Genomic DNA, 228284 nt, shown 5'->3' with positions numbered 1-228284 from the left:
GGCCCGCGCCGATGACCAGCTCGTGATCGCCCCGTTCGCTCCGTTCGACGGAGGCCGGGCCGGTGACCTGCCAGGCGTCCAGGGTTCCGGAGTGGAAGCCGGGGTCGGTCAGTGGCGTGCCCTCGCCCCAGCGGGGGTCGGCCGGTGCGGGGGCCTGGCTGAGGTGGACGACGTAGGCCACGCCGGCCTCGGCGGTGAGGGTGATCCGGCCGCCGCTGACGGGGATGCGGGTCTCGTGTGTACGGCCCTGGTCGGTGAGCCGGTAGGCGTGGACGGTGCCGGCGCCGGACCAGCCGCGGGGAAGGCGCCAACTCGTGGTGCCGCCACGGGAGTTGTAGTGGTAGAGCTTGTCGGGGTCGGTGGCCCGGCGGGGCTCCCAGGGCAGCAGGTAGGTCCCGTCGTCGTAGACCAGCCGGCCGTCCGTGGTGATCTTCCGGGTTCCGTCGGCGTCGCTCACGGAGGTCCTGGTGGGGCCCTCGAAGGTGATCTCGTGCGCGCCCCAGGTGTTGATCGGGTAGGCCTGGAGGTATTTGGCGGGCAGGGCGTCGGTCCAGATGAGGGCGTGGAAGGCGGTCCAGTCGGTCTTGCCGGTCCAGCCCTCGAAGTTGCCCATCCGGGCGGCGCCGAGGAGGGTGGGCCACTTGTCGGCGAAGACGTCCTTGTGGTGGTTGCGCAGGAAGCGGATCAGCCGGGAGTTGATGCCGCGGGAGGTGTCGGGGCCGTAGTCCGTCTCCGTCGCCCAGTGCGACCACAGGGACGAGCGTTCCAGGCCGTGGCCCCATTCGCTGGCGATCTCCCAGCCCTGGTCGCGCAGATGGCGCTGGAGGCGGTCGGAGTTCCAGCCGGACTCGCGGAAGACGTCGAGGTAGACGGTGTTCAGCGCCGGGTCGGTCTCCTTGCGCAGCTGCGCGAAGCGGCGGGCGATGTCGCCGGAGAGCAGGTCGCGGCGGGCGTCGATGCGGTAGGACTGGTCGAGCCAGTCCCACTGCTCGTCGTTCTTGTCGACGAGGGTCTCGGAGAAGGCGTGGGCGACCGGGTAGGACTCGGTGGCGTTGACGTGCACGGCGAAGTCGCTGTTCCACTTCTTGCCGGCCCGGAGGAGGGTGTTGAGGTCGGCGAGGCCGCCGGCCCGCTTGTTGTAGTTGCCGCCGTAGTCGGGGTGCGCGGAGTCATGGCCTTCGGACTGGTAGCCCTTGAGGAGGGTGAACTGGCGCAGCCCGTCGGTGGCCAGCGCGATCCGCTTGACGTTGTCGAGGGTGGCCAGGAACGGGTTGGTGGCCTGGCTGGCGAAGTTGAAGGGGATGTGCGGGACGACGCGCAGATGCTGTTCGTCGGCGCCCAGTGGCATCACCATGATGTCGCGCAGCGCGATGGCGGCGTCCTGCCAGTCGGCGTGTCCGTCGCCGTTGCGGTCGCGGGTGACGATGACGGTGGCGTACGGGAGCGGTTCGGTGGCGTCCAGGGGCGCTCCGGCCGCCCGGCAGGTCCACTGGCCGGGGGTCAGCTGTGCCTTGACGAAGCCGTCGCCCTGGAGCGTCTGCCGCCACAGTCGGCCGTTTTCCCAGGTGGTGGCGGCGGTCGGCCGGTCGGCGACGGTGTTGGTCTCGAGGGCCGCGGCCAGTTGGCCGGTGGCGACGACGGCGTATGCGCAGCCGGTGGGCGAGGCCTCGACGGGTGTGCCGGGGGTGACGTCGATCAGGGTGTCGCCGCTCTTGGCCTTGTCCAGGTCGATCCGGGCGGCCAGCAGGGCGGCGGCGGGCTGGTCGCTGCGTACGCTCAGCAGGGCGAGGCCGGGGATCTGGAGGGTGCCGACGCGCAGCGCCGGGGTGTCGGCGATGCCGGTGACCCGCCAGGTGGTTTGCCATCCGTCGACGGCTATGTCGACGGTGATCCGGGTGCCGCCGTCGAAGGTCAGGGTGTAGGCGGCGCGGTCGGCGTGGGCGCGGTGGGTGACCTGGGGGGTGTGGGCGGTGCCGTCGACGAGGACCTGGGTGACGGGGGTCTCCTGGCCGTGCAGGACGTGGCCGGTGCCGCGGTCGGTGTAGGAGACGATGCGGGGGAAGGCGGTGTCGACGCGTACGTCCAGTGCGTCGGAGCGCAGTACGGCGCCGGCGGGGCGGGGCTCCGTGGCGGCGGCCGCGGCGGCGGGTGCGAGGGGCGGGAGGGCGGTGGCGGCTCCGGCGAGCGCGGTCGCGGCGACGACCTTTCTGCGGCTGGGTCCTGGCTGTCCGTTCACGCGCGCCGTCCTCCTTCGCACCTGCACTGTTCTGTCGCGGGACAGCGTGCTGTGCGGGAGCGGCGGGCGCCTATGGACAAAGGGGGGACAGGTGTTGGACTAACGGGCGGCGGGCGCCGACGGCACGGCACAGGGCCCGGGGAGCGACCGTCCCCGGGCCCTGCGACGGTGCGTGCGGTCAGCCGCCGAGCTTGTCGGCGCCCGCCTTGATGTCCTTGGCGAAGGTGCTCACCTCGCTGTAGACACCGGGCTTGCCGGGCCGTGCGCAGCCCTCGCCCCAGGAGACGATGCCGACCTGGAGCCACTCTCCGGCGTCGTCCTTGCGGAACATCGGGCCGCCGGAGTCGCCCTGGCAGGTGTCGATGCCGCCGGTGTCCAGCTTGCCGGCGCAGATCTCGTCGCCGGGTGTGAGCTGGTCGCCGTAGGCCTTCTGGCAGGTGGCGTCGTCGACGAAGGGGACGGTCGCCTTGAGGAGGTAGCGCTGCTGGTCGCCGCCTTCCTTGTCGGCGCCCCAGCCGGCTATCTCGAAGTCGCCGTTGTTGAGCTTGTCGTCCTCGGCGATCTTCAGGGTCGGCAGGTCGATCGCCTTGTCGAGCTTGATGAGGGCCCAGTCCTTGCCCTTGCCGTCGTAGCCGGGGGCCTGGAGGACCTCGGTGGACTTGGCCGTGATCGCCTTCGAGTCCTCCAGGTCGACCACGCCGGCGGTGGCGGTGATGGAGGTGTTGGGGCCGCTGCCGTCGACGCAGTGCGCGGCGGTGAGCACGATGTTCTTGGTGTAGAGGGCGCCGCCGCAGCCCATCGACAGGCGGACCATGAAGGGGAATTCGCCCTGGTCGGCCTTGGTGCCGCCGACGACCTTGGTGTGGCTGTCGCTCGGCTTGGGCGTGGGGGCCGCGGAGGCGGAGGCGGAGCCGGGCTGGAGGCTGAAGGCGGCGAGGGCGACCGCGCCGACGGCGGTGGCTCTCTTGAGGTGCTTCAGGTGGGTGCGCAACGGGCTTCCTTTCGTGGGGGGTTGCACGTCAGTGACGAGCCCATGCCGACCACCGGAGCCGGACGTGGCCGCCGCGCAGGAACGCGGAAGAAGGCAGCACGCCGCAAGGCGTCCGGACCCAGTGGGGATGAGTCCGTAAAGCGCCCTGTGATTATGTGGAGAGAGGGATCAGAGGACAAGAGTGCGCATCCGGCCATGTACCGGCCAACTCCCGTACTGCGCATGGCACGTACGGCCCATACCGGACGAACGCGGCCGCCCGTACAGTGGCCGGATGGCAACGGGCGGCAGCGAGATCACGCACGGATTCCCGCATCTCGACACGGTGCGGTCGGCCGTCACGGCGCTGTTCAAGCGCCTTTCGTACGACACCGTCAGCACCTTCGACACCAGCGTGCTGCCGGTCGATGTCGCCTTCGACGATGCCGAGGACATCCACCTGGGAGCGCAACGGGTGGCCCGCGCCATGGTCCGCCAGTTCCATCTGCCCGACGCCCGGGCCGTCGTCTCCTTCCGCGAGATGGAGCACGCCGCGAACGTCGAACTCACCGCCGGACCCGAGTACTTCATCGAACTCAACGAGCGTTTCAAGACGCACCGCAAGGACATCGGCGCCGCCCTCGCCCACGAGGTGACGCATGTCGCCCTGCACCGCCTCGATCTCTCCTTCCCCGGCACCCGCGACAACGAGATCCTCACCGACACCGCCGCCACCTACCTCGGCGCGGGCTGGCTGCTGCTGGACGCCTACCGCGAGCACGGCCCGTTCTCGCAGAAGCTCGGCTATCTGACGCCGGAGGAGTTCGGCTATGTCCTCGCCGGGCGGGCGCAGTTCTTCGGCGAGGACCCCGCGCCGTGGTTCACCAGCCCGCAGGCGTACGACGCCTACACCGCGGGCGCGGCGCGGGCCCGCCAGGACGCCCGCCGCCCGCCCCTGGCCGCCGCGGGCCGGATCGCCCGCCTCCGCTACGCCAGGGACCGCCATCTGGCCCGGACCGCCGACCGTTCCGGCCCGGCCCGCGTCTCCCCCGACGGCTACCTCTTCGAGGGCCCCGCCCCGCTGCGGGTGTCCTTCCCCTGCCCCGCCTGCCACCAGCGCATCCGCCTCCCGGTGCGCGGCCGGCTCCAGGCGCGGTGCGGGTTGTGCAGGACGCTGCTGGAGTGCGATACGTGAGGGGGCGCCGGCAGCGGGCGGGCGGGCGGCCCTAGAGCCAGCCGGCCAGCCCCGCCATGAACCCCTCGAAGTCGTCGCGGTGAATGGTGTGGCCCGCGCCCGGGACCGTACGGACCTCGAAGCCCCGGGTGCGCAGTTCCTTGGCGGCTTCCTCGGTGAAGAGGAAGCCGTTCCCCGCGATCTGCACGAGGGACGGGACGACCGGGCGCTCGGGTGTGCGGTCGATCAGATGGGCGCCGGAGAGGGCGAGGGCGGTGCCGGAGTCCCAGGCGGCGACCGTGTCGAGTTCGAGGTCGACATCGGCGTCGTCCCAGCGGGGGTTGAAGCTGCGAACCGACTCGCGGGTGGCACGTTTGAAGGTCAGGAAGACGGCCGGGTCCACGACCTGTCCGGTGCCGCCGAGCGACCAGGCCGGGTCGCTGTAGACCGCGCGCTGCGGCCGCAGCCGCTCCGCCGCCAGGGACAACGCGAGCCCGCCCAGCGAGTGCCCGATGGCCAGTTCCGCGCCGGCCGGGAGGGTGTCCACCAGGTCCTCGGCGAACAGCTCCGCGCCGTAGTCGCCGCGCGGGCTGCGGCCGTGGCCGCGCAGATCGACGGCGATGACGCGGTAGCCGAGGTCCGCGAGGGCCGGGCCGACCCGGCGCCAGGTGCGGTGGTCCGACATCATTCCGTGCACCAGCGCCGCGGTCCGGTCGCCGGTACCCCACTCCTGAGTGTGCAACTGCATGCGCCGAGGATATCCGTGCAAGGGGAGTCGGCCGGTGCCCGAGGCCCGCCGCCGGGCGCAAGAACCCCTGTGCGAGGATGCCGGGCGGCCTGACCGATGCAGTCGGCCCCCGGGCCCTTCCAACGCCCTCGACCGGTGCGGCCGTTGCCCGCCGCGCCGGGGTGTCCCGCGCGACGGCTGGGCGCGTTCCATGTGGTGGCGCGCGCGTCGGGGTGAGGGCGCGCACCGTCCCCGTCGCTTGCGCATCGGCGCCCGCCCCGCCTCGCGGCGCCGCTCGCTCATGTCCAGTCCCGCTGCGGCGTCGCCGCCCCCAGCACCGCCCGCGCCCCGCCGAGGACCGGCTCCCCGTGCGCGACGCACACCGTGTCGACGTCCTCCAGGGCGGCCAGTCGGCGGAACGAGGCGACGGCCGTCTCCCGGTCGACGTTGAACGGGCCCAGGACCGCCCGTCGGCCCTCCGGGTCGGTGCCGATGATGTCGCCGGGGAAGAGCAGGCGGCTTCGGGGAAGGTGCAGGGCGATGCTGCCGGGGGTGTGGCCGGGTACGTGCAGGACGTGGACCGGTCCGGGCCAGTCGGGCAGGGTGTCGCCGTCGTGGAGTTCGGTGTCCACCTGGACCGGGGACGGGGGCGGGACCTGGGCGGCGGCGAACTGTGCCGTGATCCCGTCGTGCAGGGGGCGTTCCGCGGGGGTGAGGGCGGGCGGGGGTTCGGGGGCGGTGCCGCGGATGTACGGGGCATCCAGCGCGCCGGCCAGGACGCGGGCTCCGGTGGCGGCCACCAGGTCGGCGGCCGAGCCGGTGTGGTCCAGGTGGGAGTGGGTGAGCACGATCTGCCGGAGGTCGTGCGGGCGGCCGCCGAGGCGGGCCAGGGCGCCGAGGACGGCGGGGGCGGATCCGGGGACGCCCGTGTCGACCAGTGCGTAGCCGCCATCGGGGAGGGCGACGACGTACACATGTCCTACGGGGAAGGGGAGTTGCCAGATGTGCGGGGCGATTTCGCGGAGTGCGTCCATGGCGGGGACGCTAGCGACCGGGCCGCCGCCCGCGGCCCCGTTTGCGCCGTGGGCGGATTGCGCGCACGGCTGACGGAACCCGGCTCCCGCCTGCCACGTCACATACGTGACCCGAGGAGGCATGTCATGCGAGGAACGATCACCCCACGCCGTACGCTCGCCGCCGTGCTCGCGACGGCGGCGGCCGCTGCCGTCGCGCTGACCGGCTGCGGCAAGGAAACCCAGCGGGTGGCGGCCGACCCGCCGAAGAAGCGGGACGCGTTCGAGACGCGGGCGGACCAGATAGTGCGGGACTGGCCGAAGGTCTCGCCGGTCAAGGGCCGGCACGAGGCGGTGCTGCCGCTGGTGTCCGCGGAGCGCCCCAAAAGCGGCGGAGCACGGGAGATCACCGTGACCGTCGGGCACAGCGCCTGCGACGTCCGCTTCGGCGCGCGGAAGTACGAGGCGAAGGGGCTGGTGGTGGTCACCGGCTGGGGCAAGAAGAAGAGCGCCAAGGGCATGTGCACGGAGATGCTGGCCACCGACAAGGTGAAGCTGAAGCTGGACCGGGCGCTGGACGGGCGCAAGGTGGTGGACGCGGCCACCGGCAAGGAGTTGGCGGCCGGGTGAGCGGGCCGGCACCTCGGCACGGGGATTCACCTTGGAGTGCGCTTCACGGCCTAGGCTCGCCCGTATGAGTCCTTCCCTTGCCTCCAACACCCGTGTCGAACTGCCCGGACTGCTGGAGTTCGTCCGCCCCCGCCACCGTGCGATCCTGCTCACCCGCCGCTCCGACGGCACCCCGCAGGGCTCGCCGCTGACCTGCGGGGTGGACGACTCCGGGCGGCTGGTGATGTCGACGTACCCGGAGCGCGCCAAGGTCCGCAACGCCCGGCGGGTGTCGTCGGTCAGCGTCATCGTGCTGAGCGACGAGTGGAACGGGCCGTGGGTGCAGATCGACGGGGAGGCCGAGGTGATCGATGCGCCGGACTCGGTCGAGCCGTTGGTGGAGTACTACCGCAACATCGCCGGTGAGCATCCGGACTGGGACGAGTACCGGGCGGCGATGCGCAAGCAGGGCAAGTCGCTGATCCGCGTCACTCCGCTGCGGTGGGGGCCCATCGCCACGGGCGGTTTCCCGGCCCGGCTCGCGGAGGACGACGCATAGCCGGGCCGGACGGCGACGGCAGGCGGTCAGGAGCGGGGCGGGGCGAGCGCCGGGGAGGGCGAGAGCGCCTCGTCGGGCAGGGCGAGTTGGTCGCGGAAGGCCGCGCGGCCCGCGTCGGTGACGGTGAGGATGCGGGTGGCGGGGGCCTTGACGATCCATGCGTGGTCCACGGCGTGCCGGTAGAGGGCGGCGCCGACCGCGCCGGAGAGGTGCCGGCGGCGCACCGTCCAGTCCAGGCAGGTGCGGACGTGGGCCCGATGGGCGACGGAGGGGCCGGTGTCGGGGATGCCGAGGGCGGTCAGCCAGCGGGCGCCGGCGCCGGTCAGCACCGGGCCGTCGTCCCTTGCCAGCAGGCCGCGTTCGGTCATGGCGTCGGCGATCGCCACGCCCAGGGCGCCCGCGATGTGGTCGTAGCAGGTCCGGGCGTGGTGCAGGGCCCTGCGGTGGTTGGCCTCGGCGAGGGAGCGGATCGGGACCTGGCGGTAGGGGGCGAGGCCGGCCAGGGTCTCCAGGGTTTCGGCGGTGTCCGGTCCGGCGAGCCGTACACAGCGCCGCCGGCCCTGCCGTTGCTGGGTCAACAGGCCGCCGGAGACCAGGAGGTTGAGGTGTTCGGTGGCGGTGGAGGGGGCCACCGCCGCGTATTCGGCCAGCTCGCTCGCGGTCCAGGTGCCGCCGTCCAGCAGGGCCATGCAGATGGCGACGCGGGTGCGGTCCGCGAGCAGTTGCGCCAGGGCCGCCACATCGGGGGTTTCCGCGGCGCTTTCATGGTCGGCATCCCATCGGTTCATGTGCAGAGGGCTCATGTGCAGAGAGTAAGCTCTCATCACACTTCGGTGAGCACCGAATCGTCCGGCTTCTATCCTCGGGACATGAACGGCGTGCGGGAGGAGAGCGGTTCCGTCGCGCCGGCGCTGCTGTCCACGGAGAACGAAGACGGGACGTTTGCGCTGGTGACGCTGCGGATCCGGTGGGAGCTCGGCCCGGTGGTGTGCGTATCGCTGCCGGCCCGCGGGCGTACCGCGCGCAATCTGGCGGTGCGCCCGGACGTGGTCTTCAACCTGCCGCAGGCGGGCAGCGGGGCCGAGGAGGGCGTGGGCGTGGGGACCGGTCCGCCGGACGCGCCCTGGACCGAGCCGTCGGAACTGGTTCGGCCGCCGCGGCTGCTGAACTGCCCGGTGCAGCTGGAGGCGCGCCGGGTCGGTGAGCTGAGGGTGTGCGAGGGGGCCTGGACGCAGATGGAGGCGCAGGTGCTGCGGGTGCACGCCGATCCCCGGTGGGTGCTGCCGCTGGGCGACGGCCGTATCGATCTGTCGGCCTGGTGCCCGCCGGTGCACGACTTCCGCCCGCCGGGCACCCCGGCGCCGCGTGCGGTGCCGGCGCCCGCGTGGGAGATGGCGCGGGAGCTGGGCCGCCGGTTCCCCGGGGGGTGACGAAGCCCCGACGACGCGCGGCGCCTGCCTTCCGGTCGGGGAAGGAAGCAGGCGCCGCGCAGTTGTTCCGTACGACGTTGTACGGGACATCGGGGGGACGGTCGTCACACGGTCAGTGAACGGTCCGTCGGCTTGATGGGAGCCGGCAGGGCGCTGACTCCGGTGAGGAAGCGGTCCACGCCCTTGGCCGCGGAGCGGCCCTCGGCGATGGCCCACACGATCAGCGACTGGCCGCGGCCCGCGTCGCCGGCGACGTACACGCCGGGGACGTTGGTGGCGAAGTCCGCGTCGCGGGCGACATTGCCGCGCGCGTCCAGCTCCAGGCCGAACTGCTCGACCAGGCCGTTTTCCTGGTCGGTGCCGGTGAAGCCCATCGCGAGGGTGACCAGCTGGGCCGGGATCTTGCGCTCGGTGCCCGGCTTCTGCTCCAGCTTGCCGTCCTTGAACTCCACCTCGATCAGGTGCAGGAACTGGACGTTGCCGTCCTCGTCGCCCTCGAAGTGGGTGGTGGAGACGGAGTAGACCCGCTCGCCGCCCTCCTCGTGCGCGGAGGTGACCTTGTAGAGCATCGGGAAGGTCGGCCAGGGCTGGCCCTCGCTGCGCTCCTCCCCCGGCTTGGGCATGATCTCCAGCTGGGTGACGGAGGCCGCGCCCTGGCGGTGGGCGGTGCCCACGCAGTCCGCGCCGGTGTCGCCGCCGCCGATGACGACGACGTGCTTGCCCTCGGCGGTGATCGGGGCGACGGTCAGGTCGCCCTCCTGCACCTTGTTGGCGAGCGGCAGGTACTCCATCGCGAAGTGGATGCCGTTCAGCTCGCGACCGGGGACGGGAAGGTCGCGGGAGGTGGTGGCACCGGCGGCGATGACGACGGCGTCGTAGCGCTTGCGCAGCTTCTTGGCGTCGAGGTCCCGGCCGATCTCCACCTCCGTACGGAACTTGGTGCCCTCCGCGCGCATCTGCTCGATGCGGCGGTTGATGTGGCGCTTCTCCATCTTGAACTCGGGGATGCCGTAGCGGAGAAGACCGCCGATACGGTCCGCGCGCTCGTAGACGGCGACGGTGTGGCCGGCCCGGGTCAGCTGCTGGGCGGCGGCCAGGCCCGCGGGGCCCGAGCCGATGACGGCGACGGTCTTGCCGGAGAGGCGCTCGGGCGGCTGCGGGGTGACGTCGCCGTTGTCCCACGCCTTGTCGATGATGGAGACCTCGACGTTCTTGATGGTCACCGGCGGCTGGTTGATGCCCAGCACACAGGCGGCCTCACAGGGCGCGGGGCAGAGGCGACCGGTGAACTCCGGGAAGTTGTTGGTCGCGTGCAGCCGCTCGCTGGCCTCGGTCCAGTCCTCGCGGTAGGCGTAGTCGTTCCACTCGGGGATGAGGTTTCCCAGCGGACAGCCGTTGTGGCAGAACGGGATACCGCAGTCCATGCAGCGCGACGCCTGCTTGCTGATGATCGGCAGCAGGGAGCCGGGCTGGTAGACCTCGTTCCAGTCCTTGACGCGCTCCTCGACGGGGCGGGTCTTGGCGATCTCGCGCTCGTGGGTCAGGAAGCCCTTGGGGTCAGCCATTGGTCGCCGCCTCCATCATCTTCTCGTGGGTCTCGGACTCGGAGAGTCCGGCTCGCTCGGCGGCGTCCTTGGCGGCGAGCACTGCCTGGAAAGTGGCCGGGACGACCTTGCTGAAGCGGGCGGCGGCCGCGTCCCAGTCGGCGAGGAGCTTCGCGGCGACGGTGGAGCCGGTCTCCTCCTGGTGGCGGCGCACGACGTCGTGCAGCCACTGCTTGTCGGTGTCGTCCAGCGCGGTGACCGCGTCGGCCAGTTCGCGGTTGACGTTGGCCGGGTCGAGGTCGATGACATAGGCGATGCCGCCGGACATGCCCGCCGCGAAGTTGCGGCCGGTCTCGCCCAGGACGACGGCGTGGCCGCCGGTCATGTACTCGCAGCCGTGGTCGCCGACGCCCTCGGAGACCACCGTGGCACCGGAGTTGCGGACGCAGAACCGCTCGCCGACCCGGCCGCGCAGGAACAGCTCGCCGCCGGTGGCGCCGTAGGCGAGGGTGTTGCCGGCGATGGTGGAGTACTCGGCGAGGTGGTCGGCGCCGCGGTCCGGGCGGACCACGACCCGGCCGCCGGAGAGGCCCTTGCCGACGTAGTCGTTGGCGTCGCCCTCCAGGCGCAGCGTGACGCCGCGCGGCAGGAACGCGCCGAAGGACTGGCCGGCCGAGCCGGTGAAGGTGATGTCGATGGTGTCGTCGGGCAGTCCCGCGCCGCCGAACTTCTTGGTCACCTGGTGGCCGAGCATGGTGCCGACGGTCCGGTTGATGTTCCGGATCGCGATCTGGGCCCGGACCGGCTGCGCGGCCTCGGCGCTGTCCGCGGCGAGCGCGTCGGCGGCGAGTTCGATCAGCTCGTTGTCCAGCGCCTTCTCCAGGCCGTGGTCCTGGACGGTGACCTGGTGCCGGACGGCGCCCTCGGGCAGCTCGGGGACGTGCAGCAGCGGGGCGAGGTCCAGACCCTGCGCCTTCCAGTGCGTGACGGCCTTGGTGGTGTTGAGGATCTCGGCGTGGCCGACGGCCTCGTCCAGGCTGCGGAAGCCCAGCTCGGCGAGGAGTTCGCGGACCTCTTCGGCGATGAACTGGAAGAAGTTGACGACGTACTCGGCCTTGCCGCTGAAGCGCTCGCGCAGCGTGGGGTTCTGGGTGGCGATGCCGACCGGGCAGGTGTCCAGGTGGCACACGCGCATCATGACGCAGCCGGAGACGACCAGCGGGGCGGTGGCGAAGCCGTACTCCTCGGCGCCCAGCAGGGCGGCGATGACGACGTCACGGCCGGTCTTGAGCTGGCCGTCGGTCTGCACGACGATGCGGTCGCGCAGGCCGTTGAGCAGCAGCGTCTGCTGGGTCTCGGCCAGGCCCAGCTCCCAGGGGCCGCCCGCGTGCTTGAGGGAGGTGAGCGGGGAGGCGCCCGTACCGCCGTCGTGGCCGGAGATCAGGACCACGTCCGCGTGCGCCTTGGAGACGCCCGCGGCGACCGTGCCGACGCCGACCTCGGAGACCAGCTTCACGTGGATGCGGGCGGCCGGGTTGGCGTTCTTGAGGTCGTGGATCAGCTGAGCCAGGTCCTCGATGGAGTAGATGTCGTGGTGCGGCGGCGGCGAGATGAGCCCGACGCCCGGCGTCGAGTGACGCGTCTTGGCGACCCACGGGTAGACCTTGTGGCCGGGCAGCTGGCCGCCCTCGCCGGGCTTGGCGCCCTGGGCCATCTTGATCTGGATGTCGTCGGAGTTGACCAGGTACTCGGACGTCACACCGAAGCGGCCGGAGGCGACCTGCTTGATGGACGAGCGGCGCGCCGGGTCGTAGAGACGGTCGGGGTCCTCGCCGCCCTCACCGGTGTTGGACTTGCCGCCCAGCTGGTTCATGGCGATGGCAAGGGTCTCGTGCGCCTCCTTGGAGATGGAGCCGTACGACATGGCGCCGGTGGAGAAGCGCTTGACGATCTCGGACGCCGGCTCGACCTCGTCGAGGGGGATCGAGGGGCGGTCGGACTTGAAGCCGAACAGGCCGCGCAGCGTCATCAGGCGCTCGGACTGCTCGTTCACCCGCTCGGTGTACTGCTTGAAGATGTCGTAGCGGCGCGAGCGGGTGGAGTGCTGGAGCCGGAAGACGGTGTCCGGGTCGAAGAGGTGCGGCTCGCCCTCGCGGCGCCACTGGTACTCGCCGCCGATCTCCAGCGCGCGGTGCGTGGCGGCGATGCCGGAGGCCGGGTAGGCCTTGGCGTGCCTCGCTGCGACCTCCTTGGCGATGACGTCCAGGCCCGCGCCGCCGATCTTGGTGGCGGTGCCCTGGAAGTACGTGGCGACGAATTCCTCGTCCAGGCCGACGGCCTCGAAGACCTGCGCGCCGCGGTAGGAGGCGACGGTGGAGATGCCCATCTTGGACATGACCTTCAGGACGCCCTTGCCGAGCGCCTTGATCAGGTTCTTGATGGCCGTCTCGGTCTCCACGCCGGGCAGGAAGGTGCCGGCGCGGACGAGGTCCTCGACGGACTCCATCGCCAGGTACGGGTTGACGGCCGCGGCGCCGAAGCCGATGAGCAGCGCGACGTGGTGCACCTCGCGCACATCGCCGGCCTCGACGAGCAGACCGACCTGGGTGCGCTCCTTGGTGGCGATGAGGTGGTGGTGGACCGCGGCGGTCAGCAGCAGCGACGGGATCGGCGCGTGCTCGGCGTCGGAGTGCCGGTCGGAGAGCACGATCAGCCGGGCGCCGTCGTCGATGGCGGCGTCCGCCTCGGCGCAGATCTCCTCGATCCGGGCGGCCAGCGACTCGCCGCCGCCGGAGACCCGGTAGAGACCGGAGAGGGTCACGGCCTTCATGCCGGGCATGTCGCCGTCGGCGTTGATGTGGACGAGCTTGGCCAGCTCGTCGTTGTCGATGACCGGGAAGGGCAGGGTCACGCTGCGGCAGGAGGCCGCGGTCGGCTCCAGGAGGTTGCCCTGCGGGCCGAGCGAGGAGATCAGCGAGGTGACCAGTTCCTCGCGGATGGCGTCCAGCGGCGGGTTGGTGACCTGCGCGAAGAGCTGGGTGAAGTAGTCGAAGAGCAGCCGGGGGCGCTCGGAGAGCGCGGCGATCGGCGAGTCGGTGCCCATCGAGCCGATCGGCTCGGCGCCGGCCTTGGCCATCGGGGCGAGGATGACGCGCAGCTCTTCCTCGGTGTAGCCGAAGGTCTGCTGGCGGCGGGTGACCGAGGCGTGGGTGTGCACGATGTGCTCGCGCTCGGGCAGGTCCGCCAGGTCGATCAGGCCGGAGTCCAGCCAGTCCTGGTACGGGTGCTCGGCGGCGAGCTGCGCCTTGATCTCGTCGTCCTCGATGATGCGGTGCTCGGCGGTGTCGACGAGGAACATCCGGCCGGGCTGGAGGCGGCCCTTGCGGACGACCTTGGCGGGGTCGATGTCGAGGACGCCGACCTCGGAGGAGAGCACGACCAGGCCGTCGTCGGTGACCCAGTAGCGGCCGGGGCGCAGACCGTTGCGGTCGAGGACCGCGCCGACCTGGGTGCCGTCGGTGAAGGTGACACAGGCCGGGCCGTCCCAGGGCTCCATCATCGTGGAGTGGTACTGGTAGAAGGCGCGCCGGGCCGGGTCCATGGAGGGGGAGTTCTCCCACGCCTCGGGGACCATCATCAGCACGGAGTGCGGCAGCGAGCGGCCGCCGAGGTGGAGCAGTTCCAGGACCTCGTCGAAGGAGGCGGAGTCGGAGGCGTCCGGCGTGCAGACCGGGAAGATCCGCTCCAGGTCCTCGCTGCCGAACAGCTTCGAGGCGAGCTGGGACTCGCGGGCGCGCATCCAGTTGCGGTTGCCCTTGACCGTGTTGATCTCGCCGTTGTGCGCGACGAAGCGGTACGGGTGGGCGAGCGGCCAGCTCGGGAAGGTGTTGGTGGAGAACCGCGAGTGGACCAGCGCGATGGCGGTGGCGAAGCGGCGGTCGGAGAGGTCCGGGAAGAAGGGCTCGAGCTGGCCGGTGGTCAGCATGCCCTTGTAGACGATCGTCCGGGAGGAGAGGGAGGGGAAGTAGACCCCCGCCTCGCGCTCGGCGCGCTTGCGCAGCGCGAAGGCCTTGCGGTCCAGCGCCAGGCCGGTGCTGCGGCCGTCGGCGACGAAGAGCTGGGAGAAGGCCGGCATGGTGGCGCGGGCGCCGTTGCCCAGCAGCTGCGGGGCGACGGGGACGATGCGCCAGCCGAGGACGGTCAGGCCCTCTTCGACGGCCATCGTCTCGATGCGCGAGACGGCGTCGGCCGCATCGCGGGCCTCGGACGGCAGGAAGGCGATACCGACGGCGTAGGCGCCGGCCTCGGGGAGCTCGAAGGTGGCTTCCTCGCGCAAAAACGCGTCCGGGACCTGGAGCAGGATGCCGGCGCCGTCGCCGGAGTCGGGCTCGGAGCCCGTGGCACCGCGGTGCTCCAGGTTCGTCAGGACGGTGAGCGCCTGCTCGACCAACGCGTGGCTGGCCTCGCCGGTGAGGGTGGCCACAAAGCCGACGCCGCAGGCGTCGTGCTCATTGCGAGGGTCGTACATCCCCTGCTGGGCGGGGCGCCCGTCCATGGGCGACCAGGCGGCGCGAGCGCTGCCGGTGGTCGCGGAGTGCGTGGACGCGGAACGCATCGGCTCTCCCAACGTCGTCGTGGCATAGGCATTGCCGAGGGACGACGTTGGCCCTCCGCGAAATTTCGTGCAGGTTACAGGATGGCCCGCTTCTCGAAAAGCGGATAGTGCCTTCCAACATACGGACACCGCGCACTGCGGTGGATCAAGGACACGGGCGGACACTCCGCCATCCCGTAAAGCGGCGTCCGGCGAGCGACATTGCCCGCGACGCCTGGGCCTTATGCCCGGCCGTCAACAAACCGAAACCGCTGGGTAACACGTTAATTATGCGAGGCCCCCGCGCCGGGCGTCACCCTACGACGGTTCCGAACAGCGATCCCAGGACGTACGTCACACCGGCGGCGGCACCACCCAGGGCCAGTTGGCGCAATCCGCTGAACCACCACGAACGCGCCGTCACCCGCGCCACGACCGCCCCACAGGCGAAGAGTCCCAGCAGCGCGAGAGCCACCGCCGGCCACAGGGCCGAAGCTCCCAGAAGATACGGAAGCACGGGCAAAAGCGCGCCCAAAGCAAACGATCCGAAGGAAGAAATGGCCGCAACGGCGGGAGAAGGAAGGTCGGACGGGTCAATTCCCAATTCTTCGCGAGCGTGAATTTCCAGCGCCTGCTCGGGATCCCGGGAGAGCTGCTCGGCCACCTGCCGGGCGAGCTTCGGCTCGACGCCCCGGGACTCGTACAGCGCCGCCAGCTCCTGGAGCTCGTCATGGGGGTGCTTGCGCAGCTCGGCCCGCTCGATGTCCAGCTCGGCCAGGACCAGCTCCCGCTGCGAGGCGACCGAGGTGTACTCCCCGGCGGCCATCGAGAAGGCGCCGGCGGCCAGGCCCGCGAGGCCGGTGATGACGATCGTCTGCTGCGACAGGGCGCCGCCGGCGACACCGGTCATCAGGGCGAGGTTCGAGACCAGGCCGTCCATCGCGCCGAAGACGGCGGGGCGCAGCCAGCCGCCGTTGACATCGCGGTGGGTGTGGTTGTCACGGTGCGCGACATGCGTCGGCGCCGCGCTGTCCATGATCTCCATGACGGACATGTAGGGACCTCTCCCTTCCACGAGGTGTGGGCCGATGGCGGCGCTTCCCCCTGCAACACCTCGAAGTTACGCACTCATCACCCTCCGCCGCTAGCAAGGAAGGCCGAACTTACCGCGCTGACCTGCGGTTTTCCCGAAAACAAGATACTGATGCACCGTCAGGAGGCGCCGTCGACCGGGTGACCTCGCCGCCCGGGGCAAGAGAGGCGGCCCCTCGCGTGGGACGGATACACCCCGACCCGTACGACGAAAGGGCACGCCATGAGCCCACCGGATCCCCCGCCCTCGACGGCCGGCGCCCTCGACACGCTGCGTGAGGGGGCCCGCGGGGCGATGCTCGGGCTCGCGGTCGGCGATGCGCTCGGCGCGCCCGCGGAGAACATGAAGCCCTCGCAGATCCGTCGCCGCTGGGGCCGTATCGAGGGCTATGTCGAGGACGATCCGGCCGGCACCGACGACACCGAGTACGCGATCTTCTCCGGGCTGCTGCTGGCCGCGCACGGCTCGGCGCTGACCGTCGCCCATGTCGAGGCGGCCTGGCACCAGTGGATCGCCGACCGCGACGAGGGCCCCTTCCGCGGCGCGGGCTTCAGCGAACGCGGGACGCTGGAGAACCTGCGCCGCGGCCTGGCGGCCCCGATCTCGGCGCAGCACCGGCACGCCTGGAGCGACGGGCTGGCGATGCGCGCCGCGCCGTTCGGGGTGTTCGCCGCCGGGCGCCCCGCCGAGGCCGCCCGGCTGGTGGCCATCGACGGCACGGTCAGCCACGACGGCGAGGGCATCTACGGCGGCCAGGCGGTGGCCGCCGGGGTCGCGGCCGCCATGGTCGCCCTCCCCCAGGGGCCTTCGACCGGGGGGAGCCCGCTCGGTCCGGAGGGGACCTCCGCCACCGACGCGGTGATCGCCGCGGCGCTCTCCGTCGTCCCCGAGGACTCCTGGACCGCCCGCTCGCTGCGCCGCGCGGTCGGCGCCGCCCAGCGCTCGCGGCACGACCCCGGCATCACCCAGCTCGGCATCGAACGCGCGGTGCGCTCCGCGGTCGTCGTCGGCGGCTACCCCTGGACCGACCTGGCCCCCGAGGCCGTCGGGCTGGCCTTCGGGGCGTTCGCCGCCGCCCGCGGGGACTTCGCCCGGTCGGTCCTGACCGCGGTCAACATGGGCCGCGACGCCGACACCACCGCGGCGGTGGCGGGCGCGCTGGCCGGGGCGCTGACCGGGGCCGCCGCGATCCCCGAGCCGTGGGCCGCGGCCATCGGCCCGGCCCGCGGCAGCTGTCTGCCCTCGATGGCGGGCTACCACGTGCTGGACATCGCGGAACTGCTGGCCCCCGCGGGCGCCGAGGCGGCCGCCTGATGAGCGAGACCGACTCCCGCAGCCGTATCGAGGGCCTGCTGCTCGGGCTGGCCTCCGGGGACGCCGCCGGCTGGCCCGCGGCCCGCCACCGGGCGGCACGGATGCCCGAGTGGACCCGCCGGCTCACCCGCGAGCTGGACACCTTCGCCGAGCAGAACGCCACCACCACCCTGCCGGTGCCGATCGCCCTGAACCAGCCGCCCGAACCCCTGCTGCTGGGCCCGTCCGACGACGCCGAGTGGGCGGCCTTCACCGCCGAGTCGGTGCTGACGGCCGCCGGTGCGCTCCTGAGCGACCTGGGCCGGGACCGCCGGATGCGGGCCGCCCTCGACCTGGCCTGGAACGCGCTGGCCGGCGAGGTCGCCGCGGCCGCCGACCGGGCACCCGAGGTGGAGTCCGCGGTGCTGCCGCTGCGCGCCCGGATCTCGGTACGGGCCGGGCTCGGCAATCTCGCCGCCGGACTGCGGCCGCCCGCCACCGGCCACGACAACCCGCACTACTTCGACGACGCGGCCTGCGTACGCGCCGCCGTCCTCGCGGTCGTCTACCCCGGTGAGCCGGCCGCGGCCGCCGGGCTGGCCGAATACGACGCGCGCTACACCCAGGACGGCGACGGGGTGCACGGCGCGCGGGCGATGGCCGCGGCCGTGGCGGCGGCGCTCGGCGGCGCGCCGGTGGACGCCTGCGTGGACGCGGCGCTCGGCCAGCTCCCGGCGGGCACCGAGATCCGCCGCAACGCGCTGCACGCGGTCGGTCTCGCCCGGGCCGCGGCCGCCGACCGGCCCGTCCGCCCCGGCGGCGCCTTCGCCCTGGTCCCCGTCCTGGAGCACGAGATCGTCGATCACGTCTACAGCTACGGCATCGCCGCCGCCGAGACCGTCCCCGTCGCGCTCGCGCTGACCGTCGCGGGCGGCGGGCGGGTCGCCGAGGCGGTCCCGGCCGCGGCCTGCCTCTCCCGCGTCGCGGACTCCGCGCCCGCCCTCGCCGGGGCGCTGACCGGCGCGCTCGGCGGCGCCCGCGGGGTACCCCGCCCCTGGCGCGACGCCTGCCGGGTGCTCTCCGGCTGCGCTCTGCCCCGGCTGGCCGGCACCGATCTCGTCGAACTGGCGGGCCTGCTCGCCGGCACCGAACTGACGGAACGTCAACACACGGTGCCCCACGTGCCGTTGAACCCGGTGAGCCCGCCGAGGCCGCCACGACCCCTGAGCCCGCCGCACGGCCCCGCCGCCGTATCCACCGTGGAAGGACGCACCCCCACATGACCCACACGATGCAGACCCTCCCGCAACCGGCCCCGGCCACCGGCGGCGACGCCGCCCCCCTGGAGCACCGGGCGGCCGGCTGTCTGGTCGGCGCCGCCGTCGGCGACGCCCTCGGCGGGCCGGTCGAAGGCTGGACGCCGGAGCAGATCACGGCGCGGCACGGCGGCCGGGTCACCGGCATCGTCGGCCCGTTCCACGAGGACTGGCGCACCGCCCGCCCGATCGCCCCGTACCACAAAGGCGACGGCCACGTCACCGACGACACCCTGATGACCCATGCCCTGGTACGGGTCTACGAGAAGGTCCGCGACCACCTCGACGCCTTCGACATCGCCGACCATCTCGTACCGGACCTGATCGGCACCCCGCGCTGGATCCCCGAGCTGGAGGGCGAGGCGCTGCCGCTGCAGCGGATCTTCCTCGCCGAGAAGTGGATCGTGGCGCGGCTGCACTACGGGCACATCGACCCGCGCGAGGCGGGCGTCGGCAACATCGTCAACTGCGGTGCGGCGATGTACATGGCGCCGGTCGGCGTCGTCAACGCCGGCCACCCCGACCGCGCCTACGCCGAGGCCCTGGACATCGCCGGCGCCCATCAGTCCTCCTACGGCCGGGAGGCGGCCGGGGTGTTCGCCGCCGCCGTGGCCGCCGCGTTCGCCCCCGACGCCACCGTGGCCTCCGTCATCGGCCATGCGCTCCGGGTCGCCAAGGACGGCACCCGCACCGCGATCGAGGCGGTGTGCGAGGCCGCCGCCCCGGGCGCCGGCTTCGAGTCCGCGCTGGCCCCGCTGCGCGCGGCCGTCGCCCCCTTCGACACCGTCGGCCCCGACTACCGCAACCCGTCGCTGGGCGCCCGCCGCCCCTCCCGGCTGCACGCCATCGAGGAACTCCCCGTCGCCCTGGGCATGCTGCTCGCCTGCGACGGCGACTTCCGCGGCACGGTCCTGGGATCGGTCAACTACGGCCGCGACTGCGACTCCATCGCCACGATGAGCGGCGCGATCGCCGGCGCGCTGCACGGCGCCGCCGCCGTACCGGCCGACTGGGCCGCGGAGGTCGCCCGCGCCAGCCGCCTCGATCTCCACGCCCCGGCCGCGGCGCTGGCCACCGTCACCCGCGAGATCTTCGCCCGCGACCGGGTCCGCCGCCGCGCCCATGAACGGGCCTTCGCCGCGCTCGCGGAGAGCTGACCATGGGTACGGCGATGACCGCTCGCCCGCTCCGGGTGACCTGGGTGCAGCCCGAGGATCTGGTCGGCCACGAGCTGCGGCAGGCGGCCGAGGACGGCCGGGACGCGTCCGGGATCGCACGGCGGTGGCGGGCGGCGGGGGGCGGGGCGGCACCGGACCGGGCCGGCGCCTCCGCCGCGCCCGCGGACCCCTCGCTGCGCCCGCTCGCCGAGGCGCTGCTGGACGAACTCGCCGCGCTGCCGGGCCCGTTGGACGACACCGAACCGACCGGGCTGACGGAGATCCGGGCCCTGTGCGCACAACAGCCCGCGCAGCAGCCATCATTGACTGTGCGTCACAACGGTCTCGTCCCCCGGCTGGAGGCCGCCTGGCTGGGCCGGGCCGTCGGCTGCCTGCTCGGCAAGCCCGTCGAGAAACTGCCCCTCGAGGGCATCCGGGCGCTCGCCCGCGCGACCGGGAACTGGCCGCTGACCTCGTACTTCACCCAGACCGGCCTCGATCCGACGGTGGCCGCCCGCTACCCGTGGAACCGCCGCAGCCGGGCCACCTCGCTCGCCGAGAACATCGACGGGATGCCCGAGGACGACGACCTCAACTACCCGCTCCTGGGACTGCTGCTGCTCGAACGCCACGGCCCCGGTTTCACCACCGCCGACGTGGCACGGCTGTGGCTGGAGGAACTGCCGGCCGGCCGGACCTTCACCGCCGAACGCGTCGCGTACCGCAACCTCCTGGACGGCATCGAGCCGCCCGCCACCGCGCGCTACCGCAACCCGTTCCGGGAATGGATCGGCGCCGGGATCCGCGCCGATGTGTACGGCTGGACCCACCCGGGCGACCCGGCGGCCGCGGCGGCCCTGGCCTGGCAGGACGCCACGCTCAGCCATACCGCCAACGGGGTGTACGGGGCGATGTTCATCGCCGCGGCCATGGCGCAGGCGGCCGGCGGACGCGCCGATGTCCACGGTGCGCTGCGGGCCGGGCTCGCCGTGATCCCCGGCCGGTCCCGGCTCGCGGCGGCCGTCCGCTTCGCGATCGCGGCGGCGGAGGAGGAACCCACCGGCACGCCGGACGGCTTCGCCACCGTCGCCGACCGGCTGCACCGCGCCTTCGGCCACCACCACTGGGTGCACGCCGTGCCGAACGCCGCCCTGCTGGCCGCCGCGCTCACCCACGCGGAGGGCGACTTCACCGGCGCCATCTGCCGTGCGGTGTCCGGCGGCTGGGACACCGACTCCAACGGCGCGACCGCCGGATCGCTGGCCGGACTGCTCGCGGACCGCCCCGCCGCCCTCCCCGAGCGCTGGACCGCACCGCTGCGCAACCGGCTCGCCACCAGCATCGGCGGCCTGGACGGCATCGGCTTCGACGCCCTCGCCCGGCGAACCGCCGCACTGACCGCACCGGCCGCGCCGCCTGCGAAACACCGCCCCCCGACCGACCGGAGGCCCGCACCATGACCGACCCGTCCCTCACCACCCTCTACGAACAGGCCGCCCCGCCCCCCGTCCCCTCGGGCCCGCTCGCCGGCCTGCGCGTCCTCGACCTCGCCACGCTCTTCGCCGGGCCGCTCGCCGCCACCATGCTCGGGGACTTCGGCGCCGAGGTGATCAAGGTCGAGCATCCCCGGCGGCCCGACCCCGCGCGCGGACACGGGCCCGCCAAGGACGGCGTGGGCCTGTGGTGGAAGCTGCTGGGCCGCAACAAGAAGACCATGACCCTCGACCTGTCGCGGCCGGGCGGCCGGGACGTCCTGCTGCGGCTCGCCGCCGGCGCGGACGTGATCATCGAGAACTTCCGCCCCGGCACCCTGGAGAAGTGGGGCCTGGGCTGGCCCGAACTCTCCGCCGCCAACCCGCGCCTGGTGCTCGCGCGGGTCACCGGCTTCGGACAGTTCGGCCCCTACGCCCGGCGCCCCGGATTCGGCACCCTGGCCGAGGCGATGAGCGGCTTCGCCGCGCTCACCGGGGAGCCGGACGGGCCGCCGACGCTTGCGCCGTTCGGCCTCGCCGACTCCGTCGCCGCCCTGACCACCTCGTACGCCGTGATGGCCGCGCTGCGCGCACGGGACTCCCCCACTCTCGGCTCCGCTCGAGCGGGGGGACCCCCATCCGGCCGGGGCCAGGTCATCGACATGGCGATCATCGAGCCGATGCTGACCGTGCTCGGCCCGCACCCCGTCTGGTACGACCAGCTCGGCTACGTCCAGCCGCGTACCGGCAACCGCTCCACCAACAACGCGCCCCGCAACACCTACCGCACCGCCGACGGCTCCTGGGTGGCGGTCTCCACCTCGGCGCAGTCCATCGCGGAGCGGGTCATGCGGCTGGTCGGCCGGCCGGAGCTGATCGACGAGCCCTGGTTCACGACGGGCGAGGGGCGCGCCCGGCACGCCGAGGAGCTCGATGCGGCGGTCGGCGGCTGGATCGCCCGGCACGGCCGGGACGAGGTCCTCGACGCCTTCGAACGGGCCGAGGCGGCCGTCGCCCCGGTCCACGACATCCGCGATGTGCTGGCGGACCCGCAGTACCGGGCCCTGGAATCGATCACCGAGGTCCCGGACGACGAGCTCGGCACCGTACGGATGCAGAACGTCCTCTTCCGCCTCTCCGAGACCCCCGGCGCCATCCACTGGGCGGGCCGCCCGCACGGCGCGGACACCGACGAGGTGCTGGCCGGGCTCGGCATGACCGGCCCCGAGATCGCCGGGCTGCGGGAGGCGGGCGCCCTGTGACCCCTCCGGAGCCCCCGGAGCCCCCTCCCCTGACCTGGCTGTATGTGCCCGGCGACCGGCCGGACGTGGTCGCCAAGGCGCGCGGCTGCGGGGCCGATGTGATCGTGATCGACCTGGAGGACGCGGTCGCCGGTGACCGCAAGGACTACGCGCTGCGCGCCACCGCCGAGCTCCTCGCCGACCCGGCGCCGGGCTCCGCCACGCCCCTTCACGTCCGCGTCAACGCCCTGGACGGCCCGCTCGCCGAGACCGAGATCCGCACCCTGGCCGGGCTGCCGGGCCTGGCCGGGCTGCGCCTGCCCAAGGTGCAGAGCCCGGCCGAGGTCCGCCGCGCCGCGGCCTGGGCGACGGTCCGCTCCCCCGCCCTCCCCGCCCTGCACGCCCTGCTCGAATCCGCCCTCGGCATCGAGCACGCCTTCGCCATCGCCACCGCGCACCCCGCGCTGCGCGGGCTCGCCCTCGGCGAGGCGGACCTGCGCGCGGAGCTGGGGGTACGGGACGAGGCGGGGCTGGCCTGGCCGCGCAGCCGGGCGGTGGTCGCGGCGCGGGCGGCCGGTCTGGCGCCGCCGCCGCAGTCGGTCCACCCGGACGTCCGCGATGCGGAGGGCCTGGCCCTCTCCTGTGCGCAGGGCCGCGACCTGGGCTTCTGGGGCCGGGCGGCGATCCACCCGCGCCAGCTGCCGGTCATCGAGGCGGCCTATCTTCCGTCGGCGGCGGAAATCGAGGCGGCGGAGGAGATCGTGGGGGCCGCCGCTGCGGAGGCGGGAGCGCTGGCGCTGCCGGACGGCCGGTTCGTGGATGCGGCGGTGGTGGCGGGGGCGCGGCGGGTGTTGGCCCTGGCGAGCACCCGCCGACGTGGCTGACCGGGGCAGGAGCCGTCGTCGATTGCGGTCGGCAGGGACACGGCAGATGCCGTCGCTGACGAGCACCCGCCGACGCGGCTGACCGGGGCAGGAACCGTCGTCGATTGCGGCCGGCAGGGACACGGCAGATGCCGTCGCTGACGAGCACCCGCCGACGCGACTGACCGAGGCAGAAGCCGTCGTCGGCTGCGGTCGGCGGTGACGCGGCGGGCGCCGACCCTGACGAGCACCCGCCGACGTGGCTGACCGGGGCAGGAACACGGCGGGCGGACCCGATACGTGTCGTACGTGTCGGGTCCGCCCGGTGCAGGTGGCGGCCGTCGGCCGCGTCAGGACTTCTTGCTGCTGCCGCTCCCGGCGGGCGCATCGGCATCCGCCTGGTCGTCGGCGTCCGCGGCGTCCTTGGACTCCGGCTTCGGCTCCTCGGCGCCCGGCTCGTCCCCGGCATCCGGCGCGGGCTCCGCCTTGGTGTCGGCGTCGGTGTCGGACGTCGTGTCGTCCCCGGCGTCGGACCCGGCGTCCGGCGTCGCCCCGGACGGCTTCTTCTCGATCGAGACCTTTGCGTCCGTGCCGTCCTCCTCGGCGGCGCCGTCCGCGGCGTCCTCCGCCGACTGCGCGCCCGGCTCCACGACCGCTTCCCGGCCCGGCCGCAGCCTGGCCGAGACCACCAGGTAGACGACGGCCAGGACGAAGACGATCAGCGCGGTCCAGACGTTCAGCCGCAGGCCCAGGATGTGGTGCGCCTCGTCGACCCGCATGTACTCGATCCAGGCCCGGCCCGCGCAGTAGGCGGCGACATACAGCGCGAAGGCCCGTCCGTGGCCGAGCCGGAAGCGCTTGTCGGCCCAGATCACCAGGGCCGCGACGCCCAGGCACCACAGGCACTCGTACAGGAAGGTCGGGTGGTAGGTGCCGCCGATGCGGCCGATGGCCGGGTCGGAGCTGATCTTCAGGGCCCAGGGCACGTCGGTGGGCTTGCCGTAGAGCTCCTGGTTGAACCAGTTGCCCCACCGGCCGATCGCCTGCCCGATGGCCAGGCCCGGCGCCAGCGCGTCGGCGTAGGCGGGCAGCGGGATGCCGCGGCGGCGGCAGCCGATCCAGGCGCCCACCGCACCGAGCGCGACCGCGCCCCAGATGCCGAGGCCGCCCTGCCACACCTTGAAGGCGTCGAGGGGATGCCCGTCGGGGCCGAAGTACGGCTCGTACGTCGTGATGACGTGGTAGAGGCGTCCGCCGACCAGCCCGAAGGGCACGGCCCAAACCGCGATGTCCGCGACCGTTCCGGAGCGGCCGCCGCGCTGCACCCAGCGCTTGTTGCCGAGCCAGACGCCGACGAAGACGCCGATGATGATGCAGAATGCGTAGCCGCGCAGCGGGATCGGGCCGAGATGTACGACGCCGGTCGACGGGCTGGGAATGAATGCGAGGTCCATGGCAGGGTCGACGCTACCGCGCCGGGCGGGGTCGGCGACAACCACACCCGGCAACGGCTCCGTAACGACCCGGCGTATCCCGCCATGACGCTGGGTGCCCGGCCTCCCGGGCACCCGCGCTACGACGGCGAGGCGCCCGGACGCGGCGTGTTCGACGGCTGCGGCCGGTTCGACGACTGCGGCGTCTGCGGCGTTCCCGGCTGCTTGCCCTTGTTGGCCTCCAGCACCAGCTTCTTGAAGTCCACCGCGGTGAGCCGGCCGCCCTTCTCCTTGGAGAGGTCCTTGCCGTTGAGGAGGACGGTGGGGGTGCCGCCGTAGCCGGAGCTGGTGAAGGCGGCGTTGGACTTCTGGACGAAGCCTTCGTAGCGGCCGTCCTCGACGCACTTGGTGAAGGCCGCCGACGGCAGCCCCTTGACCTTGCTGGCGAGCTCGACGAGGTACTTGTTGTCGGCGAACCTGTCCTGCGGCTCCGGCGGCTGGTTCGAGTAGAGGACGTCGTGGTACTCGCGGAACCGGCCCGCGTCCTGGGCGCACAGCGCGGCGTTGGCGGCCCGGAGGGAGCCCTTGCCGCCGGTGTTGCCGTCGATGATCGTGACGAGGTGGTACTCGCTCTTGAGCCCGCCGGAGTCCTCCAGCTCGTGGATGACGGGACGGAAGCCGGTCTCGAACTGCCGGCAGGCGGGGCAGCGGAAGTCCTCCCACACCGTCAGGGTGGAGGGGGCGTCCGGCGCGCCCACGGGGACGGCGGGCTTGTCGCCGCCGCTGGCCTGCTTGGGGAGGGCGGTCTCGTTGTCGGTGCTGCTGCCGCCGCCGCTGGAGGACGAGGCCCAGACGGCGATGCCGCCGGCGATGGCCAGCACCGCCACCACCGATCCGGCGACGATCGCCTGGCGGTTCCGGCGGGCGCGCGCCTCGTCCTTCGCCCGCTGTGCATGCAGCCGCTCGCGGGCGCTGCCTCTTGCCTCATGATTCTTCGGGTTCACGCCACTGGACAACGAAGCGGAGGGGCGCCGTCGCACCCCTCCGCACCGATGTTCGTCCTATCGAGGGACAACGCCCCCGGGCAGTCGGCCTTATGCGCGCTTGCGTACGCCCTCGGCCAGCTCTCCGGCAAGGGCCCGGACCCCGGTCAGACCGGCATCGAGGTCGCCGTCCGCGGCCAGCAGCCGCTTGACGAACGCCGAGCCGACGATCACGCCGTCCGCGAACCGGGCCACCTCGGCGGCCTGTTCGGCGTCGGAGACGCCGAGCCCGACACACACCGGCAGGTCGGTGGTGGCGCGGGTGCGCGCCACCAGCTCCTCGGCCTCGCGGCCGACCGATGCGCGGGTGCCCGTGACGCCCATCAGCGACGCCGCGTAGACGAAGCCGCTGCCGGCCGCGGTGATCTTGGCGAGCCGCTCGTCCCGGCTGCTCGGCGCGACCACGAAGACCGTGGCCAGGCCGTGCTGCTCGGCGGCCTTGCGCCACACCTCGGACTCCTCGACCGGCAGGTCCGGCAGGATGCAGCCGGCGCCGCCCGCCTCGGCCAGGTCGGCGGCGAACCGCTCGACTCCGTAGGCGTCGACGGGGTTCCAGTACGTCATGCACAGCACCGGCGCGCCGGTGGCGGCGTGCACCTCGCCGACCGTACGGATGACGTCGACGATCTTGACGCCGCCGCGCAGCGCGATGTCGTCGGCGGTCTGGATCACCGGCCCGTCCAGGACCGGATCGCTGTGCGGCAGGCCGACCTCGACGATGTCGCAGCCGCCGTCCAGCATCTCCGTCATCGCCCGTACGCCACCGTCGACGGTCGGGAAGCCGGCCGGGAGGTAGCCGACGAGCGCGGCGCGGTTTTCGGCGCGGGCCTGAGCCAGCACCGAGTTCAGGAGTTCCACGTTGCCCGCCATCACTTCTCCCCCTCGCCCGTGGGCTGGACCGCGCCGTTCACGTCGGCGCCGCCCTTGTCGTCGTACAGCCCGAAGTAGCGGGCGGCGGTGTCCATGTCCTTGTCGCCGCGGCCCGACAGGTTGACCAGCAGCAGGCCGTCGGGGCCCAGCTCGCGGCCGACCTCCAGGGCGCCGGCCAGGGCGTGGGCGCTCTCGATGGCCGGGATGATGCCCTCGGTCTGCGACAGCAGCCGCAGCGCGCGCATCGCCTCGTCGTCGGTGACCGCGCGGTACTCGGCGCGGCCGGTGTCCTTGAGGTAGGCGTGCTCGGGGCCGATGCCCGGGTAGTCCAGGCCCGCCGAGATCGAGTACGGCTCGGTGATCTGGCCGTCCTCGTCCTGCAGGACGTACGAGCGGGAGCCGTGCAGGATGCCGGGGGTGCCCTCGCTGAGGGTGGCCGCGTGCTCGCCGGTCTCCACGCCGTGACCGCCGGGCTCGCAGCCGACGAGGCGGACGCTCTCGTCCCCCAGGAACGCGTGGAAGAGGCCGATGGCGTTGGAGCCGCCGCCGACGCAGGCCAGGGCGGCGTCCGGCAGACGGCCGGCGCGCTCGAGGATCTGCCGCCTGGCCTCGACGCCGATGACCCGGTGGAAGTCGCGTACGAGGGCGGGGAACGGGTGCGGGCCGGCGACCGTACCGAACAGGTAGTGCGTACGGTCGACGTTGGCCACCCAGTCGCGGAACGCCTCGTTGATGGCGTCCTTGAGGGTGCGGCTGCCGGACTTCACCGCGATGACCTCGGCGCCGAGCATCCGCATCCGGGCGACGTTGAGCGCCTGGCGCCGGGTGTCGATCTCGCCCATGTAGATGGTGCACTCGAGGCCGAAGAGGGCGCAGGCGGTGGCGGTGGCGACGCCGTGCTGGCCGGCGCCGGTCTCGGCGATCACCCGGGTCTTGCCCATGCGCTTGGTGAGCAGCGCCTGGCCCAGCACGTTGTTGATCTTGTGCGAGCCGGTGTGGTTGAGGTCCTCCCTTTTCAGGAACACCCGGGCGCCACCTGCGTGTTCGGCGAACCGCGGCACCTCGGTGAGCGCGCTGGGGCGCCCGGTGTAGTTGACCAGCAGGTCGTCGAGCTCGGCCGCGAACGCGGGGTCCGACTTGGCCTTGTCGTACTCCGCGGCGACCTCGTCGACCGCGGCGACCAGCGCCTCGGGGATGAACTTGCCGCCGAAGGCACCGAAATAGCCTGCGGGGGTGGGCACCTGACCCTCGGGGTCGGGAATGAAGAACTCGGAGGACATCTGACGCACTCCTAGACCGGGGCACTCGCCCCGGAAATCCGGTGGTATCGGAATATGCGGACCATACGGAACAGGGATTTCACGGTGGGCGGCGCGCACGAGAGGGTCGCTGCCGCCGCGGAACGAAAGATTCCCGTTCCGCGGCAAGGAGGGGCGACGCGTCAGCGCGCGGGCCGCTCCGGTCGCCATCGCCTGCCGTTGATCTGTCCCGGCTCGGATCCGATGTGATACCTGACCCGCCGCCCGTGCACCCGTCGCGCGGGTGCCCGGCAGCCCCGCGGCCGGCAGCCGCGGCCCAGCGCCGGGTGCGGGATGCGGGCGGCCCCCGCCGCGGCGCGCACACCGGCCGGGCCCGGGTGCACTCCCCGGGCCGGGCGGCGGATGCCTGCGGCGGTGGCGGTCATGTCCGGTGTCGTCCCGTCCCCGGCCGCTCAGGCCCGGCCGTGGCGGATCGCCGGGTGGGAGCCCGCGGCGACCAGATCGGCGACCGCGGTCCTGGGGTCCTTGCCGGTGACCAGGGACTCGCCGACCAGGACGGCGTCCGCGCCGTCGTTGGCGTAGGCGATCAGGTCGTGCGGGCCACGCACCCCGGACTCGGCGATCTTGACGATGTGGTCGGGGATCTCGGGGGCGACCCGGGCGAAGGTGCCGCGGTCGACCTCGAGGGTCTTCAGGTCACGGGCGTTGACGCCGATGATCTTGGCGCCGGCGTCCACCGCGCGGGCGACCTCGTCCTCGTCGTGCACCTCGACCAGCGGCGTCAGGCCAATCGACTCGGCCCGCTCGATGAGGGAGACCAGCGCCTCCTGCTCCAGCGCGGAGACGATCAGCAGCGCCAGGTCGGCGCCGTACGCGCGGGCCTCCCACAGCTGGTAGGCGGTGACGATGAAGTCCTTGCGCAGGATGGGGATGTCGACCTTGGCGCGGACGGCCTCCAGGTCGGCCAGCGAGCCGCCGAACCGGCGCTGTTCGGTGAGGACGGAGATGACCGCCGCACCGCCCGCTTCGTAGTCGGCGGCGAGCCCGGCCGGGTCGGCGATCGCGGCGAGCGCACCCTTGGACGGGCTGGAGCGCTTGACCTCACAGATCACCGTGACGCTCTCGCCCTTGAGGGCCGCCACGCCGTCCTTGGCCGGCCGCGCCTTGCGGGCGCGCTCCTTGAGCTCGTCGAGGGTGACGTGTGCCTGCCGCTCTGCGAGGTCGGCGCGGACTCCGTCGATGATCTCGTCGAGCACACTCACGCGAGCGGCCTCCTTCTAGAACGGTGGGGGTGGACGGTGACCCCTGGTACGAGGTGCCGTCCCATCAGGCACCTCGATGGTATCCGCCATGGGGCACAGGTCTCACATCCGGTTGACGGTGGTCCCACCACCTGGACATCGGCGGGACTCCCGGTGCCTGCGGGCACGAGGCCGGTCATGGCGTCAGGCCGGTGCCGAAGGGAAGGTTGCGCACGACCGTGAAGGCCAGCAGCAGGCCGCCGAGCGCCCACCAGTGGACGGCCCGGAGCCGCGGGCCCGCCGTGCGGCGACCGCGGGCCGCGCGCAGCAGCCAGCGCCCGGCCAGGACCGCGAAGACGGCGTAGCCGGCCACCGCGAGCGCATTGGCGTGCACTGCGGCGCCGAGGTCGCCGTGGGCGACGGCATAGGCGCTGCGCAGGCCGCCGCAGGCCGGGCAGGACAGGCCGGTGAGGTGCCGCAGCGGGCAGACGGGGTAGTGGCCGGGCTCATGCGGGTCGACGGCGCCGACCAGGGCGAAGGCGGCGGCGACGGCCGCGACGGTGCCCAGCGGCGCCGCGAGCCGACGCGGCAGGCCGCCCGCCATCCGGGCTCCGGCCACGGGATCGGTCACGGTGCCCATGGTGACCCCCCACGCGCGAAGGCGCAGCTTCTCGGCCGCCGTACGGGGGTGGGCACGGACGGCGGGGTACGGCACCGGGGTGCGTACGGGCCGGGAAGCGGCGCCTTCGGGGGTGCTGCGGAGGTGCGGGAGCGGCGGTCAGCCCTCCTGCGGCTGCGCCTGCGCCGCGGGGCGCGACGTGGCCGAGCGCTTGGGCTCCGAGCCCAGGCCGGCCGCACGCATCAGGCCGCCGACCACGGCGCCGAGGCCGATCAGGGCCATGCCCGCCCAGAACCCGGGAACGTTCGCCAGCACGATGAAGGCGCCGGCGACACAGAAGCCGATGAACGAGATGATGACGCCGGTCCAGGCGGCGGGGGTGTGTCCGTGGCCACTGCTCGACATGAGTGCTCCTCGTTGCTCTCTCGCGCCGGGGTCCGGGCGCGGTAATCGTCGTCCATTGTCACCGATGCCGGGGCGGGCACCGTTACCGGGTGGGGTCCTCGCCGCGGTCCAGCGACTTCCAGATCTCCTCCGGACGGTCCAGATCCGGCGGCGTGGCGGCGCGCCGCGGACCGCGGGCGCCGCCCGGCGTGCGCTCATAGCGCCCCGACATCGCGGGCCAGTGGCGGCCGTGGAGGAGGGCGAGCAGTCCGGCGGTCAGCAGCAGCAGACCGCCCGCCACGGTCACCCACGGCCACAGCGTGTGCGTGACGTGATGCACATCGGTGCCGGCCAGGCCGACCGCCGTGGAGGCCTTCTCGCGCAGCGCCGAGGTGTCGGAATCGCCGAGCACGGAGGCGACGGCGATGCCCAGGCCGCTGAGCGCGAGCAGTCCCGCCACCGCGATCCGGCCGGCCCGGCGGACCGCGAAGACGGCGACCAGGGCGGCGAGGCCGACGACGGCCAGCGCGGCGGGCACGCCCGTCACATCGCCGCCGGTCACGGTGCGCGGCAGCTCGCCCTGGGCCAGGACCGCGCGGCCGGCGCCCCAGGTCCGGCCGGCGGCGAACAGCGTCAGCCCGGCGCCGGCCGCGCCGGCCGGCAGGGCGAGGGCGAGGCTTCGCCGGGCGCTCCGGGGCGCGGCCGGCCGCGCGGGCTCGGGCGCGGCGTCTGTACGGGGCTGGGGTGCGGCACTCACGGGTACCACTATCGCGCACCGGCCCCCGGCGCCCGGCGCGCGGGGGTGCGGGAGGTCAGGTGGCCAGGCGGTTCGCCGTATGCACCGCCCGCAGCACCGCCGCCGCCTTGTTCCGGCACTCGGTGTCCTCGGCGACCGGGTCGGAGTCGGCGACGATCCCGGCGCCCGCCTGGACGTAGGCGGTGCCCCCGCGCAGCAGCGCCGTACGGATCGCGATGGCGGTGTCGGAGTCCCCGGCGAAGTCCAGGTAGCCGACGCAGCCGCCGTACAGGCCGCGCCGGGTCGGCTCCAGCTCCTCGATGATCTGCATGGCGCGCGGCTTGGGCGCGCCGGAGAGGGTCCCGGCGGGGAAGCAGGCGGTGAGGACGTCGAAGGCCGTCCGCCCCTCGGCCACCGTCCCCGTCACCGTCGAAACGATGTGCATGACGTGGCTGTAGCGCTCGACGGACATGAAGTCGACGACCTCGACGCTGCCGGGCTCGCAGACCCGGCCCAGGTCGTTGCGGCCCAGGTCGACCAGCATCAGATGCTCGGCGCGCTCCTTGGGGTCCGCCATCAGCTCGTCCGCGAGGGCCTGGTCCTCCTGGACGGTGGCGCCGCGCGGCCGGGTCCCGGCGATCGGATGCACCATCGCCCGGCCCCCCTCGACCTTCACCAGCGCCTCGGGGCTGGAGCCCACGACGTCGAAGGCCCCGCCGTTCCCGTCCTCGAAGCGGAAGAGGTACATGTACGGGCTGGGATTGGTGGCCCGCAGCACCCGGTAGACGTCCAACGCGCTTGCCGTACAAGGGGTTTCGAACCGCTGGGAGGGCACCACCTGGAAGGCCTCGCCGGCCCGGATGCGCTCCTTGATGTCCTCGACGACGTCCTGGAAGGCGGGACCGCCCCACTTGGCGGTGTACGGCGGCACCTCGGACGGCGGCAGCGCGGCGGCGCCGGCCGGCGCGGGCCGGGCCAGGTCGTCGGCCATGGTGTCCAGGCGGGCCACCGCGTCCGCGTAGGCCTCATCCACGCCGGTCTCGAGGTCGTTGTGGTTGATCGCGTTGGCGATCAGCAGGACCGTGCCGTTCCAGTGGTCGAGGACCGCGAGGTCGGAGGTGAGCAGCATGGTCAGCTCGGGCAGCCCGAGCTCGTCCTCGGTGCTGTCACCGATCTTCTCCAGGCGGCGCACGACGTCGTACCCGAGGTAGCCGACCATGCCGCCGGTGAACGGCGGCAGGCCCTCGCCCTCGACCAGGTCGTGCGGGGTGTGCAGCGCCTCGACCGTGGCACGCAGCGCCGCCAGCGGGTCGCCGTCGGTGGGCACGCCGACGGGCGGGCTGCCCAGCCAGTGCGCCTGTCCGTCGCGGGTGGTGAGCGTCGCGGCGCTGCGGACGCCGATGAACGAGTACCGCGACCAGGTGCGCCCGTTCTCCGCGGATTCGAGGAGGAAGGTGCCGGGGCGTTCGGCCGCGAGTTTGCGGTACAGGCCGACCGGGGTGTCGCCGTCCGCGAGCAGGCGCCGGGTGACCGGGATGACCCGGCGGTCCTTCGCGAGGGTGCGGAAGTTCTCGAGGCCCGGAGTCGCGGTGCCGGTGGTTCCCGTGGTCATGGCGTCGGATCCTAGTGGTGCTCGGTGCGGCACGTGGCGCAGGTCCGCCTGATGATCCACGGACGGTCCGGCCGCCGGGCCGCGAGGGACGGTGCCGTCAGTCCCGGGTGAGCAGGACGTCCGCGTCGAAGCAGGTGCGGTCGCCGGTGTGGCAGGCCGCACCGACCTGGTCGACCTTCACCAGGACGGTGTCGGCGTCGCAGTCCAGGGCGACGGACTTGACGTGCTGGAAGTGCCCGGACGTGTCGCCCTTGACCCAGTACTCCTGGCGGCTGCGGGACCAGTACGTGCCGCGTCCGGTGGTGAGCGTGCGGTGCAGCGCCTCGTCGTCCATCCAGCCGAGCATCAGCACCTCGCCGGTGTCGTACTGCTGGGCGATGGCGGGGACCAGGCCGTCGGCGGCGCGCTTGAGGCGGGCGGCGATGGCGGGGTCCAGTGCGGAGGCGGTGACGCGGCTGCTCATGATTCCTATTGTGCCTGCCGCCCGAACCCTCGGATTCTCGTGGGCCGCGCCCTTCCTCATAGGCCGCGCCGATCCTCACGGGCCGCCTGGCAGCGGGTACGGCATCCTGCTCCTATGCATCCGCCGCCCCCGCCGCCGACTCCGCCGCAGCCGCCGGATCCGGACCGGGCGGGGCGGATCGCGGTGCGGGTGCTGGTCGCGGTGTTCCTGGCCGCGGTGGCCGTCGGGGTGGTGCTGGTGGTGCTGTCGCTGGGGCGCTGAGTGCGGCGCCGTGGCAGCGCGGTGATCGCGGTCGTAGGGTGGCCGTATGTCGACCCATGCGAAGCGTGAACGGCTCCTTCTCGCCGATCTGTTGGAGAGCGCGGGACCGGAGGCGCCGACGCTGTGCGAGAACTGGACGGCGCGGGACCTGGCCGCGCATGTGGTGGTACGCGAACGGCGCGCGGACGCGGCGGGCGGGATTCTCGTCAAGCCGCTGGCCGCCCGGCTGGAGCGGGTGCAGGCGGAGTTCGCGGCCAAGCCGTACGAGGAACTGATCCAGCTGATCCGGACCGGGCCGCCGCGGATGTCGCCGTTCGCGCTGAAGCAGATCGACGAGGCGTCCAACACCGTGGAGTTCTTCGTCCACGCCGAGGACGTGCGGCGGGCGCAGCCGGGCTGGAGTCCGCGGGAGCTGGACCCGGTCTTCTCCGACGCGCTGTGGTCGCGGATCGAGAAGATGGCGCGGGTGCTGGGCCGCCGGGCCCCGGTGGGGCTCGTCCTGCGGCGGCCGGACGGGCAGACGGCGGTGGCGCACCGGGGCACGCCGGTGGTGACGGTCACCGGGGAGCCGGGCGAGCTGACGATGTTCGCGTTCGGTCGGCAGGAGACGGCCGATGTGGAGCTGGACGGGGACAAGGAGGCGGTGGAGCGGCTGCGGGCGGCGAAGCTCGGGGTGTGACGCCCGGGGTGTGACGCCCGGGCGGCCGGCTACCTCCCCAGCTCCAGGTGCTCCCTCAGGATCCGCTCCAGTTCGCGGGCGGCGCGGGACGGGGAGACATCGCCGCGGTGGGCCACCGAGACGACGCGGTGCATGCCGGGGGTGGCGAAGCGGGTGACGCGCAGGCCGGAGCGTTCGGCGACCATGCTCGGTACGACGGCGATGCCCAGCCCGGCCCGGACGAACCCGAGGACCGCGTCCATCTCGCCGCCCTCGACGGTGAAGGTGGGCTCGAAGCCGGCCGCCCGGCAGGCCGCGGTGGTGAATTCCCGCAGGTCGTAGCCGCGGCGGAACATGGCGAGGGGGCGGCCGCGCAGGTCCTCGACGCGGATGCGGGTGCGGCGGCCGGTCACCGGGGCGGGGCGGTCGGGGGCGGAGACCACGACGAGCTCCTCCCGCAGCAGGTCGGCGGTGGCCAGGGCCGGGGCCTGGACCGGCAGCGGGGTGATGATCAGGGCGAGGTCCAGTTCGCCGTCGGCCAGGGCGCGGACGAGGTCCTGGGAGCCGTCCTCGGTGACGATCAGGTCGACGCCCGGGTAGGTGGCGTGGAAGGCGCTCAGTACGTCCGGGACGAGGCTGGCGCAGAGGCTGGGCGGGGCGCCGAGGCGGAGCCGGCCGCGGCGGAGCTGGGCGACCTCCTGGACCTCGCGGCGGGCGGTCTCGGTGTCGGCGAGGATGCGGCGGGCCAGCGGCAGCAGGGTCTCGCCCGCGTCGGTGAGGGTGATGTGGCCGCGGGCGCGGTGGAACAGCTCGGCCCCCAGCTCCCGTTCCAGGGCCCGGATCTGCTGGGAGAGCGAGGGCTGGGCGACGTGTTCGCGCTCGGCGGCGCGGGTGAAGTGGCGGGTGTCCGCGACGGCCGTGAAATAGCGGAGCTGCTGCAGCTGCATAAGGGGAATATAAGGCAGCGATAGGCCACGCCTATGGAGATGAGCCGGACCATGTCTTGGACTGATGGGCGGATGCGTCCTTACCGTCGGCTCCATGGCAGCACTGGACACGCGGACGGATCGACGGCCGTCCTTCGCCGGCCTCCTGTGGGGCTCGACCGTCGGCAAGAAGACGGCGATGGCCGTCAGCGGCATCGTGATGCTGCTGTATCTGGTCGTCCATATGCTGGGCAACCTCAAGATCTTCTTCGGGGCCGGGGACTTCGACGCGTACGCCGCCTGGCTGCGCACCATCGGCGAGCCGTTCCTGCACCACGAGTGGTTCCTGTGGATCGCGCGGGTGGTGCTGGTCGTCGCCGTCGTCACGCATGCGGTGGCCGCGTACCAGCTCAGCCGCCGGGACATCGCCGCCCGCCCGGTGAAGTACGCGCACAAGCGGAAGCGGGCCTCCTACGCCACGCGCACCATGCGCTGGGGCGGCATCATCCTCGGCCTGTTCATCGTCTGGCACATCCTGGACCTGACGACGCTGACGGTGAACCCGCGCGCCGCGGCCGGCCACCCGTACGCCAACGTCGTCGCGACGTTCTCCACCTGGTACGGCGACGTCATCTACATCGCCGCCATGCTCGCGCTCGGGCTGCACGTCCGGCACGGCTTCTGGAGCGCCGCGCAGACCCTCGGCGCCGGCAGCGCCGCCCGCGACCGCGTTCTGAAGGCCACCGCCAACGTCCTCGCGCTGCTGCTGACGGCGGGCTTCATCTCCGTACCCGTCGCCGTCATGACCGGATTGGTGAGCTGACGTGACCGCATACACCCACTACGCGACCGGCACCCCGGTCGCCGACGCCAAGGCCCCCCAGGGCCCGATCGCCGAGCGCTGGGACACCCGCCGCTTCGAGGCGAAGCTGGTCAACCCGGCCAACCGGCGCAAGCACACCGTGATCGTCGTCGGCACCGGCCTGGCGGGCGGCGCGGCGGGCGCCACGCTCGCCGAACAGGGCTACCACGTCGTGCAGTTCTGCTATCAGGACTCGCCGCGCCGGGCGCACTCCATCGCCGCGCAGGGCGGCATCAACGCCGCGAAGAACTACCGCAACGACGGGGATTCGGTCCACCGGCTGTTCTACGACACCGTCAAGGGCGGCGACTTCCGGGCACGCGAGTCGAACGTGCACCGGCTGGCGCAGGTCTCGGTGGAGATCATCGACCAGTGTGTGGCGCAGGGCGTGCCGTTCGCCCGCGAGTACGGCGGGCTGCTCGACACCCGCTCGTTCGGCGGCGTCCAGGTCTCCCGTACGTTCTACGCCCGCGGCCAGACGGGTCAGCAGCTGCTGCTCGGCGCGTACCAGGCGCTGTCGCGGCAGATAGCCGCCGGCAATGTCGAGATGCATCCGCGTACCGAGATGCTGGACCTGATCGTGGTGGACGGGCGGGCCCGCGGGATCGTCGCCCGCGACCTGATCACGGGGAAGATCGACACCTACTTCGCCGATGCGGTGGTGCTGGCCTCCGGCGGCTACGGCAACGTCTTCTACCTCTCCACCAACGCCATGAACTCCAACGCGACCGCCGTCTGGCGGGCGCACCGGCGCGGCGCGTACTTCGCCAACCCCTGCTTCACCCAGATCCACCCGACCTGCATCCCGCGCACCGGCGACCACCAGTCCAAGCTGACGCTGATGAGCGAGTCGCTGCGCAACGACGGCCGCATCTGGGTGCCGAAGGCGAAGGGCGATGCGCGGTCGCCGAAGGACATTCCCGAGGACGAGCGCGACTACTACCTGGAGCGCATCTATCCGTCGTTCGGCAACCTGGTGCCGCGCGACATCGCCTCCCGGGCGGCGAAGAACGTGTGCGACGAGGGCCGCGGGGTCGGTCCCGGCGGCCAGGGCGTCTACCTGGACTTCGCGGACGCCATCGCGCGGATGGGCCGCAAGGCCGTCGAGGCGAAGTACGGCAACCTCTTCGACATGTACGCCCGGATCACCGACGAGGACCCGTACAAGGTCCCGATGCGGATCTATCCGGCGGTGCATTACACGATGGGCGGGCTGTGGGTGGACTACGACCTGCAGACCACCGTCCCCGGCCTGTTCGCGATCGGGGAGGCCAACTTCTCCGACCACGGCGCCAACCGCCTCGGGGCCTCCGCCCTGATGCAGGGCCTGGCCGACGGCTATTTCGTGCTGCCCTCGACCATCAACGACTACCTCGCCCGCCATCCGCACGGGGACGAGGTCGACGGCGGTCATCCGGAGGCGGTGGCGGCCGTACGGGAGACCGAGGAGCGGCTCGCCAGGCTGCTGGCCGTGGACGGCGACCGTACGCCCGACTCCTTCCACCGCGAGATCGGTGAACTCATGTGGGAGTACTGCGGGATGGCCCGGACCGACGAGGGCCTGCGCAAGGCCCTCGAGAGGATCCCGGGGATCCGCGAGGAGTTCTGGCGGCGGATCAAGGTCCCGGGTACCGGCGAGGAGTTCAACCAGTCGCTGGAGAAGGCCAACCGCGTCGTGGACTACCTGGAGCTCGCGGAGCTGATGTGCCTCGACGCGCTGCACCGGGCGGAGTCCTGCGGCGGCCACTTCCGCGAGGAGTCCCAGACCCCGGACGGCGAGGCCGCCCGCCGCGACGAGGAGTTCGCCTACGCCGCGGCCTGGGAGTTCACCGCCACCGGCGCCGCCCCCACCCTCCACAAGGAAGACCTCGTCTTCGAGTACGTCCACCCCACTCAGCGGAGCTACGCATGAAACTCACCCTGCGCGTCTGGCGCCAGAAGAACCCCGACGCGCCGGGCGCCATGTCCACCTACGACGTCGAGGGCGTCTCGCCGGACATGTCGTTCCTGGAGATGCTCGACACCCTCAACGAGTCGCTGATCCTGAGCGGCGAGGACCCGGTCGCGTTCGACCACGACTGCCGCGAGGGCATCTGCGGCGCGTGCAGCCTCGTCATCAACGGCGACGCCCACGGGCCGGAGCGCACCACGACCTGTCAGCTGCACATGCGGTCCTTCTCGGACGGCGACACGATCGACATCGAGCCCTGGCGTGCCTCGGCGTTCCCGGTCGTCAAGGATCTGGTGGTCGACCGTTCCGCCTTCGACCGGGTCATCCAGTCCGGCGGCTACATCACCGCGCCCACCGGCGCGGCCCCGGAGGCCCATGCCACCGCCGTGCCCAAGCCTGCCGCCGACGCCGCCTTCGAGCACGCGGAGTGCATCGGCTGCGGCGCCTGCGTGGCGGCCTGCCCCAACGGGTCGGCGATGCTCTTCACCTCGGCGAAGGTCAACCACCTCAACGTCCTGCCGCAGGGCTCGCCCGAACGCGAGTCGCGGGTGCTGAACATGGTCGCGCAGATGGACGACGAGGGCTTCGGCGGCTGCACCCTCACCGGCGAATGCGCCACGGCCTGCCCCAAGGGCATACCGCTGTTCAGCATCACCAGGATGAACCGGGAGTTCGTCCGGGCGGCGCGCAAGCGGGGGTGAGGGGGCGAGTCCGGGGCGGGGCGGGGCGGGTGGCTCCCGTAGGGGTGGGGCGAACGGATCCCGTAAGGGGTGCGAGCGCCCCCTGCGGGGCCTCAACGCGGGGCGGCGGGTGGGGTATTCCCGGCCCGGCCCACCGACCTACCGGCCCTCCGGAGGCCCGGCCCGGCCCACCGGCCCACCGGAGGCCCGGCCCGCCGAAGCCGCCGGACCGCTGTCGTTCCTACCGGCCCCGCTGCCGCCCCCGCAGCAGCTCCGAGACGGCCGTTGCGCCGCCGGTCGTCAGCCAGGTGCGGAAATCCATCAGCCCCGGGTGGAGTGCGCGCAGGGCCGGGATGTCGGCGCGCCACAGTCCGGCCGGGTCGGCGAAGGCGCGGGTGGCCTCGGGCGACAGCGGGGCGCTCGCGGGCGGCGACGCCTGCCGGTAGGTGACCGGCCGTCCGGTGAACTCGCTCAGCAGGCCGACGACCTGACGTGAGGTCAACTCGTCCCCGGCCAGCTCCAGGGCGCGCCCGAGGTACGTCTCCGGCCGGGCGAAGGCCAGCGCGGCGAAGACGCCGATGTCCCGGGTGGCGACGAGCTGGACGGGGACGTCGGGCGGGAAGAGGTGGATCAGCTCGCCCTGGTCGGTGATGCCGCCGAGCGGCAGTCCGGGGATGGTGTGGTTCTCCATGAACCGCACGGGGCGCAGCACCGTCGCCGGCAGCCCGAGGGCGGCGATGCGTTCCTCCACGGCCCGTTTGGCGGCCCAGTAGCCGATGCCCGAGGGCCGCTCGGCCCCGCCGACGGAGGCGAACACGAAGTGCCGGACGCCCGCCGTCGCGGCGGCGGTCGCCAAGTTGTCGCCGCGTCGCATCTCGCGGTCGAGGTCGGCGTCGTCCGGGGTGACGCCGAAGACGCCGTACGCGCCCTCGGCGGCCGCGGCCAGCGACGCGGGGTCGTCCAGGTCGCCGATGACCACCTCGGCCCCCGCCCCGGCCAGGGCGCCGACCGCCGCGCGGCGCCCCTCGCGGACGAGTACCCGCACCCGCCAGCCGTCGGCCAGCAGGCGCGCGGCCGCGGCACCCCCTTGCCGTCCGGTCGCTCCGGTGACCAGCACGGTCCGATCCACAGCACTCCCCCTTCACCGGGCCCCACGCAAATAGGAGGCGCCCTCCGAATATATGGAGGGTGCCTCCCGTTAGCAAGAGGTGCCGGGCAGGGACACGGGCGGCGGACCGGAGCGCCGAGGCCCGGAGGCCGGAGGGCCCAAGGGGCCGGGAGCCCGGCCGGAGCCCTCGCCGCACGCCCTATCGCACCGGGTGCCCCGCCTCCCGCAGCGCTCCCTTGACGTCCCCGATGCGCAGATCTCCGAAGTGGAAGACGGACGCGGCCAGTACCGCATCCGCACCCGCGGTCACCGCCGGGGCGAAGTGGTCCAGCCTGCCCGCGCCGCCGGAGGCGATGACGGGGACCGTGACGTGCTTGCGGACGGCCTCGATCATCTCGACGTCGTAGCCGTCCTTGGTGCCGTCGGCGTCCATGGAGTTGAGGAGGATCTCGCCGGCGCCCAGTTCGGCGGCGCGGTGGGCCCATTCGACGGCGTCGATGCCGGCGGAGCGGCGGCCGCCGTGGGTGGTGACCTCGAAGGAGCCCGACTCCGTACGGCGGGCGTCCACCGACAGGACCAGGACCTGGCTGCCGAAGCGTTCGGCGATCTCGCGGATCAGGTCGGGGCGGGCGATGGCGGCGGTGTTGACGCCGACCTTGTCGGCGCCGGCCCGCAGCAGCTTGTCGACGTCCTCGGTGGTGCGGACGCCGCCGCCGACCGTGAGGGGGATGAAGACCTGTTCGGCGGTGCGGCGGACCACGTCGTAGGTGGTCTCGCGGTTGCCGGAGGAGGCGGTGATGTCGAGGAAGGTCAGCTCGTCGGCGCCCTCCTCACCGTAGATCTTGGCCATCTCCACGGGGTCGCCGGCGTCGCGCAGGTTCTGGAAGTTGACGCCCTTGACGACCCGGCCGTTGTCGACGTCCAGGCAAGGGATGACTCGGACCGCCAGGGTCATGGGTGCTCAGGCCTCTCGGAAAGTTGTCTGTTCCGAGAGCCGGGGGAGTTCTCGGAACGCTTCTAGTTCTACTTCGACCAGGACGCGGGAGTCGACGAAGCCGGAGACCACGACCAGGGTCGTGGCGGGCGGGGCGGCGTCGAAGATCTCCTTGTGGGCGCGGGCGGCGGCGTCCACATCGCGCAGATGGGTCAGATACACCCGGGTGCGCAGGACGGCCGAGGCGTCGAGCCCGAAGGGTTTCAGGGCCTCCAGCGCGTGCGCGAAGGCGGCCCTGGTCTGCTCGTACGGGTCGCCCTCGCCCTGGAGGACGCCGTCGGCCAGCGGCATCGTGCCGGCGACCAGGACGCGGTCGCCGGCCGCCACGGCGCGGGCGAAGCCGATGGCCGCCTCCCAGGGACTCCCGGTCTGTACGCGCTCGATGGTCATCACGCCGCCTTTCGGTTACGTCCGCACGTGGGTGGCGCCCCTACGACACCGTCGCCAGTGCCTCTTCGAGGGTGAACGCCTTGGCGTAGAGCGCCTTGCCGACGATCGCGCCCTCCACACCCTGCGGGACGAGACCGGCCAGGGCCCGCAGGTCGTCGAGGGAGGAGACGCCGCCGGATGCGACGACGGGGCGGTCGGTGGCCGCGCAGACGTTCTGCAGCAGTTCCAGGTTGGGGCCCTGGAGGGTGCCGTCCTTGTTGATGTCGGTGACGACGTAGCGGGCGCAGCCCTCGGAGTCCAGGCGGGCCAGCGTCTCGTAGAGGTCGCCGCCGTCGCGGGTCCAGCCGCGGCCGCGCAGCGTCGTGCCGCGTACGTCCAGGCCGACCGCGATCTGGTCGCCGTGCTCGGCGATGATCTTGGCGACCCAGTCGGGGTCCTCCAGGGCCGCGGTGCCGATGTTGACGCGGGTGCAGCCGGTGGCCAGGGCGGCGGCCAGGGAGTCGTCGTCGCGGATGCCGCCGGACAGCTCGACCTTGATGTCCATGGAGCGGGCGACCTCGGCGATCTGCGCGCGGTTGTCGCCGGTGCCGAAGGCGGCGTCGAGGTCGACGAGGTGCAGCCATGCGGCGCCGGCCTGCTGCCAGGCGAGGGCCGCCTGGAGCGGGTCGCCGTAGGAGGTCTCGGAGCCGGACTCGCCGTGCACCAGGCGCACGGCCTGGCCGTCGCGGACGTCGACGGCGGGCAGCAGTTCAAGCTTGTTCACAGCACTCACAGCGTTTCGATCCAGTTGGTCAGGAGCTGGGCACCGGCGTCGCCGGACTTCTCGGGGTGGAACTGGGTGGCCCACAGCGGGCCGTTCTCGACGGCGGCCACGAAGCGCTCGCCGTGCGTGGCCCAGGTGACCTTCGGCGCGCTGAGGCCCGGGTTGCCGATCTCCAGCTCCCAGTCGTGCACCGCGTAGGAGTGCACGAAGTAGTAGCGGGCGTCGGCGGGCAGGCCGGCGAAGAGCCGCGAGCCGTCGGGGGTGTCGACGGTGTTCCAGCCCATGTGCGGGACGACGTCGGCCTTGAGCGGGCCGACCGTGCCGGGCCACTCGTCCAGGCCCTCGGTCTCCACGCCGTGCTCGATGCCGCGGCCGAAGAGGATCTGCATGCCGACGCAGATGCCCATGACGGGGCGGCCGCCGGACAGCCGGCGGCCGACGATCCAGTCGCCGCGGGCGTCCTTGAGCCCCTGCATGCAGGCGGCGAAGGCGCCGACGCCGGGGACGAGGAGGCCGTCGGCGTTCAGGGCGGTGTCGTAGTCACGGGTGATCTCGACGTCCGCGCCGACGTGCGCCAGGGCGCGCTCGGCGGAGCGGATGTTGCCGAAGCCGTAGTCGAAGACGACGACCTTCTTGGCGGCGGTCAATTCCACACCTCCAGCCGGAGCACGCCCGCAGCCAGGCACATCGCGGAGCCGATGGCGAGGACGGTGATGACGCTCTTGGGCAGCTGCTGCTTCCAGAGGGAGTAGACGCCGCCGAGGAGGAAGAGCCCGATGAGGAGGAAAACTGTCGAGAGGCCGTTCACGGACTACAGGGCTCCCTTGGTCGAGGGGAGGATGCCGGCCGCGCGCGGGTCGCGCTCGCTGGCGTAGCGCAGCGCGCGGGCCAGCGCCTTGAACTGGCACTCCACGATGTGGTGGGCGTTGCGGCCGTAGGGCACGTGGATGTGCAGCGCGATCTGGGCCTGGGCGACGAACGACTCGAAGATGTGCCGGGTCATCGTCGTGTCATAGCTGCCGATCATCGGCGCCATGTTCTCCGGCTCGGTGTGGATCAGGTACGGGCGGCCGGAGAGGTCGACGGTGACCTGGGCGAGCGACTCGTCCAGCGGGACGGTGCAGTTGCCGAAGCGGTAGATGCCGACCTTGTCGCCGAGGGCCTGCTTGAAGGCGGCGCCCAGTGCGAGGGCGGTGTCCTCGATGGTGTGGTGGGTGTCGATGTGCAGATCGCCGTCGGTCTTGACCTTGAGGTCGAAGAGGCCGTGCCGGCCGAGCTGGTCGAGCATGTGGTCGTAGAAGCCGACCCCGGTCGAGACGTCGACCTGTCCCGTGCCGTCGAGATCGATCTCGACCAGGACGGTGGTCTCCTTGGTCGTGCGCTCCACGCGTCCGACGCGGTTCATGCGCTCTGCTCCTTCTTCAGTTCACGGACCGCGTCGAGAAACGCGTCGTTTTCCGCCGGGGTGCCGGCGGTGACCCGCAGCCATCCCGGTACGCCGTTGTCCCGGACCAGGACGCCCCGGTCGAGGATCTTCTGCCATACCTCGTGCGCGTCCGCGAAGCGGCCGAACTGGACGAAGTTGGCGTCGGACGCCGTCACGTCGTAGCCGGTCGCGCGCAGCTCGTTCACCAGCCGGTCGCGCTCCTGCTTGAGCTGCTCGACGTACTTCAGCAGCGTGTCGGTGTGCTCCAGCGCGGCGAGCGCGGTCGCCTGGGTGACGGCGGAGAGGTGGTAGGGCAGCCGTACGAGCTGGACGGCGTCGACGACCGCCGGGTCGGCGGCGAGGTAGCCCAGGCGCAGCCCGGCCGCGCCGAACGCCTTCGACATCGTGCGGGAGATGACCAGATTCGGGCGCCCGTCGAGCAGCGGCAGCAGCGAGTCGCCGTGGCTGAACTCGATGTACGCCTCGTCGACGACGACCAGCGACGGCTTGGCCGCCTGGGCCGCGTCGTACAGGGCGAGGACCGCCTCGGCCGGTACGGCGCTGCCGGTGGGGTTGTTGGGGGTGGTGATGAAGACGACGTCGGGGCGCTGCTCGGCGATGGCCGCCTTCGCCGCCGGCACGTCGATGGTGAAGTCGTCGCTGCGCGGGCCGGAGATCCAGCCCGTGCCCGTGCCGCGCGAGATCAGCGCGTGCATGGAGTACGACGGCTCGAAGCCGATGGCGGTGCGCCCGGGGCCGCCGAAGGTCTGCAGCAGCTGCTGGAGGACCTCGTTGGAGCCGTTGGCGGCCCAGACCTGGTCCTTGGTGACGTCGTGGCCGCCGGTGCGGGAGAGGTAGCGGGCGAGCTCGGTGCGCAGTTCGACCGCGTCCCGGTCGGGGTAGCGGTTGAGCTGCCGGGCGGCCTCGGCCACCCGCTCGGCGATCCGCTGCACCAGCGGCTCGGGCAGCGGATAGGGGTTCTCGTTGGTGTTCAGGCGTACCGGGACGTCCAGCTGCGGGGCGCCGTAGGGGGACTTGCCGCGCAGCTCGTCCCGGATGGGGAGGTCGTCGATCCTGGTCACGTGCTGGCTCACTTGCTCTGCGGGACCTTCCAGTCGAACCGTGCCTTGATGGCCGCGCCGTGCGCGGGGAGGTCCTCGGCCTCGGCGAGGGTCACCACGTGGTGGGCGACCTCGGCCAGCGCGTCGCGGGTGTAGTCCACGACGTGGATGCCGCGCAGGAAGGACTGCACGGACAGCCCGGAGGAGTGGCAGGCACAGCCGCCGGTGGGCAGGACGTGGTTGGAGCCGGCGCAGTAGTCGCCGAGGGAGACCGGGGCCCAGGGGCCGACGAAGACCGCGCCGGCGTTGCGGACGCGGGCGGCGACGGCGGCGGCGTCGGCGGTCTGGATCTCGAGGTGCTCGGCACCGTAGGCGTCGACGACCTTGAGGCCCTCGTCGATGCCGTCGACGAGGACGATCGCGGACTGCCGGCCGGAGAGCGCCGGGTTGATCCGGTCCTCGATGTGCTTGGTGGCCGCGATCTGCGGCGTCAGTTCCTTCTCGGTCTTCTCGGCCAGCTCGACGGAGTCGGTGACCAGGACGGCGGCGGCCATCGGGTCGTGCTCGGCCTGGCTGATCAGGTCGGCGGCGACGTGCACGGGGTCGGCGGTGTCGTCGGCGAGGATCGCGATCTCCGTCGGACCCGCCTCGGAGTCGATGCCGATGCGGCCCTTGAGCAGGCGCTTGGCGGCGGCGACGTAGATGTTGCCGGGCCCGGTGACGAGGTTCGCGGGCGGGCACTCCTCGGTGCCGTAGGCGAACATCGCGATGGCCTGGGCGCCGCCGGCCGCGTAGACCTCGTCCACGCCGAGCAGGGCGCAGGTCGCCAGGATGGTGGGGTGCGGCAGGCCGCCGAAATCGGCCTGGGGCGGGGAGGTGACGGCGAGGGACTCGACGCCGGCCTCCTGCGCGGGGACGACGTTCATCACGACGGACGAGGGGTAGACCGAGCGGCCGCCGGGCACGTACAGGCCCACGCGCTCGACCGGTACCCAGCGCTCGGTGACCGTGCCGCCGGGGACGACCTTGGTGGTGTGGTCCGTGCGGCGCTGTTCGCGGTGGACGATCCGGGCGCGCCGGATGGACTCCTCCAGGGCGGCGCGGACGGCCGGTTCCAGCTCGTCGAGGGCCTTGGTGAGCGCCTCGGCGGGGACGCGTACCCGCTCGATCTCGACGCCGTCGAACCGCCGCGCGTAGTCGATCAGCGCCGCGGTGCCGCGATGGCGTACGTCCTCGCAGATGGGCCGCACCTTCTCCAGGGCGGCTTCCACGTCGAACTCGGCACGGGGCAGCAGGTCGCGCAGGGCGCCGCCCTCGGGGAGGGCGTCACCGCGCAGATCGATTCGGGAGATCACCCTCCCAGTGTCTCAGACCCGATCTCGCGCCCGGCCGCCCGTATCACTCAGTGATACACAGCCAGGCGGGGGCCGGACGCCCGCCGGAACCGGCCACTACCGGCCGCGCGAAGTTGACCTGACTTGATCCTCACCGCGCGTGTTCAACCGGTCACTCAGCGGGCAGGTGATCCGTACAGACGTACGGCAGCACGGGATGTACGGGGGCAAAGAAAGGGGGAGACACGTGACCGAGCCCGGCGACGGCGACGCGCCCGCCGACCTGCAGCTGACCTCTGCGGAGTGGAGCATGTGGCAGGCCTTCCGCAACGGCAGCACCTGCGATCTGCACATCGGGGATCCGGCCCGCGACGATCCGCACGGGCAGCATCTGTGGGGACCCGAGCGGCGGGTGCGGGCCCGCGTGGTGGCGCTGCTGCTCCTGGAGGGGCCGGTGGCGCAGCCGGGGCGGGTCTCCGCGCTCAAGCTCACCGGTGCGTACATCACGGACACTCTCGACCTTGCGGGCGGCACGATCAAGCCATTCGTCGAGCTGCGGGACTGCCGCTTCGAGGCCGAGGTGGTGCTGCCGGAGAGCCGGTTCACCACGCTGCGGATGGTGAACTGCGCGATACCCCGGCTGGAGGCCGCCCGGCTGCAGACGGAGGGCGATCTGCATCTGCCGCGCTGCGTGGTGCAGAACGGCATCCGGCTCACGGACGCACACATCGGCACGGACCTGATGCTCAACCAGGTGGTGGCGCACAAGGACCGCCAGGGCCGCTCGATCATGGCGGACGGGCTGACCGTCGCCCAGGACCTGCAGGCCGAGATGCTGGAGTCCTACGGCGAGCTGTCGCTGCGCGGTGCCACCATCGGCGTGTCGCTGAGCCTGCGCGGCAGCCGGCTGAGCAACCCGTTCGGCCGCCGGGCGCTGAACGCCCCCCAGCTGACCGTCGAGCGCACGCTCTATCTGACCGCCGCGGGCCTGGCGAACTCCCCGTTCTCCAGCGGCGCCACTCCCCCGTACGGCACCGCCCACACCCCCTCCCGCGGCACCCGGATGCAGCGCTTCGAGTGCGAGGGCGGCATGCGGCTGGACGACGGCCGGTTCGGCGACGCGGTCGACATCGAGCACGCCCGTTTCCTGATGGAATCCGACCAGGAGCTGTCGCTGCGCCGCATCCAGACGCCCGAGCTGCGGTTCCTGTGCGAGCGCCCGCAGCGCGGCCGGGTGATCCTCTCCGGCGCCCGGGTCGTCAATCTCGTCGACAAGTCGGCGAGCTGGCCGGGCCTGGGCGGGCTGTGGATGGCCGGCTTCGCCTACGAGACGCTGATCCCGCGCGGCCATTTCCCGCTGGCGCTGCGGCTGCAGTGGGTGGCCGCGGCGACGCCGGAGTACGCGCCGGAGCCGTACGAGATGCTGGCCGCCTCGCTGCGCGCCAGCGGTGAGGACGCCGACGCCCGCGAAGTGCAGCTGGCCAAGCAGCGGCGGCGCCGGGAGACGCTGCCGCTGGCGGCGAAGGCGTGGGGGTTCCTGCAGGACTGGACGGTGGCGTACGGCTACCGCCCGGGGCGGGCCGCGGTCTGGATGGCGATCCTGTGGGCGATCGGCACGGTCTATTTCTCCGAGAATCCGCCGCCCCCGCTCAAGGCGGGCGAGACCCCGCCGTGGAATCCGTATCTCTACTCCCTCGACCTGCTGCTGCCGGTGATCGACCTCAACCAGGGCGCGGCCTGGAAGCCGGGCGGCGGGGCGCAGTGGGCGGCGGCGGTGCTGATCCTGGCGGGCTGGGTGCTGGCGACGACGGTGGCGGCGGGCGCGTCGCGGCTGCTGAGGCGCCAGTGATCCCGTACGTCGGGGTGGGCCGGAGCAGGAGCCGTCGGTTGGTTCCGCCCGGTGATCGGGGAGTGCTTCCGCCGCCCCGCCAGTGATCCCGTAGGGCGGGGTGAGCCGTTGGTGGTTCCGCCCGGTGGCCGGGGAGTGCTTCCGCCGCCCGGCCGGTGCTTGTCCGACGGGGCGGTGACGCCTGCGGCCCCCGGGGTGGTGGCTCCGGAGGCCACAGGCTCTAGGCTTACCGGCTGTGACCTCCGTGCGCCTGCCGCTCTTCCCGCTCAACTCGGTGCTGTTCCCGGGGCTCGTTCTCCCGCTGAACGTCTTCGAGGCGCGGTACCGAGCGATGATGCGCGACCTGGCCGACCGGCCCGAGGACGAGCGCCGCTTCGCGGTGATCGCCATCCGGGACGGCCGCGAGGTCGCGCCCACCGCGCAGGGCATGCCGGATGCCACACTGCCGGCCGCCGAGGGCCCCGCGGCGGGCTTCGGCGACGACCCGATGCAGGCGTTCCACACGGTGGGCTGTATCGCGGACGCGGCCACCATCCGCGCCAAGTCCTCCGACGACGACACCGGCTACGAGGTACTGGCCACCGGCACCACCCGCTTCCGGCTGCGGTCGGTGGACGCCTCCGGGCCGTATCTGACCGCCGAGGCGGACGAGCTGGACGAGGACCACGGCGAGGGCGCGGGCGCGCTCGCCTCGGGCGTCGTACGGGCCTTCCGGACCTACCAGAAGCGGCTGGCCTGGGCGAACGAGCGGACCCTGTCGAGCGGCCAGGACCTGCCCGCCGACCCTTCGGTGCTCTCGTACCTGGTCGCCGCGGCGGCGGTGCTGGACGTGCCCGCCAAGCAGCGGCTGCTGGAGGCGCCGGACACCGCGGCCCGGCTGGGCCAGGAACTGACGCTGCTGCGCCAGGAGTCGGCGCTGCTCGGTAAGCTCCCGTCGCTGCCCGCGGTGGATCTGACGCGGCAGCCGACCAGCCCCAACTGACGCAAGGCGGCAAGACGTTGGCGAAGAAGTCCAAGAAGTCCGCCGGAACCCCGGCGACGGTCGCCCTCACCGCGGCGGGCGTCGCCTTCACGACGCACTCCTACGAGCACGACCCGGCCGCCGCCTCGTACGGCGAGGAGGCCGCCGAGGCGCTCGGGGTCGCGCCGGAGCAGGTGTTCAAGACGCTCCTCGCGGAGGTCGACGGGGCGCTGACGGTGGCCGTGGTGCCGGTGTCCGGCTCGCTGGATCTCAAGGCGCTGGCGGCCGCGGTCGGCGGCAAGCGGGCCGCGATGGCGGATCCGGCCGCGGCCGAGCGCAGTACGGGGTACGTCCTGGGCGGGATCTCGCCGCTCGGGCAGCGCAAGCGGCTGCGTACGGTCGTCGACGCGTCGGCCGAGGGCCGGGCGACGGTCTGTGTCTCGGCGGGACGGCGCGGCCTGGAGGTCGAACTGGCGCCGGCGGATCTGGTGGCGCTCACCGGGGCGCTGCTCGCGCCGATCGCCCGCGGGTGACCGCGGTCCGGCGGCGTGGCCGATAAGAGCCCTGCGCCCGGTCCGTAAGCCTTTACGGCCGCCTCCTCCTCGACTACGACCGGGGAGACCGGTCGATCCGGTCGGACCGGGGAGACCGGTCGATCCGGTCGGACCGGGGAGACCGGTCGATCCGGTCGGACCGGGGAGACCGGTCGATCCGGTCGGACCGGGGAGGAGACACGCCATGTCGAAACGGACCCGTAAGCGCAAGTGGCGCATCCGCAAGCACCGCGCCAACCACGGCCGCCGGCCCGCCTAGGGCGCTTCCGATGGATCTCCGTGGAAGAAGGAGCGTCGCGACGCCGCGGAGATCCGTCAGAAGCGCCCTGGAGGCGCCCCGAGCCGCTGACGTGGTCGGGCAGCAGGGCGCCGGACCCGGGCCACGGGCTGTGGGCCACGGACCGCTGGTCAGGCGATGCCACGGGCTGTGGGCCACGGACTGTGGACCACGGGAATACTCCCCCGGCCCGCCTCGTTGTGGCCCCGCAGGGGGCGCTCGCGTCCCCTAGGGGATCCGTTCCCCCGCCCCCTAGGAGGCCGGAGGCGGGGAAGCCGGGGGCTCCTGCTCGTCCCGGCCGGGTTCCTGCTCCGGCCGGCCGGGCTGCGGCTCGTACCGGCCGGATTCCCGGTCGTAGTTTCCGGGCCAGTGCGGGTGCGGCGGCTCGGGGTCGCGCGGGCCGAACAGGCCGCTCAGCGCCAGCTGCGCCAGCATCGCCGCGATCGGCCAGGCCAGCAGCGCGGCCTTGGCTCCCAGCTGCAGCGGACCGTCGAAGGTCACGCCGGGTCCGACCTGCCGGGCATGGGCGGCGACGTCGGCGGTGGGGCCCAGCCACATGCCGGTCCGCCAGCCCAGGACGGCGCCGAGCAGGCCGCCGACGGTCAGCGCCACCACCAGGGGGATGCCGCCACGCCGGCGGAAGAGGAAGACCGCCGCCGCGGTGAGCAGCCCGAAGCCGAGGGCCAGCAGCACAAAGGTGCCGTCCGCGCCGATCGCCTCCTCGCCCTCGGTGTTCTTGAGGTAGACGGCCTTGGTGTCGGAGATCAGCGGGGTGTGCGGGGCGAGCCAGTTCCACAGGACGCCGAGCAGTACGCCGCACACCGCGACAAGGAGCGCGATCACCGCGCCCTCGCGCAGTTCACGGACGAGTCCGGGGCCGCCCGGGCCGCCGTCGTCGGCGGTGGCCCCGTGGTGGGTGGCGGGTGCGGCCCAGGGGTTGTCCGGCTGGGCGCTCCCCGGCCGGTCGTGCTGCGGCTCGTCGGGCGGTTGGTTGTCGCGTGGCGTCAGCGGTGCGGTCACCCCGTCATCGTGCCAGGTCGGCGCGGCGGGACGGGCAGAGGGACGGCTGCGGGCGGCCGCCGGCGGCGGTCAGCGGACCGCGGCGCGGCGATATGCCCAGGTCGCGACGGTCAGCGAGAGGACGCCGACGACGGCGCAGACGCCCAGGTCGGCGCCGATCATGAGCCAGTCGGGGTGCGCGGCGAAGCTGCGGGTCAGGGCCTCCACGCCGTAGGTCGAGGGCAGCAGATCGCGGGCATAGCCGACCATCGTGGGCAGGCCGCCGGGCGGCAGGACGCCGAGCAGCAGGGCGGCCGACATGCCCAGCTGGCCGCAGAGGGTGGCGATCTCCTGGCGCGGGGCGAGCAGCCCGAGGGCGGCGCCGAGGCCGGAGAGCGCCGCGCCGGACAGCGGGACCACGGCGGCCAGCACCCAGAGGTGGGCCATCGGCAGCTGGAAGAGGAGGCCGCCGGCGAGGGCGGTGACGAGGGCGCCGGGCACGGTGAACGAGGCGTAGGCGGCGGCCGCTCCCAGCACCACGGCGGCCGGGGGCACCGGCAGCGTGGCGTAGTGGTCGAGCCCGCCGTCGGCGCGCAGCCGGCCGAAGTACTGGGCGAGCAGGTTGAGCGCGACGAAGGCGACGACGAGGACGCTGGCGCCGGAGACCACGGACCGGGCCTCGGTGCCGCCGTCGACCACACCGCGCATCATGATCATGATGCCGACGGACTGGAAGGTGGCGACGAACAGCAGCGGGATCCGGGCGACCCGGGCGCGGGAGAGCTGGGCGCGGTAGACGGCGCCGAGCGCGGGGAGCATCCGGGCGCGCGGCGCCAGCGGGGCGGGCTCCTCGTCCTCGGGCCATGTCCCGGTGCCGGGGGGTGCCCCGGCCTCCGCCTGCGCGGGAACCATGCTCACGCCCTCACCCGGTCTTCCTCGATGCCTGCGCGGTACGTCGTGCCCGCGGCGGCCTCCGCGGCCGCTCCCGTCGTCATCGGCCGTCTCACGCCTTGACCAGCCCCTCCGCGCGCCCGCCGAGGGAGAGATAGACATCCTCCAGGCTCGGCGTGGCGAAGGTGAAGTCGTCGAGGGCGGCGAAGGCCGGGCCGGTGGTGACGGCCGAGACCGCGGCGCGGGCCTGGTCGGCGGGCAGCCGGAGGGTCCAGCGGCGGCCGGAGATCTGGGCGGCGGGCCGCAGGGCGGCGACCTCGGGGACGTCGAGGGGCGGGCGGTCCCGCCACACCAGTTCCAGCCGCACCTCCTCCGCCACGCGTTCCTTGAGCCCGCCGGGCGTATCGCAGGCGATGACCCGGCCCCGGTCGATCACCGCGACCCGGTCCAGCACGCTTTCGGCCTCCAGGACGTTGTGGGTCACCAGCAGGACGGTGGCGCCCCGCTCGGCGCGGCGGCGGTCCACCGCGGCCCAGACGGCGCGGCGGGCGAGGGGGTCCATGCCGGTGGTCGGCTCGTCCAGCACCAGCAGCGGGCGCTCGCCGATCAGTACGGTCGCGAAGCAGGCCAGCCGGCGCTGTCCGCCGGAGAGTTTTTTCAGGGGACGGGCGGCGATGTCCGTCAGTCCCAGCTCGGCGAGCAGCGCGTCGCGCTCGGCGCGCGCCCGGCGCAGGTCCAGTCCGCGCAGCCGCCCGGTGGTCTCCACGGCGAGCGCGACGGTCATCTCGTCCAGGGCGGTGGATTCCTGGCCGAGGTAGCCCAGCAGCCGGGCGGCGCGGTCGGGGTGGCGTACCAGGTCGTGGCCGAGGACGCTGATCCGGCCGGAGTCCGGGCGCAGCAGTCCGGTCAGCTGGCGTACGAGGGTGGACTTGCCGGCTCCGTTGGGGCCGAGCAGTCCGAAGATCTCGCCGCGCCGTACCTCCAGGCTGATGCCGTCGCTGGCGCGTACGGCGGGCGCCCGGTCCGCCCCGCGACGCCCTCGCACCGCGGGGTAGGTCTTGACCAGGTCCCGCACGACGCACGCCGTGCCGCCGCGCTCCGCCTGTTTTGCGCCCGTCCTCACGAGCTACGAGGGTACGCGGCCCCGGCCCGGCCCCGGCCCGCGGGGCACTCGGGGCGCGCCCTCAGTCGGCGGCCGGGGCATGCTCGGCGGCGGTGCGGGCGTCGACCTCGCGCCAGAAACCGGCCCGGATCGCATAGCGGTCGTGCTCGTCGATCTGGTCGTCCTTGTGGGCCAGCAGGCCGAACCGGGCGGCGTAGCGCAGCAGTTCGCCGTCGATGCGGTGCGGGATGCGCGGGTATTCCGTCGAGAGCTGCTGGAGGTGGGCGGTCTCGGAGAGCCGTTCGGTCCAGCGGCGGGCGAAGACCTGGCCGACCTCGAAGGGGTCGCCGCTGACGGCGGTGATGTCCTCCTCGCGGTCGGCCCAGCGCTGCTCGGCGCTGGTGAGCAGGGCCAGGGTGGGCAGCGAGGCGGTCTCGGAGGGTTCGCCGACCGGGCCGCCGCGCTCGGCCCAGCCCTTGTCCGAGGACCAGCGCAGGGTGGCGGAGGGGGCGGGGACCTGGGTGCCGTTTCCGTTGCCGTTGCCGTTGCCGTTCCCGTTGCCGTTCCCGTTGGGTGCGGTGCCCGTGGCGTGGGTGCGGCCCAGTCCGGCCAGGTCCTTGGGGGTGGGCACGACGCGGGAGACGCCGGAGCCCGGTGTGCCGGCGGCCGTCTCGTCCCGGTCGGCGCCGGTGGCGGGGCGCGTGGTGCCGTTGCTGCCGTTGTGTTCGTGGGGGTGGTCGGCGGTGTCGGTGCCGGCGGCGGCCGCGGCGGCCGCGGCGACGGCGGATTCGGGCAGCGGGGCGGAGAGGATCGCGGCGATCTCCGGGCGCGGGGCGGGCTGCGGGGCGCAGGAGCCGCCGAGTTCCTTGGCCCGTACGGCCCCGGTGATCCAGGCGCGGTCCAGCACCCGCCGCTCATCGGCCTCGGCGACCAGGTCCTCGGACTGGTTGTAGTCGCCGTCCGCGGCCTGTACGGCCCACAGGTGGACGGCGACGCCGTGTTCCTTGGCGGACATCAGGCCGGGCAGGAGGTCCCCGTCGCCGGTGACGAGGACGATGTCGGAGCAGGCGCGGTTGCGGGCGAGTTCGGTGAGCTCGGCATGCATGGCGGCGTCCACGCCCTTTTGCGCCCAGCGGCCGTCGCTGCGGGTCAGGGCGCCGAGGCGGACGGTGACCCGGGGCATCACGCGCAGTCTGCGGTGTTCGGGCTGCGGGACGCGGTCGGGGGCGCCGTCGAACCAGTAGATCCGCAGCAGCGGCCGTTCGGTATCGGCTTCGGCGCGTTGCCGCAGGCCTTGGATGAGGGCGGCGTGATCGACGGTGATCCGGGAACGGGCGGGCTCTCCGGCGAGCAGGCTCGCGGCGGCACCGAGCAAATACCCGGCGTCCACCAGGACGACGCAGCGGTCCACGTTCCACCCTCTTCCCTGAGGTGCTGAAAGTCCGGTCGCCCCCCGGCTCGGCCCGTGGCACGAGTTCTCTTCGGCTTTCCCTCGAGTCTGCCCGACCGTACGGGGGTTATCTGCCCCGTCTGGATCATCGGCGTGGCGGATTCGGCGGGGATGTTGGGCATGTGGCGTGAGCCTGTGCAATCCGCGGCGTGTCCGGGGCCCGTCGCGTTGTGGTCGGCGCCTCGCATCGCGTCGCGCGCTGCATCCGCATCACGCACGGTAATTGTCCAAAATGCGGCTTTTCATCCGACGTGTAAGTCTGGTCCCGGCCCCGATCCAGGATCCCCCTCAGGAGGCACGGCCATGGCGAAGAACAAGGCGAAGAAGGACCGAAGTCAGCAGAAGGGCAGCCCGGCGGAGCGCGGCCAGCAGGCGGCCGAGAAGTCGGCCATCGAGGCCATCTCCCAGCCGCAGCAGCACGCCCAGGGCAGCCCGGCGGATGTCGCCCGTAAGCACCAGAGGCGGTTCGGTCACAACTGAGGTGAACTACGGATGAGTTGAGGGGCGCGCCCGATTGCGGGCGCGCCCCTCGTTCTGCCGCCGTACGCCCGGCACCTCCACGGGCGGCCTTCCCGCCGACGGCCGACCGCCTTGCCGGCGGCCTCGCCGACCGCCTCGGCCACGCGGGTGGCGCGCCGCTCGTCGCCGGGCCGGCTGCACGGTCCGCCCGCGCCCGCGTCACGGACCGGAAGGCCGCCCCCGCAGGGCCGAGCGGCGCCCGCTCACCCCGCCAGGCAGGACGGGCCGAGCAGCACCTTCAGATCGCCGAACAGCGACGGATCCGGCGTGACCCGATGACGGTCCAGCCGCAGCACGGTCGTCTTGCGGGCCCCCTGGAGCTTGATCCGCACCTCCGTCGAGCCGCGGTGGCTGCTCAGCACCTCGCCGAGCTTCTCGACCATCGGCGGGGTGACCTTCACCGTCGGGATGGTGATCGTCACCGGGGCGTTGGTGCCCGCCTCCGAGAGGTCGGGGACCATCATCTCCATGGCGACCAGCCTGGGTACGTCCTCGCGCTTGTCGAGCCGTCCCTTGACGAACACCACGGTGTCCTCGACGAGTTGGGTCGACACCAGCTGGTAGGTGGCGGGGAAGAACATGCAGTCGATGGAGCCGGCCAGGTCCTCGACGGTGGCGATGGCCCAGGCGTTGCCCTGCTTGGTCATCTTGCGCTGGAGGCCGGAGATGATGCCGCCGATGGTGACGATCGAGCCGTCGGAGTAGTCGCCGCCGGTCAGCTGGGCGATGGCGGCGTCCGCCTTGTCGCTCAGGACGTGTTCCAGCCCGAAGAGCGGGTGGTCGGAGACGTACAGGCCGAGCATCTCGCGCTCCTGGGCGAGCAGGTAGGTCTTGTCCCACTCGATGTCGGAGAACTCGACGTCGAGACCGAAGCCGGGGCTGTCGTCGGCGGTGTCGTCGCCCATCCCGCCGAACAGGTCGAACTGCCCCTCGGCCTCCTTGCGCTTGACCTGCACCACGTTGTCGATCATCGGCTCGTACTGCGCGGTCAGGCCCTTGCGGGTGTGCCCCATCTCGTCGAAGGCGCCGGCCTTGATCAGCGATTCCGTGGTGCGCTTGTTGCAGACCACGGCCTCGACCTTGTCGAGGTAGTCGGGGAAGGAGGAGTACTTCCCCTTCGCCTTGCGGGAGCGGATGATCGAGTCGACGACGTTCTGGCCGACGTTGCGGACCGCGGTGAGGCCGAAGAGGATCACGTCGTCGCCCTGGGCGGCGAAGTTGGCCTCGGACTCGTTGACGTTCGGCGGCAGCACCTTGATGCCCATCCGGCGGCACTCGTTCAGATAGACCGCGGACTTGTCCTTGTCGTCGCGGACGGAGGTGAGCAGCGCCGACATGTACTCGGCCGGGTAGTTCGCCTTGAGGTAGGCGGTCCAGTACGTGACCAGGCCGTACGCGGAGGAGTGCGCCTTGTTGAAGGCGTAGCCGGCGAACGGGACCAGGACGTCCCACAGGGCCTGGATCGCGGCGTCGGAGAAGCCCTTCTTCTTCGCGCCCTCCTGGAAGAGCACGAAGTTCTTCGCCAGCTCCTCGGGCTTCTTCTTGCCCATGACGCGGCGGAGGATGTCGGCCTCGCCGAGGGAGTACCCGGCGATGATCTGGGCGGCCTTCTGGACCTGCTCCTGGTAGACGATCAGGCCGTAGGTCAGGCCCAGCGTCTCCATCAGGGGCTCTTCCAGCTCCGGGTGGATCGGGGTGATCTCCTGGCGGCCGTTCTTGCGCTCGGCGTAGTTGGTGTGCGAGTTCATGCCCATCGGGCCCGGCCGGTAGAGGGCCGAGACGGCGGAAATGTCCTCGAAGTTGTCGGGCTGCATCTGGCGCAGCAGCGAACGCATCGGGCCGCCGTCGAACTGGAAGACACCGAGCGTGTCACCGCGGCAGAGCAGCTCGAAGGTCTTGGGGTCGTCGAGCGGGACGGAGAGCATCTCCAGGTCGATGCCCTTGTTCTTCTTCACCATCTTGACGGCGTCGTCCATGATGGTGAGGTTGCGCAGGCCCAGGAAGTCCATCTTGAGCAGGCCGAGCGACTCGCACTGGGGGTAGTCCCACTGCGTGATCGTCACGCCGTCGGTGTGCCGCACCCAGACCGGGGCGTGGTCGACGATGGGCTCGCTGGACATGATCACGCCGGCCGCGTGCACGCCCATCTGCCGGACCAGGCCCTCGACGCCCTTGGCGGTGTCGATGACCTTCTTCACGTCCGGTTCGTTCTCGTACATCCCCCGGATCTCGCCGGCCTCGCTGTAGCGGGGGTGCTTGGGGTCCGTGATGCCGGAGAGGTCGATGCCCTTGCCCAGGACGTCGGCGGGCATCGCCTTGGTGAGGCGGTCGCCCATGGCGTACGGGTAGCCGAGGACGCGGGCGGAGTCCTTGATGGCGTTCTTGGCCTTGATCTTGCCGTAGGTGCCGATCATGGCGACCTTGTCGGCGCCGTACTTCTCCGTGACGTACCGGATGACTTCGACGCGCCGACGCTCGTCGAAGTCGATGTCGACATCGGGCATGGACACGCGCTCGGGGTTGAGGAACCGCTCGAAGATCAGTCCGTGCTCGATCGGGTCGAGGTCGGTGATGCCCATGGCGTACGCGACGATCGAACCGGCCGCGGAGCCTCGGCCGGGGCCGACCGCGATGCCGTTGTTCTTGGCCCACATGATGAAGTCGGCGACGACGAGGAAGTAGCCGGGGAACCCCATCTGGATGATGACGTCCATCTCGTACTCGGCCTGCTTCTGCCGGTCCTCGGGCACGCCGCCCGGGAAGCGGCGGTTCATGCCGACCCGGACCTCCTCCTGGAACCAGGTGACCTCCGTGAAGCCCTCCGGGATGTCGAACTTCGGCATCAGGTCGCGCTTCTCGAACATCCCGGTGGTGTCGATCTGCTCGGCGACCAGGAGGGTGTTGCGGCAGCCCTCCTGCCAGGCGTCCGAGGAGTCGATGGCGTACATCTCGTCCGTGGACTTGAGGTAGTAGCCGGTGCCGTCGAAGCGGAAGCGGTCCGGGTCGGAGAGGTTCTTGCCGGTCTGGATGCACAGCAGCGCGTCGTGCGCGACCGACTCGTGGGCGTAGGTGTAGTGCGAGTCGTTGGTGACCAGCGGGGGGATGCCGAGCTTCTTGCCGATCTCCAGCAGGCCGTCGCGGACCCGGTGCTCGATCTCGATGCCGTGGTCCATCAGCTCCAGGAAGTACCGGTCCTTGCCGAAGATGTCCTGGTACTCGGAGGCCGCCTTGAGGGCCTCGTCGAACTGGCCGAGGCGCAGCCGGGTCTGGAGCTCACCCGAGGGACAGCCGGTGGAGGCGATCAGGCCCTCCGACCACTGGGAGATCGTCTCCTTGTCCATCCGCGGCCACTTCTGCAGCCAGCCCTCGGCGTAGGCGTCGGAGGAGAGCCGGAAGAGGTTGTGCAGTCCGGTCTTGTTCGCGGCCCAGATCGTCTTGTGGGTGTAGCCACCGGAGCCGGAGACGTCGTCGCGCTTCTGGTGCGGCTGGCCCCACTGGATCTTGCGCTTGTTGCGCCGCGACTCCGGGGCGACGTACGCCTCGATGCCGATGATCGGCGTCACTCCGGCCTTCTGCGCCGAGTGGAAGAAGTCGTACGCGCCGTGCAGGTTGCCGTGGTCGGACATCGCGATGTGCGTCATGCCCATCTCGTTGCACGCTTCGAACATGTCCTTGAGCCGCGCCGCACCGTCCAGCAGCGAGTACTGGGTGTGGACGTGCAGGTGCGTGAACGGCGGCTTGGCCACGGCTGGGGACCTCCGGAAAAGGGGTGGGCGACGGGTGGACCGGACGGTGTCGAAGTCTACGACTCCCCGCCGACAATCGAGGGCGCCCGAGTGCCCGCCACGGGGCACTCCCGAGTAGCCTCACCCGTTGTCACAGGCAGATCCGTCACGAACAATCGCGAGCACTTCGCGATCGGGTTCCGTCATGGATCCCTGTACCCCTCTCGTACCCCTCTCCCGCACCCCAGGAGGCACCCAGCGATGTCGTCCCAGCACGCCCCGGCACCGGACGCCGCGCAGCGCGGCGAGGAGATCCTCGCCGTCTTCGACACCGCCTTCGGAGAGCTGCTCGCCGCCGACCCCGCGGCCTTCCGCGTGAAGTTCCGGAAGATGGCCGCCTCGGCCTTCGCCTTCTACCGGGGCACGGCCTGCCTGTTCTACAAGGACCTGGAGGACGGGAAGGACAGCGGCCCCTACTTCGACGAGCGGACCGGCCGGGTGTGGATCCACGGCGATCTGCACGCCGAGAACTTCGGCACCTACATGGACTCCACGGGCCGGCTGATCTTCAACGTCAACGACTTCGACGAGGCCTACGTCGGCCCGTTCACCTGGGACCTCAAGCGGTTCGCCGCCTCCGTCGCGCTGATCGGCTACGCCAAGGCGCTCGGCGACGAGCAGATCACCGACCTGGTGCGCATCTACGCCGCCGCCTACCGCGAGCGCATCCACGCGCTGGCCACCGGGGCCAAGGACGACGATGTTCCGCCCTTCTCCCTGGACACCGCCGAGGGGCCGCTGCTGGACGCGCTGCGCGACGCCCGCTCGCTGACCCGCTTCGGGCTGCTGGACTCGATGACGGAGATCCGCGACTTCGAGCGCCGGTTCTCGGCGGGCAGCGGCAGCGTCGAGCTGGACGCGGCGACCCGCTACAAGGTGCTGGCCGCCTTCGACGGCTATCTGGAGACGCTGCCCGACTCGAGCCTGGACCGCCCCGACTCCTACCGCGTCAAGGACGTGGTGGGCCGCCGCGGCATCGGCATCGGCTCGGCCGGACTGCCCTCGTACAACATCCTGCTCGAGGGCAACAGCGATGCCCTGGAGAACGATGTCGTGATCTACATGAAGCAGGCGCAGACCCCGGCCGTCTCCCGGCACATCACCGACCCGGCGGTCCGCGGCTACTTCCAGCACGAGGGCCACCGCACGGTGATCTCCCAGCGCGCCCTCCAGGACCACGCCGACCCCTGGCTGGGCTGGACGGAGCTGGACGGCGCGGGCCAGCTGGTCGCCGAGATCTCGCCGTACGCGGTCGATCTCGACTGGTCGGACATCGACGACCTGGAGGAGATCTCCGCCGTGGTGGCCGACCTCGGCCGGGCGACGGCCACCATGCACGCCGCGGCGGACGACGAGAGCGGCCACTCGCTGGTGCCGTTCTCCACCGAGCGCGCCATCGACGCGGCCATCGCGGCCGACGAGGGCGGCTTCGCGAAGGTCCTGGTCGACTTCGCGCACTCCTACGGGGCGCGCGCCCGCGCCGACCACCAGATTTTTGTGGATCTGTTCCGGAACGGGCGGATTCCCGGCCTGTAAGGGGGTGCGCGCGGGATCCACCGAGGGTTTCTGAGAGGTTTCTGAGATTCCTGTGGGTTCGGGTCCCGTTCTGCACCGCTTCTCCCGGACCATGGCACACTCGCTCCGATGGACATTTCTGCGGCACATCTGCGGGCACTGCGCGCAGCGCTCTTCACGGCGCTGTGCGTGACGCTGTCCTCGGCGTCGCATGTGCTGCTGTCCCGGATGCCGCTGCCGCTGACCACCGTCGCCGCGCTCTCCGCCGCCGTCTTCGCCCTCGCCTACGCGCTGGCCGGCCGGGAGCGCGGCTACTGGCGGATCGCCGCGCTGCTGCTCCCCCTGGAGCTGGCCGCCGACACGGTCTTCAGCATCGGCCAGCACACCTGTTACGGCGAGGGCGGCGGTCCGGTGACCGGACCGCTGCGTTCGCTGGGGGTGGATCTGCTCTGCGGCGGCGGCGCCGTCGGCGTCCCCTTGGCGCGGATGTCCCAGGACGCCGCCGCGCCCGCGGTGGCCGCGCCGTGGCTGCTGCTGCTCGTGGCGCACCTGCTGATCGGGCTGCTGGCCGCGGCCTGGCTGCGCCGCGGCGAGGCCGCGCTGGCGCAGCTGCTGGGCGCGGTGGCCGGCTTCGCCTTCCGCCCGCTGCTGATCGCCGTCGCGGTCGTCGGCGCACCGGCCGCCCCGGGCCGCCCGGTGCCCGCCCCCGTGCGCTCCGGCCGGCCCGCCCGCGCCGTCCCCCTGCTCGTGCACAGCGTCGTCCGCCGTGGACCGCCCTGCGCGCTCGCTGTCTGAGACCCGGCCGCGCGATCTGCGCCCGCCCTCGGTCAGCACAGCACGCACGTACCCCACGTCCACGGATTTCCACGGAGCGGAACAGTCATGAGCAATCGCAACAGCCAGGCCAACAAGCAGGCAGCCCGTGAGCGGCTGCGCGCCGAGCGTGAGCAGCAGGCGAAGAAGGAGCGGCTGCGCCGGCAGCTGGTCGTCGGCGGCGCGGTCGTCGGCGTGCTGGCGGTGGCCGGCGGGATAGGACTGGCGGTCGCCAAGTCGGGCGGCGGCGGCGCCGACGGCGCGGGCGACGGCCAGGAGTGGGCGAAGGCCGCGAAGGCCAAGCTCGTCAAGCCCGCCAACACCTCCGGCAACAAGGGCACCACCGTCGTCATCGGCAAGCCGGACGCCAAGAACACCCTCAGCCTCTTCGAGGACCCGCGCTGCCCCGGCTGCGCGGGCTTCGAGCAGACCGCCGGCGCGACCGTCGAGAAGGACATCGAGGACGGCAAGTACAAGGCGTCGTACCACCTCGGTACGTTCCTCGACGGCAACCTCCAGGGCACCGGCTCGAAGAACGCGCTGAGCGCGCTGGGCGCCGCCCTCAACGTCAGCCCGGACGCCTTCCTGAAGTACAAGTACGCGCTGTACTCGAAGGAGTACCACCCGGACGAGCGCGGACCGGACAAGTTCGCCGACGACGCCTACCTGATCAAGGTCGCCGACACCATCCCGGCGCTCAAGGGCAATGCGGCCTTCCAGAAGGCCGTCAAGGGCGGCACCTACAACCGGTGGGCGCTGGAGATGTCGAGCGAGTTCGACTCGCACAAGGACGTCTCCAGCACGCCGACCGTCAAGGTCAACGACACCGTGATCGGCACGAAGGGCCCCCAGGGCGTTGAGGCGCCCTCCAGCGTGGCGGAGTTCAACTCCATGGTGGACAAGGCGCTGAAGCACTGACGCATCCGGCCGATGCCAAATCTTGACCCGGGAGTCTGCCGTGCTCATGGCAGACTCCCGGCATGCAGAGGAGGGGATTTCGGGCGGTACGGGCGGCGCTGTTCACCGCGCTGTGCGTCACGGTGTCCGCCGCCTCCCATGTTCTGCTCTCCCGGGCCCCGTTGCCGCCCCTCACCCTGGCCGCGGTCTGCGCCGGTGTCTTCGCGGCGGCGTACGCGCTGACCGGCCGCCGGCGCGGGTACGGGGCGACCGCCGCGCTGCTGGTGCCGCTGGAACTGGCCGCCGACACCCTCTTCACCACCGGGCAGCACGCCTGTTACGGACGGGCCGGCGGCCCGGTCACCGGCCCGCTGCACTCGTTCGGCGTGGAACTGCTGTGCCACAGCGGTGCGTTGGGTGTCCCGTCGGCCTGGCCGGCCGCGCTCTCCCACGGCCCGGACGGCAGGGGAGCCCCCGCGGCGGCGGCCGTCCCCTGGCTGCTGCTCGCCGCCCATCTGGCCGTCGGCCTGCTGGCCGCCGCCTGGCTGCACCGCGGGGACGCCGCCCTGGACGGGCTGCTGCGCGCGATCGCCGGTTTCGCGTTCCGCCCGCTGCGGTGCGCGGCCGCGGTGGCCACGGCCGCACCGACCCCGCTCCGCCGCCGCATCCGCCCGCTGCATCCCCGGCCGCCGGCCCGCCCGCTCCCGCTCCTCGTGCACTGCGTACTGCGCCGCGGTCCGCCTCGTACGGCCGCCCTCGACCAGTCCGTACGAGCCATCACCTCCTGAGGAACGGGAACCCCCCATGAGCACTCGCAACAGCCAGGCCAGCAAGTCGGCGGCCCGCGAACGGATCCGCGCCGAGCGCGAGCGGCAGAAGAAGAAGGAGAAGACGCGGCGCCAGCTCGTCGTGGGCGCCTCCGTGGTCGGCGTCCTGGCGATCGCCGCCGGTATCGGCTTCGGCATCATGAAGCTGACCGCGCCCACCGGCTGGGAAGCCGCCGCGGAGGCCAAGTCCGTGCAGCCGGCCCACACCCAGGGCAAGAACGGCACCGAGATCCTGATAGGCGACCCGAAGGCCAAGGAGACGCTGGAGGTCTTCGAGGACGTCCGGTGCCCGGCGTGTGCGGCTTTCGAGCAGAGCACCGGCCCGGAGCTGGTGAAGGACATCAAGGAGGGCCGGTTCAAGGTCCGCTTCACGATGTACTCGTTCATCGACGGCCTGTCGGGCGGCGAGGGTTCGAAGAACGCGCTGAGCGCGCTGGGTGCCGCCCTCAACGTCGGCCCGGACGCGTTCTTGAAGTTCAAGACCGCGCTCTACTCCGCCAAGAACCACCCCGAGGAGACCGACGACGTCTACGCCAAGGACTCCGCGCTGCTCAAGGTGGCCGCGGAGGTGCCGGAGCTCAAGGGCAACAAGGCGTTCGAGAACGCGGTCACGAAGGGCACCTACGACCGCTGGGCGATGGACATGACCGCGCTGTTCGGCCGTAAGGGCGTCAAGGGCACGCCGACCTTCATGCACGGCGACAAGAAGCTGGTGATGGACAGGATTCCGCAGCAGCAGATGACGCAGGCGCAGTACAACCAGCTCTCGCTGAACAACTTCAAGAAGATGATCGACAAGGAGTTCGGCCCGGCCAAGGGGATCCAGAAGGGCGAGAAGGACCCCACCGCCGGCGGCAAGGGGATCCAGAAGGGCGAGAAGGACCCCACGGCCGGGCACTGAGCGCCGCAAAGGGGCCATAGCGGTGCCGTAGAGGGAACGGGTGGGCGAATTCTGGGAATCCCCCGGTCATCGCCCTCCCGTTGCTCCCTACTGGCCAGTAAGGTGAGCGGCCGTGACCGATCATCACCACATCTCACGCCGCTCCGCCGTCACGGCCGTAGCCGCCACCGCCGCTCTGCTGCCGCTGGCCGGCGCCGCCACCGCGCATGCCCAGACCTCCCCCGACCAGCGCCGGTTCTTCCGGCACGGCATCGCCTCCGGCGACCCGCTGCCCGACGGCATCCTGCTGTGGACCCGGGTGACCCCGAGCGACGAGGCAACCCCCGGCTCCGGCCGGGGGCCGGCCACCAAGGTGACCTGGCAGGTGGCCAAGGACCGGGACTTCACCACCCTCGTGGCGCACGGCAGCGTCACCGCCACCGCCGCCGCCGACCACACCGTCAAGGCGGACGTCCGCGGCCTGCGCCCGGCCACCCGCTACTACTACCGCTTCACCGTCGACGGACAGCACTCCCCCGTCGGCCGCACCCGTACCGCGCCCGCGGCCGGCGCCGAGCCCGGCAACGTCCGCTTCGGTGTGGTCTCCTGCGCCAACTGGGAGTCCGGCTACTTCTCGCCGTACCGCCACCTGGCCGCCCGCGCCGACCTGGACGCGGTGCTGCACCTGGGCGACTACCTCTACGAGTACAAGTCCGGCGAATACCCGGCCTTCACGTACGTCGTGCGCCCGCACTCCCCCGCCCACGAGCTGCTCACGCTCGCCGACTACCGCATCCGGCACGGCGTCCACAAGACCGACCCGGACGCGCTGGCGATGCACGCCACCCACCCGGTCATCGCCATCTGGGACGACCACGAGTTCGCCGACAACGCCTGGAAGGGCGGCGCGGTCAACCACACCCCGGACACCGAGGGCCCGTGGGCCGCGCGGATGGCCGCGGCCAAGCAGGCGTACTTCGAGTGGATGCCGGTGCGGCCCTCCATCGCGGGGACCACGTACCGCAGGCTGCGCTTCGGCAACCTGGCCGATCTGCATCTGCTGGACCTGCGGTCCTTCCGCGACGAGCAGGCCAAGCCGGGCAGCGGCGCGGTCGACGACCCGAGCCGTACGCTCACCGGCCGGGCCCAACTGGACTGGCTCAAGGCCGGGCTGGAGCGCTCGGACACCGCCTGGCGGCTGGTCGGCACCTCGGTGATGATCTCGCAGGTGGCGTTCGGCTCCATACCCGCGCATCTGCTCGGCCCGCTCGCCGACATCCTCGGCATCCCCAAGGAGGGCCTGGCCGTCAACACCGACCAGTGGGACGGCTACACCGACGACCGGCACGAGCTGCTGTCCCACCTCAGCGACCGCGGTATCGACAACACCGTCTTCCTGACCGGCGACATCCACATGGCCTGGGCCAACGATGTGCCGCTGGAGGCGGCGACCTACCCGCACACCGCGCCGGTGGCAACGGAGTTCGTGGTCACCTCCGTCACCTCCGACAACGTGGACGACATCCTGCACGTCGCCCCGCACACCGTCTCGCTGGTCGGCGTCGCCGCGGTCCGCGCCGCCAACCGCCATGTGAAGTGGCTGGACATGGACTCGCACGGCTACGGCGTCCTCGACGTCAGCGCCGAGCGCACCCAGATGGACTACTTCGGGATCTCCGACAAGACCGACCCGAACGCGACCAGCGCGCTGCTGCGCTCGTACCGCACCCTCAACGGCACCCAGCGGATGGAGAAGGCGGACCTGCCGATCGCCTGACCCCCGGAGGGGTCCGGCTCACAGCCCCGCCAGGAACCCCAGCGCCACCCTCCAGGTGCTCTCCGCCGCCTCCTCGTCGTAATCCGGCAGGTCGGGGTCGGTGTAGAGGTGGCCGGCGCCGGCATAGCGGAAGACCTCGACGTCCGCGCCGGCCCGGCGCATCTGGAGGTACCAGGCGTTCAGCCAGTCGTGCGGCTCGTACGGGTCCGGGTCGGCGACGTGCAGCTGCACCGGCAGATCGTCGGCGACGGCGCCCTCGGCGATGTCGGAGGTGCCGTGCAGCAGAAGCAGCCCGCGGGTCTTCTCGTCGGCCAGCGCGAGGTTCTGCGCGACCGAGCCGCCGAAGGAGAAGCCGGCATAGACCAGGCCCCGGTCGGAGTAGGGCGCGGCGGCCGTGACGGCCCGCTTGAGCAGCTCCTCCTTGCCGATCTCGTCCTTGATGACGATGCCGTCCGGCACCGAGTCCGCGGTCCGGCCGTCGAACAGGTCGGGGACGATCACCTCGTGGCCCGCGGCCCGCAGCCGGTCCGCCGCGGCCTGCACCGCGGGGCGCACCCCGCAGACCGAATGAAACAGCACAATCGTCGAAGACCCGCTGGTGGCGGACTCGCTGGGCTCGGGCACTGAGATCACTTCCCTGGGTTGGATCGCTCTCTCCCATGGTGCCAGCTACGGTCGAGGAGACCGGCACCACCGCACACCGGCACGACCGGCACCACCGCACGACCGGCACCACTGCAAGGAGAAACCCGTGTCCCCGGAGGACGTGCTGCGCCCGCTCGCCGTCATCGGCGGCTCGATCGTGGTCACGCTCGTGCTGGTCCGGCTCGCCGACCGGACGCTGCACCGGATCGATGCCGCACACCCCGAGACGCCCCTGTGGGGGCTGCTGCGGCGCTGCCGGAGACCGGCCCAAGTGGCGCTGTGCGCGGCCCTGTTGCGCGGCGCGTACGGCGAGGCCGGGCTGCGGCCCGTCGAGGAGCACGGGGCGGGGGTCGGCCGGGCGCTGACCCTGGTGCTGATCGCGGCCACCGCATGGCTGCTCATCAGAGCCGCGGCGGCCGTCGTCGAGTCGTCGTACACCCGCTATGCGGCGGGCGCGCGGGACGCGGCGCGGGTGCGGCGGGTACGCACCCAGGTGACGCTGATCCAGCGGGTGGTGACGGCCACGGTGATCCTCGTCGCCGCGGCCGCGATGCTGCTGACCTTCCCGGAGATGCGTGCGGCCGGTGCGTCCGTGCTGGCGTCGGCCGGGGTGCTGGGCATCGTCGCCGGTATCGCCGCCCAGTCCACGCTCGGCAATCTCTTCGCCGGGCTGCAGATCGCGTTCGGCGACATGGTGCGCATCGGCGACACGGTCGTGGTGGACGGCGAGTGGGGCACCGTCGAGGAGATCACCCTGACGTTCCTGACCGTACGGACCTGGGACGAGCGGCGGATCACCATGCCGGTCTCGTACTTCACCGGCAAGCCGTTCGAGAACTGGTCGCGCGGCGGCGCCCAGATGACCGGCACCGTCCTCTTCCACCTCGACCACAGCGCGCCGGTGGAGAAGATGCGTCAGCGCCTGCACGAGATCCTCCAGGAGTGCGAGGACTGGGACGGCCGGTCCTGGAGCCTGGTGGTCACCGACACCACGCCGTCCACGATGGTGGTACGGGCGCTGATGACCGCCCGCGACGCGGACACCATCTGGACGGTGCGCTGCCAGGTGCGGGAGCGGATGATCGAGTGGCTGCGGACGGAGCACGCCTACGCGCTGCCACGGATCGCCACCGCGCCCGCGCCGCTGGGCCGGCGCGCGGTGCGCCGGGACGGCGATGCGGAGCCGGCGGGCTGAGCAGCCGTCAGGGCGTTCCGCGCAGGCTGCGGATGTCCAAATGGCGCAGTACCCGGTCCACGACCTCCGGGTCGGCGCCCGGCTCGCTGCGGGCCGCCAGCACCTCGTGCCGGGCCGCCGAGAGCATCTCGCCCTGGATGCGCTGCACCTTCTTCATCCGGGTGGTCCGCTTGTCGAACAGCTCGCGCCGCTCGTCGTCGACGATGTCCGGCGCGATCCGGGCGCCGAGGTCGTAGGCCCGGCGGGAGAGCTGGTCGCTGACCTCCTCGGGCAGCTCTTCGACCTCCAGGATCTCCCTCAGCCGCCGCTTGGACGCCTTGATCACCCGGATCGCCAGCTCCCGCTCCAGCGCGTCCTCCGCATCCGCGTCGGCCCGCACCCGCAGCCTGCGCACCAGCCAGGGCAGCGTCAGCCCCTGGACGAGCAGGGTGGTGAGGACCACGGCGAAGGCGATGAAGAGGATCTCGTCGCGGGCGGGGAACGCCCCGCCGCCGTCCACGGTGTACGGAATGGCCAGCGCCAGCGCCACGGAGGCCACCCCGCGCATCCCCGACCACCACATGATGAGGGTCTCCCGCCAGCTCATCGGGATGTCCTCGTCGTAGTCGCGGCGCTTGTGCATCCGCTTGGCGAGCCAGGCGGCGGGTAGCAGCCACACCAGCCGTACGGCGACGACCACCGCGACCACCGCGGCGCCGGCGCCGAGCATCGCGCCCCAGCGCCCGGACGCGGCACCGAAGATGTTGTGCAGCTCCAGTCCGATCAGCCCGAAGGCGACGCCGGTGACGAGGGTGTCGACGACCTCCCAGAAGGTGTAGCCGGCGAGGCGGCCCAGTACGTCGTCGGCATCGACCGCGTACTCGGCCAGGAAGAGCGCGGTGGTCAGCACCGCGAGCACCCCGGACCCGTGGAAGTTCTCGGCCAGGACGTACGCCACGAACGGCACCAGCAGGGTCAGCCCGATCTGCAGCGTCGGGTCGCCGAGCAGCCCCATCAGCTTGTTGGTGACCCAGCCCAGCGCCAGTCCGACCGCTATGGCGACCACCGCGGAGAGCACCAGGGAGCCGACCGCGGCGGGCGCCGAGAAGGTGCCGCCGACCGCCGCGGCCAGGGCGACGTGGTAGAGCACGATCGCGGTGACGTCGTTGAAGAGCCCCTCGCCCTCCAGGATGGAGACCAGCCGGCGGGGCAGCCCGAGCTTGCCGGCGACGGCGGTGGCGGCCACCGGGTCGGGCGGGGCGACCAGCGCGCCCAGCACCACCGCGGCGGCGACCGGCATACCGGGCACCACCGCCTGGGCGACCGCGGCGACCGCGGCCGTGGAGGCGAAGACCAGCGCCACCGCGAGGAGGAAGATCGGCCGGAGGTTGGCGGTGAACTGCCGCCAGGAGGTGCGCTGCACGGCGGCGTAGAGCAGCGGCGGCAGCACCAGCGGCAGGATGAACTCGGGCGGTACCTCGACGTTGGGCACGAACGGCAGCAGCGCCAGCACCGCCCCCACGAGGGTCATCAGCACCGGTGACGGCAGCCCCAGCCGGTCGCCGACCGGCACCATGACCACGGCTCCGAGCAGCAGGACGAAAAGCAGAGCCAGCTGGTCCACGGTGGCTACGCTCCGGGGTCGATTGTGATCACTTTCGCCCCAAGCCTGCCACGTTCTTTTCGTTCACCCGCCGTGCAGGCCGCTTGCGTCAGCTGCTTTCGTCCCGCACGGTGTCCAGCGCGTGCCGCAGATCGTCCGGGTAAGCGCTCTCGAACTCGACCCACTGCCCGTCCGAGGGGTGCTCGAAGCCCAGCCGGACCGCGTGCAGCCACTGCCGGCCGACACCGAGGCGCTTGGCGAGGGTGGGGTCCGCGCCGTACGTCAGATCGCCGACGCAGGGGTGGCGGTGCGCCGCCATGTGCACCCGGATCTGATGCGTACGCCCGGTCTCCAGCTTGATGTCCAGCAGGCTGGCCGCGCGGAACGCCTCGATCAGGTCGTAGTGCGTGACCGACGGCTTGCCCTCGGCGGTGACCGCCCACTTGTAGTCGTGCTGCGGATGCCGGCCGATGGGGGCGTCGATGGTGCCGCTCATCGGGTCGGGGTGGCCCTGGACCAGGGCGTGGTAGCGCTTGTCGACCGTACGCTCGCGGAACTGCTGCTTGAGCAGGGTGTAGGCGCGCTCGGACTTGGCGACGACCATCAGGCCGGAGGTGCCGACGTCGAGGCGGTGCACGATGCCCTGGCGCTCGGCGGCGCCGGAGGTGGAGATGCGGTAGCCGGCCGCGGCCAGGCCGCCGATCACGGTCGTACCCGTCCAGCCGGGGCTGGGGTGCGCGGCGACGCCGACCGGCTTGACGATCACCACGATGTCGTCGTCGTCATGCACGATCTCCATGCCCTCGACGGGCTCGGCGACGATCTCCACGGGCGGCGCGGCCTGCGGCATCTCGACCTCCAGCCAGGCGCCGCCGGACACCCGCTCGGACTTCATCACCTCGGAGCCGTCGACCCGGACCTTTCCGGCAGCCGCGAGCTCGGCCGCCTTCGTCCGGGAAAAGCCGAACATACGGGCCAGCGCGGCGTCGACGCGCTCGCCCTCGAGGCCGTCCGGTACGGGCAGGGTGCGGATCTCGGGAATCGTGCTCACCCCACGAGTATGGCAGTCCCGCCGCGGTGCCCGGCCCGGCGGCCGCGGACGCCTCCGCCCCGGCCGCTGCGGGCTGCCTAGTCCTTGTGCACCGTGCCGTCCGGGTCCAGCCCCCGGAAGGACAGGAACACGATCAGGATGCCGCCGCAGACGATCGCGGAGTCGGCGAGGTTGAAGACCGCGAAGTGCGCCGGGGCGATGAAGTCGACCACCGCGCCCTTGAAGACGCCCGGCGAGCGGAAGATCCGGTCGGTGAGGTTGCCGAAGGCACCGCCGAGCAGCAGGCCGAGCGCGATGGCCCAGGGCAGGCTGTAGAGCTTGCGGGCGATCCGGGCGATCACCACGATCACGGTCGCCGCGATGATCGTGAGGAAGATCGTCAGGGCCTCGCCCATGCTGAACGCGGCGCCGCGGTTACGGATCACGGTGAACCGCAGCAGCGTCCCGATGACCTCGACCGGCGCATGGTGCTCCAGCTTCGCGACGGCGAGGAGCTTGCTGCTCAGGTCCAGCGCGTAGACGACCGCGGCGACCACCAGCAGCGCGAGGATCCGCCGCTTGCCCCGGCCCGCCTTCTGCTCCGGCTCCACCGGCGCTCCCCCTTCGGAACCCCGCTCGGTCTCGGATCCCCGTCCGGTGTCCGCCTCGGGGTCCGCTCCGGCACCCGGCCCGGATTCCGGCGTCCTGGTGATGCGCTCCGCCTCTGCCACGTGTGAGTCCTCAGCCCGTTCGAGTCAGCGGCCAGGCGACACGCCTGGCTGAGCACGAGCGTACGGCACACACGTACGGCCGCGGGCGGAACGGGCGCCGCCCGCGGCGGATCCACCGCGGCGTCAGACGCGCCGCTCCTGCTTCTGCTTGCACTCCACACACAGGGTCGCGCGCGGAAAGGCCTGCATCCGCGCCTTGCCGATGGCGTTGCCGCAGTTCTCGCACAGGCCGTAGGTGCCCGCGTCCAGCCTGCCGAGCGCCCGCTCGGTCTGCTGCAGCATCTCGCGGGCGTTGGAGGCCAGCGCCAGCTCGTGCTCGCGGGTGATGTTCTTGCTGCCGGTGTCGGCCTCGTCGTCGCCCGCGCCGTCACCGGAGTCCCGCATCAGCCCGGCGATGGCGTCCTCCGACGCGACGATCTCGTCCCGCAGCCGGCCGACCTCGCCCATCAGGTCGGCCCGCGCCTCGGTGACCTCCGCCGGGGTCCAGGGATCCTCGCCGGGCCGCACGGCGAGTTCGCCGGGCGCCACGGCCACCCGGGCCGGGGGCACCGCGGTCTCCACGGCATGCGCCGCAGCGGCCGCCGTCTTCTTCGCCACCACCGTGTGGGCTCCCGTCTTCTTCGCGGGCACCGCGGCGTTCCTGGCCGCGGTCTTCTTCGCCGTCTTCTTCGACGCCGTCCCGGTGACCGCCGTCTTCGCGGCCGCCTTCTTGGCCGTCGTCTTCTTGGCGGCCGTCTTCGTCGCCGCCGCCTTCTTCGCCTCGGTCTTCTTCGTTGCCGCCTTCTTCGCCTCGGACTTCTTCGCCTCGGCCTTCACCGCGGTCTTCTCGGCAGCGGCCCTGCTCGCGGCAGCCTTCTTCGCCGCGGTCTTCTTCGGAACGGTCTTCGTCGGTGCCGGCTGTTCCGCGACAGCCTCATCGGCCTCATCGGCAGGCGTCGAGCTCGTCTGCGCGGCGGTCTTTTTCGCCACCATGGCCGCGACCCCTTCACATATGTGAGCTTGTGCGCGCATCGTGACGGGAACGATAAATCGCCACAGGGCGTGCGGCAATGGGACGCACCGCCCGGCGGACCCGGCCGCCCCGCCCGGAAGCCCGGTCTGCCTCGGTTGTGCCCCGCTGCCCGCGCCGCACACTCCGCGACCCGGCATCGGGCCATTCGGGTCACACCCGCGCCACGGCCCCCGGCCCCTCGCCGCCCGCCGCCGCCCCGAAAAGCGGTCGGCCGCTGTCGGCGCGGCCCCGTACACTGGGCGGAGCGAGAGGCATTGATGGGACGAGTAGCGTCGTACGCAGCCGGCAGCGACCCGGGGACGGTGTGAGCCCGGGGGGCGTGCACGACGTGAAGATCACCCCGGAGCCGCCGGAAGAAAGCCCGCGAAGCGGCCGTGAGGCCCTGGGCGAGTAGAACCGGCAGCGCGACCCCTAATGAGGGGGCGGTGCCAGCGGCGCCGCCAAGGAGGGTGGTACCGCGGGAGCGCAGGCTCTCGTCCCTCCGGACGGAGAACGCAGCAGGTGTCCGCCGGAGGAAACCCCCGATGAGTGAGCAGCCCCAGTACCGCCAGGTGCCCGCCCAGGTAGACCTTCCCGCCCTCGAGCACGCGGTGCTCGAGTTCTGGCAGGAGCAGAAGGTCTTCGCCCGTACCCTTCAGCAGTCCGAGGGACGGCCCGAGTGGGTCTTCTACGAGGGCCCGCCGACCGCCAACGGCATGCCCGGCGCCCACCACATCGAGGCGCGCGTCTTCAAGGACGTCTTCCCCCGGTTCCGCACGATGCGGGGCTACCACGTCAACCGCAAGGCCGGCTGGGACTGCCACGGCCTCCCGGTCGAGCTGACCGTGGAGAAGGAGCTGGGCTTCAACGGCAAGAAGGACATCGAGGCGTACGGCATCGCCGAGTTCAACGCCAAGTGCCGCGAGTCGGTGACCCGGCACACCGACGCGTTCGCCGAGCTCACGACCCGGATGGGCTACTGGACCGACCTGGAGTCCCCGTACCGCACGATGGACCCCGACTACATCCAGTCGGTGTGGTGGTCGCTCAAGGAGATCTTCACCAAGGGCCTGCTGGTCCAGGACCACCGCGTCGCCCCCTGGTGCCCCCGCTGCGGCACCGGCCTGTCGGACCACGAGCTGGCGCAGGGCTACGAGACCGTCGTCGACCCCTCGGTCTTCGTCCGCCTCCCCTTGACCTCCGGCCCGCTCGCGGGCGAGGCGGCGCTGCTGATCTGGACGACCACCCCCTGGACCCTGGTCTCCAACACCGCCGTCGCCGCCCACCCCGACGTCACCTATGTCGTCGCCACCGACGGCACGGAGAAGCTGGTCGTCGCGGAGCCGCTGCTGGAGAAGGCCCTCGGCGAGGGCTGGAGCGCCACCGGCGAGTCCTTCACCGGCCGCGAGATGGAGCGCTGGGCCTACGAGCGCCCCTTCGGGCTCGTCGAGCTGGAGGGCGCCAACTTCGTCGTCAACGCCGAGTACGTCACCACCGACGACGGTACGGGCCTGGTCCACCAGGCCCCGGCCTTCGGTGAGGACGACCTCAAGACCTGCAAGGCGTACGGCCTGCCGGTGGTCAACCCGGTCCGCCCCGACGGCACCTTCGAGGAGGAGCTGGCGCTGGTCGGCGGCGCCTTCTTCAAGAAGGCCGACGAGACCCTGGTCGCCGACCTCGACGCCCGCGGCCTGCTGTTCAAGCACGTCGCCTACGAGCACAGCTACCCGCACTGCTGGCGCTGCCACACAGCGCTGCTCTACTACGCCCAGCCGTCGTGGTACATCCGCACCACCGCGATCAAGGACGCCCTGCTCCGGGAGAACGAGAACACCAACTGGTACCCGGAGTCGGTCAAGCACGGCCGGTTCGGCGACTGGCTGAACAACAACATCGACTGGGCGCTGTCCCGCAACCGCTACTGGGGCACCCCGCTGCCCATCTGGCGCTGCGCGGAGGACCACCTCACCTGCGTCGGCTCGCTCGCCGAGCTGACCGAGCTGACCGGCACCGACCAGTCCGGCCTGGACCCGCACCGCCCGTTCATCGACGAGATCACCTTCGCCTGCCCGACGTGCCAGGGCACCGCCTCCCGCGTCCCGGAGGTCATCGACGCCTGGTACGACTCGGGCTCGATGCCGTTCGCGCAGTGGGGCTACCCGTACCGCAACAAGGAGCTCTTCGAGAAGCGCTACCCGGCGCAGTTCATCTCGGAGGCCATCGACCAGACCCGCGGCTGGTTCTACACCCTGATGGCCGTCGGCACCCTCGTCTTCGACAAGTCGAGTTACGAGAACGTCGTCTGCCTGGGGCACATCCTCGCCGAGGACGGCCGGAAGATGTCCAAGCACCTGGGCAACACCCTCCAGCCGATCCCGCTGATGGACCAGCACGGCGCGGACGCGGTCCGCTGGTTCATGGCGGCCGGCGGCTCGCCGTGGTCCGCCCGCCGGGTGGGCCACACCACCATCCAGGAAGTGGTCCGCAAGACCCTCCTCACGTACTGGAACACCGTCGCCTTCCAGGCGCTGTACGCCCGCACCTCCGGCTGGGCGCCGTCCGCGGCCGACCCGGCCCCGGCCGACCGCCCGCTCCTGGACCGCTGGCTGCTCGGCGAGCTGAACGCCCTGACCGACGGCGTCACCCAGGCCCTGGAGGCGTACGACACCCAGCGCGCCGGCAAGCTCCTGTCGTCCTTCGTCGACGATCTGTCCAACTGGTACGTGCGCCGTTCCCGCCGCCGCTTCTGGCAGGGCGACGCGGCCGCGCTGCGCACGCTCCACGAGGTCATCGAGACGGTCACCCGTCTCATGGCCCCGCTGACGCCGTTCATCACCGAGCGGGTCTGGCAGGACCTGGTCGTCCCGGTCACCCCGGACGCCCCGGACTCCGTCCACCTCACCACCTGGCCGGTCGCCGACACGGCGGCCATCGACCCGGCCCTCTCCGCCCGGATGCAGCTGGTCCGCCGGCTGGTCGAGCTGGGCCGGGCGACCCGCGCCGAGTCCGGTGTGAAGACCCGCCAGCCGCTGTCCCGCGCGCTGGTCGGCGCGGCCGGTTTCGCCGACCTCTCCGAGGACCTGCGCGCCCAGATCGCCGAGGAGCTCAACGTCTCCTCGCTGGCCTCCCTCTCCGAGGTGGGCGGCTCCCTCGTCGACACCACCGCCAAGGCCAACTTCCGGGCCCTGGGCAAGCGGTTCGGCAAGGGCGTCCAGGCGGTCGCCAAGGCCGTCGCCGCCGCGGACGCCGCGGCCCTCTCGCTCGCGCTGCGCGAGGGCAGGGCGTCTGTCGAGGTCGACGGCGAGACCGTCACCCTCGCCCCCGACGAGGTCATCATCACCGAGACGCCGCGCGAGGGCTGGTCGGTGGCCTCCGACTCGGGCGCGACGGTCGCCCTCGACCTGGAGATCACCCCGGAGCTGCGCCGGGCGGGCCTGGCCCGCGACGCCATCCGGCTGATCCAGGAGGCCCGTAAGAACAGCGGGCTGGACGTCGCCGACCGGATCGCCCTGCGCTGGAGCGCCGGCGACGAGGAGGTGCGCACGGCCCTGACCGACCACGCCGCCCTGATCTCCGACGAGGTCCTGGCCACGGACTACGCCCAGGGCGAGCCGGACGGTTCCTACGGCTCCGCCTTCACGGACGAGAGCCTGGCGCTGACGTTCCACCTGCGCAAGGTCTGAGCGGTGGCCCTGAGCGGCAGGCCCGAGCGGTAGGGCACGGTCGCAGCAGGGCACGGCCTGTCCCAAGAAGCCCCCGGCACACTCCGGTGCCGGGGGCTTCCCCGTGGGCCGAGCGGCACGGCCGCAGATAGAAGGGACGCAAAAGGGCCGGGCCCCGAGGGAATCCCTCGGGGCCCGGCCCTTGATTGCCGACGCTGTGCGCTAGGCGGGCGTCAGTTGTCGTCCTCGTCGATGAGGAAGCCGCGCATCGGCGACGGCGCCTGCCCCATCGGGGACGGGCCCTGCGGCCGTACCGGTGCCATCGGCTGGGTCATCGCCGGCGACATCTGCTGCTGACCGCCGTAGGACGGACCGCCGCCGGAGCCGTTGCCCATCGACTGGCCGCCGCCCATGGTGTGGTTGCCACCCATGGTGTGGTTGCCGCCCATGGTGCCGGCACCGGCCGACGCCATCGACGGGGACGGCGGCAGCGAGGCAGCGGCGGGCGCCGGGGTCCGCGGCGGGGCCAGCGAGTCGTCGGCCTGGTTCTCCAGCTGACGCAGCTGGCTCTCCAGGTACGACTTCAGGCGGGTGCGGTACTCGCGCTCGAAGCCGCGCAGGTCCTCGACCTTGCGCTCCAGCGTGGCGCGGGCCGACTCCAGCGAGCCCATCGCTACGCGGTGCTTCTCCTGCGCGTCCCGCTCCAGCGCATCGGCCTTGGCGCGGGCGTCCCGCTCCAGGCCCTCGGCGCGGCTGCGCGCCTCGCCGACGATCTTGTTGGCCTCGGAACGGGCCTCCGCGATCGCCTGGTCGGCGGTCTGCTGCGCCAGCGACAGCACGCGCGCCGCGCTGTCACCGCCGGGGCCGCCCTGCTGGCCGCCCTGCTGAAGCTGCTGCGGTCCGCCGGGGCCGCCGAGCGGTCCACCCATCGGACCGTTGGGGCCCATCGGACCGGGACCGTGCGGGCCCTGCGGGCCGTGGCCACCGGGACCTGGGGGCAGCTGCGGTGCACCACCGGGCAGTTGGGGCGGGCCACCCATCCCCTGCTGCTGCGGCGGGACCGGCTGCGGACCGGATATGGCGGCGGGCACGGGTGCCCCGCCTCGCTGCTGCTGCTCCTGCTGCTGGTCGGGTCCCTTGCGCAGGCCCTGCTGCTGCTGGTTCTGCGCGGCGGCGCGGGTGGCAGCGGCCAGCTTGGCGCGCAGGTCCTCGTTCTCCCGCAGGAGCCGGGTCAGTTCGGCTTCGACCTCGTCGAGGAAGGCATCGACCTCGTCCTCGTCATAGCCTTCTCGGAGGCGGACGGTCGTGAACTGCTTGTTCCGCACGTCCTCGGGGGTCAACGGCATCTCTACTTCACCTCAACGTAGTCGTCGGCAATCGGCAAGACCGTATCGTTCACAACAACACCGACCTCACGACGGTGATCAGGATGTAGACGATGATCATCAATACGAAGAAGGACAGGTCGAGCGCCACGCCCCCGAGACGCAGCGGCGGAATGACCCGCCGCAGAAGCTTGAGTGGCGGATCGGTGACAGTGTAGGTGGCCTCCAGAATGACCACCATCGCCTTGCCGGGTTGCCATGAACGGGCGAACTGGAACACGTAGTCCATCACCAGCCGGAAGATCAACACGATCAGAAAGCAGTACAGCGCGATATAGATCACCTGACCAGCGACACTCATCTCGCGCGTCCCTCTCCCCTTGATCCCGTTTCGGCCTTGCCGGCCTCGGTGTTGCCCGGTGTTGCGTCTCAGCTCTGGTTGAAGAACCCGCCCTCTGCGATTCGGGCCTTGTCCTCCGCCGTGACATCGACGTTAGCAGGCGACAACAGGAACACCTTCTGCGTCACCCGCTCAATGCTGCCATGCAGACCGAAGACGAGACCGGCCGCAAAGTCGACAAGTCGCTTCGCGTCGGTGTCGTCCATCTCCGTGAGATTCATGATCACCGGAGTGCCCTCACGGAAGTGTTCCCCGATGGTACGGGCTTCGTTGTAGGTCCGGGGGTGCAGCGTCGTGATGCGGTACGGCTCCCGCTCGGACACAACCTTGGGCATGATCACCGGTGCGTTCTTCTCCAGATTCGGACGGTCGGGTGTGATGGATGCCACGGGGGCGATTCGGGCGGGTCGTCCGCTTTCCGTGGCGAGCGGGGCGGGCTCGCGCTGCGCCGGAGGTGTCACAACTCGAACCGGTTCTTCCCGTTCCGGGCGTGTTTCCGCCTGCACTTGGTGCTGCTGGCGCCGCCCTCGCTCCGGCTCCGGGTCAAGCTCGGGCTCGAACTCGTCGTCGGGGTCAAAGCCCCGGCCGTCGTACCCATCGTCCTCCACGAGGCCGAGGTAGACCGCCATCTTGCGCATCGCGCCGGCCATTCTCTGCGTCCTCCGCTCTGTGGTGGATCGGCTCCGTCACCGGGCGCCTTGGATCCACGCAGCCTCCCGCTTTTTGCGGGAATGACCATATTTTGTGCTGTGGTCCGACTTGCTTGGCGACGTTACCCGAGCCGTGGTCGGACTCCGAGCACCGCAGTGCCGACGCGCACATGTGTCGCCCCGGCCGTCACGGCGTCTTCGAGGTCCGCGCTCATACCTGCTGACACCATGTTGGCAGCAGGATGGTTGGCGCGCAGGTCGGTTGAGATTTCCATGAGTCGTTCGAATGCGGCGAGTTGCCGCCCGGCATACGGTCCGCTCAACGGCGCGACGGTCATCACACCGTCCAGCCGCAGATTTTGGGCTTCGGCGACCGCATCGGCGAGAGCCGGAACACCGTCCGGCGCGATCCCGCCCCGACTCCCCCGCTCCCCCGACTCGGCGTCGAGCGCCACCTGGATCAGGCAGCCCAGCTCACGCTCGGCGCGCACCGCCTCACCGGAGAGTGCGGTGACGAGCCTGGCCCGGTCGACCGACTGAACGACTCCGGCATACCGGGCGACGGACCGTACTTTGTTCGTCTGCAATTGACCGACGAAGTGCCAATTAAGAGGCAAATCGGCACATTCGGCGGCCTTCGGTGCCGCATCCTGATCGCGGTTTTCCGCGACATGCCGCACCCCCAGCTCCGCGAGCAACCGGACGTCGCTCGCGGGATAGGTCTTGGTGACCACGATCAGGGTCACCTCGTCACGCGGCCGGCCGGCCGCGGCGCAGGCGGTGGCGATACGGTTCTCCACCCGCGCCAGGTTGTCGGCCAGTTGGTTTCTACGGACGTCCGTCACTGCTCGGCCTCCCCGGCCCTCGGCCGGGTGGGGGTCCCCCCAGCGGCGGCTGGGGAAGCGTCCCCGAGCCAGACATAACTCGCGAGCCGCCCCGTGGTGCGGTCCCGCCGATAGGAGAAATGGTCCGCGGATTCGAGCGTGCAGATGTGGGGATCCTCACCGACCGGCACCCCCGCCGCGCCGAGTTGGGCCCGTACACCTGCGGTGACATCCACCGCGGGGGTGCCCCAGCTGGTCGTCGACCACGCCTCGGGCACCGCCTCGGCGACCTCGGCGCGCATCGCCTCGGGCACTTCGTAGCAGCGCCCGCAGACCACGGGCCCGGTATGCGCGACGATCCGCGCCGGCTCGGCGCCCAGCTTCACCATCGCTTCGACGGCGGCCGGCACGACCCCGGCGACCAGGCCCGGCCGGCCGGCGTGCGCGGCCCCGGCGACCTGGGCCACCGGGTCGGCGAGCAGTACGGGAGTGCAGTCCGCGGTCAGTACGGCGAGCGCGAGGCCCCGATGAGCGGTCACCACCGCGTCGACGCACGGAATTTTGTCGGTCCGCCATGGTCCGTCGACCACCGCGACGTCCCGGCCGTGGACCTGGTTCATCCAGACCACCGCGCCCGGATCGAGGCCGAGTTCCTTGGCGGCGAGCTCTCGGTTCGTGCGAACCGCCAACGGGTCGTCGCCGACCGCGCCGCCCAGATTGAGCTGATCGTACGGAGCGGCGCTCACCCCGCCCCACCTGTCGGTGAAGGCGAAGTGCGCGCCGCTCTCGTGGTGCTGTTGCCCTATCACTTCGGTGCTTTGGTCACTTCAGAAAGTCGGGAACGTCGAGCTCCTCGGCCGCGCTGTCCGTGTAGGACGGCCGGGCCGGGGGAACCTGCGGTGCGCCGGTCGAGGGCGTCGAGACCTCGCCCAGCGCGGAGGACTCGGCCGGGGCCGGCTCCTCGTCACGTACGGGCACCGAGCCGAGGCCCCCGAAGGACGACGTCCGCGGCTCCGGCGGAGTGACCGGACGGCTCGGGGCCGGCGCGGGCTCCTCGCGCTTGGCGGACGTCAGCCCGCTCGCCGCCGAGTCGCGGCGGGCCGGCGGCTGCCCCCCGTCAAAACCCGCGGCAATGACCGTCACCCGGACCTCGTCACCCAGTGCGTCGTCGATGACCGCACCGAAGATGATGTTGGCCTCCGGGTGTGCCGCCTCGCTGACCAGCTGCGCGGCCTCGTTGATCTCGAAGAGACCGAGGTCCGAGCCGCCGGAGATGGACAGCAGCACGCCGCGGGCGCCGTCGATGGACGCCTCCAGGAGCGGCGAGGAGATCGCCATCTCGGCGGCGGCCACCGCGCGGTCGTCGCCGCGCGCCGAGCCGATGCCCATCAGGGCCGAGCCGGCCTCCGACATCACGGACTTGACGTCGGCGAAGTCGAGGTTGATCAGGCCGGGGGTGGTGATGAGGTCGGTGATGCCCTGGACACCCGACAGCAGCACCTGGTCCGCGGACTTGAACGCATCGAGCACGCTCACCTGGCGGTCCGAGATGGACAGCAGCCGGTCGTTGGGGATCACGATGAGGGTGTCGACCTCTTCGCGGAGCTGTGCGATGCCGTCCTCGGCCTGGTTGGCGCGGCGGCGGCCCTCGAAGGTGAACGGCCGGGTGACCACACCGATCGTCAGGGCGCCCAGCGAGCGGGCGATGTTGGCGACGACGGGTGCGCCGCCGGTGCCGGTCCCGCCGCCCTCACCCGCGGTCACGAAGACCATGTCGGCCCCCTTGAGGACCTCCTCGATCTCCTCGCGGTGGTCCTCGGCCGCCTTGCGACCCACATCCGGGTTGGCGCCCGCGCCGAGTCCGCGCGTCATTTCGCGGCCCACGTCGAGCTTGACGTCGGCGTCGCTCATCAGCAGCGCCTGTGCATCGGTGTTGATCGCGATGAACTCGACGCCCTTGAGCCCGACCTCGATCATCCGGTTGATGGCGTTCACGCCACCGCCGCCGATTCCGACGACCTTGATGACTGCGAGGTAGTTCTGCGGTGCTGCCACGTCGAAGGCCTCTCGCCTCGAGTTACGTGTCGCCGCCTCACATGCCGTGTGGACGCCGACTGATGCCGATGGGGCGGTCCGTATGCCGACCCGAACCCTAAGCCTGAAGTTTAGGGTTACCTGTGCCTGTGTTCCTTGGTTCCATAGTCCCTTTGGAACGAGACACTAAGTCGACAAGGCGCGCGCGTTCAACGAACACGCCGAACCTCCCGTTTTTCTTTTCACCCTATGTGATCACCCATAGTCGTAGCCATCCAGGGTGCTGGCCTGCGGCTACGTACGTCAACTCCCCGATACTGCAGGGGCGCTGGGCACCGACAGGTCGAAGTGGTGCGCCTCACCCGCGGCTTTCAGCAGGGCGGTGAGCACCCTGGCCTTCTCCGCGCCCCGTTCGGGGCTTCCCCATACGACCGTACGGCCACCCGCGAGTTCCAGGGTGAGGGAGTCGTACGAAGTGACGCGGACCTTCCTCAGATCCTTGCGGACCGCCCCGGGGAGCTGTCCGGTGACGTCGGCGGCGGCGCGCCGCAAACGACCGATTCCGAAACGGGAAAGACTCGGGGAGTCGGAAACGGTCATTTCCAGAAGCGGAATGCCCCGCGGAGCGGTACGGACGGTGGCGAAACGGACGCCCTCGCCGTCCACTTCGGTGTACTTTCCGCCCGATCGCATCACCAGTTCCGGCGTCCTTTCCGACACTTTCAGACCGATGGTGTCCGGCCAGGATCGCACCACCTCAACGGTCTTGATGCGCGGCAGCCGCGCCCGGATCCGGCGGGCCATCGCGTCGGGATCCACCGAAACGAGAGGTGCGTTCATCGGGGCGTCGGCCGCGGCCACCACCTCATCCCGCGTCAGAACCTTGGTGCCGACGGCCTTCACATGCCGGATGCGGAACCAGTCCGAGCCGTACAGGACCCAGGCGCCGGAGCCGCCGAGCACCGCCGCAAGGACCAGCACGAGGGTCAGCCGGCGGCGGCGCGGGGTCCGCAGGGAAACGCGCAGTCGCGGGAAGCGGCGCGCGGGAGGGGCGGAGGGCGGGCCGGACGGCCGCTTCCTGCCGCGCTGGGCGGTTCTGGGTCCGGCCACGCTCCCCTGCCTTTGCTCGTTCGCTATTTCTGCTGCTGCGCGATCGCCTCGTACACCATGCCGACCAGCAGTTCGTCGGCGTCGCGGCGGCCGAACTCGGAGGCCGCGCGGGACATCTCGTACAGCCGGTGCGGATCGGACAGGACCGGGAGCACGGTGGACTGCACCCACTCCGGGGTCAGCTGGGCGTCGTCGACCAGCAGGCCCCCGCCGGCGTTGACCAGCGGCTGGGCGTTCAGCCGCTGTTCGCCGTTGCCGATGGGCAGCGGGACGAAGGCGGCCGGGAGCCCGACGGCGGACAGTTCGGCGACGGTCATCGCGCCCGCGCGGCAGAGCATCATGTCGGCCGCGGCGTACGCAAGATCCATCCGGTCCACGTACGGTACCGGGACATACGGCGGCATCCCGGGCATGTTGTCCACGTGCGGCAGTTCGTTCTTCGGGCCGACCGCGTGCAGGACCTGGATCCCGGCGCGCTGCAGAACCGGCACGGCGGCCTGGATGACCTCGTTCAGCCGGCGGGCGCCCTGCGAACCGCCGGACACCAGGAGCGTCGGCAGGTTCGGGTCGAGCCCGAAGGCCGCGCGCGCCTCGGGGCGGACCGCGGCGCGGTCCAGGGTGGCGATGGTGCGACGCAGCGGGATCCCGACATAACGGGCGCCGCGCAGCTTGCTGTCCGGGGTGCTGACGGCGACGAACTTGGCGTACCGCGAGCCGATCTTGTTGGCGAGACCGGGCCGGGCGTTGGCCTCGTGGACGATGATCGGCACCCCGAGCCGCTTGGCGGCCAGGTAGCCGGGCAGCGCGACATAGCCGCCGAAGCCGACGACGCAGTCCGCCTTGGTGCGCTCCAGGATCTGCTCGGCGGCCTTGATCGTGCCGCGCAGCCGCCCGGGGACGGTGATCAGTTCGGGGGTGGGCTTGCGCGGCAGCGGTACGGCCGGAATCAGGCCGAGTTCGTAGCCGCGCTCCGGGACGAGCCTGGTCTCCAGGCCCTTCTCCGTGCCGAGTGCCGTGATCCCCACGGTCGGGTCCTGCCTGCGCAGGGCGTCCGCGAGGGCGAGCGCGGGCTCGATGTGGCCGGCGGTCCCCCCACCGGCGAGTACGACATGCACCGAAATTCACCGCTCTCCGGACGGCCGCTTCTTCACGCGCCGTCTCATCGTCTTCCATCTCACCGCAGCCGGTCTTCTGCCGAAAACCGTCTTCCGCGTGGCCAGTGCGGCCAGCGCCGCCCGCGCAGCGGGCTCCTCACGCGCGAAGGCGATCAGCAGCCCGATGGCGAACATCGTCGGCAGCAGGGCGGAGCCTCCGTAGGAGAACAGCGGGAGCGGGACACCGGCGATCGGCAACAGGCCGAGCACCGCACCGATGTTGATCATGGCTTGGGCCATGATCCAGGTGGTCACACCTCCCGCTGCGTACCTGACGAAGGAGTCCTCCGTGCGTCCGGCCACGCGGATACCCGCATAGCCTAGAGCCGCGAAGAGGGCGAGCACCGACAGCGTCCCCGCCAGACCCAGTTCCTCCCCGGTGATGGCGAAGATGAAGTCGGTGTGCGGTTCGGGGAGTTCACCCCATTTTTCCATACTCGCGCCGAGGCCGGATCCGAAGAATCCGCCGGACGCGAGGGCGTAGATACCGTGCACGGCCTGCCAGCACTTGTCGCCGGGGCCGGGATCGGTGGCGAGGGTACAGCCCAGCCGGGACATCCGGTTGGCGCTGGTGGCGATCAGCAGCGCCCCGATCGCCGCGGCGGCGCCGAGCACCCCCGCGAACAGCCTGGTGGGGGCGCCGGCCAGCCACAGCAGCCCGAAGAGGATCGCCGTGAGAATGATCGCGGTGCCCATGTCGCCGCCGAGCATGATCAGCCCGAGCAGCAGAAAGGCGACCGGGGTCAGCGGCACCAGCAGATGCTTCCACTGCACCAGCAGCTTCTTCTCCTGCTTACGGGCCAGCAGATCGGCACCCCACAGAACGAGGGCGAGTTTGCCGAACTCGCTCGGTTGCATCTGGAAAGGGCCGCCGAGGTTGAGCCAGTTCTGATTGCCGTTGACCGCGACCCCTATGCCCGGAATCTGCACCAGGCACATCAGGAACACCGAGCCCGCGAGCAGCGGATAGGCCATCGCGCGGTGCAGCTTCACGGTCATCCTGGACGCGGCCAGCAGCAGCACCCCGCCGATGGCCGCCGCGAGCAACTGTTTGCGGAAGAAGAAGGACGGGGCGAGACCGGACTGCAGGGCCTTGATCTGGGAGGCCGAGTAGACCATCACCAGACCGAGGACGATGATCAGCAGGCTGCCGCCGAGGATGAGGTAGTACGCGGTCAGCGGCCGGTCCCAGGCCCGCTTGAGCCGGGTGGCGAGGCGCCGGGGACCGCCGGGGCCGCGGCTGCCGCGCGGCGATCGCACCGTGGAAGTACGGCGGGCCGGGCGGGCCGGCGCCGCCTTGGCCGATCGGGCCGTCATCCTCGTCCCCTCCACAGGTGCGCTCGCCGCGGGTCGCCGACGGCGGCGGGGACCGGCTAGTTGTCCTCGGCGGTCAGCTCACGGACCGCTTCGGCGAAGGCCTCGCCCCGCTTGGTGTAATTGACGAACATGTCCATCGAGGCGCAGGCCGGGGCCAGCAGAACGGTGTCGCCGGGCCTGCCCAGCCGGGTGGCTTCACGTACGGCCTCGGACATCGCCCCAGTGTCGGTCCGGTCGAGGTCGACGACCGGGACATCCGGGGCGTGTCGCGCCAGGGCCTCCCGAATCAGCGCCCGGTCGGCACCGATCAGCACCACCCCGCGCAGCCGCGCGGCCGACTTCTGCGCCAGCTCGTCGAAGGTCGCGCCCTTGGCGAGCCCGCCGGCGATCCAGACGATGTGCTCGTACGCCGCCAACGACGCCTCGGCGGCGTGGGTGTTGGTGGCCTTGGAGTCGTCGATGTAGGCGATGCCGTCGACGTCCGCGATGTGCTGGATGCGGTGCGGTTCCGGATGGAAGGCCCGCAGTCCGTCGCGTACGGCGGCCGGCCGCACCCCGAAGGCCCGCGCCAGCGCCGCAGCGGCGAGCGCGTTGGCGACGTTGTGCGGCGCGGGGGAGGCGAGGTCGGAGATCTCCGCCAGCTCCTGGGCGGTCTGCCGGTTCTCGACGAAGGCCCGGTCGACGAGGAGGCCCTCGACCACGCCCAGCTGGGACGGTCCGGGGGTGCCGAGGGTGAAGCCGATGGCCCGGCAGCCCTCCTCGACGTCGGCCGCGCGTACCAGTTCCTCGGTCGCGGGGTCGGCGACGTTGTAGACGCAGGCGATGGTGTTGCCCTCGTAGATGCGGCCCTTGTCGGCCGCGTACGCCGCCATCGAGCCGTGCCAGTCGAGGTGGTCCGGAGCGAGGTTGAGGACGGCCGCGGAGTGGGCGCGTACGGAGGGCGCCCAGTGCAGCTGGTAGCTGGAGAGCTCGACGGCGAGGACGTCGTAGCCCTCGCCGCCCTGCTGTCCTTCGCCGAGCACGACGTCGACGAGCGGAACGCCGATGTTGCCGACGGCGGCGGTGCGCAGCCCTTCGGCCTCCAGGATGGACGCCAGCATCCGGACCGTGGTCGTCTTGCCGTTGGTGCCGGTGACCGCCAGCCACGGTGCGGCGTCGGGGCCGCGCAGCCGCCAGGCCAGTTCGACGTCGCCCCAGACCTCGACCCCGGCCTTCTCGGCCGCGAGGAAGAGCGGGCTGGAAGGCTTCCAGCCCGGGGTGGTGACGACCAGCTCCGTGCCCTCGGGGAGGGTGTCGCCGTCGCCGAGGCGGACGGAGACCCCCAGCGGCTCCAGCTCTGCGGCCTGGGTGCGCTCGCGTTCGCCGTCGCTGCTGTTGACGACGGTGACGCGGGCGCCGAGGCCGGCCAGGGCGCGGGCAGCGGGAACGCCGCTCACGCCGAGACCGGCCACGGTGATGTGCATCCCGGCGAAGTCCGCGGGAATGCGGGTCGGCCCCTGCGTGGTCACTTCGCTGCCTGCCAGCCGCCGTAGAAGATGCCGAGTCCGACGATCACGCACATGCCCTGAATGATCCAGAACCTGACCACGACAAGGACTTCCGACCACCCCTTTAGCTCGAAGTGGTGCTGAAGTGGCGCCATACGGAAGACCCGCTTGCCGGTCAGCTTGAAGGAGCCGACCTGGATGACCACGGACATGGTGATCAGGACGAAGAGGCCGCCGAGGAGGGCCAGCAGCAGTTCCGTACGGGAGCAGATCGCCAGACCCGCCAGCGCGCCGCCCAGGGCCAGCGAGCCGGTGTCGCCCATGAAGATCTTGGCGGGCGAGGTGTTCCACCACAGGAAGCCGAAGCAGGCGCCCATCAGCGCGGAGGCCACGACCGCGAGGTCGAGCGGGTCGCGTACCTCGTAACAGCCGGGTCCCGCGGTGATCTGGTTGGCGCAGGACTCCTGGTGCTGCCAGATGCCGATGAAGGTGTACGCGCCGAAGACCATCACCGAGGCGCCGGTGGCCAGGCCGTCGAGGCCGTCGGTGAGGTTCACGCCGTTGGACATCGCCAGGATCATGAACAGCGCCCAGATCACGAAGATCACCGGGCCGATCTGCCAGCCGAAGTCCTGGGTGAAGGACAGCCGGTCCGAGGCCGGGGTCTGTCCCCGCAGGTCCGCGAACTGCAGCGAGAGCACCGCGAAGGCGATGCCGACGATCAGCTGGCCGGCCATCTTCGCCTTGGCCCGCAGGCCCAGCGAACGCTGCTTGACGATCTTGATGTAGTCGTCGAGGAAACCGACCAGGCCCATGCCGGCCATCAGGAACAGCACCAGCACACCGGAGAAGGTGGGGTCGCTGCTCGTGATGACCTTGGTCAGCGCGTACGCGATGATCGTGGCCAGGATGAAGGCGATACCACCCATGGTGGGCGTACCGCGCTTGCTGTGGTGGTCGCGCGGGCCGTCATCGCGGATGAACTGCCCGTACCCCTTCTTGGCCAGCAGTTTGATCAGCACCGGGGTACCGATCAGGGTCAGGAAGAGCCCGATCATTCCGGAGAAGAGGATCTGCTTCATCGAGTTCATCGGGACGCGGCTCCGCCCTCAGCGCCGATGACGCTCTCGCCGCCCAGCAATGCTGCGGCGACCCGCTCCAGTCCCACCGACCTGGACGCCTTCACCAGCACCACGTCTCCCGGTTGCAGCTCGCTGCGCAACAGGTCGACCGCCGCCCGCGCGTCGGACACGTGCACCGACTCCTCACCCCACGAACCCTCGTTCTTGGCGCCCATGTCGAGCCAGGCCGCTTCCCTGCCGCCGACCGCCACGAGCTTGCTGACGTTGAGCCGGACGACCAGGCGTCCGACCGCGTCGTGTTCGGCGAGCGAGTCCTCGCCGAGCTCGGCCATCTCACCGAGCACCGCCCACGTACGACCGCCCTTCGCCTTGGCGGCTGCGCCCATCGCGACCAGCGCTCGCAGCGCCGCTCGCATGGACTCGGGGTTCGCGTTGTAGGCGTCGTTGACGACCGTCACGCCATCCGCGCGCTCGCTGACCTCCATCCGCCAACGGGAGAGCGTGCCGGCTTCGGAGAGCGCGGTGGCGATCTCGTCCACGGGCATGCCCAACTCATGGGCGACGGCGGCCGCGGCGAGCGCGTTCGACACGTGGTGCTCACCGTACAGCCGCATGGTCACATCACTGCACCCGGAGGGTGTGTGAAGCGTGAAAGCGGGCTGACCGAGATCGCTGAGCCGGACATTCTCGGCACGGATGTCGGCACTTTCGGCCTCACCGAACAGGACCGTGCGGGCCTTTGTACGTTCCGCCATGGCACGGACGTACGGATCGTCGGCGTTGAGCACCGCGATGCCGTGCGCGGGAAGCGCCTCGACGAGTTCGCCCTTGGCCACGGCGATCTGCTCGCGGCCGCCGAACTCGCCGATGTGCGCGGTGCCGACGTTGAGCACCACACCGATCTCCGGCGGGGTCAGCTCCGCGAGGTAGCGGATGTGGCCGACGCCGCGGGCCCCCATCTCCAGGACGAGATGACGGGTCGTCGCGTCGGCGCGCAGCGCGGTCAGCGGCAGCCCGATCTCGTTGTTGAGGTTGCCTTCCGGCCACACGGTCGGCCCGTGCCGCTGGAGCAGTTGGGCGATCAGGTCCTTGGTGCTGGTCTTGCCGGCCGAGCCGGTGAGGGCGACGACCTTGGTGCCCAGACGCCCGACGACGGCGCGGGCGAGCGCGCCGAGGGCGGCGATCACGTCGTCGACGACGATCGCCGGGGCGCCGACGGGCCGGGCGGCCAGCACGGCCACCGCGCCCGCCTCCACCGCGCCCGCGGCGAAGTCGTGGCCGTCGACGCGTTCACCGGCGAACGCGACGAACAGACCGCCGGGGCGTACCTGGCGGGAGTCCATCACGACGGGTCCGGTGACCGTACGGTCGGCGTCCGGTATGTCGTGCATCTGTCCGCCGACGATGCTCGCGATCTCGGCGAGGGACAGGGAGATCACAGGTCACCCCCGGCCGGAGGCAGTGGGTACCAGAAGAGGGGTTGTGCGCGCATGGCGGTGTGTCATCCCTGGTGGTTCGGCTGCTGTGACTGCTGTGTCTTCAGCGATTCCTCGATGGCTTCGCGGAGCACCTGACGGTCGTCGAAGGGACGTACCACTCCGGCGATGTCCTGGCCCTGCTCATGGCCCTTGCCCGCGACGATGACGGTGTCGCCGGGCTCGGCGCGGGCGACCGCGGCGGCGATGGCGGCGGCCCGCTCCTCCTCGACCAGGACCGTGCCGCGCTCGTGGATCGGCACCTCCGCGGCGCCCTGGAGCATGGTGGCCAGGATCGCGAGCGGGTCCTCGGTGCGGGGGTTGTCGGAGGTCAGTACGGCGGTGTCGGCGAGGCGGGCCACCGCCGCGCCCATCGGGACGCGCTTGTGCGGGTCGCGGTCGCCGCCGCAGCCGAGGACGGCGTGCACCTTGCCGTCGGTGACCTTGCGCAGCGCACGCAGAACCGATTCGACGGCGTCCGTCTTGTGGGCGTAGTCGACGACCGCAAGGTACGGCTGGCCGGCGTCGACACGCTCGAGGCGGCCGGGGACACCGGGGACCGCGGCGACGCCGTCGGCGGCGGTCTGCGGGTCGATCCCGGCGACGATCAGCGAGGTGATCGCGGCGAGGGCGTTGGCGACGTTGAACGGGCCGGGGATCGGGGAGGCGGCGCGCAGCGTCTGCCCCTGGGGGCCGTGCACGGTGAACGTCGAGCCGAGGGTGCCGACCTCGACGTCGGAGGCGCGCCAGTCCGCGTCCGGGTGGCCCTCCGCGGAGAAGGTGGTGACCGGGACCTCGGACTCGCCCTGGGCCAGCCGCTTGCCGTACTCGTCGTCGAGGTTGACGACGCCGGCGCGGCTGCGGGCCTTGGTGAACAGCTGGGCCTTGGCCTGGAAGTAGTCCTCCATGCCGGAGTGGAACTCCATGTGCTCCGGGCTGAGGTTGTTGAAGATCGCGACGTCGAAGACACAGCCGTCGACCCGGCCGAGGACCAGCGCGTGGCTGGAGACCTCCATGGCGACCGCCTTCACGCCGCGCTCGCGCATCACCGCGAACAGCGCCTGAAGGTCGGTGGCCTCGGGGGTGGTGCGCTCGGACTTCAGGCGCTCGTCGCCGATCCGGGTCTCGACGGTGCCGATCAGGCCCGTCGGTCCGCCGTCGGCCTTCCCGGCGGCCGCGGCCCGCAGCCCGCCCTCGATGAGGTAGGCGGTGGTGGTCTTGCCGGACGTGCCGGTGATGCCGATCTGGAGGAGGTCCGCACCGGGGGCGCCGTAGATCGAGACGGCCAGGGCGCCCATCCGTGCGCGCGGGTTCTCGACGGCCAGGACCGGCAGGCCGGTCTCGAGGGCGCGGGCGGCGCCCGACGGGTCGGTCAGGATCGCGGCGGCGCCGAGGTCGGCGGCCTGGGCGACGAAGTCGGCGCCGTGCAGGCGGGCGCCGGGCAGCGCGGCGTAGACGTCGCCGGGGCGGACCGCCCGGGAGTCATGCGTGATGCCGGTGACCTGGATATCTGACGCACCGGCCGGAGCTGGGGTGCCCAGCTGTTCGGCGAGGTCCGCCAGAGGGGTGGGGCGGACCTGCTCGGGGCGGGGCGCGCCCGGATATCTGCCGGGGCCGCCCTCCTCCGCGTGCGGGGGTTTCGGGGACTGATCAGCTTGTGACACGGCGGTGAGCGTACCGGGCCGATCGGTCCCGGGGCGAAGTGAGGGCCGCGCGCATGCGCTGTCTGCGGGGTCGGGGGTCCCGTCGGTAGTGATGGTCGTCACGGCGGTATTGCCTCGATTTCAGTCGCCTGGCTTGAAGGTGACCGGCAGGTGCGGGGGCTTGGTGCCGGTCGGCGGAACCTGGAGGGTTTTCAGCGCGAACTCCATGACCTGCCGGTAGATCGGGCCGCAGATCTGGCCGCCGAAGTAGCTGCCCGTGGTGGGGTTCTGGATGGCGCAGTAGACCGTGATCCGGGGCTTGTCGGCGGGGGCGAAACCGGCGAAGGAGGCGGTGTAGCCGTGGTAGCGGCCGGTTTCGGGGTCCACCCGGTTGGACGTGCCGGTCTTGCCGCCGACCCGGTAGCCGTCGATCTTCGCCTTGGGTCCGGTGCCCTCCTTGTCGTCGACCACCGATTCGAGCATGGCGGCCAGCGTCGCGGCGGTCTCCTTGCCGACCACGCGGTTGCGCTGGGGCTTGGGGGCGGGTGTGTAGCGGCCGTCGGGCCCGGTGGTGCCGCGGACCAGCGTCGGGGCGATGCGCTCGCCGCCGTTGGCGATCGTGGAGTAGACGGACGCGGCCTGGACGGCGTTGAGGGACAGCCCCTGGCCGAACGGGATGGTGTACTGCTGCGAGGTGTTCCAGTCCTGCGGCTTGGCCAGGATGCCGTCGGTCTCCCCGGGGAAGCCGAGCCCGGTCGGCTTCCCGATGCCGAATCTGCGCAGGTAGGAGTAGAGCACCCGGTTGGCCTCGGGCTGCGTCCTGCCGAGCTGGCCGGCCGCCAGGATCGTGCCGATGTTGCTGGACTTGGCGAGTACGCCGTTGAGGGTCAGATGCCAGGTCTCGTGGTCGACGTCGTCCGCGAACAGCCGGTCGCCGCGGTGCAGCCGGTTGGGCACGGTGACCCTGGTGGACGGGGTCGCGGCGCCTTCCTCCAGGATCGCGGCCATCGACATCAGCTTGCTGGTGGAGCCCGGCTCGTACGCATCGGTGAGGGCGGCGTTGCCCAGCGCCTCGGGGTCGGCCTTGGAGACCTCGTTGGGGTCGAAGCCGGGCGAATTGGCCAGCGCCAGGATCTCGCCGGTCCGGGTGTCCTGGACGACGACGTAGCCGCGGTCGGCCCGGGACTTCCTGACCTGCTTGGTGATGGCCTGCTGCGCCGCCCACTGGATGTCCCGGTCGAGGGTCAGCTGTACGTCGCTGCCGGGGACGGCGGGGTGCTCCTGACTGTCGCCGGTGGGTACCCGGCGGCCGCCGGACTGGGCGTAGACGAGCTTGCCCTCCTTGCCCGCGAGGGCCGCCTCGAGCTGTGCCTCTATCCCGCCGCGGCCCTTGCCCTCGCCGTTGACGAAGCCGAGGACCCCGGAGGCCAGGTCCTTGTTGGGGTAGATCCGCTTGCTGTGCTTGTCGGCGAAGACGCCGACCAGGACGTCGGGGCGGGGCGCGCTCTTGGGGGCGGCGGCGGCCTCGGCGTCGAGGGTCCTGCGGAGGTCCTTGATCCGCTTCCAGACCTGCGGGGTCTGCTGCCGGGAGAGCAGGACGTAGCGCGTGCCGCGCTTGGCGAGCTTGTGGGCGAGGGTGGCGCGGTCCTCGTGGAGGATCGGCGCGAGCAGCCCGGCGGCCCGCTGCGGGGCGTCGTCGATCCCGGTCCGGTCGGGCGCCAGCAGGCTCGGGTCGGCGGTGATGTCGTACGCGTCCACGGTGGTCGCCAGCGCCACACCGTCCCGGTCGGTGATCGCGCCGCGTTCGGCGGCGAGCTTGACCGGGACATAGCGGTTCTCGTTGGCCTTGGCGGCGTACGCCCCGGAGTCGAGGGCCTGCACCTGGAAGAGCCGTACGGCGAAGACCAGCAGGACCAGCGTCAGCGCGACGGAGATCAGGCGCAGCCGGGGGCGGGGGCTGCCGAGGCGGAGCGGGGCGGGGGCGGGGCGGGCCGCCGGGCGGCGGGCCGCGGGCCTGGGGGCGGACGGCTTGGCGGGCGGCTTGGGGCCGGTCCGTTCGGCGGCCGGGGGCTTACGGGCGGCCGGGCGCTGCCGGCCGGGGCGGACGGGCCTGCCGGAGCGGCCCGCTCCGGCGCCGGGCCGGGCCGGGCGGGGTACGCGGCGTCGGGGGTCCCTGGGCTCGGTCATGCCGCCTCACCTGCCGCCGGTCGTCGGGGCGGGGGCGGCCGGGGTGCTCGAGGGGGCCGGTGCCGCCGGTGCGCCCGGCCGGGCCGAGGTCCGGCCCGCCGCCCTGGCGGCGCCGGGGCGGGACGGCGCGGGGGAGACGGACGGGCCCAGCGGCGGCGGCTCGGCGGTCGTGCTGAGCGCCGCCCCGTCGTCCTCGCCCGTCGCCACGCTCGGTCTGCCGCGGACCGTGCCGTCCGGCATCAGGAACGCCGGGTTGCCGCCGGGCACCATCCCCAGCCGCCGGGCCCGCTTCTCCAGCGCGCCCGGCGCGGAGTAGGCGTCCACCTCCTGCTGCAGCGCCTGCTGCTCGTCCGTCAGGTCGTCGGTCTTCTTCTCCAGCTTGCTCAGCTCGAACGACCCTTGGTTCAGGGCGGAGTTGAGCAGCAGCAGGGCGATCAGCCCGGAGCCGAGCAGCAGGACGATCAGGAGGACGAAGGGCGTGCGCGCCGCCGTGCCGGAGCCGGCGGGGAAGAGCGCGGCCAGCCGCCCCGCTCCCCCGCGCGGCCGGCCCCGGCCCTTCACGGGGAGCCCTCGACGCGCTCGCGGATGCGCTCGGCGCCGCGCAGCCGGGCGGGCGCCGCGCGGCGGTTCTCGGCGATCTCCTCCTCCGTGGGGAGTTCGGCGCCGCGGGTCAGCAGCTTCAGACGGGGCTGGTAGCGCTCGGGGACCACGGGAAGTCCCGGCGGCGCGGTGTTGGCGGCTCCCGCCCCGAACACCTGCTTGACCAGCCGGTCCTCCAGCGAGTGGTACGAGAGCACGGCGATCCGGCCGCCGACCGCCAGCGCCTCGACGGCGGCCGGAACGGCGCGCTCCACGCTGGCGAGTTCGCCGTTGACCTCGATGCGCAGGGCCTGGAAGGTGCGCTTGGCGGGGTTGCCGCCGGTGCGCTTGGCGGCCTGCGGCAGCGCGTCGCGGATCAGTTCGACCAGCCGCGCGCTGTTGGTGAAGGGCTCCTTGGCCCGCTCGCGCACGATCGCCGAGACGATCCGCTTGGCCTGCTTCTCCTCCCCGTAGGCACGCAGGATCCGTACGAGTTCGCCGGGTGCGTAGGTGTTGAGGACGTCCGCGGCGCTGATGCCCGTCGTCTGGTCCATCCGCATGTCCAGCGGGGCGTCCTGGGCGTAGGCGAAGCCGCGGTCGGCCTCGTCCAGTTGCATCGAGGAGACGCCGAGGTCGAAGAGCACGCCCTGAACGTGCGGCACCCCGAGCCGGTCGAGGACCTCGGGGAGCTCGTCGTAGACGGCGTGCACCAGGGTGGCGCGCTCGCCGTACGGGGCCAGCCGCTCACCCGCGAGCTTCAGGGCCGCCGGGTCGCGGTCGAGGGCGATGAGCCGGGCTTCGGGGAAGGCGGTGAGCAGCGCCTCGCTGTGCCCGCCGAGGCCGAGCGTGCAGTCGACCACGACCGCTCCGGGCTCGGTGAGCGCAGGGGCGAGCATGTCCAGACAACGCTGGAGCATGACGGGTACGTGCCGAGTGTTACTCATGCGCCTTCCGATGGGGTGGGCGGCAGGTGGGTCCCCGGCCGTTGGCTGGGGGGCGCCGTACGTACCGCTTGGTCCCCGCCCGCTCTGAAGGGGAAGTGGCCCTCCGGCGACGGGGAAGTGGCGTCGGAAGACCGGTGGAGCGGGAGGAGGCCGAGCCGTACGTGCGACGCGTCGCACGCGAGGGATTCGGGATCCAAGGAGAGCGTCACGCCTCCCACTTCGCGCCACTTTAGTCCACCGGCTGCCCCGGTCAATCAACCGGTTCCGCGCGTCCCGCGACGGCTTTCGCACCGGCCTCTCACTCGAACGGTGGCGGGGCGGAGGTCGCTGTGGGTTACCTCACAATGGGTGATCTCGACCCGTATGCCCAGCCTCACACGGGGCCGGATCCGGCGTTGACGATTACCGTGAAGACATGCCCATACCTGCGTCGCAGCCGCTGCCCCCGTCCGCCGACGGCGCCGTCCGTACCGGCGACACCGTCACCGACCGCCTCGTCGAGGCGAACCGGCGCTATGCCACCGCGTTCACCGACCCCGGCATGGACGCCCGGCCCGTCCTGAAGGTCGCCGTCGTGTCCTGTATGGACGCCCGGATCGACCTGCACGCCGCGCTGGGCCTGGAGCTCGGCGACTGCCACACCATCCGCAACGCGGGCGGTGTGGTGACCGACGACATCATCCGCTCCCTGACCATCAGCCAGCGGGCGCTGGGCACCCGCTCCGTGGTCCTCATCCACCACACCGGCTGCGGTCTGCTGAGCCTGACCGAGGACTTCCGCCACGAGCTGGAGGCCGAGGTCGGACAGCGGCCCACCTGGGCGGTCGAGGCGTTCAAGGACCTCGACGACGACGTGCGCCAGTCCATGCAGCGGGTGCGCACCTCGCCCTTCCTGCCGCACACCGACGACGTCCGCGGATTTGTCTTCGACGTGACAACGGGACTCCTGCGGGAGATCGATCCCCAGCCCTGATCCCGGACGGTCCGGACAAATCACCCCCGAGTTATCCACAGGCCGAGACGCGAAGCCGCGCGGACGGCAAGAATGCGTGGGTGAACAGTGCTTGGGGAAGGGCCGGGGAGGGCCGAGTGACGACGTACGACGAACGCGCGGGCCTTGGCGATCTGACCACGACGGTGGAGCGGGTGCACCGGTCGGTGGAGGGTGTGATCGAAGGCAAGCCGGAAGTCGTACGGCTCGCGCTGACGGTGCTGCTGGCGGAGGGGCATCTGCTCATCGAGGACGTGCCGGGCGTGGGCAAGACGATGCTCGCCAAGGCGCTGGCCCGCTCCATCGACTGTTCGGTACGGCGTATCCAGTTCACGCCCGATCTGCTGCCCTCGGACATCACCGGGGTCAGCGTCTTCGACCAGCAGCGCCGGGACTTCGAGTTCAAGCCCGGCGCGATCTTCGCGCAGATCGTGATCGGCGACGAGATCAATCGCGCCTCCCCCAAGACCCAGTCGGCGCTGCTGGAGTCCATGGAGGAGCGCCAGGTCACGATGGACGGGCAGACCCATGAGCTGCCCAGCCCCTTCATGGTGGTCGCGACCCAGAACCCGGTGGAGATGGAGGGCACCTACCCCCTCCCCGAGGCACAGCGGGACCGCTTCATGGCGCGGGTGTCGATCGGCTACCCCAGCCCCGCGGCCGAGCTGCAGATGCTGGACGTGCACGGCGCCGCCTCCCCGCTGGACGACCTCCGGCCGGTCACGCACGCCCACGAGATCGTGAAGCTGATCGACACGGTGCGCACGGTCCATGTCGCCGAAGCGGTGCGCAGATATGCGGTGGACCTGGTGGCGGCCACCCGCAACCACGCCGAGCTGCGGCTGGGGGCCTCGCCGCGGGCCACGCTCCATCTGCTGCGGGCCGCGAAGGCCGCGGCGGCGCTGGCGGGGCGGGAGTACGCGCTGCCGGACGATGTGCAGTCGCTGGCGGTGGCGGTCCTCGCCCACCGGCTGCTGCCCACCGCGCAGGCCCAGTTGAACCGCCGTACGGCCGAGCAGATCGTGCTGGAGATCCTGCACCGCACCCCGGTCCCCGACCCGTCCGCGCCGCAGTGGCGCCAGGGCCGCGGCCAGCAGCCGCCCGGGCAACGGGGGTTGTGATGTCCGGCGGGGGGAGCGCGCGGGCGGGGCACGAAGGGACGCCGGAGCGGGGCGGGCTGCGGACGGCGTTCGGGGGGCTGACAACGCGCGGCAGATCGTTCCTGGCGGCCGGGATGGCCGCCGCGGTGTGCTCGTTCCTCCTCGGGCAGGCGGATCTGCTGCGGGTCGGGCTGCTGCTGGCGGCGCTGCCGCTGGTGTGCGTGCTGGCGCTGCACCGCACCCGCTACCGCGTCGCGGGCAGCCGGACGCTCTCCCCCGCCCGGGTGCCCGCGGCCGCCGAGTCCCGGGTCCGGCTGGTGATCGAGAACGTCTCCCGGCTGCCCACCGGGGTGCTGATGCTGCAGGACCGGGTGCCCTACGTCCTGGGGCCGCGGCCGCGCTTCGTACTGGACCGGGTGGAGGCCGGCGGCCGCCGCGAGGTGTCCTATCGCGTCCGCTCCGACCTGCGCGGACGCTATCCGCTGGGGCCGCTGCAGCTGCGCCTGTCGGACCCGTTCGGAATGTGCGAGCTGACCCGTTCCTTCAGCACCGCCGACACCTTGACGGTGGTACCGCGCACCGAACCCCTGCCGCCGGTCCGCCTCGGGGGCGGGACGCCCGGGTACGGCGACGGGCGGCACCGCTCGCCGGCGCTGGCCGGTGAGGACGACGTCATCCCGCGCGGCTACCGCCACGGCGACGATCTGCGCCGGGTCCACTGGCGCTCCACCGCCCGCTACGGCGAACTGATGGTCCGCCGGGAGGAACAGCCGCAGAAGGCGCGCTGCACGGTCCTGCTCGACACCCGGGCGACGGCCCACCAGGGGGCCGGGCCCGACTCGGCCTTCGAGTGGGCCGTCACGGCCGCCGCTTCGGTGGCCGTACACCTGCTTCAGCGGGGGGTCTCGGTGCGGCTGCTGACCGACACCGGCGCCTCGGTACCCGGCCCGGACGGCACCGGCGGCACCGAGTCCGCGGACGCCGCGGGGCTGCTGCTGGACACCCTCGCCGTACTGGAGCACTCCGAGGATGCCGGACTCTCGGCCGCCTACGACGCGCTGCGCGGCGGCAACGAAGGGCTGATGGTCGCCTTCTTCGGCGATCTGGACGACGAGCAGGCGGCGGTCGCCGGACGGATACGGCAGCGCTGCGGCGCGGCGGTCGCGTTCGTCCTGGACGGGGACTCCTGGCTGCCGGGGCCCGGCGGGATCAGGTTCTCCGCCGGCCAGGTGCCGGTGGACGAGCGGGTGCTGATGCTGCGCAAGGCGGGCTGGACGGCCCTGCCGGTGACCTCCGGCACCACACTCCCCGCACTGTGGCGGTGCGCCGCCGACCACGCCGGGGCGGGCCCGGACCGTCCCGCGCAGAGCGGCGCCACGGCGGGAGGCCGGGCATGACGACGCGGACGACGGGCCCCGAGCGAACGGAGGCGGGCGCATGAGCGGCCGGGGACGGCTGGCGCTGTGCGCGGCGGTGGCGACCCTGTGCGCGGCCTGCGCACTGCTGCCGCTGGTGCAGCCCTTCGACTGGCTGGTGGAGGCCGCGGTCCTGCTGGGGCTGGTGAGCGGCGTGGGGGCGCTGACCCGGCGGGTGCCGCTGGCCAGACCGCTGACCATCGGCGCGCAGGCGCTGGTCGCCGTACTGCTGCTGACCGTGCTCTTCGCCCGCGGCCAGGCGGTCCTCGGAGTGCTGCCCGGCCCGGATGCCCTCACCGAGTTCGGCCGGCTGGTGGACGACGGCGTCCGGGACGTCGGCCGGTACGCCATCCCGGCCCCGGTCACCCCCGGCATCCGGCTGCTGCTGATCGCCGGTGTGCTGGGCGTCGGCCTGGTGGTGGACGCGCTGGCGGCCACGTACCGCAGCGCCGCGCCCGCCGGGCTTCCGCTGCTCGCGCTGTATTCGGTGGCGGCCGGGCTGTCCCAGGGCGGCGCGGGCTGGCTGTGGTTCCTGGTGGCGGCGGCCGGCTATCTGCTGCTCCTGCTCGCCGAGGGCCGCGACCGGCTCTCCCGGTGGGGCAGGGTGTTCGGCGGGACGGGTACGGGCCCGGCGGGCGGTTTCGCCGCCGGTCCGGGCGGCTCCTCGCCGGCCCCGGTCCGTACGGGCCACCGGATCGGCGCGCTGGCACTGGGCATCGCGCTGGTGGTGCCCGCCGCGCTGCCCTCGCTGGGCGGCGGGCTGATCGGCGCGTCCGGCGGCGGCAGCGGCCCCGGGGACGGCGGGGGCACGATCTCCGCGGTGAACCCACTGGTGTCGCTGCAGAACAGCCTCAACCAGCCGGAGGACAAGGAAGTCCTCAACTACCGCACGACCGCCTCCGACACCCGCGACATGTATCTGCGGATCGTGGCCCTGGACCAGTTCGACGGCACGGCCTGGAAGCCGTCCGAGCGCACGGTCGTGGACGTCCCCGACCGGCTGCCGGGCCCGGCCGGCCTCTCCGGCCAGGTGGCCACCACCAGCATCAACACCTCCGTCTCGACCGCCGAGTGGTACGCCCAGAACTGGCTGCCGCTCCCCTATCCCGCGTCCCGGGTGGACATCTCCGGGCGATGGCGCTTCGAGCCCAAGGGCCGCACCCTGGTCGGCGACCGGGGCCAGACCACCCGCGCCGTGCAGTACCAGGTCGAGAGTCTGCAGGTACGGCCGACCGCGAAGCAGCTGGCCGCGGCCCCGAGGCCGCCCGCGCGGCTGCTACGCGAGTACACCAAGGTGCCGGACTCGCTGCCCCCGGTGGTGCACAGGACCGCACGCACGGTCACGCGCGGCGCCCGCACCCCCTACGACCAGGCCGTCAAGCTCCAGGACTGGTTCTCGGTCTCCGGCGGCTTCACGTACAACACGCAGGTCAGTGCGGGCAGCGGCAGCGAGGCCATCGCGCGGTTCCTGGAGCAGAAGGAGGGCTTCTGCGTCCACTTCTCCTTCTCGATGGCCGCGATGGCGCGCACCCTGGGTATCCCGGCCCGGGTTGCGGTCGGCTTCACCCCGGGCACCCCGCAGTCCGACGGCACGACCTCCGTCAGCCTCAAGGACGCGCACGCCTGGCCCGAGCTGTACTTCCAGGGCATCGGCTGGACCCGCTTCGAACCGACGCCCAGCCGCGGCAACGTCCCCGACTACACCCTTCCCGGCGAAGGGTCGGTCCCCGACGATCCCGCCGCCCCCAAGCAGCGGCCGTCACAGTCCGCCACCGCACCGGACGCCCCGTCCACGGCCCCGAGCTGCGCCCCCGGTGAAAAGCTCCGGGGCGACGGTGGGGGATGTGCGGCGGTGCCCGCGCGGCCCGGCGAGGGCTCTTCGGACGACGGCTCGTCCCCCTGGCCCGCCCTCGCCCTCGGCCTCGCCGTCCCGCTCGTCCTGCTGCTGCTCGCGCTCCCGCTGCTGTGGCGCATACGGCTGCGGTCCCGGCGGCTGGCGGGCGGCGACGGCGCGGCGGGCACCCTCGCCGCCTGGCGGGAGCTGTTGGACACCGGCTGGGACTTCGGCATCCTGCCGGACGACTCGCTGACCCCGCGCAAGGCGGCCGCCCGGATCGTTCGCATCGGGGAACTGCCGCCGGACGCCGCCGAGGCCGCCCACCGGGTGGCCGCGGCGGTGGAGCAGGCCCTGTACGCCCCGCAGCCACGCCCGGCGACCGGGCTCGCCACGGACGTCCGGCGGGTGCATGCCGGGCTGCGCACCGCCGCCGGCCGCACGCTGCGCCTGCGCGCCCTGCTCGCCCCGCGCTCGGCCGTCCGCCTCACCCGGGCCTGGTCCGTCCGCTGGAACGACCTCGTCCTGCGCTGCACGACCGGCGGTCCGGCCACCGCGGCCCGGCGCGCGGCGGCGGCCCTGCGGCCGGGACGGCAGCGGGCCTAGCGGGCATCCGGACATCCGGGCATCCGGGCATCCGGGCATCCGGGCACTGCGTACACACAGCGGCGCGGCCGCCCGATCGTGTCGGGCGGCCGCGCAAAGTTCGGCGAGAAGCGGAGAACGAGGTCCGCGGGGCCTCAGTGACCCTGTTCGTCCCGGCGGCGCTGCCAGCGGTCCTCGATGCGGTTCATCATCGAGCGCCGCTGCCTGGGCTGACGGCGCGCGGGGCCGCCCGCGGCTCCTCCGGAGGCCTGCCGGTCACCCGCTTTGGGGGCCTTACGCCATCCGGTGACCGCAAGCACCGCGCAGCCGAGCATCACGAGGAAGCCCACCACGCTGATCCAGATCTGCTGCGCGACCATTCCGGCCATGAGCAGGCCGATACCCACCAGGAAGCCCGCGACCGCTTGGTAGACCCGTCGCCGGGTGTACGTACGCAGCCCGCTTCCCTCAAGCGCTGTCGCGAACTTGGGATCTTCGGCGTACAGCGCTCGCTCCATTTGCTCGAGCATGCGCTGCTCGTGCTCCGAGAGCGGCACGGAGTCCTCCTACTCGTCGGTCGCGGGGGGCGACCGGGGTGCGACCCTTTCAGGATAGGCAGGGATTCGTCCCCGTGAAACCCGCCCCTCAACGCCAGTTCACTGCTCCGGGCCGCCACGGCGACCGGTGTGATGCTGCCTGCATTCCCCACCCGCCCTTCCGTCATGCCGGAACGTCGTACCCCGATCATACGGGGAGATGGGGCCGATCGGGTGGCCGGTGGCCGACTGCACGCGGTGATCGTGCAGCTCGGGTGGGGCGCGCGGGGTCAGTCGCGCTCGGCGAGGACGTGCAGCTGGGTGGCCACGGAGTGGAAGGCCGGCTGCTCGGCGGCGGCCGCTTCCAGCTTGAGGAGGGCGTCCATGGCGCCCGGCTCGGTGTCGACCAGCACGCCGGGGACCAGGTCGGCGAAGACCCGTACGCCGTGCACCGCGCCGACCTGGAGGCCCGTGGCGGAGACCAGGTCGGTGAGCTGGTCGGCGGTGAACCGGCGGGGCACCGGGTCGCCCTCGCCCCAGCTCCCGGCGGGGTCGGACAGGGCATGCCGGGCCTCGGTGAAGTGGCCCGCCAGGGCGCGGGCCAGCACGGCGCCGCCCAGGCCCGCGGCGAGCAGGCTGAGGGTGCCGGCGGGGCGCAGCGCGTCGACGGCGTTGCGGACGCCCTCGGCCGGGTCGTCGACGTACTCCAGGACGCCGTGGCACAGCACCGCGTCGTAGCCGCCGCGCTCGACGACGTCGAACAGGCCGTGGGCGTCGCCCTGGACGGCGCGCACCCGGTCCTCGACCCCCGCCTCCGCGGCCCGGCGCTCCAGGGCGAAGAGGGCGTTGGGGCTGGGGTCGACGACCGTGACGCGGTGGCCGAGGAGGGCCACCGGTACGGCGAAGTTGCCGGTACCGCCGCCGGTGTCCAGGACGTCCAGGGCATCGCGCCCGGCGGCCTTGACCCGGCGCTCCAGGGCGTCCTTGAGGACGTCCCAGACCACGGCGGTACGAAGGGATGCGCGGGGGCGCAGCGGGTCAGACACGGCGGGTGGCTCCTCGGCGGGGGCATGAACATCCAGTCACCCACCACCCTATTGCGTCCCGCACCGTGCCCGGTCTGCGGAGCCGCCCTCGGCGCGCGCGGCGCCGGCAGCGCGGCTCCCGGCCGACCGGACCGCGGGACCCGCCGCCCCGCCTCAGCCCGCCCGGCGTCGCGCTCCGCTCTCCCGGCCCGCCCCCTCGCCGCCCGCCCGCTGCGGCGGCAGGGGCGGCTGGAGCAGCAGCATCCGCTCCACCAGGCGCAGGAACATTCCCACGTCCCGCAGCAGATCGTCGGCGTCGCGGCGGCCGACCGCCCCGGCTATGCCCGCCTCGGCCTTGGCCCGGCGGGCGGCGCCGGAGGCGAACAGGGCGCTCCACTCGGCCAGTTCGGGTGCGATCTCGGGCAAGACCTCCCAGGCGCTGCGGATCCGCTGCCGGCGGCGCGGGGTCGCCTCCGGGCGGCCGCGCACGGCGAGGACCGCGGCCGCGGTGCGCAGGGCGGCCAGATGGGCCGTGGCGAACCGCTCGTTGGGGGTCTCGAGGGCCGCCGCTTCGTCGAGGCCGTGCCGGGCCTGGGCGAGCAGGTCGAGGGCGGCGGGTGGCGCTGCCGTCCGCCGCAGGACGGGGTGGACATCGCTCGGGGGACCGTACGCAGCGGAGCTGCCCGCTGTGGGACGAGCTGCCATGACGAACCTCCTGTCGTCGCATGCCGGTTCGGGACCGAATGCCGATTCGGGACCGTATGAACCCATCGTGAGGTATGCCACTGACAATCGGTGCTGACCTGCACTTTCCCCGAAAAACGGACGAGTGCGCGGCGGGCCTGCGAGGGCGGTGCGCGCGAATGCGGCGCCGATTCCCGGCACCCCCTTGCGTGAAGGCGGGGCCGACGCTGATACTTTTTGAACTGACCAGTCAGTTCAAGGAGGGGGAGGAGACCGTGGACAGCACCCCGCGCGGCGCGGCGGTCACGGCCGCGGGATTCGGCGTCAAGGGCCCCCGCGGCTGGGCGTTCCGGAGCATCGACATCACGGCGGCGCCCGGCTCGCTGATCGCCGTACAGGGTCCGTCGGGTTCGGGCCGCACATGCCTGCTGCTGGCGCTCACCGGCCGGATGAAGTCCGCCGAGGGCACCGCCGAGGTCGGCGGCCTGCCGCTGCCCAAGAAGATAGCCGCCGTCCGGTCCGTCACCGCACTCGCCCACGTACCCGGCGTCGCCGAGCTCGACCCCGCGCTGACGGTGGGCGAGCACCTGCGCGAACGCGCCCTGCTGCAGGGCCGGTTCGGTGGTTCGCTGCGGGCGCTGCTGCGGCCGCGGCAGGAGCGCCGGGCCGAGGCCCGCGCCCTGGTGGACGCCGCGCTCGAGGCGGCCGGACTGGACCTGGAGTCGCTGCCCAAGGGGATCCGTACCTCGGTCCGCGATCTGGAGCGGCTGGAGGCGCTGCGGCTGTCGGTGGCGCTGGCGCTGATCGGCGGCCCGCGGCTGCTGGCCGTGGACGACACCGACCTGAAGCTGTCCGACGACGAACGGCGCCGGGCCTGGGCGATGCTGCGCGGCCTGGCGGCGGGCGGCACGACGGTGCTCGCGGTGTGCAGCGAGCCGCCGGAGGACGCCGCGGGGGCCGAGGACGTGGTGCTGGTGCGCACCGGCCGCCCCGTGACCGCACCGGACGGGACGCCCCACGACGGTCACACCGGCACCCAGGACGCCGCAGACGGCACAGACAGCGCAGACGGCACAGACGGCGCACATGACGGCGTTCGCGACGGGATTCGCGACGACAAGGAGGGGGCGGCCGATGCGCTCGCCGAAACTGGCCGCGCTTGAGCTGAAGCGGTTCGGGAGGGGCAAGCTGCCGCGCGCCGCGCTGGCCGCACTGCTGCTGCTCCCCCTGCTGTACGGAGCGCTGTACCTGTGGTCCTTCTGGGACCCGTACGGGCGGCTCGACCGGATTCCGGTCGCGCTGGTCAACGAGGACAAGGGCGCCGACGCCGAGGGGAAGCGGATCTCGGCGGGCGAGAACATCGTCGACGGGCTGGGCGAGAGCCACACCTTCGACTGGCGCCCGGTGGACGCCGAGGAGGCCGCCCGGGGCGTCGAGGACGGCACGTACTACCTCTCGCTGTCCATTCCCGAGGACTTCAGCAAGCGGATCGCCTCCAGCTCCGGTGACCACCCGGAGACCGGCGCCCTCAAGGTGCGGACGAACGACGCGAACAACTACATCGTGGGGCAGATCTCCCGGACGGTGTTCTCCGAGGTCCGCTCCGCAGCCTCCACGAAGGCCTCGCGCACCTTCCTGGACAAGATCTTCGTCTCCTTCTCGACGCTGCACGGCAAGACCGAGGAAGCCGCCGACGGCGCCGACAAGTTGAAGAACGGCATCGGGAAGGCCAAGGACGGCAGCGGCAAACTGGCCGACGGGCTGGGCACCGCGAAGAACGGCAGCGGACAGCTGGTCAAGGGCCTGGGCGACCTCGATGCGGGCGCCGGGCGGCTCACCCGCGGCAGTTCCGACCTCGCCCGGGGCGCCGGTACGGCCGCCGACGGATCGCGCCAACTGGCCGACGGGTCCGGGCAGGTGGCCCAGGGGACACAGCAGCTGGCCGACACCGTCAACGGGATCGCCGACAAGGTGGGGCCCTTCATCCGGGCACACGGCAAGGAGATCGGCGAGGCGGCGCGGCTCGTCGCCGACGGTTCGCAGGCCGTCCGCGACCACCTGGACAAGCTCCCCGCCGCGGCCGAAACCGGGGCACACCTCTCCCGGGGCATCTCCGACCACCTGGCCACGTACTACCGGCTGCACTGCGGAAGCGCGATCAGCCTCGACCCGTCCTGCGCCGAACTGAAGAAGATCAAGGAAGAGGCGGCCACCGCGGCGGACAAGGCCGAGCAGGTCAGCGGCTACGTCCACGACCAGAAGAACCTCGACCGGCTGGGCCGGGACCTGGACTCGCTGCACGACCTGGCGAGCGAACTGGCCGAGCACGGGCCGACCCTGGGCCGGGACATGGACGCCGCGGTCAAGAAGGTCAACGACCTCAACGACGGTGCGCACCGGGTCTCCGCGGGCGCCCGCAAGCTGGCCGCCGGCAACGCCCGGCTGGCCGCCGGGGCGGACCGGCTCGACGACGGTACGCACCAACTGCACGACGGCACCGGCCGCGCCGCCACCGGGATGGACGACCTCGACTCGGGTGTGGGCCGGCTCAAGGACGGCGCGCAGACGCTGGACGGCGGCCTGTTCAAGCTCTCCGACGGCTCGCAGAAGCTGGCCGGCGGGCTGCACGACGGGGCCGAGCAGATCCCCGACTACGGCAAGAAGGACCGCGACGCGCGCACCCGGGTGATGTCCGACCCGGTGCAGCTGGCGTCCGACTCCGCCCACAAGGCGCCGAACTACGGCACCGGCTTCGCCCCGTACTTCATCCCGCTGTCCCTGTGGGTGGGCGCCATGGTGGCGTACATGCTGATCCAGCCGCTCAACCGGAGGGCGCTGGCGATGGGCGCCGCCCCCTGGCGGGTGGCGGTGTCCGGATGGCTGCCGGTGGTGGGTATCGGGGTACTGCAGACCGCCGCCCTGATGTCCGTACTGCACTTCGCGCTCGGCCTCCAGATGGCGCGGGCGGCCGGCACGGTCGGCTTCCTCGTCCTGGTCACGGCCTGCTTCTCGGCGATCGTGCAGTGGCTGAACGCGAAGTTCGGACCGGCCGGCCGGATCCTGGTGCTGGCGCTGCTGATGCTCCAGCTGACATCGGCGGGCGGCACCTACCCGGTGCAGACCAGCCCCGGCTTCTTCGCCGCCATCCACCCCTATCTGCCGATGAGTTACATCGTCGAGGGACTGCGCCGGCTCATCACCGGGGGCGATCTCGCGCCCGTATGGCAGGGCTCCCTCGTCCTCGTCGCCTTCACCGTCGGGGCGCTCGCGCTGACCTCTCTGGCGGCCCGCGGCCGCCAGGTGGTGCGGATGAAGGACCTGCACCCGGAGCTGAGCCTGTGAACGCCCACCCGTCGCCCCCCACCGCCCTGCCGGAGCCACTGCGCGGCGCGCATCCCTTCGCGCGGACCGGCACAATCACCCCCATGGACAGCTCCACTACACGCCGCGACGCCACCCGGCGCAAGCTCTTCGAGGCCGCGGTCACGCTCATCGCCGAACAGGGCTTCTCCTCCACCACGGTGGACGAGATCGCCGAGCGGGCCGGCGTCGCGAAGGGCACCGTCTACTACAACTTCGCGAGCAAGAACGTTCTCTTCGAGGAGCTGCTGCGGCACGGCATCGAGCTGCTGGCGAGCTCCTTGCAGGAGGCCGCCGACGTGGTGACCGGCCGGGGCGGCAGCCAGATCGACGCGCTGGACGCGATGATCCGGGCCGGGCTGGAGTTCATCTCCACCTATCCGGCGCTCACCCAGCTCTACGTCGCCGAGCTGTGGCGCACCAACCGCGCCTGGCAGTCCACCTTGATGGTGGTGCGCGGGCGGGCCATCACGGTCGTGGAGGGCGTGCTGCGGAAGGCGGTGGCAGCCGGGGAGCTGAGCGAGGAGATCGACGTCCCGCTGACCGCCTCGGCACTGTTCGGGATGGTTCTGGTGGCCGCCCTGGACTGGCAGTCCTACCAGCCGGACCGGTCGATCGACGACGTCCATGCGGCACTGTCGCGGCTCCTCCAAGGGAGGGTCACCGGCCGCCCGGAGTGACCGGGGACGGGAAGGTGTGCGCGCCGGGCGGTCGGATCCGGCGCGCACCGTACGGGCCGGTCGACGGATCCGCGCAAAAGAGCGCGCTGCCCTGGCGCGGACCGTTCCCCCATCGATCCGACCAGGACAGCGCTTCCCCCGTTGCTCCCCCGTGCTCCCCCGTGGAGCCCCCGTACTTCCCCCGTGTTTCCCCGTTACGGCCGGGAGCCGCGCCGTTCCGCCGCCCCGTGTCGGCGGTGCGGCGCCGCGTCCCTTCCGTGGTGAACACTCTTCCTTCCGGGCGGCCGCCGGCCCATCCGCGTACCTACTCATCTCGGCGGCTGAGTACGGATACTCAAACCTGAGCACTCGGTACCGAAGCCGTCCCGCGCCGCCCATCGCTGGCTTACGATCTGCTGCGTGTCCGTACTCCCGTTGGTCTTCACCAGTGGCTGGGCGAGCGGGATCAACGCCTATGCCGTCGTTCTGCTCCTCGGCCTGCTCGGCGCCACCGGCGTCACCGACGACGTGCCCGCGGCGCTGCAGCGCCCCGACGTGCTGATCGTGGCCGCGGTGCTGTTCGTGTGCGAGGCGGTCGCCGACAAGGTCCCCTACGTGGACTCGGTGTGGGACGCGGTGCACACGGTGATCCGGCCGATCGCGGGCGGGGTCGTGGCGGCGCTGCTGGCCGGGCACGACGGGTCGCTGCCGCAGCTCGCGGCGGGCGCGGTGGGCGGTACGACGGCGCTGCTGAGCCATCTGGTCAAGGCCGGCACCCGGATCGCGGTCAACACCTCGCCGGAGCCCGCGAGCAACATCGTGCTGAGCCTGGCCGAGGACCTGGGCGTGGCCGCGCTCATCGCCTTCGCCGTCTTCCACCCGGTGATCGCGGCGAGCATCGCGGCGGTGCTGCTGATCGGCGGCATCGCGCTGGTGATCTTCATGTGGTCGCGGATCCGCCGGTTCCTGCGCCGCCGCCGGGCCCGCCGCGAGGAGAAGCGCCTGGCCGCGGCGGGCGCCGAGGCACCGCCGACGGGCTGAGGCCGGGGCGGAGGGCCGGGGTCGGGGTGTGCGGGGCCGAGGCACACCGCCCCGCCGCCGTTGTCAGTGCCGGCGGATAAAGTCGCAGGCATGGCACGGATTGCGGTGATCGGCGCCGGGATGGGCGCGATGGCGGCCGCTGCCCGGCTGGCCGTCGCGGGCCACCGGGTGGCGGTGTACGAGCGCGGCGCGACGTACGGCGGCGCGTTGCGGCGGTACGAGCGGGACGGCTTCGCCTTCGACACGGGACCGGGTCTGCTGCATCTGCCCGCCGTCTACCGCGATCTGTTCCTCAAGACCGGCCGCGAGCCGCTCGAGAGCTGCGTCGAGCTGTCGCAGGTCGATCCCGCGAGCCGCCATGTCTTCGCGGACGGCACGGCCGTCTCGCTGCCGAACGCCTCCCGGGCCGGTGTGCTCGCGGCCCTGGACGAGGCGCTGGGCGACGGCGCGGGCGAGCGCTGGGGCGCGCTGGTCAACCGCGCCCGCGAGGCCTGGGACGCCACCCGCCGCCCGCTGCTGGAGGAGCCGCTGTGGCAGGACTGGCGGGTGCTGGGGCGCGATCCCTATCCGGCGGTCCGCAGGCGCGGGCTGTTCGGGCGCGGCAAGGGCCCCACGACCGCCACCCTCGCCGAGATCGCCCGCCGCGAGCTGGCCGACCCGCGGCTGATCGCCCTGCTGGAGAGCCATGCGCTGGCCTATGGCTTCGATCCGCGCAGCGCGCCCGCGAGTGCCGCCGTGCTGCCGTACATGGAGCAGACCTTCGGAAGCTGGTATCCGCGCGGCGGGATGCGGGCACTGGCCGAGGCGGTGTACGAGCGGTGTCTGGCGCGCAAGGTGGAGTTCGCCTTCGGCGCGGAGGTGACCCGGATCCTGGAGAAGGACGGCAGGGCGGCGGGCGTCGAGCTGGCCGACGGGCGGGTGGCGGAGGCGGAGTTCGTGGTGGCGGGCGTCGATCCGGTGCAGCTTCCCGGGCTGTGCGCGGGGAGGGAGCCCTGGGCGGCGGACGACGTCCGCCCCGGCCCGGGGCCGGGTGACCGGGCCCCGGCGCGGCTGACGGTCTGCCTGGCGCTGCGCGGGGGGCGCCCGGCGGACGCCGTGCACCGGACGGTGGTCCACACCGCGGACCGCGGGGCGGAGCTGGCGGGCGTGTTCGGCGACGGTCCCGGGCCGCGGGAGCCGTACGCCCGGCCCACGCTGACGGTGCTGCGCCCCGACGACTCCAGCACCCGGCCGGACGACGGTCATGAGGCCGTGACGCTGTCCGCGACGGTCGCCCCGCCCGGTCCGGCCGATCGGCCGGACCAAGATGCCCTGGCGCAGGAGGCGGACCGGCTGGCCGAGATCGCCGAGGCGGCGGTTCCAGGGCTGCGCGAGCGGGTGCTGTGGCGGGAGGTGCTGCCGCCCACGGACGAGGAGTTGGTGCCCGGACCGGCGCTGGCGGGGCGGGACGGCCGTTTTCTGCGGCCCGGCAACCGCACGCGGATACCGGGGCTCTATGCGGTCGGCGGCCGGACGCATCCGGGCGGCGGGCCGGCGCACGCGGGGATGTCCGGCGCGATCGTGGCGGGCCTGATCGTGAACGGCGACGACTGGCACGGCTCCGTCTGAGCGGCCGGCTCCGGCCGTGTGCCGCGCGGCTGCGGCGGCCGCTCCGGCTCCGGCGCGGCCTCCGGCTCAGTAGCGGTACTGCTGCTCGTCGTACCCCTGCTGCTGGTACGGCGCGTACGGCGGCTGCTCGGGCGGGAGTTCACCGTCGCGCTGCTGCGGCACCCAGACCCCGCCGGGCGGCGTCGCGCCGTAGCCCTGGCCCACGGGCTGACCGTCGTCGTACTGCCCGGCGGCGTACGGCGCCTGCCCGTAGGGGTCCGGCTGCTCGTACGGCTCGTAGGGCGCGGCGTACTGCTGGGTGCCGATGTAGGGGTCGGAGTAGGGCGCCTGCCCGGCCTGGCCGCCCGGTCCGTCCCCGTAGGCCGCGTAGGGGTCGGCGTACGGGTCGGCGTAGCCGTCCTGGCCCGCCGCGGTCTGGCCGTAACCGCCGCCGTAGGCATAGCCGTTGCCGTTGCCGTCGCTGTCGGCGTTTCCGGTGGCGGTGCCGTAGGCGTCGTAGGACGGATAGCCGGGCTGCGGCTCCTGGGGGGCGCGGGCGTCGGGGCTGTAGATGCCGTACTGGCCGGTTTCGTCGGGCATCGGCTGGGGGGCGTAGACGGCGGCGGTGTCGTAGGAGCTCTGTCCGGGGTACGGGCCGGGGTACGGGCTCTCGCCGAGGTACGGGCTCTGCCCGGCGTACGGGTCCTGTGCGGTGTACGCGTCCTGGGGGTCGTAGGAGCCCTGCGCGCCGTACGCCTCCTGGCCCCCGTACGCGTTCTGGTCGGCGTAGGTGCCCTGGCCTGCGTAGGTGCCCTGGCCTGCGTACGTGTCCTGGCCGGCGTAGGTGTCCTGGCCCTGGAAGGCGTGGGCGCCCGCGAAGACGTTCTCGTCGTCGTCCCGGCCGGTGTCGTCGGCGGCCGGCACCGCCTCTTCCAGATCGGAGACCTGGAGGGTCGGTTCGGCGGCGGGCGCGGCGCCCGAGCGGGCCCGGCGGCGCCGGCTCTCCCCCGGCTTGCCGCCCAGGGCCCAGCCGGTGGAGAAGCCGCGCCGGAAGGAGAGCGTGACGTTGGTCTGGCCGACGGCGAAGGCGATCAGGCCCGCCCCGATCACGATCACCTGCGGGAGGGCGACGCCGACGACCACTCCGAGGAAGCCCACGAAGGCCAGCAGCCGCCAGCGCAGCCGGGCCTTGTACTGGAGCAGCACCTCGGCCAGCAGCCAGACCGCAACGAGGCCGAACGCGATGTAGAGGACCGTCCAGCCCATATACGCCCCTCTTCTGCCGCTGTCCGGCACCGTAGATCAGGACTGCTGATGCAACCCCAGATTCTCGTAGATCTCCAGGGTCGCCGTGGAGTGGTTCAGGGTAATGAAGTGCAACCCGGGAATCTCCTCGGCCATCAAGCGCGCACACAATTCCGTTGCGTACTCGATGCCAATGGAGCGTACCGCCGCCGGGTCGTCCTTGACGGCCAGGATGCGTTCGGCCAGCTCGGGCGGGAAAGCGGCGTTGCTGAGCTGGGCGAAGCGCTCGATCTGGCGCACGTTCGTGACCGGCATGATCTCGGGGATGATCGGCGTCGAGCAGCCCGCCGCGGCGACCCGGTCGCGCAGCCGGAGGTAGTCGTCGGCGTAGAAGAACATCTGGGTGATGGCGAAGTCGGCGCCCGCGCGGCACTTGTCGACGAAGTGCGCGACGTCGGCGTCCCAGTCCGTCGAGCGGGGGTGCATCTCGGGGAAGGCGGCGACGCCCACGCAGAAGTCGCCGGATTCCTTGATGAGCCGGACCAGGTCGGCGGCGTAGTCCACGCCCTGCGGGTGGCGGACCCATTCGCCCATCGGGTCGCCGGGCGGGTCGCCGCGCAACGCGAGCATGTTGCGGATACCGGCGTCGGCGTACTGGCCGATGACGTTGCGCAGGTCGGCCAGGGAGTGGTTGACGGCGGTCAGATGGGCGACCGGGGTCAGGGTCGTGTCGGTGGCGATGCGCTCGGTGGCGCGCACCGTGCCCTCACGGGAGGTGCCGCCGGCGCCGTACGTCACGGAGACGAAGGTCGGGGAGACGGCCTCGATCCGGCGAATGGCGTTCCACAGGGTCCGCTCGCCCTTCTCCGTCTTCGGGGCGGCGAACTCGAACGAATACGACTGCTTGCCGGAAGCCAGCAGCTCGCGCACGGTGTGTGCGCGATCAGTCCTGGTGGAAGCTGTACCTAGGGCCATACGGGCAGGTTAACCAGAGCCCTGGCACACACCAACCGGCGGCGGAGTTTGTCCACGGGTTGGACATTTTCCTGGCCATCGGACGTCCGGAAATCGTCGCCGGAGCGTATGGGGGCCATATGGGGGACGTAGGCCGTACGGGGGACGGACGGGGCCGTCAGGCGCTGCGGGTGCGGATCCGCTTGGCCAGGTCGGCGGTGGCCGCGGCCGGGTCGTCGGCCTCGGTGATCGCCCGGACGACCACGACCCGGCGGGCGCCGGCCTCCAGCACCTCGTCCAGATTTCCGGCGTCGATCCCGCCGATGGCGAACCAGGGCCGTTCGGGGTTGCGTGCGGCGGCGTAGCGGACCAGGTCGAGGCCGGGGGCGTGGCGGCCGGGCTTGGTGGGTGTGGGCCAGCAGGGGCCCGTGCAGAAGTAGTCCGTCCCCGGCTCGGCGATCGCGGCGTCCACCTCGGCCTCGGCGTGGGTGGAGCGGCCTATCAGGACGTCCTGGCCGAGGACGGCGCGGGCGGCGGGGACGGGCAGGTCGCCCTGGCCGAGGTGCAGCACGTCGCTGCCGATGGCGTGGGCGACATCCGCGCGGTCGTTGACGGCCAGCAGCTTGCCGTGCCGCCGGCAGGCGTCCGCGAAGACCTCCAGATGGCGCAGCTCCTCGCCGGCCTCCATGCCCTTGTCGCGCAGCTGGACGATGTCCACGCCCGAGGCGAGCACCGCGTCCAGGAACTGCGTCAGGTCGCCCTGCCGCTTGCGGGCGTCCGTGCAGAGGTAGAGCCGGGCGTCGGCGAGTGCCTGTCGTGCGGTGGTCATCGGGCGGCTTTCCCCCCAGGTCGGGGGCGTACGGGCCGGGGACTCCGGGCCGTACGCCCCAGTGCGGTTACGGATTCGGGTGCGGTGGCGTCAGACGGCGAGCGCCTGCGCCCGGCGCTTCACCTCCGTGCCGCGATTCTCGCGCAGCGCCTGCGCCGGGGTGCCGGGCAGGGTCTCGTCGGGCGTGAAGAGCCATTCGAGCATCTCGTCGTCGGCGAAGCCGTCGTCGCGCAGCAGGGTCAGGGTGCCGACGAGGCCCTTGACGACCTTGCCGTCCTTGATGAAATCGGCGGGTACCTGGAGCACCCGGTTCTCGCCGCGGCGCACCGCGATCAGCTGGCCCTCCTTGACCAGCTGCCGGACGCGTGTCACCTCGACGCCGATCTCTTCGGCGATGTCGGGGAGGGTCAGCCAGGCGGGGACGAGTCCATCGATGTTTGCGTCAATCTCGGTCACAGGACAAGCGTGCCATCTCGCACTGACAGTCGGTAGCCGGGCATCGCCATCGGGGGCGTCCGGCACACCGGAGAGTGACGCCCCGGCGCGCCCCCGCCGCCGCATGTCGCCGCTTTCGCCCCGCTTCCACCCCGCTGCCGGCGCCGCTTCCGTCCCGCTACTTCATCGCCGATTTCAGCGGTAGTGCGGCGTCCGCGGCCCGGCCGCGGTCGAGGGCGGCGCCCTTCTCGATGAGTTTGCGTCCCTGGGCCAGGTCCCGGGGGCGCCCGACCGCGAGCAGCGCCGCCAGCTGGTTCCGGCGCAGCCACAGCACGGACCAGGAGGCGCCGGACGGGTCGCCGCGCCAGATCATCTCGTCGGCGCCCTCGTGGTGGCCGGCGTACTGCACGAACCGCCCGAACTGCTCGGACCAGAAGTACGGGACCGGGTCGTAGACCACGCCCTCGGCCTCGCCGCGCGCGATGTTCTCGGCGACCGCGCGGGGGCCCTGGAGGGCGTTGTCCCAGTGGTGGATCAGCAGGCGGCGGCCGTAGCGGGCCGAGGGGAAGGAGGCGCAGTCGCCGACCGCGTACACATCGGGGGCGGAGGTGCGCAGCTGTTCGTCGGCGAGTACGGAGCCGTCCTCGGGGGACACGGCGACGCCGGAGCCGGCCAGCCAGCCGGTCGCGGGCCGGGCGCCGATGCCGACGACCACGGCGTCGGCGGGGAGCGTGCTGCCGTCCGCGAGGGTGACGGCGCCGGGCTCGACGGCGGCGACCCGGGCGCCGGTGCGCAGCTCGGCCCCGGCGTCCGCGTACCAGGCGGTCATATGGGCGGACACTTCGGCGGGCAGGGCACCGGCCAGCGGACGGTCGGCGGCCTCGACGACGGTGACCGAGCAGCCCGCCTCGCGGGCCGCGGTCGCGAACTCCGCGCCGATCCAGCCCGCGCCGACGACCACGATGTCGCGCCGGGCGGCGAGTACCGGCCGCAGCCGCTCGGCGTCGTCGAGGGTGCGCAGCAGATGGACGCCGGGCACCCCTTCGCTGCCCGGCAGCAGGACGGGGGCGGCGCCGGTCGCGAGCACCGCGTAGTCGTAGCCGATCGGGCCCTCGGCGGTGTCGGCCTCATGGGCGTCCGGGCGCAGCGCGGTGACCGGGCGGCTGAGGTGCAGGTCGATGCTGAGGGCGGCGAAGTCGACGTCGAAGGCGGTGCCGTCGGCCTTGCCGAGCAGCAGCGCCTTGGACAGCGGCGGGCGGTCGTAGGGCTGGTGGGGCTCGTCGCCGAGCAGGGTGATCGCGCCGCGCCAGCCCGCCTCGCGCAGGGCGACCGCGGTCTGCACCCCCGCGATTCCCGCGCCGGCGATCACGACGCGCGGCGTGTGGTCAGGGGTCCGGGAGGACTTGCTCTGCTCGCTCACCCGCTCACTGTAGGACGGTGGGGAAGGCCGTCCGCAGCAGCGCGCAAGGAGATCTCTGACACAGCGTCACGGACGGTGACGCCGGGCCGCCGCCCCGGGGCGCTCCCTTACGGCGCGTCGCGGGCCCGTATTAGGGTGACGGGTACACGCACTCGCGGGAGCCCGGACGTACCGGGCTGAGAGGGAGGCTGGCCGGCCTCCGACCGTACGAACCTGATCCGGGTCATGCCGGCGAAGGGAGGGGTTGGACGCTCATGCCTCCACCTGCCACACCATCCGTGCCCGCCACCGGCCACCCCGATGTCCTGGTCATCGGGGGCGGCATCATCGGGCTGGTCACCGCCTGGCGGGCGGCCGGCCGCGGACTGACGGCCGCCGTGGTCGACCCCGCGCCCGGCGGCGGCGCCGCGCAGGTCGCGGCCGGCATGCTGGCCGCGGTCACCGAACTCCACTACGGCGAGCAGACCCTGCTCGGCCTCAACCTGGCCTCGGCCCGGCGCTATCCGGACTTCACCGCCGAGCTGGAGGAGGCCAGCGGGCAGCGGATCGGCTACCGGCGGTGCGGCACCCTGGCCGTGGCGCTGGACGCCGACGACCGCGCCCATCTGCGCGAACTGCACGCCCTGCAGACCCGCTCCGGGCTGGACTCGCAGTGGCTCACGGGGCGCGAATGCCGCCGTCTGGAGCCGATGCTGGCCCCCGGGGTACGCGGCGGCCTCCGAGTCGACGGCGACCACCAGGTGGATCCGCGCCGCCTGGCGAGCGCCCTGCTGATCGCCTGTGAGCGCGCCGGCGTGGTCTTCCACCGGAACCGGGCGGAGCGGCTGACGGTCGACGGCGGGCGCGCCACGGGCGTCGAACTCGCCGGCGGCGGGCGGCTGCCGGCCGGTCAGGTCGTGCTGGCCGCGGGCAGCTGGAGCGGGCGGCTGGCCGGGGTGCCCGAGGCCGTGGTGCCTCCGGTGCGTCCGGTCAAGGGGCAGGTGCTGCGGCTGCGGCTGCCGGCGGTGCCGGCCGGGAGCCCTGCCTTCCTGTCGCGCACCGTACGGGCCGTCGTACGGGGCAATCCCCTCTACCTGGTGCCCCGCGCGACCGGCGAGCTGGTCCTGGGCGCCACGAGCGAGGAGCTGGGCTGGGACACCACCGTCACCGCGGGCGGGGTCTACGAGCTGCTGCGGGACGCGCACGAGCTGGTCCCGGGCATCACCGAGCTGCCGCTGGTGGAGACCTGCGCGGGGCTGCGCCCCACCTCCCCCGACAACGCCCCGCTGCTCGGGCCGACCGAGCTGCCCGGCCTCCAGCTGGCCACCGGGCATTTCCGCAACGGTGTCCTGCTGACGCCGGTGACCGGCGAGGTGATGGCCGAGTCGCTGGCCACCGGGCGCCTGCCGGAAGAGGCCCGCCCGTTCTCCCCCGCGCGCTTCACCGCCCAAGAGGCCGAGCGCGCCCGCGTCCCAGAGGAGCAGCCCGTATGAGCGCCCCCGCGTCCACCGTGTCGGTGTCCGTCAACGGCGAGGCCCGCGAGATCCCCGGGGACCTGACCCTCGACCGCTTGGTCGCGACGCTGACCGTGGCGCCCTCCGGAGTGGCCGCCGCGGTCAACGAAACCGTGGTGCCGCGTACCCAGTGGCCCACCACTCCGCTCGGCGACGGCGACCGCGTCGAGGTGCTCACCGCGGTCCAGGGAGGCTGATCCGCAGACATGGCCGACGATCCGCTCACCATCGGTGACACCACCTTCGCCTCTCGGCTGATCATGGGAACCGGCGGCGCGCCCAGCCTCGACGTCATGGAGCGCGCGCTGATCGCCTCCGGTACGGAGCTGACCACGGTCGCCATGCGGCGGCTGGACCCGAGCGTGCAGGGCTCGGTGCTGTCCGTGCTGGAACGGCATGCGATCCGGGTGCTGCCGAACACCGCGGGCTGCTTCACGGCGGGCGAGGCGGTGCTCACCGCCCGGCTCGCCCGGGAGGCGCTCGGTACCGACTGGATCAAGCTCGAGGTGGTCGCCGACGAGCGCACCCTGCTCCCCGACCCGATCGAGCTGCTGGATGCCGCCGAGACCCTGGTGGACGACGGCTTCACGGTGCTGCCGTACACGAACGACGATCCGGTGCTGGCCCGCAAGCTGGAGGACGTGGGCTGCGCCGCGATCATGCCGCTGGGCTCCCCGATCGGCTCCGGGCTGGGCATCCGCAATCCGCACAACTTCCAGCTGATCACGGAACGGGCGGGCGTCCCCGTCATCCTGGACGCGGGCGCGGGCACCGCCTCGGACGTCGCGCTCGCCATGGAGCTGGGCTGCGCGGCGGTGATGCTGGCCTCCGCGGTGACCCGGGCCCAGGACCCGGAACGCATGGCCGCGGCCATGCGCCATGCCGTCGAGGCGGGCCGCCTGGCCCGCCTCGCGGGGCGCATCCCGCGACGCCATTTCGCGGTGGCGTCTTCTCCGGAGGAGGGCGTGGCGGCGCTGGATCCTGAACGCCCGGCGTTCTAGGGTTTCTCCCCACGTTTTCGGCCGTCCCGCCGTGGTGGGTTTCTCGCCGTTGCGCCTGGCGGCGGGCCCCTCCGCTGCGCTTTGCCTGCGCCCGTACGTTGTCGGCTGTCCCGCCGTGGGGGTGTTTCGCCGTTGCGCCTGCGGCGGGCGTGGGTTTGTAGGGAGCGGTGCCGGCCCTACACGGCTCCGCCGCTACGGTCCGTCCCCTCCCGTGGGTGGGGGTAGGGGTCGGTGGGGGCGGGTGTTGTGTGTTCGGTGCCTGTGATCGTGTGCACGGGGGCGCCTGACCGCCGACGTGCGCCCGCACCGGCCTTTTCCCCCTACGGCGGGCAAGCCGAAAGCGTGGGGCCCTTAGACTCGGGGCCGTGGATACGACCCTTCAGGACCCGCTCGAGGGCCAGCTGCTCGACGGCCGCTACCACGTCCAGGCGCGCATTGCCGCAGGCGGGATGGCCACCGTCTACCGGGCCTTGGACACCCGTCTCGACCGTGTGCTCGCGCTGAAGGTGATGCACCCGACTCTGGCCACCGATGCGGCGTTCGTGGACCGCTTCATCCGTGAGGCGAAGTCGGTCGCGCGGCTGTCGCACCCCAATGTGGTGGGCGTCTTCGACCAGGGCACGGACGGCACGTACGTCTATCTGGCGATGGAGTACGTCGCCGGGTGCACGCTGCGCGACGTACTGCGGGAGCGGGGCGCCCTGCAGCCGCGGGCCGCGCTGGACATCCTGGAGCCGATCCTCGCCGCCCTGGGTGCCGCGCACCGCGCGGGTCTCGTCCACCGCGACATGAAGCCGGAGAACGTCCTGATCGGCGACGACGGCCGGGTCAAGGTCGCCGACTTCGGTCTGGTGCGCGCGGTGGACACCAACACCACCGCCTCGACCGGCTCCGTCCTGGGCACCGTCTCCTATCTGGCGCCCGAGCAGATGGAGCACGGCACCGCGGACGCCCGGGTCGATGTCTATGCCTGCGGTGTGGTGCTCTTCGAGATGCTGACGGGCGGCAAGCCGCACACCGGCGGCACCGCGGCGCAGATTCTCTACCGGCATCTGCACGAGGACGTGGCGCCGCCGTCCAGCTTTGTGCCGGGTCTGGCGCCGCAGCTGGACGATCTGGTCGCGCTGGCCACCGCCCGCGACCCCCAGCTGCGCCCGCAGGACGCGGTGGCCCTGCTGTCCCGGACCCGGTCGGCGCGCGCCGAGCTGACCGACGCGCAGCTGGACGCGGTGCCGCCGCAGGCGCACGAGGTGCCGGGGAGCGACGCCGAGCGGACGGACGTGCTGCCGCGGCTCGGTGGCCCGGCGGGGCCCGGCGAGGCGGAGCTGAACCGCACCAGCCGCCTCGAGATGCCGCCGGCGGACGCGGTGCCGCCCGCGGAGCAGACCACCCGGCTGCGCCCGGTGCCCGCCGCGGCGCCGCGCGCGGGCCTGATACAGCGGCACAAGGTCCTCACCGTCGTCGCGGCCGTCCTGCTGATCCTCGGTGTGGGCACGGGCGTCTGGTACATCAATGCCGGCCAGTTCACGACCGTCCCCGCGGTGCTGGACATGCCGCAGGCCAAGGCGGTGAAGACGCTGCGCGACGAGGGGCTGGGCGTGAAGGTGGTGCGCGGCTTCAGCTCGAATGTGGAGCGCGGCCACGTCATGAAGACGGACCCGGGGACCGGCAAGCAGATCCGCGGTACGGACACGGTCACCCTCACCGTCTCCCGGGGCCCGGAGATCGTCTCCGTACCGGACCTGTCCGGCACGCCGGTGGTGGACGCCAAGCGCAAGCTGCGCGACCTGGGTCTGATTCCGGGCGCCGTGAAGCGGGAGTTCAGCACCGAGGTCGCCCAGGGCTCGGTGATCCGTACGGATCCGGCCGTGGGCAGCAAGCGGCAGCCGGACACGGCGGTGGCGCTGACGGTCAGCCGGGGCCCCGAGATCGATGTGCCGGATGTGGTCGGGGACGACCGCGCCGATGCCGAGGCCTCGCTGCGCGAGGAGGGCTTCAAGGTGAAGTTCGCGGACCAGCCGGTCTTCTCGCAGGAGGACAAGGACACCGTCGCCCAGCAGTCGCCCGGCGCGGACACCCGGCTGGGCAAGGGCGACACCGTCACCCTCACGCTCTCCAAGGGGCCGGAGATGGTCTCCGTCCCGGACGTCACCGGGCAGAGCGAGGCGGACGCCAGGAAGACGCTGACGGACGCCGGCTTCGAGGTCGAGGTGAAGAAGCCGTTCCTCTTCCCCCAGGACGAGGTCGAGAGCCAGTCGGTCGAAGGTGACGAGCAGGCTCCGAAGGGCAGCACCATCACCATCAAGCTCAAGGGCGCCCTGTAGGTCCCCGCTGGTCGGCGGCCGTCCGGCGGACGGCCGCCGAGCGGCACCTGGCACCCTGGGAGGGTGAGTACCGCAGAGCAGGACGGGCAGCGCGCCCGCGCACGTAATCCGGTCGGCGGCCATGTGCCGGTGGCCGGCGGCCTGGCGAAGGTCGGTCTTCCGTACGCCCGCGAGATGGGCGGCGAGACCGTGCAGGTCTTCGTGGCCAATCCGCGCGGCTGGGCGACGCCGCCCGGCAGCCCCGCGCAGGACGAGGCGTTCCGGGCGGCCTGTGCGCAGGAGGGCATTCCGGCGTACGTCCATGCGCCGTATCTGATCAATTTCGGGTCGCACAACGAGCTGACCGTCGACAGGTCGGTGGAGTCGCTGCGCCACTCGCTGCGGCGCGGGCGGGAGATCGGCGCGCTCGGGGTGGTCGTGCACACCGGGTCGGCGACCGGTGGGCGGCCGCGGGCCGAGGCGCTGGCGCAGGTGCGGGAGCGGATGCGGCCGCTGCTGGACGAGCTGACGCGGGACGACGACCCGTGGCTGCTGCTGGAGCCGACGGCCGGGCAGGGCGCTTCGCTGTGTGCGCTGGCCGAGGACCTCGGCCCGTATGTCGACGCGCTGGACCGGCACCCCCGGCTCGGCGTCTGCCTGGACACCTGTCACGCCTTTGCGGCCGGGCACGACATGGCTGCGCCGGGCGGGATGAAGGCGCTGCTGGACGAGCTGGTGGAGGTGACCGGCGAGGGCCGGCTGCGGCTGATCCATGCCAATGACTCCAAGGACGTGGTGGGCGCCCACAAGGACCGGCACGCGAACATCGGGGCCGGGCACATCGGGGCGGAGCCGTTCGGGGAGCTGTTCCGGCATCCGGCGACGGAGGGGGTGCCGCTGGTGATCGAGACGCCGGGCGGCAAGGAGGGGCATGCGGCGGACGTGGCCCGGCTGAAGGAGCTGCGGGCACCGACGCTTGATTGATACCCCCGGGGGGTATACGGTTCCTGTCGTCGAGCAGGAACCGCTACCTCTCGTTGGGGGCTTTCATGCAGCACCATGCGCACCACGAGCAACAGGCCACCGGGCACGAGGCGACCGCCCGGCACACGCCGGCCGAGCACGGCCGCACCGGACACGGCCACGCCGGACACCCTGGCCACGGCCCCGTCAGCTGGGCGACGGCCGCCCGGGCCACCCTGCACTGCCTCACCGGCTGCGCCATCGGCGAGATCCTCGGCATGGTGATCGGCACCGCGCTGGGCTGGCACAACGTCCCGACGATGGTCCTGGCGATCGCGCTGGCCTTCGTCTTCGGCTACTCGCTCACCCTGCGCGGCGTCCTCAAGGCGGGCGTGGACTTCCGTACGGCGTTCCGGATCGCGCTCGCCGCCGACACGCTCTCCATCGCGGTGATGGAACTGATCGACAACGGCGTGATCGCGCTGTGGCCGAGCGCCATGGACGCGCAACTATCGGACCTGCTGTTCTGGGGCGCCCTGGCGGCCTCACTGGCGCTCGCCTTCGCGGTGACCACCCCCGTGAACCGGTGGATGATCGGCCGCGGCAAGGGCCATGCGGTGGTGCACCGGTACCACCACTGAGAACGGGCCGGAGCGGGCAGGAAGAACGGGCGAGAAGAGCGGGAAGAGGCGGGAACGCGCACGCCGGGCGGGGGCGCGGGGCTCAGAGCTCCGGGCCCTCGCCCGGTTCCTCCTGGTAGGAGTAGCGCTGCTCGCGCCACGGGTCGCCGAGGTTGTGGTAGCCCCGCTCCTCCCAGAAGCCGCGGCGATCGGCCGTCATGTATTCGATGCCGCGGACCCACTTGGGGCCCTTCCAGGCATACAGATGCGGCACGACCAGCCGGACCGGAAAACCGTGTTCGGCGGTGAGCAGTTCACCGGAACGGTGGGTGGCGAAGATGCAGTTCTCGGCGGCGAAATCGGCCAGCCGCACATTCGAGCTGAACCCGTACTCGGCCCACACCATCACATGGGTGACATCCGGCGCGGGCGGCGCGAGATCCAGGATCGTCTGCGTCCGGACCCCGCCCCATTCGGCTTCCAGCATGCTGAATTTCGTCACGCAGTGCATATCGGAGACGACGGTCGCATACGGCAGCGCGGTGAATTCCTCATGCGTCCAGCAGTGCTTTCCGCCGTCCGCGGTGGCGCCGAAGGCGCGGAACTCCCAGCGTTCGGCGCGAAACTTCGGCACCGGCCCGTAATGCGTCACCGGCCAGCCCCGCTGCAGTCGCTGCCCCGGAGGCAGCTGAGGATGCTCCTCATCGCGGCTGTGCGGCTGACCCATGCCTCCCATGTTGTCAGACCGGAAGGGGTGCCGATGACCAGGGGAGGAGACAATCGGGCAACTCGTACTAAGCGTGCACTTACTGGACTGTCCACTCCGGGCGGTGCAAGGATGCGCGGCACCTGCCCAGTTCTCGCGCGGAAGGAGCCCGCAGCCATGCAGGGCGACCCCGAGGTCATTGAATTCCTCAACGAGCAGCTGACTGCCGAGCTGACCGCGATCAATCAGTACTTCCTGCACGCCAAGATGCAGGAGAACTTCGGCTGGACGAAGCTCGCCAAGTACACGCGCAGCGAGTCGTTCGACGAAATGAAGCACGCGGAGATCCTGACCGACCGCATTCTCTTCCTCGAAGGGCTGCCGAACTACCAGCGGCTGTTCCATGTACGCGTCGGCCAGACCGTCACCGAGATGTTCCAGGCGGACCGGCAGGTCGAGGTCGAGGCGATCGACCGGCTCAAGCGCGGAATCGACATCATGCGCGCCAAGGGCGACATCACCTCGGCGAACATTTTCGAGGACATCCTCGCGGACGAGGAGCACCACATCGACTATCTCGACACCCAGCTGGAGCTGGTCGAGAAACTCGGCGAGGCGCTGTACATCGCCCAGCTGATCGAGCAGCCGAGCTGAGCGCGCTCATCGCACGGGCCGTGCCGCCCCGGAGGGCTACGCGGCCTCCTGGAGCGCCGCGGGCGCCACTGCGGCCACCTCCGCGACCGGCGGGGGCTCGGCCGCGGCGCCCAGCGGCTCGGTGCTACCGCTGTCGATGAGCTCACGGCGCGGGCATGCGCCACGGCCGAGCAGCTGCTGGATACGGCGTACACAGCCGCCGCAGTCGGTGCCGGCCTTGCAGGCGGAGGCGATCTGGCGGGGCGTGCAAGCGCCCGTACCCGCGTGCTCGCGGACCTGCTGCTCGGTGATCCCGAAGCATGAGCAGACGTACACGCGGTTTCACCTCCATAGGGATCCTCACTGCCGGGCGACCGGCGGCACTCGCCGATCTCCGATCTTGAGTGAGGTTACCCTTACCTTACTTGGCGTGCGAGGCGGCGACAAGGCGCGGGCAACGCGATGGGGCGCGGATCACAGGATCCGCGCCCCATCGCGTCATACGGGGCCAGGCCCCGGAAAAGCCCTACTGGTCGCGGTACATCTTTGCCACCAGGAACGCCAGGTCCAGCGACTGGCTGCGGTTGAGCCGCGGGTCGCAGGCGGTCTCGTAGCGCTGGTGCAGATCGTCGACGAAGATCTCGTCGCCGCCGCCCACGCACTCCGTGACGTCGTCACCGGTCAGCTCGACGTGGATGCCGCCCGGGTGCGTACCGAGGCCCTTGTGGACCTCGAAGAAGCCCTTGACCTCGTCCAGCACGTCGTCGAAGCGACGGGTCTTGTGACCCGAGGCCGCCTCGAAGGTGTTGCCGTGCATCGGGTCGCAGATCCACGCCACCTGGGCGCCGGAGGCCGTGACCTTCTCGACCAGCTCGGGGAGCTTGTCGCGGACCTTGTCCGCACCCATGCGGGTGATGAAGGTCAGCCGGCCGGGCTCACGCTCCGGGTCGAGGCGCTCGATAAGGGTGAGCGCGTCCTCCACCGTGGTGGTCGGGCCGAGCTTGACGCCGATCGGGTTGCGGATGCGGGAGGCGAACTCGATGTGCGCGCCGTCGAGCTGCCGGGTGCGCTCGCCGATCCACACCATGTGGCCGGAGACGTCGTAGAGGTTGCCGGTGCGCGAGTCCACGCGGGTGAGCGCCGACTCGTAGTCCAGGACCAGCGCCTCGTGGGAGGCGTAGAACTCGACGGTACGGAACTCCTCCGGGTCCACCCCGCAGGCGTTCATGAAGTTGATCGCGCGGTCGATCTCGCGGGCCAGGTCCTCGTACAGCTGCCCCGCCGGGGAGGACTTCACGAAGTCCTGGTTCCAGGCATGCACCTGGCGCAGGTCGGCGTAGCCGCCGGTGGTGAAGGCGCGCACCAGGTTGAGGGTCGCCGCGGAGGCGTTGTACATCCGCTTGAGCCGCTCGGGGTCCGGGATCCGGGCCGCCTCGGTGAATTCGAAGCCGTTGACGGAGTCGCCGCGGTAGGTCGGCAGCGTCACCCCGTCGCGGGTCTCGGTCGGCTTGGAGCGCGGCTTGCTGTACTGGCCGGCGATCCGGCCGACCTTGACCACCGGGACGGACCCGGCGTAGGTCAGCACGGCGCCCATCTGGAGGAGCGTCTTGAGCTTGTTGCGGATGTGCTCGGCGGAGACGGCGTCGAAGGCCTCCGCACAGTCGCCGCCCTGAAGCAGGAACGCCTCACCACGGGCGACCGCTCCCAGGCGCTCACGCAACTGGTCGCACTCGCCCGCAAAGACGAGCGGCGGATAGGACTCGAGCTCCGCGATCACATCGCGCAGAGCCTCTTGGTCCGGCCAGTCAGGCTGCTGCGCCGCGGGCAGGTCTCGCCAGGTGTTGCCACCGGCGTGGGTTTCAGCGTTCACGGTCACGAACACCACATTACGGGGTCCCGACGGGGGTCCAGAACCGCGACCGGAGTGTGAGACGGGGCGCTGCGCTTTGCCTGGGCCCCACGTTGTCGGCCGTCCCGCCGTGGTGGTTGCTCGCCGTTGCGCCTGCGGCCCGTTCGCTGCGCTTGGCCTGGGCCGATGTTTCGGGCTTTCTCTCCGTGGCGCCTGCGGCGGGCCCGTTCGCTGCGCTTGGCCTGGGCCGATGGTTCGGACTGTCTCGCCGTTTCGCCTGCGGCGGGCTGGTTGCCGCTGCGCGGGGCTGTTCGGCAGCGGCACCGGGCCTACACGGCTCCGCCGCTACGACCCGGCACCTCCCCGTTGAGGGTGGAGAGAAGACGGTGGGGGTGCCCGTAGGCGGTCAAGTGTCTCTTGTGGACCGATCATGGTGAACGGACACACACCACGCCCGCCCCCACCAACCCCTTCCACCCACCCACGGGAGGGGACGGACCGTAGCGGCGGAGCCGTGTAGGGCCGGCACCGCTCCCTACAAACCCACGCCCGCCGCAGGCGCAACGGCGAACAACCACCACGGCGGGACAGCCAAAAACGTGGGGCCAAGCCCAGGCGCAGCCGATCCGGTATGGTGCCCCCCATGCACGCGCAGCCGAACAGGAACTGGTGGTGGACCGCTCATCCGGCGGCCCACTGATTCGCGCGCACCCACAGACTCCGCGAAGGCCGCCCCAGGGGCGGCCTTCGGCGTTTCCGGACCCGGGCCGTCCCTCTCCCCCAGCACATGAGAGAGAAGGACGACAACCATGCATCTGCCCGAGCTGCTCGCCGACGACCGGCCCTTTGCCCTGTTGCACCGCCGCACCCCCGGCCGCGACCACGACGCGGTGGAGGTCCTCATCGGCCCCGTCGCCGCGTACGACCGGCTCGCCGACCTCCCCGAGGGGCTGGCGCTGGTGCCGTTCCGGCAGATCAGGGAGCGCGGCTTCGACGTCCGCGACGACGGCACGCCGCTCACGGCGCTGGTCCCCGAGGAGAGGTACGAGCTGCCGCTCGCCGAGGCGCTGGCGCAGCTCCCGGCCCATGAGGTGCAGGTGACGGACGGGGCCTTCGATGTGACCGACGAGGAGTACGCGGCGATCGTCGGCCGGGTGCTGGACGAGGAGATCGGGCGGGGCGAGGGCGCGAACTTCGTCATCCGGCGTACCTACGAAGGCGAGATCCCGGGGTTCGGCAGGGCCGACGCGCTGGCGCTGTTCCGGCGGCTGCTGGCCACCGAGCGGGGCGCGTACTGGACGTTCGTCGTGCACACCGGGGAGCGCACCCTGGTCGGCGCCAGCCCCGAGGTGCACGTCCGGATGACGGGCGAGCGGGGCGGGCACGCGCCGCCCCCGGCCGCGGAGGGCGGCGGGCGGCGGGTGGGCGGCACCGTCGTGATGAACCCGATCAGCGGGACCTACCGCTACCCGGCCGGCGGCCCCACCGCCGACGGCCTCCTGGAGTTCCTCGCGGACGGCAAGGAGATCGAGGAGCTCTCGATGGTCGTCGACGAGGAGCTGAAGATGATGTGCACCGTCGGCGACATGGGCGGCGTGGTGATCGGGCCGCGGCTGAAGGAGATGGCGCATCTCGCGCACACCGAGTACGAGCTGCGCGGGCGGTCGTCGCTGGATGTGCGGGAGGTGCTGAAGGAGACGATGTTCGCGGCGACCGTCACCGGGTCGCCCGTACAGAACGCCTGCCGGGTCATCGAACGGTACGAAGCCGGCGGCCGCGGCTACTACGCCGGCGCGCTGGCCCTGATCGGCCGCGATGCGAGCGGCGCGCAGACGCTGGACTCGCCGATCCTGATCCGTACGGCCGACATCGATGCGGCCGGACGGCTGCGGGTGCCGGTCGGGGCGACGCTGGTACGCGGCTCGGACCCGGCGGGCGAGGTGGCCGAGACGCACGCCAAGGCGGCGGGGGTGCTCGGCGCGCTCGGTGTGCGCCCCGCGCCGGCCCTGCCCCGCGGCCCGAAGGACGGGGCGGACGCCGCGCCGCCCCGGCTCGCCGACGACCCGCGGGTGCAGGCGGCGCTGGCCGGCCGCCGCGCCAACCTCGCTCCGTTCTGGCTGCGGATGCAGACCACCGCGCCGACCGCCGCGCTCAGCGGACATGCGCTGGTCATCGACGCCGAGGACACCTTCACCGCGATGCTGGCGCATCTGCTGCGCACCTCGGGTCTGACGGTGGACATCCATCGCTACGACGAGCCGGGGCTGCGGGCCACCGCGCTCGCGCACGAAGGGCCGGTGGTGCTCGGCCCCGGTCCCGGCAACCCGGCCGACGCCGCCGACCCCAAGATGCGTACGCTGCGCGCGCTGACCGCGGAGCTGGTGCGCGAGCACCGGCACGGTCTGCTCGGAGTCTGCCTGGGCCACGAACTGCTCGCCGCCGAGCTGGGGTTGGAGATCGTCCGCAAGGAGGTGCCCTTCCAGGGCGCACAGGAGCGGATCGACTTCTTCGGACGCGCCGAGACGGTCGGCTTCTACAACACCTTCACGGCCCGCTGCGACGACACCACGGCCGCCGAACTGGCCATGCACCGCGTCGAGTTGAGCCGGGATGCGGAGACCGGCGACGTGCATGCGCTGCGCGGGCCCGGCTTCGCGGGCGTGCAGTTCCACCCGGAGTCGGTGCTGACGCTGGACGGCGCGGCGGTCACCGCTCAGCTGCTGGCAGCTGTCCTCGTGTGACCAGCATGTTCTCGTTGGTGCGGTGGGCCAGATAGTCCTCGACGTTGCGTACGGTGGCGTCGATGATCTGGCCGACCGCGTCCTTGGTGAAGTACGCCTGATGGGCGGTGACCAGGACGTTTGCGAAGGTCATCAGGCGGGCGAGGATGTCGTCGTTGATGATGTCCAGGGATTTGTCGAAGGAGAAGAGCCCGGCCTCCTCCTCGTAGACGTCCAGGCCGACGCCGGCGAGCCGGCCGGCCTTGAGGGTGTCGACGAGGGCCGCGCTGTCGACGAGCCCGCCGCGGCTGGAGTTGATCAGGATCGCGTCGTCCTTCATCGCGGCCAGCGCGGCGGCATCGATGAGGTGCCGGGTGGCATCGAGCAGCGGGACGTGCAGGGTGACCAGGTCCGACCGGGCGAGCAGTTCCTCCCGGCCGACGTACTTCATTCCCAGGGCGACGCAGTTGGGGTTCTCGGCGATGTCCCAGCCGAGGAGGTTCATGCCGAAGCCATGGGCGATCCGGGTGAACGCCTCGCCGATCCTCCCGGTGCCGATCACGCCCGCCGTACGGCCGCGCAGATCGCGGCCCATCAGGCCGTCCAGCCGGAAGTCGAAGTTACGGGTGCGGTTGGCGGCCGGAACGATCCGCCGGTCCACCGCCAGCGCCAGGCCCCAGGCGAACTCCGCGACCGCGTAGGGGGAGTAGGCGGAGACCCGGCCGATGGTCAGGCCGAGGTCGGCCGCGGCCTGAAGATCGATGTTGTTGAAGCCCGTGGAGCGCTGGGCGACCATTTTGGTGCCGCCGACCGCGAGGACCTGGAGCACATCGGCGCTCAGGTCGGCGTTGACGCTGGAGCTGACGACCTCGTAGCCGCGCGCGATGGGGGCGGTGTCGCGGTTGATGAACACATCCAGGCTGCGGACCTGGTGCCGGCCCTCGAAGGCCCGCTCCAGCAGCTCGCGCTCGTCCGCCTGGACACCGAAGGCGACGATCTCCACGTTCCCTCCCGCCGGTACATTTTGCCCCAGAGTTTCGGCAATGGGCCGAATATGTGGCGTATGGCGAATATACGGCGCCTTGCCTGGCGGCGCCGACCGGAGTACGGGCGGGGGGCGGGGGCGAGGAGGGCCCTTAGGGCGGGGGCGAACAGATCCCGTAAGGGTTGCGAGCGCCCCCTGCGGGGCCACAACGCGGCGGGCGGGCCGGGTGTTCCCGGGGCCCGGATTCCGGAGGCCGCCACCATGGCGCGCCACCGCGGTCCGGCGGTGCGGCACGGGCTCGACGGCAAAGGCCGTCGGCACCGGCTCGGCGGCACGACCATGCGGCACCGGCCCGGCGGCACGGCCATCCGGCACCGGCCCGGCGGCACGGCCATCCGGCACCGGCCCGGCGGCACGGCCATCCGGCACCGGCTCGGCGGAAGAGCCCGGTCGAAGCGCCCGGCCGCCACGCTCACCCACCGAGCTCAGCCGTCGAGCTCGGCGGGTGAGCCGAAGAACCGATCGAACAGCTCAGCCGAAGAAGACGCCCGCCTCGGAGTAGAGCGAGGGATCGACGGTCTTCAGTTTCGCGGTCGCTTCCGAGATCGGCACCCGGACGATGTCGGTGCCGCGCAGTGCGACCATCTTGCCGAAGTCACCGTCCTGTACGGCGTCGATGGCGTGCAGCCCGAAGCGGGTGGCCAGCCAGCGGTCGAAGGCGCTGGGCGTGCCGCCGCGCTGGGTGTGGCCGAGTACGGTCGTGCGCGCCTCCTTGCCGGTGCGCGACTCGATCTCCTTGGCCAGCCACTCCCCCACGCCCGACAGCCGGACATGGCCGAAGGAATCGGTGGACCCGTCCTTGAGGACCATCTGGCCGTCCTTGGGCATCGCGCCCTCGGCGACGACCACGATCGGGGCGTAGCGGACCTTGAAGCGGGACTCGATCCAGCCGCAGACCTCGTCGACGTCGAAGCGCTGCTCGGGGATGAGGATGACGTTGGCGCCGCCGGCGAGGCCGGAGTGCAGCGCGATCCAGCCGGCGTGACGGCCCATCACCTCGACGACCAGGACCCGCATATGGGATTCGGCGGTGGTGTGCAGGCGGTCGATGGCCTCGGTGGCGACGCCGACGGCGGTGTCGAAGCCGAAGGTGTAGTCGGTGGCCGAGAGGTCGTTGTCGATGGTCTTGGGGACGCCTACGCAGGGGATGTCGTATGCGTCGGAGAGGCGGGCGGCGACGCCGAGGGTGTCCTCGCCGCCGATCGCGATGAGCGCGCCGATCTCGTTCTTGGCCAGCGTGTCCTTGATCCGGCGGATGCCGTCGTCCGCCGCGAAGGGGTTCGTCCGCGAGGATCCGAGGATGGTGCCGCCGCGCGGCAGGATCCCGCGGACCGCCGCGATGTCCAGCGGCACGGTGTCGCCCTCGAGGGGGCCGCGCCAGCCGTCCCGGAAGCCGACGAAGTCATATCCGTATTCCTGGGTGCCCTTGCGGACGGCGGCCCTGATCACCGCGTTCAGACCAGGGCAGTCGCCGCCACCGGTGAGTACTCCGACCCGCATCGCTTCACCTATCCCGTCGTTGGCCGCGTACGGCCGTACATGAGCGGACCCGCGTCACGCTAATGGTGACGTACGTCACTCCGGGATGGGCAAAATCCGATTCCGTTGATTTGTCGGGGAGTTGATTCCGCGCGTTCACCCGTACGAGCGGGTGACCTCACGGATGCACGGTTACGCGTCGTCGAGGCCGCGCTCGATGGCGTACCGCACCAGCTCCACGCGGTTGTGCAACTGGAGCTTGCCGAGGGTGTTCTGGACGTGGTTCTGCACCGTGCGGTGCGAGATGACCAGCCGCTCGGCGATCTGCTTGTACGAGAGGCCCTTTGCCACCAGCCGCAGCACCTCGGTCTCCCGCTCCGTCAGCTGCGGGGCGCCCGGCTCGTCCGGCGTCGCGGGGGCCGGTTCGGTGGCCAGGCGGCGGTACTCGCCGAGCACCAGACCGGCCAGGCCCGGCGTGAACACCGGGTCGCCGGCGGCCGTGCGGCGCACCGCGTCCAGCAGCTCCTCCGTGCTCGCCGACTTCAGCAGATAGCCGGTCGCCCCGGACTTGACCGCCTCCAGGACGTCGGCGTGCTCGCCGCTCGCGGAGAGCACCAGCACCCGCAGCGCCGGATCGGTGCCGACCAGTTCCTTGCACACCTGGACGCCGGGCAGGCCCGGCAGGTTCAGGTCCAGTACCAGCACATCGGGGGCGGCGGCCTGCGCCCGGCGCACCGCCTGGAGGCCGTCGCCGGCCGTCGCCACCACCTCGAACCCGGCCTCGGCCAGATCCCGTGCGACCGCGTCCCGCCACATCGGGTGGTCGTCGACCACCATCACCCTCAGGCCCGTCTGCCCACTCACGCTTTTGCCTTCCCCCGCCCTCTGCCCTTGGGCGCCGCGCCCTTGGGAACCGTCAACTCCACTTCCGTCCCCTGGCCGGGGACCGAGACCCACTCGGCGCTGCCGCCCAGGTCCCGCAGCCGGCCGCGGATCGACAGGGCCACGCCGAGGCGGCCCTCGCGTTCGGCGTCCGCGAGCCGTCCCTCGGGGATGCCGGGGCCGTCGTCGCGGACCGTCACGATCACCGCCTGCGGCTCGTCCTCCACCAGGATCCACGCGTGGGCACCGTCCCCCGCGTGCACCCGCACATTGTCCAGTGCGGCACCGACAGCGGCCGCCAGCTCCGCCGCGGCGGCGGCCGGCAGCTCGACCGGGGCGCCGGGCTCGGAGAAGGTGACGCCGGCGCCCGCGTACGGGGCGAGCAGTGCACGGACGTCGCACGGTCCGCCGGCCGGTGCGGGCGGCGCGGCGTGCGGGGCGGCCTCCGGTGCGGCCTCCCGCCGCGGCGGCGGCATCAGCCCGCCGGCGACCAACGTCCGCAGCGCGACCTCCTGTTCACCCGCCATCCTGCCGAGCTCGGCCGCCTCGCCGCCGATCGCGGTGCCGCGCCGCTGCACCATCGCCAGCACCTGGAGCACACTGTCGTGGATGTCGCGGGCCAGCCGCTCGCGTTCGCGGGTGGCGGCCTCTATCTGGAGCGCGCGGGCGAGGGTGCGCTCACTGGCGCGGGCGACCTCGACGACATAGCCGATGGCGACGCTGGCGACCCACACCAGGACGACGTTGTGGATGGTGTCGCGGGCCAGCTCCTGGCGTTCGATGAGATTGGCGGCGGCCACCGCGGCCGAGCCCACGGCGGCCCAGCGCCAGCCCCGTTTGATCGCGAAGCCCAGGACGGCGCCCGCCGTCCAGATGGAGGGCAGGGTGGGCCCGCCGTCCGCGATGCGGGCGGGGGTGTCGACCACCGCCGTGAGGAGGATGCCGCCGACCGCGAAGGCGAGGTCGGCGATGAGGAAGTGCCGGGTGCAGCGCTCCGCGGAGGTCGTACGGCGCCAGGTGAACGCCATCCAGACGGTGAGCGCCGCAATGTAGGCGAAGGCACCCCATGGATGCGCGTACTGCTTGTACGAGAGGGCGAACAGGCACAGCACATAGCCGAGGGTGAGGATGCGGTAGCCGGTGAGCGCCCGCCACAGCGGCAGCTCGACGGACATCCGCAGCACCTTCGGCGGGCGCTTGCCGTGCCGCCGGCCGGCGGCCATGCCGCCGCTCAGATCCGTCATGCCGGCATCCGTCATGCCGCCCCCACCCCTCGCCCGGGCGTGTTTACGCCCCGGTCGTCTCGGCCTTCCCGGCGGCCTTGCCGGCCTCCGCCTCCGCCTTCTTCTTCGTCTCCACCGCCGCCTTCGCCGCCTCGGCGATCTGCCTCTTGGCCGCCGTCGCGTAGATGTCGACGTACTCCTGGCCGGACAGCTTCATGATCTCGTACATGACCTCGTCGGTGACCGACCGCAGGATGAAGCGGTCGCCCTCCATGCCCTGATAGCGGGTGAAGTCCAGCGGCTTGCCGATACGGATGCCCGGCCGGATCATCTTCGGCACGATCTTGCCCGGAGGCTGCACCTTCTCGGTGTCGATCATCGCCACGGGGATGACCGGCGCGCCGGTGGCCAGTGCGACGCGGGCCAGTCCGCCGGGCTTGCCGCGGTAGAGCCGGCCGTCCGGGGAGCGGGTGCCCTCCGGGTAGATGCCGAACAGCTCACCGCGCTCCAGCACCTCGATGCCGCTCTTGATCGCCGCCTCGCCCGCGCCCCGGCCGCCGGACCGGTCGACCGGCAGCTGGCCGACGCCCTTGAAGAACGCCGCGGTCAGCTTGCCCTTCACCCCCGGGGAGGTGAAGTACTCGGCCTTGGCGATGAAGGTGACCTTGCGGTCGAGCACCGCGGGCAGGAAGAAGGAGTCCGAGAAGGACAGGTGGTTGCTCGCGAGGATCGCCGGACCCTCGGCGGGGATGTTCTCGATGCCTTCCACCCAGGGCCTGAAGGCAAGCTTCAGCGACCCGCCGATGGAAAACTTCATTGCGCCGTAGATCAACCGACTGCCTCCTGTGTGTGACGCAAAGACCTTAACCTGCCCCGGCGCCCCGCTCGCCGCGGCGGGGCTGCGACGGGCCCACCTGGGGCCGCGCGGGCGCTGCCGGACCTATCCGCTCCGCGTCGGTCCGCGTACCCTGAGGTAACCCACCAGGCCCCCTTTACTGATCGGAGTTCCCCGGTGCCGCTCCTTCCCGGAGCCGAGCCGTTCCGCCGTGACGGCGGAGAGGTCGGCGTCCTTGTGTGCCACGGCTTCACCGGCTCCCCGCAGTCCGTACGCCCCTGGGCCGACCATCTGGCCGACCAGGGGCTGACCGTCGCCCTGCCGCTGCTGCCGGGGCACGGCACCCGCTGGCAGGACCTGGGGATCACCACCTGGCAGGACTGGTACGCCGAGGTCGACCGCGAGCTGCGCGCGCTCACCGAGCGCTGCACCAAGGTCTTCGTCTGCGGCCTGTCCATGGGCGGCACGCTGGCGCTCCGCCTGGCCGCCAAGCACGGCGACGCGATCAGCGGCGTGGCCGTGGTCAACCCTGCCAACAAGCTCCATGATGCCGCGGCGCCGCTGCTTCCGGTGCTGCGGTATCTCGTACGGACCACCAACGGGATCGCCAGCGACATCGCCAAGCCGGGCGCCAAGGAGGTCGGCTACGACCGGGTGCCGCTGCAGGCCGCGTACTCGATGCGCCGCCTCTTCCAGCAGGTCGACTCCGAACTCCCGGGCGTCACACAGCCGTTGCTGGTGATGACCAGCCCGCAGGACCATGTCGTACCGCCCGTGGACTCGGAGCGGATCCTGAGCCGGGTGTCCTCCACGGACGTCCGGCACAAGCTGCTGGAGCGCAGCTATCACGTCGCCACGCTCGACCACGACGCCGAGCAGATCTTCGCCGACACCTTCGCCTTCATCGCCCGGCTCGCCCCCGAGGTCCTGCCCGGCGGCGTCAAGGAGGGGACGGCGGCCAGTGGCGGAGCATAGCCCGCGCGATCCCCAGGAGCCGCTGGACGAAGAGGCCGCCTGGGCCGAGATCGTCGCGGGGTACGGCGAGCAGCCGGAGTTCCCCGCGGCGGACGAGGACGCCGCCGCCGACCGTACGGACGCCAAGGGCCCCAAGGACCCTGAAGACGCCAAGGACGCCAAGGACGCCAAGGACGGTACGGCGCTTCCGGGGGCCGGTGACAAGGCGTCCGGCGGCGCCCGCCCCGGCAGCTTCGTCGTCTTCGCCCCCGGCGTCGGACCGCGCGACTGGAGCGCCGCCGAGCCGTCCGACGACGACTTCGACGCGACGGACGAGGGGCACTTCACCCCGCCGGAGCCGCCCCCGCTGCCGACGGCCGACGTCACCACGAAGTTCGCCTGGCTCGCGGTGCTCGGCGGTCCGCTGCTGCTGGTGGCGATGGTGATCATCCAGCAGCCCGTGACGTGGTGGATCGCCCTCCTGGGCATCGGCGGCTTCCTCGGCGGCTTCGCCACGCTGGTGGGGCGGATGAAGGACGACAACGGGGACGACGACGATCTGCCGGGAGGCGGGGCGGTGGTGTGAGCGGGCCCCAGGGCCTGGCCGGTGGATCAGCGCCCTAGCCGTCGGCCGGCACCCGCACCGCGGCCAGCACCGGCAGATGGTCCGTGGCGGCCCGCAGGTCCGCCTCGTGCACGCCGGGCAGGCCGTGCGGCACCCCGCAGCCCAGTACCTCCACGCCCGGCGTGGTGAACACGGCGTCGATCCGCTGATGCGGCTCGTGGGGCGTGGAGGTGTACTCCCCGCCCCACGGTTCGGCCGTCCAGCCATCCGTGAGCGCCTCCGCCAGCCGCCGGAAACTCCGCCCGTCGGGCCGGTCGTTGAGGTCCCCGCCCGCGATTGCGTACGGCACATCCAGCAGCGCCAGCCGCTCCAGCAGCAGTCCGGCCTGCCGGTGGCGTTCCGCGGCGGCGAGGCTGAGGTGGCAGCTGAGCACCCCGAGCCGGGCGCCGCCGATCCGTACCACTGCGGTGGCGAAGCCCCGCTGGTGCAGGCCGGGCGTGCGGGGCAGCAGGATGTCCTCCGTACGCTCCACATGGGCGCGCAGCGTGGACAGGATCATCGGGCCCGCGGTCGTGGCGCCGCCGGTGACGTACACCAGCCCCGACGCACGGGCCAGCCGCTCGGCGGCCTTGCGCCAGCGGAAGAACCGCGGCGCCTCCTGGATCAGCACGAGATCGGGGGCGCAGGCCCTGATGACCCGCGCCAGCGCCGCCGGGTCGTCGCGCAGCGAGCGGATGTTGTAGCTGAGTACGCGGATCACGGCCGAACCGTCGGGCTCGGTACGGGAGTCGGGGAGCGAGATCAAGGAGGCAGGTCCTCTCGCCGGGGCCGTCGTAAGGGCCGGGAGACGGGGTCGTCACGCGGGCCCAGAGTAGGGCAGAAACGGGCAACGCCCGTCACGTCCCGGGGGATGTGACGGGCGTGGGCCACGCCTCGGTGTGCCGGGGGCCGCTAGCCCTGGCGGGCGAGGTCGGCCGCGCCCACCAGTCCGGCCTTGCCGCCCAGCTGGGCGGCGAGCACCTGGGCGTGCGGCCGGTACTGGTTGCCCACCAGCCAGCGGCGGAAGGACTTGCGGATCGGGTCGAGGACCAGTTCGCCCTCGTCGGAGACGCCGCCGCCGACGATGAAGGCGGACGGGTCGAAGAGCGAGGCGAGGTCGGCCAGGCCCGCGCCGGCCCAGCGGGCCAGTTCGCGGAAGGAGTCGATGGCGACCTTGTCGCCCTGGCGGGCGGCGGCGCTGATGTGCTTGCCCTGGATGCCGTTGGGTGTGCCGTCGCCGAGCGAGAGCAGCACCGTGGCGTTCTCGGGGGTGGCGAAGGCGCGCTGGCGGGCGTAGCGCAGCAGGGCGCGGCCGGAGGCGTACTGCTCCCAGCAGCCCTGGCTGCCGCAGCCGCACAGCAGGCCGTCGGGCACGACCCGGATGTGGCCGAATTCCGCGGCGACGCCGAAGCGGCCGCGGCGCAGCTTGTTGCCGATGATGATGCCGCCGCCCAGGCCCGTGCCGAGGGTGATGCAGATGACGTCGCTGTGGCCCTGGCCCGCGCCGAACCTGTACTCGCCCCAGGCGGCGGCGTTGGCGTCGTTCTCGACGACCACGGGGAGGCCGACGCGCTGCTCGACCTTGTCCTTGAGCGGTTCGTGGCGCCAGTCGATGTTGGGCGCGAAGAGGACCGTGGCCCGCTTCTCGTCGACATAGCCGGCCGCGCCGATGCCGACGGCCTCGACCTGGTGGTCGGCCCCGACCGTGCGGACCGCGTCCGCGATGGCCTCGGTCAGTGCGTCGGTGGCCTGCGGGGTCGGCACCTGGCACGTCTCGAGGATCGAGCCCTCTTCGTCGACCACGCCGGCCGCGATCTTCGTGCCGCCGATGTCGACGCCGATGGTGAGTCCCATGTGTCCCTCAGTTTTTCGCTCGGCTCCCCGCCGGGGTCAACCGTACCGGAGGAGGGACCGCCTTCCCCGCCGTGCGGTGGCGGGGCGTCAGTCGAGATCGATCCGCTCGGTGCCGGTGGGGCCGTCGTCGTCGCGCGGGTCGCCGGTCCGGCCCTCGGTCCGGCCGCCGGGGCGGTCGTCGAGGTCGTCGCGGGTCCAGCGGCGCTCGCTGCGCTCGACGGCCGAGCGGTAGGCGGCGAGGAGTTCGGAACCGGCCGCGGCGAGGTGGTCGAAGACCTCGGGGTTGCGCTCGATGACCGGCTCCACGGCGGCCTTGGCCTGCCGGAACAGCTGGCTGACGGCGCCCTGCGCGGCGATCCCGCCCAGCGCGCCGGGCAGCTGGATGCCGGCGAGCTTGTCGGTGACGGCCTCGGCGAGCTTGCGCAGCTCCTCGGCGGCGCTCCCCGGCTGCGGGCCGTATGCGGTACGGCGGCGGGCCTGCTCCGCCGCGAGGTCCTCGGCGCAGGCCGTCTCCCAGGCATCGGCGTCGACGCCGGCCGTACGGTCGGCGGGGCGCTCGGTGGCGTCACTCATGATGTTCTCCGTGGGCTCCGGCGGCGGGACTTACTCCCGACGTTACCAACGTTGCCGGGGGGCAACGCGGGCCTTTCGGAACCGAGGGCGAAAATCCGTACGGATTTCGCCGCCGGTGTCCGTCCGGCCGTCCAGGGTGGCGTGATCGCGGGAGGGGCGGCGCCGTCGGGCGCACCTCGACCGCATGACGCTACGGCGTTCAAGAACTCCGTTCGGTGGCCGCCGGCCACAGGCCGGGGTCGGGTGTGAAGCGGATGTCGAGGACGCCGTCGTGCAGTCCGGCGCCGGAGACGGTGCAGCGGCGCAGCGCGGAGGGGAGCGTGCGGATGCGCCGGAAGGGGCCGACGGTGACGACGATTTCGTCGCCGCGGCGCACCAGGCCCAGGCCGTCCCGCCGGGCGCCGGGCAGCGGCACCCGCCACAGGAGGATGCCGTCGGTGGCGAGGCGGTCCGCCACGGTCCAGGGGTCGGGGTGGGCGGCCCCGGTCCCGTCGGCGGATTCGGCGGGCTCGGAGGGGTCGGCCGCGTCTGCCAGGTCGGCCAGGTCCTCGACGCCCTGCGGGTCCCGGCCCAGGTGCGGCACCTCGCGCACGGGCAGATCGGGGAATTCCTCGCGCAGCGCCTTGAGGGCGGCCTGCTGGCTGCCGGAGAGGGCGGCGAGGAAGGGGTCGGCGGAGCCGGTGGGCAGCAGGCGGTTGACGACGAGGGCGTCGGTGCGCCGGCCGTGGAGCGCGAGTCCGGCGCGCAGGTCGCGCAGGGCGGCAGCGGCGACCGGGCCGGCGTCGGTGATCAGGCGTACGGAGGTGCCGGGGTCCTCGATCACCCGCTGGACGGCGGCGAGTTCGCGCTCCCAGCGCTCGGCGGCCTCGTACAGCTTCTGGGCCGGCATCGGGACGCCGGCGAGCTGGGCGAGCACCGGGCGCAGCGCGCGGGCGGCCTGGCGCTCGGGCGGCAGCAGGCGGCGCAGATAGCGGCGGACCTGGGCGGGCAGCGCGAGCAGCCTGATGGTTTCGGCGGCGGGCGGCATGTCGACCACGAGCATGTCCCAGGCGTCCGAGGCGTGTTCGGCGCGCAGGGCGTGCAGCAGCGCGAAGGGCTCGGAGCCGGGGAGTTCGGTGAGTTCGTCCTCGTCGAGGGGACTGGCGCCGAGCAGGTCGAGGGCGGCGCCGGCGCGCTCCTGGAAGGCGAGGAACTCCTGGCGGAAGCGGTCGCCGGAGTCGATGCGGCGGGCGTGCAGGCCGGGGGCTATCTCGGTCGCGGCATCCGCACTCAGACGCGAGCGCAGCACCGTTTCCGGAGCGCTGCTCTCGGTCGTGAGCAGCAGTACGCGCGCTCCCCGCCGGGCACCGGCCAGGGCGGTCGCGGCGGCCAGCGTGCTGCGGCCGGCGCCGCCGGGGCCGGTGACGAGGACGGTCCGCACGCTCAGAGCTTCTTGCCCTCGTCGGCGGGCGCACCGGAGCCCGCGGCGGACCCGGGACCGCTCTCCACCCGCTTCTTCAGCCCGGCCAGCGCCCGGTCGATGATGACCTTCTCCGCCTTGCGCTTGATCATCCCGAGCATCGGGATCTTCACATCGACGGTGAGCTGGTACGTCACCTCGGTCGCCGCGCCGCCGCGCACCGCGGCGAGCCGGTACGAACCATCCAGCGCGCGCAGCATCTGCGACTTGACCAGCGACCAGCTGACCTCGCTCTCGCCGGTCCAGGTGTAGGCGAGGGTGTGGTCGTCCTTGATCGCACCGGCGTCGAGCACCAGGCGCACCTGCTCGGCGCGGCCCCGCTCGTCCTTGGCCAGCACCTCCGCCTCCTTGACCTCTCCGGTCCACTCCGGATAGCGGTCAAAGTCGGCGATCACTCCCATCACTTCGGCGGGCGCCGCCTCGATCGTGATGCTTGAGCTGGTGTGTTCGGCCATCGCCGTGACTCCTCCATGCCATTTCCATGCCGATTCGGGCCGGTCCGCCGACTCGCGTCAAGCTCGTCAATCCCCGTGTCTCTGCTGCTGAAGGCTACCGCGCGGGGGATACCCGGCGGACGCGCGGCCGGGCGCATCGGCGCCGCCGGTTCACCACTCCAGGACGTACGGCACCCCGGTCGCGTTGAAATGCCCGACGTTGATGCACTCCGTGGCGCCGATCCGCACCCGGCGGGCGAGCGGCTGGTGGACGTGCCCGAAGAGGGAGTAACGGGGACGGGTCCGGCGGATCGCCTCCAGCAGCGCCGAACTGCCGCGCTCGAAGCGGCGGGCGACCGTGTCGTAGCAGAGCTCGGGAACCTCCGGCGGAATGTGCGTGCACAGCACGTCCACCTCCCCCACCGCCTCGATCTTGGCGGCGTACTCCTCGTCCCCGATCTCGTACGGGGTGGCCATCGGCGTGGCGAGCCCGCCGCCGACGAACCCGAACACCCGCCCCCCGATGTCCACCCGCTGGCCGTCGAGGACGGTGACGCCCTCCTTTGCGTACTCCGGCCACAGCCGCGGCATATCGACATTCCCGTATGTGGCGTACGTAGGGGTGGGAAAGGCGGCGAACAGCTCGGCGTACTGCTTGCGGACCGCGCCCTCGATGACCGACTCGCGGCTCCGGCCCGTCCGGTCCAGCTCGCCCCAGAGCCTGCTGCCCAGGTCGCGGGCCTCCTCGAAGCGACGCGCGGTGCGCAGTTCGACGAGGGCGTGGGCGTTCTCGACGCCGAACAGGTCGGGGAAGATGCCGCGCGAATGATCGGCGTAATCCAGGAAGAGCACCAGGTCACCGAGGCAGACCACCGCATCGGCACCGTCGCCCGCGGCGGCCAGGCCGCGGCTGTTGCCATGGACGTCACTGACCACATGCACACGCATGGCGCCACCCTAGATGCCCCGGGCAGTTGCCGGGAGGCCGCCCACGACCTGGGGTTACTTTCGGGTCAGCACGCTGCTGGTCTAGTCTGCGCGGAAGCAGTTCCATGGCGTGTCGTAAAGCGTGTGACGCATCAAACATCTGGGCGCGACCCCCTATCCCAAAAGCAATACCGATGGGTAACGTCCGGGCAGTCCGACCCCCCTTGCATGATCTTGGACCGCAACCGGTGTACGCACAGCGTCGTGGCGCCGGCGCCAATGAGGAGCAGCAGTCTTGCGCGAGTTCAGCCTTCCGGCCCTGTACGAGGTCCCCGCGGACGGCAATCTGACGGATCTCATCCGCCGAAATGCCGCGCAGCACCCGGATGTTGCGGTCATTGGACGCAAGGTGAACGGGCAGTGGCAGGACGTCACCGCCACCACCTTCCTCGCCGAGGTCCGGGCGGTGGCCAAGGGCCTGATGGCCTCGGGCGTCAAGCCCGGCGACCGCGTCGGCCTGATGTCGCGCACCCGCTACGAGTGGACGCTGTCGGACTTCGCGATCTGGAGCGCCGGCGCGATCACCGTCCCGGTGTACGAGACCAGCTCCGCCGAGCAGATCCAGTGGATACTCGGCGACTCGGGCGCGGTGGCCTGCCTGGTGGAGAGCCCCGCCCATGAGGCCGCCGTCGAATCGGTCCGCGACCGGCTGCCCGACCTGGAGAACATCTGGCAGATCGAGCGGGACGCGGTCGCCCGGCTGCGGGCCGCGGGCGCGGGCATCACCGACGAGGAGGTCGACGAGCGCAGCGCGCTGGCCGACGCCGACTCGCCCGCCACCATCGTCTACACCTCCGGCACCACCGGCCGCCCCAAGGGCTGCGTGCTCAGCCACCGCAGCTTCTTCGCAGAGTGCGGCAATGTCGTCGAGCGCCTGCGCCCGCTCTTCCGTACGGGCGACGCCTCCGTCCTGCTCTTCCTCCCCGTGGCGCACGTCTTCGGCCGCCTGGTCCAGGTGGCGGCGCTGATGGCGCCCATCAAGCTCGGCCACGCCCCCGACATCAAGCACCTCACGGACGATCTGGCCTCCTTCCGCCCGACGATGGTCCTGGGCGTCCCCCGCGTCTTCGAGAAGGTCTACAACTCGGCGCGGGCCAAGGCGCAGGCCGACGGCAAGGGCAAGATCTTCGACAAGGCCGCCGACACCGCCATCGCCTACAGCCGCGCGCTGGACACCGCCGACGGTCCCTCCCTCGGCCTCAAGGTCAAGTACAAGGTCTTCGACCGCGTCGTCTACGGCAAGCTGCGCGCCGTCCTGGGCGGCCGCGCCACCCACGCCATCTCGGGCGGCGCCCCGCTCGGCGAGCGCCTGGGCCACTTCTACCGCGGCATCGGCTTCACCGTCCTGGAGGGCTACGGCCTGACGGAGTCCTGTGCGGCCACCGCCTTCAACCCCTGGGACCGGCAGAAGATCGGCACCGTCGGCCAGCCGCTGCCCGGCTCCGTCGTCCGCATCGCCGACGACGGCGAGGTCCTCCTGCACGGCGAGCACCTCTTCACCGAGTACTGGAACAACCCCTCGGCCACCGAAGAGGCGCTCTCCGACGGCTGGTTCCACACCGGCGACATCGGCACCCTCGACGAGGACGGCTACCTCGCCATCACCGGCCGCAAGAAGGAGATCCTTGTCACCGCGGGCGGCAAGAACGTCGCCCCAGCGGTCATCGAGGACCGCATCCGCGCCCATGCGCTGATCGCCGAATGCATGGTGGTCGGCGACGGCCGCCCCTTCATCGGCGCCCTGATCACCCTCGACGAGGAATTCCTGCCCCGCTGGGCGGAGGAGCACGGCCACCCCGCCGATGTCGCCCCGGCCGACATCGCCAAGGACCCGGAGCTGCTGGCCGCCGTGCAGCGGGCCGTCGACGACGGGAACGCGGCCGTGTCCAAGGCCGAGTCGGTACGCAAGTTCCGCATCCTGCCGACGCAGTTCACGGAGGAGTCGGGGCATGTGACGCCCTCCCTGAAGCTGAAGCGGAATGTTGTGGCGAAGGACTTCGCTGAGGAGATCGAGGCCATTTACCGGGGGTAGTTGGCCCCACGTTTTTGGCTTTCCCGCCGTAGGGGTTTGTCGCCGTTGCGCCTGCGGCCCGTTCGCTGCGCTTTGCCTGGGCCGGTGTTTCGGGCTTTCTCTCCGTTGCGCCTGCGGCGGGCCCGTTCGCTGCGCTTTGCCTGGGCCGATGTTTCGGGCTTTCTCTCCGTTGCGCCTGCGGCGGGCTGGTTGCCGCTGCGCGGGGCTGTTCGGCAGCGGGACCGGGCCTCCGGACTCCGTCCTGCGGCCCGGCCCCTCCCCGTTGATGGGTGGGAGAAGGACGGTGGGGGTGTACGCCGGCGGTCAGGCGCACCCTGTGCACACGATCACAGGCACCGAACACACAACGCCCGCCCCCACCGACCCCTAACCCCCCACCCACGGGAGGGGACGGACCGTAGCGGCGGAGCCGTGTAGGGCCGGCACCGCTCCCTACAAACCCACGCCCGCCGCAGGCGCAACGGCGACAAACCCCTACGGCGGGACGGCCGACAACGTACGGCGCAGGCAAAGCGCAGCGGAGGGGCCCGCCGCCAGGCGCAACGGCGAGAAACCCACCACGGCGGGACAGCCGAAAACGTGGGGGGCTAGAGCAACGCTTCCAGGCGCCCCGCAAGCAGGTCCCAGCGCCACTTTTCCTCGACCCAGGCTCGGCCCCGGGTGCCCATTCGGTGGCGCAGGTCCGGGTCCTTGAGGAGGGTGATGAGGCGTTCGGCGGTGGGGGTGGGGGAGCCGCCGGGGACCACCCAGCCGGTTTCGCCGTCCAGGACGGCGTCGGGGGCGCCGCCGGAGTCGCCGGCCACCACGGGCAGGCCGGTGGCGGAGGCCTCCAGGTAGACGATGCCGAGGCCTTCGACGTCGAGGCCGCCGCGGCGGGTGCGGCAGGGCATGGCGAAGACGTCGCCGGCGCCGAAGTGGGCGGGGAGTTCCTCCCAGGGGACGGCGCCGGTGAAGCGCACGGAGTCGGCGACGCCCTTGCGCAGGGCGAGGGCGTGCAGCTCCTCCTCGTACGGGCCGCCGCCGACGATCAGCAGGACCGCGTCCGGGACCGCGGCCAGGACGGCCGGCATCGCCTCGATGAGGGTGTCCTGGCCCTTGCGGGGGACGAGACGCGAGACGCACACCACGACCGGCCGGCCGGCGAGGCCGAGGCGGGCCCGTACGGCGTGGCCGCCCGAGGCGGGGTGGAAGGTCTTCTCGTCGACGCCGGGCGGGAGCTGGACCATCCGGGACGCGGCGGCCGGAGTCAGGGCGGCCGCGATCCGGGAGCGGGTGTACTCGCCGAGGTAGGTGAGGGTGTCGGTGCCCTCGCCGATGCGGCGCAGCAGTTGGCGGGCGGCGGGGAGCTGGGCCCAGCCCGCCTCGTGGCCGTGGGTGGTGGCCACGATGCGGCGGGCGCCGGCGGCGCGGAGCGCGGGCGCCATCAGGCCGAGGGGCGCGGCCGCGCCGAACCAGACCGAGGAGCAGCCGTGTTCGCGCAGGAGGGCGGTGGCGCGGCGGGTCACCCGGGGCGTGGGCAGAAGCATCGTCGTACGGTCGCGGACCACCGTGAACGGCTGCTCGGCATCGAAGGCGGCGGTGGCCGCGAGACCTTCCTCGGTGCGCTTCCACGTCGAGGCGTAGACGACGACCTGGGAGGGGTCCAGGCGCAGCGCCATGCTGTGCAGGAAGGCCTGGATGCCGCCGGGCCGGGGCGGGAAGTCGTTGGTGACGATCAGGGTCTTGTGCACGGTGGTCTTCCGACAGGGGTTCCTAGGGTCCGGTCCCGGCCGACAGTACCGGGTCGCCGGCCGGCGGCGGGCCGCCCGGCCCGCCACGCCCCGCGGCCTCCACGCCCGCGGCCGGCCGCTGCCGGATGATGCACAGCGGGCGGAGCGGGGAGTGGTGGAGATGGCCGGCACCGGCGGGACGCGGGGCGGATGGCTGCCGGTGGGTGTCTGGTGCGCGACGCGGGCCGTCGTCGTGCTGTGCGCGCTGCGGGTGATCCGGCTGCCGGGGCCGGACGTCAGCAGCGACGTCCGGGTGATCTACCGGGCGTGGGCCGAGGTGCTCGGGGCCGGTGCCTTCCCGCTCGGCGACGTGACCTGGCAGTATCCGCCGGGCGCCGCCCTGGCCGTGCTCTCCCCCGGGCTGCTGCCGTTTCTCGACTACGGTCCGGCGTTCGTCGCGGTGGTCCTGGTCGCGGACGCGGTGGGGTTGGCGCTGTTCCTGCGCATGGCGCGGCGGCCCGGGAACCGCCCGGCCGGGGCCTGGGTGTGGATCGTGGGCGTGGCGCTGCTCGGCCCCACCGCGTACGCCCGTTACGACCTGATGGCCGCTCTCGTCGCCGCCATGGCGCTGTTCGCGGCGGCCCGCCGGCCGCGGGTGGCGGGCGCCCTGGTGGCGTTCGGTGCGCTGCTGAAGGTCTGGCCGGTGCTGGTGCTGACCGGGGCGGCGCTGCGCGGCCGCCGGGCGCGCGCCCTGTGGCTCGCCGCGGCGGGCACCACGGCCGGGCTGACGGTGCTCTTCGTGGCGGCCGCGCCGGGCGCGCTGGCCTTCCTCGCCTTCCAGCGGGACCGCGGTACGGAGATCGAGTCGCTGGGCGCGCTGGTCTTCCACCTCGCCCGGCACCTGGGCTGGAGCGGGGAGGTGCTGCTGCGCTACGGGTCGGTGGAGTTCGTGGGGCCGGGGGTTGCGGCCGTCAGTGCGCTCGCGCTCGCGCTGACCCTGGCCGCGCTGGTGTGGCTGCTCCGATGGCGGCTGCGGGCACGGGAGTTGGGCGCCCGGACGCTGCCCGATGCGGCGTTCACCGCCACTTTGCTGTTCACCACCACCAGCCGGGTGATCAGCCCGCAGTATCTGCTGTGGCTGGTGGCGCTGGCCGCGGTGTGCCTGACCACGGGGGCCGGCCGGCAGGCCGCGCCCGCCGGGCTCGTCGTGCTGGCGACCGGGGTGACGCTGCTGGAGTTCCCGGTCTTCTTCCCCCATGTGGTGGCGAGCGACGGCCCGGGGGTCGCCCTGCTGGCGGTGCGCAACGGCCTGCTGGTGACGGCGTCGCTGATGGCCTGCCGGAGGCTGGCGGCGGCCACCCGCGGGGACGGGTCCCTCGGCGGCCGGGCCGCGGGAGCCGGCGGCCGCGGGAGCCCCGCAGCCGTACGGGCCGCAGCGGCCGGCCCCGCCCCGCTCACCTCAGCTGCCCCTCCACGTACTCCCGCCACTCCCGGGTGAACTCCCCCAGCCCCACGCCCAGTTGAGCCCGCATGGCGCGGTCCAGCCGCTCGACCCGGTCGGGGAGGCGCCGGCTGTGGGCGGGGGTGGAGCCGGGTGTGCGGTGCGGCCGGGGGTGGTGCGTGGCCTGCCGGGTCTCCATCGGCCCGCCCAGGCGCCCGGCGGCGGTCTCCGCACCGCTGCGGCCCGCCGCCCGGTAGAAGGCGATCAGCTTGGCCTCGCCCCACTTGTCGGCGATCATCCGGCAGGCCAGCCAGCCGCCCTCGTACGCCTTCGCCAGGCGGTCCGCGCCGGCCTGGAAGCCGAAGTCCTCGTCGGTGGGGAGGCTGTCGGGAGCCGCGCCCTGGGACACCGCGCGGGAGAGTTCGGGGGCGGTGCTGGCCGCCTCGCTGCGTATGTCGCGGTAGGCGACCCAGTCGGCGAAGCCCTCGGAGAGCCAGAGCGGGGTGGCCGTGGTGGTGACCGTTCGGGTGGCCACATGGGTGGTTTCGTGGGTGAGCACCACCGAGCGGCCGACGTCGTTGAGTTCCTCGTACGCCTCCGGGTTGACGATCACCCGGTCCGCGGGCGCGGTGGCCGAGGCGCCCGCCTCGCCGGTGGTGACGGCGGCGATCCCGGCGTAGCCGGCGGAGTCGCCGTCGCCCAGCAGCTGCGCCATCTGGTCGACGGTGTCCGGGGCCTCCACGACCACCGTCCCCGACCAGGCGCCTTTCCAGGCGTCGGAGACGGCGGGCACCGCCTCGTCCACCCGGTCCGCGAGATCGCGCAGCCGCGCCGGGTCCGCGGCGCCGCCGAGCACCAGGCTGTGCCGGCCGCGGACCAGCCGGACCGGGCCCTGGTCCCACAGCTGGCGGGTGCCGAGCCTGCCGGAGGCGGCACCGTCGGAGTCCGAGGAGATCCGCCAGCGGCCGGCGTGCCGGGTGAGCGTGAGGTACTGGAGGGAGGTGACGGATGCGGTGTCGTAGCCCTTGAGGCGGTAGCTGAGCCGTACCTTGGCGGCCATCCGGTCGCGGGGGCCGCCGGCCGGGAGCGGGAAGGCGTCGGTGGCGACGAGGTCGTAGCGCCAGTCGGTGAGCGGTACGGCCGTGAGGTTGGCGATCATCCGGCGCTGGCGGGCGCGGTAGTCGCCGGATCGCGGGTCGACGGTGGCCAGGAAGGCGGCGGTGTCCCGGTGGCGGACGGCCCACGAGCGGCTGTCGAGCATCCGCTGGACGTCCGGGAAACGGTCCCGTGGCGGCGACTGGGGCGCGCAGCCGGTGACCGGGACGAGCAGCGCAAGGAGCGGGACGGCACCGGCCGCCGCCCCGGCCCGTGACGGCCACCGCCGCCCCGCCCGCTGACGTGACATGCCGCTGATCGTATGTGCGACCGGGGCGGGGCAAAAACGCTGGGCGGGGACGGGAGGGGGCGGCGGCCGGCTTCAGGGCCTGGTGACGGAGGAGACCGGCAGCACCCCGACCGGGTCGTAACGGACCCGGGCGCCGGGATAGGGCGCGTGGACGACCTGGCCGTTTCCCACGTACATCCCGACGTGGCTGGCGTCCGAGCGGTAGATGACCAGGTCACCGGGTTGCGCCTGGTCGAGCGGCACCTGGTGGCCGGCGCCGCTCTGGGCCTGTGACGTGCGCGGGATGAAGACGCCGGCGCGCCCATAGGCCCATTGGGTGAGACCGGAGCAGTCGAAGGCCGAGGGGCCGGTGCTCCCCCAGGCGTACGGGGAGCCGACGGCGGCGCGGACGGCGGCGACCGCCGCGGCGGCCCGGCCGGAGGCCGCCGCGACGCCGGAGAGGTCGGGAAGCATCTCGTCGCGCCCGTCGCTGCGCGAGGCCCGGTCGTAGGCCGCCCTGGCGTCCACGGGGAGCGCGTTCAGCACCCGCCGGGCGGCGGCCAGCTTGCGCTGCACGTCCTTCTTGCGGAGGGCGACGTCCCGGCGTCCGGCCTCGAGGTCCGCCAGCGTCGCGGCGGTCGCCCGGCGCTGCCGTTCCAGGGTCCGCTGCGCGGTCTGCAGCTCGCGCAGCTCGCCGGCCTGGCTGCGGTTGATCCGCTCGAGCGCGGAGGCCTTCTCCAGGTAGCTTCCGGGACGCTCGGAGAGCATCAGCCGGAGGGTGGGGTCGATGCCGCCGGCGCGGTACTGGGCGGCGGCCAGCGCGCCCAGCCGGGTGCGCATCCGGTTGACGCGTTCCTGGGCGCGGGCGGTGCGGTCCTGAAGGGTCGCCGCCTCGTCCCGCAGCCGCCGGGTCCGCTCGTCGGCGCCGTTGAACTTCTCGGTGGCCCGCTCGGCCTCCTCGTAGAGCTTGTCGACCCGCGCGGTGGCCGCTTCCCGGCCCGCTGCGGGGCGTTCCCCGGGGTCGGCCGCGGCCGGCGGACCGGACAGTGCGGCGGCCGCGGTTGCCAGGGCCGCCGAGACGACGGTGACGCCGGTGCGGGTGACGGGACCTGGCTGCGAGGTACGGCGATGGGAGACCACGTATGCCGCACTCCTTCCGTTGCAGCCGCTGTCGCCCGGGAGGGCGGACGGTGACCGGCGGCCGCGAGCCAGGACAGTAACCGCGCAGGTCGGCGGCGACCAAAGAACCCTTCGGGTACGCAAAATGCCGCCCCGCCGGTGACTGTGCAGGTCACCGGCGGGGCGGCGGGTCAGCGGCGGGGACCGCAATTCGCCCGTTCGGGCGGCAGGTTGAGAACGTTGTGAGGTTTTTCCGACCCGTACGCCGGGGCGGTCAGACCCGCACGCCGAACGCGAACGGCATGTTGTTGATCGACTCGTAGCGCACCGCGGCGCCCGGCTTCGGGGCGTGCAGCACGGTGCCGTTGCCCGCGTAGAGGCCGATGTGGTGCAGGTCGCTGTAGAAGAGCACCAGGTCGCCGGGCTTGAGGTCGCTCTCCGAGCCGATCCGGGAACCGGCGTTGGCCTGCTCCTGCGAGGTGCGCGGCAGCGACTGGCCGGCCTGCTGGTACGCCCAGGAGGTCAGGCCCGAGCAGTCGAAGGAGGACGGGCCGGTGGCGCCCCAGACGTAGGGCGAGCCGATCTTGGACTGGGCGGCGGACAGGGCCGCCGCACCGCGCTGGGAGGCGGGCAGGGCGTCGCCGAGGTTGACCCGGTCGTTGTTGCGGTTGGCGCGCGCCTGCTCCGCCTGCATGGCCGCCTTCTCCTTGGCGGTCATGGTGTTGAGCAGCTCCTGCGCCTTGGCGAGCTTGCTCTTGATCTCGTCCTTCTTCTCGCCGAGGGCCTTGCGGGTCTCGGTGAGGTCCTGGATCTTGCCGACGGCCTCGGCGCGCTCCTGGGCGAGTTGGCGCTGCTTGTCCGCGATGGTCTTCAGCTGCTCGGCCTGGTGGCCGCTGAGCTGGTCGAGGGTGGAGGCCTTGTCCAGGTAGGTGTCCGGGTCGCCGGAGAGGAAGAGCTGGACGGAGGGGTCGATGCTGCCGCTGCGGTACTGGCCGGAGGCGACGGCACCCAGGCCCTTGCGGAGCTGGTTGAGCTCCTCCTGGCCGCGGGCGACCTTGTCCTGGAGGCGGTCCACGTCCTTCTGGAGCTTGTCCTGGTCCTCCTTGGCCCCGTTGTACTTCTCGGTGGCCTGCTCCGCCTGCTCGTAGAGCTTGTCGACCTGAGCCTTGACGTCCTTCTTGGACGGGTTCGGGGCGGCCTGGGCGGCCTGGGACGAAAGGGCGACGGCCGCGGCGGCGGTCGCGGTGAGCACGGTCACGCGAGTACGGCTCGGCTGCTTGGGTCGACGGTGGGACGCCACGGGGGCGAGCTCCTTCTTCCTCCAGCCGCCTACCGGGAAGTGGGGGGGGTGAGACCCCGGCTCCGCGTGAACGCCGCGGACTCGGCGGTACCTTCACTGACCATCCCGGTTGGATAATCACCTGTATGAAGGTTCGAGGCCCGACCTTAGTAACCGAGTTGTGATCGCTTCAAATCCCCACGGGAAAAAACTGCGTCACCAGCCCCATCCTTTACCAACATCACACAGGCAGTAAGCGCTGTTTGACGCTGCGATACGGAGAGCAGGGGGAACGCAAGCGATTTTTCCGGCGGGAGGGGGCCGGTGCCGCAAAACCGTCAGGTCCGGGCAAGTCGCTTCAGGAGCAGGGCCGATGCGACCGGCCGGGCGCCCGCCTTCGCGACGCCGTCGGCCACTTCCCGGTCCGTGGAGACCACGACGACCGGGCGGCCGGGCGGTTCGGCCCGTACCAGCTGACGAATCAACTCATCGGCCGTTACGCCCGGTTTGCTGAACAGCACCCGCACCCCGCGCGGCGGCGCGAGCAGCACCGGCGCCGCCAGCTCCGCGCCGTCGAAGACACAGGTCATCTCCGCGCCGGTCTGCGCGGCCAGCACCGCCAGCCCGCCCAACAGCCGCAGTCGCTGTTTGTCCAGAGGCATGGTGGGATAGCCGGTTTTGGTGACGTTGTAGCCGTCCACCACCAAATGCGCCTGCGGCAGCGCCAGTAGCTGGTCGAGCAGCGCCGGGTCCATCTCCGACAGCGCACGGGCCGCGATGTCCCTGGGCGTCATCCTGCCCGGGGCGACCGCCTCGACGGTGTCCGCCGGGTGGACGCTGGCGGGCGGCAGGGCCAGTTCGCGGCGCAGCCCCTGGGCGGCGTCCAGCACCGTGTCCAGCAGCAGCCGCAGCCGCATGTCCTCGACGCTGCGGCCCTCACGGGCGGCCCGCCGGCCGGCCTCCAGCGCCGCCTCGACCTCGGTGACGCGGGCCTTGAGCCGGCGCAGTTCGCTGTCCGCGAGGGTCTTTTCGGTCGCGGCCTGGGACCGCGCGGCCTCCAGCGCGGCCTCGGCCTTGCGCACCGCCGCCTCGCGGCGCTTGACGTCGCTCAGCGCGCTGCGCAGCTTGCGGTGCAGCGACTCGTTCTCCTTACGGGCCGCCTCCAGGTCCACCCGGGCCCGGTCGACGTCGGCGCGGGCCTCACTGCGCGCCTGCGACAGCTCCTCCCGCAGCCGGGCCAGCTCCCGTTCGGCCTCCTCGCCGGCCCGCTCGGCGCGCGCCCGCTGCGCCTCCTCGCCGGCCGCCGCGACCAGCTTGACCCAGCCCTCGGGGCGCAGCACGTACGCCGCCGCCGCGACGTCCAGCGGGTCGGCGGCCGCGGGCGGGGTGCCGTCCTCCAGCGCCGATGCCAGCTCCGGCTGGGCCTCGCGCAGCTTGCCCGCGATCCGCTGCCGGAAGACCGCGTCGCTCTCCAGCGCCGCGGCCATCGCGTTCCCGGCGAACTTGGCCCGGCGGGTCGGGGTGAAACGGGCGTACTGCCGCAAGGGGGGCGGGAGTTCGGAGACCGTCAGCGCGCCGAACGACTCCGCGGTGAGCGCCACGACACGGCGCCGTACGCCCTCGGGCAGCGGACGGTCGAGCACTTCGTCGACGGCATCGTCGGATGCGTCGGCCTGCGCCGCCCCCGGCTCCCTTTCTGGACGCTCCACCACGGCTCGATCGCTCCGATCTCAGGCGCTCGCGCCCGGCCGGTCCACCAGCTCGATCTGGTCGACCGCATTGCACCAGCGGCAGCGCACGGACTCGATGCTCTCACTGAGGACCTCGCGCTCCTCCACCTTCGGCTCCCCGGCAAGGTCCAGGTGGACGTACTCCACGGCCTTGGACCGGCGGGTCACATCGAAACGCGTGAGGTTGCCGCAGAGCGTGCAGCGCCACCGGGTTTCGGCCGTCGGCAGGGGAACACCCATCGTGTTGTCCTCTTTCGTACTCGTCATGCTGCTCGGTCTCGTGCTGATGCGCGGGTTCACGCGGTGCGCCGTCGGACTGCGGAAAGTACGCAAGGTACTGACTGCAACCCTACGGCCTGACAGGGGGCCGGTGCGGGCCCCGCCCAGGAGGCGGGACGCGGCGAGGCACTCTGTCCCGAATGCCCGCATTGAGCCATGATCACTTCATGACGGCGCCGTCCCCCTTCTCCCGCTCTCCGGGCTTTCCCCGGCCACCGCACCCCGCCCGCTCCCTGGCAGCGCTCTTCTCCCGGATGACGCATGTGCTGATCGGGCTGTGCTGCGTGATCTTCGTGATCGGCCCTGCCTCGGGCCTGAACCACGTCTACGGGCACGGCGACGCCCTGCTACGGGCCCAGACCGCATATTTCGAGCGCTGGGGGGTGATCCCGCTCGACCTGTGGAGCGGCTCGCTGCACGCGCTGGTCACCCCGCTGACCGCACTGTTCGTGCACGGCAGCTGGCTCCATCTGCTCGGCAACATGCTGTTCCTGTACGTCTTCGGCGGCATGACCGAGGTCCGCATGGGACGGCTGCCGTTCACCGCCTTCTACCTCGTCACCGGCTATCTGGCCCTGCTCGGCTACGCCGCCGCGCACGCCACTTCCGGCCAGCCCCTGGTGGGCGCCTCCGGCTCGATCTCCGGCGTCCTGGGCGCCTTCCTCTACCTCTTCCCCAAGGCCCGGGTCACCAGCATCTTCCCGTTCCTGTTCTTCCTGCCGCTGCGCTTCCCCGCCTGGATCGTGCTGCTGTTCTGGTTCGGCCTCCAATGGCAGGCCGCACAGGACGACCCCAACGGTCCCGGCGTCGCCTACCTCGCCCATGTCGTCGGCTTCGCCCTGGGCTTCCTGTACGCATGGGCGCGCTACGGGAGGGATAGTGTGGGGGCCACCAGGGGGAACGAACCGGCGACCGAGGGAGAGAGCCAGCCGTGATCACTTCGATCGTGCTCATCAAGACCAGCGTGGACCGCATCCCGGAGATCGCCGAGAAGATCGCCGCCCTGGAGGGTGTCAGCGAGGTCTACTCCGTCACCGGTGCGCACGATCTGATCGCGATGGTGCGGGTCGCCGCCCACGACGACCTCGCCGACGTCATCCCCGGCCGGATCAGCAAGGTCCCCGGCGTCGCCTCCACCGAGACGCACATCGCCTTCCGCACGTACTCCCAGCACGACCTCGAGGCGGCGTTCGCTATTGGGCTGGATGCGTGACGCTGCGCTTGGCTTGGGCCCCACGTTTTTGACTTTCCCGCCGTGGTGGTTGTTCGCCGTTGCGCCTGCGGCGGGCTGGTGCCGCTGCGCGGGGCTGTTCGGCAGCGGCACCGGGCCTACACGGCTCCGCCGCTACGACCCGGCACCTCCCCGTTGAGGGTGGGAGAAACCCGTGGGGGTGCCTGTAGGCGGTCAGGTGTCTCTTGTGGACCGGTCATGGTGAACGGACGACTCAACGCCCGCCCCCACCGAGCCCTTCCACCCACCCACGGGAGGGGACGGACCGTAGCGGCGGAGCCGTGTAGGGCCGGCACCGCTCCCGAACAACCCACGCCCGCCGCAGGCGCAACGGCGAAACACCCCCACGGCGGGACGGCCGACAACGTGGGGAGAAACCCCGCTACGCGGCGGGCACGCAACGGCCGTCCTCGGTGCGGTAGTTCCACTGCGCGCCGTCTGCCACCAGTTCCTTGACCGCGCGGACGAAGCGGTCGACGTGCTCATCCGGCGTGCCAACGCCCAGGCTCACGCGGATGGCGTTCAGCGAGCGCTCGCCGGGGGCCGCCTCCGGGGCGCCGCACTCCCCCGGCTCCTGCGGCTCGCTGCCCAGGAGGGTCCGTACGAGCGGGTGGGCGCAGAAGAGGCCGTCGCGGACGCCGATGCCGTACTCCGCCGACAGCGCGGCCGCGAAGTGCGAGCTGTTCCAGCCCTCGACGACGAAGGAGAGGACGCCCACCCGCGGGGCGTCGTCACCGAAGAGGGAGAGGACGTTGACCTCGGGGACCTCGGCCAGGCCCGCCCGGACCCGGGCGATCAGCGCCTGCTCGCGGGCGACCAGCTGGTCGAAACCGGCCTCGGTCAGCGCCCGGCAGGCGGAGGCGATGGAGTAGGCGCCGATGACGTTGGGCGAGCCGGCCTCGTGCCGGGCCGCGGTGGTGTGCCACTCGACGTCCACCCCGCCGTCCGTACGCCGCGAGACCTTACGGCTGGCGCCGCCGCCCGCCAGGTACGGCTCCGCGTCCTGCAGCCAGTCCGCGCGGCCCGCCAGCACACCGGCGCCGAACGGCGCGTACAGCTTGTGCCCGGAGAAGGCGGCCCAGTCGACGTCCAGCTCGGCGATGTCGACGGGGTGGTGCGGGGCGAGCTGCGCGGCGTCGAGGACGATCCGGGCGCCGTGGGCGTGTGCGGCAGCGGCCAGTTCCCGTACGGGCCAGAGCTCACCGGTCACGTTCGAGGCGCCGGTGACGCAGACCAGCGCCGGGCCGTAGGGCTCGCGCTCGGCGAGCGCCTGCTCCAGAGTGTCCACCGCCTGCTGCGGGGTGCGCGGCGCGTTCAGGTACGTCACGGCGGTGTCCGCGCGCTGCTCCCAGGGCAGCAGCGAGGCGTGGTGCTCGGTCTCGAAGACGAACACCCGGGTGTTCTGCGGGAGTACGGCCGCGAGGAGGTTGAGCGAGTCGGTGGTGGAGCGGGTGAAGACCACCTGGTCGTCGGCGCGGCAGCCGAGGAAGTCGGAGATGGTCCGGCGGCTGTTCTCGAAGAGGTCGGTGGACAGCTGCGAGAGGTATCCGGCACCGCGGTGCACGCTGCCGTAGTACGGGGCGTAGGCGGCCACGTCGTCCCAGACCCGCTGCAGGGCCGGGGCGCTGGCGGCGTAGTCCAGCGCGGCGTAGTCGACCTCCCCGCCGGTCACGAGCGGAACGGTGACGTCCCGGCCCAGAACCGGCAGCGGGGCACAGACGGAACGGTCGGCGGCAACGGCGGAAACAGACATGGCGAACTCCCGTAAGAGGCAGGCGAATGACCGCGGCCGGGTGCGCGGAGGCGCACTGCGTGGCGGCCGCAGTGGAAGAGAAAAGGGGTGCGGGAAAGGGGCCGACGGCCCTATCGCATTCGCTGAATCACGGAAGATGCTCCCTCGAGGACCAGGATCCCTGGCGAGGGATCCGCGCTTGCCGCAGACCTCGCTGCCTGCGGCCTGGTCATCACCCGGGGCACCCCGCCACGGACGGAGGGTTGCCGGACAGCGGGCCGGGGCCTGTGTCGCTGTCACTCGTGACCTGCCGAGCATCATGCCACAGCAGCAAAGCGGCGCAAGGCCCGGTCCGGATAACGGACAGGGCCTTGCGCCGTACCGATGGTCACCGGCCGCTCATCTGTTGCTGGCCGCCACCCAGCGCTCCAGCACCCGCTTGGCCGCCCCGGAGTCGATGGCCGCGGCGGCCCGGTCGATGCCGGCCCGGATCTGCTCCGTCAGGGGCGCCTCGGACGGCTCCAGGGCCACCAGCGCCGCCGCGGCGTTCAGCAGCACCGCGTCGCGCACCGGGCCCCTCTCGCCGTCCAGCAGCCGGCGGGCCACATCGGCGTTGTACGAGGCGTCCGCGCCGCGCAGCGCCTCGACCGGGACGATGTCGATGCCGACGTCCCGCGGGTCGAAGGGCTCCTCGCGCACCGCGCCGTCCCGGACGATCCACACCCGGGAGGTGGCGGTGGTGGTCAGCTCGTCCAGGCCGTCGTCGCCGCGGAACACCAGCGCCGACGAGCCGCGCTCGGCCAGCACCCCGGCCAGGATCGGCGCCATCCGGGCGTCCGCGACGCCGGTCGCCTGGGCACGGACCTTGGCGGGGTTGGTCAGCGGGCCCAGCACGTTGAAGGTCGTACGGATGCCGAGCTGGCTGCGGGCGTTGGCGACGTGGCGCAGCGAGGGGTGGAACTTCACCGCGAAGCAGAAGGTGATGCCCGCTTCCTCGGCGACCTCGGTGACCCGCTGGGGGGTCAGGTCCAGATTGACGCCGAGCTTCGCCAGGACGTCGGAGGCGCCGCTGGCGGAGGAGGCGGCGCGGCTGCCGTGCTTGACGACCTTGGCGCCGGTGCCCGCCACCACGATCGAGGACATCGTGGAGATGTTGACGGTCTTGGCGCCGTCGCCGCCGGTGCCGACGATGTCCACGCTGGGGCCCGGCACCTCGATCAGCCGGGCGTGCGCGTACATGGTGCGGACGAGTCCGGAGATCTCGGCGACGGTTTCGCCCTTGGCGCGCAGGGCCACCGCGAACCCGGCGATCTGGGCGTCGCCGGCCTCGCCCCGCATGATCTTGTCCATCACCCAGGCGGTGTCGTCGGCGGTGAGGTCACGGCCGTCCAGCAGGGCGTTGAGGATGCCCGGCCAGGTGTGGGCCGCCACGCTGTCGCCGCCAACCGGGGTCACAACGTTCATGGTCCACGCTCCTGGTCCGTCCACTTCTGTGGTCATCACCCTATCGAGCCCCCGGGCACGCCGGAGGGCCCCGTCCAGTCGTCGGACGGGGCCCTCTGGGTGGCGTACTACCTGGTGCGCGTCGGCGCGCCGAGGTGATCAGTGGTGGCCGTGGCCGCTGGTGATCTCCTTGTACTCCTCGACCGTCGGCTTGGGGATGACGTTGTCCTCGCCGTAGTAGGTCTTCGAGAGCTTGGCGCGCAGCTTCTGCGACCGGCTGATCTTGCGGCGGACGCCGTTCTCGTCGACCTCCGGGCCGAGCTCGAGCGGCTCGGGCTGCTCGTGCTGGGTGAGCACGTGCAGCTGCTCCTGGCCGAGCGGCTCGTGGATCTCGACGAACTCACCGTGCGGCAGGCGCTTGATGATGCCCGACTCGCGGCCGTGCAGCACCTTGTCCTTGTCGCGCCGCTGCAGACCCAGGCAGATCCGCTTGGTGGCGATGAAGGCCAGCACCGGAAGGACGAAGAAGCCGATCCGGACGAACCAGGTGAGGGAGTTGAGCGACAGGTGGAAGTGCGTCGCCCACAGGTCGTTGCCGCCACCGATCAGCATCACGAAGTACGCGACGAGCCAGGCCACACCGAAGCCGGTGCGGGTGGGGACGTTGCGCGGGCGGTCCAGGATGTGGTGCTCGCGCTTGTCGCCGCGGACCCAGGACTCGACGAACGGGTAGACCGCGATGGCGACCAGGACCAGCGGGAAGATCACGATCGGGATCAGCACACCGAAGTTGACGGTGTGGCCCCAGAAGTTCCACTCCCAGCCCGGCATGACACGCACCAGACCCTCGGCGAAGCCCATGTACCAGTCGGGCTGGGCGCCGGTGGAGACCTGGTCGGGCCGGTAGGGGCCGATGGCCCACACCGGGTTGATGCTGGCGACCGCGGCGATCACCGAGATCACACCGAAGACCAGGAAGAAGAAGCCTCCGGCCTTGGCCATGTAGACCGGCAGCAGCGGCATGCCGACGACGTTGTTGTTGGTCTTGCCGGCACCCGGGAACTGCGTGTGCTTGTGGTAGAAGACCAGGATCAGGTGCGCCACCAGCAGGCCGAGCATGATGCCCGGCAGCAGCAGGACGTGCACCGTGAAGAACCGCGCGATGATGTCGTGCCCGGGGAACTCGCCGCCGAAGATGAACATCTGCAGGTACGAGCCGACCAGCGGGATCGCCAGGATGACGCCCTCGATGAACCGCACGCCGGTGCCGGAGAGCAGGTCGTCGGGGAGCGAGTAGCCGGTGAAGCCGGTGAACATGCCCAGCACGAACAGCAGGAAGCCGAACAGCCAGTTGACCTCGCGCGGCTTGCGGAAGGCGCCGGTGAAGAACACCCGCATCATGTGGACCATCATCGCGGCCAGGAAGACCAGCGCGGCCCAGTGGTGGATCTGACGGATGAGCAGACCACCGCGGACGTCGAAGCTGATGTCCAGCGTCGACTCGAAGGCCTGGGTCATCCGGATTCCCTGCATGGGCACATAGGAACCGTGGTAGGTCACCTCGGCCATGCTCGGGTGGAAGAACAGCGTCAGATAGACACCGGTCAGGATGATGATGATGAAGCTGTAGAGCGCGACCTCACCCAGCATGAAGGACCAGTGGTCCGGGAAGATCTTGCGCATGTTGGACTTGGCGAGGCTGTAGATGCCCAGCCTGCCGTCCGCCCAGTCGGCGATCCGCTCGCCCCGTGGCGCCTGGCCACGACGCGTGGTGGTCGCGCTTGTCTCGTTACTCATCCGCGCTCCCAGAAGCTCGGGCCGACGGGCTCACCGAAGCCGCTCGCGGCCTCGAGGAAGCCGTCCTTCTCCGTGATGTGCAGCTGCGGCAGGGCGTGTCCGGCCGGGCCGAAGATCACTCGACCGCCGTCAGAGAGGTCGAAGGTCGACTGGTGGCACGGGCAGAGCACGTGGTGCGTCTGCTGCTCGTACAGGCTGATCGGGCAACCGACGTGGGTGCAGATCTTCGAGTAGGCCACGATGCCCTCGTGCGACCAGGACAGCTCGTGCTTGTCCTTGATGTCCTGCGGCTTGATCCGCACGAGCATCAGGGCGTCCTTGGCGATCTTCTCGTTGAAGTCCTCGCTGTCCTCCTCCAGGCCCTCGGGCTTGGCGAAGGTCAGGGAGCCGACCGCGATGTCCTCGGGACGCAGCGGAAGGTTGGTCGACTGGTTGACCAGTCGGACGCCCTTCTTCCAGTTCGTCGTGCGCAGCTTCGTCCCGGGCAGCGGACCGAGGTCGCGCAGCAGGACGACGCCGGAGAGCGGCACCAGGGCCATCGCGCCGAACATCGTGTTGCGGATCAGCTTGCGCCGACCGAACTGCGACTCCTTGGCGCCCTCCGCGAAGTCCGCCAGGACCTTGGCCTTGACCTCGGGGGTGGCCTCGATCGGGTGGCGGTCGTCGGCGACCTCCACGTCCGACATCAGCGTGCGGGCCCAGTGGACCGCGCCGGCGCCGATGCAGAAGAGCGCGACGCCGAGCGTGAGGCCCAGCGCGAAGTTCAGGCCGCTGATGTGGCCGATCGGCCAGATGTAGACGATCTTGTCGATCGGGATGGCCACGTACGAGGCGATGAAGCCGATCGTGGCCAGCATCGACACCAGGAACAGCAGCGCCACCATGTGCTCGGAGCGGCGGGCGGCCTTCTCGTCGATGTCCTGGATGCGGTGCTCGTGCGCCGGCAGGCCGGGATCGGCGAACGGATCCTCCGCCGGTACTACCGCGCCCTCGTGCGCCGTCTCCCGCTCGGGAAGCTTTTCTTCTGGCACGTCTTCGTGTCGTCCAGTCTCACTCATGACTTCTTGGCCTTCGTAGTCCGGGCTGCGACCCAGATGGCGACCGCGACCAGCGCGCCCAGGCCGAAGATGTAGCCGAAGAGACCCTCACTGACCGGGCCGAGACCACCGAGGTCCAGGCCGCCGGGGCTCTCGGACTCATCGCCGTTGACGGCGCCGAGGTACGCGATGATGTCCTTCTTGTTCTGCTTCGACAGCGAGCCGTCACCGAAGGAGGGCATGTTCTGCGGGCCGGTTTCCATGGCCTCGTAGATGTGCTTCGGGTCCACGCCCTCGAGCGTCGGTGCGAACTTGCCGTTGGTGAGGGCGCCGCCCTTACCGGTGAAGTTGTGGCACTGCGCGCAGTTCGTACGGAACAGCTCGCCGCCCTTGCCGATGTTGGCACCTTCCGCGCTGTACTGCTTCTCGTCGGGAACGGTGGGACCGGCACCCAGCGACGCGACGTAGGCCGCGAGCTGGTCGATCTGGGCGTTGGTGTAGATGTTCCGCTTCCGCGGCACCTGGGCGCCGGGCTGCTGGGCGGGCATGCGGCCGGTACCGACCTGGAAGTCAACGGCTGCGGCGCCGACGCCGACCAGGCTCGGGCCGTCGGTGGTGCCCTGACCGCCGGTGCCGTGGCAGCTTGCGCAGCCCACGGCGAAGAGCTTCTTGCCCTCCTTGATGGCAAGGGACTGGGCGGTGTCATCGGCCTGAGCCTTGTCCGCCGGCGCGAACGCGGCGTACAGCCCCCCAGTGACCGCCAGCGCGAAGAGTAGGACGACGAGCGCCGCCAGTGGATGGCGCCGTCGTGCGGAGAGCTTTTTCACGGATTACCCCGGTGTCAGGATCTTCTGCGTCGATGCTTTGGCTATGTCTGAAATGCGTAACCGGTTCCGACCGGATGCGTACCGGTTACCGGATCAGGTAGATCGTGGCGAAGAGGCCGATCCAGACGACATCGACGAAGTGCCAGTAGTAGGACACGACGATGGCCGCGGTGGCCTGCGTGTGGGTGAACCTCTTGGCCGCGTACGTCCTGCCCAGGACCAGCAGGAAGGCGATGAGTCCGCCCGTCACGTGCAGTCCGTGGAATCCGGTGGTCAGGTAGAACACCGAGCCGTACGGGCCGGACGAGAGCGAGAGGCCCTCATGCTTGACCAGTTCGGTGTACTCGAAGACCTGACCGCCGATGAAGATCGCACCCATGACGAAGGTGACCACGAACCAGGCCCGCAGCTTCTTGACGTCGCCACGCTCGGCGGCGAAAACGCCGAGCTGGCACGTCAGAGAGCTGAGCACCAGGATCGCGGTGTTGGTTCCGGAGAACGGAAGATTCAGCGCGGCGGCCGATTCCTTCCAATACTCCGAACCGGTCACCGATCGAAGGGTGAAGTACATCGCGAAGAGGGCCGCGAAGAACATCAGCTCGGAACTCAGCCAGATGATGGTTCCGACACTGGTGAGGTTCGGCCGATTGACCGTCGGGTGCGCGTGCCCGGTTTCTACTGTCGTTGCTGTCGCCACGACCGACATTATGTCGGTCGCTTATCCCGCCCTCACTCCGGGGGGTGCCGTTCGGTGTGTCAAGGCCGTATTGCCTGCTCGCGGGGACCTCTGCGGCGGTCGCCCAAAGGGGGGAAGCGAGGCCCGGCCGGGCGCCCGCCGGGCCGCGTCCGGGCCGGGCCTGACGGCCCGTCGGGCAGATCTTGGATCCGTACGAACCCTCCTGCGGCGGCCCGATGCGGGAGTAGCCTCCGCGGTGGGGCATCTCCTGGTATCGGCCGGGAGGGTCTCCGCTCGAACTGTGCCGCTAACTGAGCCGCTACAAAGCGTGGAGGAACGATGCAGGCGACTGCCACGGTGCTGGTCTACAGCGACAACGCCAACACCCGCGAGCAGGTCAGGCTGGCGGCCGGCCGGCGCCCCGCCGCCGACGTCCCGCAGGTCGAGATCCTGGAGTGCGCCACCGCCCCGGCCGTGCTGGAGGCCCTGGAGCAGGGCGGGATCGACGTCTGTGTACTGGACGGCGAGACCGCGCCCGCGGGCGGGATGGGCGTGTGCCGGCAGATCAAGGACGAGGTCTTCAACTGCCCGCCGGTGCTGCTGCTCATCGGCCGCCCGCAGGATGCGTGGCTGGCGACCTGGAGCCGCGCGGACGCCGCCGTGACCCATCCGATCGACCCGGTGGCGTTCGCGGACTCCCTTGCCTCGCTGCTGCGCCGCCGGCTGCTCGTGCAGGCCTGAGCGGGTGACCCCGGCGGGCGGCCTGGGCGGCCGCTGAGAGGCCTTCAGAGCTGCGGGCGCAGCCGGGCATCGGCGGAGGAATTCTGCTCGCGCTCGGCGGCTCCTGTGGTGGTGGAGGCCTTGTTCTTCAGCGCGCTGCCGTCCCGCCATTCCTTCCACGGCATGTTCCAGTCACCGAAGCCGTTGTCGAACGGCGTCATGGTGTCGCCGCCGCTGTTGACGACCTCGACGATGTCGCCGACCCGGACGTGGTTGAAGAACCATTGGGCGTTGCCGGTGGACATGCCGGTGCAGCCGTGGCTGACGTTGGCGGCGCCCTGTGAGCCGACGGACCAGGGGGCGGCGTGCACGTACTCGCCGCTCAAGGTCACCCGGGTGGCCCAGTAGACCGGCAGGTCGTAGGACTCCGAACTCCCGGCGGCGATGCCGACGGTGGAGGAACGCATCCGTACGAAGCTCTCCTTGCCGAGGACGACCTTGACGCCGTTGCGGGTGGAGAAGCCGGGCTTGCCGGTGGTGACGGGGATGGTGTTGATTTCCTCACCGTTGCGCAGCACCGTCATGTGGTGTGCCGCGGCGTCGGTGATGGCCTCCACGGCGTCGCCCGTGGTGAGTTTCACGGGCTTGACGGGGCCTCCGTAGAGCCCGCGGGTGATCTTCAGGCCGTCCAGGTTGCTGTGGACGGAGATGGTGGCGTGGGCGGGCCAGTAGTCCTTGGGGCGGAAGTGCAGCTTTTTGCCGTCCACCCAGTGCCAGGAGCCCTCCACGCGCGGGGTGGAGTCCACCTTCAGGGCGCTTTCGACGACGGCCCGCTGCTTGGGGTCGTCGATCTCCCGGCTGAGTTCCGCGGTGACCGGCTGGCCGACGCCGTACTCGCCGGTGTCCGGGCCGAAGGTGACGCGGAGCCGGTCGTCGTTGTTGTCGGTGGTGTCGACGACGAGGGTCTTGCGTCCGGGGGCGCCGTGCGCGTCCTCGGTGCTGACGCGCACCGTGTAGCGCGTTCCGGCGGCCAGTGGCACGGTGGTTCTCCAGCGCCTGCCGTCGGCGCTCAGTTCGCCGCGGATGTAGCGGCCGGAGGCGTCGGTGGCGGTCACGTCCGTGATCCGCGCCTCGTGCCCCTTGACGGAGACCTCAAGCGGCTTGTCGGGATCCGCTTTCTGCTTGCCGTCCGGGGTGTTGGCCGAGATCTGGTCGGCCGCGTCGTAGGGCTTGGTGGAGAGCGGCTCCGACGATGAGTCCCCGCACGCGGCGGCGCTCACCGCCAGGGGCACTATCAGGAGGCCGCAGCTCAGCACCGTCCGGGTTCGAGGTTTGGTACTCATGCCCCAAAAATATGAAGAATCCCCTCGTTCGGCGCGCTGGATGACTGCAAATGGGGTGCGGGCCGGGTGCCCCGACACGCCGGGAGCAGCCGGCCGACACGCCGGAACGGCAGCGGGCCCGGACACCTGATGAGGTGTCCGGGCCCGCCGGGTACGGCGCTCGGCCGTGCCTACTGCATGTCCTACTGGGTGCGGTTCTCGCCGCGGTAGTACTCGAAGACCCAGCCGAACAGGCCGACGAGGATCACCGGGAGCGAGAAGTAGAGCAGCCACCAGCCGAAGACGACGCCCATGAAGGCAAGCGCGCCACCGACGGCCAGGGACAGCGGCTGCCAGCTGTGCGGGCTGAAGAAGCCCAGCTCACCGGCGTCGTCCGAGACCTCGGCGTTCTCGTTGTCCTGCGCACCCGCGTCGACCCGCCGGGCCGTGAAGGCCAGGTAGTAGCCGACCATGATGCACAGTCCGAAGGCGAGGAACAGCGCGGTGGTGCCCGCCGGCTCCTTCGACCAGACGCCGTAGACGATCGCCATGGCGAGGACGAAGACGGCGAGCCAGATGAACATCTTGCCCTGGATCTTCACTTGCCCGCCTCCTTGCCGCCGGCGAGGGACTTGTCATCCGCAGGGCCGTGGCCGTTGTGCAGCGCGTCGAGGGCCGCGATCTCCGGGTGGTGCAGGTCGAACGCCGGGGATTCGGAGCGAATGCGCGGCAGGGTGAGGAAGTTGTGCCGCGGCGGCGGGCAGGACGTGGCCCACTCCAGCGAGCGGCCGTAGCCCCACGGGTCGTCGACCTCGACCTTCTTGCCGTACTTGGCGGTCTTCCAGACGTTGTACATGAACGGCAGGATCGACAGGCCCAGCAGGAAGGAGCTGATGGTCGAGATGGTGTTCAGCGTGGTGAAGCCGTCGGCATAGAGGTAGTCGGCGTAACGGCGCGGCATGCCCTCGGCGCCCAGCCAGTGCTGGACGAGGAAGGTGCCGTGGAAGCCGATGAACAGCGTCCAGAAGGTGATCTTGCCGAGCCGCTCGTCGAGCATCTTGCCGGTGAACTTCGGCCACCAGAAGTGGAAGCCGGCGAACATCGCGAAGACGACCGTGCCGAAGACGACGTAGTGGAAGTGCGCCACGACGAAGTACGAGTCGGAGACGTGGAAGTCCATCGGCGGCGAGGCCAGGATGACGCCGGTCAGACCACCGAAGGTGAAGGTGATCAGGAAGCCGATCGTCCACAGCATCGGCGTTTCGAAGGACAGCGAGCCCTTCCACATCGTGCCGATCCAGTTGAAGAACTTCACACCGGTCGGGACCGCGATCAGGAACGTCATGAAGGAGAAGAACGGCAACAGCACGCCGCCCGTCACATACATGTGGTGCGCCCAGACCGTGACCGAAAGACCGGCGATCGAAATCGTCGCCGCGATCAGACCGATGTAACCGAACATCGGCTTCCGGGAGAACACCGGAATGACCTCGGAAATGATGCCGAAGAACGGCAGCGCAATGATGTACACCTCTGGATGGCCGAAGAACCAGAAGAGGTGCTGCCAGAGCAATGCTCCGCCATTTGCCGCGTCGAATACATGGGCGCCGAATTTACGGTCCGCCTCCAGGGCGAACAGCGCGGCGGCCAGGACCGGGAAGGCCAGCAGGACCAGCACACCGGTCAGCAGGACGTTCCAGGTGAAGATCGGCATCCGGAACATCGTCATGCCGGGCGCGCGCATGCAGATGATCGTGGTGATGAAGTTGACCGAACCGAGGATGGTGCCGAAGCCGGAGAAGGCCAGACCCATGATCCACATGTCGGCGCCGACGCCCGGCGAGCGGACCGCGTCCGACAGCGGGGAGTAGGCGAACCAGCCGAAGTCGGCCGCACCCTGCGGGGTGAGGAAGCCGGCCACCGCGATCAGCGAGCCGAAGAGGTAGAGCCAGTAGGCGAACATGTTCAGCCGCGGGAACGCCACGTCGGGCGCGCCGATCTGCAGCGGCATGATCCAGTTCGCGAATCCGGCGAACAGCGGCGTCGCGAACATCAGCAGCATGATCGTGCCGTGCATCGTGAACGCCTGGTTGAACTGCTCGTTCGTCATGATCTGCTCGCCGGGGCGGGCCAGCTCGGCGCGCATGAGCAGCGCCATCAGGCCGCCGACGCAGAAGAACGCGAACGACGTGACCAGGTACATCGTGCCGATGGTCTTGTGGTCGGTGGTCGTGAGCCACTTGACCGCGGCGATACCCGGCTGCTTCTTGCGTACGGGCGGTGCTGCCGGAGCCGTATCGGCGGCGGCACCCTGAGGTTCGTTGAGGATGCTCACGTGTTCTTCGTCTCCGCATTCCTGGCGTGATCCGTCTGCTTGATGCCCGACGGCAGGTATCCGGTCTGGCCCTTCTTCGCCAGGTCCTTCAGGTGCTCCCGGTACCGCTCGGGGGAGACGACCTTGACGTTGAAGAGCATCCGAGAGTGGTCGACGCCGCAGAGCTCGGCGCACTTGCCCATGAAGGTGCCCTCCTTGTTGGGGGTCACCTCGAAGACGTTGGTGTGGCCCGGGATGACGTCCTGCTTCATCAGGAACGGCACCACCCAGAAGGAGTGGATGACGTCCCGCGACGTGAGGACGAACTGGACCGTCTCACCCTTCGGCAGCCACAGGGTCGGGCCCGGGTTGCCGGTCTGCGGGTTCTTCGTGCCCGGGATGCCCGTGTCGTAGACGCCGTCGGCGCCGGCCGGAGCGGACTTCTTCCACTTGTCCGGGATGGCGGAGAGTTCGGGAGAATTGATCCCGGTGGTCTTCTTGTCGCCGTCCACGTTCTCCAGGTAGTTGAACGCCCAGCTCCACTGGAAGCCCACCACGTTGATGACGTGGTCCGGCTTCTTGGAAGTCTTGAGAATGGCGCTCTCATCGCGCGCGGTGAAGTAGAACAGCACCGCGATGATGATGAACGGGACGATCGTGTACAACGCCTCGATGGGCATGTTGTAACGCGTCTGAGTGGGGACCTCCACCTTGGTCCTGCTGCGGCGGTGGAAGATCACGCTCCAGATGATCAGGCCCCAGACCAGCACGCCCGTTGCGAGGGCGGCGGCCCAGGAGCCCTGCCAAAGAGAGAGGATCCGCGGCGCCTCGTCGGTGACGGGCGTCGGCATGCCGAGGCGGGGGAAGTCCTTATATGTGCAACCAGTCGCGGTCGCCAGGACCAGGCCCGCAGCAAGCACCTGCGGCAGCTTCCGCCGCATCGGGCGCCGCGACGAGCGGTCGGAGCCGTTGGGACTCACGTAGCGCCTTCCCGAGAGTCTCGCCCGCGCGGTCGGCTGCGGCCTTACTCGCTGGTCGGTCGCCGCCCTGCGTCGGGCAGGGGTTTGGATGTTTATGCGGACCAAACCCTACTGGACGCTATTTGGGGTCGCGCGGGGAGGGTGCCCAACGCGCCGCGAGCCACCCCGATGGGGTGGGCGTGTCCGCCCCGGAGCGTCCCGCGAACCCCCGATTACCCGCTCCCACCAGGCATCTGACGGCATGCCGAGCCGACCGCGCGGCGGCTGGGCGGCGCCTCCCGGCGCCGGCTGGGGAGCTACCGTCTCGTACGTGCCCTACTTCGACGCCGCGTCCGCCGCCCCGCTGCATCCCGTCGCCCGGGAGGCCCTGCTCGCCTCCCTCGACGACGGCTGGGCCGATCCCGCCCGTCTCTACCGGGAGGGGCGGCGGGCCCGGCTGCTGCTGGATGCGGCGCGGGAGGCCACGGCGGACGCGGTGGGCTGCCGCCCCGACGAGCTGGTTTTCACCCCTTCGGGGACGCAGGCGGTGCATTCCGGTGTTTTCGGGGCGCTGGCCGCCCGTCGGCGTGTCGGCCGCCGGCTGGTGCACTCCGCCGTCGAGCACTCCTCCGTACTGCACGCCGCCGAGGTCCATGAGGCGGCCGGCGGCACGCTGACGCGGGTCGGCGTGGACCGTACGGGCCGGATCGCGGCCGGGGACTTCGCCGCCGCGCTCCGCCCCGACACCGCACTCGCCTGCCTCCAGTCCGCCAATCACGAGGTGGGCACCGAACAGCCCGTCGAGGAGGCGGCGGAGCTCTGCCAGGAAGTGGGGGTGCCCCTGCTGGTGGATGCGGCCCAGTCGCTGGCCTGGGGGCCGGTGCCCGGGGCCTGGTCGCTGATGGCGGCGAGCGCCCACAAATGGGGCGGCCCGCCCGGCGTCGGCCTGCTCGCCGTCCGCAAAGGCACCCGCTTCGCGCCCCAGGGGCCCCTGGACGAACGGGAGTCGGGCCGCGCCCCCGGCTTCGGCAACCTCCCGGCGATCGTCGCGGCCGCCGCGGCGCTGCGGGCGCTGCGGGCCGAGGCCGGCACGGAACGGGACGAAGCGGCCCGACTGCGGGAGCTGGTGGACCGGATCCGCCACCGGGTGCCGGAGCTGGTCCCCGATGTGGAGGTGGTCGGCGACCCGGACCGCCGCCTCCCCCACCTCGTCACGTTCTCCTGTCTCTACGTCGACGGCGAGACCCTGCTCCACGAACTCGACCTCGCGGGTTTCTCCGTCTCGTCCGGATCGTCCTGTACGTCCAGCACTCTGACGCCGAGCCATGTGCTGCGCGCGATGGGTGTGCTGTCCGAGGGGAACGTCCGGGTCTCGCTCCCGCACGGCACGCCGGAGGCGGAGGTGGAGCGGTTCCTGGAGGTGCTGCCGGGGACGGTGCGGTCGGTGCGGGAGCGGCTGGGGGTGCCGGCGGAAGGGCCCGCGCCCGCCGCCGCGGAGCCGGAGGAGACCGGGCTGGTGGTCGACGCGCTCGGCACCCGCTGCCCGGTTCCGGTCATCGAACTGGGCCGGGCCATCGGCCGGGTACGGGTGGGCGGCACCGTCACCGTCCTGTCGGACGACGAGGTCTCGGCCGTGGACATTCCGGCGTGGTGCTGGACGCAGAAGCAGGAGTACGTGGGACAGGAGGCGGCGGACCGGGGTGTCGCCTATGTGGTCCGCCGCTCCGTGTGACGTCCGCTCAGGCGCTCAGGCGAGGTGCGTCTGGACCTCGGCGGCGGCCTCGTGGCCGTAGGCCTTGGTGAAGCGGTCCATGAAGTGGCTGCGGTGCAGCTCGTACTCCTGGGTGCCGACGGTCTCGATGACCAGCGTCGCGAGCATGCAGCCGATCTGCGCGGCGCGCTCGAGGCCGACGCCCCAGGCCAGGCCGGACAGGAAGCCGGCGCGGAAGGCGTCGCCGACGCCGGTGGGGTCGGCCTTGGTCTTCTCCTCGGGGACGCCGACCTCGATGGCGGGCTCGCCGACCCGCTCGATGCGGACGCCGTTGGAGCCGAGGGTGGTGACGCGGGTGCCGACCTTGGCCAGGATCTCGTCGGCGGTCCAGCCGGTCTTGGACTCGATCAGGCCCTTCTCGTACTCGTTGGAGAAGAGGTAGGCCGCGCCCTCCATCAGGCTGCGGATGGCCTCGCCGTCCATCCGGGCGATCTGCTGGGAGAAGTCGGCGGCGAAGGGGATGCCGCGGCCGCGGCACTCCTCGGTGTGCCGGATCATCGCCTCGGGGTCGTCGGCGCCGATCAGGACGAGGTCCAGCCCGCCGACCCGCTCGGCCACGTGCTGGAGCTCGATCAGCCGGGCCTCGCTCATGGCGCCGGTGTAGAAGGAGCCGATCTGGTTGTGGTCGGCGTCGGTGGTGCACACGAAGCGGGCGGTGTGCAGGACCTCGGAGATGCGGACGGAGCGGGTGTCGACGCCGTGCCGGTCGAGCCAGGCGCGGTACTCCTCGAAGTCGCTGCCCGCGGCACCGACCAGGATCGGCTGGATGCCGAGCTGGCCCATACCGAAGCAGATGTTGGGGGCGACGCCGCCACGGCGGACGTCGAGCTGGTCGACGAGGAAGGAGAGGGAGACCGTATGCAGCTGGTCGGCGACCAACTGGTCGGCGAAGCGGCCGGGGAAGGTCATCAGATGGTCGGTGGCGATGGAGCCGGAGACTGCGATACGCACGACGGGTCTGCTCCTGCGGAAGGCGGAGGGACGGGCGGACGTAGGACAACGCTACCGGGCGTAGCGCCGTACCACCCGGTCATCCCGGACGATTGGACATACTGAAACTACCCAATAGTAGGTCTTTCTTCGCGATAGGCGGCTGCGTACCGTGCCCCTATGACCAAGCCTGTGAAAGCCGTCACACCCTCCGCGGTACATTCCGCGTCCGCCACGGCCGACCCGGAGTCGCTCGACCAGCTGCGCGGCGACTGCGCGCGGATGGCGCCACGCTTCACCGCCGCCCGGTCCGGGGCGCCCGCGCCGGGCAAGGCCTCCGATCTGCACGGGGTCAGGGTCCCGGCGAGGTCGGCCGCGCTCGTCGACGGCATGTCCGAGTACGGGGACTGAGTCCCGGAGAGGGAACCACCTGCGCCCCGGCTCCGTCCCATCGGCGTCCAGACCTCCTGGAAGGCGGCCTTCCGGCTTCCTGGAGGATGGCACGTCAGATGTTCGGCGGAGCTGAAGGAGCGATGCGGTGAACACCGAGGACACCGACGACACCGGGGACACCGGGGCGACCCCCGAGAGCTCGGAGCCCGAAGCACGCAGGCGGCCGAACCGGCTCGCCATCGCCTCGATGGCCGCCGCGGTGCTGCTCGCCGGCGGCGGCGCGGCGTACTGGGCCTCGTCCGCGTCCGACGGCGAGGACACCCCGGCGGGGGCCAAGGGCGCCCCGCCGCCGCTGGCCCTCGACGGCTACACCGGCGGCGGGATCGCGGCCGGTGAGCCCAACCCTCAGGGCGCGCACTACAAGGCGGTGAAGAAGCTGCCCGACGGGCCGGATGCGGCGCCGGTGTACCGGCCGAAGGGGCAGATCGGCAAGGCGGCCGTGGAACGGCTGGCCAAGGCGCTGGATGTGACCGGAAAGGTGCGGTCGGAGGGCACCACCTGGAAGGTCGGCGGGCTGACGCGGGACGCCCGTAGCCCCGTCCTCCAGGTCAACAAGACCGGCTCGGGTGCGTGGACGTACTCGCAGTACGGCACGCCGGGCGGGACGAACTGCGCGCTGCCCGCCACGCCGAAGGGCGACACGGGCACCTCGTCCGGCAAACCCGGCTGCCCCTCGTACCGCGGTGGCGGGGACGCGTCCACCGAGGACGACGGCAGCGGCAAGGGTGCGGTGTCGGCGGAGAAGGCCGAGCAGGCCGTGCGGCCGGCGCTCGAGGCGCTCGGCCAGGAGAACGCGAAGCTCGATGCGAGCGGGCTGTCCGGCGCGGTACGGATCGTGACCGCCGACCCGGTGCTCGGCGGGCTGCCGACGTACGGCTGGCAGAGCGATCTCCAGGTCGGCTCGGACGGTCAAGTGGTCGGCGGCAGCGGCCAGTTGGCGCATCCGGTCAAGGGCGCGGACTATCCCGTGCTGAGCGCCGACAAGACCCTGGACCGGCTGAACTCCGGCGACGGCCGCAAGCCGGCCTCCTGCCCCTCGACACCCCCGGAGGAGAAGGGCGCCTCGATCGCGCCCTGCGAGCCCTCGCCGACGAAGGGCCAGCGGCCGACCGAGGTGACCGGCGCGGTCTTCGGGCTCGCGGTGCAGTACGTGGACGGCGGGCAGGCGCTGGTGCCGTCGTGGCTGTACCGGGTGCGGCAGCCGGGCGCCGATGACGGCCCGGACGCGACCTCGGTCGTCGCGCACCCCGCGGTGAACCCGAAGTACCTGGCGCACTCCCCCGGCGGCGCCTCGCAGGGCCCCGGCGCGCCGTCGCACAAGCCGTCCGGCAAGCCCGGCGCGATGGCCCTGGAGTCGTACGCGGTCTCCGAGGGCGGCAAGAAGGTGACCCTGCACTTCTGGGGCGGCGTGTGCAGTACGTACACGGTGAACGCCGAGGAGTCGGCCACGACGGTCAAGACGCTGGTCGTCGGCAAGGACAAGAAGCCGCACCAGGTCTGCGTGAAGATCGCCAAGGAATTCACCAGGTCGGTGACGCTGAAGGAGCCGCTGGACGGCCGCAAGGTGGTCGATGTCTCGACCGGCGAGTCCGTCCCGAAGCAGTAGGTTCCCGAAGCAGCAGGTCCCTGAAGCAGTGGGTCACGGCCTGAGGGCGGCGGCCTGCGGGGCACGGTGTCCCGCAGGCCGCCGCTTCATGGCCGGTGGAGCGCCCGGGCGCGGGCGGCGTCGAAGGCCCCGTCCGCGCCGCCCGTGCCGATCTCCAGGAAGTGGTCCAGCTGCCACCGCTGCGTAGCGCGGGCCTGGCGGTTCACCGTCGTGACCCACGGCGGGTAGACGCGGAAGGCGCGCTTACCGCCGGTGCCGTTCCTCGAGACGATGCCCCGGTCGATGAGCGCATCCCGCGAGAAGACGAACTGTCCGAAGCGGTCGCCGTCCCGGGTGCTGACGACGAAGAGATCGACGGGGTCGGTGGAGTCGAAGGGCCGGATCGGCCCGCTGGCCGACCGCTGCCACACCGTGACGAACTGGCCGACCTTCGTCGGGGTGATCTTGGCCGCGCGGAACCTGACCGAAAGTCCGTCCAGGGTGAAGGCGTACGCGCCGTATTCGGCGCTCTCCGGCTCGGGCAGCGGAGCCGAGCAGGCGAACCCGCTCGGGTCGTACACCAGCGTCTTCGCCGCGAGCAGGTCGCCGTGGACCGCTCCCCCGCCCGGCCAGGTCCCGCCCGCGATGCTGCCGGCCGCCGCCGCGGAATCCTCGTGATCTGTCGCCATTGCGCCATCGTGCCATCCCCGGCCCGGCGGGCCCGGCCGAGGCTGCGGTCCGCGCCGAGGCCCTCCGGGAACGCCGAAGGCGGCGCTCCCCCTTTCCGGGGGCGCGCCGCCTTCGTACCCGCTACTCCGCCGCTCAGCTGAAGGAGTCGCCGCAGGCGCAGGAGCCCGTGGCGTTCGGGTTGTCGATCGTGAAGCCCTGCTTCTCGATGGTGTCGACGAAGTCGATGGAGGCGCCACCGAGGTAGGGGGCGCTCATCCGGTCGGTGACGACCTTGACGCCGTCGAAGTCCTTGACCACATCGCCGTCGAGCGAGCGCTCGTCGAAGAAGAGCTGGTAACGCAGTCCGGAGCAGCCGCCGGGCTGGACCGCCACCCGCAGCGCGAGGTCGTCCCGGCCTTCCTGCTCCAGCAGGCTCTTGACCTTCGACGCGGCCGTGTCGGACAGGATGATGCCGTCGCTGACGGTGGTCTTCTCGTCCTGAACGCTCATCTACATCTCTCCCGGGTTGTACGGACCGCTTGCCCTCGGCTGCAACCGAAGGACCCCCGGATCTATTCCGGCAGCGCGCAACTTGTCCTTGGTCTTCGTTCTTCATGCTCGCACATGACGGGCCGGACGCCGGTGGCTGCCTGGTCACACGGAGAGGCGGGAGGGGGGCGGAGGCGCACGGCGCAAGCAGAAGGCGGATGCGTCACATCGACACTATGGCCATCGTCAAAGTGACGTGAAGCGGTTATGATAGATAGCGTCAAATAGACGAAAAGGCCTGTCAGAGCCGTCTGCAGAAAAGAGAGGGTGCGTGTCGTGACCACCGCCCAGCCCCTGGACGTCCAGCCGACCCCGCTGGCGCTGCTCCTCCTCGGCCGCGAGGCCGACCCGAGGAGCGAGCGCGGCGTGGAGTGTCCCGGCGACCTGCCGGCACCGTCCGACCCCGACCTCGTCGCGCGCGCCCGCGCCGCCAAGGAGAAGCTCGGCGACAAGGTCTTCGTCCTGGGGCACCACTACCAGCGCGACGAGGTCATCGAGTTCGCCGATGTGACCGGCGACTCCTTCAAGCTCGCGCGGGACGCGGCCGCCCGGCCGGACGCGGAGTACATCGTCTTCTGCGGCGTCCACTTCATGGCCGAGTCGGCCGACATCCTCACCGGCGACGACCAGCAGGTCATCCTCCCCGACCTCGCCGCCGGCTGCTCCATGGCCGACATGGCCACCGCCGAGCAGGTCGCCGAGTGCTGGGACGTCCTGACCGAGGCCGGCGTCGCCGACCAGGTGGTCCCCGTCTCGTACATGAACTCCTCCGCCGACATCAAGGCCTTCACCGGCAAGCACGGCGGCACGATCTGCACGTCCTCCAACGCCAAGCGCGCCCTGGACTGGGCCTTCGAGCAGGGGGAGAAGGTCCTCTTCCTCCCCGACCAGCACCTGGGCCGCAACACCGCCGTCCGCGACATGGGCATGTCGCTGGACGACTGCGTGCTCTACAACCCCCACAAGCCGAACGGCGGCCTGACCGCCGAGCAGCTGCGGGACGCGAAGATGATCCTGTGGCGGGGCCACTGCTCCGTCCACGGCCGCTTCTCCCTCGACTCCGTCAACGACGTCCGCGCCCGCATCCCCGGCGTCAACGTCCTCGTCCACCCCGAGTGCAAGCACGAGGTCGTGGCGGCGGCGGACTACGTCGGCTCCACGGAATACATCATCAAGGCCCTCGAGGCCGCCCCGCGCGGCTCGAAGTGGGCCATCGGCACGGAACTGAACCTGGTCCGCCGCCTCGCCAACCGCTTCGCCGCCGAGGACAAGGAGATCGTCTTCCTCGACAAGACGGTCTGCTTCTGCTCGACCATGAACCGCATAGACCTCCCCCACCTGGTGTGGACCCTGGAGTCGCTGGCGGCCGGCAAGGTGGTCAACCGGATCGAGGTCGACCGCGAGACCGAAAGCTTCGCGAAGCTGGCGCTGGAGCGGATGCTGGCGCTGCCGTAGTCGCCGCGGGCGAGCCGGGGACGACGGCCGGGCCGGGGCCCGCACCGAACGGTGCGGGCCCCGGATGTGTGTCACGCTGATCTTGACGCCCGCGGTCCGTTCCGGACGGTCGCGGGGCGCCGGATGTGAGGTGCGCCGTGGCGGTACGCATCTGGTTCAACGGGATCTGGCCCGACAGGATGCACCTGCTCCCGTTGCTGCGCGAGAACCCGGACGGTGCCGAGGTCCGCGTCTTCGGCACCCATACCAACCCCGCGGCACCGGCGCTCCGGGCCTGCGACGTGGCCGGAACCGAGCCGGCGGCCGACGACGAGTTCTTCGGTTTCGCGCTCGACTTCTGCCGGCGGCACGGCATCGACGCGGTCATGCCGTCCGCACGTCTCGCGGCGTTCGGTGACCGCGCGGCGGCGTTCGCGGGGATCGGCACCGCGGTCATGTGCTCGCCCGCCGCGACGGCGCGCCTGGTGACCGGCAAGAGCCGCATGTACGCGGCAGCCGCGGACGCACACGTTCCGCTCGCCCCCTGGCGAGTGATCACCGACGCCGACGGGCTGCGGAACGCGGTCGAAGAGCTGGCGGAGAGCTGCGGCCCGCTGTGTCTGAAACCGGCGGGCGAGTACTCCGCCGACGGCTTCCGGATCCTGGACGACGCTCCGCAGGAGCTCTCGGACCTCGAACTGCCCCCGCGGCCCCGGGTGTCGGTCGCCGACGCCGCGGACGCGCTGCGGCGTGCCGAGGAGCGGGGCGAGCCGGTCCGCGCGTTCATCGTGATGCCGTACCTGGACCCGCCGGAGATCAGCGTCGACTGCCTATCGGATCCGGCGGGCACGCTGCTGGCCGCGGTCCCCCGGGCCAAGGAGGGCAAGGTCCGCACCCTGCTGGAGGCCCCGGAGCCGACGGAGTTCGCGCGGCGGGTCGTCGGCCGCTTCCCCCTCACGTACCTGTCCAACGTCCAGTTCCGCCACTGGAACGGGCGACCGGTGCTGCTCGAAGCGAACGCCCGGGCCTCCGCGGGCCTCTATCAGACGGCCCTGGCCGGGGTGAACCTCGTCTGGGCCGCCGTACGGCTGCTGCTGTACGGCGACCCCGGCGAACTGCCGCGCCCCAGGCCCGGCGGCCGGCTCGTCGTGGTCCACCACGCGATCGCGCTCTCCGAGCCGGTGCGGGCACGGGCGTCGGCCCAGGGGCGGGACGAAGGCCCCGTGGCGCCGGGAGACCGCTCTAGTGGCGGTCCCGCGGCAGGAGCCAGGCGGCCAGTGCCACCGTTGCGCAGAGGGTGAGGCCCGCCGCGAGGAGGCTCTCGCGCATGCCGGGGAGGGAGAAGCCCTCACCCGTGCCGTCGCCCGCGAGCAGCACGCCGAACAGTGCGACGGCCAGGGCTCCGCCCGTCTGGCGGAGGGCGTTGAGCAGGCCGGAGGCCGTGCCGACGCGGTGGCCGGGGACGGCGTCCATGAGCAGGGCGGTGAACGCGGGGACGGCCAGCGCGCCGCCGATGCCCGTGGGGATCAGGAGGATCAGGACCAACCAGAGCGGGGTGTGGGCCGTCAGCGGGAGCAGGGCGAACATCGCCAGGGCCATCACAGCCTGGCCGGTCAGGATGACCGTGCGGCGGCCCAGGCGTTCCGCCAGGCGCGGGGAGACGACGTTCATCGCAGTGGTGGTGGCCGCCAGGGGGATGAACATCAGCCCCGCCGCCACGCCCGACATGCCGCGCAGCTGCTGGTAGTAGAGGCCGAGGCAGAAGACGACACCGTAGAAGCCGGCGTTCGCGGCGAAGCCGGCCAGGAGAGGTACGGCGACCTGGCGCTGCCGCAGCATGCCGAGCGGGACCATCGGCGCGCGGTGGCGCCGTTCGGTGACGTAGAAGGCGACGGCGGCCGCGACCGCGACGGAGAACGCGGCGAGGACCGGCGCGGAGGTCCAGCCCTTGTGCCCGCCCTCGATCACCCCGTACGCGAGGCCGGCGAGGGCGAGGACGGCGGTGGCCTGTCCCGCCAGGTCGAGGGGGGCGGGGCGGCGCGGGGAGGCGGCGGTGCGGACGAGGAGCGCCAGTATCACGGCGCCTATCGGGAGGTTCAGGAGGAAGACGGTGCGCCAGCCCCAGGCCTGGGTGAGGACGCCGCCGAGCACCGGCCCGGCCGCCAGGGCGACGGAGCCGCCGACGGTCCACAGCGCGATGGCGCGGGCCCGGCGGCGCGGGTCGTCGTACGCCTGCCGGATCAGCGCGAGCGAGGCGGGCATGACGACCGCCGCCGCGCCGCCCTGCACGACGCGCGCCGCGATGAGCGAGCCGATGCCGGGGGCGAGGGCGCAGCCGAGGGAGGCGAGGGTGAACAGGGCGACTCCCCAGCCGTAGGCGCGCCGCGCACCGGCCCGGTCGGCGAGGGCGCCGGCGGAGAGCATCAGAGCGGCGAACATCAACGTGTAGGCGTCGACGACCCATTGCAGCCCGGACATGCCCGCGTGGAGGGACGTGCGGATGGCGGGCAGTGCGATGTTGACAGCGGAGACGTCGATGGTGATGACGGTGAAGCCGAGGAGGGAGGCGATCAGCGCGACGGAGGAGGCCGGGGACGAGGGCGACCGCGACGGCTCGTGCGGGAGCACCACGGGCGGTGCGGGCCGGTGCCGTCGTGCGGCGGTGGGGGACGACATGGACGAGGACCTCCTGCGGTTCGGAAGACAAGTCGCGGGCGGCACCGTCCACCGCGTCCGCGGCCCGGCGACATGCGCCCCCTGGGACCGCGGCGGCCGGGCCGCCCGCAACGGTGACCAGTCTGTCCGGCCGCCCGGCGCGGCGGCAGGCCGCGCTTCTCCGGGGCGCCGCGTTCCTGGCCCTGACACAGCCCCCCAACCGCGGCGGCCACCGGGGACAATGGAGGTATGGCAGACAGTACGGAGTTGGGCAGATATCTACGGGCGCGACGGGCACGGGTCACGCCCGAGGAAGCGGGGCTGCCCGCGGGCACCGGCATCCGTCGCACGCCGGGCCTGCGCCGCGAGGAGTTGGCGACGCTGGCCGGGGTGAGCGTGGACTATTACACGCGGCTGGAGCGCGGGCGCGAGACCAACCCGTCGCCGGCCGTGATCGACGCTCTCGGCCGCGCCCTGCGCCTGCGCGGGGACGCCCACGAGCGGCTGCACGAGCTCGCCGAACTCGCCTCGGGGCGCGTCACGGAGCCGCATCCCACCACGGAGCACACGGTGCGCGAGTCCGTTCTGCAGATGCTGGAGGCGGTGCGTCCGCTGCCCGCGTACGTCGTCAGCCCGCACAGCTACATGCTGGCCGCCAACCCGGCGGGGCGACGCCTGCTGCCCGGTCTGTGGGACTGGCCGCCCGAGCAGCGCAATGTCACGCGGTATCTGTTCCTGCACCCGGTGGGGCGCACCCTGTACCAGCCGTGGGAGGAGACCGTCGCCCAGTCGGTGGCGCACCTGCGGGCGGTCGGCGGCGCCGATCCGGACGTGCCCCAGCTGGCCGCGCTGGTGGGGGAACTCCTGCTGAAGTCACCGGACTTCGCGCGGCTGTGGGAGCGCTACGACGTGCGGGAGCGCGGCGGCGGCACCAAGAACTTCGTGCATCCGAAGGTCGGCCCGATGACGCTCACGTACGAGGTCATGCAGCTGGCCCGGACGGGCGGACAGCGACTCGTGGTCTACCAGGCCCCGCCCGGCAGCGCGGACGAGGCGGCGATGCTGCGCCTGGAGCCCGCGGCGCGTCCGGCCGAGACGCCCCCTTCCCAAGGGAGTTGACCTCCGGAGTCGACCTCCTTGCGCATCCGTCACGCGGGCCACTGACGACGAGGCCCCCGCAGCCGTGGGACACGGTTGCGGGGGGCTCGGTCGAGGAGTCAGCGGATCAGGGTGGTCACACCCCCGCCGGCTCCGGTGTGCGCTCGGCCTCCTCGGTCGGCGTGCCGTCCTTCTTGGCGCGCTTGGCCGCCTTCTTCTTCGCCCGGCGTTCCTTGCGGAGTTCGATGATCGCGTAGAGCGTCGGGACGAGGAGGAGGGTCAGGAGGGTGGAGGTGATCAGGCCGCCGATGACGACCACCGCGAGGGGCTGGGATATGAAGCCGCCGTCGCCGGTGATGGACAGGGCCATCGGGAGCAGCGCCATGATCGTGGCCAGGGCCGTCATCAGGATGGGGCGGAGGCGGTGGCGACCGCCCTCGACGACGGCCTCGACGACCGAGTAGCCCTGCGAGCGGTACTGGTTGATCAGGTCGATCAGCACGATGGCGTTGGTGACCACGATGCCGATCAGCATCAGCATGCCGATCATCGCCGGGACGCCCAGCGGGGTGCCGGTGGCGACCAGCAGGCCGATCGCGCCGGTGGCCGCGAAGGGGATGGAGATGAGGAGGATCAGCGGCTGGACGATGGACTTGAAGGTGCCCACCAGCAGCATGAAGACGATGGCGATGGCGGCCAGCATGGCCAGGCCCAGGGAACCGAACGCGTCGGTCTGGTCCTGGGAGACGCCGCCGATCGTGGCCGTGGCGCCGTCGGGCAGCTTCAGGTCGTTGATCTTGGCCTGGAGCTTGGTGCTGACCGCGCCGGTGTTGTCGCCGGTCGGCTTGGCGGTGACGGTCGCCGAGCGGGCGCCGTCGATGCGGGTCATCTGGACCGGGCCGGGCACCGTCTTGACGGTGGCGATGGTGCCGAGCTTGACCATGCCCGACGGGGTCGGGACGGCCAGGTTCTTCAACTGGGCCTCGGTGGTGGCCGGGTGGGCCGACTTGATCACGACATCGCGCTCGGTGTCGTCCAGGACGGCCTTGCTCTGGCTGGTGGTGCCGCGGACCGCCTGGGCGACCGCGCCGCCGAGGGTGGTCTGGTTGTAACCGGCGGCCGCCGCCTTGGCGTTGGGCGTGACGGAGATGCGCGGCACGCTCTGGGCGAGGTCGCTCTGGACGTCGGTGACGTCGTCGAGCGAGGCGACGGCCTTACGGACCTGCTCGCTGGCCTTCTTCAGGACGTCGGCGTCGCCGGCCTTGACGACCACGCTCAGGTCCTGGTTGCCGAAGCCGCCGCCGCCCGCGGTGACGGTGGTGTCGCCGATGCCCTTGCCGAGCTTGTCGAGGCCGGCCCGCAGGTCGTCGGTGACCTTGGCGGAGTCCTCGGAGTTCGTCAGCTTCACCTGGTACGAGGCCTGGTTGGCGCCGCTGCCGCCGCCGAAGGCGCTCATGAAGCCGGCGGAGCCGACGGAGACCTGGTAGTCCTCGACACCGTCGGTGTCGGCGAGGAGCTTTTCGACCTTCTTGGCCTGGGCGTCGGAGGCGCCGAGGCTCGTGCCGGCCTTGAGCTCCTGCTTGATGGTCAGGGTGTCCTGGTCGCCCTGGTCGAAGAAGTTGGTCTTCAGGAGCGGGCCCATGCCGAAGGTGCCGATGAGGATGACGACGGCGATGAGCAGGCTGGTGAACCGGCGGCGGGTGGCGAACCGGAGGACCGGGACGTAGAGCCGCTGGAGCGGGCTGCGGCTCTCCTTCTCCTCGGCCTTGCGGCGGAGCTCGTCGGGGGTGGTGCCCTCGGCGATCTTCGGGGCGCGCAGGAACCAGTACGACAGGACCGGGACGACCGTCAGCGAGACGATCAGGGAGGACAGCAGGGCGACCGTCACCGTGATGGAGAAGGAGCCGAAGAGGGCGCCCACCATGCCGCCGACCACGCCGATCGGCAGGAACACCGCGACGGTGGTCAGGGTGGAGGAGGTGATCGCTCCGGAGACCTCCTTGACGGCGGTGAGGATGGCCTCGCGGCGCTCCTCGCCGTAGCCCAGGTGACGCTTGATGTTCTCCAGGACAACGATCGAGTCGTCGACGACGCGGCCGATCGCGATGGTCAGCGCGCCGAGGGTGAGCATGTTGAGGGAGAGGTCGCCGGTCCACAGGACGATCAGCGTGATGACGACCGACAGGGGGATGGAGACCGCGGTGACCAGGGTCGAGCGCAGGCTCAGGAGGAAGAGGAGGATCACGATCACGGCCATGGCCAGGCCGAGCAGGCCCTCGGTCGTGAGCGACTCGATGGACTTGGAGACCGCCGGGCCCTGGTCGAAGGAGACCGTGACGTCCGCGCCCTTGCCGAGGTCCTGACGGATCTTGGGGAGCTTGTCCTTGACCGCGTCGGAGATGGCGACCGCGCTGCCGTCCTGGGCCATCGTCATGGTGACGGCGAGGCTGGGCTTGCCGTTGGTGCGGGTGAGGGAGGTCGGGGTGGCCGACTGCTCCTTGACCGTGGCGACGTCACCGAGGCGGACGGGCTCGGCCGCGCCGGCACCGGAGGCCGCGCCGCCCGCGCCCGCCGTCGGCACGATCCGCAGGTCCTGGATCTGCTTGACGGAGGTGTAGCCCGCGCCGACCTGGACGGTCCGGCTCTTGCCGCCCTCGGAGAAGGAACCCGCCGGCACCGACGCCCCGCCGGCGTCCAGCGCCTGGCCGAGCGCGGCGGCGTTCAGCCCCGCGGCGGCGAGCTTCTTGTCGTCGGGGGTGACCGCGACGATCCGGTCCGTGACACCGGTGACGTTGACCTGGCCGACGCCGTCGATGTTCTTCAGACCCGGGACGACGCTGCGGTTGAGCTGGTCGGCGAGGGTCTGCTGGTCCTTGGTGTCGGAGGAGACGGCGAGGACGACGGTGGGCAGGTCGTCCGTGCCGCCGGCCACCACCTGCGGGTCGACGTCCTTGGGCAGCTTCGCGCGGGCGCGGTTGACCGCCTGCTGGACATCGGCGACCAGCGTCTTGGAGTCGTTGCCGTAGTCGAACTGCGCCATGACGACGCCCGAGCCCTCGCTCGAGGTCGAGGTGACGCTCTTGATGCCGTCGACCGCCTGGATGCCGTCCTCGAGGGGCTCGATCACCTGCTTCTCGACGACATCGGGCGAGGCACCCTGATACGGCGCCACCACGGACACCATCGGAAGGTCGATGGAGGGCAGGAGCTGCTGCTTGAGCTGCGGGATCGCGATGGCGCCGAAGGCGATCGCGACGATCGACATCAGCGCTATCAGGCCCCGTTGTACGAGGCTGAGTCGGGACAGCCAGGACATGGGTGGGGTCTCTCTTCTGTTCAGAAAAGTCCGGAAGGTCGGCGGGGCCACCATGGGCCCACCTACACTTTCCGCCATGCTCAGGCCGGTTTTCCTCGCTCGCAGGTCGGTTTCCGGGCCCCGGCCGTACCGCGTTCGGAGTACGACGGCCTCCACCCGCCCTGCACCTGTGGGCGTACGGGCCTCATCGCGGCCGCGGGGACCTCACCGCACCCGCGGGCGGACCAGTCCGGATTCGTAGGCGATGACCACCAGCTGGGCACGGTCGCGCGCGCCGAGCTTGGCCATCGCCCGGTTGACGTGCGTCTTCACGGTGAGCGGGCTGACCGCCAGCCGCTCGGCGATCTCGTCGTTGGACAGGCCGCCGGCCACCAGGACCAGCACCTCGCGCTCCCGGCCGGTGAGCGTCGCCAGCCGCTCGGCGCCGCGGCCGCCCGGCCCGCCCTCCTCGTCCGAACTGCCGCCCTGCGCAAGGAACTTGGCGATCAGCCCCTTGGTCGCGACGGGCGAGAGCAGCGCCTCCCCGGCGGCCGCGATCCGGATCGCATTGAGCATGTCGTCCGGCTCCGCGCCCTTGCCGAGGAAGCCGCTGGCGCCGGCCCGCAGCGACTGCACCACGTAGTCGTCGACCTCGAACGTCGTCAGGATGACCACCTTGACGCCGGTGAGCTCCGGGTCCTGGCTGATCATGCGGGTGGCGGCCAGGCCGTCCACGCCGGGCATGCGGATGTCCATCAGGACGACATCGGCGCCGCTGGTGCGGGTCAGCTCGTAGGCCTGGGCGCCGTCGGAGGCCTCCGCGACCACCTCCATGTCGGGCTCGGAGTCGACCAGTATCCGGAACGCGCTGCGCAGCAGCATCTGATCGTCGGCGAGCAGCACCTTGATGGTCATGAAGTCTCCCCCGTCATGTCGTCGTCCTGGGTGCGGGTGGTGTGCAGCGGAAGGGTGACCCGTACCTGGAAGCCGCCGGTGGGGCGGGGGCCGGTGACGACCGTGCCGCGCAGCGCGAAGACCCGCTCGCGCATCCCGATCAGGCCGTGGCCGCCGCCGCTCCCGGCCGCCTCGTCCGCCCGCTGCGGCGGTACGCCGTCCGCCCGGCCGCCGTCGTCCTGGACGGTCACGGTCAGCGCCGCCTCGGAGCGCACGATCCGTACGGTGGCGCGGGCGCCCTCGCCGGCGTGCTTGTGGACGTTGGTGAGCGCCTCCTGGACCACACGGTAGGCGGTGAGGTCGACGGAGGCGGGCAGGGACTGCGGCGCGGGCGGGGCCTCGAGGCCGACCGGGAGGCCGGCGCGGACGAAGCCCTCGACGAGCTGGTCCAGGACGCCCAGGCCGGGGGCGGGTTCGGTGGGCGCCCTGGGGTCGTCGGACTGGCGCAGCAGGCCGACGGTGGCACGCAGCTCTTCCAGGGCCGAGCGGGACGCCTCACGGACGTGGGCGAGGGCCTGCTTGGCCTGGTCGGGGCGGTTGTCCATGACGTGCGAGGCGACCCCGGCCTGGACGTTGACCAGCGCGATGTGGTGGGCGACGACATCGTGCAGCTCGCGGGCGATGCGCATGCGCTCCTCGGCGACCCGGCGGCGGGCCTCCTCCTCGCGGGTGCGTTCGGCGCGATCGGCGCGCTCGCGGATGGCGTCGACGTAGGCCCGGCGGCTGCGTACCGCGTCGCCCGCGGCCGCGGCCATCCCCGTCCAGGCGAAGATCGCGACGTTCTGCTGGGCGTACCAGGGGTGCTCGCCGAACAGCATCGCGGCGGCGGTCAGCACCACGACGGTCAGCGCGCCGACCCGCCAGGTGGTGGGCCGGTCCGTACGGGAGGCGACGGTGTAGAGCGCGAGGACGGCGGAGAAGGCGACGGGGGCGCGGGGATCGTCGGTGCGGGCGAGCAGCTCGACGACAGTCAGCGAGCCGGTGGCGGCCAGGACCGTGCGCGGGAAGCGGCGGCGTGCGATCAGGGCGGTGCAGGCGAGCGCGGCCAGGACGACGGTGGTGACGGACAGTTCGCGGACGCCGAACCGGGGGCCGTGCGGGCCGTGCGGATCGGCCACCGCGCCGCACAGCGTCGCCGCGAAGAACACCGCGGCCAGGGCGGCGTCGAACGCGAGCGGATGCGTCCGGTGCCACTGGAAGCGGCCGGCGCGGCGGCCGTCCGGTACGGCATCCGAGGCGGGCGCCGGAGCGGTGTCCGGCGCGGCGTCGAGGGAGGTCACAAGAGGAAACGGTAACGCCCCGGTCCCTCCGGGGGCCGGGGCGCTGTCCGTGCTGCGCTGGAGTGGAGCTGCGGGATGCGGCGCTCGGCGCATCGCCCGCGTCGGCCGTCAGCCGGGGATGAGGCCGTCGTCGCCGAGCATCTCGCGGACCTCGCCGAGGGTCGCGTCCGGGGACGGCAGGATCAGTTCGGACGGTTCCAGGGATTCGTCCGGAAGAGGTGTGCCCAGGCGGCGCACCGCGTCCAGCAGAGCCCCGAGAGTGCGCCGGAAGCCGTCGTCGTCGCCGTCGTCCAGCTCGGCGAGCAGCTCGTCGTCCAGCTTGTTGAGCTCGGTGAAGTGGGCATCGTCCAGCCTCACCTGGCCCTCCCCCATGATCCGTACGATCACGACGGTCTCCCTTGGTCCGGTCCGACGATCCCGGCGGCGGCCCCTGCATCGATCCGTACGGCGCCCGTACTGCCCGTGCGCCCGTACCGCGTCTGTGGTGCGGGATCTCTGCGAGGCTAACCGCCGCCGGCCGTCACTGCTTGTCGAAACGCGGCTGGTCCTGCTGCGACGAGGGCTGGGCCTGCCCGCCCTGGCCGCTCTCGATGGCCTGCTGGCCGGCCGACGAGCCGCCCGCCAGCTCCGCCTTCATGCGCTGCAGCTCCAGCTCGACGTCCGTGCCGCCGGAGAGCCGGTCCAGCTCGGCGGCGATGTCGTCCTTGGCCATGCCGGACGGGTCGTCCAGCGCGCCGGACGCCATCAGCTCGTCGATGGCACCGGCCCGGGCCTGCAGCTGGGCGGTCTTGTCCTCCGCCCGCTGGATGGCCATGCCCACATCGCCCATCTCCTCGGAGATGCCGGAGAAGGCCTCGCCGATCCGGGTCTGCGCCTGGGCGGCGGTGTACGTGGCCTTGATCGTCTCCTTCTTCGTACGGAAGGCATCGACCTTGGCCTGCAGCCGCTGGGAGGCGAGGGTGAGCTTCTCCTCCTCGCTCTGCAGCGTCTGGTGCTGCGTCTCCAGGTCGGTGACCTGCTGCTGCAGCGCGGCGCGGCGGGAGAGCGCCTCGCGGGCGAGGTCCTCCCGGCCCAGCGCGAGCGCCTTGCGGCCCTGGTCCTCCAGCTTGGAGGACTGGCCCTGCAGCTGGTTGAGCTGCAACTCCAGGCGCTTGCGGGAGGTCGCCACGTCGGCCACGCCACGGCGCACCTTCTGGAGCAGCTCCAGCTGCTTCTGGTACGAGTAGTCGAGGGTTTCGCGCGGGTCTTCGGCCCGGTCCAGGGCCTTGTTGGCCTTCGCGCGGAAGATCATTCCCATCCGCTTCATGACACCATCGCTCATGGGCCTCGCGCGCCCCCTTCTGACCGAGTTACATCGGGCATTGGCTCCAGCACATCTACAGACCCCACAGTACGGGCCTTGGTTCCATTACCGCACTGTTCGGGCCCGGATGCGCTCCTCCTCCAGGACGATCGCGGGTTCGGCGTCTCCCGCCCAAGGAGTAGGGCGGTCCCGGACGGGCGCTCGCAGCGGACCCCGCCCACCGACCGAAACCACCGACGGCCCCTGCCCCGGGCTCACCACGCCGCGGGGGAGCAGCGTTGCCGTATCGTTCCCCGTCCGGCCCTGGCCCACACCCGGCCAGCACGTACCCTGGCAGTGTGTTCCGATCCCGTTCGAACGATCAGCAGGCCGCGACCGCCAAGGCGAACGCGGACCAGTCCCAGCAGCCCCGCGACCCGCAGGCCCCCAAGGGTCGCCCGACGCCCAAGCGCAGCGATGCCCAGTCGCAGCGCCGGTCCCGCGCGCACACGCCCACCAACCGCAAGGACGCGGCGAAGGCGCAGCGTGAGGCCCGGCGGGTGGACATGGCCCGCCAGCGCGAGGCCATGGCCAGCGGCGATGAGCGCTATCTGCCGGTGCGCGACAAGGGACCGGTGCGCCGGTTCGCCCGTGACTACATCGACTCGCGCTGGTGCGTCGCGGAGTTCTTCCTGCCGATGGCCGTGATCATCCTGGTGCTCACCATGATCCGGCAGCCGGGGATCCAGAACATCGCGCTGCTGCTCTGGCTCGTGATCATCGTCCTGATCGTGCTGGACTCGGTCGTCATCTGGTTCCGCCTGGGCAAGGTGCTGCGGGAGCGCTTCCCCAACGAGAACCTCAAGGGCGTCAAGGCGTACGCGATCATGCGCACCCTGCAGATGCGGCGGCTGCGGCTGCCCAAGCCGCAGGTCAAGCGCGGCCAGCGGCCGTAGTGCCGGCCTGCTGTGCCGGCCCGTGGGCCCGGCACAGCAGGGGCACGGCGGGGGCCGCGGGCCCTCAGCTCTCGGCGGCGGCGCGCAGGCTCATGGTGTAGATCTCCGTGCCGTCCTCGAACAGCGCGACCTGCTCCGCGCCCCCGTCGAGCAGCTCCTTCCACACCTCGCCGACCCAGGACTCCGCGTCCCCCTGCGTGGTGAACTCCTCCGGTTCCACGGCAGGCGCCGTCTCGCTCCCGTCCGCGTTCTCGAACCGCCACGTCCACGCCATGTCCGCCTCCTGGGTCCCACCGGATACGTGTCTGTGCCACGCCGGAACGCCCTTGGTCACGCCCCGCCGTGTCGTGCTTCCGTGCTGATCCGCAGCCTATAGCGGCGCCTGGAGCATGCCCCGGCCGCCAGGCGAAACCACCACCGGCCCCGGCCCCGGCCCGCCCTCTCGTACGGGAACTGCCGTGTCCCGGGTCCCCCCGCGCGCTGAGAGCGGCCGGACGCGAGAAAATCGGCGGGTGGAACTGACTCTCCTCGGCACCGGCGCCCCCCAGGGGCTGCCGCGCCCCGACTGTCCCTGTGCCGCCTGTGCGGTCGCCATCGGTGACGAGGCGCGGGCGGCCACCGCGCTGCTCATCGACGGCGTGCTGCTCATCGACCTGACGCCGGGCCCGGCCTTCGCGGCCGCCCGCGCGGGCAAGTCGCTGGCCGGGGTGCGCCAGGTGCTGCTCTCCCATCCGCACGACGGGCCCGCGCTGGAGGTGCCGGCCGGGGTGCCGACGCCGGGCCGGGTCGCGGACGGGCGGGAGCTGGCGCTGCTGGACGGGCACCGGGTGAAGGCCCTCGCCGTGGACATCCCCGGTACCGGGTACGAGATCACCGGTATCGCGGGCGAGCGGCTGCTGTATCTGCCGCCGGGCGGGGCGCCGGCCGGGCTGGACAACGGGCACGGGAACAGCGGGGGCAGCCCGTACGACATGGTGCTCCTGGACGTCCTGGAGCGGCCGGACGGGCTGGCGCGGCTGCGGGCGCGCGGAGCGGTGGACGCGGCGACGGATGTGGTCGCCGTCCATATCGACCACGGTGCGCCGCCGGGGCCCGAGCTGCACCGCCGGCTGGCGGCGGCGGGCGCGCGCACCGTGCCGGACGGCACCACGCTGGTGGTCGGCGAGTACCACGCGGTGCCGGATCTGCCGCGCCGCACGCTGGTGCTGGGCGGGGCGCGCAGCGGGAAATCGGCGGAGGCGGAACGGCGGCTGGAGTCGTTCCCGGACGTGGTCTACGTGGCGACCGGGGGGACGCGCGAGGGCGATACGGAGTGGGCGGAGCGGATCGGGCTGCACCGTGAGCGGCGCCCGGCGAGCTGGCGCACCGTGGAGACCTGCGCTCTGGTGCCGCTCCTGGAAGGCGAGGGGACGGCCGGGCCGGGCGACCTGTCACCGCTGCTCATCGACTGTCTGGCGCTGTGGCTGACGCATGCCATGGACGAGGTCGGGGCGTGGGACGACGACACCTGGGAGGCGACCGGCCGGCGGGCGCTGCGGGAGCGGATCGATGCGCTGGCCGCGGCGGTGCGGGCGGCGCGCCGTCCGGTGGTGGCGGTCAGCAACGAGGTGGGCTCCGGGGTCGTACCGGCCACTGCGGCGGGCCGTCGCTTCCGGGACGAACTGGGGCGGCTGAACGCCGCGTTCGGGGCGGAGTGCGAGCAGGTGCTGCTGGTCGTCGCGGGGCAGGCGCTTGCGCTGCGCGGATGACGCGGGGCCCGCCCGGCCCGTGTCCGCTTGCCTGGGGGCGCGGCGGCGGGTGCTCTTGGGACGTGGACGGATCCGAGCTGAGCGAAGCCGGCGTGCGGGGCGTTTTCGACGCGGTCGTACGGGCCTATGTGAAGCGGCGCCCGGAGGCGACGGTGGTCGCGCTCGGCGAGGGGCTGGGAACCGGGTTCTGGCGGCTGGACAACGGGCGGCTGAACTGGCTGACGGTGCAGCCCCCGGAGATCGCGGCGGTGCGCCGGATGCTGCTCCCGGACGGCCCCCGGCGCCGTACGGTGGCGCGCACCGTCGGGGACCACGGCTGGCTGGACGCGGTACGGGACCCGGATCTCGGGGTCGTCGTCACGGCGCCCGGGGTGCTGATGCGGCTGTCCCCGGCGGCGGTCCGGGCGCTGCTGGCGGCGTGCGCGGAGCGGTTCCCGGACGGGGCGCTGGTCTTCGACGCGCTGCCGCGACGGGTGACGGCGCTGGCCCGGCGGGGCGCCACGCCGGGCGGCGTGGCCGGTCCGCTGCGCTGGGGGCTGGACCGGGCGCAGCTGCCGCGGGTGGCGAGCGCGCATCCGGGGATCGTGGCGGTACGGGAGGTGCCGGTGCACCGGGGGCGTTTCGGGCGGCTGTCGGCACCGCTGGTGTGCGAGGTGAGGTTCGCCGACGTCCGTTCCCGGCACCGTGCCTCGTCAGCGCCGAGTTGACGGTAATCTGCGCCGAATGAGTGCCCTGAACCTCGATGACTTCGCCCACCTGATCGAGCGCCCCGACGGCGGTGCGCGCCGTGACGCCGAGGAGCGGCGGGCGCGGCTGGCCGTGCCGCCGGGGGCGCTGGGCCGGCTCGACGAGCTGGGCGAATGGCTGGCCTCCGTCCAGCAGCAGGTGCCGGTGCGGCCCCTCGAGCGGGCGCGGGTGCTGCTGTTCGCGGGCGATCACGGAGTGGCGGAGCTGGGTGTGTCGGCGCGGCCGGCCGGTGGCACGAGGGATCTCGTACGGGCCGTGCTGGACGGTTCGAGCCCGGCCGCCGTGCTGGCGCGGGCCGCCGGGGCGCAGCTGCGGGTCGTCGACATGGCGGTGGACTGCGACCCGGAGGAGCTGCCGGAGGAGGTCACCCGGCGCCGGGTGCGGCGCGGTTCGGGGCGGATCGACATCGAGGACGCGCTGAGCGCCGAGGAGGCCGAGGCGGCGTTCCGGGCCGGGATGGCGGTCGCGGACGAGGAGGCGGACGCCGGGACCGACGTGGTGGTGCTGGGGGATCTGAGCGTCGGCGGCACCACGGCCGCGAGCACGCTGATCGCCGCGCTGTGCGGCACGGACGCCTCGGTGGTCACCGGGCGGGGCGGCGCCGGTATCGACGATCTGGCGTGGATGCGCAAGTGCGCGGCGATCCGCGACGCGCTGCGCCGGGCCCGGCCGGTGCTCGGCGACCAGTTGGAGCTGCTGGCGGCGGTCGGCGGCGCGGATCTGACGGCGATGACCGGGTTCCTGCTGCAGAGCGCGGTGCGGCGGACGCCGGTGATCCTGGACGGGGTGGTCTCGGCGGCCTGTGCGCTGGTGGCGCAGCGGGTGGCGTTCCGGGCGCCGGACTGGTGGATCGCCGGGCAGGCCGGCGGCGAGCCGGCGCAGGCGAAGGCCCTGGACCGGATCGCGCTGACCCCGCTGCTCGACCACGGCGTCACCGCGGGCGAGGGGACGGGCGCGCTGCTGGCCCTGCCGCTGGTGCAGGCGGCCGCGGCCCTGGCGGCGGAACTGCCGGTACGCGACTGAGCCGACGTACCCGGCCGAACCGGGGTACGCGGCCGGGCGGCGGGAGCGCCGTCACAGGAGCGGCCGGGACGCGGACGCCCGGCACGGGAGGGCCGGGACGAGCCCCGGGACGAGAGCCGCCGCCGAAAGCGGTGAAGATCACTCGGCGGTCGCTCAACTCCGCGGCGTTCCGCTCCGTCTACGCAGATGGCACGCGGCACGGCGCGGGCCCGGTGCCGCGCCGGTAGCGGGCACCGCTCGGCTTCTCCTCCCGGTGGTGGCAGATCAAATCGCTCCCTCGCTCAGGCGAAATACCGCCCTATAGGCGAACTGCGGTACATGCTCATCGACAAGAGCGCCGATGCCCGGTGCAGCCGGCTCACCCGCGATCCGCCGCAACGACTGCACCGCACGTACCTGGAGAACCACAGATGACCGAGCCGGCTCTGCGCCGCGCCGCGCGTGCCGAGTGGGGGCCGCTGCTGCGGACCGGGTGGTCCGCACTGGCCGCGAAGAAACTGCGGGCGATCCCGGTGACGCTCACCGCGGTGTGTCTGACGCTGGTCTTCCAGATCGTGCAGAACCAGCCCTGGGGCTACCGTCCGATCCAGAACATCGGGTCCGTACAGGCCTATGAGCACCTGTGGCTGGCGCTGCTGCGCACTCCCCTGTCGCTGTTCGTGCCCGCGCTGGATCTGCCGGTGTGGGGCGCGCTGGCGCAGATGCTGGTCGTCTTCGGGCTCGCGGAGATCTGCGTGGGCTGGCGGGTGACGCTCGCGGTCGCCTATCTGGCCACGCTCGCCGGAACGATGTACGCGCGGATCGGCCTGTGGATCGGGCCGGACTCGCCCATCGGGCTGCCGGACGCGGACAAGTTCGTCGTCGACACCGGCCCGTCGGCGGCGGTGGTGGGCCTGGCGATCTTTGTGAGCTGGCGTTACCGGGCCTGGTTCACCTGCGCGCTGGTGGTGGCCTCGATGGTCTTCGAGGTGCTGTTCATCAAGAGCAACCTGGCCGGCAAGGAACACATCGCGGCGGTGCTGGCGGTGCTGGTGCTGTGCGGGGTGTGGGAGCTGTGGCGGCCGGGAAAACCGCGCGATGCGCAGCAGGTCAGCGGCTGGGAGCACCCCCGATGAGGTGCTCGGCCTTGCGGCGCAAGGCCGACCAGCGGCGGTCGTGGCGGTAGGCGCGGACCGTGGCGCGGGCCCGCGCCTTGGGGCGGTTGCGGTAAAAGCGCCTGGCCCAGAGCGAGTTGGGGCGGGCCAGTCGGACGGCGCCGAAGAGCGCGACGAAGGGGACGAAGACGCCGATGACGGCGATCCGGCCCTTGCCCTTGGCCAGGGCGATCACCGCGAAGAGGAAGTTGACGCCCACGGTCCGGACGACCTGGAAACGGTCCTGGGTCTCCTCGGGGCTCAGTTCGTTGACGCCGAACGGCAGGAATCCGCCGAGGATCAGGGCGACCAGGGCGACGGTGAGGATGACGATCTCGACGCTCTTGGCGCCCTCCTCGGTCCAGTACACGTCGTCCAGGTGGAGGATCAGCGCGAATTCGTCCAGGACCAGCCCGACTCCCATGCCGAAGAGCACCGCGGCGAAGCCGGAGCCGAAGCCGCGGCGGCCGCCCGCCAGGGCGATGAAGCCGCCGAGGACCATGAGGACGACGCCGGGCACGACGTGGTGGACATGCACCCCGCCGGGCGCGATGTTGCGGAACGGGCCCTTGCCCGCCCGGATGAGCCGGGTGATGACCCGGGTCACCAGGAAGGTCAGGACGAAGGAGGCGAGGGCCAGCAGCAGCGGGAGCTTTCCCGGCTCGACGATGTTGCGGTACCACCAGTGACCCATCCCACGCTCCCCTTTGCCCCGTAAGGGCAATTTACGGGGTTTGCTGGTGATTTCAGCTTCTCCGGGGCGCGGAACGGCCGGGATAGCCTGCCGCGATGAGCGACACCCCCGGCCGCCCCGCCCCCTCCGACGCCCTGCGCTTCGCGTTCGGGACGCTGACCGCGCTCCCGGTACGCCTGACCCGCTGGGACCGGGAGACCGCCCGCGGCGGGATGCTCTGCGCGCCGCTGGCCGGGCTGGTCGTCTCGCTGGCCGCGGCCGCGCTCGGCGGGGCGCTGCTCCTGCTCGGCGGCGGGCCGCTGCTCGCCGCGGTCGGCACCGCCGCCGTACCCGCCGCGCTCACCCGCGGCCTGCATCTGGACGGACTCGCCGACACCGCCGACGGCCTGGGCAGCGGCCGGCCCGCCGACGACGCGCTGCGCATCATGAAGCAGTCCGACATCGGCCCGTTCGGGGTCATCACGCTGCTGTTCACCCTGCTGGCCCAAGTGGCCGCGCTGGAGGGGCTGTACGCACGGGGCTGGGCGCAGGGCGCGGTGGCGGCGGCCGTCGCGGGGGTCACGGCCCGGTGTGCGCTGACGCTCGCCTCCCGTAGGGGGGTGCCGGCGGCCCGGCCGGAGGGGCTGGGCGCGGCGGTCGCGGGCGCCGTTCCGGTGCGTGCCGCGCTGCTGTGCGCCGCACTGGTCGCCGCCCTGTGCGCGGCGGCCGGTGGCCTGTTCGGCCCGTACGGCTCCGGTGCGTACGGCGCGCTGCACGCCGGGCTGGCCGCACTCGGCGGGCTCGCGGCCGGCGAACTGCTGCTGCGGCACTGCCGACGGCGGTTCGGCGGGGTGACCGGGGACGTCTTCGGCGCGCTGGCGGAGACCGCGGGGCTGGCGGCGCTGGTACTCCTCGCACTGGGCTGAGGGCGGGAGGCGCGTGCACGGGAGGCGCGGTGCCGTGCGGCCGGCGCGGTGCGGTGTCGTACCGCCGGCGCGGCGCGGGAATACCCGCCCGGCGCCCGGCGTTGAGGCCCCGCAGGGGGCGCTCGTACCCCCTACGGGATCCGTTCGCCCACCCCCTAAGGGCCCCCCGGACCACACCGTCAGGCCCCTCGCCCCCTCGCGACCCGCCCGGACCACCGGGCCCGCCCGGCCCCCAACTCCGCCACGACGGGTGCGGGTTCCCCGGCCGGGCCGGGTTCTGCGCCGACGCACCGTTACCGGCCGTTGCGGCGACAGGCCGGGCCTTGCGGCGTCGCCGAGCGTAGGCTCGGCCGCAGCAGCGCCCAGGGCGCACAACGGATTCCCGGACGGAACAGGACTCTCATCACCGTGACTGCACTGACCCTCAGTACTTCTTCCGCCGCAACGCTGCGTGCGGATGCCGTCGTCGTCGGCGTGGCCAAGGGCGCCAAGGGCGTCGTTGTCGCCCCCGGCGCGGAGGCCGTGGACAAGGCCTTCGGCGGCAAGCTCGCCGCCGTGCTGGAGACCCTCGGCGCGAGTGGTGCCGAGGGCGAGGTGACCAAACTGCCCGCCGCGGACGGACTCAAGACGCCCGTCGTACTGGCGGTCGGCCTGGGCGAGGCCCCGGCCAAGGGCGAGGACTACGACAACGAGGCGCTGCGCCGCGCCGCGGGCAGCGCCGCCCGCGCGCTGACCGGCGCCAAGAAGGCCGGCTTCGCGCTGCCCGTCGAGGACGCCGAGGCGGCCGCCGCGGTGAGCGAGGGCGCGCTGCTGGGCGCGTACGCCTTCACCGCGTTCCGCAGCAACGGCAACGGCAAGAGCGCGAAGAAGAACGACGCCAAGTCGGCGCCGCTCGCCGAGGCCGCGATCCTCGGAGGCAAGCCCCGCGACAAGGAGTTCAAGGCCGCCGCGGAGCGGGCCCAGGCGCTGGCCGCGGAGATCAACCGCGCCCGCGACCTGATCAACACCCCCTCCAACGCCCTCGACCCGAAGTCCTTCGCGGCCGAGGCCCAGGCCGCGGCCAAGGAGTTCGGCCTCAAGGTCGAGGTGCTGGACGAGAAGGCGCTGAAGAAGGGCGGCTACGGCGGTCTGCTCGGCGTCGGCCAGGGCTCGGAGGCCCCGCCGCGGCTGGTGCGGATCGCGCACACGCACGCCAAGGCGACCAAGACCCTCGCGCTGGTCGGCAAGGGCATCACGTACGACTCGGGCGGCATCTCGCTCAAGCCGGCCGGCCACAACGAGACCATGAAGTGCGACATGAGCGGCGCCGCCGCCGTCTTCGCCGCGGTCGTGACCGCCGCCAAGCTGGGCCTGGAGGTGAACGTCACCGGCTGGCTGGCGCTCGCCGAGAACATGCCCTCCGGCTCCGCCACCCGCCCCGGCGACGTGCTGACCATGTACAGCGGCAAGACCGTCGAGGTGCTCAACACCGACGCCGAGGGCCGCCTGGTCCTGGCCGATGCGCTCACCCGCGCCTCGGAGGAGTCGCCGGACGCGATCGTGGACGTGGCGACGCTGACCGGCGCGATGGTGCTGGCGCTGGGCCACCGCCACTTCGGGATCATGGCGAACGACGACGCATTCCGTACCGCGATCCACGAGATCGCCGAGGAGGTCGGCGAGCAGTCCTGGCCGATGCCGATGCCCGGCCACCTCCGCAAGGGGATGGACTCGCCGGTCGCCGACATCGCCAACATGGGCGAGCGGATGGGCGGCGGCCTGGTCGCCGGGCTCTTCCTGAACGAGTTCGTCGGCGAGGGCATCACCTGGGCCCACCTGGACATCGCGGGCCCGGCCTTCCACGAGGGCGCGCCGTGGGGGTACACCCCCAAGGGCGGTACGGGTTCCGCGGTGCGCACCCTGGTGCGGCTGGCGGAGCGGACGGCCGCGGGCGACCTCGGCTGAGCGGCCCGCCGCCCCGTCTTGCCCGTTTATGTCCCTACGGCCCCGGGCTCACCGCCCGGGGCCGCAGGTGTGCGATTTCTCTCTCCCGTCCCCACCTCGCGCGGATCCGTTCGCCCTCAACGAAATCCGTACGTCCGTACGCCCCGGTAACCCCCTTGAGGCGCCCCCTCGGCAGTCCCCGGGCCCGGCCCGCCGTCCCGTCCGTGTTCAACAAGTGCGAAGATGGGTTCTCGGCAGGACAGGGCCCCCCTTACCCAGGGCCGAAATTCAAGCGGCCGAACCACAGCCGCCGTCCGGTCATTGGAGACCGGCTCCGGCGTACCCATGCATGGAGGACGTGACGTGGCGAACGACGCCAGCACCGTTTTCGACCTAGTGATCCTCGGAGGCGGTAGCGGTGGTTACGCCGCTGCCCTGCGCGGGGCTCAGCTGGGCCTGGACGTCGCCCTGATCGAGAAGGGCAAGGTCGGCGGCACCTGCCTGCACAACGGCTGCATCCCCACCAAGGCTCTGCTGCACGCCGGTGAGATCGCCGACCAGGCTCGCGAGAGCGAGCAGTTCGGTGTCAAGGCCACTTTCGAGGGCATCGACATCGAGGCGGTCCACAAGTACAAGGACGAGGTCATCTCGGGCCTGTACAAGGGCCTGCAGGGCCTGATCGCCTCCCGCAAGGTGACCTACATCGAGGGTGAGGGCCGGCTGTCCTCCCCGACCTCCGTCGATGTGAACGGCCAGCGCATCCAGGGCCGCCACGTCCTGCTGGCGACCGGCTCCGTGCCGAAGTCGCTGCCGGGCCTGGAGATCGACGGCAACCGCATCATCTCCTCGGACCACGCGCTCAAGCTGGACCGCGTGCCGAAGTCCGCGATCGTCCTGGGCGGCGGCGTGATCGGCGTCGAGTTCGCCTCGGCGTGGAAGTCCTTCGGCACGGACGTGACCATCGTCGAGGGCCTCAAGCACCTCGTCCCGGTCGAGGACGAGAACAGCTCCAAGCTGCTGGAGCGAGCCTTCCGCAAGCGCGGCATCAAGTTCAACCTCGGCACCTTCTTCGACAAGGCCGAGTACACCGCCGACGGCGTCAAGGTGACCCTCGCCGACGGCAAGACCTTCGAGGCCGAGGTGCTCCTGGTCGCGATCGGCCGCGGGCCGGTCTCGGCGGGCCTGGGCTACGACGAGCAGGGCGTCGCGATGGACCGCGGCTACGTCCTGGTCGACGAGTACATGCAGACCAACGTGCCGACCATCTCGGCCGTCGGTGACCTCGTTCCCACCCTCCAGCTCGCGCACGTCGGCTTCGCCGAGGGCATGCTGGTGGCGGAGCGGCTGGCCGGTCTCAAGACCGTGCCGATCGACTACGACGGCGTGCCGCGCGTGACGTACTGCCACCCCGAGGTCGCTTCGGTGGGTATCACCGAGGCCAAGGCCAAGGAGCTGTACGGCGCCGACAAGGTCGTCGCTCTGAAGTACAACCTCGCGGGCAACGGCAAGAGCAAGATCCTCAAGACCACGGGCGAGATCAAGCTCGTCCAGGTCAAGGATGGTGCCGTGGTCGGCGTCCACATGGTCGGTGACCGTATGGGCGAGCAGGTCGGCGAGGCCCAGCTGGTCTACAACTGGGAGGCCCTGCCGGCCGAGGTTGCGCAGCTCGTACACGCGCACCCGACGCAGAACGAAGCTCTCGGTGAGGCCCACCTGGCCCTGGCCGGGAAGCCTCTCCACTCCCACGACTGACCCCCAGTCCCGGGCGCGACCACATCCGCACATTCGATAGGAGCAACCGAAACCATGGCGGTTTCCGTAACCCTGCCGGCGCTCGGCGAGAGCGTCACCGAGGGCACCGTCACCCGCTGGCTGAAGGCCGAGGGTGAGCGCGTAGAGGCCGATGAGCCGCTGCTCGAGGTGTCGACCGACAAGGTCGACACCGAGATCCCGGCACCGGCCGCCGGCATCCTGGCCTCCATCAAGGTGGCCGAGGACGAGACGGTGGGGGTCGGCGCCGAGCTGGCCCTCATCGACGACGGCACGGGCGCGCCCGCTGCCGCCCCTGCCCCCGCCGCCGCTGAGGCGCCCGCCGCCCAGCCGCAGCCCGAGCCCACCCCGGCTCCGGCCGCCGAGGCCCCTGCCCCCGCCGCCGCCCCCGCGGGTGGCGCCGAGGGCACCGACGTCGTCCTCCCCGCGCTCGGCGAGAGCGTCACCGAGGGCACCGTCACCCGCTGGCTGAAGGAGGTCGGCGAGGAGGTCCAGGCCGACGAGCCGCTGCTGGAGGTCTCCACGGACAAGGTCGACACCGAGATTCCGGCACCGGCCTCCGGCACGCTGCTGGAGATCGTGGTCGGCGAGGACGAGACCGCCGAGGTCGGCGCCAAGCTCGCCGTCATCGGCGTGAAGGGTGCGGCTCCGGCCGCCGCCCCGGCCGCCCCGGCCCCGGCTCCGGCCGCCGCTCCGGCCCCGGCCGCTGCTCCGGCCCCGGCGCCCGCCCCGGCCGCTGCTCCGGCCCCGGCTCCCGCGCCCGCTCCGGCCCCCGCGCCGGTTGCGGCTCCGGCCCCCGTTGCCGCCCCGGCCCCCGTCACCCCGGCTCCGGCCGCGGGTGAGGAGGCCGCGTACGTCACTCCGCTGGTGCGCAAGCTCGCCGCGGAGACCGGCGTGAACCTCGCCACGGTCAAGGGCACCGGCGTCGGTGGCCGCGTCCGCAAGCAGGACGTCATCGCCGCCGCGGAGGCCCTCAAGGCCGCCGCTCCGGCTGCCGCCCCGGCCGCCGCCGTCTCGAAGGCTCCGGCCCTCGAGGTCTCCCCGCTGCGCGGTCAGACCGTCAAGATGCCGCGGATGCGCAAGGTCATCGGCGACAACATGATGAAGGCCCTGCACGGCCAGGCGCAGCTGACCTCCGTGGTCGAGGTGGACATCACCGCGATCATGCGGATGCGCAACAAGGCCAAGGACGCCTTCGCGCAGCGTGAGGGCGTCAAGCTCTCCCCGATGCCGTTCTTCGTCAAGGCCGCTGTCCAGGCGCTGAAGGCCCACCCGGTCGTCAACGCCCGGATCAACGAGGACGAGGGCACCATCACCTACTTCGACACCGAGAACGTCGGTATCGCGGTGGACGCGGAGAAGGGCCTGATGACCCCGGTCATCAAGGGTGCGGGCGACCTGAACATCGCCGGTATCGCCCGGAAGACGGCGGAGCTGGCGGGCAAGGTCCGCGGCAACAAGATCACCCCGGACGAGCTGTCCGGTGCGACCTTCACCATCTCCAACACCGGCTCGCGCGGTGCGCTGTTCGACACGGTCATCGTGCCGCCGAACCAGGTCGGCATCCTGGGCATCGGTGCCACCGTCAAGCGCCCGGTGGTCATCAACCACCCGGACCTCGGCGAGACCATCGCCGTGCGCGACATGACCTACCTCGCGCTCTCCTACGACCACCGTCTGGTGGACGGCGCCGACGCCGCCCGCTACCTGACCACGGTCAAGCAGATCCTGGAGGCCGCCGAGTTCGAGACCGAGATCGGTCTCTGAGTCCGGCAGGCACGCCGTAGGTGCGCCAGGGGTCGGCCCCGGTTCTCACGAGCCGGGGCCGGCCCTTTTGTGCGTCCCCGACCCCTTTGCCGTCTGCCGGATCCGTGCGCCCCTCGCGGATAATGGCCTCCGCGGCCCCTCGCTCGTCACCACCCGCTCTGAAGGAGCACCTCATGACCCCGCCCGTCGTCCATTCGCTGCGCGAGCAGATCCGCGAGCACATCCTCGAGGGGATCGTCAGCGGCCGCTGGCAGCCGGGCGAGCGGATCGTGGAGCGCCGGATCGCCGTGGAGCTGGAGGTCAGCCAGACGCCGGTCCGTGAGGCGCTGCGGGAGCTGGAGTCACTGCAGCTGATCGAGTCGGCGCCGAACAAGGGCGTCCGGGTGCGGAATCTGACCGCGGACGACCTCAGGGAGAGCTATCCCGTACGGGCCGGGCTCGAACAGGTGGCCGCGGAGCTGGCGGCGGGCCGGCTGGCGGACGATACGGCGGCCCTGGAGCGCGAGGTGGCGGCGCTGCGGGAGGCCGACCTGGCGGGGGACGGGGAGGCGCAGGTGCGGCACACCGTGGCCTTCCACCGGGAGATCGTGCAGGCGGCCGGGAACGCCGTTCTGCTGCACACCTGGGAGTCGCTGGGCATCGAGGTCTGGACGACGCTGTCGATCCGCTGGTTCAGCCCGGAGCCGCGTTCGCACGCCCAGGACCATCAGGAGATCGTGGACGCGTTCCGGCGGCGCGACCCGAAGATCGGCACCTTGCTCAAGACACACGTGCTGAGCTGCGCACCGAGGGTCTGAGAGGGCTTCGGCGGGGCCCGCGGGGCGTATCGGAGGAGACCTCCGGCGCCCCGCTTTTTGCTGGCACCGCGTGCCGAAATGTACGGCACCCCGTGCCGACCTGCGGTTATCCGCGCGCGGAGCGTTGATCGATCATCGATCAGGGGCGTATCGTCCTCTGTCGGGGCGCGACACCCCTGCCTGCCAAGCATCACTCGCACTCCCGACCCACCGTCCGGAAAGGGGCCACCCATGCCCGATCCCGTACGCCTGCCGTACAGCCAGCTCGACCAGCTCCCGGACCGGGATCCCGAGGAGACCGCCGAGTGGCGCGAGTCCGTTGACGCCGTCACCAAGGCCGCGGGCCCGCACCGCGCCGCGTATCTGATGCGCCGCGCGCTGGAGCACAACGGTGCTCCCGGGCTCGCGCCCCTGGAGACGGACTACGTCAACACCATCCCGACCTCCGCCGAGCCCGCCTTCCCGGGCGACGAGGCGATGGAGGCCCGGATCACCGCCTGGAACCGCTGGAACGCGGCCGCGATGGTCACCCGCGGCTCGCGGTTCGGCGTCGGCGGCCACATCGCGACCTTCGCGTCCGCGGCCTGGCTGTACGAGACGGGCTTCAACCACTTCTTCCGCGGCAAGGAGGGCGACGGCAGCGGCGACCAGCTCTACATCCAGGGCCACGCCTCCCCCGGCATCTACGCCCGCGCCTTCCTCGACGGCCGCCTCACCGAGGACCACCTCGACCACTTCCGCCAGGAGTCCGGCGGCAAGGGCCTGCCCTCCTACCCGCACCCGCGGCGCCTGCCGTGGCTGTGGGAGTTCCCGACCGTCTCCATGGGCCTCGGCCCGCTGTCGGCGATCTACCAGGCCCGTTTCAACCGCTACCTCCAGGGCCGCGGCATCAAGGACACCGCCAACTCGCACGTCTGGGCCTTCCTGGGCGACGGCGAGATGGACGAGCCCGAGTCGACCGCCGCCCTCGCGCTGGCCGGTCGCGAGGGCCTGGACAACCTGACCTTCGTCATCAACTGCAACCTGCAGCGGCTCGACGGTCCGGTGCGCGCCAACTTCAAGATCGTTCAGGAGCTGGAGGCGCAGTTCCGCGCCGCCGGCTGGAACGTCGTCAAGTCGCTGTGGGGCTCCGCCTGGGACGAGCTGTTCCAGCTCGACACCACGGGCGCGCTGGTCCGCCGGCTGCGCCAGGTGCCGGACGCGCAGTTCCAGACGTACGCCACCCGCGACGTCGCCTACATCCGCGAGCACTTCTTCGGCGCCGAGCCGGCCCTCGCCGAGATGGCGAAGGTGCTGACCGACGCGAAGATCGCCGAGTGCTTCCACACCTCCCGCGGCGGCCACGAGTCCCGCAAGGTGTACGCGGCGTACAAGGCGGCCGTCGGCTTCAAGGGCGCGCCGACCGTGATCCTCGCCCAGACCGTCAAGGGCTACACCCTCGGCCCCGGCTTCGAGTCCAAGAACGCCAACCACCAGATGAAGAAGCTCTCGGGCAAGGAGTTCCGCGCGATGCGCGACCTGCTCGACCTTCCGATCCCGGACGCCAGGCTGGACGAGGACCTGGTGCCGTACGGCCACCCGGGAGCCGACTCCCCCGAGGTCCGCTACCTCCAGGAGCGCCGCGCCGCCCTCGGCGGTCCGGCCCCGGCCCGCCGCCTGCACGCCTCGGCCGCGCTGCCGCAGCCCGAGGAGCGCGCCTTCAAGGCGCTGTACAAGGGATCCGGCAAGCAGGAGATGGCCACCACCATGGCCTTCGTCCGCCTGGTCAAGGACCTGATCCGGGACAAGGAGACCGGCCGGCGCTGGGTGCCGATCGTCCCGGACGAGGCCCGTACCTTCGGTATGGAGTCGCTGTTCCCGTCGGCCGGTATCTACTCCCCGAAGGGCCAGACGTACGAGCCGGTCGACCGCGACCAGCTGATGTACTACAAGGAAGCCACCGACGGCCAGATCCTCAACGAGGGGATCACCGAGGCCGGCGCCATGGCCGACTTCATCGCCGCCGCCACGTCGTACGCGACACACGGCGAGCCGATGATCCCCTTCTACATCTTCTACTCGATGTTCGGCTGGCAGCGCACCGCCGACCAGATGTGGCAGCTCGCCGACCAGCTCGGCAAGGGCTTCATCGTCGGTGCCACCGCGGGCCGTACGACCCTGACCGGTGAGGGCCTGCAGCACGCCGACGGCCACTCGCACCTGATCGCGTCCACGAACCCGGCGTCGCTCAACTACGACCCGGCCTTCGCCTACGAAATCGCGGTGATCGTCAAGGACGGTCTGCGCCGGATGTACGGCGAGACGGCTGAATTCCCCACCGGCGAGAACGTCTTCTACTACCTCACCGTCTACAACGAGCCCAAGCCGCAGCCGGCCATGCCCGAAGGCGTCGAAGAGGGCATCATCAAGGGCCTCTACCGCTTCAAGGAAGCCGCCAACGCGACGTCCGAGAACCCGCGCCTGCAGCTGCTGGCCTCCGGCACCGCGATCCACTGGGCCCTGGAGGCGCAGCGGCTGCTCGCCGAGGACTGGGACGTGGCCGCCGACGTATGGTCCGCGACCTCCTGGGGCGAGCTGCGCCGCGACGCCCTGGAGTGCGACGCCGCCCGCCTGGAGGGCGAGGACCGGGTCCCGTACGTCACCCGTGCACTGGCCGGCGCTCCCGGTCCGGTGGTCGCGGTCAGCGACTGGATGCGGGCCGTCCCGGACCAGATCGCCCCCTGGGTCGAGCAGGACTGGGTCTCCATCGGCACCGACGGCTTCGGCCTCTCCGACACCCGCGACGCGGCCCGCCGCCACTTCGGCGTCGACCCGCAGTCGGTGGTCGTCCAGGCGCTGGCCGCGCTGGCCCGCCGGGGCGAGGTCAAGCCGGAGACGGTCAAGGAGGCCCGGCAGCGGTACGGCCTGTGAGGCCCGGGGGCCGTGGCGGCCGGCCGCCGCAGCAGGTGCGGCGCCGACCGGCCCGCGGCCGATGAGACGCGGGCGGCCCCGGCCGACACCGGGCGCCGCCCGCCCCGCGGGCCCGCCGCCCCGCCCCTGAGAGCCCCTCGACGGGCTCTCCCCGAACTCCCGTGCGGAGGCCACCTTCCCGCGCCCGGGGCCTCCGCACGGGAACCCACCGGCCCGGCCGGCCATGCCCTGACTCGGCCGGGCCGGTTCGTTGTCGGTGGTGCCCGGCATGATGAAGGTATGCGCGCTGCCCGGCTGATCAAGATGGTGTTGCTGCTCCAGTCGCGGCCGTCGATGACGGCCGCCGAGCTGGCGCGCGAGCTGGAGGTCTCCGAGCGCACGGTCGCCCGGGACGTCCTCTCGCTCTCGGAGGCCGGCGTGCCCGTCTACGCCGACCGCGGCCGGGCCGGCGGGTACCGCCTGATCGGTGGGTACCGCACCCGCCTCACGGGCCTGGGCCGCAGCGAGGCGGAGGCGCTCTTCCTGTCCGGAGTGCCCTCCGCGCTGCGCGAGATGGGCCTCGCCGACGCCGCCTCAGCCGCCCGCCTCAAGGTGTCCGCCGCGCTGCTGCCCGAGCTGCGGGACGCCGCCGCGGGCGCCGCCCAGCGCTTCCATCTCGACGCACCCGCTTGGTACCAGGAGCCCGAGACGCCCGCCCTGCTGCCCGCCCTCGCCGACGCGGTCCGGGACGACCGACGGATCACCGCGCGCTACCGCCGCAAGGACACCGAGGTGCAGCGGGAGTTGGAGCCGTACGGGCTCGTTCTGAAAGCGGGGGTGTGGTATCTGGCGGCGCGGGCAGCGGAGGAGCAGCCCGAAGGGCTTCCGTCCGGGGCGGTGGCCGGGCGACGGGCGGGCGCCTTCCGGGTCTACCGGGTCGATCGCTTCGCCGCCGTCGAGGCCGGGGACGAACGCTTCGGCCGGGACGAGGAGTTCGACCTGCCCGCGTTCTGGGCCGAGCGGGCGGCGGAGTTCGCCCGGTCGATCCTGCGCGAGGAGGTGATACTCCGGCTCTCCCCGCGCGGCGCGCTCCAGCTGCCGTACGTCACCGAGCGCGCGGCGGCCCGGGCGGCGATAGCCGAGGCCGAGGCGGCGGGCGGGCCCGACGAGGACGGGCGGCTGACCGTGACCCTGGCCGTGGAGTCCGCCGAGGTCGCCTACGCCCAGCTGCTGGCGCTCGGCCCGGAGGGCGAGGTGCTGGCGCCCCCCGAGCTGCGCGAGCGCCTCGCGGCGGCCGCCCACCGGACGGCCGCGCTGTACGCGTAGCCCTGCCCGCCCCGGTTCTCCCCGGCGGGCCCGCCGGGGACCGGAGGCCCGCCCTACCGGTAGTCCGCCGCCGGCGCGTCCTTCCCGCCGAGGACCACCTCCTCGAAGTAGCCGAAGCAGTCCGGGCGGGAGCCGTCCGTGTCGGTGAAGTCGTACTCCTTCGCCAACTGGCCGCTGGAGAGCGACTGGCCGCTCCAGCGCCCCCGGTCCGGGTCGGCGGCCAGCGCCCGCACGGCGCGGGCGATCAGGGCCGGGGACTCGGCGATGGCGAAGTGCGGCTCCTCGGCCACCGCATCGCGCCAGGTCCCCTCCGTCACACCGAAGTGGTCCAGCATCTCCTCGGAGCGCAGGAAGCCGGGGGTGAGCGAGACGGCCGTACCGCCGTACTCCTCGAGCTCGGCGGCGAGGCCGAAGGCGATGCGGTGCGGGGCGTTCTTGGTGAGGTCGAAGCAGAGGTTGTCGCGGTAGGTCCGGTTGAAGGCGGCGGTGCCGTCGGTGATCTCGACCACCAGTCCCCCGGGCCGCCGGATCAGCAGCGGCAGCGCGTAATGACCGGTGATGACGTGGCTGTCGATGCCGAGGCGGAACATCCTCAGCCCGCCCTCCAGATCGAGATCCCAGAGCTTGGTGTCGAACTCGATCAGACGGTCGCCGCCCCAGAGGCTGTTGACGAGGACGTCCAGCCGCCCCTGTTCGCGGTCGATGCGCTCGGTCAGCGCCTTGACCTGGGCGGGTTCCAGATGGTCGGTCGGTACGGCGATCCCGGTGCCGCCCGCCGCGGTCACCAGCTCCGCGGTCTGTTCGATGGTCTCCGAGGGGCGCCCGACCTCGCTGACCCGCTCCCTGGTCGTCCGCCCGGTGACATACACCAGCGCGCCGGCCCGGCCCAGCTCCACGGCCATCGCCCGGCCCGCGCCCCGGGTCGCCCCGGCGACCAGCGCCACCGTGCCGGTCAGATCCCCCGCCACGGACCGGTCCTCGTGTCCCGTCACTTCGCCACTCCTCGTTGTCGGGCACCCGGCGGCCCGTCCGGCCGCCGTGCATCTGTGCACCTCACGACCCTGACAGCGAATCCAGACACCTTCTGTCGGGATTGATGGGCGCGCAGGGGTGCCGGGCGGGAATGCGGGGCGGGGATGCCCGCCGGGGCGGCGGCGGCCTTCCGGTCCGGCCCCTACCGGCAGGTGGGCCGGTTGGCCGGTAGGTGGGCCGGTAGGTCGGCAGGCCGGTCGGCAGGCCGGTCGGCCGGTCGGCCGGTCGGCCGGTCGGCCGGTCACGGACGCACCGCCCGCACGCTCCCCCCGTCCGCCGATCGCCCCGTCACCTCGGCCGCCGCGCCCTGCGGAGCCGGTACGGCAAGCGTGGCCCCGTTGCCGCCGGCCCGTACGCCGCCCGTGACATCGATCCCGCCGACCCCTCGGCTGCCCGCGGCGAGCAGGTACCACTTCCCGGACTTCGCCTGCCAGTGGACGTCGCCGACCACCGGGCGCCCGAAGCGCCCGCAGGCCGCGGTGCCGGCGGCCCGTCCGGCGATCCGCCCGGGGTCCGCCGGGCGCGCGGCGGGCGGCTGGAACTGCACGGTGATCCGGCCGGGGCCGCGCCAGGTGTCGGCGCGGGTGCAGACCCAGGTGGCGCTGCCTCCCTCCTCCGGGAGGCGCTGTTCGGCGTACGCCCAGTTGTTGACGGACCGGGCGCCGGCGCCCCGTAGCGAGCGCAGCGAGCAGGCCGTACGGGCCCAGCTCCGCAGCGCGGGGGCGTCGGTGACCTCGCCCGGACCGGTGGCGGCGGGCAGCGCGGGCCGAGAGGTCAGATGGACGGGCGCGAGATCCCCGAGGTCGGTCAGCAGGAAGGAACGGTCCTCGGCGATCCGTGTGGAGGAGCGCAATCGGGCCACCGGCCAGCTTCCGCAGTCGCCGCCGTCCGCGGGCGGCGTCGGGATCCGGTCGGTGACCCCGTCCGGGGCGAGATGCAGCCCGCGTCCCGGGGCGTCGGGCGCGAGCAGGTCCAGGACCGCGATGTCCGACACCCACGGCGCGAGCAGATAGCGCATCCAGCCGTTTCCGCGGCCGATCACCAGCGCGCCGCCGGTCGTCAGGTCCGCGTTGTCGACCCGCGCGAAGTGCAGGGTGGGCGTGGTGTCCACGGGCTCGGCGTAGCGCACCAGCCGGTCGCCGTCGTGGAAGACCACCACCATGACGTTGTCGATCAGTCCCGCGTACAGGAGCCGGGGCGGCTGGTCCGGCGGCCTGGTGGACGTCCCGGCGGAGGCGGTGATCCGCGTTCCGGCGGGCGGCGCCGCCCAGACCCGCAGCGCCCGCCCCAGCAGCTCCCGGTCGCCGGCCTGCCGTCCGCGGGGCGGCCAGGCGGTGAAGTCCACCCGTGAGGTGTCGGCCCACTGCTCGTTGGGGGTGCGCAGCAGCCGGGCCGGGTCCAGCGCCTGCTGTGCGACGGTCTCGTGCCGTGGCCGGGCGTCGTCGCCGCCCGCCACCCCCGCCACGGCCGTACCGGCCGCCACCACGGCCACCAGTGCGGCCGACGCCCGCACCCGCTGGCGGCGGCGCAGCAGGTCGGTGGGCCGGGTCTGCACCGTGCACGGGTCGAACTCCCCGGAGTCCAGCAGCGCGGCGGCGCCCGCCCCGGCGGCGCGGTCCAGCCGGTCGGCCGCCCGCTGCGCCGCGTCGGGGTCCCCGACCCCGGCGGCGACCAGGACGGCGCGGGCCGCGTCCCCGTCGAGGCCCTCCAGGTGCCACAGCCCGACGGCGGCCCGTACGGGGGCGGGCACGGCGGACAGCGCCTGGTCCAGGGCGAGTTCATCGGCGCCGCCGGCCCGGGGGAAGAGCCGCAGCCCCCAGACGAAGGGCAGCGCGGGCAGCGGCCGGGCGGGCCGGTTCTCGTACGCCAGCGCCAGCCGCAGGGTGCGCAGCCGCACCAGCTCGTAGCTGGATGCGGTCTCCGGGCCGCGCTGGGCGGGCAGGGCGCCGCGCTCGCGGCCGCGTCGGCCGGCGCGTGGCAGCGCCCGCTGGACCAGGCCGTGTGCGGCCAGGACCCGGCGGTGGCGGCCCATCGACGGCGGCAGTACGAGGTAGCCGAGGCGGACCAGCCGCGGATAGTGCTCCACGATGGCCGCCTCGGCCCGCTCGACATCGGCCCGAGTTCTTTCGTCCATGGGCATGGCCTGAAACAGCCCTTCGCGTATGGGGGAAATGTCGCGATGGTCTTTGCACGCCTTCCAACGAGTGATTCTTGAGACGGTCACACGAGGGATCACCGGCCCGGAGGAGCGGCCACCGGGTCCGCGCCCCGAGGGCCGTACCGGACGTCCCGTCACCGGTCCCGGTAACAACCGCGTCGCATCCGGGGGACTCCGCGTGCGCGGCGCCGCGCCAGGGCCGATGCTGGAGCGGTGATGGACGAGACGGAGTTCTGGGAGCTCATCGACGCCTCCCGCGAGGCCGCCGAGGGCGATCCCGAGGAGCAGGCCGACGCCCTGGTCGAGCGGCTGCTCGGGCTGGACCCGGACGCCGTCACCGACTTCGCCCGCCACTTCGAGTCCCGCTACAACCGCGCGTACGCCTGGGATCTGTGGGCCGCGGCCGCGGTGATGCTGGACGGCGCCAGCGACGACGCCTTCGACTACTTCCGCTGCTGGCTCATCGGCCAGGGCCGGGAGGTCTTCGAGGGCGCGCTGCACAACCCCGACCATCTCGCCGAGCTCGTGGAGGACTTCGACGAGGAGGTGGACGGCGACGCGGAGGAGCTGGGCTATGCGGCCGACGAGGCGTACGAGCGGCTGACCGGCACGGTGATGCCCGACCTCGGCCTGCCGCCGCCGCCCCGCGAACCGCTGGGCACCTACCTCGACTTCGACGACGACGACACCCTGGCGGAGCGCTTCCCCCAGCTCTGGGACCGTTTCAGGCCATAGGGCGCGCGCCACCCCGTGTGCGGCCCCTCCCCCGGCCCGGCGGGCAGTATGGCCCCATGCGGATCGCGATCACCGGCTCGACCGGTCTCATCGGCACGGAACTCGTTCGCTCGCTGCGGGCGGACGGGCACGACGTCGTCCGGCTCGTGCGGCGCCCGCCCGCGGCCCCCGACGAGGTCCACTGGGACCCCCGCGGCCAGGAGGTCGATGTGGCCGGGCTCGCGGGCTGCGAGGCGGTGGTGCATCTCGCCGGCGCGGGCGTGGGCGACCACCGCTGGACACCCGCGTACAAGCGCGAGATCCGCGACAGCCGCGTCCTGGGCACCAAGGCCGTCGCCACCGCCCTCGCCGCGATGGACGACCCGCCGCGCGTCTTCGTGTGCGGCAGCGCGATCGGCTACTACGGCGACACCGGCAGCCGGCGTACGGACGAGACCGGGGCACCCGGTACGGGCTTCCTGCCGGAGGTCTGCGTCGCGTGGGAGGACGCCGCCGCGCCCGCCCAGGAAGCGGGCATCCGTACGGTCTTCGCCCGCACCGGCCTTGTCGTGGGCCGTTCGGGCGGCGCCTGGGGACGGCTCTTCCCGGTCTTCCGCCTGGGCCTGGGCGGCCGGCTGGGCGACGGCAGCCAGTACTGGAGCTTCATCTCCCTCCAGGACCACATCGCCGCGCTCCGCCACCTCGTCGACACCGAGTCCCTCACCGGCCCCGTCAATCTCACCGCCCCGGAGCCCGTCACCAACCGCGAGGCGACCGCGGTGATGGGCAAGTTCTTCCACCGCCCCACCCTCCTCACCGTCCCCGCGCCCGTACTCCGCCTCGCCCTGGGAGAGTTCGCGGGCGACGTCCTGGCCAGCCAGCGCATCATCCCCCGGCGCCTTTTGGACTCCGGCTTCACCTTCGCCCACCCCCGCATCATGGACGCCGTACGCGCCGCGTGACCCGCCACTGCCCGGCCCCCGCCCGGGGCGGCCGCGAAACCGCCGGACGGGGCCGGGCCGCGGGGACGAGGTCCCGGAGGCCCGGCAGCGTGGCGGACGACGCAACGGCGCGCCCCGGACGCCCCCTGTCGCGTTTCCCCGCCCCCTCCTAAGGTCCCGGCACAGACCACCGGCATCCGGCACGGCGGCACGGGGCAGGGCCCGGTGCCGCCGCCGGGACAGCCCCCGGGAGGGCACCGTGCTGCGCACCGCATCGACCGTGGACATCGTCATCGTGGGAGCCGGCCCGGCCGGTCTCGCCGCCGCCCGTCATCTGACCGGCGCCGGAGCGTCGGTCACCGTGCTGGAGGCCGCGCCACGGATCGGCGGCCGCGCCACCACCGACGCCATCGACGGCTTCCGGCTGGACAGGAGCGGCCGCCCGCTGGCGGTCTCCATCGCCGAGCTGCGCCGTACGCCGGGCCTCGGGGCGCTGGCGCTGCGGCCGTTCGCGCCCGGTCTGTGTCTCCACAACGGCCAGCGGGCGCAGCGCATCAGCTCGCCCCGGAGCACAAGGGGCGCACTCTACGCCGCGCGCGCCCTCTCACGCGCCGACCGCCGCACCGACCGCAACGGGGACCGCACCGCCGCCGCAACGCCCGCCGACCGCCCGGTGGCTGACACCCTGGCGGGCCGCGCAGGATTCCCTCCGCGCCCCCAGGACGCGTTTCTGCGGCCGCTGCTCGCCGCGCTGACCTGCGACCCCCGGCTGCGCTGTTCCAGCCGCGGTGCCGCCCGGGTCCTGCGCGACTTCGCCGAGGGCCGGCTGTGCCTGCCGGCCGGCGGCGCCTTTGCCGTCCCCGAACTCCTCGCCGCCGCCCTGCCCCCGGGCACGGTCCGTACGTCCGTGCGCGCCACGTCCGTCTCCACCAACGGCGTCGGCACCGCCGAACACGGGCTCATCCCCTGTCGCGCCGTCCTCGTGGCGACCGGTGCCCACGACGCCGCCGAACTGCTGCCGGGGCTGCGGGTGCCCGCCTTCCACCCGGTGACCGTCCTGCACCACACCACGGGCACCGCGCCGGGCCCGCGCAACGGCATGGCCCCGTCCCGGGACACGGCGCTGATCCTCCCGACGGACGGCCCGGTGGCCCACACCTACGCCGCCGGGGCCATCGACCCGTCGCGCACGCCGCCGGGCCACTCGCTGATCACCACGACGGTGCTCGGCGCCGCCGCCTCGCTGCCGCTGTCCGTCCTGGACAAGACGGTCCGGCCGCAGCTGGAGAAGCTCTACGGCGCGGCGACCGACGACTGGCAGCTGCTGACCGGCCATCACGACCCGTACGCGGTACCGGCGATGCCCGCGCCCTACGATCCCCAGCGGCCGGTGCGGGTGCTGTCGGGCCTGTACGTGTGCGGCGACCACCGGGACACCGGCACGCTCCAGGGGGCGCTGCACTCGGGCCGCCGGGCCGCCCGCGCCCTGCTGCGGGACTTCGGCCTGCCGGCCCTCGCCGAGCCGCGCACCCTGCGCCCGGCGGCCTGACCCGCGCCGCCGGGCAGGGCTCACCCCAGGGCGGCGACCCGGTCCCGGTACCCGCGCACCGCCGCCGCATCGCGGTACGGCTCCAGGCGGCGCTCGAAGTCCCGTACGTACTCATGGGCGCGGACGGACCGCATCTCGGACGCCTGGAGCGCCGCCTCCGCGCCCAGCGTGCAGGCCTGCTCCAGCTCGCCCAGGCCCAGCCGGGCGCTGGCCAGCACCACCCGGCAGAACAGGCGGCTGCGGGCGAAGGAGGCCGGCCGCAGCTGGAGCGAGCGCTCGGCGTGCTGGGAGGCGGCGCGGTACTGCTGGAGGTCGCGGTGGCAGTGTGCCAGCTCGTCGGCCAGCTGGGCCTCGTCGAAGAACCGCGCCCAGTACGGGGTGTCGTCGCCGGGCCGGGCGGCCTCCAGCGCCCGCTCCGCGCGGGCCAGCGAGGCCGTACAGGCCCGGACCTCGCCCATCAGGCCGTGCCCGCGCGCCTCCGCGGAGTGCAGCAGCGCCTGGACGACCGGCGGCGCGCTGCTGCCGACGCCCTGCTGGGCGACCCGCGCCAGCTGGACGGCCTCCCTGCCGTGCCCCAGATAGACGGCCTGCCGGCTCATCGTCACCAGGACGTAGGACCCGTACGCCCGGTCGCCGGCCGCCTGGGCCAGCCGCAGCGCCTGCACGAAGTACCGCTGCGCCAGGCCGTGCGCGGCGATGTCGTACGAGGTCCAGCCGGCCAGCCGGGTCAGGTCGGCGGCGGCCGCGAACAGCCGGCGGCCGGTCGCCTCCCCGTAGCTGCCGCGCAGCATCGGCTCGGCCTCGTGCTCCAGATAGCGCACCAGTGCCTGCCGGGCGTGGCCGCCGCCGTAGGCGTGGTCCAGCGCCCGGAACAGCTCGCCGACCGAGCGCAGCGCGGCGATGTCGCCGGAGGTGACCCGGGCGCCCGGGGCGCGGTCGACGCGGTCGGTGCGGCGCTGGCGCGGCACGGCCGGGCGGCCGCCCTGGACCGGGACCCGGCCGCTGCCGTCGGCGCCGGTCTCGCCGCGGGCGACCCGTTCGTCGGCGCGGCCGATCAGCCAGTCCCGGCTGGGCACCACGAGCCCGGCCGGGGTGAAGGCGATCTTGCGGAGTTCGGCATGGCTGCCGGAGTCCTTGCGCCACAGACCGCTGACGATGTCCACCGCCTCGGCGGGGCTGGCGGCGAATTCGAGCCCGGCGTACACCGGCGCACAGGCGTCCAGTCCGAGATCCTGCGCCGAGAGCCGGCGCCCCAGCCGGCGCGTGAACACCTCCGCGATCAGCGCGGGGGTGGTGCCTCTGGGCTGCTGGCCGCGCAGCCAGCGCGTCACCGAGGTCTTGTCGTAGCGCAGGTCGAGGCCGTGCTCGATGCCGAGCTGATCGACCCTTCTGGCCAGCCCTGCGTTGGAGAATCCCGCCTCGGCGATGAGCGCGGCGAGCTGGCGGTTGGGCGTGTGGTGCGGGGGTCGTTCGGTCATCGGCTTTACCGGTCTCCTGCTTTCCGAGCCTGGCCGCCGGGCTCGGCTCACCCTGTCCGGCAACGCTCCTTCGCCCTTGTGGGACGGCGTGAATGTAACGGCCTTCGGCGCCTTTCTGACCGCCTGTGCCCCGCGTTCATCCGATCGTGTGAGCAGGAAACCTGCGGTACGGCGGGCCGGGTTCCGCCGGGCCGGAAACCGGCCGCCTGCAGCGGGCGGGAGCGGCGGTCGTACAGTGGCATGGGCGCGATATGGCTCTCCTGGTGCAGCACCGTGCAACGGGAGACGGAAGTGCGAAGAGGAGCTGCCGTGACTGCGATCTCTCGGGGGGAGACCCCCGCACCCGAGGGGCTGCACTTTGTGCATATGGGCTTCGGTGCCGACGCCGTGGACTACGAGACCGCGTGGCAGGAGCAGCGCCGGGTGCACGCCGCCCGGTTCGCCGACGAAGTGCCGGACACCTGCCTGCTGCTGGAGCACCTGCCCGTGTACACCGCCGGACGGCGCACGTCCGACGACGAGCGCCCCCTGGACGGCACCCCCGTCATCGATGTGGACCGCGGCGGCAAGATCACCTGGCACGGCCCCGGCCAGCTGGTCGGCTATCCCATCCAGAAGCTGCCGCGCCCGGTCGACGTCGTCGCCCATGTGCGGCGCCTCGAGGACGCCCTGATCCGGGTCTGCGCCGAGTTCGGCGTGGAGACCAGCCGGGTCGAGGGCCGCAGCGGCGTATGGGTGCTCGGCGACCCGGTCGAGCAGCGGGCGGCGCTGGGCGGCCTGAACCTGGACTTCGACCCGCGAGTGGCGGACGAGATGTTCGACCCGCGGCTCAACGGCCCCGAGTACGCCCCCTCCAACGCCGGCCAGCGCCGCGAGGACCGCAAGCTCGCCGCGATCGGCATCCGCGTCGCCAAGGGCGTCACGATGCACGGCTTCTCGCTGAACGTGAACCCGGACAACACCTCGTTCGACAAGATCGTCCCGTGCGGCATCCGTGACGCCGGCGTCGCCTCGCTCGCCAATGAGCTGGGCCGCGACATCACGATCGCCGAGGTGCTGCCGGTCGCGGAGAAGCACCTGCGCGACGTCCTGGAGAACGCCGAGCTCCTGCCCCGCGCGGTCTGACCTCCAGCTGCCGGGAATGCGACCCCGCCGTACGGGGTTGCCCTGCACGTAACGCCATGACGTCCAGCGGTAACGCAAGGGCATGACGTAAAAACGTGCGAATTTACGGGCGTACCCTGGTGGACGCCGAAGAATCGAAGTCGTAGGGAGCCGGACGTGTCCGCAGTCGCACCCGACGGACGCAAGATGTTGCGCCTGGAGGTCCGGAACAGCCAGACCCCCATCGAGCGCAAGCCCGAGTGGATCAAGACCCGGGCGAAAATGGGTCCCGAGTACAACCACCTCCAGGGCCTGGTGAAGAGCGAGGGCCTGCACACGGTCTGCCAGGAGGCGGGCTGTCCCAACATCTTTGAATGCTGGGAGGACCGCGAGGCGACCTTCCTCATCGGCGGTGACCAGTGCACCCGCCGGTGTGACTTCTGCCAGATCGACACCGGAAAGCCTCAGGAGCTGGACCGCGACGAGCCCCGCCGGGTCGCCGAGTCCGTCCAGACGATGGGCCTGAAGTACGCCACGATCACCGGCGTCGCGCGCGACGACCTGGAGGACGGCGGCGCCTGGCTCTACGCCGAGACGGTCCGGCAGATCCACGCCGCGATGCCGGACACCGGCGTCGAGCTGCTGATCCCCGACTTCAACGCGGTCCCGGAGCAGCTGGCCGAGGTCTTCTCCTCCCGCCCCGAGGTGCTGGCCCACAACGTCGAGACCGTGCCGCGCATCTTCAAGCGGATCCGCCCCGGCTTCCGCTACGAGCGTTCGCTGGAGGTCATCTCCAAGTCCCGCGAGGCCGGTCTGGTCACCAAGTCCAACCTCATCCTGGGCATGGGCGAGGAGCGCGAGGAGATCAGCCAGGCACTGCAGGACCTGCACGACGCGGGCTGCGAGCTGATCACGATCACCCAGTACCTGCGCCCCTCCGTGCGCCACCACCCCATCGAGCGCTGGGTCAAGCCCGCCGAGTTCGTGGAGCTCAAGGAGGAGGCCGAGGAGATCGGCTACGCGGGTGTCATGTCCGGCCCGCTGGTCCGCTCCTCCTACCGCGCCGGCCGCCTTTACCAGCAGGCCATCGAGCGGCGCGAGGTCGAGGCGTCCAGTCAGGCGGTTTGATCTGCCCGGTGTGCCGCCTTGTGAATCGTGGCACATGCTGTGAGGACGCGGCCCGCACTTCCCCAGGCTGGGGACGTGCGGGCCGCGTCAACGTTTCATTGGTGTTTGACCAGCAGGTCATCCGTTGGTAACACCGTTCCGTGACGATGGATGCACGCACCGCTCCCGCAACCATCGCTCCTCCGACCTCCCCGAGGGAGTCCACACCATGCAGGCCGCGCCGCTCCGCGCCACCCCCCGTCCTCTCCCCTCCGTCACCGGTGCCCTGCGCGCCGTCGAGGCCGTCCTGATGCGCGGCGGCCAGCGCACCGCCCGCCGAAATGCGTGGACGTCGGTCCTGGAGGACCGCCGCCGCGCCAAGGACCGGTACGAGGCCGAGTACGTACTGGAGGCCGCGGCGACCCGCCGTCCCCAGGCCACGTAAACTTCGCTGTATGGCGAGGAAGGCAAACTCAGACGGCGCTGCCGGCGCTGAGAACACCGGGCGGCTGAAGCAGATCGCCCTGACCTACAAGATGACCCGTCGGGTCGACTCCAAGGTCGGTCTAGTCGTCGCTGGTGTAGGCATCGTCGTATTCGGCGTTCTCCTTGCCATCGGCTTCGCGATCGACCACCCCATCTATGCGGGCATCCTGGGCTTCGTCCTGGCCTTCCTCGCGATGGCGATCGTCTTCGGACGGCGCGCCGAGCGGGCTGCCTTCGGGCAGATGGAAGGCCAGCCGGGGGCCGCGGCCGCCGTGCTGGACAACGTCGGGCGCGGCTGGACGACCACTCCCGCGGTGGCGATGAACCGCAGCCAGGACGTCGTGCACCGCGCCGTCGGCAAGGCCGGCATCGTGCTGGTGGGCGAGGGCAACCCGAACCGTCTGCGCGGCCTGCTGGCGGCCGAGAAGAAGCGGATGGCGCGCACCGTCGCCGACGCCCCCGTCCACGACATCATCGTGGGCGACGGCGAGGGCCAGGTGCCGCTCAAGAAGCTCCGTACGACCCTGCTGAAGCTGCCGCGCGTCCTGCCCGGCGCCCAGGTGACGGTCGTCAACGACCGCCTGCGTGCCCTCGGCGACCTGATGAGCAACATGCCGGTCCCGAAGGGCCCCATGCCCAAGGGCATGCGCATGCCGAAGGGCGGCGGCAAGGGCCGCTGACCAGGATCTATCACGACGCCCCGGGGCTTTGGCTCCGGGGCGTTTCGTTTGGGGGCGGGGGCGCGGGGGGCCTGTATACAAGTGCGGGCACGAGTGCTGATACCAGTCCGGGTGCAGGTGCGGGTACGACCGCTGCGCAGAGGAATGCCGCGTATACGAGTCCTGCAGCTCTGAGCGCAGGAGTGCCGGCTGGAGTACTGGAGTCCTGGAGTGCCTATACGGGTGCCCTATACGGGTGCGGGGCCGGGGACACTCACCGGACCGCACACCGCACTCGCGCCTCGGACCTCGCCCCGCCCGGGCCGAGGGCTCAGATCCGCACCTCGACGGACCGGGCCAGCCGGTCGTGCAGTCCACGTCCGTCCCGGTCCCAGACCACCGCCGGAATGACGATCACCAGCAGCAGCGTCCGCAGCACCACGCGAAGCGGCGAGATACGCCCGCCACCCTCCGCGATCACCTGCAGGCCCAGCAGCCGCTTGCCCGGCGTGAAGCCGACCGTGCCGACCGTCAGCAGGCTGAGCACGGCGAAGACCACCAGCGCCCAGTTGCTCGCCGACTGTGCCTTGCCGCCGCTGAGCAGCCCGTAGGCGATGAGCATGCACAGCGCCCAGTCGATGCAGAGCGCGGCCAGGCGGCGCCCGAACCGCGCGACCGAGCCCGGTCCCTGCTCCGGCAGCCCGAGCCGCTCGCCGCGGTACCCGAAGTCGACGCCCATGTCCTCGGCCGTCGCGCGGGGCCCGGAGATCCACGATCCGATTGCTTGCCTGTTGTCCACCCGACAACGGTACTGCGCCCGCATACGTTCCCTTCGAGGAGGTCCGGTACGGGCCCGGCCGGGGCGCCGCGGGCGGCAGGCGTGGGGCCGCCCGCAATGCGTCTCATTGGCGCACACTGGGGGACAAAGGCGACCGCGCGGCGGTTAACCTCGGCGAAACAAATGGGTCATGCTTGGGAAATCCCGCCTGCCTAAGGTCGGGCGAGCGCGCCACCGCACATGGACGCGCTCCGAGTAGCAACCCCGGCAACCCCGCGTCCGCCGACCGGTGACCGGGCTAGGAGGAGTGGGATGTTCCAGAACGCCGACGAGGCCAAGAAGTTCATCGCGGATGAGGACGTCAAATTCATCGACGTCCGGTTCTGCGACCTGCCCGGTGTGATGCAGCACTTCACGATCCCGGCAGCGGCCTTCGACCCGGACGAGGAGCTGGCCTTCGACGGGTCCTCGATCCGCGGCTTCCAGGCCATCCACGAGTCCGACATGGCCCTGCGCGCCGACCTCTCCACCGCCCGCGTGGACCCCTTCCGGCGCGACAAGACGGTCAACGTCAACTTCTTCATCCACGACCCGATCACGGGCGAGCAGTACAGCCGCGACCCGCGCAACATCGCCAAGAAGGCCGAGGCCTACCTCGCCTCCACCGGCATCGCCGACACCGCTTACTTCGGCCCCGAGGCCGAGTTCTACGTCTTCGACAACGTCCGCTTCGAGACGTCGGCGAACCAGTCCTTCTACCACATCGACTCCGAGGCCGGCGCCTGGAACACCGGGTCGACGGAGAACAACCGCGGCTACAAGGTCCGCTACAAGGGCGGCTACTTCCCGGCCCCGCCGGTGGACCACTTCGCCGACCTGCGCGCCGAGATCTCCCTGGAGCTGGACGCGGCAGGCCTCCAGGTCGAGCGCCAGCACCACGAGGTCGGCACGGCCGGCCAGGCGGAGATCAACTACAAGTTCAACACGCTGCTCGCCGCCGCCGACGACCTGATGCTGTTCAAGTACATCGTCAAGAACGTCGCCTGGCGCAACGGCAAGACCGCGACCTTCATGCCCAAGCCGATCTTCGGCGACAACGGCTCCGGCATGCACGTCCACCAGTCCCTGTGGCAGGGCGGCGCGCCCCTCTTCTACGACGAGCAGGGCTACGCGGGCCTCTCGGACACCGCCCGCTACTACATCGGCGGCATCCTCAAGCACGCCCCCTCGCTCCTCGCCTTCACCAACCCGACGGTGAACTCCTACCACCGCCTGGTCCCCGGCTTCGAGGCCCCGGTCAACCTGGTCTACTCGCAGCGCAACCGCTCCGCGGCCATGCGCATCCCGATCACGGGCTCCAACCCGAAGGCCAAGCGCGTCGAGTTCCGCGCCCCGGACCCGTCCTCGAACCCCTACCTCGCCTTCTCGGCCCTCCTCCTCGCGGGCCTCGACGGCGTCAAGAACAAGATCGAGCCCGCCGAGCCGATCGACAAGGACCTCTACGAGCTCGCCCCCGAAGAGCACGCGGGCGTCCCCCAGGTCCCCACCTCCCTCCCGGCCGTCCTCGACGCCCTCGAGGCCGACAACGAGTACCTCCAGCAGGGCGGCGTCTTCACCTCCGACCTGATCGAGACCTGGATCGACTACAAGCGCACGAACGAGATCGCCCCGATCCAGCTGCGGCCGCACCCGCACGAGTTCGAGCTGTACTTCGACATTTAAGAGGCGGGGTCAGGTGACCTAGGCTCAGTTGCGAAGGCAGGCTGTCACCTGCGGAAACGCCCTCGGTGTTTCGCGTTGTTCCCGTTTGTTTCCATCCCCTTGTGCAACGGTGTGCACCAGCCGACCAGTTCCCTGATTTGCCGTCAGAATCGCAGCGAGGGCCGCTACCCCATATCCGGGGTAGCGGCCCTCCTCGGCTTGGCCGAGCCGGACTTCAGGTGCAGTGAGCGCCAGCGTCAGGTAGTCAGCCGACCTAGCTTACGTGCGCAACCGCGTACCCACCCGCTTCCCTCAGCAAGCCCTCCGAACGGAGCCAATGACCCACATCAGCTCTCTCCGACTCGGACTTCCCCATTACGCCACGAGCGGCTGGACCGCGTGACCGGATTGAAAAACCTAGTCGGGTCGTGACTCGCCGTCTGTCGTGTTGCTTCGTAGTCCGTTTTCACCCGTTCGGATCAGGTCTCTCGTAGTGTCAAGTTCACCTGCTGACGGCTGTCTCCGGGTCGTCTGCTGACGCGTTTCGGGTGGCTCGCCCAGCCGCCTGTTCCATCGAACGCTCTATACCAGCAGCAACGAAACACGTGAGATCAAGCAACGCCGACGGAATCACGAGACACTAGTTGCCGCGTTGCATATCGAGGAAAAATCTCACCTCATCAATTCCGGTTGACCATTCAGAAATTCGATTACCATCTTCATCAACGGTGCATCGCGGATCCACAGAAAGCCAAGGGTTTTCGGGGTCGAATTTCTCGCGCAGCTCATCGAGAAAGATAATCGCATTTTGGACAAAGACGGTGCCACCGCTGCGGTAGAGCGGCCAACAAAAGATGAAGTTGCTGTCCTCCGGGTCGGTAATGGAGGAAACAAGACACGAAACAGCCGACGGTCCGTCCTCGAGCCTCTCAAGGGCACAAATCCACTGCCTTCGATAGTCAGGCACTCCCCAGTAGCTAAGATTCATACGGAACTCTTCCGAGAACTCACCCACTGTGATTCGACCGACAGTCTCATAGGGAGCTACCCGACGTTCATTCGCAACATCGGGGGTCACCTCGATCGCGAAGACGTTATGGCTTGAGGTAGTTGAGGTCTGGGTCATAAGTTCCCATTCGCTTCCCTTTGCGATTGAACATTTTCCAACCGTCAGAGACGTTATGTCCATCAATGTCTCGCGTGATGTAGGTCTTTCCATTGGTGAAGACCCGCTGACCGTGATTGTCGAAGGGGGCCGATTTCGCGGGACGAACTTCTTTCGGATATCCGAGATCGCGGGCCCTATCTGCATCCGAAGGGCCATAATATTCATTGTTCTCCGCACTGCGTTTTTCAACCGATTCCGGCGAATACGGATCGGATTCCACGAATGGAGCGGAGGTGTACCCCTCTTTAGGCCTGCACTTGGGGGCGAGGCCGTAAGGGTCTATCGATGCATGGGGGTTTTGGACATAGGTTACCGGATTGGGGGCAGGTGCAAGACCGATGGGGTCAGGGCTGGCATAACGGGCAGTTTCCGGATCATAATACCGGTAGAAATTGTAATGGAGGCCGGTTTCGGGATCGAAGTATTGACCGGGGAATCGGAGAGGGGTGTAGCCGGTGCTGTTCGCAGTCCACGTAGTGCTGCCCCAGACAGTACTACGGCTTCGCCAGACAACATTTCCCGTCACATCGGCGAGTTCTGTCGGTGTACCGACCAGGTCTGTGATGATCGCGAAGAAGCGCTGGTCTATCTCCTGTTGCGTTGTATCGCACACTGCCTTTCTTTCGACCTGAGCGATGGGCTGCAGGCCGTCATGCTCCCAGGAGACGGTCAAAGCGTCGGACCGACCGACGGACCTGGTCGTTTGCTCAGCAAGGTTCGTTCGGTCCCAAGTGAAGTCGATCTGTTCCAGGACGGTTCCGTCCTCTGAGATCTTTTGCTTGGCGATGCGGCGACCGAGCGGGTCATAAAAGTAGCGCCAGCGCTGTCCGTCAGGGGTGGAGACGGCGGTAAGGCGATCTTCAGCGTTCCATTCAAAACGCCACGTGTCAGGCTTTCGCGAGATACGAGTTTTCTGACGCACAGTTACGCGACCTTGCGCGTCGTGTTCATAGCGGATCTGGCCCGCGCCGACAATCCGGGTTCCATTATAAACGCGCATTCCGCGCGATTCTGAACCAGGGTGCCTGGCAGGCCAGTTGGCGGAAGCTTGATTGCCCGCATCGTCGTACGCATACTCTTCTTTCCAGTTATGCGCACGAACTTCAGTGATTCGACCTGCGACGTCCAGTTCGAACTCGCGAGCCCCATTGAGTTGATCGTTGACTCCAACGAGGTGGCCGTCCGGGCGATAAGTAAAAGTCCGGTTCTGAACCAAGTGGTTCTCGACCCCCAGCGACTGGCTGGTCAGATGACCTGAGGAGTCCCACGCGTGGGAAAGCTTAACGCCTTCACCCCAGGCGCGCGAGACTTCTTGACCAATCATATCGTGCGCAAACTCAATGAGGTGACCAGCGGCAACCAGTTTCCTGAGGTTTCCGTCAGCATCGTGGACCTGCGTCGATTCTACGCCCGTGGGCGTGCGTCGACGTTTACGTCGGCCTAGCGCATCGTATTCGTTAGTGAGGGTACGGCCGTTCAGTGTTTCCGACACGATGCGGCCCAGTTCATCGCGGCCCAAGGTAAGGGTTGCATCCGGACTGATTGCCTGCACCAGACGTCCGGAGGCATCATAGGAGAAGGCGGTTCGGGCGTCAGGTGTGGTCTTTTCGATGACTCTGCCGAGAGCGTCGTGCCTAAAATCTATCTGCTGCCCGAGTGCGTTTGTTCGAGTGATTATCTGGCCTGCTACGTCGCGGATGTAAGTAAGCGCGCGGCCGTCAAAATCTTTTTCGGAGATCAATCGCCCAGCTGAATCATATTCATATTTCCATTCCAAGCCTTGCGGGTTGGTGACGCTGATGAGGCGAAGGTTGGTATCGTGCGTGAACTCGTAACGCACGCCAGCGGGGTCAGTGCGGGCAGCCAACAGGTCAAAGTGGGTGTACTCGTACCTGGTCAGGCTTCCCATTGCGTCGATCGAGGCAACGCAATTGCCCTCACCGTCGTACGTCCACGACTCGCGTGTACCGTCCGCTTCGATGCGGGAAGTTAGATGACCTTCGACAGTCCAGCCAAGCTCAGTGGCATTTCCGAGCGCATCGATTGCAGCAGTGACACGGCCAAAACTGTCACGCCGATACCGTGTGATCGTCCCCTGCGGACCAGAGACCGTGACAGGCAACCCCGCCGGGTCGTTCTCAAGGAAAGTGGTATGGCCCAGTGCGTTCGTGATGCCTGTCAGAAATCCACGGCTGTCATAACTATAAAGCGTTGCGGCATTCCCCGGATCGGTCACAGACGTGCGATTCCCACGCTCGTCGTACGTCTGCCTCCAGGTACCGCCATCCGGGTCGATGATCTCGATCGGAAGACTGAGATGATTGTAGACGGCGGCGGTCATCAGACCGTCAGGGCGAATGGCCGAGACCACGTTGCCCGCCTCGTCATAGTCGAAACGCGTGACACGTCCCAGGGGGTCGGTGATGGCCAGCGCCCTGTCGTATCGGTCCCGTTCGGTACGGGTGACACCACCCAGCGGGTCGATCTCAGCAACCACCTGAAGAGCGTCATTGACCAGGTAGCGGCTGGTGTGGCCGAGGGAGTCGGTGGCGGTGGTGACGCGCAGCCCGGTCGCGGGGTCGGTCTGATCGTAGGTCAGGCGCATGCCGACGTGTCCGTCGACGCCACCCTGGGCGATGCACCGGTTCTGGTCGTCGTAGAAGTAGTCGTACCGGCTGTCGTTGCTGTCGGTCCAGGAGACGATTCTGCCCGCTTCGTCGTACTCGAAGCAGGTCGCGTGGCCGGAGGAGTCGGCGACCTCGGTGAGGTGACCATCGGTGTACCCGTATCGCTTCAGTAGCTGGTCGGATCCGTCGGGCCCCGCGTCGGCCAAGTGCAGCGCGGTGATGCGCCCGTCGGCGGTGGTGAGCTTCAGGTGGTAGCCCGCGCCGTGGCGGATGTCGGTCGGTGCACCGTCCTTGTCGTAGTCGAAGCTGATCCACTGACCGTTGCGGTCCGATATTTCGTCGAGCAGTGCAAGCCCGCCGTCGTGCGGAGTGAAGTGCCGTATGAGTCCGGTCGCGGGATCGGTGACGGTGTAGTCGCCATTGTCGTCCAGCTCCAAGGGCCAGCGCGGGCCGGCCTCAGGCAGTACGGGGGCTCCAGCGGTCGGCCAGCGATAGGAGAGCAGCAGTCCGGCCTCTGTGACGAAGATGATGCCGTCGTCGTCGATCTCCAGGCGCTGATCCGCAGTGCTGGACCACGAGGGACCGAACCACCGGCCGATGTGATACCCCGACTCGGCCCGGCGCGAAAAGCTCAGAGGCAGCCGTCCGGCCAGCGTCACATCGGTCTGCGGCAAGTACATCTTGCCGCTTGCCATGTCCACCGGGTCGCTGCCCCCGGAGCACACGCTGTCCTGCGTACGGGTGCTGTTGTTCTCGTGATCGCGCCCGAGCTGATCCCGGGACTTGCTGTTGGCCCGGCCGTCCTTGGCCGTTCGGCCAGTCCCCAGCCCACCGCCACCGTTGGGGGCTTTGGGATCCTTCTTGCCATCCTTGCCGAGGCCCTTGAAGTGATCGGCCAGGCCGGTGTCGTTGTCGCGGTGGTTCTTGGCCATCTGCTTGACGCCGCGGGTCATGTTGTCGTCGAGGTGCTTGGCGGTCTTCTTGACGCCGTCCTCGATGCCATCGATGACCTTGTCCAGCACCGTGTTCGCGGCATCGGCGATGGCGTCCTTGCCGCGGGTGCGGCCATGGTGGCCCTTGGCGCGGCCGATCTTGCCGCCGGCCTTGTTGCGGAACGTGCCGCTCGCGCTCTGAAGACCGGTCACGACGTTGTCGTGTTCGCCCTCGTCGAAGCTGAAACCGCTTCCACCGCCGGATGCTCCGCCGCCACCCCCGCCGCCGCCCGCGCTGAGGAGCCCCATCGCCGGGTTGGCGGCACCTTGCTTCGCCGCGCCCTTGGCGTCCTGCACGCCCTGGCCGAAGCCGTCCTTGCCGGCCTTGGCGGTACGGCCGAGGTCGACACCGTCCTGGACACCGAGCGCATTGGCGCCAAGCTGGACGACAAGGTCTCCGACCATCGCGCCCAGGGCTTCCTCGACCGGGGTCAGCGCGATGCTGACGACCTGCTCGGCAACCTGCTGGCAAACCTCCTTGAACAGCCGCTTGAGGATCAGCCGGGTCGCCTGCGTCGCGCCCATCGCGCCCAGTTCGGACAAGCCAAGGGTGAAGGGGGCCGCGGCCTGGGCGGCGATCACCTCAGCGGCCAGGATCCCGAGCTGGACCAGGGCGCCGATCTTGGCGCCCTCGATAAGGACCGCGACACCGTCCATCGCGGTGCCCGCCATACGGCCGCAGTCGGCAAGACCCTTCAGATGCTTGCCGTTGATCTTGCCCCAGTGGGCGTTCAACGCCTCCACGGCCATCGATCCGCCGGCCGAACCGACCAAGCTCTGAATAGCGGTGTGCGCCTCGTTGGCGCCCTCGTCGATGTCGTCGGCGAACTCCCGCATGGCGTTTGCCATCTCGCGGTAGTCGTCCTCATCCACATTCGGCCACGACACACCGATCAGATCGAGCAGCTCATCAGCCCAGCCCGGCAGCACAACACCCACGCGAAAACACGCCCCCCGTAAACAACATGTAGAACTCTTCCAACAGACGCTCTCACCTCGGCAGACGGTTCCTCAAGACAGGAATAAGTCCCGGAAGGAGCCGACCTGATGGTGCCGGGCAGTCTCTCTCGGCCCGTGCCTGGTCAGCAGGGTTACTGGCTTGACGCGTGATTCGGGTGGTGACGTGCCCGTAGGACGCCGTCCGCTCGCCCATCGCTCACGCGCAAAACTTCCCCGACCACACCAGCCCGGCGCACTGCCGCTACTGACCTGCCCTCGTCGGCGGTCCCACGTTCCAGGAAGGCCCAAAGGGGAAACCCGCGGAGGCCTTTGAGCCGGTTCGGAAAGTCCGGAGGACGGCGCGTGCTAGCCCGGGCCGCTGTGGACCTAGTCGGTTCGGAGTTCTCGGGAGTTGGGCCCATCCTGGGTACGTATCAGGGCCGATGGCCTGGGTCTCTTGTCACAGGCTTGGGTAAAGACAGCGTACGACGCAGGCGAAGAGGTTTACCGGCAGGCGGCCGCTGAAGGTGTCCTCCACGCCATTACGCACCTAGCCCATCGTCGAAGGGACCTTGGCGACATGTCCGAAGCCGAGCGGCTCGGTAGGTAGGCAGCCGACTTGGCCATGCCCAGGCGCTGATCTCTCTTGTCCGGGTGCGGATGGCGGCGGGGGAGACAGAAGGCGCCGAGGCGCTCTGCCGCGCCACAGTGGGCACGGGATATCCGGCAGGGCGCCAGGAGTGCGGAGACCACCTGTCTACTGACGGCCTGGACCTGGACGATATCGCCCATGAACTCAACCATCGTCCGCGCAAGACTCATGGCTACCGCACTCCGGCGGAGGTTTACGCTGACCTCCTGAACAGCGGTGATGCGCTCACCGCTTGAGCTCGCCACCGTTTACCGCCAACCGCTGAGGGACACCTGAGGCCCTCCAGTGAGGTGGCAGCGAAGGGCACTGGCAGTGGTGTCTACGAACTCCTCGGGGGTGGCGTTGGCGTCGACCCAGCGGACCTGGGCGTGCTTCTTGGGCTCGCGGTTCTCCGGATCGCCGATCCTCTCGTGGGCGACAAAGAAGACGATCAGGAAGCCGTTGGGGGCTTCGACACCCCAGGCACCGTGGATGATGTGGGCGGCCTGGAGAGCCTCCGTCTTGACGATGAGGCCGGTCTCTACACGGAGCTCATGGACGGCGGTTTCGCTGATGGGTTCACCGGGGTCGCTCTTGCCAACGGGGAGGTCCCATTTACCCTGGGCGAACTTGTCGCCCTCATGGAGCACCGTCGCCGTACGGCCGGGAGGGGCGTACAGCGGCAACGATTCACTAGCAAGCGCCGCAAGCCACATCACCGAAGCCTCAAGGGAGGCGGCGGATCCGCCTGACGCCTCCCCAGTGCACCGGTTGTGCACCGATCGACCCACCATACGCATATCTGTGCAGGTCAGAGCGTTCCCCCACCTCTACTTCGACATCTAAAGAGCAGCGCCCGGCGACCTGGGCGTAAGTCTGGAAAACCAGCTGTGACCTGCGGAAACTCCTCTCGTGAGTTCTCGTGGGTCACAGCTGTTTTCCGGCCCCTTGTGCACCGTGTGCGCACCGGTCCGCCCAAAGCCTGACCCGACGTCAGCACAGCAGTGGGGCCGCCACTCCGTTGGAGTGGCGGCCCCACTGGTTTGTCGGGCTGCCGCAGGTCGCTGACCCGGCCTTTGCTGAGTGCCGGCGATGGGGTGCGACGGTCTTGGCGTGGTGGCGAGGCGGGGCCGTGTTGCTGGTGAGGGCAGTCCGCACGACGGGTCTGGATGCGGCGATATCAGCGGCGCCGGCACCGTGGCGCAAGCAGCGGGCGGTGCACGGAGCCCCACTCCTGCGGCCACTCCCACTGGATCCCCGCGTGCAGCACGGACACGTTCGTCCAGGGGCACCAGGTTCCTGCTCCGTTGCGGCCGGCGACACCAGCCCCCTGCGCGACCACTTCGGACCCAGCCACGACGGTGCCCTCCCCACACTCACGGCAACGGTCCTCGACGGCTTCATCGCCGAGACCGGCTTCGTCCTCGAAGCGCCGTAACTCCAGTCGTTCAAGGTCAGTGTGCGCTTCGGTGTGGGGACCTACGCACGGAGGCCGAGGTGGGCGTGTGAGGCAGCTCACGCCCCGGGACTGCATAGCGGGACGTGGGTCAGTGCCTTTGTAGGGGTGTAGGCAAGTGAGCGAGGCGGGGACGGCGTTGATGAGGCAGTTGCGGACCGATGCGTTCGACGGGTTCGTCGCGGCTCGTTGGTCGGCGCTGCTTCACCTGGCGCATCTGCTCACCGGTGGAGATCGGCATCGGGCCGAGGATTTGCTGCAGGAGGCGCTGGTCAAGCTGTGGTTTGCGTGGCCGAGGGTGGCCGAGCAGGCGCCGGAGGCGTATGTGCGCCGGGTGCTGGCACGTGCGGCGGCTCGCTCGGCGCGACGCCGCTGGTGGGGCGAGCGCCCGGTGGAACGGTTGCCGGAGCTTCCCGAGGCCGGCGATGTGGCCACTGCCGTGGAGGAACGGACGCAGTTGGAGGCCGCGCTGGCATTGCTGCCGGTGCGACAGCGCACCGCGGTGGTGCTGCGCTATTACCAGGACCTGTCCGAGGTGCAGGTTGCCGAGGCGCTGGGGTGTCCGGTGGGCACCGCCCGGTCCCTCACGTCACGGGGCGTGGCGCGGTTGCGGCAGCTCATCGGTGACGCCATCGAGCCGGTGAAGTGAAAGGAGACATCATGGAAGACTTCGAACGCGAACTCGCGCGGATGATGCGCGATACCCAGGCAAACACCCCCTTTGAGGACCAGCACCGGCAGCGGTTGCAAGCCGGGGTCCGGGCCCGTCGGCGTGCTCGGACGGTCTGGATGGCCACCGGCTCGGCGCTGACGATCGCGGGGCTCGGCGTCGGGCTGGAAGTCCTGCCGAGCGCTTCCGCTCAAGGCGGGCCCACCATTCCTCATCACCAACCCACCTCCACGACCGCGCCGGTCCCCATCCCGCCCCGCACCTGCACGACCGTGCCGGTCCCGATTCCGACCCACACCTCAACGACCGTGCCGGTCCCGATCCCCACCCGCACCTGCACGACCGCGCCGGCCCCGATCCCCACCCACACCGCAACGACCAAGTAGCGCCGGCCAGGTTCGGGCCATGGCGGTTGAGGAGCGGACGGTAACGGCAGGGATGTCGAGATCAAGGTGCGGGGATCTTGGAGCGGCGGGCATCGACCCGCCGGCGGAACAGCCTGACGCCACACCGACAGCGCGCCCGGGATGGAGGAGATGGAGTGGGAGGGCTGTAAGTACGCTTCGAAACTCGCCGCTTACCTGCGCGACTCCGTTTCGGCAGCGGCACCGGGGCGAGGAGCAGCTCGCCCGTGCGCGCGCTGCGCCGCACTGCCGCTGGAGCTTCGAGTCGACCACCACCGACCGCCCGCCGACCGGCAGATCTGCGTGTCGACACCGGTGATACCGGGCACCTGCCGCTTCGGTCGTCCACGCCGCGACCAGGCCACCGGGCCGCAGCGGGTCAGGCCACTGCCCGAACCAACTTGCCGTCGATATCCAGGTGCTGGGCACCTACGGCAGCAACCACCCGACGGAAGATGATCTTCAGGATCTCCACATCAGCAACAACGACACCGCCACGGCGCCTGTCGGCCCCACCGCCATCGCGCAGAGCCGTTTAGTTCGCAGGCATTCAGCCACTGAGACGGTCCCGTTGGCGAAGGCGCCACCAAGAGATCGCCATGCGATGCCACTACCCAAGACGTGCCCAGCGCCGCGAGCTCCATGACTTCACGTCAGTCCTGGCTGCACTCAGCAACCTTCTCCTGACCAGCGATGACCGCTGCCTGCAACGGGAATAGTGAGGCGTATCCAGATCGGCAGAGGTCATGAGCTATCAGCCCGCGAAGACAACCCTGCTCGATCCACATTTTTCCCCATGCGCCTGACGTGACCAATCACTTCAGGCGGCGAATGACTGCACCCTGGCGAGCCGTCATCAACGGGTGCTCCGACCGCCGAATGGCGGCAACTCGGCGGGCAAGGACAGTCGAGAATCAGCGCAAATTCCTATCAACTTGCGAGACTAAGGACGATTTGAAAAGTGCCTACCATATTCGTCAGGGTTTTCAAAACGCCCGGTCTTCGCAAAAAGATACTCTTCACGCTGGGAATCCTGCTTCTCTATCGATTGGGGCAGAACGTTCCGGTCCCTGGGGTGGATTATCGGAGCGTTACGCAGTGCATCAAGGACGGTGTCGGCAACGGCGGCCTCTTCGGCCTGATCAACACGTTCAGCGGTGGTGCGCTACTGGAGCTCACCCTCTTCGCCCTGGGGATCACGCCGTACATCACGGCGAGCATCATCCTTCAACTGCTCACGGTGGTCATTCCGCGCCTGGAGGCGCTGAAGAAGGAGGGCCAGGCGGGTACCGCGAAGATCACCCAATACACCCGGTACCTGACGCTGGGCCTGGCGGTGCTCCAGGGCGCCGCCTTGGTGGCCAAAGCCCAAAGCGGTGGGCTCTTCCCCACCTGCCGGCTCCGCACCCAGATCGTCCCGGACACCTCGATCCTCCGGACCGCCGTCATGGTCGTCACCATGACCGCCGGCACCGCCGTAGTGATGTGGCTCGGAGAGCTGATCACCGACCGCGGCATCGGCAACGGCATGTCAATCCTGATGTTCACCTCTCTCGCCGCCAGCTTCCCGGCCAACCTGGGAGGGATCAAGAAATCGGGTGAAATCCTGGGCGGCTGGGGCGAGTTCGCCCTCGTGATCGCGGTCGGCCTCTGCATGGTGTGCCTCGTGGTCTTCGTCGAGCAGGCGCAGCGCCGGATCCCGGTCCAGTACGCAAAACGAATGATCGGCCGCCGTTCCTACGGCGGCACTTCGACCTACATTCCACTGAAGGTGAACCAGGCGGGTGTAGTTCCCGTCATCTTCGCCTCATCACTGCTCTCCATCCCCAGTCTGATCGATCTCGGCGGCAACTCAGCGTCAGGATGGACCCGGTGGATCGCCACCAATCTCGCCAGGGGTGACCAACCGATCTATCTGACGCTTTACTTCCTGCTGATCGTTTTCTTCGCGTTCTTCTACGTCACCATCTCCTTCACCCCCAAAGAAATTGCCGACAACATGAAGACGCATGGCGGGTTCATCCCCGGTATCCGTGCCGGCCGACCCACGGCTGACTACCTGGGCTACGTGCTCAACCGCATCACCTGGCCGGGAGCGCTCTATCTGGGGCTGATCGCCCTTGTGCCGACAACGGCACTGACGCTGTTCAACGTCAGCAATTTCCCGTTCGGCGGCACGAGCATCCTCATCATCGTGAGCGTCGGATTGGAGACCGTGAAGCAGATCGAGAGTCAGCTCCAGCAGCGCAACTACGAAGGGTTCCTGCGCTGACGCGCATCGCCCTGGCCACGATGGCCACGTAGCCAGGACGAACAAGCGCGGAATGCCGACTCAACCTCGCTCTTTCAGAGGATTTCCGAAGCTTGGGATTCCCTCGTGGGCTTGAGCGGCTTGAGCGGCTTGAGCGGCGCCGCGGCGTCGGCGAGTCGCCCCGGCGCAGGCCCGGTCCCGGGCCGCCGTGAGGGTGTGCGGGGGTCAGTGGGCGTTCGGTTGGTCGGGGATCGGGGAGGTCGGCTCGGCGGGCCGGGGGCTCGCCGGGTCGGCTTGCCTTATCAGCAGGGCCGCGGTCAGGCCTGCGAGCAGGGTGATGCCGACCGACCACCACAGGGCCTCGGTGTAGCCGCCCAGTGTGGCCTTGTTGATCACTTCGGCCAGGTGTGGTGGAACCCCCCGCGCGCTGACGATCCGGCCGCTCCGGGCCGCATCGGCGAAGGTCGGTGCAAGGTCGCGTTCAGCCTCCAGTCCGGCGGCGACGGCCGAGGTGAGGACGCTGCTGAACAGCACCACGCCGAGCGCCCCGCCCACCTGGCCGGCTGCGCTGGTCGCTGCCGCGCCCCCACCGGAGTCCGGTGCGGCGAGGCCGGCCGTCGCGAGGGAGTAGAGCGGCATCAGGGCCATGCCGAGGCCCAGGCCGGCGAGGAGAATGCCGGGCAGGACCACGGCGGCGTAGTCGCTGTCGGTCTCGATGCGGGTCAGGAGCGCCAGTCCGACGGCGGTGAGCAGCAGGCCCGGCACGATCAGGTTGCGCGGGGCCATGCGGTGCAGCAGGCGGGCGGAGACCTGGGTGGAGCCGATGACGATCGCGGCGGCCAGGGGCAGCATGGCCGTGGCGGTGGCGAACGGGGCGGAACCGCGGATGTTCTGCAGGTACGCCGTCAGGGCCGCGAAAAGGGCGAGCGTGACGGCGCCGGCCAGCAACAGGGCGAGGAAGGAGCCGAGGCGGTCGCGGTCCCTGGTGATGTACGGCGGCAGGAGCGGGTCGGCGGCCTTGGTCTGCCACCATGCGAAGGCCACGAGCAGGGCGACGCCGACCGCGAGCAGGGCCAGCACCGGCAGGTCGGTCCAGCCGCGCGGTTGCGCCTGGTGGAAGCCGTAGACGAGGGCGGCGATCCCGCCGGAGCCGAGCAGCAGGCCCAGCGCGTCGAGGCGGCGGCCGGTGCGGACCGGGCGGTCGTGCACCAGGGTGGCGGCAGCGATCACGGCGATCACGGCGAAGGGGACGTCGGCGTACAGGAACAGGCGCCAGGACAGGCCCAGGTGCTCGAGCAGCCATCCGGCGGTGAGCAGGCCGACCGTCGAGCCGCCGGCGGCGATCGCGGCGTAGACCCCGAAAGCCCGGCCTCGTGTCTTCGGTTCGGTGAAGTTGACCGAGACCAGGGCCAGTGCGGCCGGCGACAGCAGCGCGGCGAAGGCGCCCTGCAGGGCGCGGGCCCAGACCAGCACGCCGGACGTGGGAGCCGTCCCGCCGATCGCGGCGGCCACCGCGAAGCCGGCCAGCCCGATGATCAGCATCCGTTTGCGGCCCACCAGGTCCGCGAGATGGCCGCCGAGCAGCAGCAGCCCGCCGAAAGCCACTTCGTACGCGGTGAACATCAGGTTCAGGTCGTCGGCGGGTAGGTGCAGGTCGACCACGATGGTCGGCATCGCCATCTGCAGGGACACCGCGTCGATCAGCACGAACAGCTGCACAAGAGCGGCGACCGCCAGGCTCCACCAGCGCCGGGGGTGCGGGAGCAGGGGGTCCTGAAGGTGGGGCGGGGATGCGGGGGTGGGCCAGGCGTGGGGGGCCGTCCCCGGGGGTGGTCCGAACCCCTGTGGCGGGTCGAGGTGCGCCGGGGCCGTGGGCGAGTACACAGGCGGCGGGGGTGCCGACGGCTGCGGATGCCCGGACGGGATGCGCCGGTCCACGGCGGCATCGGGCGCGCCGACGGCCGTCTCGGGCGCGTAGTCCAGCAACTGGGCCGCATGCCGCCCGAGTTGGGCCAGCACCGCGCCCGGCAGCCACTCCCCTTCCGTGTCCGCCTCCGTACGGGCCACGACCTGCTGGAGGGTGGGCCGCCGGGCCGGGTCCTTCTCGAGGCACTCGCGTACGAGATCGAGCAGCGACTCCGGTACGCCGGTCAGGTCCGCCTCCTCCTCGGCGATGCGGAAGAGGTGGGCGTTCAACCCGGTCTCCGTGGCGCCGAAGAGCAGGCGTCCGGTGGCGGCGTGGACGAGGACGGCGCCCAGGCAGAACACGTCGCTGGCGGGGGTGAGTTCGAGGCCGCGTACCTGCTCGGGCGACATGAAGCCGGGCGAGCCGATCAGCATGCCGGTGCGGGTGTGCAGGCTGTCCCCGGCGAGGGAGTCCATGGCGCGGGCGATGCCGAAGTCGATGACGCGCGGACCGTCCACCGTCACCAGGACGTTGGACGGCTTGAGGTCCCGGTGGATCAGGCCGGCCTCGTGCACCGCCTGGAGAGCGAGGGCGAGGCGGTTGGCGAGGACCCGTACGGAGTTCTCGGGCAGCGGCCCGAAGTCCTCGGCCACCACCGTGGTCAGGTCGGGCCCCGGGATGTACTGGGTCGCCACCCAGGGCACCGCGGCGTCGGTGTCGGCGTCGAGCACGGCCGCCGTCCAGGAGCCGCCCACCCGCCGCGCGGCCGCCACTTCACGGGCGAACCGCCTGCGGAATTCCGGGTGCTGCGCGTGCTCGTCCTGGACGACCTTCACCGCGACGGTCCGCCCGGCTGCGGAACGGCCCAGATAGACCAGGCCCATGCCGCCGGCGCCCAGGCGGGCGATCAGGCGGTACGGACCTATGTGCGTCGGGTCTGAGGGGATCAACTGGTCCACGGGGGAAAGGTAATCCACGGCACGGGCCCCGGCACCGGATTCCGCACTTCCTCCTGGAAACGCTTGAGGCGCTTCCACGACTCCGCGATGCCGCGATGCCGCGACCGCCACCGACGGCCGGGCGGCGCGGGACCGTGCCTGGGCACCGGCAGCGATCGGCGCGTCCGTGAACAGGGTCGGCACCGTGGCGGCCGCGGCCCGCGCCGACTCCCCGGAGGCCGCGGCGGCGGAGTGCCGGACAGCCGCAGCGGACCCGATCCGCAGGAGGCCGGCGTCGCGTGCGTCACCTCTTTATGCAACTTGTTGCATAGCTGCTCCGGGTGGTCTAGAACGTCTGTGACGACCGCTGTCCAAGGAGGCGCCCGATGAGCCCGTACCCCCACCTGATGAGCCCTCTCGACCTCGGCTTCACCACGCTCCCCAACCGGGTGCTGATGGGGTCGATGCACATCGGCCTGGAGGAGGCCGAGAACGGGTTCGCGCGGATGGCCGCCTTCTACGCCGCCCGCGCACGCGGCGGCGTCGGCCTGATGGTGACCGGCGGCATCGCGCCGAACGACGCCGGGCGGCCGTACGACGGCGGGGCCAAGCTCACCACCGAGGCGGAGGCGGCGCAGCACCGGACCGTGACCGATGCGGTGCATGCGGCGGGCGGACGGATCGCGATGCAGATCCTGCACTTCGGGCGGTACGCGTACCACGACCAGCTGGTGGCTCCCAGTGCGATCCAGGCGCCGATCAGCCCCTTCACGCCGCATGCGCTGACCGACGACGAGGTCGAGCAGACCGTCGAGGACTATGTGCGGGCGGCCGAGCTGGCCCGGTCCGCCGGGTACGACGGCGTGGAGATCATGGGCTCCGAGGGGTACCTGATCAACGAGTTCATCGCCGGGGCGACCAATCACCGCACGGACCGGTGGGGCGGCTCGTACGAGAACCGGGTGCGGTTCCCGCTGGAGATCGTGCGGCGTACCCGCGAGCGCGTCGGCGCGGACTTCATTCTGATCTACCGGCTGTCGATGCTGGATCTGGTGCCGGGCGGCTCCACGCTGGAGGAGGTGGTGGCGCTCGCCAAGGAGATCGAGGCGGCGGGTGCCACGATCATCAACACCGGGATCGGGTGGCACGAGGCCCGGATCCCGACCATCGCGACGTCGGTGCCGCGCGGGGCGTACACCTGGGTGACGAAGCGGCTGATGGGGTCGGTCTCCGTTCCGCTGGTGACCAGCAACCGGATCAACACCCCCGAGGTGGCGGAGGAGCTGCTCGCCGACGGGCGGGCGGACATGGTGTCGCTGGCCCGGCCGTTCCTCGCCGATCCGGACTTCGTCGGCAAGGCGAAGGAGGGCCGGGCCGACGAGATCAACACCTGCATCGGGTGCAATCAGGCCTGCCTCGACCACACCTTCAGCGGGAAGATCACGTCGTGCCTGGTCAATCCGCGGGCCTGCCACGAGACCGAGCTGGTGCTGTCGCCGACGCGGCGCCGCAAGCGGATCGGGGTGGTCGGGGCCGGCCCGGCCGGGCTGGCGTGCGCCGTCTCGGCCGCCGAGCGGGGGCACGAGGTGACGCTGTTCGACGCGGCCGAGGAGACCGGCGGGCAGCTGAACATCGCCAAGCGGGTGCCGGGCAAGGAGGAGTTCGAGGAGACCCTGCGGTATTTCCGTACGCAGCTCGCGGTGCGGGGCGTCGAGGTGCGGCTGGGCGCCGCCGTGACGGCCGCCGATCTCGCCGCGTACGACGAGGTGGTCGTGGCCACGGGGGTGGAGCCGCGCATTCCGGAGATCGAGGGGATCGATCACCCGAGCGTGGTCAGCTACCTCGAGGTGCTGCGCGACGGCGCGGAGGTGGGCGACCGGGTCGCGGTCATCGGCGCGGGCGGGATCGGCTTCGACGTCGCCGAGTTCCTCACCGATGCGGGGGACGGCGCGAGCCGGGACGCGGAGACGTACTTCCGCGCCTGGGGTGTGGATACGGCGTACGGCGAGCGCGGTGGGCTGCGGGCGCCCGAGCGGCCCAAGGTCCCGCGCCAGGTGCATCTGCTCCAGCGCAAGGCATCGAAGGTCGGCGCCGGGCTGGGCAAGACCACCGGCTGGATCCACCGTACGGAGCTGCGGCACCGGGGGGTGACGATGATCGCGGGGGCGACGTACGAGCGGATCGACGACGAGGGGCTGCACCTCACCGTCGACGGGACGCCCGGCACGCTGGCCGTGGACACGGTCGTGCTGTGCACGGGGCAGGAGCCGCGGCGGGACCTGTACGAGGAGCTGCGGGCCGAGGGGCGTGCGGTGCATCTGATCGGCGGGGCGGACGTCGCGGCCGAGCTGGATGCCAAGCGGGCCATCCAGCAGGGGACGGAGCTGGCGGCGGCCTTGTGACCCGGTCGCCGGGGTGAGCACCCTGCCTAGGATCGCCCCATGTCCCTTCCGCATGCGATTCTCACCGCGCTGCTCGAAAAGCCCTCTTCGGGGCTGGAGCTGACGCGCAGGTTCGACCGGTCGATCGGGTACTTCTGGTCGGCGACGCACCAGCAGATCTATCGCGAGCTGGGGAAGCTGGAACAGGCCGGGTTCATTCGCGCGCTGCCGTCCGAGCGGCCGGCCCGCGGGCAGAAGAAGGAGTTCGAGGTGCTGCCCGCGGGCCGGGCGGAGCTGACCGACTGGGCGTCCCGCGAGCAGGACTCCAAGCCCATCCGGGATGCGCTGTTGCTGCGGATCCGGGCGGCGGCGGTGGTCGGCCGCGAGGGGCTCGACGAGGAGCTGCGACGCCATCTGACCCTGCACCGGCGGCAGTTGGCGCAGTACGAGGAGATCGAGAGCCGCCATTTCGGGGCCGCGGCCGACGACCCGGAGGACCGGTTGCGACGGCTCGTGCTGCGCGCCGGGATCGGGCTGGAGACCTTCTGGGTGGCGTGGCTGGACGAGGCGCTGGCGGAGATCGAGGACATGGGGGCGGGCGGGGGGGGGGGCCCCGGCGGGTGCCCCCCCCCCCCCCCCCCCCCCCCCCCCCCCGGGGGGGGGGGGGGGGGGGGGGGGTGGGCACCCCATGTGGGTTGGAACGGGCCCCGCCCCCCGGGGCGGCG

195 protein-coding genes, 2 pseudogenes and 2 riboswitches (1 of these 199 running past the window's edge) are annotated in these 228284 nt (G+C 71.7%); of the genes and pseudogenes, 85 read left to right on the top strand and 112 right to left on the bottom strand.

Going from position 1 to position 228284, the window contains the following annotated elements; genetic code table 11:
* Nucleotides 1-2236, bottom strand: the 5' portion of a protein-coding gene (locus ACIGWZ_RS23580) for an endo-alpha-N-acetylgalactosaminidase family protein (protein WP_400067668.1). 842 nt of this gene lie to the left of the window's left edge; 2236 of the gene's 3078 nt are visible here — the first part of the coding sequence; it begins with the start codon at nt 2234-2236; its stop codon lies beyond the left edge, outside the window.
* Nucleotides 2237-2414: 178 nt separating this feature from the next.
* On the bottom strand, nt 2415-3227 hold the full coding sequence (locus ACIGWZ_RS23575) for a S1 family peptidase (RefSeq protein ID WP_400067666.1): 813 nt from the start codon (nt 3225-3227) through the stop codon (nt 2415-2417).
* A gap of 274 nt (nt 3228-3501) precedes the next feature.
* Here ACIGWZ_RS23575 and ACIGWZ_RS23570 point away from each other — a divergent pair, with 274 nt between their 5' ends.
* Nucleotides 3502-4401, top strand: a complete 900-nt coding sequence (locus ACIGWZ_RS23570) for a hypothetical protein (protein WP_400067664.1) — start codon at nt 3502-3504, stop codon at nt 4399-4401.
* Between the two features lie 31 nt (nt 4402-4432).
* Here ACIGWZ_RS23570 and ACIGWZ_RS23565 read toward each other — a convergent pair whose 3' ends face one another.
* Together ACIGWZ_RS23565 and ACIGWZ_RS23560 are read right to left on the bottom strand one after the other, a co-directional pair.
* Nucleotides 4433-5128, bottom strand: a complete 696-nt coding sequence (locus ACIGWZ_RS23565) for an alpha/beta fold hydrolase (RefSeq protein ID WP_400067662.1) — start codon at nt 5126-5128, stop codon at nt 4433-4435.
* A gap of 278 nt (nt 5129-5406) precedes the next feature.
* Nucleotides 5407-6141, bottom strand: a complete 735-nt coding sequence (locus ACIGWZ_RS23560; protein ID WP_400067661.1) for an MBL fold metallo-hydrolase — start codon at nt 6139-6141, stop codon at nt 5407-5409.
* A 126-nt stretch (nt 6142-6267) separates the two neighbouring features.
* Here ACIGWZ_RS23560 and ACIGWZ_RS23555 point away from each other — a divergent pair, with 126 nt between their 5' ends.
* Nucleotides 6268-6750, top strand: coding sequence for a hypothetical protein (locus ACIGWZ_RS23555; RefSeq protein ID WP_400067659.1), 483 nt, complete (start codon nt 6268-6270; stop codon nt 6748-6750).
* Nucleotides 6751-6814: 64 nt separating this feature from the next.
* A complete protein-coding gene (locus ACIGWZ_RS23550) occupies nt 6815-7288 on the top strand; it encodes a PPOX class F420-dependent oxidoreductase (protein WP_400067657.1) in 474 nt (157 codons plus the stop codon).
* A gap of 26 nt (nt 7289-7314) precedes the next feature.
* Here ACIGWZ_RS23550 and ACIGWZ_RS23545 read toward each other — a convergent pair whose 3' ends face one another.
* The gene (locus ACIGWZ_RS23545; protein WP_400068046.1) at nt 7315-8076 is read right to left on the bottom strand and encodes an ArsR/SmtB family transcription factor; all 762 of its coding nucleotides are present in this window, start codon (nt 8074-8076) and stop codon (nt 7315-7317) included.
* A gap of 81 nt (nt 8077-8157) precedes the next feature.
* On the opposite strand from ACIGWZ_RS23545, the gene ACIGWZ_RS23540 reads away from it, so the two are divergent.
* Nucleotides 8158-8718: a hypothetical protein gene (locus ACIGWZ_RS23540; RefSeq protein ID WP_400067655.1), complete on the top strand. Its 561-nt coding sequence runs from the start codon at nt 8158-8160 to the stop codon at nt 8716-8718.
* Between the two features lie 104 nt (nt 8719-8822).
* On the opposite strand, the gene ACIGWZ_RS23535 is transcribed toward ACIGWZ_RS23540, so the two are convergent.
* From ACIGWZ_RS23535 to ACIGWZ_RS23525, 3 genes are all read right to left on the bottom strand, one after another.
* On the bottom strand, nt 8823-10283 hold the full coding sequence (locus ACIGWZ_RS23535) for a glutamate synthase subunit beta (RefSeq protein WP_400067653.1): 1461 nt from the start codon (nt 10281-10283) through the stop codon (nt 8823-8825).
* Nucleotides 10276-14877 (bottom strand): glutamate synthase large subunit, encoded by a 4602-nt coding sequence (gltB, locus tag ACIGWZ_RS23530; protein WP_400067651.1) that lies wholly within the window; start codon nt 14875-14877, stop codon nt 10276-10278. The genes ACIGWZ_RS23535 and gltB overlap by 8 nt, the downstream gene beginning before the upstream one ends.
* A 292-nt stretch (nt 14878-15169) precedes the next feature.
* Nucleotides 15170-15901: a VIT1/CCC1 transporter family protein gene (locus ACIGWZ_RS23525; RefSeq protein WP_400068044.1), complete on the bottom strand. Its 732-nt coding sequence runs from the start codon at nt 15899-15901 to the stop codon at nt 15170-15172.
* A gap of 270 nt (nt 15902-16171) precedes the next feature.
* On the opposite strand from ACIGWZ_RS23525, the gene ACIGWZ_RS23520 reads away from it, so the two are divergent.
* Genes ACIGWZ_RS23520 through ACIGWZ_RS23495 form a run of 6 tightly spaced genes read left to right on the top strand, consistent with a single transcriptional unit; the run spans nt 16172 to nt 23312 of the window.
* Nucleotides 16172-17263: an ADP-ribosylglycohydrolase family protein gene (locus tag ACIGWZ_RS23520; RefSeq protein WP_400067649.1), complete on the top strand. Its 1092-nt coding sequence runs from the start codon at nt 16172-16174 to the stop codon at nt 17261-17263.
* Nucleotides 17263-18525, top strand: coding sequence for an ADP-ribosylglycohydrolase family protein (locus tag ACIGWZ_RS23515; protein ID WP_400067648.1), 1263 nt, complete (start codon nt 17263-17265; stop codon nt 18523-18525). Before ACIGWZ_RS23520 ends, ACIGWZ_RS23515 begins: the two co-directional genes overlap by 1 nt.
* Entirely contained in the window at nt 18522-19715 is a 1194-nt protein-coding gene (locus tag ACIGWZ_RS23510; protein ID WP_400067647.1) for an ADP-ribosylglycohydrolase family protein, read from the top strand. Before ACIGWZ_RS23515 ends, ACIGWZ_RS23510 begins: the two co-directional genes overlap by 4 nt.
* A 14-nt stretch (nt 19716-19729) precedes the next feature.
* Nucleotides 19730-21175, top strand: coding sequence for an ADP-ribosylglycohydrolase family protein (locus ACIGWZ_RS23505; RefSeq protein ID WP_400067645.1), 1446 nt, complete (start codon nt 19730-19732; stop codon nt 21173-21175).
* Nucleotides 21172-22449, top strand: coding sequence for a CaiB/BaiF CoA transferase family protein (locus tag ACIGWZ_RS23500; protein WP_400067644.1), 1278 nt, complete (start codon nt 21172-21174; stop codon nt 22447-22449). Before ACIGWZ_RS23505 ends, ACIGWZ_RS23500 begins: the two co-directional genes overlap by 4 nt.
* Nucleotides 22446-23312 (top strand): HpcH/HpaI aldolase/citrate lyase family protein, encoded by an 867-nt coding sequence (locus ACIGWZ_RS23495; RefSeq protein WP_400067643.1) that lies wholly within the window; start codon nt 22446-22448, stop codon nt 23310-23312. Before ACIGWZ_RS23500 ends, ACIGWZ_RS23495 begins: the two co-directional genes overlap by 4 nt.
* A gap of 329 nt (nt 23313-23641) precedes the next feature.
* Here the strand turns inward: ACIGWZ_RS23495 and lgt are convergent, their stop codons facing one another.
* The 11 genes from lgt to hisI all read right to left on the bottom strand — a co-directional run bounded on the left by lgt (nt 23642) and on the right by hisI (nt 32951).
* Entirely contained in the window at nt 23642-24745 is a 1104-nt protein-coding gene (lgt, locus tag ACIGWZ_RS23490) for a prolipoprotein diacylglyceryl transferase (RefSeq protein WP_400067641.1), read from the bottom strand.
* Nucleotides 24746-24864: 119 nt separating this feature from the next.
* Nucleotides 24865-25728 (bottom strand): DsbA family protein, encoded by an 864-nt coding sequence (locus ACIGWZ_RS23485; protein ID WP_400067639.1) that lies wholly within the window; start codon nt 25726-25728, stop codon nt 24865-24867.
* A gap of 90 nt (nt 25729-25818) precedes the next feature.
* On the bottom strand, nt 25819-26637 hold the full coding sequence (gene trpA / locus ACIGWZ_RS23480; RefSeq protein WP_400067637.1) for a tryptophan synthase subunit alpha: 819 nt from the start codon (nt 26635-26637) through the stop codon (nt 25819-25821).
* Nucleotides 26637-27917 carry a tryptophan synthase subunit beta gene (gene trpB, locus ACIGWZ_RS23475; protein ID WP_400067635.1) on the bottom strand — a complete coding sequence of 427 codons (1281 nt, stop codon included), beginning with the start codon at nt 27915-27917 and terminating at the stop codon, nt 26637-26639. Before trpB ends, trpA begins: the two co-directional genes overlap by 1 nt.
* Nucleotides 27918-28078: 161 nt before the next feature.
* Entirely contained in the window at nt 28079-28321 is a 243-nt protein-coding gene (gene trpM / locus ACIGWZ_RS23470; protein ID WP_400067633.1) for a tryptophan biosynthesis modulator TrpM, read from the bottom strand.
* A 27-nt stretch (nt 28322-28348) separates the two neighbouring features.
* Nucleotides 28349-29158, bottom strand: a complete 810-nt coding sequence (gene trpC, locus ACIGWZ_RS23465) for an indole-3-glycerol phosphate synthase TrpC (protein ID WP_400067632.1) — start codon at nt 29156-29158, stop codon at nt 28349-28351.
* Between the two features lie 175 nt (nt 29159-29333).
* Complete coding sequence (locus ACIGWZ_RS23460; RefSeq protein WP_400067630.1) at nt 29334-29777, bottom strand: DUF2752 domain-containing protein; 444 nt, start codon at nt 29775-29777, stop codon at nt 29334-29336.
* Nucleotides 29778-29915: 138 nt separating this feature from the next.
* Nucleotides 29916-30161 (bottom strand): HGxxPAAW family protein, encoded by a 246-nt coding sequence (locus ACIGWZ_RS23455; protein ID WP_400067628.1) that lies wholly within the window; start codon nt 30159-30161, stop codon nt 29916-29918.
* A gap of 82 nt (nt 30162-30243) precedes the next feature.
* A complete protein-coding gene (locus ACIGWZ_RS23450) occupies nt 30244-30897 on the bottom strand; it encodes a TIGR02234 family membrane protein (RefSeq protein WP_400067626.1) in 654 nt (217 codons plus the stop codon).
* A gap of 55 nt (nt 30898-30952) precedes the next feature.
* The gene (locus ACIGWZ_RS23445) at nt 30953-32488 is read right to left on the bottom strand and encodes an anthranilate synthase component I (protein WP_400067624.1); all 1536 of its coding nucleotides are present in this window, start codon (nt 32486-32488) and stop codon (nt 30953-30955) included.
* 97 nt (nt 32489-32585) lie between these two features.
* Entirely contained in the window at nt 32586-32951 is a 366-nt protein-coding gene (gene hisI, locus ACIGWZ_RS23440; RefSeq protein ID WP_400067622.1) for a phosphoribosyl-AMP cyclohydrolase, read from the bottom strand.
* A gap of 114 nt (nt 32952-33065) precedes the next feature.
* On the opposite strand from hisI, the gene ACIGWZ_RS23435 reads away from it, so the two are divergent.
* Together ACIGWZ_RS23435 and ACIGWZ_RS23430 are read left to right on the top strand one after the other, a co-directional pair.
* Entirely contained in the window at nt 33066-33212 is a 147-nt protein-coding gene (locus ACIGWZ_RS23435) for a hypothetical protein (protein ID WP_400067620.1), read from the top strand.
* 46 nt (nt 33213-33258) lie between these two features.
* Nucleotides 33259-33891, top strand: a complete 633-nt coding sequence (locus tag ACIGWZ_RS23430; RefSeq protein WP_400067619.1) for a TIGR03085 family metal-binding protein — start codon at nt 33259-33261, stop codon at nt 33889-33891.
* Nucleotides 33892-33920: 29 nt separating this feature from the next.
* Here the strand turns inward: ACIGWZ_RS23430 and ACIGWZ_RS23425 are convergent, their stop codons facing one another.
* The gene (locus ACIGWZ_RS23425) at nt 33921-34817 is read right to left on the bottom strand and encodes a LysR family transcriptional regulator (RefSeq protein WP_400067617.1); all 897 of its coding nucleotides are present in this window, start codon (nt 34815-34817) and stop codon (nt 33921-33923) included.
* Between the two features lie 94 nt (nt 34818-34911).
* On the opposite strand from ACIGWZ_RS23425, the gene ACIGWZ_RS23420 reads away from it, so the two are divergent.
* From ACIGWZ_RS23420 to ACIGWZ_RS23410, 3 genes are read left to right on the top strand one after another with little or no spacing between them, the layout of a single operon-like run.
* Nucleotides 34912-35619: a succinate dehydrogenase cytochrome b subunit gene (locus ACIGWZ_RS23420; RefSeq protein WP_400067615.1), complete on the top strand. Its 708-nt coding sequence runs from the start codon at nt 34912-34914 to the stop codon at nt 35617-35619.
* Between the two features lies 1 nt (nt 35620).
* Entirely contained in the window at nt 35621-37570 is a 1950-nt protein-coding gene (locus ACIGWZ_RS23415) for a fumarate reductase/succinate dehydrogenase flavoprotein subunit (RefSeq protein ID WP_400067613.1), read from the top strand.
* The gene (locus ACIGWZ_RS23410; protein WP_400067611.1) at nt 37567-38310 is read left to right on the top strand and encodes a succinate dehydrogenase/fumarate reductase iron-sulfur subunit; all 744 of its coding nucleotides are present in this window, start codon (nt 37567-37569) and stop codon (nt 38308-38310) included. Before ACIGWZ_RS23415 ends, ACIGWZ_RS23410 begins: the two co-directional genes overlap by 4 nt.
* 220 nt (nt 38311-38530) lie before the next feature.
* Here ACIGWZ_RS23410 and ACIGWZ_RS23405 read toward each other — a convergent pair whose 3' ends face one another.
* From ACIGWZ_RS23405 to hisD, 9 genes are all read right to left on the bottom strand, one after another.
* Nucleotides 38531-39418, bottom strand: coding sequence for an NmrA family NAD(P)-binding protein (locus ACIGWZ_RS23405; RefSeq protein WP_400067609.1), 888 nt, complete (start codon nt 39416-39418; stop codon nt 38531-38533).
* Nucleotides 39419-39596: 178 nt separating this feature from the next.
* The gene (gene hisF / locus ACIGWZ_RS23400) at nt 39597-40352 is read right to left on the bottom strand and encodes an imidazole glycerol phosphate synthase subunit HisF (RefSeq protein ID WP_400067607.1); all 756 of its coding nucleotides are present in this window, start codon (nt 40350-40352) and stop codon (nt 39597-39599) included.
* Between the two features lie 6 nt (nt 40353-40358).
* Nucleotides 40359-40781, bottom strand: coding sequence for a Rid family hydrolase (locus ACIGWZ_RS23395; RefSeq protein ID WP_400067605.1), 423 nt, complete (start codon nt 40779-40781; stop codon nt 40359-40361).
* A 40-nt stretch (nt 40782-40821) separates the two neighbouring features.
* The gene (gene priA / locus ACIGWZ_RS23390; protein ID WP_400067603.1) at nt 40822-41544 is read right to left on the bottom strand and encodes a bifunctional 1-(5-phosphoribosyl)-5-((5-phosphoribosylamino)methylideneamino)imidazole-4-carboxamide isomerase/phosphoribosylanthranilate isomerase PriA; all 723 of its coding nucleotides are present in this window, start codon (nt 41542-41544) and stop codon (nt 40822-40824) included.
* Between the two features lie 5 nt (nt 41545-41549).
* Nucleotides 41550-42197 (bottom strand): imidazole glycerol phosphate synthase subunit HisH, encoded by a 648-nt coding sequence (gene hisH, locus ACIGWZ_RS23385; RefSeq protein ID WP_400067602.1) that lies wholly within the window; start codon nt 42195-42197, stop codon nt 41550-41552.
* Nucleotides 42188-42352 carry a hypothetical protein gene (locus ACIGWZ_RS23380; protein ID WP_400067600.1) on the bottom strand — a complete coding sequence of 55 codons (165 nt, stop codon included), beginning with the start codon at nt 42350-42352 and terminating at the stop codon, nt 42188-42190. The genes hisH and ACIGWZ_RS23380 overlap by 10 nt, the downstream gene beginning before the upstream one ends.
* A gap of 3 nt (nt 42353-42355) precedes the next feature.
* Nucleotides 42356-42949: an imidazoleglycerol-phosphate dehydratase HisB gene (hisB, locus tag ACIGWZ_RS23375; RefSeq protein ID WP_362705917.1), complete on the bottom strand. Its 594-nt coding sequence runs from the start codon at nt 42947-42949 to the stop codon at nt 42356-42358.
* The gene (locus ACIGWZ_RS23370) at nt 42946-44052 is read right to left on the bottom strand and encodes a histidinol-phosphate transaminase (RefSeq protein ID WP_400068042.1); all 1107 of its coding nucleotides are present in this window, start codon (nt 44050-44052) and stop codon (nt 42946-42948) included. Before ACIGWZ_RS23370 ends, hisB begins: the two co-directional genes overlap by 4 nt.
* A gap of 8 nt (nt 44053-44060) precedes the next feature.
* A complete protein-coding gene (gene hisD / locus ACIGWZ_RS23365) occupies nt 44061-45386 on the bottom strand; it encodes a histidinol dehydrogenase (RefSeq protein ID WP_400067598.1) in 1326 nt (441 codons plus the stop codon).
* A 226-nt stretch (nt 45387-45612) separates the two neighbouring features.
* Between hisD and ACIGWZ_RS23360 the strand changes: the two genes are divergently transcribed.
* From ACIGWZ_RS23360 to ybaK, 3 genes are all read left to right on the top strand, one after another.
* The gene (locus ACIGWZ_RS23360; RefSeq protein ID WP_400067597.1) at nt 45613-47214 is read left to right on the top strand and encodes an oxidoreductase; all 1602 of its coding nucleotides are present in this window, start codon (nt 45613-45615) and stop codon (nt 47212-47214) included.
* A 235-nt stretch (nt 47215-47449) separates the two neighbouring features.
* Nucleotides 47450-48196: an LON peptidase substrate-binding domain-containing protein gene (locus ACIGWZ_RS23355; RefSeq protein ID WP_400067595.1), complete on the top strand. Its 747-nt coding sequence runs from the start codon at nt 47450-47452 to the stop codon at nt 48194-48196.
* Nucleotides 48197-48213: 17 nt separating this feature from the next.
* Nucleotides 48214-48708, top strand: a complete 495-nt coding sequence (gene ybaK, locus ACIGWZ_RS23350; protein WP_400067594.1) for a Cys-tRNA(Pro) deacylase — start codon at nt 48214-48216, stop codon at nt 48706-48708.
* Nucleotides 48709-49258: 550 nt separating this feature from the next.
* On the opposite strand, the gene ACIGWZ_RS23345 is transcribed toward ybaK, so the two are convergent.
* The 4 genes from ACIGWZ_RS23345 to ACIGWZ_RS23330 all read right to left on the bottom strand — a co-directional run bounded on the left by ACIGWZ_RS23345 (nt 49259) and on the right by ACIGWZ_RS23330 (nt 53409).
* The gene (locus ACIGWZ_RS23345) at nt 49259-50026 is read right to left on the bottom strand and encodes an ABC transporter permease (RefSeq protein ID WP_400067592.1); all 768 of its coding nucleotides are present in this window, start codon (nt 50024-50026) and stop codon (nt 49259-49261) included.
* 69 nt (nt 50027-50095) lie between these two features.
* Entirely contained in the window at nt 50096-50917 is an 822-nt protein-coding gene (locus tag ACIGWZ_RS23340) for an ABC transporter permease (protein WP_400068040.1), read from the bottom strand.
* 91 nt (nt 50918-51008) lie between these two features.
* Nucleotides 51009-52019, bottom strand: a complete 1011-nt coding sequence (locus ACIGWZ_RS23335; protein WP_400067590.1) for an ABC transporter ATP-binding protein — start codon at nt 52017-52019, stop codon at nt 51009-51011.
* A gap of 61 nt (nt 52020-52080) precedes the next feature.
* The gene (locus tag ACIGWZ_RS23330) at nt 52081-53409 is read right to left on the bottom strand and encodes an NYN domain-containing protein (protein WP_400067588.1); all 1329 of its coding nucleotides are present in this window, start codon (nt 53407-53409) and stop codon (nt 52081-52083) included.
* Nucleotides 53410-53751: 342 nt separating this feature from the next.
* On the opposite strand from ACIGWZ_RS23330, the gene ACIGWZ_RS23325 reads away from it, so the two are divergent.
* Nucleotides 53752-53928: a hypothetical protein gene (locus ACIGWZ_RS23325; protein WP_400067587.1), complete on the top strand. Its 177-nt coding sequence runs from the start codon at nt 53752-53754 to the stop codon at nt 53926-53928.
* A 242-nt stretch (nt 53929-54170) separates the two neighbouring features.
* Here the strand turns inward: ACIGWZ_RS23325 and dnaE are convergent, their stop codons facing one another.
* The gene (gene dnaE / locus ACIGWZ_RS23320) at nt 54171-57713 is read right to left on the bottom strand and encodes a DNA polymerase III subunit alpha (RefSeq protein WP_400067585.1); all 3543 of its coding nucleotides are present in this window, start codon (nt 57711-57713) and stop codon (nt 54171-54173) included.
* 240 nt (nt 57714-57953) lie between these two features.
* Here dnaE and ACIGWZ_RS23315 point away from each other — a divergent pair, with 240 nt between their 5' ends.
* From ACIGWZ_RS23315 to ACIGWZ_RS23290, 6 genes are all read left to right on the top strand, one after another.
* Nucleotides 57954-59288, top strand: a complete 1335-nt coding sequence (locus tag ACIGWZ_RS23315) for a DUF2252 domain-containing protein (protein WP_400067583.1) — start codon at nt 57954-57956, stop codon at nt 59286-59288.
* 108 nt (nt 59289-59396) lie between these two features.
* On the top strand, nt 59397-60062 hold the full coding sequence (locus ACIGWZ_RS23310; RefSeq protein ID WP_400067581.1) for a hypothetical protein: 666 nt from the start codon (nt 59397-59399) through the stop codon (nt 60060-60062).
* Between the two features lie 87 nt (nt 60063-60149).
* Nucleotides 60150-60998 (top strand): thioredoxin domain-containing protein, encoded by an 849-nt coding sequence (locus ACIGWZ_RS23305; RefSeq protein ID WP_400067579.1) that lies wholly within the window; start codon nt 60150-60152, stop codon nt 60996-60998.
* 62 nt (nt 60999-61060) lie between these two features.
* Nucleotides 61061-61765, top strand: coding sequence for a hypothetical protein (locus ACIGWZ_RS23300; RefSeq protein WP_400067577.1), 705 nt, complete (start codon nt 61061-61063; stop codon nt 61763-61765).
* Nucleotides 61766-61781: 16 nt separating this feature from the next.
* Nucleotides 61782-62705, top strand: a complete 924-nt coding sequence (locus ACIGWZ_RS23295) for a thioredoxin domain-containing protein (RefSeq protein ID WP_400067575.1) — start codon at nt 61782-61784, stop codon at nt 62703-62705.
* 112 nt (nt 62706-62817) lie between these two features.
* Nucleotides 62818-64461 carry an alkaline phosphatase D family protein gene (locus ACIGWZ_RS23290; RefSeq protein ID WP_400067573.1) on the top strand — a complete coding sequence of 548 codons (1644 nt, stop codon included), beginning with the start codon at nt 62818-62820 and terminating at the stop codon, nt 64459-64461.
* Nucleotides 64462-64479: 18 nt separating this feature from the next.
* Here the strand turns inward: ACIGWZ_RS23290 and ACIGWZ_RS23285 are convergent, their stop codons facing one another.
* Nucleotides 64480-65085, bottom strand: coding sequence for a dienelactone hydrolase family protein (locus ACIGWZ_RS23285; RefSeq protein ID WP_400067571.1), 606 nt, complete (start codon nt 65083-65085; stop codon nt 64480-64482).
* Nucleotides 65086-65212: 127 nt separating this feature from the next.
* Here ACIGWZ_RS23285 and ACIGWZ_RS23280 point away from each other — a divergent pair, with 127 nt between their 5' ends.
* A complete protein-coding gene (locus ACIGWZ_RS23280; protein ID WP_400067569.1) occupies nt 65213-66301 on the top strand; it encodes a mechanosensitive ion channel family protein in 1089 nt (362 codons plus the stop codon).
* A gap of 7 nt (nt 66302-66308) precedes the next feature.
* Here the strand turns inward: ACIGWZ_RS23280 and ACIGWZ_RS23275 are convergent, their stop codons facing one another.
* The 4 genes from ACIGWZ_RS23275 to ACIGWZ_RS23260 all read right to left on the bottom strand — a co-directional run bounded on the left by ACIGWZ_RS23275 (nt 66309) and on the right by ACIGWZ_RS23260 (nt 70616).
* Nucleotides 66309-67904: a Na+/H+ antiporter gene (locus ACIGWZ_RS23275; RefSeq protein WP_400067567.1), complete on the bottom strand. Its 1596-nt coding sequence runs from the start codon at nt 67902-67904 to the stop codon at nt 66309-66311.
* 88 nt (nt 67905-67992) lie between these two features.
* The gene (locus tag ACIGWZ_RS23270; RefSeq protein WP_400067565.1) at nt 67993-68934 is read right to left on the bottom strand and encodes an RluA family pseudouridine synthase; all 942 of its coding nucleotides are present in this window, start codon (nt 68932-68934) and stop codon (nt 67993-67995) included.
* A gap of 77 nt (nt 68935-69011) precedes the next feature.
* Complete coding sequence (gene lspA, locus ACIGWZ_RS23265; protein ID WP_400067564.1) at nt 69012-69644, bottom strand: signal peptidase II; 633 nt, start codon at nt 69642-69644, stop codon at nt 69012-69014.
* A gap of 123 nt (nt 69645-69767) precedes the next feature.
* Nucleotides 69768-70616 carry a TraR/DksA family transcriptional regulator gene (locus ACIGWZ_RS23260; RefSeq protein ID WP_400067562.1) on the bottom strand — a complete coding sequence of 283 codons (849 nt, stop codon included), beginning with the start codon at nt 70614-70616 and terminating at the stop codon, nt 69768-69770.
* 564 nt (nt 70617-71180) lie between these two features.
* Between ACIGWZ_RS23260 and ileS the strand changes: the two genes are divergently transcribed.
* Complete coding sequence (ileS, locus tag ACIGWZ_RS23255) at nt 71181-74318, top strand: isoleucine--tRNA ligase (RefSeq protein WP_400067560.1); 3138 nt, start codon at nt 71181-71183, stop codon at nt 74316-74318.
* A 212-nt stretch (nt 74319-74530) separates the two neighbouring features.
* Here ileS and ACIGWZ_RS23250 read toward each other — a convergent pair whose 3' ends face one another.
* The 16 genes from ACIGWZ_RS23250 to rsmH form a co-directional block, all read right to left on the bottom strand.
* Entirely contained in the window at nt 74531-75643 is a 1113-nt protein-coding gene (locus ACIGWZ_RS23250) for a DivIVA domain-containing protein (RefSeq protein ID WP_400067558.1), read from the bottom strand.
* A 49-nt stretch (nt 75644-75692) separates the two neighbouring features.
* Nucleotides 75693-75983, bottom strand: coding sequence for a YggT family protein (locus tag ACIGWZ_RS23245; protein ID WP_362705862.1), 291 nt, complete (start codon nt 75981-75983; stop codon nt 75693-75695).
* A gap of 68 nt (nt 75984-76051) precedes the next feature.
* Nucleotides 76052-76672, bottom strand: a complete 621-nt coding sequence (locus ACIGWZ_RS23240) for a cell division protein SepF (protein WP_400067556.1) — start codon at nt 76670-76672, stop codon at nt 76052-76054.
* Nucleotides 76673-76794: 122 nt separating this feature from the next.
* On the bottom strand, nt 76795-77517 hold the full coding sequence (locus tag ACIGWZ_RS23235) for a YggS family pyridoxal phosphate-dependent enzyme (protein ID WP_400067554.1): 723 nt from the start codon (nt 77515-77517) through the stop codon (nt 76795-76797).
* Nucleotides 77514-78305 (bottom strand): peptidoglycan editing factor PgeF, encoded by a 792-nt coding sequence (gene pgeF / locus ACIGWZ_RS23230; protein ID WP_400067552.1) that lies wholly within the window; start codon nt 78303-78305, stop codon nt 77514-77516. Before pgeF ends, ACIGWZ_RS23235 begins: the two co-directional genes overlap by 4 nt.
* A 13-nt stretch (nt 78306-78318) precedes the next feature.
* The gene (gene ftsZ, locus ACIGWZ_RS23225) at nt 78319-79551 is read right to left on the bottom strand and encodes a cell division protein FtsZ (protein WP_400067551.1); all 1233 of its coding nucleotides are present in this window, start codon (nt 79549-79551) and stop codon (nt 78319-78321) included.
* 282 nt (nt 79552-79833) lie between these two features.
* Nucleotides 79834-80640, bottom strand: a complete 807-nt coding sequence (locus ACIGWZ_RS23220) for a cell division protein FtsQ/DivIB (protein WP_400067549.1) — start codon at nt 80638-80640, stop codon at nt 79834-79836.
* Between the two features lie 23 nt (nt 80641-80663).
* Nucleotides 80664-81755 (bottom strand): undecaprenyldiphospho-muramoylpentapeptide beta-N-acetylglucosaminyltransferase, encoded by a 1092-nt coding sequence (gene murG / locus ACIGWZ_RS23215; RefSeq protein WP_400067547.1) that lies wholly within the window; start codon nt 81753-81755, stop codon nt 80664-80666.
* A gap of 6 nt (nt 81756-81761) precedes the next feature.
* Entirely contained in the window at nt 81762-83111 is a 1350-nt protein-coding gene (gene ftsW, locus ACIGWZ_RS23210) for a putative lipid II flippase FtsW (RefSeq protein WP_400067545.1), read from the bottom strand.
* Between the two features lie 56 nt (nt 83112-83167).
* The gene (gene murD / locus ACIGWZ_RS23205; protein WP_400068038.1) at nt 83168-84574 is read right to left on the bottom strand and encodes a UDP-N-acetylmuramoyl-L-alanine--D-glutamate ligase; all 1407 of its coding nucleotides are present in this window, start codon (nt 84572-84574) and stop codon (nt 83168-83170) included.
* Nucleotides 84575-84615: 41 nt separating this feature from the next.
* Nucleotides 84616-85680 (bottom strand): phospho-N-acetylmuramoyl-pentapeptide-transferase, encoded by a 1065-nt coding sequence (mraY, locus tag ACIGWZ_RS23200; RefSeq protein WP_128512364.1) that lies wholly within the window; start codon nt 85678-85680, stop codon nt 84616-84618.
* Nucleotides 85681-85685: 5 nt separating this feature from the next.
* Nucleotides 85686-87119, bottom strand: a complete 1434-nt coding sequence (gene murF, locus ACIGWZ_RS23195; RefSeq protein ID WP_400067543.1) for a UDP-N-acetylmuramoyl-tripeptide--D-alanyl-D-alanine ligase — start codon at nt 87117-87119, stop codon at nt 85686-85688.
* Between the two features lie 62 nt (nt 87120-87181).
* A complete protein-coding gene (locus tag ACIGWZ_RS23190; RefSeq protein WP_400067541.1) occupies nt 87182-88921 on the bottom strand; it encodes a UDP-N-acetylmuramoyl-L-alanyl-D-glutamate--2,6-diaminopimelate ligase in 1740 nt (579 codons plus the stop codon).
* 18 nt (nt 88922-88939) lie between these two features.
* Nucleotides 88940-90985, bottom strand: coding sequence for a peptidoglycan D,D-transpeptidase FtsI family protein (locus tag ACIGWZ_RS23185; protein WP_400067539.1), 2046 nt, complete (start codon nt 90983-90985; stop codon nt 88940-88942).
* A 6-nt stretch (nt 90986-90991) separates the two neighbouring features.
* On the bottom strand, nt 90992-91546 hold the full coding sequence (locus tag ACIGWZ_RS23180) for a septum formation initiator family protein (protein ID WP_400067537.1): 555 nt from the start codon (nt 91544-91546) through the stop codon (nt 90992-90994).
* Nucleotides 91543-92508, bottom strand: a complete 966-nt coding sequence (gene rsmH, locus ACIGWZ_RS23175) for a 16S rRNA (cytosine(1402)-N(4))-methyltransferase RsmH (protein ID WP_400067535.1) — start codon at nt 92506-92508, stop codon at nt 91543-91545. Before rsmH ends, ACIGWZ_RS23180 begins: the two co-directional genes overlap by 4 nt.
* A 415-nt stretch (nt 92509-92923) precedes the next feature.
* On the opposite strand from rsmH, the gene ACIGWZ_RS23170 reads away from it, so the two are divergent.
* The 4 genes from ACIGWZ_RS23170 to ACIGWZ_RS23155 all read left to right on the top strand — a co-directional run bounded on the left by ACIGWZ_RS23170 (nt 92924) and on the right by ACIGWZ_RS23155 (nt 98454).
* Complete coding sequence (locus ACIGWZ_RS23170; RefSeq protein ID WP_400067533.1) at nt 92924-93481, top strand: beta-class carbonic anhydrase; 558 nt, start codon at nt 92924-92926, stop codon at nt 93479-93481.
* Between the two features lie 116 nt (nt 93482-93597).
* A complete protein-coding gene (locus ACIGWZ_RS23165; RefSeq protein WP_400067531.1) occupies nt 93598-94620 on the top strand; it encodes an AAA family ATPase in 1023 nt (340 codons plus the stop codon).
* Nucleotides 94620-95996 (top strand): DUF58 domain-containing protein, encoded by a 1377-nt coding sequence (locus ACIGWZ_RS23160; RefSeq protein ID WP_400067529.1) that lies wholly within the window; start codon nt 94620-94622, stop codon nt 95994-95996. The genes ACIGWZ_RS23165 and ACIGWZ_RS23160 overlap by 1 nt, the downstream gene beginning before the upstream one ends.
* 40 nt (nt 95997-96036) lie before the next feature.
* Nucleotides 96037-98454 carry a transglutaminaseTgpA domain-containing protein gene (locus ACIGWZ_RS23155; protein ID WP_400067527.1) on the top strand — a complete coding sequence of 806 codons (2418 nt, stop codon included), beginning with the start codon at nt 96037-96039 and terminating at the stop codon, nt 98452-98454.
* Nucleotides 98455-98588: 134 nt separating this feature from the next.
* Here ACIGWZ_RS23155 and ACIGWZ_RS23150 read toward each other — a convergent pair whose 3' ends face one another.
* From ACIGWZ_RS23150 to ACIGWZ_RS23140, 3 genes are all read right to left on the bottom strand, one after another.
* Nucleotides 98589-98990: a DUF3040 domain-containing protein gene (locus tag ACIGWZ_RS23150; protein WP_400067525.1), complete on the bottom strand. Its 402-nt coding sequence runs from the start codon at nt 98988-98990 to the stop codon at nt 98589-98591.
* A gap of 269 nt (nt 98991-99259) precedes the next feature.
* On the bottom strand, nt 99260-100015 hold the full coding sequence (locus ACIGWZ_RS23145; RefSeq protein ID WP_400067523.1) for a class I SAM-dependent methyltransferase: 756 nt from the start codon (nt 100013-100015) through the stop codon (nt 99260-99262).
* 153 nt (nt 100016-100168) lie between these two features.
* Entirely contained in the window at nt 100169-100699 is a 531-nt protein-coding gene (locus ACIGWZ_RS23140; RefSeq protein WP_400067521.1) for an SAV_6107 family HEPN domain-containing protein, read from the bottom strand.
* Between the two features lie 254 nt (nt 100700-100953).
* Between ACIGWZ_RS23140 and ACIGWZ_RS23135 the strand changes: the two genes are divergently transcribed.
* From ACIGWZ_RS23135 to ACIGWZ_RS23115, 5 genes are all read left to right on the top strand, one after another.
* On the top strand, nt 100954-101841 hold the full coding sequence (locus ACIGWZ_RS23135; RefSeq protein WP_400067519.1) for an ATP-binding cassette domain-containing protein: 888 nt from the start codon (nt 100954-100956) through the stop codon (nt 101839-101841).
* Nucleotides 101813-104020 (top strand): YhgE/Pip family protein, encoded by a 2208-nt coding sequence (locus ACIGWZ_RS23130; RefSeq protein ID WP_400067517.1) that lies wholly within the window; start codon nt 101813-101815, stop codon nt 104018-104020. The genes ACIGWZ_RS23135 and ACIGWZ_RS23130 overlap by 29 nt, the downstream gene beginning before the upstream one ends.
* An 83-nt stretch (nt 104021-104103) precedes the next feature.
* Nucleotides 104104-104718 (top strand): TetR/AcrR family transcriptional regulator, encoded by a 615-nt coding sequence (locus ACIGWZ_RS23125; RefSeq protein WP_400067516.1) that lies wholly within the window; start codon nt 104104-104106, stop codon nt 104716-104718.
* 399 nt (nt 104719-105117) lie between these two features.
* A complete protein-coding gene (locus ACIGWZ_RS23120; protein ID WP_400067514.1) occupies nt 105118-105738 on the top strand; it encodes a DUF4126 domain-containing protein in 621 nt (206 codons plus the stop codon).
* 90 nt (nt 105739-105828) lie between these two features.
* Nucleotides 105829-107346 (top strand): phytoene desaturase family protein, encoded by a 1518-nt coding sequence (locus tag ACIGWZ_RS23115; RefSeq protein WP_400067512.1) that lies wholly within the window; start codon nt 105829-105831, stop codon nt 107344-107346.
* Between the two features lie 66 nt (nt 107347-107412).
* Here ACIGWZ_RS23115 and ACIGWZ_RS23110 read toward each other — a convergent pair whose 3' ends face one another.
* From ACIGWZ_RS23110 to ACIGWZ_RS23090, 5 genes are all read right to left on the bottom strand, one after another.
* Complete coding sequence (locus ACIGWZ_RS23110; RefSeq protein WP_400067510.1) at nt 107413-108591, bottom strand: hypothetical protein; 1179 nt, start codon at nt 108589-108591, stop codon at nt 107413-107415.
* Nucleotides 108592-108627: 36 nt separating this feature from the next.
* Nucleotides 108628-109545, bottom strand: coding sequence for a methylenetetrahydrofolate reductase [NAD(P)H] (gene metF, locus ACIGWZ_RS23105; RefSeq protein ID WP_400067508.1), 918 nt, complete (start codon nt 109543-109545; stop codon nt 108628-108630).
* 157 nt (nt 109546-109702) lie between these two features.
* The gene (gene thiE / locus ACIGWZ_RS23100; RefSeq protein WP_400067506.1) at nt 109703-110353 is read right to left on the bottom strand and encodes a thiamine phosphate synthase; all 651 of its coding nucleotides are present in this window, start codon (nt 110351-110353) and stop codon (nt 109703-109705) included.
* A gap of 90 nt (nt 110354-110443) precedes the next feature.
* The gene (locus ACIGWZ_RS23095; RefSeq protein WP_400067504.1) at nt 110444-110809 is read right to left on the bottom strand and encodes an Rv2175c family DNA-binding protein; all 366 of its coding nucleotides are present in this window, start codon (nt 110807-110809) and stop codon (nt 110444-110446) included.
* Between the two features lie 157 nt (nt 110810-110966).
* Entirely contained in the window at nt 110967-112208 is a 1242-nt protein-coding gene (locus tag ACIGWZ_RS23090) for an NAD(P)/FAD-dependent oxidoreductase (protein WP_400067502.1), read from the bottom strand.
* A gap of 144 nt (nt 112209-112352) precedes the next feature.
* Nucleotides 112353-112466: riboswitch (TPP riboswitch) on the top strand.
* Here ACIGWZ_RS23090 and thiO point away from each other — a divergent pair.
* The 6 genes from thiO to ACIGWZ_RS23060 all read left to right on the top strand — a co-directional run bounded on the left by thiO (nt 112463) and on the right by ACIGWZ_RS23060 (nt 118609).
* Nucleotides 112463-113680: a glycine oxidase ThiO gene (gene thiO / locus ACIGWZ_RS23085; protein WP_400067500.1), complete on the top strand. Its 1218-nt coding sequence runs from the start codon at nt 112463-112465 to the stop codon at nt 113678-113680. Its footprint overlaps the riboswitch before it by 4 nt.
* On the top strand, nt 113677-113898 hold the full coding sequence (thiS, locus tag ACIGWZ_RS23080; protein WP_400067498.1) for a sulfur carrier protein ThiS: 222 nt from the start codon (nt 113677-113679) through the stop codon (nt 113896-113898). Before thiO ends, thiS begins: the two co-directional genes overlap by 4 nt.
* A gap of 9 nt (nt 113899-113907) precedes the next feature.
* Nucleotides 113908-114702, top strand: coding sequence for a thiazole synthase (locus ACIGWZ_RS23075; RefSeq protein WP_400067496.1), 795 nt, complete (start codon nt 113908-113910; stop codon nt 114700-114702).
* A 365-nt stretch (nt 114703-115067) separates the two neighbouring features.
* The gene (pknB, locus tag ACIGWZ_RS23070) at nt 115068-117026 is read left to right on the top strand and encodes a Stk1 family PASTA domain-containing Ser/Thr kinase (protein WP_400067495.1); all 1959 of its coding nucleotides are present in this window, start codon (nt 115068-115070) and stop codon (nt 117024-117026) included.
* A 63-nt stretch (nt 117027-117089) separates the two neighbouring features.
* Nucleotides 117090-117989: a deoxyribonuclease IV gene (locus ACIGWZ_RS23065; protein WP_400067493.1), complete on the top strand. Its 900-nt coding sequence runs from the start codon at nt 117090-117092 to the stop codon at nt 117987-117989.
* Between the two features lie 65 nt (nt 117990-118054).
* Nucleotides 118055-118609: a DUF4396 domain-containing protein gene (locus tag ACIGWZ_RS23060; RefSeq protein ID WP_400067491.1), complete on the top strand. Its 555-nt coding sequence runs from the start codon at nt 118055-118057 to the stop codon at nt 118607-118609.
* A gap of 82 nt (nt 118610-118691) precedes the next feature.
* On the opposite strand, the gene ACIGWZ_RS23055 is transcribed toward ACIGWZ_RS23060, so the two are convergent.
* Entirely contained in the window at nt 118692-119324 is a 633-nt protein-coding gene (locus ACIGWZ_RS23055; protein ID WP_400067489.1) for a sulfite oxidase-like oxidoreductase, read from the bottom strand.
* A gap of 147 nt (nt 119325-119471) precedes the next feature.
* On the opposite strand from ACIGWZ_RS23055, the gene bfr reads away from it, so the two are divergent.
* On the top strand, nt 119472-119948 hold the full coding sequence (gene bfr / locus ACIGWZ_RS23050; protein WP_400067487.1) for a bacterioferritin: 477 nt from the start codon (nt 119472-119474) through the stop codon (nt 119946-119948).
* 36 nt (nt 119949-119984) lie between these two features.
* Here bfr and ACIGWZ_RS23045 read toward each other — a convergent pair whose 3' ends face one another.
* Nucleotides 119985-120263, bottom strand: a complete 279-nt coding sequence (locus tag ACIGWZ_RS23045) for a bacterioferritin-associated ferredoxin (RefSeq protein ID WP_400067485.1) — start codon at nt 120261-120263, stop codon at nt 119985-119987.
* Between the two features lie 190 nt (nt 120264-120453).
* A complete protein-coding gene (locus ACIGWZ_RS23040) occupies nt 120454-121797 on the bottom strand; it encodes a class II 3-deoxy-7-phosphoheptulonate synthase (RefSeq protein WP_400068036.1) in 1344 nt (447 codons plus the stop codon).
* A 610-nt stretch (nt 121798-122407) separates the two neighbouring features.
* On the opposite strand from ACIGWZ_RS23040, the gene ACIGWZ_RS23035 reads away from it, so the two are divergent.
* Together ACIGWZ_RS23035 and ACIGWZ_RS23030 are read left to right on the top strand one after the other, a co-directional pair.
* Entirely contained in the window at nt 122408-122476 is a 69-nt protein-coding gene (locus ACIGWZ_RS23035) for a trp operon leader peptide (RefSeq protein WP_400068034.1), read from the top strand.
* 109 nt (nt 122477-122585) lie between these two features.
* Nucleotides 122586-124517, top strand: coding sequence for an anthranilate synthase family protein (locus tag ACIGWZ_RS23030; protein WP_400067483.1), 1932 nt, complete (start codon nt 122586-122588; stop codon nt 124515-124517).
* Here the strand turns inward: ACIGWZ_RS23030 and ACIGWZ_RS23025 are convergent.
* From ACIGWZ_RS23025 to ACIGWZ_RS23005, 5 genes are all read right to left on the bottom strand, one after another.
* Nucleotides 124483-125499, bottom strand: a complete 1017-nt coding sequence (locus ACIGWZ_RS23025) for a 2-hydroxyacid dehydrogenase (RefSeq protein WP_400067481.1) — start codon at nt 125497-125499, stop codon at nt 124483-124485. The genes ACIGWZ_RS23030 and ACIGWZ_RS23025 overlap by 35 nt on opposite strands.
* A 513-nt stretch (nt 125500-126012) precedes the next feature.
* Entirely contained in the window at nt 126013-127041 is a 1029-nt protein-coding gene (locus tag ACIGWZ_RS23020; protein ID WP_400067479.1) for a 6-phosphofructokinase, read from the bottom strand.
* Between the two features lie 171 nt (nt 127042-127212).
* Nucleotides 127213-127884 (bottom strand): response regulator, encoded by a 672-nt coding sequence (locus ACIGWZ_RS23015; protein WP_400067478.1) that lies wholly within the window; start codon nt 127882-127884, stop codon nt 127213-127215.
* The gene (gene macS, locus ACIGWZ_RS23010) at nt 127881-129146 is read right to left on the bottom strand and encodes a MacS family sensor histidine kinase (protein ID WP_400067476.1); all 1266 of its coding nucleotides are present in this window, start codon (nt 129144-129146) and stop codon (nt 127881-127883) included. Before macS ends, ACIGWZ_RS23015 begins: the two co-directional genes overlap by 4 nt.
* A 43-nt stretch (nt 129147-129189) precedes the next feature.
* The gene (locus ACIGWZ_RS23005) at nt 129190-129942 is read right to left on the bottom strand and encodes a lysophospholipid acyltransferase family protein (protein ID WP_400067474.1); all 753 of its coding nucleotides are present in this window, start codon (nt 129940-129942) and stop codon (nt 129190-129192) included.
* A gap of 195 nt (nt 129943-130137) precedes the next feature.
* On the opposite strand from ACIGWZ_RS23005, the gene ACIGWZ_RS23000 reads away from it, so the two are divergent.
* Together ACIGWZ_RS23000 and ACIGWZ_RS22995 are read left to right on the top strand one after the other, a co-directional pair.
* On the top strand, nt 130138-130935 hold the full coding sequence (locus ACIGWZ_RS23000; RefSeq protein WP_400067473.1) for an alpha/beta hydrolase: 798 nt from the start codon (nt 130138-130140) through the stop codon (nt 130933-130935).
* Nucleotides 130922-131500, top strand: a complete 579-nt coding sequence (locus ACIGWZ_RS22995) for a hypothetical protein (RefSeq protein WP_400067471.1) — start codon at nt 130922-130924, stop codon at nt 131498-131500. The genes ACIGWZ_RS23000 and ACIGWZ_RS22995 overlap by 14 nt, the downstream gene beginning before the upstream one ends.
* A gap of 34 nt (nt 131501-131534) precedes the next feature.
* Here ACIGWZ_RS22995 and ACIGWZ_RS22990 read toward each other — a convergent pair whose 3' ends face one another.
* From ACIGWZ_RS22990 to ACIGWZ_RS22965, 6 genes are all read right to left on the bottom strand, one after another.
* Nucleotides 131535-132284 carry an endonuclease/exonuclease/phosphatase family protein gene (locus ACIGWZ_RS22990; RefSeq protein WP_400067469.1) on the bottom strand — a complete coding sequence of 250 codons (750 nt, stop codon included), beginning with the start codon at nt 132282-132284 and terminating at the stop codon, nt 131535-131537.
* 146 nt (nt 132285-132430) lie between these two features.
* A complete protein-coding gene (locus ACIGWZ_RS22985) occupies nt 132431-133372 on the bottom strand; it encodes an ROK family glucokinase (RefSeq protein WP_400067467.1) in 942 nt (313 codons plus the stop codon).
* Nucleotides 133373-133459: 87 nt separating this feature from the next.
* Nucleotides 133460-133945: a DUF5304 domain-containing protein gene (locus tag ACIGWZ_RS22980; protein WP_400067465.1), complete on the bottom strand. Its 486-nt coding sequence runs from the start codon at nt 133943-133945 to the stop codon at nt 133460-133462.
* A gap of 199 nt (nt 133946-134144) precedes the next feature.
* Entirely contained in the window at nt 134145-135365 is a 1221-nt protein-coding gene (locus ACIGWZ_RS22975) for an ArsA family ATPase (protein WP_400067463.1), read from the bottom strand.
* Between the two features lie 2 nt (nt 135366-135367).
* Nucleotides 135368-135859 (bottom strand): SRPBCC family protein, encoded by a 492-nt coding sequence (locus tag ACIGWZ_RS22970; RefSeq protein WP_400067461.1) that lies wholly within the window; start codon nt 135857-135859, stop codon nt 135368-135370.
* Between the two features lie 150 nt (nt 135860-136009).
* Nucleotides 136010-136786, bottom strand: coding sequence for a metallophosphoesterase (locus ACIGWZ_RS22965; RefSeq protein ID WP_400067459.1), 777 nt, complete (start codon nt 136784-136786; stop codon nt 136010-136012).
* A gap of 274 nt (nt 136787-137060) precedes the next feature.
* Between ACIGWZ_RS22965 and ACIGWZ_RS22960 the strand changes: the two genes are divergently transcribed.
* Nucleotides 137061-138857 (top strand): AMP-dependent synthetase/ligase, encoded by a 1797-nt coding sequence (locus ACIGWZ_RS22960; RefSeq protein WP_400067457.1) that lies wholly within the window; start codon nt 137061-137063, stop codon nt 138855-138857.
* 587 nt (nt 138858-139444) lie between these two features.
* On the opposite strand, the gene ACIGWZ_RS22955 is transcribed toward ACIGWZ_RS22960, so the two are convergent.
* A complete protein-coding gene (locus ACIGWZ_RS22955; protein WP_400067455.1) occupies nt 139445-140587 on the bottom strand; it encodes a glycosyltransferase family 4 protein in 1143 nt (380 codons plus the stop codon).
* 160 nt (nt 140588-140747) lie between these two features.
* Between ACIGWZ_RS22955 and ACIGWZ_RS22950 the strand changes: the two genes are divergently transcribed.
* On the top strand, nt 140748-142064 hold the full coding sequence (locus ACIGWZ_RS22950; protein ID WP_400067453.1) for a glycosyltransferase 87 family protein: 1317 nt from the start codon (nt 140748-140750) through the stop codon (nt 142062-142064).
* On the opposite strand, the gene ACIGWZ_RS22945 is transcribed toward ACIGWZ_RS22950, so the two are convergent.
* The 5 genes from ACIGWZ_RS22945 to ACIGWZ_RS22925 form a co-directional block, all read right to left on the bottom strand.
* The gene (locus ACIGWZ_RS22945) at nt 142021-143412 is read right to left on the bottom strand and encodes a hypothetical protein (protein ID WP_400067451.1); all 1392 of its coding nucleotides are present in this window, start codon (nt 143410-143412) and stop codon (nt 142021-142023) included. The genes ACIGWZ_RS22950 and ACIGWZ_RS22945 overlap by 44 nt on opposite strands.
* 72 nt (nt 143413-143484) lie before the next feature.
* Entirely contained in the window at nt 143485-144531 is a 1047-nt protein-coding gene (locus ACIGWZ_RS22940) for an NlpC/P60 family protein (RefSeq protein WP_400067449.1), read from the bottom strand.
* Nucleotides 144532-144784: 253 nt separating this feature from the next.
* Nucleotides 144785-145810, bottom strand: a complete 1026-nt coding sequence (locus ACIGWZ_RS22935) for an NlpC/P60 family protein (RefSeq protein ID WP_400067447.1) — start codon at nt 145808-145810, stop codon at nt 144785-144787.
* A 317-nt stretch (nt 145811-146127) separates the two neighbouring features.
* Nucleotides 146128-147501: an NYN domain-containing protein gene (locus tag ACIGWZ_RS22930; protein ID WP_400067445.1), complete on the bottom strand. Its 1374-nt coding sequence runs from the start codon at nt 147499-147501 to the stop codon at nt 146128-146130.
* Between the two features lie 18 nt (nt 147502-147519).
* Complete coding sequence (locus ACIGWZ_RS22925; protein WP_400068032.1) at nt 147520-147759, bottom strand: hypothetical protein; 240 nt, start codon at nt 147757-147759, stop codon at nt 147520-147522.
* A 293-nt stretch (nt 147760-148052) separates the two neighbouring features.
* On the opposite strand from ACIGWZ_RS22925, the gene ACIGWZ_RS22920 reads away from it, so the two are divergent.
* Both ACIGWZ_RS22920 and ACIGWZ_RS22915 read left to right on the top strand, forming a co-directional pair.
* A complete protein-coding gene (locus ACIGWZ_RS22920) occupies nt 148053-148733 on the top strand; it encodes a rhomboid family intramembrane serine protease (RefSeq protein ID WP_400068030.1) in 681 nt (226 codons plus the stop codon).
* Nucleotides 148730-149011, top strand: a complete 282-nt coding sequence (locus ACIGWZ_RS22915) for an Lrp/AsnC family transcriptional regulator (RefSeq protein WP_400067444.1) — start codon at nt 148730-148732, stop codon at nt 149009-149011. The genes ACIGWZ_RS22920 and ACIGWZ_RS22915 overlap by 4 nt, the downstream gene beginning before the upstream one ends.
* 400 nt (nt 149012-149411) lie before the next feature.
* Here ACIGWZ_RS22915 and ACIGWZ_RS22910 read toward each other — a convergent pair whose 3' ends face one another.
* The 6 genes from ACIGWZ_RS22910 to ACIGWZ_RS22885 form a co-directional block, all read right to left on the bottom strand.
* Nucleotides 149412-150782, bottom strand: a complete 1371-nt coding sequence (locus ACIGWZ_RS22910) for an aminotransferase class V-fold PLP-dependent enzyme (RefSeq protein WP_400067442.1) — start codon at nt 150780-150782, stop codon at nt 149412-149414.
* A gap of 169 nt (nt 150783-150951) precedes the next feature.
* Nucleotides 150952-151069: riboswitch (SAM riboswitch) on the bottom strand.
* Between the two features lie 91 nt (nt 151070-151160).
* The gene (gene trpD, locus ACIGWZ_RS22905; protein WP_400067440.1) at nt 151161-152225 is read right to left on the bottom strand and encodes an anthranilate phosphoribosyltransferase; all 1065 of its coding nucleotides are present in this window, start codon (nt 152223-152225) and stop codon (nt 151161-151163) included.
* Nucleotides 152226-152363: 138 nt separating this feature from the next.
* Complete coding sequence (locus ACIGWZ_RS22900; protein ID WP_400067438.1) at nt 152364-154001, bottom strand: cytochrome bc complex cytochrome b subunit; 1638 nt, start codon at nt 153999-154001, stop codon at nt 152364-152366.
* Complete coding sequence (locus ACIGWZ_RS22895; protein WP_400067436.1) at nt 153998-155059, bottom strand: Rieske 2Fe-2S domain-containing protein; 1062 nt, start codon at nt 155057-155059, stop codon at nt 153998-154000. Before ACIGWZ_RS22895 ends, ACIGWZ_RS22900 begins: the two co-directional genes overlap by 4 nt.
* Nucleotides 155056-155865, bottom strand: coding sequence for a c-type cytochrome (locus ACIGWZ_RS22890; protein ID WP_400067434.1), 810 nt, complete (start codon nt 155863-155865; stop codon nt 155056-155058). Before ACIGWZ_RS22890 ends, ACIGWZ_RS22895 begins: the two co-directional genes overlap by 4 nt.
* A gap of 85 nt (nt 155866-155950) precedes the next feature.
* On the bottom strand, nt 155951-156571 hold the full coding sequence (locus ACIGWZ_RS22885) for a heme-copper oxidase subunit III (protein WP_400067432.1): 621 nt from the start codon (nt 156569-156571) through the stop codon (nt 155951-155953).
* Between the two features lie 309 nt (nt 156572-156880).
* Between ACIGWZ_RS22885 and ACIGWZ_RS22880 the strand changes: the two genes are divergently transcribed.
* Nucleotides 156881-157282: a hypothetical protein gene (locus tag ACIGWZ_RS22880; RefSeq protein WP_400067430.1), complete on the top strand. Its 402-nt coding sequence runs from the start codon at nt 156881-156883 to the stop codon at nt 157280-157282.
* 44 nt (nt 157283-157326) lie between these two features.
* On the opposite strand, the gene ACIGWZ_RS22875 is transcribed toward ACIGWZ_RS22880, so the two are convergent.
* The 4 genes from ACIGWZ_RS22875 to coxB all read right to left on the bottom strand — a co-directional run bounded on the left by ACIGWZ_RS22875 (nt 157327) and on the right by coxB (nt 161877).
* Nucleotides 157327-158604, bottom strand: a complete 1278-nt coding sequence (locus tag ACIGWZ_RS22875; protein ID WP_400067428.1) for an Ig-like domain-containing protein — start codon at nt 158602-158604, stop codon at nt 157327-157329.
* A gap of 182 nt (nt 158605-158786) precedes the next feature.
* The gene (locus ACIGWZ_RS22870) at nt 158787-159185 is read right to left on the bottom strand and encodes a cytochrome c oxidase subunit 4 (protein WP_400067426.1); all 399 of its coding nucleotides are present in this window, start codon (nt 159183-159185) and stop codon (nt 158787-158789) included.
* Nucleotides 159182-160918: a cytochrome c oxidase subunit I gene (gene ctaD / locus ACIGWZ_RS22865; RefSeq protein WP_400067424.1), complete on the bottom strand. Its 1737-nt coding sequence runs from the start codon at nt 160916-160918 to the stop codon at nt 159182-159184. Before ctaD ends, ACIGWZ_RS22870 begins: the two co-directional genes overlap by 4 nt.
* A complete protein-coding gene (coxB, locus tag ACIGWZ_RS22860) occupies nt 160915-161877 on the bottom strand; it encodes a cytochrome c oxidase subunit II (RefSeq protein ID WP_400067422.1) in 963 nt (320 codons plus the stop codon). The genes ctaD and coxB overlap by 4 nt, the downstream gene beginning before the upstream one ends.
* Before the next feature lie 310 nt (nt 161878-162187).
* Here coxB and ACIGWZ_RS22855 point away from each other — a divergent pair, with 310 nt between their 5' ends.
* Nucleotides 162188-163588: a cysteine desulfurase/sulfurtransferase TusA family protein gene (locus ACIGWZ_RS22855; RefSeq protein ID WP_400067420.1), complete on the top strand. Its 1401-nt coding sequence runs from the start codon at nt 162188-162190 to the stop codon at nt 163586-163588.
* Between the two features lie 15 nt (nt 163589-163603).
* On the opposite strand, the gene ACIGWZ_RS22850 is transcribed toward ACIGWZ_RS22855, so the two are convergent.
* Nucleotides 163604-164578: a carbohydrate kinase family protein gene (locus ACIGWZ_RS22850; protein WP_400067418.1), complete on the bottom strand. Its 975-nt coding sequence runs from the start codon at nt 164576-164578 to the stop codon at nt 163604-163606.
* Between the two features lie 159 nt (nt 164579-164737).
* Here ACIGWZ_RS22850 and ACIGWZ_RS22845 point away from each other — a divergent pair, with 159 nt between their 5' ends.
* Together ACIGWZ_RS22845 and ACIGWZ_RS22840 are read left to right on the top strand one after the other, a co-directional pair.
* Entirely contained in the window at nt 164738-164968 is a 231-nt protein-coding gene (locus tag ACIGWZ_RS22845; protein ID WP_400067416.1) for a hypothetical protein, read from the top strand.
* Between the two features lie 127 nt (nt 164969-165095).
* Nucleotides 165096-166616 (top strand): hypothetical protein, encoded by a 1521-nt coding sequence (locus ACIGWZ_RS22840; RefSeq protein ID WP_400067414.1) that lies wholly within the window; start codon nt 165096-165098, stop codon nt 166614-166616.
* Nucleotides 166617-166702: 86 nt separating this feature from the next.
* Here the strand turns inward: ACIGWZ_RS22840 and ACIGWZ_RS22835 are convergent, their stop codons facing one another.
* Both ACIGWZ_RS22835 and ACIGWZ_RS22830 read right to left on the bottom strand, forming a co-directional pair.
* Nucleotides 166703-167284 (bottom strand): MepB family protein, encoded by a 582-nt coding sequence (locus ACIGWZ_RS22835; protein ID WP_400067413.1) that lies wholly within the window; start codon nt 167282-167284, stop codon nt 166703-166705.
* Nucleotides 167285-167417: 133 nt separating this feature from the next.
* Complete coding sequence (locus ACIGWZ_RS22830; protein WP_400067411.1) at nt 167418-167774, bottom strand: HesB/IscA family protein; 357 nt, start codon at nt 167772-167774, stop codon at nt 167418-167420.
* A 306-nt stretch (nt 167775-168080) separates the two neighbouring features.
* Here ACIGWZ_RS22830 and nadA point away from each other — a divergent pair, with 306 nt between their 5' ends.
* On the top strand, nt 168081-169268 hold the full coding sequence (gene nadA, locus ACIGWZ_RS22825; RefSeq protein ID WP_400067409.1) for a quinolinate synthase NadA: 1188 nt from the start codon (nt 168081-168083) through the stop codon (nt 169266-169268).
* 137 nt (nt 169269-169405) lie between these two features.
* The gene (locus ACIGWZ_RS22820; RefSeq protein ID WP_400067407.1) at nt 169406-170548 is read left to right on the top strand and encodes an ATP-grasp domain-containing protein; all 1143 of its coding nucleotides are present in this window, start codon (nt 169406-169408) and stop codon (nt 170546-170548) included.
* Here ACIGWZ_RS22820 and ACIGWZ_RS22815 read toward each other — a convergent pair.
* Nucleotides 170490-171923, bottom strand: a complete 1434-nt coding sequence (locus tag ACIGWZ_RS22815; RefSeq protein ID WP_400067405.1) for an MFS transporter — start codon at nt 171921-171923, stop codon at nt 170490-170492. The two genes, ACIGWZ_RS22820 and ACIGWZ_RS22815, sit on opposite strands and share 59 nt — an antisense overlap.
* Nucleotides 171924-172151: 228 nt before the next feature.
* Between ACIGWZ_RS22815 and ACIGWZ_RS22810 the strand changes: the two genes are divergently transcribed.
* Nucleotides 172152-173021 (top strand): helix-turn-helix transcriptional regulator, encoded by an 870-nt coding sequence (locus ACIGWZ_RS22810; protein ID WP_400067403.1) that lies wholly within the window; start codon nt 172152-172154, stop codon nt 173019-173021.
* A gap of 115 nt (nt 173022-173136) precedes the next feature.
* Here ACIGWZ_RS22810 and ACIGWZ_RS22805 read toward each other — a convergent pair whose 3' ends face one another.
* The 5 genes from ACIGWZ_RS22805 to ACIGWZ_RS22785 form a co-directional block, all read right to left on the bottom strand.
* Entirely contained in the window at nt 173137-176316 is a 3180-nt protein-coding gene (locus tag ACIGWZ_RS22805) for an efflux RND transporter permease subunit (RefSeq protein WP_400067402.1), read from the bottom strand.
* Between the two features lie 204 nt (nt 176317-176520).
* Nucleotides 176521-177210, bottom strand: coding sequence for a response regulator (locus ACIGWZ_RS22800; protein WP_400067400.1), 690 nt, complete (start codon nt 177208-177210; stop codon nt 176521-176523).
* Nucleotides 177207-178529 carry a sensor histidine kinase gene (locus tag ACIGWZ_RS22795; RefSeq protein ID WP_400067398.1) on the bottom strand — a complete coding sequence of 441 codons (1323 nt, stop codon included), beginning with the start codon at nt 178527-178529 and terminating at the stop codon, nt 177207-177209. Before ACIGWZ_RS22795 ends, ACIGWZ_RS22800 begins: the two co-directional genes overlap by 4 nt.
* Nucleotides 178530-178637: 108 nt before the next feature.
* Entirely contained in the window at nt 178638-178916 is a 279-nt protein-coding gene (locus ACIGWZ_RS22790; protein WP_400067396.1) for a hypothetical protein, read from the bottom strand.
* A gap of 133 nt (nt 178917-179049) precedes the next feature.
* Nucleotides 179050-179850, bottom strand: coding sequence for a PspA/IM30 family protein (locus tag ACIGWZ_RS22785; protein ID WP_400067394.1), 801 nt, complete (start codon nt 179848-179850; stop codon nt 179050-179052).
* Between the two features lie 320 nt (nt 179851-180170).
* On the opposite strand from ACIGWZ_RS22785, the gene ACIGWZ_RS22780 reads away from it, so the two are divergent.
* Entirely contained in the window at nt 180171-180767 is a 597-nt protein-coding gene (locus tag ACIGWZ_RS22780) for a DUF3043 domain-containing protein (protein ID WP_400067392.1), read from the top strand.
* 64 nt (nt 180768-180831) lie between these two features.
* Here ACIGWZ_RS22780 and ACIGWZ_RS22775 read toward each other — a convergent pair whose 3' ends face one another.
* Nucleotides 180832-181041, bottom strand: a complete 210-nt coding sequence (locus tag ACIGWZ_RS22775) for a hypothetical protein (protein ID WP_400067390.1) — start codon at nt 181039-181041, stop codon at nt 180832-180834.
* A 238-nt stretch (nt 181042-181279) separates the two neighbouring features.
* On the opposite strand from ACIGWZ_RS22775, the gene ACIGWZ_RS22770 reads away from it, so the two are divergent.
* The 4 genes from ACIGWZ_RS22770 (at nt 181280) to ACIGWZ_RS22755 (ending at nt 185400) form a co-directional block, all read left to right on the top strand.
* Nucleotides 181280-182515 carry a bifunctional adenosylcobinamide kinase/adenosylcobinamide-phosphate guanylyltransferase gene (locus ACIGWZ_RS22770; protein WP_400067388.1) on the top strand — a complete coding sequence of 412 codons (1236 nt, stop codon included), beginning with the start codon at nt 181280-181282 and terminating at the stop codon, nt 182513-182515.
* Between the two features lie 62 nt (nt 182516-182577).
* Nucleotides 182578-183222: a class I SAM-dependent methyltransferase gene (locus tag ACIGWZ_RS22765; protein WP_400067386.1), complete on the top strand. Its 645-nt coding sequence runs from the start codon at nt 182578-182580 to the stop codon at nt 183220-183222.
* Between the two features lie 16 nt (nt 183223-183238).
* Nucleotides 183239-184285, top strand: coding sequence for a nicotinate-nucleotide--dimethylbenzimidazole phosphoribosyltransferase (gene cobT, locus ACIGWZ_RS22760; protein ID WP_400067384.1), 1047 nt, complete (start codon nt 183239-183241; stop codon nt 184283-184285).
* 410 nt (nt 184286-184695) lie between these two features.
* On the top strand, nt 184696-185400 hold the full coding sequence (locus ACIGWZ_RS22755; RefSeq protein WP_400067382.1) for a hypothetical protein: 705 nt from the start codon (nt 184696-184698) through the stop codon (nt 185398-185400).
* On the opposite strand, the gene ACIGWZ_RS22750 is transcribed toward ACIGWZ_RS22755, so the two are convergent.
* A complete protein-coding gene (locus tag ACIGWZ_RS22750) occupies nt 185375-186112 on the bottom strand; it encodes a hypothetical protein (protein WP_400067380.1) in 738 nt (245 codons plus the stop codon). The genes ACIGWZ_RS22755 and ACIGWZ_RS22750 overlap by 26 nt on opposite strands.
* A 95-nt stretch (nt 186113-186207) precedes the next feature.
* Between ACIGWZ_RS22750 and ACIGWZ_RS22745 the strand changes: the two genes are divergently transcribed.
* From ACIGWZ_RS22745 to ACIGWZ_RS22715, 7 genes are all read left to right on the top strand, one after another.
* On the top strand, nt 186208-187017 hold the full coding sequence (locus ACIGWZ_RS22745; protein ID WP_400067378.1) for an adenosylcobinamide-GDP ribazoletransferase: 810 nt from the start codon (nt 186208-186210) through the stop codon (nt 187015-187017).
* Between the two features lie 408 nt (nt 187018-187425).
* Complete coding sequence (locus tag ACIGWZ_RS22740) at nt 187426-188961, top strand: leucyl aminopeptidase (protein ID WP_400067376.1); 1536 nt, start codon at nt 187426-187428, stop codon at nt 188959-188961.
* A 342-nt stretch (nt 188962-189303) separates the two neighbouring features.
* Nucleotides 189304-190692 (top strand): dihydrolipoyl dehydrogenase, encoded by a 1389-nt coding sequence (lpdA, locus tag ACIGWZ_RS22735; RefSeq protein WP_400067374.1) that lies wholly within the window; start codon nt 189304-189306, stop codon nt 190690-190692.
* Nucleotides 190693-190746: 54 nt separating this feature from the next.
* The gene (gene sucB, locus ACIGWZ_RS22730) at nt 190747-192477 is read left to right on the top strand and encodes a 2-oxoglutarate dehydrogenase, E2 component, dihydrolipoamide succinyltransferase (RefSeq protein ID WP_400067373.1); all 1731 of its coding nucleotides are present in this window, start codon (nt 190747-190749) and stop codon (nt 192475-192477) included.
* 173 nt (nt 192478-192650) lie between these two features.
* The gene (locus ACIGWZ_RS22725; RefSeq protein ID WP_400067371.1) at nt 192651-193274 is read left to right on the top strand and encodes a GntR family transcriptional regulator; all 624 of its coding nucleotides are present in this window, start codon (nt 192651-192653) and stop codon (nt 193272-193274) included.
* 231 nt (nt 193275-193505) lie between these two features.
* Nucleotides 193506-196184, top strand: coding sequence for a pyruvate dehydrogenase (acetyl-transferring), homodimeric type (gene aceE, locus ACIGWZ_RS22720; protein WP_400067369.1), 2679 nt, complete (start codon nt 193506-193508; stop codon nt 196182-196184).
* A 279-nt stretch (nt 196185-196463) separates the two neighbouring features.
* Nucleotides 196464-197489 (top strand): helix-turn-helix transcriptional regulator, encoded by a 1026-nt coding sequence (locus ACIGWZ_RS22715; protein ID WP_400067367.1) that lies wholly within the window; start codon nt 196464-196466, stop codon nt 197487-197489.
* Nucleotides 197490-197542: 53 nt separating this feature from the next.
* On the opposite strand, the gene ACIGWZ_RS22710 is transcribed toward ACIGWZ_RS22715, so the two are convergent.
* Complete coding sequence (locus tag ACIGWZ_RS22710) at nt 197543-198481, bottom strand: SDR family oxidoreductase (protein ID WP_400067365.1); 939 nt, start codon at nt 198479-198481, stop codon at nt 197543-197545.
* 281 nt (nt 198482-198762) lie between these two features.
* Nucleotides 198763-200655, bottom strand: a complete 1893-nt coding sequence (locus ACIGWZ_RS22705; RefSeq protein WP_400067363.1) for a hypothetical protein — start codon at nt 200653-200655, stop codon at nt 198763-198765.
* A gap of 240 nt (nt 200656-200895) precedes the next feature.
* On the opposite strand from ACIGWZ_RS22705, the gene ACIGWZ_RS22700 reads away from it, so the two are divergent.
* The 3 genes from ACIGWZ_RS22700 (at nt 200896) to ACIGWZ_RS22690 (ending at nt 203883) form a co-directional block, all read left to right on the top strand.
* The gene (locus tag ACIGWZ_RS22700; protein ID WP_400067361.1) at nt 200896-201414 is read left to right on the top strand and encodes a DUF4240 domain-containing protein; all 519 of its coding nucleotides are present in this window, start codon (nt 200896-200898) and stop codon (nt 201412-201414) included.
* A gap of 56 nt (nt 201415-201470) precedes the next feature.
* Nucleotides 201471-202355, top strand: a complete 885-nt coding sequence (locus ACIGWZ_RS22695) for a TIGR01777 family oxidoreductase (protein ID WP_400067359.1) — start codon at nt 201471-201473, stop codon at nt 202353-202355.
* A gap of 238 nt (nt 202356-202593) precedes the next feature.
* Nucleotides 202594-203883, top strand: a complete 1290-nt coding sequence (locus tag ACIGWZ_RS22690) for an FAD-dependent oxidoreductase (protein ID WP_400067357.1) — start codon at nt 202594-202596, stop codon at nt 203881-203883.
* Nucleotides 203884-203903: 20 nt separating this feature from the next.
* Here ACIGWZ_RS22690 and ACIGWZ_RS22685 read toward each other — a convergent pair whose 3' ends face one another.
* Nucleotides 203904-205361 (bottom strand): regulator, encoded by a 1458-nt coding sequence (locus ACIGWZ_RS22685; protein WP_400067355.1) that lies wholly within the window; start codon nt 205359-205361, stop codon nt 203904-203906.
* Nucleotides 205362-205727: 366 nt separating this feature from the next.
* On the opposite strand from ACIGWZ_RS22685, the gene lipB reads away from it, so the two are divergent.
* The 4 genes from lipB to ACIGWZ_RS22665 all read left to right on the top strand — a co-directional run bounded on the left by lipB (nt 205728) and on the right by ACIGWZ_RS22665 (nt 208738).
* Nucleotides 205728-206486, top strand: coding sequence for a lipoyl(octanoyl) transferase LipB (gene lipB / locus ACIGWZ_RS22680; protein ID WP_400068029.1), 759 nt, complete (start codon nt 205728-205730; stop codon nt 206484-206486).
* A 156-nt stretch (nt 206487-206642) separates the two neighbouring features.
* A complete protein-coding gene (gene lipA / locus ACIGWZ_RS22675; protein ID WP_400067353.1) occupies nt 206643-207593 on the top strand; it encodes a lipoyl synthase in 951 nt (316 codons plus the stop codon).
* A gap of 208 nt (nt 207594-207801) precedes the next feature.
* Nucleotides 207802-208017, top strand: a complete 216-nt coding sequence (locus ACIGWZ_RS22670) for a hypothetical protein (protein ID WP_400067351.1) — start codon at nt 207802-207804, stop codon at nt 208015-208017.
* Nucleotides 208018-208027: 10 nt separating this feature from the next.
* Entirely contained in the window at nt 208028-208738 is a 711-nt protein-coding gene (locus ACIGWZ_RS22665) for a DUF4191 domain-containing protein (protein ID WP_400067349.1), read from the top strand.
* 310 nt (nt 208739-209048) lie between these two features.
* On the opposite strand, the gene ACIGWZ_RS22660 is transcribed toward ACIGWZ_RS22665, so the two are convergent.
* On the bottom strand, nt 209049-209516 hold the full coding sequence (locus tag ACIGWZ_RS22660; protein ID WP_400067347.1) for an RDD family protein: 468 nt from the start codon (nt 209514-209516) through the stop codon (nt 209049-209051).
* A gap of 291 nt (nt 209517-209807) precedes the next feature.
* Here ACIGWZ_RS22660 and glnA point away from each other — a divergent pair, with 291 nt between their 5' ends.
* Nucleotides 209808-211217: a type I glutamate--ammonia ligase gene (glnA, locus tag ACIGWZ_RS22655; protein WP_400067345.1), complete on the top strand. Its 1410-nt coding sequence runs from the start codon at nt 209808-209810 to the stop codon at nt 211215-211217.
* 619 nt (nt 211218-211836) lie between these two features.
* Here glnA and ACIGWZ_RS22650 read toward each other — a convergent pair.
* The gene (locus ACIGWZ_RS22650; RefSeq protein WP_400067343.1) at nt 211837-212322 is read right to left on the bottom strand and encodes a hypothetical protein; all 486 of its coding nucleotides are present in this window, start codon (nt 212320-212322) and stop codon (nt 211837-211839) included.
* A complete protein-coding gene (locus ACIGWZ_RS22645) occupies nt 212291-216922 on the bottom strand; it encodes an RHS repeat-associated core domain-containing protein (RefSeq protein ID WP_400067341.1) in 4632 nt (1543 codons plus the stop codon). Before ACIGWZ_RS22645 ends, ACIGWZ_RS22650 begins: the two co-directional genes overlap by 32 nt.
* A 774-nt stretch (nt 216923-217696) precedes the next feature.
* Here ACIGWZ_RS22645 and ACIGWZ_RS22640 point away from each other — a divergent pair.
* Nucleotides 217697-217810 (top strand): annotated as a pseudogene (locus ACIGWZ_RS22640) (IS30 family transposase); the annotation flags it as partial.
* Nucleotides 217811-217822: 12 nt separating this feature from the next.
* Here the strand turns inward: ACIGWZ_RS22640 and ACIGWZ_RS22635 are convergent.
* Nucleotides 217823-218269 (bottom strand): NUDIX domain-containing protein, encoded by a 447-nt coding sequence (locus tag ACIGWZ_RS22635; RefSeq protein ID WP_400067339.1) that lies wholly within the window; start codon nt 218267-218269, stop codon nt 217823-217825.
* Between the two features lie 545 nt (nt 218270-218814).
* Between ACIGWZ_RS22635 and ACIGWZ_RS22630 the strand changes: the two genes are divergently transcribed.
* From ACIGWZ_RS22630 to secY, 4 genes are all read left to right on the top strand, one after another.
* Nucleotides 218815-218991, top strand: a complete 177-nt coding sequence (locus ACIGWZ_RS22630; RefSeq protein ID WP_400067337.1) for a hypothetical protein — start codon at nt 218815-218817, stop codon at nt 218989-218991.
* Nucleotides 218992-219151: 160 nt separating this feature from the next.
* Nucleotides 219152-219658 (top strand): SigE family RNA polymerase sigma factor, encoded by a 507-nt coding sequence (locus ACIGWZ_RS22625; RefSeq protein WP_400068027.1) that lies wholly within the window; start codon nt 219152-219154, stop codon nt 219656-219658.
* Between the two features lie 11 nt (nt 219659-219669).
* On the top strand, nt 219670-220065 hold the full coding sequence (locus ACIGWZ_RS22620; protein WP_400067335.1) for a cellulase: 396 nt from the start codon (nt 219670-219672) through the stop codon (nt 220063-220065).
* A gap of 979 nt (nt 220066-221044) precedes the next feature.
* On the top strand, nt 221045-222355 hold the full coding sequence (gene secY / locus ACIGWZ_RS22615; RefSeq protein WP_400067333.1) for a preprotein translocase subunit SecY: 1311 nt from the start codon (nt 221045-221047) through the stop codon (nt 222353-222355).
* Between the two features lie 204 nt (nt 222356-222559).
* Here secY and ACIGWZ_RS22610 read toward each other — a convergent pair whose 3' ends face one another.
* Nucleotides 222560-225199, bottom strand: coding sequence for an MDR family MFS transporter (locus ACIGWZ_RS22610; protein ID WP_400067331.1), 2640 nt, complete (start codon nt 225197-225199; stop codon nt 222560-222562).
* 365 nt (nt 225200-225564) lie between these two features.
* On the opposite strand from ACIGWZ_RS22610, the gene ACIGWZ_RS22605 reads away from it, so the two are divergent.
* Nucleotides 225565-227580: an FAD-dependent oxidoreductase gene (locus ACIGWZ_RS22605; protein ID WP_400067329.1), complete on the top strand. Its 2016-nt coding sequence runs from the start codon at nt 225565-225567 to the stop codon at nt 227578-227580.
* Between the two features lie 39 nt (nt 227581-227619).
* Nucleotides 227620-228168, top strand: a pseudogene (locus ACIGWZ_RS22600) (PadR family transcriptional regulator); the annotation flags it as partial.
* Between the last annotated feature and the right edge of the window lie 116 nt (nt 228169-228284).

The sequence above is a fragment of the Streptomyces sp. NPDC053427 genome, from assembly GCF_044544985.1.
In the GTDB taxonomy this organism is placed as follows: domain Bacteria; phylum Actinomycetota; class Actinomycetes; order Streptomycetales; family Streptomycetaceae; genus Streptomyces.
This window is presented reverse-complemented; position numbering and strand designations above follow the sequence as displayed.

What these genes read in the sequence shown, in the direction of transcription:
- ACIGWZ_RS23570 (WP_400067664.1), top strand. Translation starts at nt 3,502, where the DNA reads ATGGCAACGGGCGGCAGCGAGATCACGCACGGATTCCCGCATCTCGAC.
- ACIGWZ_RS23565 (WP_400067662.1), bottom strand. Translation starts at nt 5,128, where the DNA reads ATGCAGTTGCACACTCAGGAGTGGGGTACCGGCGACCGGACCGCGGCG.
- ACIGWZ_RS23560 (WP_400067661.1), bottom strand. Translation starts at nt 6,141, where the DNA reads ATGGACGCACTCCGCGAAATCGCCCCGCACATCTGGCAACTCCCCTTC.
- ACIGWZ_RS23555 (WP_400067659.1), top strand. Translation starts at nt 6,268, where the DNA reads ATGCGAGGAACGATCACCCCACGCCGTACGCTCGCCGCCGTGCTCGCG.
- ACIGWZ_RS23550 (WP_400067657.1), top strand. Translation starts at nt 6,815, where the DNA reads ATGAGTCCTTCCCTTGCCTCCAACACCCGTGTCGAACTGCCCGGACTG.
- ACIGWZ_RS23545 (WP_400068046.1), bottom strand. Translation starts at nt 8,076, where the DNA reads ATGAACCGATGGGATGCCGACCATGAAAGCGCCGCGGAAACCCCCGAT.
- ACIGWZ_RS23540 (WP_400067655.1), top strand. Translation starts at nt 8,158, where the DNA reads ATGAACGGCGTGCGGGAGGAGAGCGGTTCCGTCGCGCCGGCGCTGCTG.
- ACIGWZ_RS23535 (WP_400067653.1), bottom strand. Translation starts at nt 10,283, where the DNA reads ATGGCTGACCCCAAGGGCTTCCTGACCCACGAGCGCGAGATCGCCAAG.
- gltB (WP_400067651.1), bottom strand. Translation starts at nt 14,877, where the DNA reads ATGCGTTCCGCGTCCACGCACTCCGCGACCACCGGCAGCGCTCGCGCC.
- ACIGWZ_RS23525 (WP_400068044.1), bottom strand. Translation starts at nt 15,901, where the DNA reads ATGGAGATCATGGACAGCGCGGCGCCGACGCATGTCGCGCACCGTGAC.
- ACIGWZ_RS23520 (WP_400067649.1), top strand. Translation starts at nt 16,172, where the DNA reads ATGAGCCCACCGGATCCCCCGCCCTCGACGGCCGGCGCCCTCGACACG.
- ACIGWZ_RS23515 (WP_400067648.1), top strand. Translation starts at nt 17,263, where the DNA reads ATGAGCGAGACCGACTCCCGCAGCCGTATCGAGGGCCTGCTGCTCGGG.
- ACIGWZ_RS23510 (WP_400067647.1), top strand. Translation starts at nt 18,522, where the DNA reads ATGACCCACACGATGCAGACCCTCCCGCAACCGGCCCCGGCCACCGGC.
- ACIGWZ_RS23505 (WP_400067645.1), top strand. Translation starts at nt 19,730, where the DNA reads ATGACCGCTCGCCCGCTCCGGGTGACCTGGGTGCAGCCCGAGGATCTG.
- ACIGWZ_RS23500 (WP_400067644.1), top strand. Translation starts at nt 21,172, where the DNA reads ATGACCGACCCGTCCCTCACCACCCTCTACGAACAGGCCGCCCCGCCC.
- lgt (WP_400067641.1), bottom strand. Translation starts at nt 24,745, where the DNA reads ATGGACCTCGCATTCATTCCCAGCCCGTCGACCGGCGTCGTACATCTC.
- trpA (WP_400067637.1), bottom strand. Translation starts at nt 26,637, where the DNA reads ATGGCGGGCAACGTGGAACTCCTGAACTCGGTGCTGGCTCAGGCCCGC.
- trpB (WP_400067635.1), bottom strand. Translation starts at nt 27,917, where the DNA reads ATGTCCTCCGAGTTCTTCATTCCCGACCCCGAGGGTCAGGTGCCCACC.
- trpM (WP_400067633.1), bottom strand. Translation starts at nt 28,321, where the DNA reads ATGACCGCCACCGCCGCAGGCATCCGCCGCCCGGCCCGGGGAGTGCAC.
- ACIGWZ_RS23460 (WP_400067630.1), bottom strand. Translation starts at nt 29,777, where the DNA reads ATGGGCACCGTGACCGATCCCGTGGCCGGAGCCCGGATGGCGGGCGGC.
- ACIGWZ_RS23455 (WP_400067628.1), bottom strand. Translation starts at nt 30,161, where the DNA reads ATGTCGAGCAGTGGCCACGGACACACCCCCGCCGCCTGGACCGGCGTC.
- ACIGWZ_RS23445 (WP_400067624.1), bottom strand. Translation starts at nt 32,488, where the DNA reads ATGACCACGGGAACCACCGGCACCGCGACTCCGGGCCTCGAGAACTTC.
- hisI (WP_400067622.1), bottom strand. Translation starts at nt 32,951, where the DNA reads ATGAGCAGCCGCGTCACCGCCTCCGCACTGGACCCCGCCATCGCCGCC.
- ACIGWZ_RS23435 (WP_400067620.1), top strand. Translation starts at nt 33,066, where the DNA reads ATGCATCCGCCGCCCCCGCCGCCGACTCCGCCGCAGCCGCCGGATCCG.
- ACIGWZ_RS23430 (WP_400067619.1), top strand. Translation starts at nt 33,259, where the DNA reads ATGTCGACCCATGCGAAGCGTGAACGGCTCCTTCTCGCCGATCTGTTG.
- ACIGWZ_RS23425 (WP_400067617.1), bottom strand. Translation starts at nt 34,817, where the DNA reads ATGCAGCTGCAGCAGCTCCGCTATTTCACGGCCGTCGCGGACACCCGC.
- ACIGWZ_RS23420 (WP_400067615.1), top strand. Translation starts at nt 34,912, where the DNA reads ATGGCAGCACTGGACACGCGGACGGATCGACGGCCGTCCTTCGCCGGC.
- ACIGWZ_RS23410 (WP_400067611.1), top strand. Translation starts at nt 37,567, where the DNA reads ATGAAACTCACCCTGCGCGTCTGGCGCCAGAAGAACCCCGACGCGCCG.
- hisF (WP_400067607.1), bottom strand. Translation starts at nt 40,352, where the DNA reads ATGACCCTGGCGGTCCGAGTCATCCCTTGCCTGGACGTCGACAACGGC.
- ACIGWZ_RS23395 (WP_400067605.1), bottom strand. Translation starts at nt 40,781, where the DNA reads ATGACCATCGAGCGCGTACAGACCGGGAGTCCCTGGGAGGCGGCCATC.
- hisB (WP_362705917.1), bottom strand. Translation starts at nt 42,949, where the DNA reads ATGAACCGCGTCGGACGCGTGGAGCGCACGACCAAGGAGACCACCGTC.
- ACIGWZ_RS23340 (WP_400068040.1), bottom strand. Translation starts at nt 50,917, where the DNA reads ATGGTTCCCGCGCAGGCGGAGGCCGGGGCACCCCCCGGCACCGGGACA.
- ACIGWZ_RS23325 (WP_400067587.1), top strand. Translation starts at nt 53,752, where the DNA reads ATGGCGAAGAACAAGGCGAAGAAGGACCGAAGTCAGCAGAAGGGCAGC.
- ACIGWZ_RS23315 (WP_400067583.1), top strand. Translation starts at nt 57,954, where the DNA reads ATGTCGTCCCAGCACGCCCCGGCACCGGACGCCGCGCAGCGCGGCGAG.
- ACIGWZ_RS23310 (WP_400067581.1), top strand. Translation starts at nt 59,397, where the DNA reads ATGGACATTTCTGCGGCACATCTGCGGGCACTGCGCGCAGCGCTCTTC.
- ACIGWZ_RS23305 (WP_400067579.1), top strand. Translation starts at nt 60,150, where the DNA reads ATGAGCAATCGCAACAGCCAGGCCAACAAGCAGGCAGCCCGTGAGCGG.
- ACIGWZ_RS23300 (WP_400067577.1), top strand. Translation starts at nt 61,061, where the DNA reads ATGCAGAGGAGGGGATTTCGGGCGGTACGGGCGGCGCTGTTCACCGCG.
- ACIGWZ_RS23295 (WP_400067575.1), top strand. Translation starts at nt 61,782, where the DNA reads ATGAGCACTCGCAACAGCCAGGCCAGCAAGTCGGCGGCCCGCGAACGG.
- ACIGWZ_RS23260 (WP_400067562.1), bottom strand. Translation starts at nt 70,616, where the DNA reads ATGGTGGCGAAAAAGACCGCCGCGCAGACGAGCTCGACGCCTGCCGAT.
- ileS (WP_400067560.1), top strand. Translation starts at nt 71,181, where the DNA reads ATGAGTGAGCAGCCCCAGTACCGCCAGGTGCCCGCCCAGGTAGACCTT.
- ACIGWZ_RS23250 (WP_400067558.1), bottom strand. Translation starts at nt 75,643, where the DNA reads ATGCCGTTGACCCCCGAGGACGTGCGGAACAAGCAGTTCACGACCGTC.
- ACIGWZ_RS23245 (WP_362705862.1), bottom strand. Translation starts at nt 75,983, where the DNA reads ATGAGTGTCGCTGGTCAGGTGATCTATATCGCGCTGTACTGCTTTCTG.
- ACIGWZ_RS23240 (WP_400067556.1), bottom strand. Translation starts at nt 76,672, where the DNA reads ATGGCCGGCGCGATGCGCAAGATGGCGGTCTACCTCGGCCTCGTGGAG.
- ftsW (WP_400067545.1), bottom strand. Translation starts at nt 83,111, where the DNA reads ATGACGGCCCGATCGGCCAAGGCGGCGCCGGCCCGCCCGGCCCGCCGT.
- murD (WP_400068038.1), bottom strand. Translation starts at nt 84,574, where the DNA reads ATGCACATCACCGTGGCCGGTCTCGGCGTGAGCGGCGTTCCCGCTGCC.
- mraY (WP_128512364.1), bottom strand. Translation starts at nt 85,680, where the DNA reads ATGAAGCAGATCCTCTTCTCCGGAATGATCGGGCTCTTCCTGACCCTG.
- ACIGWZ_RS23185 (WP_400067539.1), bottom strand. Translation starts at nt 90,985, where the DNA reads ATGACCGAGCCCAGGGACCCCCGACGCCGCGTACCCCGCCCGGCCCGG.
- rsmH (WP_400067535.1), bottom strand. Translation starts at nt 92,508, where the DNA reads ATGAGTAACACTCGGCACGTACCCGTCATGCTCCAGCGTTGTCTGGAC.
- ACIGWZ_RS23170 (WP_400067533.1), top strand. Translation starts at nt 92,924, where the DNA reads ATGCCCATACCTGCGTCGCAGCCGCTGCCCCCGTCCGCCGACGGCGCC.
- ACIGWZ_RS23160 (WP_400067529.1), top strand. Translation starts at nt 94,620, where the DNA reads ATGTCCGGCGGGGGGAGCGCGCGGGCGGGGCACGAAGGGACGCCGGAG.
- ACIGWZ_RS23155 (WP_400067527.1), top strand. Translation starts at nt 96,037, where the DNA reads ATGAGCGGCCGGGGACGGCTGGCGCTGTGCGCGGCGGTGGCGACCCTG.
- ACIGWZ_RS23140 (WP_400067521.1), bottom strand. Translation starts at nt 100,699, where the DNA reads ATGGCAGCTCGTCCCACAGCGGGCAGCTCCGCTGCGTACGGTCCCCCG.
- ACIGWZ_RS23130 (WP_400067517.1), top strand. Translation starts at nt 101,813, where the DNA reads ATGCGCTCGCCGAAACTGGCCGCGCTTGAGCTGAAGCGGTTCGGGAGG.
- ACIGWZ_RS23125 (WP_400067516.1), top strand. Translation starts at nt 104,104, where the DNA reads ATGGACAGCTCCACTACACGCCGCGACGCCACCCGGCGCAAGCTCTTC.
- ACIGWZ_RS23115 (WP_400067512.1), top strand. Translation starts at nt 105,829, where the DNA reads ATGGCACGGATTGCGGTGATCGGCGCCGGGATGGGCGCGATGGCGGCC.
- ACIGWZ_RS23110 (WP_400067510.1), bottom strand. Translation starts at nt 108,591, where the DNA reads ATGGGCTGGACGGTCCTCTACATCGCGTTCGGCCTCGTTGCGGTCTGG.
- metF (WP_400067508.1), bottom strand. Translation starts at nt 109,545, where the DNA reads ATGGCCCTAGGTACAGCTTCCACCAGGACTGATCGCGCACACACCGTG.
- thiE (WP_400067506.1), bottom strand. Translation starts at nt 110,353, where the DNA reads ATGACCACCGCACGACAGGCACTCGCCGACGCCCGGCTCTACCTCTGC.
- thiO (WP_400067500.1), top strand. Translation starts at nt 112,463, where the DNA reads ATGCCTCCACCTGCCACACCATCCGTGCCCGCCACCGGCCACCCCGAT.
- thiS (WP_400067498.1), top strand. Translation starts at nt 113,677, where the DNA reads ATGAGCGCCCCCGCGTCCACCGTGTCGGTGTCCGTCAACGGCGAGGCC.
- ACIGWZ_RS23075 (WP_400067496.1), top strand. Translation starts at nt 113,908, where the DNA reads ATGGCCGACGATCCGCTCACCATCGGTGACACCACCTTCGCCTCTCGG.
- ACIGWZ_RS23060 (WP_400067491.1), top strand. Translation starts at nt 118,055, where the DNA reads ATGCAGCACCATGCGCACCACGAGCAACAGGCCACCGGGCACGAGGCG.
- ACIGWZ_RS23055 (WP_400067489.1), bottom strand. Translation starts at nt 119,324, where the DNA reads ATGGGAGGCATGGGTCAGCCGCACAGCCGCGATGAGGAGCATCCTCAG.
- bfr (WP_400067487.1), top strand. Translation starts at nt 119,472, where the DNA reads ATGCAGGGCGACCCCGAGGTCATTGAATTCCTCAACGAGCAGCTGACT.
- ACIGWZ_RS23030 (WP_400067483.1), top strand. Translation starts at nt 122,586, where the DNA reads ATGCATCTGCCCGAGCTGCTCGCCGACGACCGGCCCTTTGCCCTGTTG.
- ACIGWZ_RS23020 (WP_400067479.1), bottom strand. Translation starts at nt 127,041, where the DNA reads ATGCGGGTCGGAGTACTCACCGGTGGCGGCGACTGCCCTGGTCTGAAC.
- macS (WP_400067476.1), bottom strand. Translation starts at nt 129,146, where the DNA reads ATGACGGATCTGAGCGGCGGCATGGCCGCCGGCCGGCGGCACGGCAAG.
- ACIGWZ_RS23005 (WP_400067474.1), bottom strand. Translation starts at nt 129,942, where the DNA reads ATGAAGTTTTCCATCGGCGGGTCGCTGAAGCTTGCCTTCAGGCCCTGG.
- ACIGWZ_RS22985 (WP_400067467.1), bottom strand. Translation starts at nt 133,372, where the DNA reads ATGGGACTCACCATCGGCGTCGACATCGGCGGCACGAAGATCGCGGCC.
- ACIGWZ_RS22980 (WP_400067465.1), bottom strand. Translation starts at nt 133,945, where the DNA reads ATGAGTGACGCCACCGAGCGCCCCGCCGACCGTACGGCCGGCGTCGAC.
- ACIGWZ_RS22970 (WP_400067461.1), bottom strand. Translation starts at nt 135,859, where the DNA reads ATGGCCGAACACACCAGCTCAAGCATCACGATCGAGGCGGCGCCCGCC.
- ACIGWZ_RS22965 (WP_400067459.1), bottom strand. Translation starts at nt 136,786, where the DNA reads ATGCGTGTGCATGTGGTCAGTGACGTCCATGGCAACAGCCGCGGCCTG.
- ACIGWZ_RS22950 (WP_400067453.1), top strand. Translation starts at nt 140,748, where the DNA reads ATGGCCGGCACCGGCGGGACGCGGGGCGGATGGCTGCCGGTGGGTGTC.
- ACIGWZ_RS22945 (WP_400067451.1), bottom strand. Translation starts at nt 143,412, where the DNA reads ATGTCACGTCAGCGGGCGGGGCGGCGGTGGCCGTCACGGGCCGGGGCG.
- ACIGWZ_RS22925 (WP_400068032.1), bottom strand. Translation starts at nt 147,759, where the DNA reads ATGGGTGTTCCCCTGCCGACGGCCGAAACCCGGTGGCGCTGCACGCTC.
- ACIGWZ_RS22920 (WP_400068030.1), top strand. Translation starts at nt 148,053, where the DNA reads ATGACGCATGTGCTGATCGGGCTGTGCTGCGTGATCTTCGTGATCGGC.
- ACIGWZ_RS22910 (WP_400067442.1), bottom strand. Translation starts at nt 150,782, where the DNA reads ATGTCTGTTTCCGCCGTTGCCGCCGACCGTTCCGTCTGTGCCCCGCTG.
- trpD (WP_400067440.1), bottom strand. Translation starts at nt 152,225, where the DNA reads ATGAACGTTGTGACCCCGGTTGGCGGCGACAGCGTGGCGGCCCACACC.
- ACIGWZ_RS22900 (WP_400067438.1), bottom strand. Translation starts at nt 154,001, where the DNA reads ATGAGTAACGAGACAAGCGCGACCACCACGCGTCGTGGCCAGGCGCCA.
- ACIGWZ_RS22895 (WP_400067436.1), bottom strand. Translation starts at nt 155,059, where the DNA reads ATGAGTGAGACTGGACGACACGAAGACGTGCCAGAAGAAAAGCTTCCC.
- ACIGWZ_RS22885 (WP_400067432.1), bottom strand. Translation starts at nt 156,571, where the DNA reads ATGTCGGTCGTGGCGACAGCAACGACAGTAGAAACCGGGCACGCGCAC.
- ACIGWZ_RS22880 (WP_400067430.1), top strand. Translation starts at nt 156,881, where the DNA reads ATGCAGGCGACTGCCACGGTGCTGGTCTACAGCGACAACGCCAACACC.
- ACIGWZ_RS22875 (WP_400067428.1), bottom strand. Translation starts at nt 158,604, where the DNA reads ATGAGTACCAAACCTCGAACCCGGACGGTGCTGAGCTGCGGCCTCCTG.
- ACIGWZ_RS22845 (WP_400067416.1), top strand. Translation starts at nt 164,738, where the DNA reads ATGACCAAGCCTGTGAAAGCCGTCACACCCTCCGCGGTACATTCCGCG.
- ACIGWZ_RS22835 (WP_400067413.1), bottom strand. Translation starts at nt 167,284, where the DNA reads ATGGCGACAGATCACGAGGATTCCGCGGCGGCGGCCGGCAGCATCGCG.
- ACIGWZ_RS22830 (WP_400067411.1), bottom strand. Translation starts at nt 167,774, where the DNA reads ATGAGCGTTCAGGACGAGAAGACCACCGTCAGCGACGGCATCATCCTG.
- ACIGWZ_RS22815 (WP_400067405.1), bottom strand. Translation starts at nt 171,923, where the DNA reads ATGTCGTCCCCCACCGCCGCACGACGGCACCGGCCCGCACCGCCCGTG.
- ACIGWZ_RS22810 (WP_400067403.1), top strand. Translation starts at nt 172,152, where the DNA reads ATGGCAGACAGTACGGAGTTGGGCAGATATCTACGGGCGCGACGGGCA.
- ACIGWZ_RS22805 (WP_400067402.1), bottom strand. Translation starts at nt 176,316, where the DNA reads ATGTCCTGGCTGTCCCGACTCAGCCTCGTACAACGGGGCCTGATAGCG.
- ACIGWZ_RS22800 (WP_400067400.1), bottom strand. Translation starts at nt 177,210, where the DNA reads ATGACCATCAAGGTGCTGCTCGCCGACGATCAGATGCTGCTGCGCAGC.
- ACIGWZ_RS22785 (WP_400067394.1), bottom strand. Translation starts at nt 179,850, where the DNA reads ATGAGCGATGGTGTCATGAAGCGGATGGGAATGATCTTCCGCGCGAAG.
- ACIGWZ_RS22775 (WP_400067390.1), bottom strand. Translation starts at nt 181,041, where the DNA reads ATGGCGTGGACGTGGCGGTTCGAGAACGCGGACGGGAGCGAGACGGCG.
- cobT (WP_400067384.1), top strand. Translation starts at nt 183,239, where the DNA reads ATGAGTGCCCTGAACCTCGATGACTTCGCCCACCTGATCGAGCGCCCC.
- ACIGWZ_RS22755 (WP_400067382.1), top strand. Translation starts at nt 184,696, where the DNA reads ATGACCGAGCCGGCTCTGCGCCGCGCCGCGCGTGCCGAGTGGGGGCCG.
- ACIGWZ_RS22750 (WP_400067380.1), bottom strand. Translation starts at nt 186,112, where the DNA reads ATGGGTCACTGGTGGTACCGCAACATCGTCGAGCCGGGAAAGCTCCCG.
- ACIGWZ_RS22745 (WP_400067378.1), top strand. Translation starts at nt 186,208, where the DNA reads ATGAGCGACACCCCCGGCCGCCCCGCCCCCTCCGACGCCCTGCGCTTC.
- sucB (WP_400067373.1), top strand. Translation starts at nt 190,747, where the DNA reads ATGGCGGTTTCCGTAACCCTGCCGGCGCTCGGCGAGAGCGTCACCGAG.
- ACIGWZ_RS22725 (WP_400067371.1), top strand. Translation starts at nt 192,651, where the DNA reads ATGACCCCGCCCGTCGTCCATTCGCTGCGCGAGCAGATCCGCGAGCAC.
- aceE (WP_400067369.1), top strand. Translation starts at nt 193,506, where the DNA reads ATGCCCGATCCCGTACGCCTGCCGTACAGCCAGCTCGACCAGCTCCCG.
- ACIGWZ_RS22715 (WP_400067367.1), top strand. Translation starts at nt 196,464, where the DNA reads ATGCGCGCTGCCCGGCTGATCAAGATGGTGTTGCTGCTCCAGTCGCGG.
- ACIGWZ_RS22705 (WP_400067363.1), bottom strand. Translation starts at nt 200,655, where the DNA reads ATGGACGAAAGAACTCGGGCCGATGTCGAGCGGGCCGAGGCGGCCATC.
- ACIGWZ_RS22700 (WP_400067361.1), top strand. Translation starts at nt 200,896, where the DNA reads ATGGACGAGACGGAGTTCTGGGAGCTCATCGACGCCTCCCGCGAGGCC.
- ACIGWZ_RS22695 (WP_400067359.1), top strand. Translation starts at nt 201,471, where the DNA reads ATGCGGATCGCGATCACCGGCTCGACCGGTCTCATCGGCACGGAACTC.
- ACIGWZ_RS22685 (WP_400067355.1), bottom strand. Translation starts at nt 205,361, where the DNA reads ATGACCGAACGACCCCCGCACCACACGCCCAACCGCCAGCTCGCCGCG.
- lipB (WP_400068029.1), top strand. Translation starts at nt 205,728, where the DNA reads ATGGGCTTCGGTGCCGACGCCGTGGACTACGAGACCGCGTGGCAGGAG.
- ACIGWZ_RS22670 (WP_400067351.1), top strand. Translation starts at nt 207,802, where the DNA reads ATGCAGGCCGCGCCGCTCCGCGCCACCCCCCGTCCTCTCCCCTCCGTC.
- ACIGWZ_RS22665 (WP_400067349.1), top strand. Translation starts at nt 208,028, where the DNA reads ATGGCGAGGAAGGCAAACTCAGACGGCGCTGCCGGCGCTGAGAACACC.
- glnA (WP_400067345.1), top strand. Translation starts at nt 209,808, where the DNA reads ATGTTCCAGAACGCCGACGAGGCCAAGAAGTTCATCGCGGATGAGGAC.
- ACIGWZ_RS22650 (WP_400067343.1), bottom strand. Translation starts at nt 212,322, where the DNA reads ATGACCCAGACCTCAACTACCTCAAGCCATAACGTCTTCGCGATCGAG.
- ACIGWZ_RS22635 (WP_400067339.1), bottom strand. Translation starts at nt 218,269, where the DNA reads ATGTGGCTTGCGGCGCTTGCTAGTGAATCGTTGCCGCTGTACGCCCCT.
- ACIGWZ_RS22625 (WP_400068027.1), top strand. Translation starts at nt 219,152, where the DNA reads ATGAGGCAGTTGCGGACCGATGCGTTCGACGGGTTCGTCGCGGCTCGT.
- ACIGWZ_RS22620 (WP_400067335.1), top strand. Translation starts at nt 219,670, where the DNA reads ATGGAAGACTTCGAACGCGAACTCGCGCGGATGATGCGCGATACCCAG.
- ACIGWZ_RS22605 (WP_400067329.1), top strand. Translation starts at nt 225,565, where the DNA reads ATGAGCCCGTACCCCCACCTGATGAGCCCTCTCGACCTCGGCTTCACC.